The organism is Dethiosulfovibrio peptidovorans DSM 11002 (genome assembly GCF_000172975.1).
Lineage (GTDB): Bacteria > Synergistota > Synergistia > Synergistales > Dethiosulfovibrionaceae > Dethiosulfovibrio > Dethiosulfovibrio peptidovorans.
Map to the genome: position 1 here is coordinate 1,416,888 of NZ_ABTR02000001.1, position 230,686 is coordinate 1,647,573.

The following is a 230,686-nucleotide window of genomic DNA, read 5'->3' on the forward strand; positions in this document are numbered from 1 at the left end:
GGTATCTCTGAAAGCGCTAGTCTTCGGAGAGGTCATTTCAGCGGAGCCGAAACGACCTCTCCGAGTGTATGTCCATGATATCGCCCCGCCCAGGCTAAATATAGCCCGGGCGGGGCGATCGTTTGTTCCATTAGTTTCGCCACCTCATCTCGGGACGGACGAACCCGTATATGCAGTTTTCCTGACCTGTTCTGATTGCCCAGTTCCTGTTGCCGTAGTCGAAGTGCCACCATTCATTGGGATAATTGGAGAACCCCACGCTCTCCATGAGGTTCAGCAGTAACCTCCTGTTGTTCCGTATATCCTCTTCCTCCAGGGACAGGGAACCTTTCGTCTCCAGGATCCTGTCGTAATGGTCGGTGTAGGATCTCTCGGAGGTCTCGTCGAACCCCGAGCCCATGGAAACGGTCCGTCCTTTTTCGTCCGCCAGGGTCAGGTCTACCGATCCTCCCGTACAGTGTCCCGATACGAGCTCAGGCTTTACCGAGGGATAGGCCACGAATATCCTGGACCTTTGATCCACCTCGTCCGGCGATAGTTTCGGATGGTCCCTGAAAATCTCGTCTTTTATGGTGTCGAACAGTTCCCTCTGTAGCTCGGGAGCTCTCCAGCAATCCAGAAGAACGAACTTCCATCCCTTCGGGAGGCTATCCGCCGCCCTTATCAGCCTTTCGTAGACCCCCATACGGAGAAACGACTCGGGGATGCTCCCCTTAAGACCCTGTATGAAATACTGCGGCCTGGACAGTATCTTTTCGGGGTACAGGCTGGCCGATACGAGAGGATCTCCGCTTTCGATCAAAAGAGGCGTTTTTTCCGTCATATTTTCACCTCCGTCACTAGAGACCTAAGATTCGTGGCAGTGTGACCGTTATCGCCGGGAAGGATATGATGGCCATCAACACGGTCATGGCCACCGCTATGAAGGGCCATATCTCCCTGAACAGGTCTCCCAGAGGAACCTTGCCCACCGCTGCCACGATATAGTTGCAGGCCCCGACGGGAGGGGTTATCAATGCTATCGTAACGTTCAATGTCATCACTATGCCGAAGTGGAACGGGTCTATACCGGCCTTAACCGCCAGAGGGGCGAAGACAGGGGTCAGCAAAGTGAGCACCGCCACCTCCTCCATGAACATCCCTATGACGAAGATTATGGAGCTGAGCACTATCATCAGCAGCCAGGGATGTTCCAACAGTCCCATTCCCACTATTACAGAGGCGAATTTCTGTGTGACCCTCTCCCACTTTAGAAACCATCCTACCACTGTGGCAGCTCCCATTATCAGGAAGATGGCGCTGGTGAGCCGGACCGTCTCGTAGATCGAGTCCCAGAGGCCGGACCACGTCAGCTGCCTTGTGACGGCTATCCCCGCCAGCAGACAGTAGACCACCGCCAAAGCTCCTGACTCGGTCGGGGTCACCACCCCGGTCACGATACCGCCTACTATTATCAGTGGTGCCACCAGTGCTGCAATCGATCTCCTAAGTATGGTATTGGCCCTGGCCCTCACCGCGGCGGTGTCGGTCATGGGAACCTTGTAGCGTCTGGAGAAGAACCAGTTCATGGCCATGAAGGCCAGCCCGAGGACGAATCCCGGGACCACTCCGGCGGCGAACAGCCCCCCTATGGAGGTGTTGGTCATGGCGGCGTAGATTATCATGAATATGCTGGGCGGTATTATCGGCCCTATCAGCGAACTTCCGGCTGTGAGCCCTGCTGCGTATGCTTTGGGAAATCCCTCTTTCTCCATTGCCGGTATAAGAATGGATCCCAGGGCCGAGGCGTCCGCCGCGGCGGAGCCGTTGACCCCAGCCAGAATAATGCCTCCCACTACGTTTACGTATCCCAGTCCCCCCCGGACCGATCCTACTAACAGACGGCTGAAGTCGATCAGTCGATCGGTCAGTCCAGAACGGTTCATCAGGCTTCCGGCCAGTATGAAGAAGGGGATGGCCATCAGCGAGAAAACGTCCATTCCTCCGAAGAACTGCTGCGGAATGGCCCTGAGGAGCGTTAGGTTTCCAGTACCCAATATGCCGAGAAATCCCGTGAACAACAAGGAGGCGTAGAGGGGCACTCCCAGAGCCATCTGGAGGAAGAATCCTCCCAGGAGTATGAGTCCCGTCATGACCGGTTGCCTCCGTCTGAGGGGCGATGCAGCTCCTGGAGCAGGAGCTGCATCAACAACATGGACATGCCGATGGGAACGGCCATGAGCGGAATGGCCTTGGGGATGCCTAGAGCCATGGTCTTCATGGTCCAGGTCCCTGCGACGTTCTTGCTGCCGAGCCATATCAGGAGGATCAGTACCACCGCCTGTATTCCCATCCTAGCTATGTAGGAGACCTTTTGCAGCCATCTAGGGAAACGCGGTGCCAGAAAGTCTATCGACATATGGTCCCCCTTTGCCTGGGCTCCCGCCGCCCCCAGCATCACCAGCCAAACCAGGGAATATCGAGCTACCTCCTCGGTCCATATGATCGAGCTTTTCATGACGTAACGGAAGAAGATGCCTAGCACTATATCTCCCACGTTGACCAGCAGGAGAAAACCGGCCACCACGGCGCTTAGTCGCTCCATGGCGACGGCCATCCTCTGGACTTTCCCGAGGTCGCTCGAGCCGTCCATAGCGCTATTCCTTCGCCGCCTCGTTCGCCCTGGTGGCGCACTGCACCGCCAGGTCAAGCCATTCCTGACTCACCTTGGTCTTGAGCCACTTCACGTATTCGGGCTGTCCTTTTTTCCTGAACAGATCCATCTCGTTTTCGTTGGGAGAGTATACCTCCATCCCCTTTTCCTTCAGATACTGCACCTGTTTGGAGTCAGCCGCCTCCACTTCCATGCGGCTGATGCGATTGGCCTCCTTGGCCGCTTCGACGACTACCTTGCGATCCTCCTCGGAGAGGGAATCGAACAGGTCACCGTTCATGACCAGGAACTGATCTGAGTACTGTATGTTGGCCAGAGTCATGTATTTCTGTACCTCGTAGAGGCTTCCTATGACTATGTACATGGCCGGGTTCATCTGACCGTCCACGACTCCTGTCTTGAGGGCCATGTAGAGTTCCGTCCAGGGAATGGGGGTTCCGCTGGCTCCGAAGGCCTTGTATATGGCCAATTGTCCCTCGTCCATTCCTCTGAACTTGAGCCCCTTGAAGTCGTCCGGGCCGTGTATGGCTCTCTTCGAGTTGGTGAAGGCCAGGAATCCGCCTTCCTCAACCGCCTCCAACAGCACCGCTCCGGTCCTGTTGCGGAACTCCTCCTGGGCTTTCTTCCAGTACTGGCTTTTATCGAAGAATATGTGGGCCGCCTCGTAGGAGTCGAACATGAAGGGTATGGACGAGGCGTATATCTCGGGGAAAACCGGGGCTACTCCTGCGAAGGAGGCTATGTTGGCCATAGGCTGGTTAAGGCCGGTCTTCATCAGGAGCTCCATTCGCTCCTCTTCCGTTCCCAGCTGGCTATCGGGGAAGAGCTCGAAGGTAACCCGTCCCTCGGTTCCCTCCTCGACCAACTTCTTGAAGTTTTCCGCGAAGGCGTGGACTGCGTTATCCTCCGCTTTCGGCGGTCCGTTGTAGGACATCTTCACCGTAACCGCCGTAGAGGTGGCCGCGGTGAGCCCCATCAATATCAAGGACATAAGCAGTATAGTCAATGTACGTCTGAAGACTTTCACGATAAAACACTTCCCTTCGATGATATGTCAGAGCGAAGCCCTGTATCGTCAATTCTAAATAGTCGTAGGTGTTTTTGCAACAAGAGAGGGAACGTACCTGAAAGGTGCGCTCCCTCTCTATCCTTGCCTAGGCAACGTAGAGGAAGTAAGCTCCCGCTGCCACCACCAGCCATCCGCATATCTGGGAGATCACGAAAGGCCCTTTGCTGTTGTCGGTCCAGTTCATGTATCGATCCAGACCGTTCGCGAAGGTTCCGGCCAGGAGAATGACCAAGGCGTAGCCCAGGCCGTAGAGGGTCACGATCGACGCCCCCCTGGCGAGGCTGTCAGTCGATGCCTTCATGGCTATGACCAGCATAGGGGCCATGTAGGCGAAGGTGCAGGGGCCCAGTGCCATGCCGGATACCGTTCCAAGAGCCAGGGCTCCCAGCAGACCCTTTTTGTTCCCGGCCTTTATGTTTCCCGAAACGAACCATGGGATCGTTATCACGTCCAGAAGATGAAGGCCGAAGACGAAGAGAACCGCCGATACGATGTAGTTCATGGCGGAGCTGAGTCCCTGCATTAGAGCTCCTGCTGAGGCTATAACCATACCGACAAGAGCTATGTTGACCAGTATCCCCAGGGAGAAGGCCCCCGATACCATAAGAGCGTTCTTTGTCCCCTTTTCCTCCTGCCCCTGGATATAACCGACTACAAGTGGTATGCTCACCAAGCTGCAAGGGCTCAGAAGGACGCTGAATATGCCCCATGCGAAGGCCGCCACCAGAGCCGCCGATCCTGTGCCTGACAGGGCGGCCTGAACCGCGGCAAGCAGGTTACCCAAGGCGGAATCTCCCGGTCATTTCAGGTCCTCCAGCTCGTATCCGAGCTCTTTCCAGCTGTCCTTGAGCTGTTCGGAGTTCATTATGCCCTCGTGCTTTAAGAGTAATTCTTCCTCGGGGGACAGGAATATCAAGGTGGGGACCACCCTTACTCCGTATTTTTTCGCGTAGTCCATGTTCTCCATGAGGTTTATCTTCCTGACCGTTATGCCGCCGTACCTTTCCTCGAACCCTTCCAGGATTCGCGCCATCTCGACGCAGGCAGGTCAGCCCGGCGCGCTGAGGTCGAGGAGGATAGGATAATTCTCCGATGCCTTGTCCTCCGCCACGGCAGGTGTCTCCGTGCCTTTCAGTCCCTTGAAGTATAACGTTCCCCCGATGATAAGAAAGACGGTCACCAGGGTTATTATCTTTCTCGTGTTCATCCGCTCCGCCTCCTTTCGGTGGAATATCCTACGCTTATTATAAGGTATCCTCGTCGATTTAGATAGGTAAAAATACCTATCATGGTGTTTAGAGAGCTTTCTTTATTTCTCGGAATTTTTAGTGGGAGGTTTGAAATGGAGTTTATGTCGCCTAATCGCCTTGTAGGGCGTTTTGCGGAATTGGTCCGCAGGGAGTGGAACACCTTTTGGCTAGCTACCGTAGGGACTGTCCTGATGAGCTTTGCCATAGTGGCTCTTACGATTCCCTATCGTTTTGCCGGTGCCGGTCTGGCCGGCATCGCTATTTTGACAAAATATGTCTGGGATATCTCTCCGGCCTGGGCCATAGCTTTCGGAAACGTTTTCCTGCTCGGCTGGGGATGGAAGGTCCTGTCTCCTCGGTTCGTTCTCTGGACTCTTTACGTCTCTATGCTAACGTCAGGTGCGGTGGCGTTTTTTGAGCTGTTTTCCTATCCGATGCTACAGGACGAGTTTCTGGCAGCTATCCTGGCCGGTGTCTTCGGTGGCCTGGGTATAGGATTGGTGTTTCGTGTGGGGGCCTCCACTGGGGGGACCGACGTCATAGTGATGGCCGCCAGGAAGAGGTGGGGAGTCGACGTCGGTATGTACTCTTTTTACATAAATATAGCCATACTTCTCGGATCATGGTTCGTCGTAGATCTGGAGAAATTGTTGCTCGGGGGCGTTGCCCTGTACGTGGAGAGCCTGGTCATAGACAGCGTTCTCAAGTCATTCGACAGACGAAAGCAGATCACTGTAATAACGTCCAGAGACGACGAGGTTCGGCGTTTTATCCTCGAAGTCCTTGGCAAGAGCGCTACTGTGGTCAAAGCCGAGGGGGCCTATACCGGCGACGAGAGGATGATGTTTATCGTGGTCGTCAACAGGAGACAGGCCATGGAGCTAAAGCGTTTCGTCGTGTCGGTAGATCCCAGGGCCTTCATCGTTTTGTCCGACGTAGCAGAGGTGGTCGGAGAGGGATTCAAGCACTGGAAACATATCTAATAAAAATAGAAAACGGGAAAGAGGAGGGGAGTCTCCTGCTCTTTCCCGTATGGCTAGATGAAAGCCGATATAATTGCCGCCACGAGGAGTGCCGGCAGCATGTTCATCACCTTTATCCTCTTTATCTCCAGTATCCCCAAGGATAAGCCGATGAGCATTATCCCTCCGACCGCCGAGATCTCGTCTATCATGGTCTGGGTCATGTAGGGTTGAAGGGCGCTGGCCGCAAGGGTTATGGACCCCTGATACAGTAATACCGAAAGGGCAGACAGGCCTACTCCGACTCCCAGCGATACGGCGAAGGCCACCGACCCTATGCCGTCCATCAGCGATTTCGTGAGCAGCAGTCGGGGCCATTCCCCGATCCCTTCCTCTATGGCTCCCAGTATCGCCATGGATCCCATGCAGAACACCAACGAGGCGGTCATGAATCCCTCCGTTGCGTTTCCCGACGCCCCTATCCTTTTCTGTAGGGACTCGGCCCCTCTTCGCAGCCTTCCGTCCAGGTCGAGAAATTCCCCAGCTATTGTGCCTACAACGACGCTGAACACCAGCACCAGAACGTTCTCGGTGGATCCAGTCATGGACACCCCGAGCCACAGGGTCACGAGGCCGATAGAGTGAAAGGCCGCCGTGGTGACCGAGGACGGCAGGTTGGATCTGAAAGTCAGGCCGAACAACGTTCCTATGACGATAGCGATGGCGTTGGCTATCGATCCGAAGAGCGGTATATGTTCGACTATCTGTCGCAACCACATATAGTTGCCTCCTTAAACTCGAATATAGAAAGAGATGATAGCACACAAAACCTTCCTATGCCGCCATATCGAGAGGATAGTGTAAAAAAACGAACAAAAAGAAAAAGAATAGAACATAAAGTTGATTCCTAAGGCCGAAATAGGTAGATTAAAAACTATGGAGGTGTCTTTACGGGGTTGGCGTGGTTTCGACGATAGGAGTTGCTTGGAACGAAAGGAGAGATTCCTGTGAGAAAATCCGCAATACGCTTCATAGGCGCTCTGGCTATTTCAGTATTTATGGTCGGTCCATCCCTCGGTTGTACCGACATCGTGGCTGGTAAGAATGCCACTGTGGACGGATCGGTGATAACGTCCCATACCGCCGACGGTGCCTTCTACGACGCCAGGGTCAGGGTTATACCCGGAAGGACCCACGATAAGGGCGAGACCGCTCCGGTGTTCTGGAACATAACCAACGAGGAATACGGCCCGGCGGTCAAGATAGGCGAGATTCCCCAGGTGGAGAAGACCTACTCCTACTTCCACGTGGGATATCCCTTCATGAACGAGCACGGAGTGGCCATAGGAGAGACCACCATCGGTCAGAAGGAAGAGCTCAAGACCTTCCGCCCCGACGCCAGGGCTATCATGACTGTGGAGCAGCTGGAGGTCTTCGGCCTTCAGAGGGGCAAGACGGCCAGGGAGGCCATAAAGGTTATGGGAGACCTGGCCGAGAAGTACGGTTTCCTGCCCTCCTGCGGCAGCGAGGGGGAGTGTCTGACCGTGACGGACTCCCAGGAGGCCTGGATATTCGAGCTTCGCAGCACCGGCATGATGTGGACTCCCGAAAGCGGCAAGCCCGGGGCCATATGGGTTGCCCAGAGGGTTCCGGACGATATGGTCGTCGTGGTGCCGAACATGAGCCGTATTCAGGAGATCGATCCAAACGACAAGGATAATTTCATGGTCGCCGAGGGGTACAGGCAGTTCGCCATAGAGATGGGATGGTACGACCCCGAAGGGGACGAGCCCTTCATATGGCAGAGGGCCTATTCTCCCCTAACCGGAAACGACGACTGGGCCCTTTCGTCCATGTGGGTGCGCAACAGGCTTCACACGATCCACAAGATTCTCGCTCCCTCTCAGGAGTGGGATCCCAATGCAGAGACCATGTCCTATCCCTTCGCCATCAAGCCGGAGAAGAAGATATCCGTAGCTGACGTGATGGGGATGCTCAGAAGCCACATGACCGGAACCCCCTTCGATATGTACGAGGACGGGGCCTGGTACGTCAGGGATGGAGAGAAGTGCGTCAAGAGCCCTCTGGCCACCCCGTTCCCCAACAGGGACGTTCGTCGCCTTCTTGGAATCGATTACAACCGCCCCGTGTCCAAATGGGACTGTGCCTACAGCTTCGTCTCCCAGGCCAGGAGTGACGTTCCGGATGTCATGAGGACCATTCTCTGGTTCGGCTACGATAACCCTCATACCAGTTGCTACGTGCCCATATACAACGGCGTGACCGACACAAAGGAGAGCTGGAGAACCTTCGATCGCGAACAGTTCAGCCTCGAGTCGGCTCAGTGGGGATTCATCCTCTCCGACGAGCTGGTTAACCACCGTTACGGTGACGCCATGGCCGATCTCAGAGCTGTTAGGGATCCCATGGAGAAAGGGTTCTTCGACCGCATAGCCGAGGTGGACGCCAAGGCCGCCAATCTTTACAAAGAGAGCCCAGAGAAGGCCAGAAAATACCTCACCGATTTCACCTTGGAGTGTATGGACCAGGTGGAGAGAGCCTGGTGGGGACTTAACTGGAACCTCATAACCAAGTATAACAACAACAAGTTCCACTAGACCTCCCACGGCCCTCGCTTTTAAGGAGCGGGGGCCGTGCTATTTCTGGGAGGTATGTTTTTGAGCACTTTTTGTCTATGCCGTTTTTGTTTTTTCTGCTTATCCAAGCTGTTTGGGAGTCGGCTGTAGTCATCTAGTTTGTACTGTTACGCAGATGATGTTACGCTTACAGCGTGCGGTTCACTGTAAGGTCTAATATAGATTATTACCCGACTTCCATTTCAGGGAGGGGCTGTATTGTGAAAAACGTCCAGGAGAATTACCGACCTCAGGTCCACTATTATTCCAACAGGTTAAAGGACAAGCTGAGGAAGATCCGTGACTTTAGAACGACGTTTATAGAGGCTCCCTCCGGTGCAGGCAAGACCACGGCCATACGAGATTTTTTCAATTGTCCGAATATGAATCCCCCTTCGATTCGTTGGTTCGTAGCCAGTGAGGAGCCTGGCACGTCGGGATGGACCAGGTTTTGCCATGTCCTGGGGGAGATAGACCCCTACGTAGGATCCAGACTTTTGCACCTTGGTTTTCCAGTGGAGGACAATCAGGGAGAGGTCGCCCAGGCTCTCGTCGATCTGGTATGTGACGATGAAACTTACCTTATATGTGATAATTTTCAGTTTGTCCACAAAAACCTTCCTCTGTCGGTATGGAGGGCTCTAGTCGATCATGGTGGATATGGTCTTAGGGTGGTTATCATCACCCAGCAGCTCTCCTCCAGGGGGCTTGCGATTTTGGGCAATGCCAACGTTCTTAGGGTTGAGAACGAGGATCTGTGTCTCACGGAGGAAGAGATCGGAGACTACTACTGTCTGGCTGGGGTGGACTTGGACTTGGATCAGAGACGTCGTCTTTACCTTTATTCGGAGGGATGGATCGCCGCACTGTATCTCCAGCTGGTGGGCTATGCCCGAACCGGGTCTCTTGAGGGCAGATCAAGTATTCACGAGCTTGTAAACGAGTTGCTTTGGAAAGGACTTTCTCTAGAGGATCGTCAGGTCCTGTTCCGTTTGTCTCCTTTCGACAGCTTTACCGTCCCACAGCTCTCATTCCTTCTCGGTCTTGATCGGGTTCCTGATGTTTTAGTCGAGAGATTGGGAGGGTGGCTCTTCGTCCGCTACGATATCGAAAGTCGTCGGTATTTTCTACATGCCATACTCCTGGATTTTGTTCGTTCCGCCATCCGAGATGAACCAGAAGCCTTTCAAAGAGGGATCCTGGCCGCCGCCGGGGAATGGTGTGCATCTCAGGGAGACAAGACCCAGGCGTTGTTTTTTCTCTATCGCATATGTGATTATCGAGGGATTTTTTCGTTGGATCTTCATTGCTACGACATGACCAGGGCCACCTTGGACGCAGGGCGGGAATATATGTTGAAATTTCTTCGGGATACGGTAAATAACTCCACCGTCGAGATGCGATGCGACTACGCGTTTAATTTTATATCCATGGCCTTTGAGGCCTTTAACCTGGGGGACGTAGAGCTCTATGTCGGTCTCTGTCGAGAGATGGAGGCTGTCCTGGATGGCTACGATATAGACGAGGAAAGCCGTAGGTCCCTGAGGGGCGAGCTTTACCTTGCGAGGTCGTTCGGTTTCTACAACGATATAGAGGCAATGGGGAAGGACCATAGCCGTGCCTACGAGCTTCTAGGTCCCAACAGTAGGCTCTTCAAGCCCGACACCCCTTGGACCTTCGGGTGGCCGTCGGTCCTGGGCATGTTCCACAGCGGGGCTGGCGAATTGGACAGGGAATTGTCCGACATGGATCGGTGGCTCCCTCTGTATAATTCCCTGACTTCCGGAAACGGCAGTGGGGCGGAGTTGATATTCAGGGCGGAGGCCCTGCTTCATAAAGGCCGGGATGACGAGGCGGAGCCATTGGTCCTTCGGGCGCTGGAGATCACCAAACGATTGAACCAGGATAGCCTCTACCTCTGTGCGGCCTTTTTGTTGCAGAGGATGGCCCTACTGAGGGGAGACGGACCGGTCTTCACAGAGGGTCGTGCAATGAGGGACCGATGTGCCCGTATGTCTTCCTACGCCCTGTCCAACCGCATAACCGATGTGGCGACGGGCTTTGTATCCTGTCTCTTAGGTGATACAGAGGGAATGCCCTCCAGGGTGTGCTCCGAGGGGTTCCTAACGGGGGCTTCTCCCGCGGTCCCTTTCTCCTGCATGGTTTACGGCCGTCTAGCTCTTTTGACCGGTGGGGAGAGAGATCTCGTTTTAAGGTCCGAGGAGCTGCTGTTTCCGGCGCGAAGGTATCGAAACCTACTTGTGGAGATCTATATGGGGATCTATCTTTCCGTGGCCTACTCCCGTCTTGGCAGGGAATCCGACGGAGCCGAGGCCCTCGGCAGAGCCCTTGACATGGCCATGCCGGACGGACTTATACTGCCCTTTGCCGAAAACGCCGATGTCCTAGGGAGCTCTCTCGATGTGGTAATGGAGGAGCGCTGGAGCTCCGAAAGGAATAGGTTCTCCTCCTTCGTAAAACGCTATTCCCTGGGCAAGGAAAGGGTTCTACAAAGCCTCTCCGGCAGAGAAGCCGTGGAGGGACTGACCTTCAGGGAAAACGACGTAGCCCTTCTGGTGAGCGAGGGGTTGAGCAACCGTGAGATAGCGAAGAGACTTTTCCTCTCCGAGAATACGGTAAAATTTTATCTTAAATCTATCTTTCAAAAACTTGGCATAAGCTCTCGTAGGGATGTAAAGAAGATCTTATCGCTCCGCTAAAACCGCAAAGACTACCCGAAAAGGGTGTACCGAAAACCGAGGACATCCCTTATCCTGATATCAGGATAAGGGATGTCCTTTTTTATTGGGACGTAAGTGGCTGCGGAGAGGAGTTTGTCTAAAGATGAAAAGATACCTGAGGAAGGTCCTGGCCGGTCTGGCCTTCGTCGTAATGATGGGAGCTGGGGCGTCAGGGGCCGAGCCGGCCTTCACTTTCAAGGTAAGCGATGATGGTCCTACCCTCTCGGTTACTTTCGACGGCGAGACCTTCTACGTCAGGAGCAAGGACGAGGTGATCAGCGAGATCCAGTGCGAGATATACGAGGAGGAGGTGAAGAACGATCCATCTTTATGTGTCTCCTCGGTCGATGCGAACTTCGATGGTTTCAACGATCTTATGATAACCGAGACCCTGTACGTTCCCAACCCGTATTGCTCGTTCTATCTGTGGAATCCCGAGACCGTAAAACTGGAAAGGGACGAGAGTTTGGAAGAGATCATAGGTCCCAGGTTCGACTCGGAGGCAAGAAGGATAATAGGCTTTTCCCATGGAAGCGTCACCGATAATCAAGAGACCGAGTATCGATGGATAGATGGACGACTAACCTTGACCTGGAGAAAGACCCAGATTTACGACGAGAATCGTGGCCTGTTTGTCATCACCGAGGAAGTTCGAGACGAGGAGGGGGCTATGGAGGTCAGCTCCGAGATCTCCCTTACCGAGGGGCAGATGGACCGCTTTCTGGAGGGTGAGCCGTTTTTTGACAGGGAGACGATCGACAAGATTTCCGAGGTTGCAAGAGGACTTTTGGGATCTCCCTTATCGGGCGACGGCGAGTTTCACGGTCGGGCCATAACGGACGATAAGCCGGTCTCCGCATGGCTCTTCGAGCTGGATAGCGGGGAGATAGCTTGTTTCGAGGTAGCTGACGATCTCTCAGGACTATACTTAAACAAGGGAGGAGACGACGGTGTCTTCAGGATCGATTTTGGAGATGGCGTCTCCTTGGGGCAAAGGGTTTACTGACTTAAAAAAGAGGAGGAGGCATTGAAAGTGGGATTTATCAAGTCGGTGACTGCTCTCAACGACTGGCGTCTGTTCGTGGAGATGGAGACGGGGAGCGTGATGGTTGTCGATCTTTCCCATAAACTTGATACCGCAAGATTTGGTGACCTAAGGGATCTGAAGTTATTCCGATCGGTCTCCACCGATGGCGATATCGTATTGTGGGGAGACGGCCGAGTGCGTCTGATGGCCCGAGAGCTTATGGACGTCGTTTTCGTGGAGAAAAAGGAGGCTCTATAAAGTGCTTGGAATTAATAAAATTATTAAAAGAGGAAGCCTTTGCCTTGTCGCGTTAATAGTCTTTCTCTGTTTTGCTCATGAGGCGTCTGCCGCCAAGATCACCTTGGTCAACAAAACCTCTGTTAAGGTCTCGGTTGCCCTGCAGTGGTGGACAGATGGCTCTGAGAGTAGAGGGGGCACCAAGGGGTGGTACGGAGTGGAGCCAGGAAAATCAAGAACTATCGTCTGGAGTGGCATAGATGGTGCGGCTGTCCAGGTTGGTTACATGGGCTTTTACGCTAAGGGCAAGGGGCTTGTTTGGAATGGTGACTCTAGTGAGCTATATGGATCTGGATGGATACACCCCAAGAAAGCTTTCAAGACCGAGACTCCAGACCAAGCCATACCCGGAGGGCAGAAGGTCAACTTTCGCTGGTTTGATATCGATTTTACCGATGGAGGAGCCACCGCTGTTGGCAGGATAGTTTTAAGGCCTTAGAGCCCATCTCTAAAGCGATGAAAATTAAAAAGAGCATGAAAATTGCTGCCGTGGCCCTTTTTTTTGGTGCTTTTTTCCTGTATGGGTTGAGTCCACCTATACCGAAATCGGGTTTTTTCTACGAGATTAGAGATTGTAATATGGTTTATCGGGTTAAGGGGGTCTTTAGATCGTCCTATGTGAAAACCGAAGGGCTTAATTTTGTGGAGGGGGGATTTCCTAGGTTTGTGGCGTGGATAGCTATAACCCCTTCCAACGCCCTGGATAAGGAGCCTACTGGGATATGCTTTTTTGACGACGACGGCGACTACTCGGGATTTCTGCCCATTTCGGAGGATCTCTCCGGGGTTGTCGAATCTATAAGGATCGACGGTAAGGTAATAGATCTGACCCTACTTCGCAACGGAGTAAGGGAAAAGTTACGTTTCACAGATGTAGACGCCGATATCCCTTGGTCCTGAAAGATGAATAGGGGTGGTTTAATCGTGAACGCAAATAGAAGATATCTTTGCGTGTTTTTATTGGCATCGATCATGTTTGTTCTGCTGGCCTTTCCAGCTCTGGCAGCACAGGAAAGCTACGTTCTCAAAGAGGGTTGTGCCTTTAGGGTCAAAGCCGATGGCAAAGAGATCAAACTGGAGGAGGATCAGCCTGCATACTGGAGTACCGACAGCGGCATGTATTCCTGGATAATTGTGGATCCCGAGCTTTCCGACGCAATGAAGGGATCCAAAAGCGGCATATACTTTTTCAATGAGCTTGAGGAGCCCCTTGGCTTCCTGCCTTTTGAGGGGGCTGCATACTGTAACGTATCCCTCAGCCCAGACGGCGAGATGATAACCATCAGCTTCGGCACCGGTGTTTCTCAGGAGCTTATCCTCTACTCCATGGATGGTTTCGAGAAAAAAAAGTCCTTCCAGATTATCGGAGAGACCTGCTGGCTTGATCCATATCGGTTAGTCTTCACCATGGATGAAGCTGGTAAGGGGGCCAGGGGAAATGCTATGGATCAACAGGAGGGCTGGCTTTCGGTGATGATGTACGATGCCGCTATGGAGGAGCTTTTTAGTATCGTGGATGCCACCGAGACGGAGGATTACATGCTTGTAGGGGTCAACTTTGAAGGGGAGGAAATAGAGGTCCTGAAGCGTTCGGTTAAGGAAGCAAACGACTGGAAGGATGAACAGAATATCGAGGATTCCACAATTTCGATACCGATCCCCGCAGCTGGATAAGAGAGGACGATGATGATGAGATTTCACATGAAGCATGTTTTTTTGGCTACCTGTATGGCTCTCCTGATCTGCGTCGGGTCCGCACTGGGTGCTCCGACCCAGAAGGAGCTCAAGGATACGAGCTTGTTCCTGAGCAACTTCACGGAGCTTGGCTTTATGGAGATTGACGTGGAGGAGATGTCCCATCCCGATAGCTACCCCGATCTGGTTCGATTCGGGATCCAGCACAATTACATCAACAACTTCAAAAGCCGTGTTCGACAGAATAAGGACAACCCTGGAGATACGGGGGAACTGCGGATCAAGGCGGCTTACGTCGAGGAGTCGGTTCAGAAGTACTTCGGAATAAAGATAAAGGCAGACAGATCGGTGGATCAGTCCGACCCCCCCTATTTTTTCAAGGGCGGCTATTTCAGCTTTTTCGGAGCCGATGGTGAGGCTCCCTGGTACGCAAGGGTCGAAGAGGCCTTAAGCCCTAAAAAAGGGATATGGGAATTACGAGGTGAAATATACAACGCTGACGACCCGGAGGACATCTTCGGTACTTTTAACGCCACCATAAAAGAGGCCATGTGGGGCAAGAAACGCACCTATGTGATGGTGTCCATGACGTCAGAATACAGCCCGTCCAATTAAGGAAGATGATCATGTCGAACAAGAAAAATATCGCTTTATCGCTTATTTGTGCCTCTTTGGCTACTATTTTTCTCGTATCGGTTGGTTTCTGCTCCAATAGAGATAACTGTATCGCCATAGTCTACACCGAAGCAGATTTTCAGGGTACGTCCTGGGAGATCTACGTGACAGGGGAGTACGACCTTTGGTGGAAGATCGACAAGGATGTGGAAAATCCCAGGATGATATTTGACCTCCCCAACGATACCATCGCCTCGATCAGGGTCCGACCTGGCTATGAGGTGATACTTTTCGAGCATGCCGAGCTTGCCGGTGATTCACTCGTCCTCGACATCGATGCGCCTTCTCTGGAGGGAAGATGGACTGGTCAGGCATCTTCTCTGACGGTTTTCAGGATAGAGGACCAGGAGCTTGTGGGAAGGTGGCAGGCCTCGGTCAAGTCCGATTCGACGGAGTTCGCCAAGGGGGGGATTATGGACAGGGACGAAATCGTCGCCTTTATGGAGGAAAATCGCGAGGGCTTTTCTGAGCTCATAGAGGCTGGGGAAAACCAGTGGTATGACGATACCACCGACGAGCAGCGGATAAACGTGGCTGCGTACATGCTAGGACTGTTCGAGGCCCTTGGCTACGACGTTTCCTCCTGGACCCCGAATACCTTTGCCCAGAGCATCAATAACTTCTACGACTGGAGGAAGGATCTCAGCCTATGGCAGACAGCCTGCTTGGTCCTTAACGTGGATGGGGCAATGTACGAGGAGATCTTCTCCTCTTCCCGATGTCGTTCTTTGGGTTAGGGACATTCTACAATACCCTTGACCTTTTCGATCGAACTGTGGTACTCTTCGACGAAACATACTTAGAGGGAGAGATTGAACGATGTATACTCGTTTCATAGACGTTAGCTGTTGTTGTCGGTGGATGCTCGACTAATCCACCGCAGTCTTGGACTGCGGGGCATATGGCCCGTTGCGGTCCGGAGACGGAACGTCATCTCTCGACGAATATGCACCTGATCTATCAGGCTTAAAACGGGATCGCCCTAGGCGGTTCCGTTTTTTTCGTCTTCGACCGCCGGAGTTTTTTTTAGGAGGTTCGATGAATGATAGGCAAGGGTATGGGGTTCGTAGACGCTATAGCGGAGGACTGGAAGGCGGTCAGGAGAAACGATCCGGCGTTGCCAGCTGGATGGAGAGGAAAGGGGGAGTTCGTTCTGTGCTATCCCGGAGTCCACGCTCTTTGGCTTTACAGGCTGGCACATGGCCTTCACGTCAGCAAAATTCCGGTTTTGCCGAGGCTTATAAGCCACCTTGGCCGTTGGCTGACCGGAATAGAGATCCATCCCGGCGCGACGATAGGAAGAGGTCTCTTCATAGATCATGGCATGGGAGTGGTCATAGGGGAGACCGCAGAGATAGGCGACAACGTGTCCCTGTTCCACGGGGTTACCCTTGGAGGAAGGGGCGGTGAGGTCGGAAAACGTCACCCTACTCTGGAGGATAACGTGATCGTAGGTGCGGGAACCCAGGTTCTTGGACCTATAACCATAGGGAAAGGGGCCAAGGTCGGGGCCGGAAGCGTTGTGTTGGAGGACGTGGCTCCTGGCTCTACCGTGACGGGGGAGCAGGCTAGGGTGAGGGACGGCTCAGGGCCTCTTCTCAGGAGAATAGAGGAGTTGGAACGTCGTATTGAGGAGATGGCGCTCCTTTTAGGGTCATCTACTGGGCAGGAGGTCGCATGATGAGCTACAGAGTGGATGAATTGATGAACGCGAGGGTTATCGGTAAGACGCCTATGATCGTGGTGCGTCCCTTCGAGGACGGTGCGGAGATAGCCCTGAAGATTGAGGGGAACGGCGCAGGGGGGTCCATAAAGGACAGGGCCGCCTGGGGGATGCTCCGTCGGGCGGAGGAAAGAGGGGAGCTTTGTGACGAGACCGTCGTGGTGGAGCCCACCTCGGGCAATACCGGAATAGCCCTGGCCATGTTGGGTCGAGGTCTGGGGCTCAAGGTAATGCTGACCATGCCCGAGTCTATGTCGGTCGAGCGGAGGTCTTTGCTGAAGGCTTACGGAGCCGAGGTCGTCCTTACTCCCGCAGGAGAGGGAATGTCAGGGGCCGTCCGAAGGGCGGATGAGCTGGTAGCGGAAATCCCAGGAGCCTTGACGATGGACCAGTTTTCCAATCCCGGAAATCCCTGGGCCCATAGGGTGACCACCGGTCAGGAGATACTCCGTGATCTCTGGGGAAGGCGGATAGATGCCTTCGTGGCGGGGGTCGGTACCGGCGGTACCTTGACCGGAATCGCCGAAGCCTTCAGAGGGGCAGGTCGTTCTGTTTCGGTGGTCGCTGTGGAGCCTAAGGGAAGCTCCGTACTGTCCGGTGGCCGTTCCGGTTCTCACGATATTCAGGGCATCGGAGCCGGCTTCGTTCCCAAGGTCCTGGATGTCGATTTGATTGATGAGATCGTCGCAGTAGACGACGAAGAGGCGAGGGATGGAGCCAGGCTGCTGGTCTCTCGATGGGGTCTCCTCTGCGGAATATCCTCCGGGGCAAATCTCCACGCCGCTGTGGTGAAGGCCAGGGAGATCGGCCCCGAAGGTTTGGTGGTGACGGTTTTGCCCGACAGAGGGGAGAAGTACCTCAGCACGGGGCTTTTCTCCTAGCGCTTAAGCCCAAGCGAGATGATGATCTTGAAGGCGTGCTCCGGAGATATGTTCACGTAGGTTATGTCGTCCTCGTAGAAGAACATGACTATCCCGGATGTAGGGTTGGGAGCCGTGGGCATGAATATGCTGAGCATAACTCTGCCGTCCGGCTCCACGTCCCTTCTGGTGACGAATCCCAGAAGGTGTCCAGGCCCCATTGGTATTTGCACTACCCCCAGGTACGCGTCTGTCTTCCCGGTTCCGGTGAAGGACCCGACCAAGTCCTTTATGGTCTCGTACCAGGACCCGACCAAAGGGATGGCTACTATGGCCCTCTCCAGCGAGTTCAGGGTCCATCGTTCTCTGCGGGCGAACTTGCTCCCGGCGTAGGTTATCACGAATACTATGGACACGAACATGATCATGGTCATCTCCACCGATTCGGTGAAGCCGAAAAGTATCTTGGCTACGGCGGTCAAGGTCTGCACCAGGAGCCTTACTATGAATATAAGTATCGCCAGAGGGAGAAACACCAGAAGTCCTGTGACGAAGTTTCTCCCGAATCTCTTCAGGAGGGGCGGTTTTTTCTCTTCTTCTTCCTGTCTCGGTCTTTCCGTTTCCGTCATCTGCGGTCGCACCTTCTTTTTCTATCTGAAGTAATCGAACAGTATCCCCACCGGGTAGTCGTTGACGCATTTATGGGCGTATCGCATATATATGCTTCTCTTGCCCTCGAACAGTTCATTGGATTTTATGCCTAGCCTTATGGATTCGGACGCTTCTATGAAGGCCGTCAGTTTGTCGCAGGATTCGATGATCCTGCCGTCTATAGGATTCAGCTCGTCTCTGTCCTGATCCCCCCCTATGTCTTGGTCCAATATCGTAGGGGTCGTCTGACCTTTCGGCCATATTCGATTCTCGAACTCGTCCTTAACGAAGGCCAGCATCTCGGGATGCCACGATTCGGGAAGTAGAGGGAGCACGTCGGTGGCTATGGCCTCCATCTCAAGCTCCTTTATCAGCTGGTCCAGCCCCTCCACGGATCGCTTCACCGGGGATATTATGTCCCTGGTCAGGACCTCGGGAAGATCGTGGAATAGCCCTCCGTAGAAGGCGTTGTATCTTCTTCTGAAACATCCCCCCGTCTCCAGCACGACCAGCCACGACAGGACGGCTACGAACAGAAGGTGCCCTAACACCGAGGTCTGAGGGATCCTGGGAGTCTGAGCCCATCTTTTCTGGAACCTCAACTGTCCGACAAGGGAGATGAATCCGGCCAACCCCCTGTCGCTCTCCGGGAGGCTATCGCTCATTATAAGCTGTCTGACCCCCTCTATGTCCATATGTTCTTTTACCTGTCTTTCTATCTCTTCTTTGGTCCTCTCGATGTGAAATATGGGACGGCTCCAGCCGTATATGAACTCGAACTCCCATTTCGTTGCCAGATAGTGGGCGGCCTGGAGATATCTTTTCTCTACTCTGTGGTCATCCTCGTCGAAATAGGTCCGACATCTGTCTGCGACTCCGCCCGGAAGAGGTGATAGAAGCGGATAAAGCCTGTCCATGACCCATCGATTGAGGTCTTTTCTCTGGGGCTCGTTTGCCATCAATCGATGGAAGACCGGAGGTTTTATGTCTGTGACCACGACCCTGTGAAGGTATTCGAACACTCCTCCCTCTATGATCGCGTTCCAGTCGACCTTCGCGCCTCTGTCCTCTTCGTAGCGGCCTATGACGTAGGCTATGACGAACTTATGGGCCTGTTTAGCCATCTCGGTAAACTGAACCGGCCTGGGATGGTCGTTCCACCTCTCTATACTGGCCGCTGAGAATATCAGCTCTATAAGGGAACGGGTTATCATGGTAAACCTCCTTTTTCTCGATTCTACAGTAGAGATTATAGCCCTTTGAAGGCGAGGTGCGCCATGGTATGCTGTTGTATGATTCGGAAGGAGGCCCGTTTTTACATGAAAAAATTTATGTTTCCCATGGTTTTGTGTCTAGCTATGTCGCTTTCGCTTGAGGTCTCGCCGTCGTTCTCCTCGGAGGTCGAACGACTTTTCTGGGAACGTCGATGGGACGAGTTGGCCTCCGTGACGTCGGAGGACCTGTCTCCCAGGGAGATGTCTATGTTGGCCAACGGTCTCTGGACGAAGGGCCGTTGGGAAGATGCGCTTGTCTTGATGGATGAGGTGGGAGACCGTTACCCTGAGGAAATCAGACCCTACGCGTCGATGCTGAGGGTGCTGGCCCTGGAGAGGATCGGCGATCCAAAGGCCGCCTACGGAGAGGCTTTGGACCTCTATCTGTCCTCGCCCCCCGAGGATTTGACCTACTATGTCTGCTATGCCCTGTCGAGGCTCACCGGCAACGAGGAGGAAAGACGTAAATGGATGCGAAGGATGCTCTCGGCCACGGACGATTCCACCTTGAAGGCCAAGACCCTGGACGATCTGATGGATTTTTCCGATCCCTCTATATCCGACGCCTCGGCGGCTCTCAGGATAAGGCCCCTCAACTCCAGGGCCTTGAAGCTCTTCGAGAAGGCCTCTCCGTCCCGGGAAAGGTCTTACCGTCTGGGATACGCCGCCTATCTTCGTGAGGATCACGACGAGGCGGTGAAATACCTGGCCCAGGTCCCGCTGAGCGGTTCCTTCTCACAGAGTGCCCTCTACTATAGGTCCATGGCGCTCTATCGACTGAAACGTTATGGAGAGGCCCTTCCTCTGTTGTCCAGGTTGATCTTCATGGAGGACAACGATTATGTCGTTCGGGGTAGCAGGAGGATTGCCCTTATAGCCAAGAGAGGGTATATGGAGGAGGCGGAGAAGATCCTCTTCAGGGCCTCCAGAGAGCTCTCTGGAGACAGGGCTCTGTCGGCGGCGGTCTCCTACGTCGGGATCCTCTCCGGAGAGGCTAAGACTGACGAGGAGGACAGGATCCTGAAGCTTTACCCCCGATCCTCCGAGGCGAGCTCGATCCTGTGGGACAGGGCCTGGGTTCGTTGGGACAAAGGGGACTACGAAGGGGCTCTCTCCTTTTTCGAGAAGGCGTCGAGTTCCAAGGGAATGGCTCCGGCGGAGCACCTTTACTGGAAGGGCAGATGCCTGGAGAGACTGAATCGTCCGGACGAAGCGGTTAAATCATTCAAGGCCCTCTCGGAAAACTATCCGTTATCGATATATTCCTATCTTGCCTTTCCCGGCGACCCCGTATCTATGGTTCCTGGAGCGGGAAAGTTAAAGAGGGAGGAATCCGAGCTGGAACGTTGGGGCTTCGTCATTCACGCTAAGATGCGTCTTTCCGGCAGCTCCGATCCTCAGAAGAGATACAACGGAGCTTGGCTGGCGGCGTGGATGGGCAACGAGGACGAGGCTTTTAGAGCCGCCCGTTCGCTGTCGTCCTACGCCGTAGGACCCGACGGGGTTTACAGGGATCTGGCGAAATTCCTATATCCTAGGCCATATAGAGAAGTCGTGGAGGAGATGGCGAACCGTTTTCAGGTGGAGCCTGCCATGATATGGTCCATAATGAAGCAGGAAAGCGCTTTCAACCCCTCCGCAGTGAGCTGGGTAGGGGCTTCCGGTCTCATGCAGCTGATGCCCCGTACGGCCAAGTGGGAGGCGGATACCCTAAAGATGGAGAAATATGATCTGTTCTCGGTGAGGGACAACGTAACCCTCGGGACCGCTCATATCTCCAGGCTGCTCCGTTCCTACCGAAGGTTGGAGTGGTCACTGGCGGCCTACAACGCCGGGAGCGGCAACGTCAACAAATGGAACAGGTCTTTCGGAGACAGACCCCTGGACCTGTGGATGGAGGAGATACCCTTCACCGAGACCAGAGGATACGTGAAGAAGGTCATGGGAAACCTTTTCGTATACCGGCAGCTCTACGGCGAAGCCGATAAGTAAGATAGACGAAAGGAGCGCTCGCCCCTTACAAGGGGCGAGCGCTCCTTTCGTCTATCTTTTTTGTTTCCTCCTGGTCTTGGCGGCGTACATTCTGTCGTCCGCCACCTTTATGATTTTTTCGATGGTCTCTCCGTCGTCGGGGAACCCCGCTATACCATAATCGAGGGCGATCGGATGGGGAAAGTCACGTATCGCCACCATCTGGCTGGCTCTGGACAGCACTACCTCCGCCTGCTTGGGAGACGTATTAGGCAGGTACACGAGGAATTCGTCTCCTCCGTATCGGGCCACCATGTCGCAACTCCTTATGCTTTCCTTCAGGACAGAAGCGATTTTCTTCAAGGTCTCGTCTCCGGCCTCGTGGCCGTAAAGATCGTTCACCAGTTTGAACTCTCCCAGGTCTATTATTGCCAGGCTGGCCTTCTCGCCGTAGCGCTTTATCCGGTTGTTCTCGCTCTCCAGGTGTTTGAGGATGTACCTTCTGTTCCATATCTCGGTCAGGGGATCTATCAATGCCTCTCTGGTCCTCTTGTCCATCACCTCCAGCAGAACGAGCAGCCCTGCTAGATGGTCCGACAATATGGAGATCTTTTTGATCTCTCTTTCTTTCGGTTTCATCGTAGACAGGACCGAAAGCACGCCGAGTTTTCTTCCCTTGAAGGCCACCGGCACGGACAGTTGTGTGAGTCGATCTTCCCTTTGGAAGACGATGTGGTGCTCAGTAGTCATAGCTTGGTCCTCGGTCTTAACATGAGGTCTTTTCCTGTCGCCGCTGCTGAACAGCTCCGATCCTTCGTCGTTTCCGGATCTCAGGGACACGAAGGCGCTTCGGTAGTCCATTTCCTTCGTCAGAGATTCTATCAGGGACCGTATCAATTCCGACTTGCTCCCGGCGGAGGTCAGCTTCTGTACTATGCTGTGCAGGTTCTCCAGCTGTAAAGTCTCCTCTTGGAGGGCCAACGCGACCTCTTTTCTGTCGGTGATGTCCCGGGCGACGCCCTGTATCTCGATGAGTTTCCCCTCTTCGTCGAAGATCCCTCGGTTCGACCAGCTTAGATATCTCGTCGAACCGTCCGGCATGGATATCCTCTCCTCGTTGAAGTTGAACGGGTTGTCTAAGGAGATGGATTTGAACAGCTCCATGGAAATACGAGCGTATCTCGAGTCCCTGACCGATCCCAGTGGTTTGCCCAGAACGTCCTCTCTCTTAACTCCGAAAAAGCAGCAATATGCGTCGTTGACGAAGGAGTACCTTCCGTCCGTGTCGAAACGGCTCACCAGTTCGAATTGATCGTCGATTATGGTCTGGTATCTTGCCTCGCTTTCCCTTAGCTTAGCCCTGTGTCTTCTGTCGGCTACCCAAAGAAACGAAAGAGATAGAGAGCTGAGGAGCATGAGCCCAAGGAGAAAACGCAGTGTCCTGTCCTCCTGCACTATGGCGTCCACGTCCTCTTCAGGAGTAGACAGAACCAGTAACAGCTTGCGATTCAATATCCTGAGGGTATCCCAGGCCACCAGCTTTCTGTCCCGTCCCGAGCCGTAGTTCTCGTAAAGGGAGCCCTCTCCGCAGGGATGCCCCATCATGGTATCTATACTTTCTCCGTCTCCTGTCAGAAAGGACGATGCCGAAGAGCCGGTCAGAGAGGGATACTGGTGGTAAAGGATCTTTCCGCCCTCGTCGACGAGGTAAGCCCATCCGTGAGAACCCCCTCGAAGGGGAACGACGTAGCGATCTATCGCCGGGAGCAGGTCCAGGGCGACAACCATATGTCCTCGATGTTCTCCATGGCCTGAGAATATGTCGAAGGTAATCACCATTATCGGGTGTCTATCAACTATATTCACGGTATCCACCCTTACGGGAGAGGCTTTTCTGGAGAGGTCGCCCATTCCCACTGTCATGACTTCTCTGGCCTTTCTGAGGGCCGCCGGTCCGGGGGAGATCAGGCGGTTGTAGGAGTATTCCCATCCTGTACCGTCCTTCAGCTTCAACAGAACCGCCGCTATGTCTTCGTTGGCGTGGACCATCAGAGAGAGTCTCTCCTTAATGAAGTCCGTGGCGTCCATCCTTATGGCCTGAGGGAGAGACGTGTTGGTGAGGCTCGACAGCCTGCTTATGAGGGATCTTAGCCTGTCCTCCATAGCCTCCCTGCCGACCATTACCTGGCGGCTTTGCTGTATGTTGAAGGTCGACTCGTGTCTCTCTATGGCCCTTCGGTCCATCCAGATCTGGGTCGATATGAAGGTGACGAAAACCAGCATGCTCAGGAAGATCTGAAGGGCGTTTTTCCTCAGATCCGGGAGAGGTTCTTCTTTTATGTCGTCGCGGGTAAGGGTGAAGAAACTGTCTTTGTCTCGTCCTTCCCTGTTCAAACTGCACCACCTCCCGGTTTATTGCGGATAGTAGCGGACCACCTCTAGGGCATCTCTAAAAACGCTGATCTTCGTAGAGGTCGTTCCGACAGGCTCGGGCGAGACAGGGCGCAGGCGGGATGACCTCTACGAGGAGACTCGGACGTTAGCTTTTAGAGATGCCCTCTATCGTGATATGGCCGAGCTCATCTTTTCCCTGAGATCATGGTCCAGCCAGGTCTTAAGCGTCGCCCTGGCCAGTATCCTGGCGCCGGTCTCTATGGCCCTATGAGCTCTGTCGGTTTTGACTGCCCTCTCGAACTCCTCCGTATGGTGGGCGGCGTATACGTCCATTATGGAGAGCTGCGGCTGGAGGGCCGGACATTTGTGTGACACGTTTCCCACGTCGCTGGAACCTTGGGCTCCGTGGGGCGGGTCGTAGGGAACTCCCAGTTCGTCGAAAACCCCTTCCATCATTCTCTCCGCTGGCTCGTTCGGGATCATCTCGTCGAAGCTGAACTCGACGTTAGACCATGATACCTCGGTCCCGGTCGCCATGGCGGAGCCTCTTGCGCAATCGTAGATTTTTTCGGTGAGTTCGTTTAGATAGGATCTGGTGGGCGATCGGAAGTAGAATTTCGCCGCTCCCTCTTGGGGCACTATGTTGGGGGCCTCGCCTCCAGAGGAAATTATTCCGTGCATTCTGACCTCCGGTTTTACGTGCTGTCTTAACATATCCACCGCATGGAAGAAAAGTTGTACGCCGTTTAGAGCGTTTCTGCCCTCCCAGGGAGCCCCGGCGGCGTGGGCGGCCTTTCCTGTGAAACGAAACTCCAGGGCGTCCATGGCCAGGCTCCTGTAGCCTACGTGGGATCCATCCGAGTCGGCGTGGATCATAGCCGCCAGGGCGACCTCGTCGAATATTCCCGCCTCCGACATGGTGACCTTGGCCCCGTCGGTCTCCTCCGAGGGAGTTCCGACTACCCAAAGGGTCGCCTCGACCTTTTTAGCTACCTTGGCCAGAGCCGCTCCAGCCAGAAGGCTCATTGCCCCGCTGAGACAGTGGCCGCAGGCGTGACCGAGCCCAGGCAGAGCGTCGTATTCCGCCAGAAGGGCGACCACCGGTCCTCCGTCTCCTGCTGTAGCTCTGTAGGCTGTGGGAATATCCATAAAGGGTCTCTCCACCAGAAGCCCCGCTTCCCGCAGGAAATTGGACATCTTCTCGCTCGAACGGAATTCCTGTCCTCCCAGCTCGGGATTGTCGGCCAGATCATCGCTTAGAGCTGCCGCATAGGGGGCTTTTTCGGATATGATGTCGTCTATCTCAGACGTAAGTTCTTGGTATAGATCTTTCATTGGATTTTCCCTCCGTATTCTCTTGGTGGAATGAGCCAATGATACCACTGGATAGGTCTTAGGTACTTGCTTTTTGATGCATCCCTTTGGACAGGAATGGATTTAGATATTACAATATTTCCCTATGTGTATTTTACCGTATTGGGGGAACCCGGGGGAGGCGTTAGAGTGGAAAGATTGGAAGAGAGGATTTTACCAGTTCTAGCAGAGGACGGAGAGGCCGATGCCCTTTGGTGGGGTGGCGATTGGCTGAGCAGGTCAAATCTATCCTCTATGGCGGACAGAGACGAGGTTCTGTTGAGGGAGGCCGGATTCGGCGAAGGCCATCGTCTGGTGACGTTGGTCCCCAACTGCCCCGCCTTTTTGGCCCTGGCTCTTGCGGTTTGGCGACTTAAGGGAACCGTCGTACCTCTCAACTATCGCGCCGGGTCGGACGTATTGCTGTCTACTTTGGATCTGGTGGGTCCTTTTACCGTCGTGTGCGGAGAAGGCGACGACAAGACGGAGATCTTCGTGGAGAGATACCCTGTATCAAGGATGCCGTTGGACGGTCCGATATCCTCCCTTTCCGGAAAAGCCGACACGGAGAGAACCGACGGGGACATGGCGGTTATCTTCGCTACCTCCGGTACCACCGGGCTACCCAAGGCTGTCCCCCTCTCCCACAGCAACCTGTTGGACAACGTGGACGTTTGCTGGTCCGTGCTTAACCTGGGGCAGGAGGATCGGATCCTGTGGGCCCTTCCCAACTTTCACTCTTTCGGGCTTACCCTGGGAGGACTGATGGGATTGGTCCACGGTGCGATGCAGGTAGTCGTCCCCCTTTTCATGCCTCCCGGAGGAACGCTGGAGGCCATAAAGGAGGGGGAGGCCACCGTTCTCCTTCTCGTCCCGGCCATGGTGGACTTCCTCAAGAGGGCCATAATCCACGGAGCTCCCCGTCCCGAATCGGTCCGTATGGTCGTTACCGGAGGAGACCGTCTGAATCTTGAGCTGGACTCGGCCTCGAAGGAGTTTTTAGGTGTGCCCTTGCTTGAGGGGTACGGAACCACCGAGTGTTCTCCTGTCGTGGCGGTCAACCCGAGCTACGATTCCAGAAAGCTGGGAACCATCGGTCCGGTGATTCCAGGTTACAGCTGGGAGGTTCGGGACGACTCCGGCAAGGCATTGGGGCACGGAGAGGACGGTATCCTCTGGGTCAAGGGTCCGTCGGTGTTCAACGGTTACTACAAGGCTCCGGAGATTACGGCGGAACGGATGGCTGACGGATGGTACAATACCGGGGATATCGTGAGGTTCGACGAGAACGGATATATCACGGTCCTAGACAGGGCCACCGACATAATAATAGTGGGAGGTTTCAACGTATATCCCCAGGAGGTGGAAAGAGTCATCAGTCGCCATCCGGCGGTTGCTCAGGTGGCTGTGGTCGCCATGGCCCACCCGGTTCAGGGCGAGATAGGAAGGGCCTTCGTCGTTTTGGAAGAGGGCCGATCCGTATCGGCCAGGGAGCTCATATCCTATTGTAAGGGCAAGCTCGCTCATTACAAGATCCCTAGAAAGGTGGATTTCGTGGAGGGACTTCCCGTTTCTCCTTCTGGAAAGGTCCTGAGGAGAAAGCTCAGGGAGCTATGATTTTTCTAAAGGCGCCGAGGACAGGGGTATGCCCCATGACCTCGGCGCCTTTTGTAGATGTTCTCAGGTAGACTGGAATCAGAAGGCCTTGAAGCCTACGACGTCCTCCCTTATGCTCATATATCTTTTCTTGGCCAGATCCATGTGGCTTTCCTCCATCTTCTTGAGCTTGACGAAGATGTCCTTGGCCTCTCCGGTTGAGCCCTCCGCCATCCTTTCGTATAGTTCGGCGGCGCGCATCTCGGACAGATAGGCGGCGGAGGCTATCCTGAGAAGGCTGGTAACGTCGCCGAAGTCCTTCGTCTGGACCTTTAGCTCTGGTTCCACCACGATGGACGGATCTCTCTCGAAGGCTACACCGAATTCCTGTAGATACAGCTTCTTGAGCCCCTCCTCGTGTTCTCCTTCCCATATCGCCAGGTTGTCGAGCTCTTTTTTAAGGAAATCCTTGTCGGTGTTCTCCGCCCAGGCCCTGTAGAACTCTCCAGCCTCTATCTCCGCATGGATCGCTAGCTCCAGTGCTTCTTTCATCTTCATGAAAAAATCCTCCCCTCTCCTCTGTCGATGGACTTTTTTGAAAGAACCGTATATTCACATTATATCCTTTTCCTCGCTTTGGACAAGGCGATTCCGACCTTTATGGCCAAAGGCATGGCCTCTTCCAGATGCTCTATCAGCTTGAAGATGGAGATCCCCGACCTTATCGTCTTCGGATCGGAGGTCCTGGCCATGGAGTTCACCAACTCATCCTTTATGCACGAAAGCCTTTTTTTGGAGGCTCTGACGCCGGAGGATGGCAGATAGCATCTCGCCGGCGATGGTGCTAGGTCGTCCAGTATGGTCTTGATATAGAGGGGAAGTTCGCCCATCACGGATTTCATGACGTCGTCCTCTCTGCCTGCCTCTACCGCTAGAGAGGCTACGTGGCTGAGCCTTTTCGCCAGGTCGAGGAGATCCCTCTCCGGCGATTCCATTTGGGAGAGGTCGTTCTCCTGCATGAACAATTCCTCTACTATATGGCCGTTTCTGGCGGCCTGTGCCAGGGCGGCTCCATCCCCATCGGTAAGCCCTCGGAGGGCCGACCTGACCGCCGCGATGGTGGCGGTGGACATCTGGGATATAAGAGAAGAATCGAGACGAGGTGGTTCCTTGGCGGAACAGGAGCTTTCCTTTTTTCTGACCCTCACGGCAGGAGGGGTGTCTTCGTATCTCATAGGGTCACCGCCTTGTTTTTTCTGTTATTTTACATCCGATCGTGGATCTGAAAAGGCCCCTATTCAGGTCATTAGAGTGTTTTTAGGGGGTGACCTTTTTTGACCTTTGTCGATCGTGGGCTGCGATAGTAAAATGGCTTTGTAGTCTGCAGATATGCCCCCGGTGGGCATAATCGAGAATAAAAGGAGGGTTTTTATGTCTGGCAGGATAGGGATAACCTTCGGACCCGACGGGGTATCGGAGAATGTGGAGAGGATACTTAAAGGCATAGAGGTCGTTTGGTTGAAGGACCTCGCCGAGGAAGACAGGCCGGGAGAGCTTGAAAAATGCGATCTTCTTCTCTGTCAGTTTCTCACTTCGAAGGAATTGACAGATGGGGAATGGGCGGCTCTTAGGAATGTTCCTGCGGTCCAGACGGTTTCGGCCGGGGTGGACCAGGTTCCGATGGATCGTCTGGGCGACGATACCGATCTCTACGCCAACGTGGGCGGTTGGGCCCCTCCCATAGCGGAGCACGTCCTTGCTATGGCCCTGTGCTGTTCCAGGAGGCTGGTCCAGCAGACCCGGGACCTGTCGGATGGGATTTTCGGTTTTATGGGATACGGACTGAAAACCCTGAAGGAGAAAGTCGCTCTGATAGTAGGCTACGGGGGAATCGGCAGGGAAACCGCGTCGGTATTGTCTCGGTTCGGAATGGAGGTTCAAGGTCTGGGAAGGCGTAGGCCGGAGGACTCCCTTCTCAGCCGGGGCTGGACCATGTCGGAGCTCAAGGAAGCTCTCGGACAGGCCGATCTGGTAGTCCTGGCGCTTCCTCTGACCAAGGAGACCGAGGGTCTTTTCGACGACGATATCCTGACTTCCATGAAGGACGACGCAATTCTGGTAAACATAGCCAGGGCCGCCATAGTAGATGAAGGAGCTCTCTACCGCAGATTGAAGAGCAGCCCCGACTTTTTCGCCGCTTTGGACGTATGGTGGAACGAGCCCAGAGACGGAGGGGCCTTCTCGACCGATGAACCCCTGATGGAGTTGCCGAATCTTGTGGGCTCGTCTCACAACTCGAACCAGACCGAGACAGCTCCTCGTGAGGCTCTGGAGATAGCTCTTGAGAACTGTCTCAGGATCGTGGACGGAAACGGTCCTTCCGGACTGGTTCGAAAAGACGAGTATCTCCGTTAGGTAGCTAGTTTTCCGAGGGCTTCCCTTAGAGATGCTATACGGTGTCTTTCTCCGAAGACCATTATCTTGTCGCCGCCCCTTATGGTCTGCCCTCCCGTTGGGTTGTACACCGGGGCGTCGTCGGCGCCTAGTATGGCAAGGACCGTGACGTCGTATGCGTTTCTGAAGTCCAGTTCCATAAGGGTCTTCCCTGCCAGGGAGGACCCTTTTTCCACCGTAACGGTGGAAAAGTCGAGGTCCAGTTTTCTCGACATGACCACCAGGTCCAAAAGATCCGCTACCGAGGGTTTGAGCGAGGCTCGGACCAGAGACGCCGATCCCGCTATCACCGGGTTGACCACCCTGTTGACCCCTGCCTTGGTCAGAACCGATACGGATTTCGTGTCGCTGGCTCGGGCTACTATGTGGATATCCCTGTTGAGGGCTCTGGCGGTCAGTGCGACGTACACCGTCTGAGCGTCGCTGTCGAGTGTGACGATAAGTCCCTTGGCTCTCTCGACCCCGGCGTTGAGTAGTGCGTCCTCCTCACTGGCGTCGCCCTGTACCATGAGATACCCCTGATCCCTGGCCTCCACTACCACTTCCTCCTTGCTCTCTATTACGGAAAAGGGAACTTCCTCGTGTCGCAGCATCGCCGCCACCTGTCTACCGTATCTTCCCAGTCCGCATATTATCCAGTGGTTGTCCATTCTTTTTATCCTCCTGTCGTGTCCCTTGCCCAGGGAGGCCCTTATATGCATGGTGAAGAAATTCTGGCTGACTATGCCTATGGCGTATCCCACCGTTCCCAGGCTGGCGGCGATGAGAATAGCGAGAAAGAGCTTGTCCGAGTCGTCCACTCCCGGAGGAGCTCCGTATCCCACGGTGGAGACTGTGGTGGCGGTGTAGAAGATCGAGTCCACCCACGACAGGCCCAGAAAAAACCTCATGCCCAGTATCCCCGTCAGAGTTACCCCCGATATCCAGCCCAGGAGGTAGCGACTCTGTCTCTGTATCTTCATGTACCGACCTCCTCTTCGTCTCTCCGATTGATGTAAAATGTAGGCTAAATCGACTAGAAAGGCGGGGATCTCAGTGTCCTGGACCATAGCGACCTTCAACGTCAACTCGGTGAGAAGCCGACTTCCCATTTTGGAGAGATGGCTCAATGATAGCAAAGTGGACGTCCTGTGTCTTCAGGAGACCAAGGCGAGGGATGAGGATTTTCCTCTCCAGGCCTTCGTGGACATGGGGTACTTTGTGGCCTTCAGAGGCCAAAAAAGTTACAACGGCGTGGCGATAGCTTCCCTGGAGGAGCCGGACGAAATAGTCTACGGCTTTGACGATGGAAAGGAACCTGTCTTCGACACAAGGGCTCTGTCGGTTCGTTTCGGCGATATCTGGGTTATGAATACCTACGTTCCTCAGGGAAAATCCATCGATCACGACGACTATCTGATGAAACAGGAGTTTCTGAGAAGGACACAAAGGACGATATCCGATCGTATCTCCGACGGTAAGAGGGTCCTGTGGGTGGGGGATATGAACGTAGCTCCGGAGGAAAAGGACGTCGCCAACCCTAAGAACAAGGCGAAACACGTGTGCTTTCACAGGGATATCAGGGATCTCTTCGGGACCGTCTGTCAGGGGCTGGTGGATGTTTTCCGATCCCATCGGCCGGAGGAAGGTGAGTTTTCCTTCTGGGACTATCGGGTCAAGAACGCCCTGGACAGAAACATCGGCTGGAGGATAGATCATATCCTGGCTTCTCCCGATCTGGCCAAGTTATCGTCGGACAGCTGGGTATATCGGGACCCTCGAGGTTGGGAAAAGCCCTCGGATCACACGCCGGTATTGGCCTCTTTCGACCTATAAGGTGGACGTCGATGTGGTAAGAGCCAGGGAGATGGGAATAGAGATCGGTTTTATGCCGACCGGTGCTAAAAATTCCATTGGCGATGTCCAAGGGGTATCGGTGGGGCACGTCACATTGGACGACGGACCGGTGAAGACCGGGGTGACGGCGATCATACCGGGATCGGGAAATACTTTCAGACACAAGTTTCCCGCCGGTTGCCACGTCATAAACGGGTTCGGAAAGTCGGTGGGACTCGTCCAGATAGAGGAACTGGGAACCCTGGAAACCCCGATCGTGCTGACCAATACCCTTTCGGTGGGAGACTGCGTCAGAGGGCTGGTCGACGAGATGCTGGCCACGGACGAGGGGATTGGAGACACCACAGGAACGGTAAATTCGGTGGTGTGCGAGTGCAACGACGGTTTTCTGAACGATATAAGAGGGCTTAACGTTAAACCCCGACATGTAGGCGAGGCCGTTAGATCCGCCTCGCCGAATTTCTCCATGGGAGACGTCGGAGCGGGAAAGGGCATGTCCTGCTATCAGCTCAAGGGAGGCATAGGGAGCTCCTCCCGTCTGGTAGAACTGGACGGGGCTCGTTACACCGTGGGAGTGCTGGTGCTCTCGAATTTCGGTGAGATGAAAGACCTGTCGATCGACGGGGTCAAGGTCGGGAAGGCCATTTTTAGGGAGGCTCCTCCTGAGAGATTGAAGGAACAGGGTTCGATAATAGCGGTCGTCGCCACCGATGCTCCCATGACCTCCAGACAGCTGAAGCGACTCTGCAAGAGGGCGTCGGTGGGCATAGTCAGGACCGGAGCCTACATAGGAAACGGGAGCGGAGAGATCGCGTTGGCCTTTTCTACGGCCTACAGGGTACCCCACGAAGGGGTGGAACCAGTCGAGATCTCTCCTGTCAGCGATAGCTTGGCGAACCGCTTCTTCCGGGCCGTCGTGGAGGCTACGGAGGAATCGGTGATCGACTCCATGCTCCTCTCTTCCCCGGTGGAGGGACGGGAGGGCAGGAAAAGGAGAAGTCTGGCCGAGTTCGAAGAGCATATAATCGGGAGGTATGATCGTTGTTGAAGTCCAGCGAACTGTTGGCGCCTAGAGGAAAGACCCCGTCCAAGCTTAAAGACGGAGGCGTAATAGCTATGGTCAAGGCCGGATTCGCCATATGGAATCCCAACGCCCACACGGTGATGAGGCTTCCTTTGGGAGAGGATATGGACAGACGGCTTGAGGTCTACCTCATAGAGGCCCTCGCCTCCTGGTACCCCCAGAGGGTCCATTGTCCAGTACCGGAAGGTGCTTTGGCTATAGCGGTACGTCACATAAAGAGATCGATCCAGCTGCCGGCGTTGTTCCTCCAGAGGAGGGGAGACGATCTGGAACTACAGGGTTACTGTCTCGACGAAGAAGAGGGAGCCTCCATGGCTATCTCGGTTTTAAGAGCCCTGGGAATCGCCCTGGCCGAGGTCGGGCTTACGGTCAGACGATGGGACGAGACCGTCCGCCAGGGGACGAGATGTCGTCTGGTCCGTGACGGTGAGAAAGGGGCTCTCTCCCTGCTTGATGGACTGGGATGTTCCTGCGGTTGGAGAGGGGCTGCCTCCTCTTCTATGGAGTTCGGAGGGGCTCCAGTCGAAGACGAGGCCGAGCTCGCCAGAGTCCATACCCCCGGGGTCAGCACCATAGATTCCCTATGTGATTTTCTGTCCATTTCGCCGGAGAAGACCGTCAAGACCATGTGTTTCTCCGATCTGGATGGCAAGGGGGTAATCGCCCTGATAAGGGGGGACAGATCGGTCTCTTTGGATAAGCTGTCCGCCGCTGTCGGTGCGGATCTGCACCCGTCGTCGGACGACGAGCTCCGGGATCTCCTGGGAAACCTGGCCGGATATCTCGGTCCTATCGGGCTTCCCGAGGGAATCGTTCTTCTGGCGGACAGATCGGTGGAGGGAATCTCCTGGTCGGTCGTGGGGGCCAACGAGAGGGATTACCATCTCACCGGTGCCAGGTGGGGTAGAGATTTCTCGGCTTCCGTGGCGGACATAGCTGCGATGGAGCCCGGGGATATGTGTCCTCTCTGCGGTGCCCCTCTCTTCGAGGCATCGGTGACCCCTTTGGCGACTTTGGAGCTTTGGAACGAGGTCGCCGATTCGGAACCTTCTCTTACCTACGTGGACGAGGAGAGGAAAAAGGCCCGGCCGTTCTGCTGGACCACGAGGGTCCACATGACCACCTTGGAGGGGGCCATGTTCGATCTTTCCTCCTTGCCCGGTGTAGTCTCGCCTGCGGAGGTCTCGATCCGCTTTGAAAGAGAGGAGGATGAGGCTCGAGCAGCGTCGGTTGGAATGAAACTCGAATCGGAGGGACTATCGGTTTTGCTCGACGATGAAGGCGGGAAAGCCTCGATGAGAGCCTTCCCTTTCCCGTGGGACATCGCTATCGTGGAAGGGGGGGTGGAGCTTCGTCGTCCCGACGGAGAAACGGAGAGCAAGGACGAGAACGGTGCTGTAGAGGAAATACTTAAAAAACGGCCTCAGAAAAACGTAATAGGGGGATACAAAAAAGGACCTTTTCGGTTATAATGTAGCCTCAGACGGTGGCATGAGGGCTCGTGTCGCCCCTTTGTCGAGAGCCGTCATTAAGAAGAGGGAGGTGAAAAGCATGGGCAAATTGGCCGGAAAGAAACTTATCCTTCTAGGCGAGCGTGACGGTGTTCCCGCACCTGCCATGGAGGCGTGTTTCAAGAACAGTGGAGCCGAGGTGATCTTCTCCGTCACCGAGTGCTTCGTCTGAACGGCGGCTGGAGCGATGGACCTGCAGAACCAGCAGCGCGTCAAAGACGCTGCTGAGAAGTACAACCCCGAGGATATCGTGGTTATACTGGGTTCCTCCGACGCGGAAGGCGCAGAGATTTATGCCGAGACCGTGTGTAACGGAGACCCCACCTACGCAGGACCACTCGCTGGCGTCCAGTTAGGACTAGCCGTCTACGACATTTTCGAGCAGGATATCCGCGATGAGGCGGATCCGGAGGAATGGGAGAACCAGATCAGCATGATGGAAATGGTTCTTGAGCCCGAGGCTTTGGCTGAAGCCGTAAAGGGCATGAGAGATCAGTTCTCTAAGTACAGCCTGTAATAAAAAAGGATCGCCTTAAGGCGATCCTTTTTTATTACAGGCTGTACTTTCCTCGACCACGTCTATGACTACGCTCCCCACGATGGGGCTGCCCGAGTCGTCCACTCCGTAGAGCCAGAAGTCGCTGTAGCAGGGGACGCATTTTTCCGTTAGCTCCCTCACCCTGAAGGAGACCTCCCAGTCCGAGTCCCTCCTCCTGAGGGAACCTCTTATAGCCGTAGCCCAGCTTTCGGGGGATTGCATTCCCTGGCCGAAAAAGAGTCTATCCTCGACGGGTCGGGCGTCGCTTTTGATGTAAAGGGTTATCTCCTCTTCTCTCGATTTGTAGCTGATCCTCTTCGAGTCGGTCGATAGTTCCGTTCTGGGAAGTCTACCGGTCATATAGCGAACCAGGTCCATCGACTGCCTCGCCTTTTTCGCGGTCTCTCCGGTCAGCAACAGCAATCCTTCTTCCTCGTCCTTTTCCATTAGAGCTCGGGCTTTTTCCGCTATTTCGTCGTCCTCGTCGAGCCAGTTTTTCTCCACCTCTCCGACGTGATTTTTCACCGTCTCGAAGTTACGGTTATGATCGAACTGGCCGTCCAGGAGCGACTGAAATTGCTGTATCTCCCACCAAGGTATAGAAAGATCGTAGGCCATGTCCTTAGGGGTGAAGTGAAAATGTCTCTTCAGAGAGCTCTCGTTATCCTCCACCAGAAATTCCTGGGGCATGCCTAGAATCCCTCCGTACCAGGGAACGAATGGAGACGTGCAAGGTCTTCCGGTAGAGGTCCAGAGTGTATTGAGCTCCGGGCGGTCTCTGAACCGGATCACCAGGGCTCCTAATGTCGTGCCGGTGCATATCCGTCGGACCTCTGTGTAGTGGGGCGAGCTATCCCATTTCCCCCTGACGTCGTCGGGGCTTCCCTCGTAGTGGTCCCTGAGGACCCCCATGACGTCCTTGACGTCCATGGGGTGCCTCGGTTCGACAGAGAAGGGAAGGTCCTCCTCTTCGCTCCAGTCCGTTCCGGTTATCCGAGACAAGGCGTGTCTGTTTCTGTACAGGTTTCCCGGAAGGTTTACACTGCTACCGTCCTGTACCGTCCTGGCGAAGTCGAAACAGTCGTCTTTTACCGTCAGCCATCCTTTTTTTTCGCACATTTCGATAAATCCTCGGGACATAAGTACCCCTTCTTCTCCCGGGGCAATATCTCTTATGGTGTAATGGTTCGGTATAAAGGCTACCTCGTCGTCGCTAACTCTCTTGGCGCAGTAGTGTTTTCCCTTTATAACCTGTAGAAGCCAGGCTTCCTCGGCGTCGGCTATTATGTAGCATCTGCCGGTATTATCGTATCCGTATCGTTCGATAAGAGCTGCTGCTATCTCGATTCCCTCGCGGGCCGATCTGGCCTTTTCCGCTATGGATATCCTGAGTCCGTACACCAGGCCTCCGTTGGACAGATCCGGTTCGTTGTCCTGTCTGGAACGCCGGCAGCTGTCGCTCGCTACGAAGACCCCTTTTTCGTTCAGGAAGCAGTCTGCCCCGGATAAGGCTGGCACCGAACGGGCCTGAGACCATATGTATCCTAGAGATCTCCCGGAGCGGTCTATCGAGGCGGAGCAGGGCTCGAAGGAAGTTGCGGTTCCCACGGGCCTGTCGGCAGGAGGTACCAGGTGGTGCTCCATAACGCATCTTCCCGGGTCGTCCTCGTTGTGTCCCACTAAGACCCTGCCTGTGGCGGATGCATTTTTCCCCACCACTATGCAGGTACAGCCTCGGGCTTTTGTAGGCATAAGAAACAATGAAGCTGCGACGAATAAAAGAGCTATGCCGAAAGAGATCAAGTTCGTCCCCTCCCAGAGGTCGAAAAAAGGCCCCCTCCGATTAGAGGAGGCCTGTCTTAAACGCTACTTTTTGTCGGTTTCGTGAGATATGACAACGAAGTCCAGAGGAAGATATTCCACTTTCTCCAGTTTTTTGCTGAAGGCGTGGAGGGTCTTTCTGCTGTAGAGGGGAATCCAGGGAAGCTCCTGGTTGAGTATTTCCTGGGCCTTCCTGTATGCCTCTCTGCGCTCGTCTTGATCTACACTGTGGAAACCGATCATTATGTACTCGTCCACGGTCTCGTTGCTGTAGAACGGTCGGTTGGGGCCCTTGGGCTGCCAGTAGTCAGAGTGGACGAGAGGGCGATATACCCAGTCGGCGTCTCCCGTGGATGGGCTCCAGCCCAGCCACATCAGCTGAGATGTACTCTCCTCGACGGGTTTTCTCGTTGCGGCCAGAAATGCGCCCCAGTCCATGACCTTCATTTTACAGTCGAAACCGACGGCCGAGGCGAAGGACTGAACAGCCTGAGGAACCTTCAGCGACAGGGTATCCCTGCCGTGGGTCCAGAATTCCACGGTGAGTTTCTTGCCGTCTTTATCCCTGATCCCGTCTCCGTCGGAGTCGGCCCATCCCGCTTCCTCCAGGATCGCCTTTGCCTTCTCGGGATCGTAGGTGAAGCCGGAGACCTCGCTGTATCCGTTAACCAGAGGGGCCACCATGGAGTTGACCGGCTCGGCGTATCCCAGGAGGATTTTATCGCATATGGCCTGGCGGTCTATGGAGTAGGCCAGGGCCCTGCGGACCGCCGGGTCCTTCAATACTTCGTTTTGGCAGTTGACCCCCACGAACTGAACGACTATGGAGGGGAGGACCTTCATGTCGATACGCTTGTTTTTCCCGAGCCTCTCCACGTCGGTGGGAGGAATCTGCTCCGCTATGTCGACCTCTCCGGTCTCTATCATCATCGCCCTGGCGCTGTCCTCCGGGACGGTGCGGAACACGAGGCGGTCGATCTTGGGTTCCCCCTGCCAGTATTTTTTATTGGCCTTGAGGGCGATATAGTCTCCCTGTTCCCACTCGTCCAGCATGAAGGGTCCGGTGCCGGAGGGCCTGTGTTTGATCGACTCGTTCTTCTTCGGGTCCTGGACGTAGCTGGGGTCCAGGATCAGACCGGCGGTATGGGCCAGTACGTTCAGAAACGGGCCGAAGGACTCCTTCAATGTGAACTTGACCGTATGGTCGTCCACCACGGAGACCTCCTCAATGACAGGGGCGTATAGGGAGGTCCTCTTGTATTTGCCGTTCAGTATCCGGTCGAAGTTGACCTTTACCGCCTTGGCGTCGAAGGGAGTGCCGCTGTGAAACGCGATCCCTTCTTTAAGCTTGAAGGTCCACTCCAGGCCGTCCTCCGAGTGGCTCCACTCTTTCGCCAGCATGGGCACTATGTTCAGTTTTTCGTCGAAGGTAACCAGCCCCTCGTATATGGCGTGGTTTATCTCCTCCGAGGGAGTGTCGCTTATGTCCTGGGGATCCAGGGCGAGGGCCTCTCTGCTCTTTGCTATCACAAGTTCCTTGCCGCCTCCGAAGGCGGCCGCGGTAAAGCTTGTGGCCGCCAGGGCCGTCAAGAGGGCGAGCAACAGTCCTTTTCTTCCGATTCGCAACATCCTTTTAAACCTCCTTTTGTCCTTTAGGTTCGTTATGCCGGTTCCCCGGCCTTTCAGACGCGGTGGCACGCCACGAAGTGTCCCTCTCTCACCTCCCTCCAAACCGGTTCCTCGTCTCTGCATCTTTCACAGGCCTCGGGGCACCTGGTGTGGAATCTGCACCCCGCCGGGGGATCTATGGGGCTGGGTATGTCTCCCTTTATGACCTTGTCCTCTATGTCCTCTCCTGTGACGTAGGGTTTAGGAATGCTCTCCAGGAGAGCTCTGGTATAGGGGTGGAGAGGCGAGGAGAACAGATCCCTTTTCGAAGCGTATTCCATCATCTTTCCCAGATAGAGTACCGCCACTCTGTGGCTTATGTGTCTTATGACGCTGAGGTCGTGCGATATGAACAGATACGTTAGTCCTCTCTCGCTCTGAAGATCCTTGAAAAGGTTCAGGATCTGGGCCTGAACCGATACGTCCAAGGCTGAGGTGGGCTCGTCCAGGACTATGAAGTCCGGGTCGGATATGAGAGCTCTGGCCACAGCGATTCTCTGTCTCTGTCCTCCGGAAAACTCGTGTGGATAGCGGGTCATATGTTCTTCCTTGAGTCCCACTTCGAGGAGGATTTTTAGCACCCTGTCGGATATGTCGTTTTCGTCCCTTACCCCGTGGACCTTCAGCACCCGCCCCACTATATCCCTGACTATCATCCTGGGATTGAGAGAGGCGAATGGGTTCTGGAACACCATCTGGGCCTTAGACCTGAACCGGTGAAGCTCGACGTCGTCCATCTCGAGCACCGATCTCCCCCTGTAGAGGACGTCCCCCGACGTGGGGGAGAGCAGCCGTAGGATCATGTTCCCCGCCGTGGACTTTCCGCTCCCCGATTCTCCTACCAGCCCTAGGGTCTCTCCCTCCGGAATGGAGAAGGAGATCCCGTCGACGGCCTTTACGTGGCCGACGACCTTGGGGAAAACGATTCCTTTGTCGATGGGGAAGTGCTTCTTCAGGTTGGAAACCTCAACGATAGGCATAGCAGGCCACCTCGTGTCCGTTGTCATCGATAATCCTAGGAGGACGGGCCGTGGCGCAGATCGGCTCCGCCATGGGACAGCGTTCCCGGAACTTGCATCCCTCCGGCAGATGTATGAGATTCGGCAGGGATCCCTTTATGACGTCCAGCCGCTCCTGATCCCTGTCCAGCCTCGGGATCGCCCCTATGAGTCCCTTAGTGTAGGGATGGAGGGGCGAGTCGAATATGTCGTGAACCGTTCCGTACTCTATGATGCTGCCGGCGTACATGACCGCTACCATCTGCGCCATGGTGGCTATCACTCCCAGGTCGTGGGATATCAGCATTATCGAGCTGCCGAAGTCCCTTTGAAGATCCTTGATGAGCGACAGTATCTGGGCCTGTATCGATACGTCCAGGGCGGTCGTAGGCTCGTCGGCGATCAACAACTTTGGGTTGCAGCAGAGGGCCATGGCTATCATCACCCTCTGTTTCATCCCTCCGGAGAACTGATGGGGATATCTTTCCAGTGACTTCTCCGGGTCCGGTATGTTGACCTTATGGAACATCTCGAGGGCCCTGGATCTTGCCTTCGCGTCGGAGACCGAACCGTGGGCCTTTATTGCCTCCTCGACCTGGAATCCGACCTTCAGTACCGGATTCAGACTGCTCATGGGATCCTGGAATATCATCGCCATATCGCAGCCCCTGACGGAGCGCATCTCGTCGTCCGGTAGGGTAAGCAGATCCCTGCCCTGAAACAGGACTTGCCCTTCCACTATCTTTCCCGGAGGCTGGGGAATCAGGCCCATTATGGAACGGGAGGTGACGGATTTGCCGCATCCGGTCTCTCCCACTATGCCCAGGATCTCTCCCTGGCCTATGGAGAAGCTCACCTTCTCCAGGGCTTTCACGATCCCTTCCTCCGTATAGAACCACGTAGAGAGGTCCTTGACCTCCAATATCTTCTCAGCCACCACGGTCACTCCTTAAGTCTGGGGTTCAAGGCGTCCTGAAGCCCGTCTCCGAAAAAATTGAATCCCAGGACAACTATCATTATTGCCAGGCCGGGAAAGAACGCCACGAAGGGGGCGGTTCGAAGGTACATCCTGGCTCCGCTGAGCATGGTTCCCCATTCCGGGGTGGGGGGCTGCACTCCCAGTCCGAGAAAACCCAGTCCCGCCGCGGTGAGGAGTACCGTTGCCATCCTCAGGGTGGTCTGGACGATGATGGGGGAGAGGGCGTTTGGCAGCACGTATCTCATTATCACCGATCGGTTCGACTCTCCTATGGCCTGGGCCGCCGTGACGTAGTCGTTTTTCTTCACCGATATGACCGCACCCCTGGTTACCCTGGCGAACTGGGGCACCGAGTATATCCCTATGGCGACTATGAGATTAGTCAGGTTGGGGCCCAGCATGGCCACTATGGCCAGGGCCAGAAGCATGCCGGGAAAAGCCAGCATTATATCCATCAGTCTCATTATTATCTCGTCGATCAGCCCGCCGAAATAACCTCCTATTGCTCCGAGGGCTATACCTATGACCAAGGCTATTACCACCGAGTTGAACTGAATTATCAGCGAGACCCTAGCTCCGTGGATTATCCTGCTGAATATATCTCGTCCGAACTCGTCGCAGCCCATCAGATGATCTCCCGACGGCGCCAGAAATGCGTCGCTGAGGTTCTGGGCCAGGGGATCGTATGGAGCCATATGGGGTCCCACCAGGGCTATGAGGACGTAAAGGGTCACTATGAACAGTCCCAGCACGGCGGTTTTGCTGCGGCTGAGTCTGCGCCATATTATGCTCAGGTGCGATCTGTTTTTTGCCGTTTTTTTAACGTCAGTCATTGTATCTGATCCTCGGATCTAAAAGCGCATACAGGACGTCAACCACAAGGTTCGCCAGTACGAATATGAGAGCTATTACCAGCAGGGCCGTCTGGACGACCGGATAGTCCCTTCCCATTATGGAGTCGACCAGCAGCCTCCCTATTCCCGGCCAGGAGAAGACCGACTCGGTCAGAACAGCTCCCGCCAGCATATATCCGAACTGGAGGCCTATTACCGTCACCGTCGGAATTAGGGCGTTTCTCAGGGCGTGGCGGTATATGACCAGTTTCTCTTTCAGTCCCTTGGCGACGGCGGTCGTGATATAGTCCTGCTGGAGTACGTCCAGCATGCTGGAGCGGGTCATCCTGGCTATGATCCCGGTTGACGCCGTTCCCAAGGCAATGGCCGGCATTATCAGATGTCTTATGCCCCCCATTCCTCCCGATGGAAGCCACATCAGGGTTACGGAGAACAGGAGGATCATCAGAAGCCCCCACCAGAAGACCGGCATAGATACACCGAGAAGGGCTATGAAGGTCGACAGGTAGTCTATCCACGAGTACCGATGCACCGCCGAGAGGATCCCGGCCATTATCCCTATCACGACGGAGATGACTATGGCGGCGGAGGATAGGATCAACGTGTTTTTGAGCCTCTTGCCGACTATCTCCATCACCGGTATCTCGTATTTCATGGAGATCAGCTCTCCTGTGAAGACCCCTCGGATAAAGCGGAAGTACTGGGTCGACAGGGGTTTGTCGAGTCCGAACTCCTCCCTGATCAGCTGGATATCCGCCTGGGTCGCCTCGTCTCCGGCCAGGAGCTCCGCCGGGTCTCCCGGGGATAGATGAAGAATCAAGAAGGCTATTATGGAGACCCCTATCAATACCGGAATCGCCAGCATCAGCCTCCTAACTATGAATCTACCCAAAATCCTTCCTCCTTTTCGAGTTGATCTCTGTCGTCGCTTTCTCTACAGCATCCCAAGGCTGAGCCTGTGTTTCACCGTGTTCAGAATGTGTTCCTCCATGTGTTTTCGAGCCATCAACCCGTCTCTCTCCCTCAGAGCCCTGACTATCAGCTTATGTTCCATCGAGCTTTTATATCTTCCGTCCTTTCTGCGGGCTACATACTCCGGAGCGTTTACGTCCAGTATGTAGTAGGGCGAGAAGTAGAAGGTGTAAAGGGAAGACCGATGGTAGAGTTGGCTGAAATGACGTTGAAAATAGAGATTCCCGCTGAGTCTAACTATCTTGGTGTGAAAATCCTCGTTGAGCTCGGCGAAAAGTCCCTTCCTCTGGTTCCCGTAGAGCTCTACGAAATCGGATTCCCTGTGGTTGAGCTCTAAAAGGGTCTCTATGTCCTCCTCCGTCGCCAGTTCTGCCGCCAGCTCCGCCGCTCTGCCCTCCAGGGTGGATCGGGCCACGAAAACCTGAAGCAGGTCCTCCTTGGTCAAGGCGGGGATTCTGTATCCCTTCTGCCCCGGGATCTTCTCAAGGATGCCCTCGGTCATTAGTCTGCCGAGAGCCTGTCTTATGGGAGTCCTGCTCATCCCCAACATCTCGACCAGTTCCGGCTCGTACAGTCTCTCTCCCGGAGAAAGCCTGTGTTCCACTATCAAACCGATAATCGTCCTGAAAGCCTGTTCATCGGCCAGTATCTCCATGGCTAGCCTCCCTTTCTTCGTCTGTTCGAATGGATTCAAAAGTGGATACGTTTCTATTTTAGAGATTTGTCCGAAAAAAGTCAACAGGAGCGGATGAACCTAGGTTCATCCGCTCCTGTTGACTGGCCGTCCTTAAAATGCCACCGATCCGCCTAGGGAGATGAGGGATCCAGCCCATCTTCTCATCAGGTCCATCCCGATCCCCTTTATTCTGACGGTCCTTCCGTCGATTCTGGTCGTTCCCGGGATCGTTGCGGCGCTATCCGCCTGGGACGTGTAGTGGAAGGATATGTCCATCTGGAAAGCTCCCCTGGGAATTTCGTTTTTTCCTGTCCCTCCATACTTCAGACTCTTAGCCGCCTCGAAGGCCCCCTTTCGGATGATCTCGAAAGTATCGTCGGGAGGAAGGCAGTCGGCGGAGGAGTGGCCGATTCCTCGTTTTACCGAACAGGTTAGGACCTCTTGTCCCAGGGCGGAACGGGCCTCTTCGCAGGCGGCGGTGTCTCCTGTCACTAGAAGTACCGGGATCGAGTGCTCCGAACATACCGCTGCGTTGAGCCCTATTTCCCCGACCTCTTTGTCGTTAAGCCTGACACCGAATACCGCTTTACCCGATATGGTGTGATCGAGAATGGCCCTCTCCGTGCCTGCCATAGCGTGATAGCAGAGGAAAAAGGCACCGTCGCAACATTCCACTCCCTCCATCATGCCGAGTGTCTTGGGAGAGCCGGATATTATCCTGACCCGGCCACCGTATCTTGAGAGATCCGCAGGGGATATGTTTATCATTCCGTCGTGGGAGTCGTTGACCAGGATCTCCCTTGCCCCTCCTTCTAGTGCCCCCTCTATCGCGGCCTTAAGGTCGTGGGTCTGCATAGCTTGTCCGAAACGGTATTCGTCCCGAGAAGCTTTTGTCTGCTCCGATCTAACTACTCCTGTGGCGCCTTCCATGTCGACGCTCATGTATATTTTCATGTCGATAACCTCCTCGTTGGTATAAAAACTGAGGCGATAATACACCGGAGTGGAGCTGAACTCCAGTACGTTGTGGTACCATAAAACAACGATGGGGGGAGATAGGATGAGAAAAACGTTTTTGATCTTCGTTCTGTTGCTGTCCTTTACGGTCTTTCCCGAGGTGTCCGACGGGAACGCCCTTACCGCCGTTGTCAAGGAAGGCGCGATCGGAGAGACTCAGGGTGACCCCGCGTCGGGCGATTCCTCATCTGGCGACATATACGACGTCGCGAAGAACGAGAACAGGATAGCAGAGCTGGATCGATCCATAGGAACCTGGGCATCCGTGCCGGTAGCCGAGTCGGCCGCTCGTTACGGGGTGTCGGAGGCGGATGTGGAGGACAGGATCACCGTTCTGTCTTCACTCCAAAATTTCTACAAGCGACTTAACGGTGCGGTCGAGAAGACCGTCGGTTTTAGGGAGGATCTGAAAAAGAGGGAGTCCGAAAAGGGGCAGGCCAGACTATCCCTGAAGGAAGAGCCTCCCTATAAGTTGAGTTTTTATGATGAATATCTGGCCAACGCTGACGATCTATCCTCCAAACTGGAGACTTTGGAGGAGTCCATAGCCAGAGAGCAGAAGGCCATAGTAAGCGCTAGATCCCAGCTGGACGAGGCGGGAAAGGACCTTCGATTGGCCCAGAGTGAGCTGGATAAAGCCAAAGGTACAGAGGAGGAGAACAAAAAGCTCTGGGCCTTTCAAAAAGCGCAGGTGAACGAGGAACTCTGGAAGGTGACCCTGGCCTATCTGGAGAGAAACCTCGAGAATCTTCGTCTTCAGAGGGATGCCGCAAGACTTCGTCTGGGTCAGGCCGAGGACGTCAAGAAATATATCTACTCTAACGTCTCTTTCGACGAGGGGGACATGAAGGCCGGCCTGGCCAGATACGAGGAGGGTCTCAAGGCCCTTCAGAAAAAGGTGGAGGTCTTGGGAAAAGACATACCCAAGGCCGAGGACGCCTATGCGGAAGCTCACGCCAAACTCAGCGCCGCCACCGGCGATAAGGCGGTGAAAGAGGCTCAGAGAGTGTTCTCCATGGCGGAGATAGAGAGAGAGTATCTGCATCTAACCATGGAGCAGGCCCAGGAGATGGTTGGCTTTCTCAACGAGATGAAAGACATATGGATGGACCGATACGATCTTTTAAAGCCCGGTGGGGCAAGTGCCGATATCTTGCTAAAGCAAAGGGACGAGGTCGAGCAAAGGATCGGCCGTTTCGAGGATGTCCTCATCTCGCAGCAGAAGTATCAGGCCGCCCTTCACGCCAGGTCGATAGCCCTGAGCGGAGAGCTTGATCAGGCGAAGGACAAGGTTGTTGTAGCTTCACTAAAGAGAAGGTCCAAGATTCTGGACGACATAATGTCCCAAAACATGAATTACATGGTGTCCCTTATAACATTGGATACCATGAACAAGAGGCTGCTGGAGGAGATCAAGAGCCACATAAAGGAGGTCGCCATAACGGAGAAGGTATCCTCCATGTGGCGTGCCAGAACGGCCGAGATATTGAACACCGAGCTATGGCATATGGGGGGGTATGCCGTCAGGCTGAGGGAGTTCGTGATAGCTCTGGTGGTGTTGTCCTTCGGTCTAATGGCCAGCAGAAGGATAGCCAAGTTCATCCGTAAGTGGCTCTTGATCCACTCTAAGAGAGTCGACGTTACCGGGGTTCATGCCATAGAACGGCTTATCTACTACTTCCTGATATGTGGAAGCTTTCTCATAGCCCTCAAGGTCGTCAACGTGCCTCTCACCGCCTTCGCGTTTCTAGGTGGTGCCGTAGCCATCGGTATCGGTTTTGGAGCCCAGAACCTATTCAACAATCTGATCAGCGGCTTTATACTCATGGTACAACAGCCGTTCAAGATCAACGATATAGTCCAGGTGGACGATATCACCGCTACTGTGTTGGAGATCGACTCCCGTTCCACCAAGATCAGGACCTTCGATAACTACGACGTTCTGGTTCCGAACAGCTATTTTCTGGATAACCGCATAACCAATTGGACCCTGTCGGACAAGATCATAAGGGGGAAGCTGGAGATCGGAGTGGCCTACGGTACTCCCGCCAGAAAGGTTGAGGAGATCCTATTGGGACTGGCCAGGGATCATCAGACTGTGCTTCCCGATCCGAAGCCCTTCGTTCTTTTTTCGGAATACGCAGACAGTTCGATGAACTTCGTACTGTATTTCTGGGTCAACGTCAAGAACGGTTTCCCGACCGGCGTGGCCAGCGATATGCGTTACAGGATCCAGGAGATATTCGAGAAGGAGGGAATAGAGATACCGTTCCCTCAGGTGGATGTCCATATGGAAAAATCGGGTGTAGGAGCTCCAGATCCGGTTTGACTCTCGTAGTTTTTTAACTAGCGGATCGGCAGCCCTCAAGCTGAGGTCGTCGATCCGCTTTTTTATCTCTCGTCTTGCGACGCCATCTCGGAGAGAGCTACGATCTTATCCGAGGCATCCTCGAGCTGGGGGAGAACGGTGCACAATGCCCTTATGAGCTGGACGTTGCCGCCTGATCCGATCAATTCGGTTATCCGGTCCATCGATTCCTGTAGCTTCTCGAGAGATCCTTTCAATAGGGTTTCCGTTTTCTTGTCCATTTTCTCTATCTCTACGTCGCTGTCCTCCACGACCCTCCACAGTCTCCCCATCTTTATTCCGTCTATATATCCTTCCCTGAGCCATTTTCTAATGGTCGCCGGAGTCACCCCTCTGGTTGTCGCGGCCTCCTCCGATGTAATGTATCTTTTCTTAATCATCCTTGATGTTCTCCTCTTTCTGCTTGCGTGTTTTGTGTTGCGGATACGTCTCTTTATGGTCTTGTGTGTTGTCCTATTCGGCTATTGGTGTTATTTTATATGTCTCGAATCTTTTTGTCGATGGAAAGGAGTGAGTGTCCCATATCGTTATCGATGTTTTTAAAGTACTATCACGTAAAGCTTCTAGAGGCTCTTCTTCAACATCTCCTCATAGTCGGAATAAGCGTTCCCATAGCGATCTGCATCAGTCTTCCCCTGGGGATATGGATATCCTCTCGTCCCAGAATAGCCCGTTTGGTCATATACGGTTCCAGTATCTTGATGACCATACCCAGCTTGGCCCTTTTCGGAATAATGGTGGCCCTTTTGGCCTCCATCAAGATGGGGCTTGGAGTTGTCCCGGCAGTCTTGGCTATATCCATCTATTCCCTTCTTCCCATAACGAGGAACACCTATACCGCCTTGAACGGAGTGTCTCCGGCGATCATCGAGGCCGCCACGGGAATCGGTCTTTCAAGGATGCAGGTTCTCTGGAAGGTCCGCATACCTCTGGCTCTGCCGGTTATAATGGCCGGGGTCCGTCTCGCCGTAGTCATGGGGATCAGCGTGGCCGCCTTTGCCTCTCTGGTGGGAGCTGGCGGATTGGGTGGTTTCATCTTTTCTGGGATAGCCCGGTCGAACATAATGATGGTGGGAGCTGGTGCTCTGTCGGTGGCTCTCTTGGGGATATTGGCCAACTGGCTTTTGCTGCGTTTCGAGACGATCGTAACCCCTAAGGGATTATCGCCAGAAGATTAGGAGCTGAAATAGTTGATAGATCTCATAGACGTAACCAAAAAATTTGACGATCAGGTCGCGGTAGACTCCCTGAACGTCTCGATAGAGAAGGGCAAGATCACCATGCTCATAGGTCCTTCCGGATGCGGGAAGACGACGACCCTTAAGATGATCAACCGTCTGGTAGAGCCGTCGGGAGGAAGGATCATGATAGGTGGAGAGGACGTCACCGATATGAACCCAGTGGACCTGAGGAGGTCCATAGGGTACGTCATACAGCATGTCGGCCTTTTTCCTCATTACACGGTGTTCGACAACGTCGCCACCGTTCCCAGGCTTCTGGGGTGGAAGGAAGAAAAAATTTCCAAGCGGGTCTACGAACTGCTAGATCTTGTGACCTTGGACGGAAGCTACGCCGAAAAGTATCCTCTTCAGCTCTCCGGAGGAGAGCAACAGAGGGTAGGCCTGGCCAGAGCTTTAGGGGCGGACCCTGAGGTACTTTTGATGGACGAGCCCTTTGGAGCGATAGACCCGATAAACAGGACCACCATTCAGGACTCTTTCCTGGAGGTCCAGGAGGAGATAGGAAAGACCATAGTCTTCGTTACCCACGATATAAACGAGGCCATCAAGATGGGAGACAGTGTGGTAGTCATGAAGGACGGGGCGGTCGTCCAGCACGATTCGGTCTCGGAGATACTGGACAATCCCTCTGACGAGTTCGTCGAGAACCTACTTGGACACGACAGGACCCTCAAGGCCTTGTCTCTCAGAAGGGCCAAGGAATTTGTCACGGACAGGGGGTACTTCTCCATAGTGAGGGAGGACACTGTCTCTCAGACCAGGGAGGCTTTGATGAAACGTCTGGAGGGAGAGGTGATTAACACTGCCTATCTGATAGACGACGGAGGGATCCTGTTGGGCAGATACGTCCTGGACAAGGGAAACAAAAAGGGACGTGTCTCCATAGACTACGAGGAAAACTGTGCCAGAGTGGAGAGGAATACCAGTGTCACCGACTCTCTGTCGAGAATGCTGGAGGTCGGAGCTAGGCAGCTTCCTGTAGTGGATCGAATCGGAAAACTGTTGGGAGTCATCCATCTCTCCGACGTGTTTTCCCAGGTAGAAGGTGATCGTAGGTGATCTCCTACATTGCCGGTCACGGAGAACAGATATGGATTGCCTTCTCTTCCCATATCACCCTATTCCTCTCCTCCATGGCTATATCAATAATCCTGGGTTTGCTGTTGGGCATCTTCATAGCCACCGGCGGCGGTAAGGGGTTTGGGCGTGCCCTTCTTACTATCCTGGGAGCTTCTCAGGCTACTCCCTCCATAGCGGTAGTGGCCTTTTCCTTCCTCTTCGTCGGGATAGGAAAGGCTCCGGCTATCCTTGCATTGGTGATCTATTGTCTCGTTCCTGTGGTCTTCAACGTGGTGTCCGGCCTTCTAGGAGTGCCCGGCGAGGTCGTGGAGGCCGCCAGAGGAATAGGGATGACCAGAGCTCAGATTCTCCTGAAGGTCAAGTTACCTTTGGCCTCGGAGGTCATCATGTCCGGGGTGAGAAGCGCCGCCACCATAAATATAGGGACCGCCACGGTGGCCGCGGTCATAGGAGGCGGAGGCCTGGGAGATATCATCTTCACCGGTTTGAAGATGCAGAATAACGGGGCCATCCTGGTAGGGGCAGGACTCTCTGCCATCTTGGCCTTGGTCGTCGATTTCGTATTTGCGTCCGTTGAGAAAAAGGTCGTCCCCAAGGGATTGTCCCAGGGAAGATAATGTTTAGGAGGTAAACATGAATTTTTTTCGTAAGTCAGCGTCAAAGGTTTTAGCATTAGGGATTTTTAGTCTGCTCCTGACTATCGGGGCGTCTTCGGTTTCTGCCAAAGAGGTCACGGTAGGGGCAAAGAACTTCACCGAGCAGTACGTGGTCGGCGAGATGATGGCACTTCTCCTGGAGAACGGGGGCTACGATGTATCGAAGAAGATGGGAACAGGAAGTTCCATCACCAGGACTGCTCTCACCTCAGGTCAGATCGATATCTACGCCGAGTATACCGGAACCGCTTGGCCTCTTTATCTCAAACACGATGAAAAGGTGGGAGACCCCAAGGAGCTTTACGAGAAGGTCAAGGCCGAGGACCTGGAGCGAAACGGCATAGTTTGGCTTGACCGTTCCAAGATCAACAATACCTTCGCATTGGCCATAAGAAAGGGCGATGCGGAGAAATTGGGCACATCCATCTCGGAGCTAACCGAGTACAATAACTCTCACCCAGAGGAGATCATTTTCGGTATAGGCTCTGAGTTTAACGAACGTCCCGACGGTATTCCCGGGATAATCGAGACTTACGGCATCGAGCTGACCACGGGACAGAGAAAGCTTATGGACATAGGTCTGACTTTCGAAGCCATCGACAGAGGCCAGATAGACGTAGCCATGGCCTATCCTACCGACGGGAAGCTGGTTAAATTCGACCTACTGGTCCTCGAGGACGACAAGAAATTCTTCCCTGCCTATAATCTGTGCGTGACCGTCAGGAAGGAGTTCCTCGATGCCAATCCCGACGTTGTGGAAATACTGGCACCCATATCGGAGCTGGACAACGAGACAATGCAGGAGCTGAACTATAAGGTCGACGCCGTGGGACTTCCCGCCGACGTGGTGGCGAGGGAGTATCTGGAGGAAAAAGGTCTGATTTAGCCGCATCCTTCGGCGACTTCCCTGTCGTTTCGGTCCTTTTGAGATAGAATAACGGATAGATCGTAAATTCATGACGATAGGGAGGTCCTGACTTGAATAATATCGTGATGGACGGTAGAGCCGTATCCAAGAAAGCCAAGGAGTCTATAGCGGCGAAGGTCCTGGAGCTAGGGAAAAAGGGGATAGTTCCCTCTCTGGCGGTAGTGCTGGTGGGAGACGATCCCGCGTCCAAGGTATACGCCGGTCAGAAAAAGAAGAACTGCGAATCCGTAGGAATCTCCTTCGACTTTCATCAGCTTCCCGGAGAGACCTCGGAGAGTGAGCTTCTCGACCTCGTTGAGGAACTGAATCGAGACGACGGAGTTAACGGTATTCTGGTGGAGATGCCCCTTCCCGGCCATATCTCCAACGAGAGAATCCAGGCCGCCATAGACCCCGATAAGGACGTGGATGGCTCTAACCCCGCCAATCTGGGACGGTTGATGTCCGGCCTGCCGTCCCTCCGGCCCTGTACCCCTCAGGGGGCGATGTATCTCATGGATAGCTATGACGTGGAGTTCGAGGGCAAACACGCCGTGGTAGTTGGACGAAGCAACATAGTCGGCAAGCCTGTAGGGATGATGCTTCTGGAGAAAAACGCCACTGTCACCTACTGTCACAGCAGAACGGCGAACCTTACGGAGGTCCTTCGCTCCGCCGATATCGTTGTGGCTGCGGTAGGCCGTCCTAAAATGATCACAGGCGAAATGATAAAGCCCGGTGCGGTCGTTGTCGACGTCGGTATAAACAGCACCGAGGACGGTATCGTCGGAGACGTCGATTACGATTCGGTCGCCTCCGTTGCGGGAGCCATATCCCCCGTTCCCGGCGGCGTAGGGCCCTTGACCATCGCCATGCTTCTGGGCAACGTGGTTACTTCCGCCGAGAGGAGATGCTCCGAATCGTGATGACAGGGGAGGTCGCAGATCTCGCTCTGGAGGTCAACTCGGTACTCAGGGAGTATCTTTCGATACAGAACCGCATCTTCAAGTTCTCACTCAAGAAAGCCCTCGGTTTTTTCAGACCGGATCCTCTAGAGGCTTCCGAGGCGGTCGTTCCGCTTCTCGACAGGCTGGAGAAGGTTCGTATCGGGATAAAGGGGCTGTCTCCGTCGGACGAGTCCGAGGAGGGCCGTTTTCTGATGGTCCTGAGGGCTTACTCCAGAGCGATGTCGGAAGCGATGGAGTCCTTCAGGGACCTGTGCGTGAAGCTGGAGAGACACAAAAAGGACAGGAAATACAGAAAAGGTCCGTATCTGGAGGACATGAGGTCTTTTCAGGAAATGGAGACCCGCTATCTGGAGATCGGATTGAAGCTTAACGAACTGAAGAAGTCGATTTCGGAAGAATCGGAGAAGTAGGGGTTGACAAAAAACTCTTTCGCTCGTATTATTTCCGCCAACACCCGTCGGTCCTGGACCGGGAAAGGAGCTCGCTATGAAAGCAACGGCAACCCTTAACCTATTCGTTATTATTATAGTCGTCGTTATCAGCTGCGGGGTCCTTCCTGGAGTGACTGTCGGCGTATAGTCCGACCGCGACGCCGGGCCGGGATCCTCGTAGAGGATCCCGGCCTTTTTTTTTATGGTCGAAAAGGAGGGAATACTTTGTATCGAAGGATAGGGGTTCTCGCCCAGGACGAGCCTGGAACTATGGTGAGGATAGCTTCGATGGTGCTGAGAAGAGGTTATGATCTTGTCAGCTTCTCCGCCGAGAGAGGCAGAGAGGATGGGCTTTGTTGGTGTCGCCTGGAGGTGGCCGAGGGGCAGGAGAGGTGCGATCGTATGATCCTGCAGCTTCGGCGGTTGATGGAGACGGTGGAGGTTGTCCTCTTCGAGGGAGCCTCCGATTTCGAGAGAGAGCGAAGGAGTGCTTAGGGTTATGGCAAAGGTTTACTACGACGGAGATGCGGTATCGGGAAAGTTGGAGGGCAAGACGGTGGCGGTGTTGGGTTACGGCAGCCAGGGACACGCTCACGCCCAGAATCTCAGGGACAGCGGGGTCTCCGTGGTCGTGGGGCTTCACGAAGGCAGCCGCTCCGCTAGGGTGGCCAGGGAGGACGGTTTCGAGGTGCTCTCCGTGCCCCAGTCAGTTGCCAAGGCCGATCTCGTCATGGTACTGATGCCCGATACTATCCAGCCATCGGTCTACAGGGAGTCGATAGCCCCCAACCTGAAGCCCGGCATGGCCCTGGCCTTCGCACACGGGTTCGCCGTCCACTATCACCAGATAGAGCCACCGGAGGACGTGGATGTCTTCATGGTGGCTCCAAAGAGCCCTGGGCACATAGTGAGGCGTCTCTATACCCAGGGCAAGGGAACTCCGGGACTTCTTGCTGTCTACAACGATGCCACGGGATCCGCCAAGGATCTGGGACTGTCCTATGCGTCCGCCATAGGTTGCGGAAGGGCCGGGGTTATCGAGACCACCTTTGAGGAGGAGACGGAGACCGACCTCTTCGGGGAGCAGGCGGTGCTCTGCGGAGGTGTCACGGAACTGATGAAGGCCGGTTTCGAGACCCTGGTGGAGGCAGGATACCAGCCGGAGATAGCTTACTTCGAGTGTCTCAACGAGATGAAGCTGATAGTCGACCTCATATACGAGGGAGGTCTCTCCTGGATGAGATACTCCATAAGCGACACCGCCGAGTATGGAGACATGGTAGCCGGGCCCAGGGTGATCGGATCGGAGTCTAGAGCTGCCATGAAGGAGCTGCTCAGAGAGGTCCAGGACGGCAGCTTCGCAAAGGACTGGATCCTGGAAAATCAGACCGGTCGTCCGAGGATGAAGGCCTGGAGGAGAAGAGAGGCTTTACAGCAGCTGGAGCGAGTAGGAGCCGATCTCAGGGATATGATGCCCTGGCTGGAGGCTAAAAAGGCCCCTAGATAGGGCCCGAGACGGTATTTTTCCCAGGAGGGGATCGAGAGATGAAGTCGTCCTTCACCGGAGCGGATATATTGATAAAGACCCTCGAGAGCTGCGGCACCGACGTGGCCTTCGGAGTTCCCGGGGGAACGGTTATACCTCTGTACGATTCCCTCTATGGGTCGTCGATAAAGCACGTCTTGTTCCGACACGAGCAGGGGGCCTGCTTTGCCGCTGCCGGTTACGCCAGGGCCTCCGGCAAGGTCGGTCTATGTATAGCCACCTCGGGGCCGGGAGCCTTGAATACTTTGACGGCTCTGGCCGACTCCCAGGCGGACTCTGTCCCCATAGTCGTCTTGACCGGTCAGGTGGCGGGAAATCTCAAGGGCAGCGATGCTTTTCAGGAGGCAGACCTGTACGGAGCCTCGTTGTCCATGGTCAAACACAGCTTCTCCGTCGAGAGGGTGGAGGACCTCGCTTCCACCGTTCGATCCGCTTTTCGACTCGCCTCCTCCGGTCGTCCCGGACCGGTCCTGGTCGATCTCCCGGTTGACGTTCAACGCAAGAGTGTTATCTATGGAGAGCAACTCTTAGCCGAGAGGACCTTTCCCGGAGAGAGTTTCAATCAGGACGAGGCTTCGGCGATCCTTCCTATCCTGGGTTTTTTGGACGAATCGGAGCGGCCGGTGATACTGGCAGGAGGAGGGGCTATCCTCTCCGGAGCCTCCGACGAGTTGTTTCGCTTCGCCTCCTCCCGCTCTATCCCTGTGGCCACCAGCCTGATGGGCAAAGGAGCTTTCCCGGAAGACCATCATCTCTCCCTGGGCATGGCGGGAATGCATGGAACGGTAAGGGCTAACAGGGCTCTGTCTCGGTCCGATCTGGTGCTGGTGCTGGGCTGTCGACTCGGAGACAGAACCACCGCGAAGGTCTCCGGTTTCGCAAAGGGCGCCTCTATAGTCCATATGGATCTGGATAGAGCGGAGATAGGAAAAAATATCCCTGTTCATCTGGCAGTTCTCTCAGATCTCAAAAGGGGGCTGGAGATATTGAACGGCCAGCCTCCCGGACGTTCTTTCGAGGACTGGGCCTCTCTGTGGAATATTCCGATATCCAAGCAGGTCAGATCGGGCGGGCCTCTTTCGCCCGAAGACATAATGGTCACGGTTCGCAACAGGCTTTTTCCGGAGGATGTCGTGACCACCGATGTAGGGCAGCATCAAATGTGGGGGGCCCTCTTCTGGAAGTCCATGAAGCCTAGGACTTTTCTCTCCTCCGGTGGTCAGGGGACCATGGGATTCGGGTTGCCTGCCGCCATAGGGGCCTCCATAGCCAGGCCGGGGAGACCGGTGGTCTGTCTCTCCGGAGATGGTAGTTTTTTAATGAACTCCCAGGAGATGGAGACCTCCGTTCGAATGGAATTGCCGGTCAAGATAGTCCTGTTCAACAATGGTTCTTTAGGAATGGTCCGTCAATGGCAGGAGCTTTTCTGGGACGAGAGGTACAGCGCTACTGTGGAGACGCCTGTCTGCGACTTTGTCTCCTTGGCCAGGGCTTATGGAGCCCAGGGATTCAGGGTTTTTTCAAGGGAGGATCTGGACGTCTGCCTCGACAGAGCCCTCGGGTATCCCGGTCCGAGTCTTATAGAATGTCCCATCAGCGACGAGTTCAAGGTGTTTCCCATGGTGACTCTCGGAGGTGGACTGGAGGATATGTTGATTGAGGGTTGAATCAGAAAAAAAGAGGGTTTCGAGATCGACTTCATCTCGAAACCCTCTTTTTTTATTTTGACTATGCCTATTCTGGGAAGAGCGATCGTATCACGTCCTCGACCTTCTCGATGCTGTTTACCTTCGTGACATTGCTGCCGCAGAAGAAAAGTCCGTGTTCCCAGTCTCCTCTGTAGGCGTCGACCAATGCCTGAGCTATGCAGAAGGTCTCCTTTGTTTTGCGATATCTACAGTGGGTCAGACAGTTGGCCATACAGGGTTTGCTCTCGACGTCGCCCTTCAGATATCGGTCTACCATGGGAGATCTAAGTGCCCTTCCAGGAAGTCCAGCTGGGCTGTGTATCAGCACCACGTCGTCTTCCGTGGCGTCCACGTAGGCCTGTTTGAACCTGATGTCGGCATCCCCTTCTTCGCTGGCTGCGAATCTGGTTCCCATCTGCACTCCCTTGGCTCCCAGATCGAACGCCTTGAGGACGTCCTCCCTGTCCCATATACCACCTGCCGCTATAACTGGTATGTCCAGCCCCTCTTTCTCCAGGAACGACACCAGTTCCGGTACGACGACCTCAAGAGACAAAGACGGATCTTTTACCATCGCCTCGTCTCTGGCTCCGAGGTGTCCTCCCGCGTACAGGGGGGTCTCAACTACGAATCCGTCGGGGATCCTGCCGCAGGTTTTCTTCCATCTTCTCATTATCAGTTGGGCCGCCTTGGCGGAACTGACTATGGGTACCAGTGCTACTTCCGGGTAGTCTTTGGTATACTCTGGTAGTTTCAGAGGGAGTCCGGCTCCGGAGATTATTATCTGGGCTCCTCCCTCGCAGGCCGCCCTTACGTGAAGCTCATAGTCAGTCAAAGCCACCATGCAGTTTATCGCTAGGATTCCGTCGGGGCCGGCTATCTCCCTGGCCTCTGCCAAGTATTCCTTGATGGCTTTTTGGTTGATCTCGAAGTAGTTACGTCCGGTGAAGTCGGGGTGAGCCGCCGCAAGCCCTACCGATGCTATGGTTCCGATGGCCCCCGATCGGGCAACCGCCCCAGCCAATTTTGGGCCGGACACGAGCACCCCCATGCCCCCCTGTATCAGAGGATGGCGAGGGCTGTGTCCGCCGATCTTTAGAACAGGCATATCCATAAACTTTCTCTCCCTTCGATGTCCCGCCTCATGAAGGGCAGGTCGTGACGGACCTATTTTATCGCATATTCAAAACGAGGACCAATGAACCTTGTAAAACTGGATGGTATCATAAAGGCATGCAGTGGGAAAGGAGGAGTGACGGTGAGATATTGCAAGATCGCAATGGTGGTCTGGCTGTCTTTAGTCTGTAATTATGCTGCTTTCGGTTGTACCGTCGTGGTCGCTGGAAAGGGCGCTACCTTGGACGGTTCCGTGATAGCCTCCCAGACCGCCGACGGATGGTACGATTCCAACATCAGATACGTTCCGGGAAAGAAGCACGCCCCGGGGAATTTTACGCCGATATACCTGAACCTTTTAGGGGAGGACGACAGAAAACCGGTCAAAATAGCCGAGATCCCCGAGGTCGAGAGGACATACGGATACTTCAGGACCGGCTATTCCAGCTACAACGAACATCAACTCGCCATAGCGGAGTCTACCATAGGGCAGAAGGATGAGCTCAAGGCCTTCTACCCCGACACGAAATCTGTAATGACGGTGGAGCAGCTGTCCATACTGGCTCTTCAGAGAACTAGGACCGCACGAGATGCCATAAGGCTTATAGGCGAGATGGCAGAGAAGTACGGTTTTCTGGGGTCCTGTGCCAACGAGGGAGAGTCCCTTGCCATAGCGGACACCGACGAGATATGGATATTGGAGATAATGAGTGTCGGATATGATTGGAGCCCCGATTCCGGTCGGCCCGGAGCTATCTGGGCGGCCAGGAGGGTGCCGGACGATCACGTGGCTGTCATAGCCAACGCCAGCAGGATAGGCGTCGTCGACCCCGACGACGGCGAACATTTCATGGTCTCCAAAAACTATATGGATCCGGCGGTGCGCAACGGTTGGTACGATCCTGCCTCGAACGAGCCCTTCAACTGGACGGATACGTACTCTCCCGGTTACGGGCCGTGGTCCCCATCCTCTATGTGGGTGAGGAGTCGGCTTTTTTGCATCTATTCCGATCTGGCTCCCTCGATTCGTTGGGATCCATACGGTGAGCTCCGATCGTATCCTTTTTCCTTTAAGCCGGAAAGGCCGGTCTCGGTATCGGATGTATTCGATATCTTCCGTTCCAGGCTGAACGACACTCCTTTTTCCATGGAGGATAACCAAGCTTGGTTAGTCCCCGGGGTAAACGGAGAGCTCGTAAAGAGCGAGTTGGCCACCCCGGTGCCGGATAGGGCCACTAGGTCTCTGTTGAATATACCCTATTCCAGGCCTATAGCAGCTAGGACCTCCTATAGCTTCGTCGCTCAGAACAGAGGATGGTTGCCCGATCCTGTCGGAGGAATTATGTGGTTCGGCATGGGGTTGCCTCTTTTTTCCTGCTACGTTCCCATATACGCTGGGGTGACCGATACTGCCGACAGCTGGCGTACTTTCGAGGCCGATTTTTTCGATCCCGCCTCTGCCCGATGGTGTGTCAGTCTAGCCAGCGACCTGGTAAACAGAAGATATCAGAGGGCGATGAAAGACCTGGTCTTGTTCAGAAACCCTCTGGAGAAGAGTTTCATGGGGTCTATCCCCCATGTGGACAAGGAGGCTGTGGAGCTTTACGAGCGATCTCCGGAAAAGTGTTCAAGCTACTTGACGGAACTTACCGTCGACAGGATGAAGGGAGTCCGAGACGGTTACTGGAGGCTATGCCGAGAGCTCATAGCCAAGTACAACGGAAATAAGTTCTGGTGATGACGAGGCTCTTGCCGATCTTGGCATCGATTCTCTGGTTTTCCTGGGGTTCCGCGGCCTTCCCCTTCGAGGATCCGATTTTGATAGGAGGGGTCGGAAGGACCGTACACGTTCTTTGCCTTCCCGCCGATCCTCCCTTTTTGGTGGAGGAGGAAGACCTTCCTTCCGGATTCTTCGTCGACCTCATGAGGGAGATCGCCTTGGTTGAAAATATGAGAATCAGTCTTCGGATCGGAAACTGGGAGGATCTCCGTCAATCGATGTACAGAAGTCGTATAGACGTCGTCTTGGGAACACCTCATCCTGTCCCCAGAGACGTGGAGCCCTTTTCCTATATGCAGGTATACAACGTCGATCCCTCGGAATTAGGCGGGACCAATCCCTTGAAATTGCCGATACAGGGTATATCTGGCAAGGATGCCTGGGATATATGTTTTTCCTTCCCCATTGTGGAAGAACCCTACTCTTGCCTTGTTCGGAAGGAGGGTGGAGTGGAGTCCATTAGGGATCTCAGGGAAAAGCCTTTGGTTGTCGAGAAGGGCGGTGCCGGACTGGAGTTTCTGACCTCCGGTGGGCTCACCTCTAGGATAGTGTCGGTAAAGACCCTGGAAGAGGCTGTTAGAATGGTTTCGTCCGGCCTGTATCCCGGGGCTCTGGTGGGAACCTATCAGGGACTCTATCTTTGGAAAGAGATGAGGGTCCGTAATCTGGAGTACATATCTCCTCCGGTGTTCACATTGGAGAAGGGCATGGTCGTGACCAGAGGCGACTCGGAACTCGCCATAAGGCTGGGCAAGGCCTTCGAGACCCTCAGACAAAACGGATCCTATCGAAGGCTCGTGGGCAAATGGTTCGGAGGTTACGACGGACCTATCGTCGATAGGGACACCCTGATTAAAATAGGCGGCCTCTTTCTGGCTATACTGGCCACGATAGTTGGTTGGAACGTCATGCTCAAGCGAGAGGTCGTTCGGATTTCCGGTGAGAGGGAGAAGATTCTGGACTTTATAAGAGACGGGATAGTCGCTGTGGACAAAGACGGAAGGGTGTCCATGATCAACAAGGTAGCTCAGGAACTGTTGGCCGTCGGACTGGATGTGGTGGGAAAACCAGCCGAAGAGGCCGTTCCCGATGTCGATCTGGTCAAGGTCTTGGATACAGGGGAGCCAGTTTTCGATCTGGAGCAGAACCTTAGAGGAACTTTGGTGATCGGCAACAAGGCTCCCGTGGTCTATAGAGGCGTGATATATGGAGCTATCGCCACTTTCAGGGATATGACGGAGATGCACGCTCTGGCGGAGGAGATAACCGGTGTAAGAATGTACGTGGAGTCTTTGAGGGTTCAGAATCACGAGTTTCAAAACAAGCTGCAGGCCATAGCGGGCTTGATCCAGATGGGAAGGTACGAGAAAGCGATCGAGTTCATAACCTCCGAGGCGAACCCGGAAAGCTCCACCACGTCCTTCATCTCGGAAAACATAAAAAATCCCGCCGTCGGAGGGATAGTCATAGGAAAAGTCGGGAGATGCCGGGAGCTGGGCATAGAGATACGTATAGATCCGGACAGTTACTGCGGCGAATGCGTCGGCATAAGCGATCAGGCCATGGTGGTGATAATAGGTAACCTGCTGGAGAACGGTATGGAGGCGGTGCTTTCCTCGGGAGTCGAGAATCCCAGAATCGACTTTGCTATATTCGACGAGTCCAACCAGATTATGATAAGCGTCGAGGACAACGGGGGAACCCTTACTCACGATATAGAGTCCCGTATGTTCGACAAGGGCTTTTCCACAAAAACCAAGAGCCGTCCCTCCGGGTTCGGACTCTACAACGTTAAAAAACTGGTGGACGCTATGGGCGGTGATCTCTCGATAGATTATGTTTCAGGGGGATTCACCGAGTTTATAGTGACTTTACCTAACGGAGGTATCTGAACATGGATTATATAGATGTCCTGGTAGTAGAGGACGATCCTATGGTAGCCGATATACATCAAAACTACGTCAACTCGGTGGATGGATTCCGAGTGGTTGGAATGGTGGACAACGGACTCAAGGCCCTGGACTTTCTCCGAAAAAGGCCGGTCCGTCTGGTTATACTGGATATATTTCTTCCTGGGTTGGATGGCCTGGGAGCCCTCGAGAGGATAAGGGAGAGTGGTAGTAACGTAGATGTCATCATAATCTCTGCTTCCAGGGACAAGGCTACTGTGAACAAAACTCTTCAGGCCGGCGCTTTCGACTATATAGTCAAGCCCTTCGCCTTCGATAGAATGAAGGCGGCCCTTCAGGCCTTTCGCCAGGTGGTCCATCGATTGACCGAGGGGCCCAACCAGGTGGACCAGCAGGACATAGACAATCTTCTGTTGGCGCGAAACAAGAAAAACATTCAGACCGTTCTGCCCAAGGGATTGAATCCCAACGTCCTGGAGAAGGTGGAGGCTCTGCTGACCAAGGTTGACAAGCCCCTTTCGTCTGTGGAGACCGCCGAGGCCATCGGGGTCTCCAGGATAACGGCCAGAAGATACCTTGAGTATCTGGTCGCCTCCGATAAGGCGGTGATGGAGAGGGAGTATCAGGAGGTAGGGAGGCCTATAAACAAGTACGAGCTGATCCGATAGAGGTATTTCAAGGGCGTTTTTTCCATGAACAAAATAGTACAATTTCGGCCATAAATTTTTATTATTCTGTCCTTCCTCGCGCCTTTCCCTTACAATGAGTGGTAAGTCCAATGACATCCTATTTTGGACGGTGCGGAGGGGTGTCGAGATCGAGACGTACCGGAGACATCTCGGTATGTAGTGTGCGAGGAGGGTGTTTTTTTATGAAGAAAGCTTTGGTAAAAAGCCTGCTTCTTGGTTTGGCCGGTACCTTTATGGCCTCCGCGGCCCTGGCCTGTACTCCTATCGGAGCAGGTCGTAACGCCACCGTGGACGGTTCGGTAATTACCAGCCATACCTGCGACGGATGGTATGACAACAGGATTCAGATAATCCCTGGACAGACCTTCGAGGACGGTGCCACCACCCCGGTCTATCAGGACGTCTGCCACGGGACTCAGCCCACCAGGCCTCTCAAGAAGGTCCTGGACATTCCCCAGGTCGAGAAGACCTATACCTATTTTCACATAGGCTATCCTTTCATGAACGAGCATCAGCTCGTTTTCGGCGAGGATACCTGGAGCGGCCGTGACGAGCTCTACGCCAAGGACGGCGCCTTCTGGATCGAGACTCTCGAGATCTTCGGACTTCAGAGGGCCAAGACCGCCAGAGAGGCGATCAAGGTCATGGGCGAGCTGGCCGAGGAATACGGCTACGGCGACGGAGGAGAGACCCTTATCATCGCTGACACCAAGGAGCTCTGGGTATTCGACATCTGCGGTCCCGGAATGCTCTGGAACAAGGACAGCGGCAAGCCCGGTGCCATCTGGGCCGCCCGCAGGGTTCCGGACGATCACGTGGTCGTCTGCTCCAATCGTTCCCGTATCGGCGTCATCGACTTCGAGGACAAGGAAAACTTCATGTATTCCTCCAACGTCACCGACCTGGCCAAGGAAATGGGTTGGTGGAAACCCGGCACTCCCTTCAACTTCTCCGAGGTCTACAACCCCAACCCCTACGGATCGGATCATTATCAGTCCATCCGCGAGTGGAGGGCCTTCAGCCTTCTGGCTCCCTCGAAGAACTTCGAGCTGACCTCCCAGAAGAGCCACTATCCCTTCTCTGTGAAGCCCGACAAGAAGGTTGCGGTTAAGGATATCATGGCCATATTCAGGGATCACCTTGAGGGAACCGACTACGACCTCACCAAGGGCATGGCTGCCGGACCTTTCGGCAACCCCCATCGTTGGCCCACCCCCAAGGACGTCCGTCCCGAGGGCAAAAAGGATAAGGACTGGCCCAGAGCCATCTCCATGTTCCGCTGCTCGTACAGCTTCGTATCCCAGAGCCGCGAGTGGCTTCCCGATCCCGTCGGAGGAGTGCTGTGGTTCGGACAGGACGCTCCTGACACCACGATATATGTGCCTATCTACTGCGGCGTGACCAAGGTTCCCGCCGGATGGAGCGAGGGCAAACGCCACGAGTTCGATCCCAACTCCGCCTGGTGGGCGTTCAACTTCGTCAACAACTGGGCTCAGCTTCGCTGGGATTCTATGATCAAGGACGTCAACGCCGAACAGCAGAAGTGGGAGAAAGAGTTCTTCATGCAGCAGAACGCCGTAGAAAAGGAAGCCGTCGACCTCTACAAGAAGGATCCCAAGAAGGCCGTCGCCTACCTCACCGATTACACTTATGGCAACATGGAGAAGGTCCAGAACGCCATGTGGGGCCTTGCTTGGAAGCTGGTCGGAAAGTATCAGGACGGCTACATCATGACCCCAGAGGGAAAACAGCAGTCCGTGGGGTACCCCACTTGGTGGCTTGAGGCCGTCGGTTTCGGCGAGGATTTCAAGGACTGATACTCGGTAACGTCGCGGGGATCGTCGGATGATCTCGGTCCCCGCTTAGATCCGACGTCCCCCCTCACTGCCTGATTTTGTTCGGGGAAGATGGCCAAATTGAACCAAATGAGGCAATAAAGAGGACATAAGTGTACTTTTTCTTGCGCTCTCCGCTCCGTCCACTATACTTTACAGCGATGTACAACGTTGATGTCGAAGAGATACAATTTAGGGAGGTTGTGTTGACAATGAGAAAAACGTTTGTAGCCTTTTTGTTCGTCGCTCTGACCGTCGTTTTCGCCTCGGTCGCCTTTGCCGCGGATAAGCCAGTTATCGAAGATCCCCTGATAGTCACCACCTGCGGCCAGAGCCCCGGTGCCGTGATGGTGAAGATGTCCAGCATGCAGGCCGGTTTCAAGGCGGAGCATAACAATAACCTTACCGCCGCCGACATTAAGGGCAAGGGGTACAAGACCCTTATCGTCACCAGCGGTACCAGTATGAAGGGCATGGGTGCCGCCGGAACCAACGTAGATAAGGAGATCGCTCGGGTTCAGGAACTCATGGAGGCCGCTAAGGCCGAGGGTATGTTGGTCATAGGAGCCCACGTCGAGGGGATGGCCCGTAGGACCGACCAGTCCGACCAGGCGTCTATAGACGCGGTTCTCTCCAATGCCGACGTCGTTCTCGCAACGGTCGACAGCGATAGCGATGGTTACTTTACCAAATACGCCGAGGAGCATAATATCCCGATTATCAAGGTGAAGGACGCTCTCGGAATCGGACAGGGTCTGAAGAATTAGAGGAGTCTCCGTACGGGGCCTTTGCGGGCCCCTTTATTTTTGGAAGAGGAAAGGACGTAGCCGAGAATGACCATGTTCCATCACTCCATCGGAGTCCTGATAGTCATCGCGGTCGTCTTCGCTCTGGCGAAGAGGATGAAGGTGACCACCGAGCTCTCGATGTTCCTTGCCGCCCTTTTTGGAGCCCTGGCTCACATGATCCTGCCCAAAGGGGTGGACCCCCGTTCCGCCATTACCGTGACGGAGCTCCTGCGTCACGTCGTCGAAGGTGCTTTTACCTACTACGACGTATGTCTTATCTTCATGAGCGCCACATTCTTCATGGCCCTTTTCAAAGAGGCCGGAGGCGTGGCTTTCATAGTCCGCAAGATAGTCCGTTCTTTCGCCGGGCATCGTTTCGTCTGTTTGCTTCTGCTGACCGTCGTCATGCTAATCCCCGGTGCCATCACGGGGTCCGGTGCCACCACGGTCCTCACCGTCGGAGCCTTGGTGGGCTCTGTCCTGGCCGCCATGGGAGTTCCGGAGACCAGAAGGGTCGCCTTGGTCTTTATGCTGGCGGCCATGAGCGCGGCGGCGCCTCCGATCAACCTGTGGGCCATGATGGCCGCCGCCGGTGCCAACATGCCCTACGTGGGATTTGCCAAGCCTCTGTTGATACTGTCGGTGGCGGGAGCACTTTTCTCCACCTTCTATCTCGCTGGCAAGGGAGATCCGGTCGACACGGAAAAGGCCCTTTCCGGACTGCCGGAGGCTCCCGAGGGATGGAACTGGTTCAAGGCAGCCCTTCCCTTTCTGACGCTGGCCGCCTTGGTGTTGGCCGGCAGGATATGGCCCTACACCTTCCCCATCGTGGGATTGCCCCTTATCTTCATGATCTGTGCCGCCGTTACGATAATCCTCAGTCCTGTTAAACTCAGAATCCTCGACGTAGCGACCGATACGGTCAAGAACCTTCTCGGTTTGGTAGGCATCATGGTGGTCGTCGGTTCTCTCATACAGGTGATGGCTCTCAGCGGAGCAAGAGGATTGATATCCCTGGCGGTGGTAACCCTGCCCATGACCGTGCTTTTTGCGACTCTGTGGATAATTCTTCCTCTTTCCGAAGGGCTGGTCCAGTATGCTGTAGCACCCCTGATAGGGGTTCCTCTGATAATGCTCTTCAACATGAAGGGACTCGATCCGATAGTGTCCCTCTCCGCCTGGGCAGTCATGTGGCCTTTGGGAGACTGCCTACCTCCGACAGCGGTAGTGGGAAGAGCTACCGTAATGGAGATGGATTACAAGGGAAGGTACTTCGCCGATTTTGTAAAGGCCTGCATAGTCCCGTCCCTCTTCGTAGCTTTGCTGTGTACCCTCTTCTTGATATACAGCAAGAAACTGGCTTTCCTGGGAGGTTAGATCGATGAGTCTCGTTACCCTCAACAACGGCGTGATGGCCCTTTACTACGCCATCAGCGTGTTTTTCCTGGTGGCAGTGATAAGAAACTTCGTAAAGACCAGGAGTCCCCAGGAGGCGATTCTCTACAGCATCATAATGATGCCCTTCGTCCTCCGGATTCTTCGGCTTAAATAAGGGAAGTGGACGGAATGAGCAATTTGAAGACAGTCAAGCTTGCCGCCGTTATAGCGGCCGGTGCTCTGGTGGCCCTCTCTGGGTCCATGTTCAGAGAGCATCGTCTTTTCAAGGAGCCTACCGTTGCGGGGCCCGGGGTCACGGAGGTAAAGAAACTCGGCGATTTCAGCCCGGTAGTTGCCGACACGGTGAACGATTGCAACGTGTACATACTGGACAGCGGGGTTCCGGGGGGAACTGCCTTCCTCATAGGTGGTACCCATCCGGAGGAGCCAGCCAGCAACATGGCCGCTCAGGTGTTCGTAGAGAACGCGGTGGTGGAGCAGGGACGACTCATAGTGGTTACCAGGGCCAACACCAGCGCATCTCAGATCACCAGAAACGGCGAGGCCTATCCTCGTTTCTACAGCGTCAAGACACCCTGGGGTACAAAAACCTGGCGGATGGGGGATCGTTGCAGCAACGCACTGGACTCCTGGCCCGATCCCGAGGTCTACGTCCACTATCCCAGCGGTCAGAATCTGGCCTACATGGACATAAGAAACCTCAATAGGACCTGGCCCGGTCGCCCAGATGGTCTGATCACAGAACGGACCAACTTCGCTATGATGGAGCTGATCCGTAACGAGAACGTCGATTTGGTCATGGACTATCACGAGGCTGAACTGGAGTATCCCGTGGAGAACACCATAGTTACCCACGAAAAGGGACAGGCGGTGGCAGCCATGACTTCTATGATGCTTAGCGCCGGTGTGTTTCCTGTTCCGATCGGTATGGAGTTCTCCCCAGCCGCCCTTCACGGGCTTTCCCACAGGGAGATCGGGGATCACAGCCAGGCCATGTCTCTGCTGGCCGAGGTGGCGGAGCCCATGCTGGACCGAATCAGAGGCATAACCGACGAGGAGCTTCTTATGACCGGTAGGGATCGTTTCGTCATGAAGGCTGGAGAGCACAAGCTCCTCTACGCTCCCATCGACGAGAACGGCTGGCATATCGACGTAAGGGTCGGCCGTCACGTTACGACCTTTATGACCATGCTTCAGGTCTTCAACCAGACGAACCCCGATAGAGCCGTAGTAATCTCCGGCATTCCCTCCTATCAGGATGTCGTTGACAAGGGCGTCGGAGCTTTTTACCATGATCCTGAGGCAGCTCCGGGAGATAAGGTCTTTTACGATTAATTCAGGATAGGGTAGAATTTTTAAGAGGTGCGACGTTACTCCGTCGTGCCTCTTTCTGTTTTCGGTAGTCTTTTTTTGTCTGTCGCTGTCGATATTGCTATAATCGGTCGTATATTGAACGCGTCGTCTTTCAAGGAGGTGTCCTTATTTGAGCGAGATAATGACCATAGAGGAACTGGCTAAATATCTTAAGATCTCCAAATCGAGTATGTATAAACTCTGCCAGGAGGGTAAGGTCCCGGGCCACAAGGTGGGACGACACTGGCGCTTTCAGAGGGAGATCATAGATCGTTGGCTTGCTGAGCAATCGGCGTACCCTCGATTGGGATCGGTGTCCATGAAGGAACTTCGAGCGATAGTGGACAGAGCCATAAGCATGAGAGACAGAGGAGATCCTCTTGAGGACGATATCCTGGGCAGGATAGTGGACGACGTGGTCGGAGGGGATGAACGATGAGCCCCGTTTCTGTGGACTGGCCCCGTCTGGCGAAAGCGGCCTCCGAGGCCTCGACTAGATCTTGGTCCCCATACAGCGGTTTTCCCGTGGGTGCGGCCATATTGATGACCGATGGGGAGATTATGTCCGGCTGTAACGTGGAGAACTCCTCTTTCGGACTGACCAACTGTGCCGAACGTACCGCCGTATTCTCCGCCGTGGTCTCCGGCTATCGTAAAGGGGACTTCGTGGCCTTGGCGGTATTTACCCCGGGAGATAAGGCCAATTCCCCCTGTGGTGCCTGTCGTCAGGTCCTCGCCGAGTTCTTCGATCCGTCATCGGAGGTTCGTGCCTTCTGCGACGGATCGGACGAGTTGCGGTGGACGGTGGAAGGACTGTTGCCCGATGGCTTCTCCCTTTAAAAAGATCACGAAGGAATATTCTAACGTCTCCCATGTGGATAGTCTGTCGATAACGATCCTGGCGGAGGATACAGTCCTATATGAATCGCCCTTTCTCGGACAGCACGGAATTTCCCTTTACGTGGAGACCTTGAGAGAGGGAGTGGTACGTAAGGTCTTGGTGGACGTAGGACAGAGTCCTCTGGCTTTGGTAAACAACATGGAGGAACTGTCGATAGATCTGGACGATCTGGATGCGGTGGTGCTGACCCATTGTCATTACGACCACACGAGAGGAATAGCTCAGCTTCTGGCCGCCTCTTCCTCCAGCGGAATCCCAGTGATCGCTCATCCCAGCATATTCAGGCCCCATTTCGTCGTCGACCCCGAATGGAGAGACATAGGTATGTCCGAGGAGGATTCTGCGGAGCGCATAGAGGCCTCCGGAGGCAAACTGGTCCTCACATCCGATCCTATGGAGATATTCCCCGGACTCTATGTCTCCGGAGAGGTCCCCAGGTTGAACGAGGTGGAGCTTCCACCGACGGGGCTGCGCACCTCCAGAGGAGGCATGGCGGTACCCGATCGTATGGACGACGATATATCTCTCTATGCACTGGTTGAAGGCGGTGGGATGACCGTGCTTACCGGCTGTGCCCACGCCGGTATAATAAACATACTGGATATGGGAGCGGCCCTTTTCCCCGGCGAATCACTGTGCGGCATAGTGGGAGGACTCCACCTCATAGAGGCCGAGCCGGATCGGATAGAGTGGACCGCCAAGACTCTGGCCGAGAGATCTCCCAGCTGGGTCGGGGCGGGGCACTGTACTGGTTTCGGAGGTCAGATGGCTCTGGCGGCCACATTGGAGGGTAAGTTCTTCCCCCTCAGAACCGGCATCTCCATACACGTCGATTCGGACGGAATGGAGATGGATTCGATAGTTTCGATCCTCTTTTAGCCTTACAGAAGTTAGAGTTTGCTACTCGACGAGAGAGGTCTCTGTGCTACAATGATAAGGAATTTTGATATCAATAGGAGGTCTTCTTATGTACGCTGTTGCAGCTCAGGGAAAAGGTTCGGAAGCCTTAGTGGCCGATCGTTTCGGGCGAGCCGCTTATTTTGCTATATTTGACGAAAACGGAGTTTATCTCAAGTCCCTCAGAAACGATACATCGTCAGTGGCTCACGGTGCTGGCGCCCAGGCCGTCGCTATGGTCGCATCCGAGGGTGCCAAAATCGTCATAGGGCCCCAGTTTGGTCCCAACGCTGAATCAGCCATGAGGGCCGGTGGAATGACCGCCTTTTCCGCCTCCGGGGTCTCCGCCTCCGAGGCGGTAAGGCTGTGTATCGCCGGGGAGCTCAAGAGGTCGGTGTAGAGCTTTCTTTTTCAGGAAAACAAAAGAGGGTCGAACCTTTTTTCAGGTTCGACCCTCTTCGTTATTTCGTCAGCTCCGTTATGCCGGACCAGATTTTCTGTATCGCAGGGGTCATCGGCTCTAAGGGTATCTCGGCGGAAGCCACCGCTTCGGGGATTTCCTTGGAGAAGGGGATCTCTCCCAGTATTGGGATACCTGTTTCCATGCAGACCTCTCTGACCCTGGGAGCTAAGGAGGTCACGTCCCATTTATTCAGTACGACCGCTGTAGGTACGTCCAGTTTAGTGGCTATCTGATGTAGTCGGAGCAGGTCGTGTATGCCCGACTCGGTCGGTTCAGTGACCGCCACCGCCAGAGAGGCTCCAGTCAGAGCAGCTATGGCCGGGCAGGCTATGCCGGGAGGTCCGTCCACCAAGACGAAGGGGCGTCCCTCTTTTTTCGCCGTTTCCTCCGCCGCTTTTTTGACGGTGGTGACCAGCATTCCGCTGTTCTCCCCTCCGGGATATAGCCTAGCATAGACCAGTTTGCCCTTTCCCGTATCGGCCTTGTACCAATTCCCCTGTCGTCTTGGAACCATGGATATAGCCTGGACAGGACATACCATGGTGCAGCCTGCGCAGCCCTCGCATTTGCCCTGCCTTATGCGGGCCTTGCCGTCCACCATGGCCACTGCGTCGAAACGACAGAAATCACGACATTTTCCGCATCCTATGCAGGTCTCTTCGTCCACCTCGGCGCCGTCCATACCCATGAAGGGGATTTCCTCCTGTTCCTTGGGAGGGATCAACAGCCACAGGTCCGGTGCGTCGACGTCGGCGTCACAGAGCACGATCCCTTCCTGAGAGGCAAGAGAGGCCAGAGCGGCTGTTACCGAAGTTTTTCCGGTGCCACCTTTGCCGCTTACTATGACTATCTCTTTCATAGTCTCGCCTCCTTTTTGACCGAATCCCAGAGGTGGTCCATCTGCTCTCTCCAGAGGGACGATCCTCTGTAAGGCGACTCGCCTAGCCCGTAGACCTGAGCTACCTGTCTGGAAAAGGGGATCCTGGCGAGGACCGGTACGTCGTGGCGACGACAGATCTCCTCGGGATCGCTCCCGCCTAGATCGCTGCGGTTTACCACGACACCTGCCGGACGTCTTAGATCTGACACTACCTCGAGGGCGAGCTTAAGGTCAGCCATCCCGAAAGGAGTTCCCTCCGTGACCAGCAACACATAGTCCGCCTGCTCGGTTGCCTCGACCATGGAACAAGCTGTACCTGGGGGGGAGTCCACTATTATGAGATCTCCCTCTTCCTTGGCCGTATCTATTACGGATTTTATGACCGGTACCGGGTTGGGACATCCCACGTCGAGTCTACCTTCCAAAAAGGTAAGTTCTTCTGCTTGATCCCTGGAGACCTTGCCTATGATATGAGACCCTTCGGTTATCGCCCCATGAGGGCATACCATGGAACAAACGCCGCAACCATGGCATAGTCCTTCGTTCAGTCTGGGCATGAGATCACCGAACTGCACCAGGGCGTTGAACCGGCATTCCTTGGCGCATAGACCGCATCTCTTGCACAGCTTTTCGTCGAAAACGGGCATGGGAAGGGACACAGAGTATATCTCCTTCGGAGCCATTCCCAAAAGCTTGCCTAGATTGGGCTCCTCGACGTCGGCGTCCACCGCCACGACTTGCCCAGCGGCCAAGGCCAAGGAAGAGGCGATGCAACTCTTGCCGGTTCCTCCCTTCCCGCTGGCTACTGCCAATACGGTCATATCAGTGGTCGCAATCTCCGTGATCGTGAGAGCAGAGAGATCCGGTTCCCTTCAGTTCACCGTCGATGAGTTTGGCTATGGCCTGATCTATCGGGCCGGTTACGCCGGTGATAACCTGAATTCCCTGGGATACAAGAATCTCCGACGCTCTGCTGCCCAGTCCTCCCGAGACGAGTACATCCGTACCGTTTTCCTTGAGCCACCTCGGAAGCACCCCGGGCTCGTGTTTGGGCGGCGTTTCCGTCTCCCTTTTTCCCTGAACTCCGTCCTTGATTTCTACGAATACGAACTCCGGTGCGTGGCCGAAATGAGGGCATATGAGCCCATTTTCAACTGGAAAAGCTATCTTCATGGCGTCCATTCCTCCTCGAAAAAAAATCCTGCTTATGATATTGATTATCATAAGCAGGATACGTCCATTCGGATCATATGTCAATCTTCCTTATATCCCCGTCTCCTTCGGCATCTCCGTCCCATTCCCCGTCCTCGACCGGGAGGAAGGTCTTCTAATGAGACGCCCTTGCTGCGGCAATCGTCGCATATGCCGCATATCTTGAAGGCCTGAGGTAGAAGGGTGAATTCGTCGCATAGAGTCAGTTCTCTTATGGAGTCGACCAGGTCCTTCTCGTTCGGTATGGAGATCGATTTACCGCAGTTTCGGCAGAAGGCGTGTATGGTGATATCTCCCTGGTTGAGGGTGACCCTGTTGAATCCCTCCCCCTGGTCTATAAGGCTTATAAATCCCAGTTTGGACAGCACCTCCACCGTTCTGTATATGGTGGCCATCCCTATGGAAGGATCCAGCTCCTGGACCGACGTAAGTATCTCCTGCATTCCCGGAGCGATGTCCTCTTTCTCTATCCGCTCCAGCACCGTAGCCACTATGAGATCCCTCTGTCGGGTCATGCGAAAGCCGCTTTCCTTGATGGCGGCCATTATCTCTTCTTTTTTCGTCTTGAATCTTTCCTCGTTCATATGAGTCCCCCCGAAGCTCTGCTTTTCCCACTAGATTACCACCCTTTGAGCTTCAGGTCTACCGCCCTATGGCATTGACGTCAATGTTGGAACTTATGCCCCATATGAGCGTATAATATTTCTTCGTTCTTTATAAAAACTCGGAGGTGATCTTTTGCTGTATAGAAAATGGTCCGCCGATCTGAGACGCAGATTTGGGTACCGTGTCCAGAAGATAAGCCTGGACATAGGTTCCGGTTGCCCCAATAGGAACGGTCTAGGGGAGGGGGGCTGTGTCTTCTGTGATTCGTCCGGGGGAGGTAACGGGGCCTGGATGAGAGGAGAAAGTCTTGAGCTTCAGGTTCGAAAGGGCATGAAATCGGCCGTAGAGCACTACAAGGCTAAAGGCTGTATCCTTTATTTTCAAAGCTATTCATCCACCTACGGTCCTCTGGATAGACTTAAAGAGGCGATCGAAAAAGCCCGAGTCGAGGCCTCTCGTCATCTTCCGGTTTGGGGGTTGGCCGTGGGAACGAGGCCAGATCTCGTCTCGGGCGAGGTCGTTTCCTATCTTTCCTCTCTCTGTAGATCGGACTTTGAGGTTTGGTTGGAGCTGGGGGTGCAGACCACAGACGAGGACGGCCTGAAATGGCTGAGAAGAGGGCACGATCTGACCTGTGTCGAAGATACTCTGGACAGGTGTCTCGGAGAATCTTTTTCAGTGTCGGCACACCTGATAGCAGGCATTCCCGGTGAACGGGAGGATCAGCTTCTCCGTTCGGCCAGGTGGCTTTTGGACCGTGGTATCACCGGCCTCAAGTTCCATCCTCTCTACGTTCTGAGGGATACACCCTTGGAGGATCTTTATATGAACGGACTGTTCGAGCCCCTATCCATGGATCGATACGTCTCGAAGGTCGCCGAAGTTCTGGCCCTGGAGGGCAGTCGCTTCGTGGTTCAGAGGCTCACCGCCGACGTATGGGGCGGACGTCTGGTGGCCCCCTCCTGGTTGGCCGATAAGAACGGAGTTATGGCGGCCATAGACGAGAAGGTGAGGTCGAGGCTTGGGGTATAGCGCCTCTATGTGTCATAATCTTAGAACCTGGGGTTTCCTCCCCTTATCGCGGTGGAGATGTTCGGGGCCGAATAAACTCAAAACGAGGAGGTCAACCCGATGAGAATGCGCAAGTTTTTGTCGTTTTTAACCCTTTCCCTGGTGGTAACCGCGCTTTGCGGGATATCCTACGGAGTGGATATGTCGGATTTTATCGAGGATTATTACGGTGCTCTGGAGAGGTCCGTCTCGGACGGCAATCCGGACTATCTCTCTCCGTTTCTGAACATGGATACCGATTACGGCAGAGAGACCCTGTCCTGGATCGTTAGACTCAACCGAATGGATGCGACCGTTCGATTCGATAGGTTATCGGTGGGACAGGTCGTAGAGAAAGACGGAGAGACGAGGCTTCCAGTCGAGGACGTCATGACCATCACCTATCCGGACGAGAGAACCAAGACCTTCTCCTACCGAAGGGTTTACGGTCTGGTAAATGGAAAAATCGCGGACGAAAGATCCAGCTTCGACAGGATTTTTCCCGTTCTGGAGGGGAAAGGTGCGGAAAAACAGGTCCCTCTTACCCAATCCGGCAAGTCTGAGAGTCGGAAGGAGGCCGTCATTCCCGAGTCGGCCATGCCTGAGAACTTTCTCCCCGCTTCCGAGGAGGACCAGGCATCCTTTTTCATTCGTTGGAACGCCCCGATAGGGCTTTTCAAGGAACTGGCAGGCAGCGCCGTTTCCGAGAAGGAGATGAACGAGATAGCCGATAATATGCCTCCGGTCGCCGAGGGAGCGATGGTTCTCACTGTGAAGTCCGACGAGATCGCCTCTATCTACGGTGCCTTCAGGTCCCTGGAGGATGTGGATCCATCCGACGCCATGAGGTTGACCGTGTCCCGTATGGCCGACGACGAGGAGGTGCTTCTTAAGCCATTCGACGAAGAGCTGGGGAAGGAGCTCATCCCTCTTTCCATAGTGGAGTTCCCCGACGACGACGATATGCCCAGGCTCTACTCCGCCTTATGGAAGCAGGACAGGAAGACGGTGCTGATAGCCCTTTCCGGCAAAGGTCTTAAGGAAATGATAGACGTTGCCTCGGGATATGGAAAAAACGTCGACGCAAGCTGTCGTTTCGAGGGATCTCCTCAGATCCTGATGAAGGCCTTCGTTTCCAACGAGCTGCTTCGGTCCGAGATGGACGATGAAATGGTTCTTTACGGTAAGGCCCCTCTGGATTTCGAGGTGGCTTTGCTGGGAGGAACGGAGGAGATCTCTCTCAAATGGTTCACCAACGCCATGGACCTCTTCGTCGATCCCACCGTCGGAGGAGCCCTTCTTCCTACAGGTAAAGGCGTTCCTTTGCTGGGAGATCGGATCCTCGGTTTCCTATCGGCACGATTGGCCAGGATCGATAGGGACAGACTGTTTGCAGCACTCGGTAGCAGCCTTTCCTCCGGAGACATGGAGGAGTTCGACAGAGGAATGGAGCAGCTTTACGAGGTGACGGGACTCAAGGTGGGGGACCTGCTCGATCTTCTGGGTGGTCGGATCTCCCTGATACTTGGGGCCAGGAGCAGAAGTCCCATAGGGGACGTGCCGGGGTTGTTCCTCCTGATGGAGCCTGAGAAATCCGACGTGCTGGTCAAGGTAGCGGAGGCCCTGCCAAGGATATACGCAATGGTCCCCCCCGTCGGCCTGAAAGAGCTGGATTTAGATGGCTGGAACAGGGCCTACGGTATGAACGGCATGGCCAGCGCGACGGTTGCGGTGGGAGATAAACGGTTGGTTCTCGGAGCGGTGGACTACGAGAAGATAGGTCTTCCCGGAAAGATACCTACCGTTCTGGCTCCGATTCTGGACGAGGATAATCTGGCGGTAATGGCGATCTCCGTCGCCGATCTTCGTGAGGCGGTCAAGGATATAGTGGACGCCAACGGTATTTTCCTCCAGGACGACGAAGTCCGAGAAGGGGTCGATGCCTTCATGGAAGGTTCCTCCCATATATCGTCCTTGGTCATGAGGTTGTCCTCCAGGCAGGAGGGCAGTATTTCGGTGAAGTTGATCAAATAGAGGGATTGGATGACATCCCGTCTTTGCGCGTTTTTAGCCTCTTTGTTGTTGATCTGTTCCCCTGCCTACGGATGGGACCTGAACTTGCCCTCTCTGTCCCTTCCGTCCTGGATTACGGGGTCCGACTCGGACAGTTTTTCCTCTCTGTGGGACGATGCGATGGGAGAGTTGGACGATGCTCTGGGGCGTCTCGACGAGGCCGAATACCTTCCGGATGAACGGCTGATCGGGAACGACAGATCGAAAAACGACAGAAAGATCGACTCCGTACTGGAGGATGTAGTGGAGATATTGGGCGACTCGGAGGCTGCCAACCTTCGGGCGGAGATAACGACTCTGAGAGAGAGGATCTCCTCTCGTAGGGCCAAGTTGGCGTCGCTTCAGGAGCGCAGAGTCTCCGCCCCTTCCGAGGGAGGGCTTCTCAACCGAGGCAAGGACGATCTGGACGAGGCTATAGAGTCGGAGACGGAGGCCATGGTATCCGACGAAAGAACCTTGGCCTCCCTGGAGGATGCCTTCGTGTCTGCGATGAAAAAATCCGGGTTGAACGGATCGGACGAGAGCATCCGTGGAATGCTGGCAGGGGTCACCGCCGACGATATAGTGGCCATGCAGGGGGTCTACCTCAACGTCAGGTTATTTGCGGATAATTTGACCGAGCTGATGGAGAGCGCATCGGACGATATCTCCGTGGCCAAGAGGTACTACGGCATCTATGCCCTGCTGATTCGAACCTGTCTGGTCATGAACGAGAGATTCGTGGAGAAGATAGAGAACCGCTATATCCCGGAGCTGAACGACATGGAGAGTTCCGCCGAAGGCCTTGCCGCGGAGATGGAAGCTCAGATGGACGATCCGTCTCTTACCTCCTCTCAGAGGGCTCTCTTGAGGAGCAACCTCGACTCTACCGCCATGACCCTCAGGGCAATAGAGGCATACAGGGAATATCTGGAGGAGCAGAGGGATTTTGCCTTGAAAAACGTGGATGCCTTCGGAAGGGATTACGGAGTGGCCTACAACGCCTACAGAACCATGAGGCTTGCCAGAGGACTGCTGGATCTGGTCAAGGCCAACAGGAAGGATTTTGACGCTCTGGCCTCTTTGGAGATTCCCGACGTGGTGGTTTTCTCAAACGATAGACTGAAGAAGGAGTTTATCGCCATCACTGAAGGACTGAAGAACTGAAAAATGCCCCTGCTCGAGCAGGGGCATTTTTTCGTTTCCTCGATCGGATCAGCGGACCTTTCTTATAGAGTCCACTATAGTTCCGTCTCTGTATTCGACCACTCCTACGATTTCGTCGTCGAACTCCACAGGATCGGGAACACCGGTCATCTTCTCTATCTCGGCCTTGAGCCGACTTATGTCCTTCACAGGAAGGCCGGCGTCTTTGGCGAGCTTCGCCAGATCCTCCCTTCGGGGATTTATGCAGATTCCCCTCTCTGTTACTATGGCGTCCACCGTCTCTCCCGGGGTTACCACCGTCTGTACCTGATCCCTTATGGACGGTACTCCCTCCCTTATGGAAGGTATGGTTATTATCGAGAGCTTCGACCCCGCCGCTGTGTCGGAATGCCCTCCCGATGCGCCTCTGAGTATCCCGTCGTGGCCGGTCAGTACGTCGACGTTGAAATCCACGTCCACGTCCAGAGCCGCCAGAACCACCACGTCCAGGTCGTTCACGACGCAGTTTCTAAAGGGGTTGGCGTACCAGGAAGCGTCTATCTCCACGTGGTTGGGGTGTCCCGCCACCGACTCGGTGACGGCTGCGTCGAAGCTCTGTACGTCGAAAAGCGCTCTGAAAAGCCCCTCGCCGAGCATGTCCGCCATGTAGCCGGTGATACCCCCAATACCGAAGCCTCCCTGGACGGAGCTCTCCCTCATGTAGTCCCTGACGTACTTGGCCACGGCGAGACTGGCTCCTCCCGCTCCCACCTGGAAGGAGCATCCGTCCACCAGAAGCCCGGAGGCCCTGATCAGGTCGAAGGCGTTCTCAGCTATCCTCAGGTTGACCGGGTTCTTGGATATTCTGGCAGGACCGGAGGCTATCCTGGATGCGTCACCTAGAGAGTCGATCAGTACTATCTGGTCCACCAGATACTGGGGAATCGATATGTGGTGGGGTAGAGGAGCCTCCACGAGGTTGTCCGTGACAGCTATGACGTGTCCGGCGTTTCTAGCGTCTATCTGGGCGTAGCCCAGGGTTCCGCAGGCGGACTTACCGGTGGAGCCCGTCATGTTGCCCATGGTGTCGCAGGTGGGAGCACCGAGAAACGCCACGTTCACCGAGATGCGCCCTTCTTCGATAGCCCTGGCTCTCCCTCCGTGACTGTGTATCATCACGGGAATCTCCATCTCGCTTCGGGATATCATCCTGCCTATCTCGCCTCTTACACCGGAGGTGTGTATCCTGGCTATGGTTCCCCGTCGGACCGCATCGGCCACTATCTCGTGTGCGTCGGTCAGGGAACTGGGAGCCAGGGTCAGTCCCTTTATTCCCAGTTCCTCGATGGCCTTTATGATCGTCGGAAGTACCGCGTCGCCGTTTCTGAGGTGATGGTGGAATGATATAGTCATACCGTCCTGAAGTCCAGATCTCTTAATTGCCTCGGCGAGGTTTGAGGCCAGCTTGCGGTCTCCGAAAGCTCCTATCTTTTTGGTCCTAGCCTCAGGGGACCAGAGATAGGATCCGTTCAGTCTGGCGAAAGCCCCGTCGAAAGGGGCCAGATCTCCAAGCCCTGGGATGGAACGGGGGATCTTTCTCCCTATTGAATTCACGATCGTGTCCAGCTTCAAAGCGATACCTCCATCCCGGAGAGCTTGGCCAGCTCGATGGTTCTGTTGGCTTGAGCCACCACCGGAGCGTCCACCATCTTACCGTCCACCGCGATGACTCCCAGTCCCTTCGCCTCGGCGTCTTTAGCTGCCTTGACTACCCTTATCGCCTTAATAAGTTTCTTTTCGTTCGGTCTATAGGCCCTGTGTATCGTCCCTATTTGAGACGGATGTATGGCTGCCTTGCCGGAGAATCCCAGTTGTACAGCCAGACGGCATTCGGCCTCCAGCCCTTCCTGATCGTTTACGTCTGTGAATACCGTGTCCAAAGCCTCCTTGCCCGCCGCTTTCGCAGCCAGTATGACGTGGCTTCTGGCGTAGAGCAGTTCGGTCCCCTCTCTGGATCGGGCTATCCCCAGGTCAGCCGCCAGGTCCTGCCCTCCCAGGGTAAGGGCCGTGACCCTGGGAGATGACGTCGCGATGGAGTAGGCGTTGATGAGGGCCAAGGCGGTCTCAAGCATGGCGTGGATCTCTATCGATCCCACCGGTATATCGTTTCCCCTCTCCAGCTCGGAGATTATGCGGTCCGCCTCGACGATGTCCTCAGGGGATTCTGTCTTCGGTAGCCTTATGCTGTCCGGTTTGGCAGGAACTATGGCCTTAAGATCGTCCTCGAAAAATCGGGTGTCTCTGCCGTTTATCCTGACGACCTTTTCCACTCCGTCGAAGGGAAGATCCACAAGGGCCTGGGAGACCAGATGTCTGGCCGCGTCCTTTTCGGTAACGGCGACGGCGTCCTCCAGATCAAGCAGTACCCCGTCGGCCCCGTATACGCTGCAGTTCTGTACCATAGCCGGATTGTTGCCCGGTACGTAGAGAAGAGAGCGACGAGGTCTTCTTCTCGCTGTCTTCGTCATCTATTCAGTCGCCACCTTTCGCCTTTTGTAGAGAGCGTAGCAGAAGGATATGGCAGCCATAGAGAGCAATACGGCGGATATGGGCTTCTCTACGAAAATAGCCAGGTCGCTGTTGGCTATGGTCATGGCGTTCCTGAAATACTGTTCCGTCGAGCTTCCAAGTATCAGAGCCAGAACCAGAGGCGGTATAGGAATTCCCAGTTTACTGAACATATAGCCGCCCAGGGCGAACACGGTCACCAGGATGAAGTCGAAGGCGCTGTAGTTGAGGAAATAGGCTCCCATAAATCCCATACCCAGGATGAGAGGAAGCATGATTCTCTGAGGTATCCTGAGAAGCTGGACCAGCGGGATGGCCAGAGGCAGGTTTATAACCAGCAGAGCTATGTTCCCGACGATCAGAGAGGCTATGACTCCCCAGGCTATCTCTGGGTACTGGGCGAAGAGGATAGGCCCGGGGCGAACTCCCAATAGCATCAGGGCTCCCAGCATAACCGCAGTCGTTCCCGATCCAGGGATACCCAGTGTTAGCAGGGGAACCATGGCTCCGCAGGAGCAGGAGTTATTGGCCGCCTCGGGAGCGGCTAGTCCCTCGATGGCGCCTTTGCCGAACCTTTCGGGAGTCTTGCTGAGCGATTTCTCCATGGCATAGGACATGAAGGTGGCTATAGTTCCTCCCATTCCGGGGAGTACCCCGATGAAGAAGCCCAGAGGCGAGTTCCTGAGCATGGGTATGAGGCATTTCTTGAAGTCTGCCCAGGATACCCACACCTTGCCTATGGTCTTGGAATCTATCTTATGCTGTACGTTTACGTCCTTTATGTTCTTGAATACCTCACATACGGCGTAGAGGCCTATCATAACTACCAGGAAATCCACTCCGTCCTGAAGAGGTTCAACTCCGAGGGTGAAGCGATTGATCCCCGTCTGGGGGTCTATCCCTATGGTGGATATCATGAAACCTATGGCCACGGCGATAAATCCCTTGAGGATACTGCCCTCCGAGAGGGTGACCGTGGCGGTCAGGGCGAACATGAGCAGTGAGAACATCTCCACCGGACCGAACTTGAAGGCGTAGCTGGCGATGGGGCCCGTCAGGAACACCAGCAGGATCATTCCGATGGTTCCTCCGATGAAAGAGGCTATGGCGGATATGGCGAGGGCCGATCCGGCCTGGCCGTTTTTCGTCATCGGGTATCCGTCGAAACAGCTGACTATGGCGGAGGCGTCCCCGGGGGTATTGATCATTATGGAGGCCCTGGAACCTCCGAACATTGCACCGTAGTAGACGGCGCACATAGTTATCAGGGCGGTGGTGGGGTTCATTCCGTATGTTATAGGTATCAGTATGGCTACCCCGGTGGCGGGGCCCAATCCCGGCAGCATTCCCATTATGGTGCCGAGAAATCCTCCGATGAAGACCCACAGTACGTTGGTCGCAGTGAGAGCCGTTTGGAATCCTAGAGCCAAGTTTGCGAAAACAGCGTCCATTCATATCACCTCTTCTAGAAGGGCAGGAAGCTCAGCAGCCCTCTGGGGAGGCTCAGCTTCAGGGCTATGGAGAACACTCCGTAACACACGCAGGAAAAGGAAACGGCTATGATTGCGTTCTGAACGAACCGTCCTTTGTTCAGGATCGATCCCACCAGAACCATGAAGAGGATCGTCCCTATTACGTAGCCCAGATAATCCAGGGTCTCTCCGTAGAGTATCCCCAGGATTATGATGGCGAATATCTTGATCCATATGGGTCTTTCCGTCACGAAGCCGAAGGAAAACGGCTCCCTCTCCTTCTTCCGTAGTTCCGACAGGGTCAGCAAACCTCCGCATATCACGGCGGCAGTGCCTATTATGTAGGGAAAAAGCCTTGGTCCTATCTCGTCCCCCGCCTTCACCTCCGGAATCAGGGCGGCCCCGTAGATATAGGCTAAGCCCAGGACGACGGAGAGAAGTCCGGAGATCATATTTTTCGTCATTTCACTTACCTCCTGTTATTTGGATGGGCCAAAGTCAAGATTTATAGAGGGGGGGGTGGAAGAGAAGGACGGGGTGAACCTTAACCCCGTCCTTTTCGGTTGTGTCTGTGGTTCGGTCTACTTGATGAGTCCGACCCTCTTGAGAGTTGACTGGAAGTTTTCGGTCTGGTCCGCAAGGGATGCGGCGAACTCCGCGGGGTTCTGATAGAAGGGGGCCCACTCCAGTTTCTCGAGCTGCTCTTTCCAGGTGGGGGTCTCTATCATCTTTTCGATGGTTCCCTGCCAGTAGGCGATCTGCTCCTCGCTCAATCCGGGAGCGGCGATGATACCTCTCCAGTGGGGGAATATCATATCGACTCCCTGTTCCACCCAGGGTTTTACGTTCGGGAGGGACTCGAGACGTTCCTTGGAGCTTATGCCGATTATCCTCAGGTTGTCGGCCTTGTGCTGCTCCATTACCTCGGCCAGACCGATAGTGATGGCCTTGACGTGGCCGCCCATGAGAGCGGGAATCTGCTCAGCGGCGGTCTTGGGATAGACGACGAACTTGATCTTCTGGGGATCTACGCCGTATTTCTGTGCCAGCATCAGGAAGGATATGTGGTCGTCGTTTCCGAGAGCCGGTCCAACCCCTATGACCATACCGTCCGGATCGGCGTCGATGGCCTCGAAAAGCTCTTTGCCGTTGGTCCAGGGAGCGTCTTTGGCCACAGCTACGGCGATCCACTCGGCCTGAAGGTTTGCGAGGACGGTGAAGTCCTTGTAGGAGAGAGGGCTCTTTCCGAACAGGTTGTTCAGTATGAGAAGGGTGGAGGTTGCCGCTATGTACTCGCCCTTGCCTTCCTTGCCCTTGAGGTAGTTCCATCCGGTAGCTCCGCCTCCACCGGGTTTGTTGGTGACGAGCACGGGACGATCGACCAGTTTTTCCTCTTTAAGGGTCTTCTGTATGGTGCGGCATAGCAGGTCCCAACCACCTCCGGGACCGGCCGGTGCGATGAGCTCGATAGGTCTCTTGGGAGACCAGTCGGCCAGGGCCGCGCCGGAAGAGGCTACGACCAACAGAGTTGCGCAGAACAATACGAAAAGTTTTTTCATGAAGCGTTTCCTCCCTTCGATTTTGGACGGACTTTGTTACCCCTCTTGTGAAGCTCTTTACCGTTCTCTTCCTACCCGCTCCTCAAACAAATAACCCCATAGGGGTGTATCTCACATATAGTCGTGTGTCCCTATATCCTCGGAGCAACCTATAGCTTCGATCCATATCCTGTAGGACCTGTCTATATGGCTTGCCCAGAGGATCGCTGCGTCATCTGGTTTCCTGTCCACGAAATAGCCGTACATCTGTTCTCTCGTGCTGTAGCTTTCGTGAAGTCTCTTGGCGATGACGATCCTTACGACCCTGTACCGGTCCAGCATCTCTCGGTGGCTCCATATGAGGTCCACCACCCTGGGGGCGTGGGATGCCTCGAACATGGCCTTGTTATACCTTGCCACTATGGGAACGTATGCGTCCGCCAGGGCGTCTCCCTGTAAGGTGTTCATATAGGTTTTTGCCTGATCCAGGGTGGCCCTTATGAGGCCGAGCTCTTCCTCCGTGGCATTGACCGCCACATAACGTACCGCCAGACACTCCAGTGCCTTTCTCAAGGCGAATATCTGAGCCACGTCCTTGGGGAGCAGACCTTTTACCACGTTGCCCTTCATGGGAACCCTCTCTATCAGGCCCTCGGTCTCCAGTTTTTGTATAGCCTCTCTGACGGGAGTCCTGCTGATGTTGAACTCGGTCGCGATCTCTCCATCGGTGAACCTGGTGCCCGGTTCCAGTTCGCCGCCTACGATGGCCTGTCTGATGTGTTCGTAGACGATCTCCCTTACCGGTTTGATCTTTATTTCCTTGGCTTTAGAAAGTAATGGCATGGTCAGTCTCCTTTTTGGATCCAGGATGCTTGATGCAGCATCCATATCTGTTATACTATGCTCAAAAGGGAAGTTTGTAAAGTACGTTTTCTCACAAGACGCTATGTATGCACGGCAAGGCAGTCTCTGAATATTCAGCCTGCTGTTTTTCCCTTATTGGGAGGTGCTTTTTGTGGTTGAGATAAGGGAGCTCTGTTTCCAAAGCGAGATGGAGGAGAGGGCCTCGCTTCTGGCCTCCAGGGGGCTTTCCGTCCCCGGTGGAGATGGCAGAATTTTGGGGGCTTTCGATTCCGATAGGCTTGTAGGTACCGCCTCTTTGTTCCGATCGGTCGTCCAGGGTGTGGCGGTCGACGATTCCTTCGAGGGGGAGGGGTTGGCGGCTTCCCTTATCTCCAGGGTCATTTCTCTGGCGGTCTCGGAGGGGATCGGTCACCTTTTTCTGTTCACCAAGCCATCGGAGGCCCTCAGCTTTTCCCGTTTAGGGTTCAGAGAGATCGTCTCGGTTAAAGGAGCCTCTCTTTTAGAGTGGGGAAGTCCCGGTCTGGACAAATACCTCGCTGGCCTCTCCGAAATGGCCACTGGAAGGGACAGCTCGGCGGTGGTCGTAAACTGCAATCCCTTTACCCTGGGCCATCGATGGCTTCTCGAGAGGGCCTCCTCTTCGTCATCCCATCTTTTCGTCCTCGTGGTGGAGGAAGATCGGTCGATCTTTCCCTTCGAGGACCGGTTCCTTATGGTGAGTTCCGGGTTGTCCGATCTGGACAACGTTACGGTGATACCCAGTGGACCCTACGTCATCTCTTCCGCTACCTTCCCTACCTACTTCACCAAGGGAGGGGAGGAAGAGTCCGTACACGCTGCTCTGGACATCCGGTTATTCGGTACTAAAATAGCTCCGGCACTCGGCGTTTCCAGGCGATTCGTGGGTAGCGAACCGAACTGTCGTCTCACCGCACTCTACAACGAGACCATGAAGACCGATCTACCACCTCTGGGAGTTGCGGTGGAGGAGCTGTCTCGGATAGAGAGCGGCGGTGTCCCCATAAGCGCTTCCAGGGTTAGAGCCTTACTGGAGTCGGGGGAGATGGATTCGATCCGCCCACTGGTTCCCGACGTAACCTGGAATTACCTTTTAAATCGATATAAAGAAAACGAGGAGTGATGGGCATGGAGTTCAGTTCCGCCGCGGTAGCAGGTACCCTCGAATCCAGCGATGTAATGGTTAGTTTCTCTCCGTCGGACGAGGTCTTAGAGGTGGAGGTCGAGAGTATCGTTATGAAGCAAAGAGGCAGGAGAATAAGGGAGGTAGTCGATGAGCTGGTCTCCCAAGTAGGCCTTGAGAAGGGTGTCCTTAGAATTCAGGATAAAGGCGCCTTGGAGTGCACTCTGAGAGCTAGGATAAACACCGTTTTAGACAGGGCTGGAGCCCGCTGAGCTCCCCTCGTATGCTGTCCGACAGGTTGGCAACCTTGGCTCAGAGGGCTCTTATCCATGAGGCCGCTTCTTCGCCCAAGCCCGGGTTGGTAACGTCTATCGACAGAGGAGCCCATCACGACATGGACTTCGGCTCCTTCGTTGCCAGTGCTTTGGCCTTGGGGCCTTTTTTTAAACAGGCTGCCACTATAGGGGCGAAGCTTCACCGTGAATCTCCGGAGGAATGTCTGAAGGTGTTGAGATCCGCCGGAAGAGAGGCGGAGTCGTCGATGGAGGAGGCCACCGGAGGAGTGAACACCCACAGGGGAGCGATATTCTCTATGGGGTTGGCCGTGGCGGCAGTCGCGAGGACCGTGTCTTTAGGGGAGGTTCCTCATGGAGAGGCGGTGGCGAAGGTTTCAGGATCCTTCGTGGCTGGGATAGTCGAGAGGGAGTTGACTCCCCTGCTTCTGAGACACGAAGAGCCCCTCTCCGCCGGAGAGAGGCTCTTCGTGTCTATGGGAGTCGACGGGATCAGGGGAGAGGCGGAGAGGGGGTTCCCCAGCGCTCTCGTCGCCCTGTCCCGCCTTAAGTCCTATCCCGATCCTCTATCGTCTTCCGCTATGTGCGACGCTTTGCTCTCCGTCCTGGCCTCGGGAAACGATACCAACGTGTTGTCCCGAGGAGGAAAGGAGAGAATGATATACCTGGCGGAGGCCGCCGAGGAGGCTTTGCGCCTTGGTTGCATGAAGACCTCCGAGGGACGTCGCAAGGTCGCCGCCATGGAACGCTACTGTCTGGATAACTGGGTAAGTCCCGGAGGCAGTGCCGATATGCTGGCTTTGGCGGTGTTTCTTGTTCTGGTGGAACGAGAGTGGCCGATCTCCTCTACCGTTTCTCTCTGTACTCCCTGAGTATATCCAGAACAGCGTCGATATCCGATGCCGTGTGGTCGCCGGATATCTGGAACCGTATCTCCTCGTCTCCCTTGGGAACCACAGGGTAGTTCAGCCCCGTGGCAAGGACGCCATTCTCCAGCAGGTAGGAGACTATCCTGGAGGTTTCCTCGGTGTCTCGGACCATCAGGGGAACCACAGGATGGTCTCCGGGGATCACCTCGTAGCCCAGGTCGGTCAGCCCTTTCTCGAACCGTCCGGTCATGTCCCTCAGGTGTTTCAGTATGCCCCTTCCCTCGGGGCCGTCCAGTATCTCCAGGGCCTTGACCGTGGCGGCCGCCTCTCCGGCGGAGATGGGGTTCGAGTAGATGTACATGGGGGCGTGTTCCCTCAGGTAGGTTACTACCGCTTCGCTGGATACGACGTAGCCGCCGTTGACACCGTAGGCTTTGCCCAGGGTCCCCACCAGGACGTCGGCCCGACCTCCCGTGTATTCCTCCGTGCCTCTGCCTGTCTCTCCGAAGGCCCCCACCCCGTGGGAGTCGTCCACCACCAGTATGGCGTTCTCAGGAAAGAGATGGTCGTGTTTCCTGACCACTGCCTCTATCTCCTTAAGAGGGGCGTGGTCTCCTCTCATGCTGAAGATGCCGTCCGTGACGACTATGAGACGCCGGGCTCCCTGGGCCTCCAGGATCCTGCTCTCCAGCTCTGCCACGTCGTTGTGGCCGTAGACCGATTTGCTCCTGGGGCGGGAGAGCCTTATGGCGTTTATTATGCAGTTGTGGTTGAGCTCGTCGCTTATGACCGCCGTTTCCTTGGTTATCAGGGAGGTGAGCACTCCGTTTACCGTCATGTAGGCCGAGCTGAAGACCATGGCTTCCTCTCTGCCGTGAAAGGCGGCCAGTTTTTTCTCCAGGTCCCTGTGAGGTCTGAAGGTACCGCTTATGAACCGGACCGCTCCGGGGCCGACTCCGTATCTGGTGGCTCCCTCTTCCTCCGCCTCTCTGAGGTCGTCCCTCAGGGTAAGTCCCAGGTAGGAGTTGGAGTTCATCCTTATGAAGGGTTTCTCACCGTGTCCCTTGACGAGGTAGCGAGGCCCCCTGTCGCCTTCCGGCTTGATGACGTCCTCTATTATCAGTTCCTTGCCCTTGGCCCGTCCGGAGTTTCTCAGCTCCTCCAGGTTCCCATTAAGGGTTTTCTCCAGTCTGTCCAGCATGGTTTTCTCTCCTTCCCCTACTTCTAGGATAGTTTGGCCTTCAGTTTCTCAAGCATGTCGACCGTCATGGCCTCCAGGTCGTATTTAGGGTTCCAGTCCCATTCCTCTCTGGCGGCGCTGTCGTCTATGGAGTTGGGCCACGATTCGGCTATGGCCTGACGGGCCGGGTCTACGTCGTAGTTCAGGACGAATCCCGGTACGTGCTTTTCTATGGCCGCCGCAAGTTGGTCCGGCTCGAAGCTCATGGCGGTTATGTTGAAGCAACACCGGTGCTTCAGCCTGGACGGGTCGGCTTCCATGAGCCCCACCACACTATCCAGGGCGTCGGGCATGTACATCATGTCCATGTAGGTCCCCGGGGCTATGAAGCTGGTGTAGCTGCCTTTGCGAATTGCGTCGTAGTAGATGTGGACGGCGTAGTCGGTGGTCCCTCCTCCGGGAAGGGCGTCGTAGGAGATGAGTCCGGGGAAGCGGACTCCCCTGGTGTCCAGGCCGTATTTGCCGTGGTAGTAGTCGCACAGAAGCTCTCCCGATACCTTGGCCACTCCGTAGATGGTGTTGGGCCTCTGGACAGTGTCCTGTGGCGTTTTGTCCTGTGGCGTCCCTGGTCCGAAGGCCGCGATGGAGCTGGGAAAGAAGAAGGAGCAGCTCTCCTGACGGGCGACCTCCAGGGCGTTGTAGAGACCGTTCATGTTGACCGACCAAGCCAGCTGGGGGTTCTTCTCCGCGTTGGCCGAGAGTATGCCGGCCAGGTGAAGCACCGTGTCGGCCCTGTGTCTCTTCACCAGTTCACTCAGCTTGTTTCCGTCAGTCACGTCCAGAAGCTCGAAGGGCCCCTCGCCAAGACGTTCCGTTCCCTCTTCCTTCACGTCCGTTGCCAATACGCAGTCGTTGCCGTATTCCTTCCTGAGACGGCGGATCAGCTCCGTCCCTATCTGTCCCAGTCCTCCGGTTACCACTATTCGTTTCATCTATGTCGGCCTCCTTTTTTGATCATGAAAAGGAGGGGAGAGATAATCTCTCCCCTCAGGGGGTGGTGTGTTTCGGGCTTTTATGTTCCCGTCAGTCTCCGGCGCCTACCGGCTGTCCGGAGGTGTCCGGAATTCTTGCGTTCTTTCCTGTCAATTTGTTGACCAATATAGCGATGGCTCCGTCTCCCGTGACGTTACAGGCGGTTCCGAAACTGTCCTGGGCCAGGTAGAGGGCTATCATGAGGGAGAGCATGGTCGGGCTGAAGTGGAGCATAGACTCCAACACTCCCAAAGCCGCCATGACGGCGCCGCCAGGAACTCCCGGTGCCGCTACCATGCAGACTCCCAACATCATCACGAAGGGCAGCATGGCTGCGAAGGATACGTCCATTCCGTGAAGCATCATGACCGCTATGGCACAGCTGGTCAGGGTTATGGTGCTTCCAGACAGGTGTATGGTGGCGCAGAGGGGAACTACGAAGTCCGCCACGTCCTCGTCGACGCCGTTTTCCTTGGTCTGTTGAAGTGTGACAGGGATAGTCGCGGCGGAGGACTGGGTCCCTATGGCGGTGAAGTAGGCCGGGATCATGTTCTTTATAGCCTTGAAGGGGTTCTTCCCGGCGGCGGAACAGGCTATCAGATACTGGACGATCAACATGGTGAAATGCAACGCTATTATGACGGCATATACCTTTATGAACACCGACATAATGGTCTGGACCTCGCCTCCGTAGGTCATATTTGCGAAGATGCCGCAGATGTGAAGCGGAAGGAGGGGAATTATCACCACGGAGATGAGTTTCTCTATTATGCTCTGGAACTCGTGCATGACCTCGTTGAGCTTGCCTCCGTCTATGGCGGCCATCCCTATTCCGAGGGTGAAGGCTATCAGCAAGGCGGTCATGACCCCCATTATCGCAGGCATCTCCACTATGAAGAACGGCGCCAGCAGGGCCTCTTCGGGGTTTCCGTGAGCTGCCGATTCGGAGACCATGGCGCCTACGCTAAGAATATGGGGGAATACGGCGCTGTCTGCGAAGTAGGCCAGGGAACCGGCCAAAACGGTGGAACCGTAGGCTATCGCGACCGTTAGCCCCAGTATCTTACCGGCGTTCTTGCCCAGGTCGCCTATTCCGGGAGCCACGAACCCGATTATTATCAGAGGTATGCTGAAGCCAAGAAAGTTGCCGAAGAGGCCGTTGAAGGTTGCGAGAAGCCTTACCACCTGTTCGGGGGTGAACTTACCTATTAGTATACCGGCGATGATGGCGATTATCAGCTTTGGAAGAAGCCCTATCTTTCCTTTTCTCTCCATTGATCGTCCCTCCATGTGAATATGATGTGTTTAGCTACACTTTTGTAAGCATATGTCGTTTCATAGGGCGGTACAATCGGTCCTGGGATGATAGGGACTTCTCCTTTTGCTGATTTATACTAGGGTTTTGTCGCCTATAGTCATCGATTGATGGATATCATTCCATTTCGTATGGCGTATTTGACCAGATCGGCCAGGTTTTTCAGTTTCAACTTGTTCATTATGTGTTGTCTGTGGGTCCCGACGGTCTTTATGCTGAGATGCAATCTTTCCGCCACCTCTCTGTTCGTGTTCCCCTCCGCCAGGAGCATCAATATCTCTTTTTCCCTCGGTGTAAGAGGTTCTATGTCGTCCGGGTCGTGTAGAGACGACACGTACAGTTTTGCCACTATATGGGATATGCTGGGTCCTAGGTAGATCTCTCCGTCCATAACCTTCCTCACCGCCTCGACCAGTTCGGTGGAAGCGCAGTCCTTCAGAAGAAATCCCAGGGCTCCTACCTTGAGCATCTCGGAGACGAAGCTTCTGTCGGCGTACATGGAGAGGGCCACCACTCTCGACGAGCCGTCCTCTACTATCCGTCTGGTCGCCTCTATTCCGTCCATCTGGGGCATCATGACGTCCATGACAGTTACGTCAGGTCTGATCTCGCCGGCTATGGACAGGGCCTCCTCTCCGTTTCCTGCCTCTGCCACTACCTCCATGTCTTCCTGGCGGTTCAGCAGGGCCTTTACTCCCTCCCTGAGTATCTTATGGTCGTCTGCCAGGAGTATCTTTATCGTCATTCGTCGTCCCTCCTTCCGACCGGGACCATCAGTCTCACAGAGGTCCCCTCCCCCGGGGTCGACCTTATGACCAGCCGTCCTCCCAGGGAGATTATCCTCTCTCTGAGGCTGAAAAGGCCGAAGGATCTCCTATTCCCCTCCAGTTTCTCGAGGGTCTTGGGGTCGAAGCCCGATCCATCATCGGTGGTCGATACGTAAAGTCGATCTCCGTAGGTCTTGATCCTGATGGTCATCTTAGACGCCTCCGCGTGTTTTACCGTGTTCATCGCCAGTTCCCTGACCGCTCTAAACAGGAAGGCCTTCATGTCGTCGTCCATCGAGGGCATCGGTCCGTCCGAGATGTACTCTATGGAGATGCCGTAATTATCTTCAAATCTCTCCGACAGGTATTCCAACGCGGCGGTGAAGCCGAAACGGTATAGCATGGGGGTTCCTAACTCGAACGTGAGAGTCCTGGTGGAGTCTATCGTTTCGTCCAGCATGGACGTAACCGCCGATATGTCCTCGTCTGCCTGGCCGGAAAGTGACTGGCGGAGCATCTCGAGTTTTATCTTGGACAAGGCCAGAGTCTGGCCTATGGAATCGTGGACCTCCGTGGCTATCTGACGTCTTTCCCTTTCCTCCGCTTCGGTGAGGGCAGTGGCGAGGGATCTCAGTCTCTGTCTGTGTTTTGCCTCGTGTCTCCTGGCCTGTTCCAGTTGCCTGTTTTTCTCGGTCAGCTTTCGGTTGGCCCCTTCCATGACCATCCTTAGACGTCTCTCCGTCCTCTTTTCCTGTCGGTTTCTGACGTATTTAAGCGCCAGATAGAGTACGATCCCTAGCAATGAGATATAGAGAAGATAGGCCATGGGGGTTTCCCATATCGGGGGAATTACCACTATCTCGAGGTTTGCCTCTTCTTCGTTCCAGACCCCGTTGTTGTTGGCTCCTTTTACGGAGAAGACGTATCGTCCCGGAGGTAGATAGGTGTAGCTGGCCTCGTGTCCGTTTCCCGAGTGTATCCAGTTCTCGTCGAACCCCTTCAGACGATACATGTATTCGTTGGCCTTCGGTGCGGTGTAATCCAGTGCGGCGAACTTTATGGTGATGTAGTTCTGTCTGTCGGTGAGGACAACCTTGTCGTATCCCTGTCGATTTTTCCTCATAGGAGCTGGCTCTCCGAACACCGAAACCTCGTTTATCACGACCGGAGGTATGTGTTCGTTTTCGCTTATGTTGTCCGGATAAAAGCTGTTGCACCCCTTGGTCCCTCCGAAATAGATCTTGCCGAAGCGGTCCGTTATGGCTGCCCCTCGATTGAACTCCTTTCCCTGTAGACCGTCTCCCATGGAGTAGTTGGTGAGGTCCCCGGTCTCGGGATCCATGCGGCTCAGGCCGTTGTCGGTGCTGAGCCATAGATTGCCGTATCTGTCCTGAAGGATCGCCTTTATCACGTCGCTGGGCAGGCCGTTCTCGGACGTATATACGTCGACTTGGTCTCCTTCTATCCTCTGAAGTCCTAGGTCCGTCCCTATCCAGAGCCCCTTTTCGTCCAGCATCAGACATAGTATCCTGTCGCTCATGACCCAGTCATGCGACCAAGGAGTCATATGACGACAGGTTTGATCCTCCAGAGATAAGGAGAATAGACCGTCATCGTCGGTGCCTACCCACAGTATTCCGTCTCTAAAGGCCATGGAGGTTATCTCCGCTTCGGCAAGGCACTCCCATCTATCTTCCGGTAGGGCCATCGCTCCGTCCAATCGGAATGGCCCTCTTGCCGTCCCGATCCAGAGTGTTCCGTCGTCGCCCTGGATCATTGATCGAACCGGTGGAGATTCCTTTATGCCTATGAAGGGGACCGTCTCGAAAACGTTGCCGTCGAAGCTGTCCAGTCCCGAGTCTGTTCCTATTAGGAGTCTATCGTCGTCGCATCTGAATATGGATAGTACTCTGTCGCTGTCGGGACTCATGGGGTCTTGCGGGTCGTGTCTTATGGTCTCCGAAGTGCCCTTTCTCTCGTTGATAACCCTGAGTCCGTCGCCGTAGGTGCCGGCCCAGAGGGTGCCGTCTTTGTCCTTCCACAGTGCCCTGACGTCCTGTCCTACAAGACCCTTGACGTTGTAGGACTTGCTGTCGTACCTTTGGAAGGGTTTCTTCAGGTGGACCTTTTCCACTCCGTCGGAAAAGGTCCCCATCCAGATGATGCCTGTAAGATCTCCGAAGTATATCGACGATCCCGTGTCTCCAAAGATCGAGAGGACTATGTTTCCTCTGAGACCGTGGGGAGATGTGTTGTCCCTGCGGTAGATCGAGGTGCTCCCGGAGTTTGGGTCGAAGCGGATAACCCCGTTTCCGTCGGTCCCTATCCATAGTTCTCCCGCTATGTCCTCGTATATGGACGTTATCGATCTGGAGAGCCCGGTTTTATCCGTGGGTAGAGATACCGGGGCGAATTTTTCCGACTGTCTGTCCAGACCATAGAGCTTACCGGATCTCGTTCCCACCCAGATCCGGTAACGGTGGTCCTCCTCTATGGCCGTTACGGCCCTGTTCGAGTCGTGACCTAAACCGTTCATCCCGTAGCGGGAGTAGCCGTCGTCGTCCTTTCTGTACAGGGCCCTGTCGGTCCCTATCCAGATTCCTCCGGAACGATCGGCTTTTAAGACATTGACCCCTTCTTCGGGGGCTCCGGGCAAACCTCTCTGATGTTCGAATTTACCGCCCATGCCGATGGCCTTCTCCAGACCTTCCGTCGTCCCTATCCATAGGGTTCCCGAACGGTCCACGCAGAGGGCTGTTATCTCGTGAGCCCTCAGACTGTTCTCGTCGGCAGGGTCGTTTCTGTAGTGTTCTATCACTCCAGTAGCCATGTTCAGTCGATCAAGCCCTCCGGAGGTGCCTATCCATAGGTAGCCCTTTCTGTCTTCCGCCAGCGAGGTCACGACATTGTCCGAGAGTCCATCGTCTCGGCCCCATCTTTTACGGTAGGTTTTGAATTCGTATCCGTCGTATCGGTTCAGCCCTCCGTCCGTTCCGAACCACATGTAGCCGGTCTTGTCCATGAGGATAGTCCTGACAGTGGTCTGGGAGAGCCCTTCCTCCAGGGACAGGTTTTCGAATATGATCTCTTCCTGGGCGGAGGCTATCCCGGCCAGGAGGATCAAGGTCGATATCGCGGCGATACATCTCATAGCAGAGGACTGAAAAGCCTGGTCGCGCTTTCCAGTGTTCTCACCCCCAATGGCCTGTCCTTCCATCTGGACGACGTGAGCCTTATCGATTTCGCTAGAAAACGTTCCTGTGCCTCCACAATGGCAGTAGCCTCTTCCTTGCCGTAGAAGATTAGATTTATCTCGAAGTTCAAGGCGAAGGACCTTATGTCGAAGTTACTGGAGCCGAAGAAAGCCAGCTCACCATCTACCGTCATGGTCTTGGCGTGTAGCAGCCCGTCGGAAAACTGATGAATCTCTATCCCCATGTCCATCAGCTCTTGGTAGTAGGACCTGGCTGCGTGTCCCACCAGAAATTGGTCGCTTCGGGATGGGACTATCAGTTGAACTCTTACGCCTCTGAGGGCCGCTACCTCCATGGCCTGGAGAAGGCTCTCGTCGGGAATGAGGTAGGGGGTGGTTATTATCACCCGCCTGGTAGCGTCGTGCATGGCGCTGACTATCAGTCTCTGATAGTTCTCCGTTCTGTAGTTCGGACCGCTGGGAACGGTCTGTACCGATATGTCCCCCCACTGGTCCACCGGGGCGGTGAGTTGTTTGAGGTCCGGTTCCTCTCCGGTCTCGACGAACCAATCCTCCAGAAAAACCGCCTGGAGTTGCCTCACCACCGGTCCCTTGAGTCTGATGGACATGTCGCGCCATACTAGGTCCCTGTGTCCGTATCTGGGATCTATCATGTTGTGAGAGCCTGTGTAGGCCACAGATCCGTCTACTATGGCTATCTTTCTGTGATTTCTCAGGTCGAATCGGGCCGCATGTCTCCTGAAAAGACTTGCTGGAAGGGCCTCCGCTACCGAAACTCCCTGGGCCCTTAGCCAGTGGACCCTTCCTTCTTTTATAAGAGAGCCCGATCCGACGCTGTCTATCATAAGACGACACTGAACCCCTCTCTTGGAGGCTCTGGTCAGGGCTTCTATCACCGGGCCTCCTATGTTGTCGTCGGAGAGTATATAGTAGAGCAGATCCACGGTCTCCTTAGATTCGTCTATGTCTCTCACCAGTAGCGAGGAAAGATCGGACGCCTTGGATATAAGCTTCCCATCGTTTCCCCCTACTATCGCCATGTGTCCCAGAGTCTCGGCCAGAGAGGATATTCTGTGTAGCGATCTCGGAAGCTCCGGCGAGAGAGCGCACAGTGTCTGGTGACACCTTATCCTCACGGTAGACAGCTCTCTGAGGAGTCGCTGATGTCTCTTCAGTCTTCTCTGAGGCAGTAGGTTGGATCCCATGGCCAGGTACAGCAGCAGGCATGGCCAGGGCCAGAAAAAAATGACCACCAGCCAGGCCATGGCGGCTCCCGGGGTGTGCCTCATGGGAACTATAGCCAACATGGTAACTCTTATCAGCCAGGAGGATACGTTATGTATCCCCAATATCAACAGCCAGAGATGGTGATCGGTCAGTATGGCGCTGAGAGGCATGGCAATGGCTCAACTCCTTTTCAATGGGAAATTTCGAGGTCACATATGAGTGGAAGGTGGTCGGAAAAACGTACGTCAGGGATGAAAAAACCCTTGGTTGATATCTCTTCGGAGATCAGCACGAAGTCCAGTTCCTTTCTGGGTCTCCTGCACGGATAGGTGGGAAGCCCGAGTTCGTTTACGCTGGCCATCCCCGTCTCTCTGAGAGGAGCCAGTTCCTCCGGTCCGGATAGGGTATTATAGTCCCCGGCTAGTATGAGAGGTCTTTCTCTGGCTGAGCATAGGTCCCTCAGTGCCCGGATCTGGTGACGACGGCTTCTGCTGCCCAGAGAAAGATGCACTAGAATCAGGGAGAAGTCGCCGTAGGCGACCTCAAGGGCGTTCCTCTTCATCCCTCTGCCCAGATCATGGCAGTCGGTTTTGATCGGGGGCAGTCTCGATACTATCGCATTTCCCTGGGATCTTAAAACCGGTAACCGAGAGATCCTCTCGCTGTATTTAACCGCGAAACGATGATGGCCTCCCATTGATGAAGCTGCCGTCTCAGCCTGGCAGTTTCCCCCGTGGCGGTATGAACCTCCGTCAACCTCTACCAGTCCGATTATATCTGGAGAGAGGTTCATAAGATAATCGGTTATTCGTTTGAACCGTCCTGTCGATCTTCGGAAGTTCCCGGAAAAAGGCGCCGGCACATGGTAGGAGAGTCCCGTCCCGGTGCCGTATCTCACGTTGTAAAGTATAAGTCTCATGTCTCTCCTCCCAGATCTTGTTTAGGAAACGATATCACATATACCGTGAGTTCGGGGTGTCTCATCTTTTTTTCCTGGAAGGGCTCTTTGAAGACTTAAAATAACTTTTGATTAAATAAAAATATTTTTGTAAAATCTTATAAAGGTTGTTGACAAGTGGATGGGATTGAAGTAGACTTTGTTTGTCGCAGAAATGGTAGCGGCAAAAAACACTTTAGGAGGCAACACCTTGACTCAGGGAACAGTGAAATGGTTTAACGGCACAAAGGGCTATGGGTTTATTACTGGTGAGGACGGAAAGGATTACTTCGTCCATTTTAGCGCCATCAACATCGACGGCTTTAAGACCCTTGATGAGGGTCAGGCTGTGACCTTCACCATCGAGAACGGACAGAAGGGTCCCCAGGCTTCGAACGTTTCGCCTGTTTAAACCTTTTCTAATCTAGTCTCAAAAAGCGACGGTCCTTAGGGACCGCCGCTTTTTTTGTGCTTCCGAGTCTTCAGTTCTTCGATTTAATCAGGTGGCATGAGACGATATGTCCCGGTTCAATCTCTTGTGACTCAGGTCTCAGTCGAGAGCAAAGAGGCATGGCCTCTTTGCATCTTCCGTGAAACGGACATCCGGATGGAAGCTCTATCGCACTTGGAATCTCTCCCTTAGGAAGGTCCTCTGTGTCGGAGTTTTTTCCGGAGATCCTGGGGATGGCTGAGAACAGCGCTCTGGTGTATGGATGCGACGGGTTCGAGAATATCTGTTGTTTGTCTCCCTTTTCCACGATGTGCCCCAGGTACATGACGGCTATCTCGTCGCTTATGTGTTTGACCACCGAGAGGTCGTGGGCTATGAAGAGATAGGAGAGAGATAGCTCGTCCTTCAGGTCCATTAATAGGTTCAGTATCTGGGCTTGTATGGAGACGTCCAGCGCCGATACCGGTTCGTCCGCTATTATCAGCTCCGGTTCCACCGCCAGAGCCCTGGCTATGCCTATCCTCTGTCTCTGACCTCCGCTGAACTGATGGGGGTATCTGGATCCCTGTTCCGCCCTGATTCCGACCCGTTTTAGCAACCTCATGGCCTTTTCCCTCGCCTCTGTGAGGGAGGATGAGGTTCGATGAAACAGCATCGGCTCGGTCAATATGTCCAAGACCCTTTGTCTAGGGTTTAGGGATGCATAGGGATCCTGGAATATCATCTGCATCCTCTTTCTGAGAGGAAGCATCTCCTCTCTGGAAAGCCCGGTGATGTCCCTGCCGTCGTAAGTTATACTTCCCGATTTCGGCTCTATCAGCTTTATTACCGTCCTTGCCGCGGTGGATTTCCCGCAACCCGACTCTCCCACTATGCTGAAGACCTTCCCTTTTTCCACGGAAAAGTTTATCCCGTTCACTGCCTTGACGATCCTCTCCTTTATCGTAGGCCGTCCCTTGTCGAAGGTTATTTTGCTAAGAAAATCGGGATTCAGGTCGAAACTCTGAACCAGATCCCGTACGTCCAGAAGGGGTCCCATCTATCGGCTCTCCTTTCCGAGTGGAAAATGGCAGGCCGCCAGGTGTTCCTTTGCTACCTCGATCAGAGGCGGTTCCTTTTCGTTGCATATGGCTCGGGCAAAGGGACATCTGGGGGCGAAACGACAGCCTTCGGGTAGTTCAAACATATTGGGAACGATCCCCCTTATGGTGTCCAGTCTCTTTTTGTCTCTGTCCAGGTCCGGTATGGATCCTATCAGTCCCCTGGTGTAGGGATGGGTGCTTTTGTCTATGACAGTCCTTGTGGTCCCGGTCTCCACGATCTTCCCGCAGTACATCACGTTGACCCGGTCGGCCATCTCGGATACCACCGCTAGATCGTGAGTTATCAGTATGAGGGATCTTCCCCTATTTTTGACCATGTCGGACATCAGCCTGAGGATCTGGGCCTGTATCGTCACGTCCAGAGCGGTGGTCGGCTCGTCGGCTATCACGAGTTTGGGATCCGCCGCTAAGGCTATGGCTATGACCACCCTCTGTCTCATTCCTCCGCTGAACTGATGCGGGTAGGCGCTGAGTCTTTTCTCCGGGTTGGATATACCTACGGATCTCAGAAGTTCCATTGATGCCTTCTTTCTTGTCTTGCCGTCCATGTCGGTGTGAAGCATCAGAGTTTCGTCCAGCTGTCTGCCTATGGTGTATACCGGATTCAAAGAGGTCATGGGGTCCTGGAAGATCATGGAGATATCCCTTCCCCTCACGCGGTTCATCTCTCTCTCGGAGAGCTTCATGAGATCGGTGCCGTCGAATTCGATTGAGCCCGATTCTATCCGTCCCGGCTCGTCTATCAGCCTTATGACAGAGAACCCCGTGATGGATTTGCCCCCTCCGGATTCTCCCACTATGGCAAGGATCTCTCCATGATCCACGGAGAAGGACACTCCGTCCACTGCTCTGACGGTCCCCTTGAACGTGTGGAAGTAGGTTCTAAGGTCCTTCACTTTCAGGAGCCTTCCAGCCATATCGATTTCTCCTCCCGTCACTTTAACTTTGGGTTCAGCTCGTCTCTCAGAAAATCACCGAGGAGGTTGGTGCCGAACACTATGACCATGATGTAGAGCCCCGGGAGGATCGAGACCCACCAAAGGCCGCTGTAGAGCACCGAGAATCCGTTGTTGCACAGCATCCCCAGGGACGGCCGGGTAAGAGGTACTCCCAGGCCGAGAAAGCTCAGGCTGGCTTCGGTAAGTATGAATGATCCGACCTGTATTGTTGAGAGGACTATGATGGATGCGAAAACGTTGGGCATTATGTGTCGGAAAAGTATCCTGCGGTGAGGAAGCCCTATGACCTTGGCCGCCTCGACGTACTCGTTTTTCTTGACCGAAAGGGTCTCGCCTCGGACGGTTCTGGCGTATCTGACCCAGCCCACCAGAGTCAGGGATATCAGTATGTTTACCACACCCCTCCCCAGGACGGACATGAGGAACAGGGCTATCAGCATTGTCGGAAATGAAAGCTGTATGTCCGCTATCCTCATTATCACGTTGTCCACCTTGCCTCCGAAGTAGCCTGCTACCAACCCCAGGAATATCCCTATGACGCTGGCCAGAGCGGTTCCCGCAAGCCCGATGAAGAGGGAGACCCTGCTTCCGTAGACGATAGTGCTCAGCATATCTCGCCCCTGTTGGTCCGTTCCGAGAGGGAAGTCGGGGGATCCGCCTTCTAGCCACATAGGCGGTTTATAGGCGTTCTTGAGCTCCAATGTCGCTATGTCGTAGGGATTTTGAACCGTCCATATAGGCCCCAATACGGCTATGAGGAGGACCGAGATAACCAGGATGGACCCGACCATACCGGAAGTGGATCGGATGTAGTTGTGGAAGAATTCGGTCTTTCTCAGATCCGTCAGGAACCCCTTTTTCGTCGATTCAGCCATTTGGTCCTCCTCACTGTAGATCTATCCTGGGATCTATGAACACGTACATGATGTCCACCACGAAGTTGATGAAGACGAACATGACCGCCACGAAGAGTATATATGCCGCTATTATCGGACGATCGGCGCTGTTAATGGCGTCTATCAGCAGTTTGCCCATGCCGGGCCAGGCGAAGATGGTCTCGGTTATGGTCGTGAAGGCTATGAGACTCCCCATCTGTAGACCGAAGATGGTCACCACCGGGATAAGGGTATTCTTCAGAGCGTGCCCGAACAGCACCTTTCTTCGGGGTACTCCCTTTGCCCTGGCGAACTTTACGTAGTCCTGTCTCATGTTTTCCTGCATCCCCGAACGGGTCAGCCTTATTATCGTGGCTATGTTGCCCAGGGCCAGGGTCACCGATGGTAGCAGTATATGCATCCATCCGTCCCACGTGGCCAAGCTCGTCGATATGCCCAGAAACTCGGCGGTCTCCCCTCTGCCGGAGACGGGAAGCACTCCAAGAAAAATGCCGAAAAGGAATATCAGAACCATGCCTATCCAAAAGGAGGGCATGGATATCCCCGCTATGGAGAAGGCCATGACCCCCTTGCTGAAGGGGTTTTTGGGGTAAGCTCCGGATATTACCCCCAGGGGAATGCCTATGAAAGCGGAGAGCAACAGGGCTACAGAGACTATTTCCAGTGTTGCCGGGAATCTCTCGATTATGAGTCCTAAAGCCGGAAGGTGGTACATATAAGATTTGCCGAAGTCTCCCGACAAGGCGTTCTTCACGAAGATCCAGTACTGGACCGGCAATGGTTTGTCCAATCCCAGATATTGGGTGACCGCCTGGATCTCCGCCTCGGTGGCGTTTTCCCGGACCATCAGATATACCGGATTTCCCATGATAACGTACAATATCTTTCGCACATTTACTTGAGGTAAAACTTGGCAGTAGCCCCCACAAGGGTTATGTTTTAGGTGACAAAGCCAAAAACATATTGTCCCGAGGGAGGGCTACCGCAAATGTACGATACCACAGATAACACCGGGAAGACAAAGGGTGATTCCAAGATCATAAGGATCGACGAACAGGAGATCCGTTCCCATCTGGATCGGATAGTGAAGGGAACCGTAGAGGATACCCTGAACTCGTTGCTGGATGCCGAGGCGGACGCAATCTGCCAGGCCGGTCGTTACGAACGTACCCCGGACCGTCTGGACACCCGTGCCGGCTATTACAGCAGGAAGCTTCAGACCAAAGCCGGTGAGGTGCAGCTGAAGGTTCCGAAGCTCCGTAAACTCCCCTTCGAGACTGCGATCATCGAACGTTACCGTCGCCGTGAAAGCTCGGTGGAAGAGGCCCTGGTGGAGATGTACCTGGCCGGAGTCTCGGTCCGCAGGGTCGAGGACATCACCGAGGCCCTCTGGGGAACCCGGATAAGCCCATCTACCGTAAGCGATCTAAACAAGAAGATCTACGGCAGAATCGACGAGTGGAGAAACCGTCCTATCAGGGGTGAGCATCCCTACGTGTTTCTTGACGGTATCTGGCTCAAAAAGAGCTGGGGAGGCGAGGTCCATAACGTCTCGATACTTATAGCCATAGGGGTCAACCAGATGGGCTATAGAGAGGTTCTGGGCGTATGCGAAGGCAGCCGAGAGGACAAGGAAAGCTGGTCCTCCTTCCTGAGGCATCTTAAAGAAAGAGGCCTGAAAGGGGTCCGTCTCGTCACCTCCGATAAAAGCATGGGGCTCTTGGAAACCCTACCCCATTTCTTCCCTGAAGCTCTGTGGCAACGTTGCATAGTTCATTTCTACCGCAACGTCTACAGTGCCGTCCCGAAGGGGAAGGCACGAGAAGTAAGCCTGATGCTGAAGGCGATACACAACCAGGAAGACCTGAAAGCAGCCAGAGAAAAAGCTGAAGCCGTGGTCGAAAAGCTGAAGGCCATGAAACTTCAGAAAGCCGCCAAGATCGTCCAGGAAGGCTACGAGGAGACCCTGAGCTACTTCCATTTTCCCTCGGAACACTGGAAGCGGCTCAGAACCAACAATTCTCTGGAACGACTGAACCGAGAGATTCGTCGAAGGACAAAGGTCGTGGGCAACTTCCCCGACGGGGAATCGGCCCTGATGCTGGTATCCGCCAGAGTCAGGCATGTAGCTTCCACCCAGTGGGGTAAGAGAGCCTACATGAACATGGAGCATCTCAGAGAACAGATACTGGAGCAAGAAAATAATGCCATCGTAAGCTGACACAGAAAGCCTTAAAAACCGAACATAGCCCTATATGGGCCTGCTGAGTCAAATATTAATGTGCGAAACATACTGGACAGTACCTTTCCCATAACGCTGGTGAAGACGAATACTATGATAGAGACTGCGAACAGCACCAGAAAAAGCTGTCCTATTCTCTTGACTACGAATCTGAACACTGTCAACCTCCGTGGTTGCGATAGAGACCACGGCGGATCCTCCTGAAAGGGAGGATTCCGCCGTGGCGGTCGAGTTTATTTAGGATCGTTATCTCAGTCTCTGAACTCTACGTCCCAGGCGTAGACATATTTATCCTTTCTTGGATGATAAGTTATGCGATCGTTGCAAGCGTAAATATCCTTCTGGAAATGCAGAGGAACATAAGATACGTCGTTGGCTGCAATGGCCCACACATCTCTCATGATTTTTGCTCTTTCTTCTGGATCGAATGTCGACATCGCCAGATCTATAAGTCTGTCCGCCTCGGGGTTGAGATAATACCCCCTGTTGACGCCTCCGTATCCTTCCTTGACTGGGCCGTCCTGCTTTATGCTGTATAACAGATCCAGGGCCATCAGAGCGCTTTCTCCACCGGAGTCGGCCCATCCGGTCATGCAGAGATGGGTGTTGTCGCCGGTTTTGTTGGACGAGCTTATGTAGGAGAAGAACACCGTCCTGGACATAAGGTTAAGATTTACCTTTATTCCCACCTTCTCTAGATATCCGGCTATTGCTCCGGCAATGGCTCCGTCGTTGATGTAGCGGTCGTTGGAGGCATCTAGAGTTACCTCGAAACGATAGCCGTCTTTCTGTCTGGGATATCCAGCCTCGTCAAGAAGTTTTTCCGCCATCTTGGGGTCATAGGACAGTCTTCTTATGTCGCCGTTGTAGCCGTTGAAGCCCTCGGGTATATAGGTCGCCGCAGGTTCGGCAAAGCCGTTCATCACCTTGTCTACTATCTCGTCCTCGTCTATGGCTCTGTAAATAGCTTCCCGAACCTTTATATCCTTAAAGGGATTCGATCCATCAGGAGATTTTAGGGGCATCTTAGCGTCCACCGACGGTTTGTCGGTCCATCCCGCCAGGTTGAGATATATCACCCTTAGGCTGGGTTCGGACAGGACCGATATCCTCTTATTTCTCTCCAGTATCTTCACGTCCCTTACGGGGATGTCCACCACCAGATCGGCCGCTCCGGACAACATATTGGCGGTCCTGGTGCCTTCGTTGGTGATGGGCTTGAAGGTGACTTTCTCCGGTGCGGGCTTTTCTCCCCAGTAGTTCTCGTTTCTGACGAGAACTAGCCTGTCTCCCCTAAGGTGTTCCTCCAGTATGTACCTACCGGTTCCGTTGGGATGAAGGGCGATCCAGTCGTCTTCCTTGCCCCTGCAGGTTTCCTTGTCCATTATGGCCAGATCCTTGAGGTGGGCCAATAGAAGGGCGTTAGGTTCTTTACATACTACCTTCAAGGTATGGTCGTCCAGTTTTTCGTAGCTCTCGACGGTGGAGAGGCAGTAGGTGAAAGCCGACTTCCCGCTTCTCTTGGAGCGGTCGAAGGAAAAAATCACGTCGTCGGCGGTGAAATCGTTGCCGTTGTGGAATTTGACGTCCTTCCGTAAGTGGAAGATCCAGGTTCTGGAATCGTCGGAGATCTCCCAGCTCTCGGCAAGTCCCGGGAGGGGCTGTAGGTTCTTGTCCGGCTCCACCAGTCTGTCGAATATGTGGTAGTTCAGCGCGTTGGTGATCGTCTCGTTGAGAGGGTAGGGATCCAACGAGTAGGCGTCTCCCGCCAGCCCTATCACTATGTCTCTTGGTCCCGTTGCGTAACAGGCCGCCGCTTGGATCACGATAAATGCCGTCAGGATAGCTAAAGCTGCTCTTTTCAAGATGACGATTCCTCCTTTTGGAACGTGTCCATATAGTGAATTCGTTACTGGATACATAGTATCGTCTGAAAAATCAAAAGTCAACTGCTTCAGCGAGTGAAAGTTCGATGTTTCAAGAAGTAATCATCTCGATGGAGAGACGATGTCATCTCGGCGTTATAATGATCAAGATAAAGGGACGAAGAAGGCACGATATATGAAGGGAGAGTCGGTCTCTTGGGCGCAAAAGAGGATAGACGGAAAGCTATACTTGAGGTCCTTCACAGAAAGGGCAGCGCTAAACCGGCCGATCTTGCGGAGGATTTGTCGGTATCTCTGGTCACCATAAGAAGGGATATAAAGGACCTGATTTCGCTGGGGAAGATCTCGTCAGGATACGGTTTCGTGAGACTTCAGTCGAGCCCCAGCGGGGCGGAACAGTCTTTCGCCAGACGACTTCACGTAAACGTGGACGTGAAGAGATCTCTGGCTATCAAGGCCATGGAATACATAAACGACAACGACGTCGTCTTTCTAGGGGCTGGTACGACCTGTTATTTTCTGGCTGAACTGCTGGTGACTCGATTCACCAGGTTGCATATAGTCACCAACGGCCTCAAGGCGCTGGAGATATTGGCGGGAGCGACGGGGTTCAACGTGGAGTGCGTAGGAGGCAGTCTTCTCCCCGGTTTCAACTCCATGGTAGGTCCCAAGGCGGAGTCTTCGCTCCGGTCGTCGTTTTTCTCCAAGGCCTTTCTCTCCTGCGCGTCCTATCGATGCGATTCGGGGGTGTTCGATCTATCCCCTTTCACCGCGGGTGTTAAACAGGTAGTGGTGAGCAACACGAAGCAGCTCTACCTGATGGTCGATTCCAGCAAGATAGGTGCGGCCGCGCCTTCCTTGATAGCACCGGCCGAGAGCTTCGGGCACGTGATAACCGACGATCCTGAGATGAAGGTTCCCCAGGGGGTTTCGGTTAGTTCGGCGGGCTGATGGGTAATTTCTTTCGTCTGTCTCTCAAAGGCAAGGTGATAGGGCTCGTCTTTTGTTTCTTTCTGATGAGCTCTCTGGTGACAGGTCTGGTCATAAGGGGAACGGTCATTCCCATGTTCGAGAGGAGCATGGCGGAGGACGCTATGGACATCGCTTTGTCCGTGGCTTACATTCCTGGGATAATCGATAACGTCGGTCGACCCGACGGGGCGGAGGTAATTCAACCCATAGCGGACGGCGTAAGAAAGAAGACCGGGACCGAGTTCGTCGTGGTGATAGACACGGACGGGATTCGATATTCCCACAAGGTCCCTGAGAGGATAGGCAAGAGAGTGGTGGGAGGAGACGAAGGAAGAGCGCTTCTTGGAGAAGCCTACGTCTCGCGGGCGGTCGGAACGCTAGGCCCCTCCCTGAGGGCTTTCGCTCCAATTTACAGGAAGGGCGAGCTGGTGGGAGCGGTACTTGTCGGCATACTTATCGACAGGGTAAACGCAGAGACCTGGAGGTTGACGACCAACGTTCTCATGGCCTTGGCTCTGGGGTTGGTGGTCGGCATAGTGGGAGCCACTGTGCTCGCCGACGGGGTCAAACTATCTATGAGAGGCTTCGAGCCGGAGGAGATAGACAGGCTCCTCTGGGAAAGAGAGGCCATGCTGGAATCGATAAAAGAGGGGATCTTGGCCGTGGACGAGACCGGCAAGGTAACCCTCGTAAACGGCGAGGCCCGGCGGCTCTTGGGACTCCCCGACTCGGGCGTGATAGGTCGTCAGGTGGACGTAGTCGTCCCGAACAGCCGTCTTCCTCAGGTGTTGAGTTCCGGCGTTCCCGAATACGACAGGGAGCAGGTGTCGGAGAACGCCAGGATACTCACCAACAGGGTGCCCATAGTATGTCAGGAAAGAACGGTTGGAGCCGTGGCCAGTTTCAGGGATATGTCCGAGGTCACTTCGATGGCGGAGGAGCTGACCGGTGTCAGACGTTACGTCGATGCCTTGAGGGTGAGAAACCACGAGTTTCTGAATAAGCTTCAGACCATAAGCGGGCTGGTTCAGCTCGGGGAACACGACCGAGCCGTCGCCTTCATATCAGAGACCGTCCAGTCTACCCAATCGGTGATGTCCTTCATCGCGAGAAGGATAAAAAACCCGTCGGTAGGTGGCCTGATACTGGGGAAGATGGGCCGTTGTCGGGAGTTGGGGATCGAGTTTCGAATAGACGAAGACAGCTATCTGGGACCTCCCGGAAGGGTCGATTCCAACGCTCTCGTGGCGATATTGGGGAACCTGCTGGAGAACGGTATGAACGCCCTTATGGACGTACCGAGGGAGAGACGGAGAATCTACCTGTCTTTGTTCGACGAGTCGGGGCGGATAATAATATCGGTAAAGGACACCGGGCCCGGCATCCCGGAAAACCTGGAAGAGGATATATTCGAGAGGGGCTTCTCCACCAAGGGCGAGGGGCACGGCGGATACGGACTTTTCAACGTCAAGTCCCTGGTGGAAGCCTACGGAGGGGAGATCAACCTGGAGTCCAGGGAAGGGGTCTCCACCGAGTTCCTGGTGAACCTGCCGAACGGAGGGAGTAGATCGTGAGCGATATAAGGGTTCTCATAGTCGAGGACGACCCGATGGTAATGGATATTCACAAACGTTTCGTCCTATCCATACCAGGTTTCGAGCTCGTAGGACTCGGGGCGAACGGGATGGACGGCCTGAAGGTTCTGGAACAAAGAAGCGTAGACCTGGTCATCCTGGATATCTACATGCCCGAGCTGGACGGTCTGGAGACACTGCACGAAATCCGTCGAAGACGTCGAAACGTCGACGTCATAGTGGTCTCCGCCGCTCACGAGACCGATACCGTCAGGGATGTGATGCGTTTCGGAGCCTTCGACTATATAGTGAAACCCTTTACCTACGAGAGGTTCAAAGAGGCTATGGAGGGTTACCTTTTATATTGGGCACAAAAGGGAGACCTGGACCAGGGAGCTATAGACAGGATAATGCGAAGAGGAGCTCGAGAGAAGAGAGACAGATGTCTTCCCAAGGGATTGGGGTCGGTTCAGCTGGATCGGGTAAGGTCGATACTCATGGAAGAGGAAGGGGCCCTCTCAGCCGACGAGGTCGCAGTTAGGGCCGGCGTTTCCAGGGTAACAGCGAGGAGATACCTCGAGTATCTCGTGTCCATAAACAGGGCTGCGGTGGAGCCTCTTCATAGGGACGTAGGTCGTCCGGTCAACCTTTACAGGCTTTTGGACGCTAAAGGAGGGAATTGTTCTTGATAAATCCGGAAATAAAGGTAAAAGGGCTTTCGAAGTCCTTCGGATCGGTGGAAGCTGTGAAGGGGGTTTCCTTCGAGGTGGAGAAGGGGGATATCTTCGGCTTTCTGGGTCCGAACGGAGCGGGAAAGACCACGACCATAAACATGCTTACCGGCCTGGCCCGTCCGGATGGAGGCAGCATAGAGCTAGGCGGTTTGGACTGTACGTCGGACAGAAAACCGGTCCAGCACCTAATAGGGGTGGTCCCGGACGAAAGCTCCCTTTATCCGGAACTCACCGGCATTGAGAACCTCTGTTTTTGCGGAGCCCTCTACGGAATGAGAAAAAAAGAGAGGATCGCCAGGGCTAAAGAGCTTCTCGATACAGTCGGCCTTGCAGATGCGGCGAAAAGACGTTTCGGAGGGTACTCGAAGGGAATGGGACGCAGGTTGACCATAGCCGCTGGGGTGATCCACAAACCTTCGGTGCTCTTTCTGGACGAGCCGACCACCGGCATAGACGTCGTCAGCGCCAGGACCATTCGTTCGATGATAAGGAGTTTGAACGAGAACGGAACCACCGTGTTTCTGACGACCCACTATCTGGAGGAGGCAGAGAGACTCTGCGATAGAGTAGCTTTCATTCGTTCCGGTAGAATCGTCCTCACCGACACCATGGAGGGATTGCTCAAAAAAGATCGAAGGGGAGAGGCCATACTTTTACGATTCGACGGGGAAGGGGACGCCTTGGCCGAATCCATCCTCCGATCGGCGTTCCCTGCCGTTTCCTTCGAGCCGTCCGGACGGGGTGCTGTTACAGCCAGATCCGAGACTTACTTGTCGGTGGGAGCTATGGTCAGAACTCTGGAGGACGGAGGCTTCGAGGTTTTGGAGGCCCGGAGGATCGCGTCTACCCTGGAGGATGTCTTCTTGCAGGTAGCGGAGATGGAGGAAGAACGATGATGAGAGCCGGTATAAGACCCTCATGGTGGATAGCCTACTGGAATATTCTCGTCAAAGACGTCAGGGCCTATTACCTCAAGCCCCCGAACATCAGCTGGGGGATCCTCTTTCCCCTTGCCTGGACCGCCATGTTCCTGATCCGGTCGGGAGGTTCAATGGAGGACGTGAGGGCCCTCCTTCCGGGAATAATGTCCCTGTCCGTCCTGTTCGGTACGACATCCATGTTGGCGGTAACCGTGACCTTCGAGAGGAAGGGACGGTCCTTCGATCGACTTCTTCTGGCCCCTCTGCCTCTGGAGATGCTGATGGCGGCCAAGACCTCCGGAGCCATAGTATTCGGAGTGTTGAACTGCATGATACCCTTCTGGATGGCATCGTTTTTCTACGATCTCTCCGGGACGTCTGTACCCTCCATCCTGGCGGCCGGTGCGGTGCTTTCCGTCGTCTGTACCTTCATGGGGCTTTTCATTGCCGTGTCAGTTAAGGAGGTATTCGAGGCCCAGACCCTCTCCAACTTCTTCCGCTTTCCCATGCTGTTTCTCTGCGGGCTTTTCTTTCCCGTCTCCAGTCTGCCCATATTTCTCCGTCCCCTCTCCTACATGTTGCCCCTTACCTACGGGGTCGACCTGATGAGGTGGATACTGGAGGATCAAGGGCTCATACCTGTTCCGGTGGATTGGCTGGCACTGGTCGGCTTCGCCTCCTTGCTCTTTATGGTGAGCCTCAGGTTCATCAGAAAAAGGTGGATCCAGTGACGGCCGGATCTTTGTGTATGTGATAGCTATCTTTATGTTAAAGTAAGATTGGCAACTCGGCAGACCTGGGGTATGATGCTGGAATCCTTTTGGTGTATATTGTATAAATAAGGAGAGAAGGCCATGGAGATGCACATACTTGAGGAAGCGCGCCGCTGTATAAGGTGTGGGGCCTGCGTCAAGGGCTGCCCGGTGAACACCGCCATACCGGACATGATAAGGATGTTGGTGGACGGCCAGATAGTATCCGCCGGAAGGACCCTGTTCCAGAACAACCCCCTCTCGGTGGTGTGTTCCATAGTGTGTCCTCAGGAGCGTCAGTGCGAGGGGCACTGTGTTCTCGGTCGCAAAGGGGCCCCCATAAGGATAAGCGACATAGAACACTACATATCGTCGTTCTACATGAACGTCATGGACCTGGAGCCCCTGCCTAAGAAGGGCAAGTCCGTCGCCATAGTCGGTTCCGGTCCCGCCGGGATAACCATAGCCTTTCTTCTGGCTTTGAGGGGGTATTCCATAACCATCTACGAGGGAAAGGACCAGATCGGGGGAGTGATGCGTTACGGAATTCCCGAGTTCCGCCTTCCCAAGGACCTGATCGACGGTCTGGAGGCCAACCTAAGGAAGCTCGGAGTCATTATAAGGCCCAATACCACCATCGGTGCGACCCTGAGTCTGGACGATCTGTTTAGGGACGGTTTCTCCGCCGTGTTCGTAGGGACCGGCGTGTGGAGGCCCAAGGGACTGGGAATACCGGGGGAATCCTTGGGTAACTGTCATTTCGCCATAGATTATCTGAAGAACCCGGATGTCTATCGTTTGGGTCGAACCCTGTGCGTGATAGGGGCCGGCAACACCGCCATGGATGTCGCAAGGACCGCCGTCCGCAAGGGAGTCTCTCATGTCACTGTGATGTACCGAAAAGGCTGGAAGGAGATGCCAGCCCGCAAGATCGAGGTGGAATACGCTCAGATCGACGGGGTCGATTTTATGCTGGAGAGCACGCCCGTCGCGATAACATCCAAGGGAGTTCGTTTCGTTAGAGACGGCGAGGAGGACTTTTTCCCCTGCGAATCGGTGATAGTGGCGGTCAGCCAGGGACCTCGGTCTCTTATAGGATCCAGCAGAGACGGCATAGAGACCAGAGAGGATTTTCTCGTCGCCGACGATTCCGGTCATACCTCCCGGGAGGGGGTCTTTGCTTCCGGCGACGTAGTGACCGGAGCGAAGACCGTCGTGGAGGCGGTGCGTTTCTCCAAGAAGGTTGTCGAGGCCATGGACTCCTATCTGAGGGGTACCGACTGAACCATGGCGTCCCAGACGGCTGTGACGGCCTCTCCTCGGGATATCAGCTCTTCCGGCGGTCCATCCCATTCCATAGAGGACGGTTCCCATCGGGGGGCCGTCTTTTTCAGTCTTTTCACGAAATCCGATCTGGAAACGAAAAAATCGCCTCCCTCAAGGTCCCTTACGTAGAAGGCCCTGGATATCATGTAGGACATTTGTCTTTCCTCCACAGGCAGGGACGTCCCGAAGATCACCGGCGTCATTGGATCGAAGTATCCGTATAGGGTCGCTCCCTGGACACCCCTCCAATGGGGATGGTCCGGCTGGACGTCGAAAAAGGAATACAGCGACAGGGCGCTCTTGCCCCTCAAAAGGACGTCTTGGACCGATATGACCGGCAGGTCCCTTGGATCTCGGTCGGAGAGGGCGCTGAGGGCGGCTATGGCTCCCGCCGCCTGCCCCGTCAATATCGTTATGGGTTGCAACCTCGTCGCCCCGTTGACCAGTCTGGACACAGATATGTTCTTCTCCGCGGCTAAGAGGCCGTCCATCGTCTCCGGAATAAGGGCTCCGTAGGGCACCTGGAAGACTCCCTCGTCGGATCTCCACTCGCCTGGATAGTCGGCCATAGACTCTCCTAGATCCGATTCCAGACTTCCCGGGACCCTGGATCCATGGATGTCCAGAGGATATTCACCTAGGGCGATCGAGTTCGTCCTGTTCTCCACCGCCCGGCCCAGCCGTCTATCTCTGGCGACGGTCTTGGCCGTCATTGTCTCGATTCCGACGATCCTTCGACTCTCCCTGACGTAGGGAATGGGTGGAAAGTGGTTCAGAACGGCGTCATTGCTCTCGTCCAGATATAGGGCCCTGTCCCTTATACGGTCTCCTCTTTTTCCGTATCCTTGAGACCGGTCCACCGTCCAGTTGGACAGGCCCAGTTCGGTCTGGACGTAGTGTATGAACCTCAACGTCCTGCCGATGGCCTCTCCGTTTACCAGCCGTCTGTAGTCTTTGTCCTCCAGATAGCGGACGGTCAGTCCCACGTGATCGGGGCCGTTGGCGGGAACATCGTTGGCCCAGTTGACGCAGGTTCTGGTTATGTAGGGCCAGGTCTCCGATTCCCCTCCCTCTATTCTGTGGGGATTGTCCCTGTCCGGAAGGGCTCTGTAGGCTTTGTAGCTGGCGAAGTCGAAGGGGGCCTGTCCCGGCCAGGTGGCCCCGTCGGTAGTCACCACCTTCCTGAACCTTCCCACGTCTCTGTCGTATCCGTCCGGTCTCTTTACCCTCAGTTCTTCCGGAATCGAGTCCTCGCTCTTTATAACTGCGACCCAGGTTATGTCCTGTATTTCCGCGTCCATATCCAGGTTGGTGGACAGGGAGTTTCCCGCCCTGTATCTAGCCGGGGTCATGGGAAGCAGATCGCCGCATTCCGTTGCCTCTATCGTGACCTTGCCCTTGAGCATTATCGTTCCCGAATCGCCGTCTTTCAGGATAATCCCTGTGACTCGATTTTCCTCCGTCAGGACCGCCTCCGGCGTCCTGTGGAGGAAGAGATCGACCTTGCCTGGAGCCGATCCTCTCAGTATATCGAGGAGTATCTCCTCGGCTACCTTGGGTTCCGTCGCTATCGTGTCGTTTCCCCAGTAGCATATGTTGACGTCGGTTCCAGTCGCTCCGTAGCTTTCTCTGATCCTTCTTATAAACTCCAGGTATAATCCCGATCTGTTGTGCCCCACGTCGTCCATGGTGGAGACCGCCGCGGCGGTGATCTGTCCGCCGATCCAGCCGGTCTCGTCTACCAGGGCGACCGAAGCCCCGCACCTGGCGGCCTGGACCGCCGCGGCGGTGCCTCCCGATCCCGCACCGACAACTATGACGTCGTACTGGCCGGATCTAACCTCGGAGTCGGCAGTAGGGCATAATACCGTGGTAAAAAGGACGGAGCAAAGAATAGAATAAAGAAAGACTCTCACACCTATCACTCCTTAACCGAGGAATCCCGGCGTTTAGTAAGAGTATATATCATGAAATGGTATGGATAACAGTATTCAGGCCATGTCTGACTCACCGTACGATAGAGATAACGACATCGAGATCTCCAGACTTTAGGTTCGATCAGTATAGAGTGGCGGTATCCATGGAGCAGGCGGACCTGTTTAGGTTCGCCTGCTTTTTTGTCTCTTCGTGACCAAAATGACCAAAAGTCTTTTTCGTGTTCTAATACGTTGATGTTCGGGCTTTCTCCCGGTACAGTGTAGCTGTCATGACGGTAAGAACCTGTCGACAGACCGGTTTAGATCTGAAAGGAGAGATCTCTGTGAGCGATTCGGGTATCTATATGGAGGCGTTGAAGGCCCACGCCGAGGCCAAGGGTAAACTCAGCGTGGAGAGTCGAATTCCTGTGAAGGATATGCACGATCTGGCGGTGGTATACACGCCCGGTGTCGCCGAGCCTTGTCGCAAGATCAAGGAAAATCCCGAGGACGTGTATACCTACACGACCAAGGGGAACATGGTGGCAGTCGTCACGGACGGAAGCGCCGTCCTGGGGTTGGGCGACATAGGTCCAGCCGCCGGACTTCCCGTGATGGAGGGCAAGGCGGTTCTCTTCAAGCGTTTCGCCGGGGTCGATGCCTTCCCGATCTGCGTCGGCAGCAAGGACGTGGACGTGATAGTTGAGACAACAGCTATGATAGCCAGCGGATTCGGCGGCGTCAACCTGGAGGACATAGCCGCCCCCCGATGCTTCGAGATCGAGAGAAAACTCAAGGAAAGGCTGGATATACCGGTTTTTCACGATGACCAGCACGGAACGGCGGTAATAGTCCTGGCCGGTTTGCTCAACTCCCTCAAATTAGTCGGTAAGTCTATAGAGGACGTCAAGATAGTGATGAACGGTGCCGGTGCCGCCGGTATAGCCATATGCAAGCTCCTTCAGAGCGTAGGGGCCGGTAACGTCATATTGTGCGACAGAGCCGGAGCCATCTACGAGGGAAGAGAGACCAACATGAACTGGATCAAGAAGGAGATGGCCGAGGAGACCAACAGGGGCAAGGAATCGGGGACCCTGGCGGACGTCATAGCGGGAGCGGACGTTTTCCTTGGAATATCCGGTCCCGGACTGGTCACGGCCGACATGGTCCGTTCGATGGCTTCCAATGCCGTAATATTCGCCATGGCCAACCCGACCCCGGAGATATACCCCGACGAGGCTATGAAAGCCGGAGCGGCAGTCGTCGCCACAGGGCGCAGCGATTTCCCCAACCAGATCAACAACTGTCTCGGTTTTCCCGGCATATTCAGAGGGGCTTTGGACGTGAGGGCCAGCGATATTGACGAGTCGATGAAGTTGGCCGCGGCCTATGCACTGGCCGGACTGGTTTCGGACGATGAGCTTTCCTCCGAGAGGATAATTCCCGAGGCCTTGGACGAGAGGGTCGTCCCGACGGTCGCCAAAGCGGTGGCGGAGGCGGCTAGAAAGGCCGGGATAGCCAGAGCGTAATACAACGACAGCAGAGGAGACGATCTATATGACCGTGCAGACGGATAGAAAAAGTTTCACCATCTGGGGGCTTTCCCCCGTTCTTTTCGCGGTATGTATGGGGCTCGTGATCCTGGCGATATATATAGGAAAACTGCCCAAGGGAATGATAGGAGCCCTGGCTGCCATGATGACCATGGGCGCTATCATGGACAAGATCGGGGACAAAACCCCCGTGATCAACGAATATCTCGGAGGGGCTCCTCTGGTCTGTATATTCGGAACGGCAGCCCTGGTATATTTCGGAGTCATGCCCGATTCCACCGTCAAGATAATCACCGACTTCATGAAGGGCGGAGGTTTTCTCAACTTCTACATAGCGGCACTGATATGCGGAAGCATACTCGGTATAAGCTCGGATCTGCTCATAAAGGCAGGAGCTAGATACGCCGCTCCTTTGTTGGCGGCGGTGCTGGTTTCCTGCGGTCTGGCCGCTCTGGTGGCAGGCATGATAGGCTACGGATGGCAGCAGGGTATAATGCACATAGCCATGCCCATAATGGGAGGCGGCATGGGAGCGGGTGCGGTGCCGATGTCTCAGATATTCAGCACCATAACCAAGATGGATACCAAGGATATACTGTCCATACTTATTCCGGCCCTGGCCCTGGGTAACGTTATGTCCATCGTGGCGGCCGGATTGTTGGACAAACTGGGCAAGGCCCGTCCTGCCCTGACCGGCAACGGACATCTTATGAAGGACTTCAAGGTGGAGAAAGAAGAGGAGATACCCCCGAACATAGAGATGATGGGGGTAGGAGTAATGGTTTCCTGCGTTTTCTTCATCCTGGGGCTTCTTTTGAACAAAGTGGTGCCTATGATCCACTCCTATGCCCTTATGATAATAGCGGTAGCCATGTGCAAGATATTCAACCTCGTTCCCGAGTCGGTCCAGAAGAGCTGTAATATGTGGTATAAGTTCGTGGCAAAGAACTTTACAGCCGCGCTTCTCGTGGGTATAGGGGTTGCCTATACCGACCTCGGAGCGGTCATAAACGCCGTGTCTATTCAGTACATAGTTTTGGTGGCCGTCGTAGTATTCGGAGCTGTCGTCGGGGCGGGGTTCGCCGGGATGGCAGTGGGCTTCAACTTCGTCGAGTCGGCCATAACCGCCGGTCTCTGTATGGCCAACATGGGCGGAACCGGGGACGTCGCGGTCCTGTCCGCGGCCAAGAGGATGGAGCTGATGCCATTCGCTCAGATATCCTCCCGTCTCGGAGGTGCTCTGATTTTGATATTGGTAAGCCTGTTGCTTCCCGTGTTGGGATAGTTCCGGCTTTTACGGCGTCGGAGGCTTTATGGCTTCCGGCGCCATTTTCGTTTGGGAGGTGTTCTCAGTGAAGATCCTGAAGATGGCCGTCGCCGGTTCAATGGAATCCAACGATGCAATGGTGACGGTAGAGCCCTCGAACAAGCTCTCCGTCGAGGTAGAGAGCGTGGTGGAGGCTCAGTTCGGGGAAGCTATAGAAAGATCGATCATGGAGGTTTTGAAAGATCTCTCAGTGGATAGCTGTACCCTATCCGTCAAGGACAGAGGAGCTCTAGACTGTACATTAAGGGCCAGGGTGGAGACCGCGCTGTTGCGGGGATCCGAGGGTGTCAGATGAGAAGAAGACGGAGTCTACTGTTCGTGCCTGGCAACAATCCGGGAATGGTAGCCAACGCCGGGGTCTTCGGGGCCGACGGAATCATCTTTGATCTTGAGGACGCCGTCGCCCAGGACCAGAAGGATGGTGCTAGGATACTCGTCAGAAACGCTCTTGCGGCTCTTCCCATGAAGGGGTGCGAGAGGATCGTCAGGATAAACTCCATGGACCGTCCCATATGGTTGGAGGATCTGGAGGCGGTGGTAGCCGGAGGAGCGGACTCGATCATGCTTCCCAAGGCCCAGAGTCGAGCCGAGATGGAGGAGCTTGATCGAACCCTCTCCGACGCGGAGAAAAAGGTCGGCAGAGAGAATGGGACCCTGGACGTGATTGCGTTGGTCGAGACTCCTACAGGGATTGAGAACTCGGGAGACATAGCGACGGCTTGTAGGGTGTCAGGGATGTTGCTGGGTGCGGAGGATCTCACCGCGGCCCTAGGCGTTTCCAGAACCGTTGAAGGAGAGGAGATCTCCTACGCCAGGGGACGTATGGTTATGGCTGCCAAGGCTGCGGGGATCGACGCCATCGACACACCCTTCACCGATACCGACGATATGGAGGGGTTGGTGAAGGACGTTCTTTTCGCCCGGTCCATCGGATTCGACGGCAAGGCTTTGATATCTCCCAGGCACGTGGAGGCGGTAAACCGGGCCTTCACCCCCACAGACGAGGAAATGGAGTGGGCCAGGGCGGTCGTTCGTGCTCTCGAGGAAGGAGAGAGGGCAGGAAAGGGAGCCGTATCGGTAGGAGGTAAGATGGTGGACGCCCCGGTGGCGGCAAGGGCCAGAAAGACCTTGGCCATGAGAGGGGAGGCGTAGTCCTTGAGAGATAAGATGATCGGGAGCCTGAAAGAGGCCCTTAAGGCCATGGGATTGGCCGACGGAATGACACTGTCCTTCCATCATCACCTCAGAAACGGCGATGCGGTGCTGAACGGGGCGTTGGATGCGGCTTCCTCGCTTGGAATATCGGGGTTGACCGTCGCGGCCAGCTCTATCTTTCCGGTGCATGCGCCGTTGGTGGAACATATCCGCAGGGGGACAGTGTCCCGTCTCGAGGTCAACTACATGAGCGGTCCCGTGGCCGATTTCGTCTCTCAAGGGGGCATGGCGGAGCCAGTGATCTTCAGAACCCATGGAGGAAGACCCAGGGCGATAGAATCGGGCGAGCTGCCAATAGATATAGCCGTTGTGGCTGCTCCTTCCGCCGATGGAAGAGGAAACCTCACCGGGACGAAGGGGCCTTCCGCCTGCGGCTCTCTCGGTTACGCCATGGCCGATGCTCGCTGTGCCAAGAGGGTCTTGGCCGTAACGGACAATCCTATGGACCGTGTGGCTCCGGCGTCGATAGATCAGAGCCTCGTAGATGCGGTTGTGACGGTGGACTCCATCGGCGATCCCGCCGGGATAGTCTCTGGTACCACCAGGATGCCCAGAGATCCAGTCGCGTTGGTGATGGCCCGATGTGCCGCCATAGCGATAAAGGCGTCGGGGCTGTTGGTCGAAGGCGTTTCCTTTCAGACCGGAGCTGGCGGAGCTTCCTTGGCTGCCGCCTCATATCTGGGGGATATGATGAAGGACCTCGGAATCGTCGGGAGCTTCGGAATGGGAGGCATAACCTCTCACATGGTGAGGTTTCTTCGGGAAGGTCTGGTCCAACGGCTTTACGACGTCCAGTGCTTCGACCTGGAGGCAGTAAAGTCGATAGCCGAGGACGAGAGACACGTGGAGGTTTCCGCCTCTCTATACGCCAGCCCCGGAACCAAGGGACCTCTGGTGGACGATCTGGACGTGGTGATACTGGGGGCGACCGAGATAGACCTGGATTTCAACGTAAACGTCCATACCGACTCTTCCGGACGGATAATTGGAGGGTCCGGAGGTCACAGCGATACAGCCGCCGGAGCGAATTTGGCGGTGGTCGTGGCCCCTTTGGTGAGGTCCAGATTGCCGATAGTAGTCGACAGAGTGACCACTGTGAGCACTCCTGGTGATACGGTAGATCTTCTGGTAACGGAGAGAGGCATGGCGGTGAACCCAGCTCGGCCGGAACTGAGGGAAGCTCTCGACCGAGCTGGGCTTCCGGTCATGTCGATCCGAGAGCTCAGGGAGGTCGCCCTCTCCATAACCGGAGTTCCCCGGTCCTCTAGGTCTAAGGGGCGAACGGTGGGAATAGTGGAGTATCGTGACGGTAGTTTAATCGACCGGATATCGGAGGTATCCTGAGTTGGGGTACGAATCTATGGACCTTATACTGGCGGCCAGGGAGGCCCGGTGGAACCTGAGAAAACAACTGTCCCGTACCTACGGGAAGCCGGTGTTGTCTCTCTCCATGACGGTTCCCGGTCCGGATAAAAGCGCTCCCGGGATCTTTTGGGCCCTTAGAGTCATCTCCGATGAGGTAGAGAAGACCTTGGGTTACGTTTTATCCCGGCGAAGCGACCTGGACGGTTCCGACGGGCCTTCCGTCCACTGGGTGGTCGATCTTTCCGGGAGGGAGCTTAAAAAAAAGGCCCTGGCGATCGAAGAGAGCCACGGTTTGGGCCGGATCGCCGATCTGGACGTTCTGGACGAGAACGGAGCTCCTCTGGGGAGGAGCGATCTTGGCTTTCCTCCCAGAAGATGTCTCATATGCGATCGTCCGGCCAAGGAGTGCTCCTATTGTAGGAGACACGGTCTATCGGAGCTGTTGGAAGCTATCGAAGGGATTCTGGAAAAGTCGGGATGGAGAGAGTAAAATCCCGGAGCCCATCAATGGGCTCCGGGATTTCATCATCTCGTCATAGCACCCGACACCTGAGTTTTTCCGATATATCCTTCATCGCCGCTAGGCCGGCTACGGAGTTTCCCTTCTCGTCCAGAGGGGGACTCACCACGCCGATGCCCATCCTCCCGGGAACCGTGCCTAGGATCCCTCCTCCTACGCCACTTTTGGCGGGTATGCCCACCTTTACGGCGAACTCTCCAGAGCCGTCGTACATTCCGCAGGTCGTCATTATTGCCCTGACCGTTCTGGCCGTGGAGGGAGATATTATCTGTTTTCCCGATATGGGGTTTAGACCGTCGCAGGCGAAGGTCGCTCCCATGATAGATAGATCTTTGGCGCAGGTCTTTATGCTGCACTGCCTGAAATACACGTCCAGGATATCCTCGACATCTCCGTTCAAGCTGCCTACGCTCCTGAGAAAATAGGCGAGCGATCTGTTTCTGTCGCTGGTGTTCTTCTCCGATCGGTAGACCCTGTCGTCGATGTCTATCGAGTCGTTGGCCATCAGTTTTCGACAGAGATCCATGATGGCGTCGACTTTTCTCTCTCTGCCTTCCTCGGGAAGAAGGGACACCACCACTATGGCGCCGGAGTTTATCAGAGGGTTGTTCGGTCTGTGGGGAGCGTCCATCTCCAGTCTCATTATGGAATTGAATGGGTCCGCGGTGGGGCTGCTCCCGACGGATGAGAAGACCCTCTCCGGTCCTCGTTCCTCCAGCGCCAGGGCCAGAGTCACTATTTTGGATATAGACTGTAATGTAAAGGGGTGATCCCAGTTTCCCGACAGATACTGACTTCCGTCGCATTCCGTCACGGCTAATCCGAAAGCCTCCGGATCGGCCTTCGCCAACTCAGGTATGTAGGAAGCAACCGTCCCCTCCGTCGCCTTGAGCCGACTCCTTCTGGAGATCTCTTCGAGGATATCCTTCATGGGAATCATCGTCCTATCTGTTGTAGTATGAGGAGAACTTCTCCTTGTCTATCACGGGATCGTCTATTCCAAGGTATCATACGCAATAGTGGTTCAAAATACAACTGTGCATACAGCAAAGCATGGTTGATAAATGATTTTATGTTTTTTTTCGTGGCATATCGGGCTTAGAGCCTGCTTTTATATTGAGTTCAAGCTGTATCTATAGAGGTGTTTTTCAGTAAAAACGGAGGAGTGCTGTCGTTAGAGTTTAATTTTTTTGGCAGGTAGAAAAAGAGGCGGGATGCCTCTATCCGGCACCCCGCCTCTTTCCCTTCTCCTGATGCTACTTTTGGACCAATTCTTTGGAACTCTCCGTCTTGAACTTGCTTAACCGTCTCTCTATGTTGTCCACCAGGGAGGACATGGCCTCAGCTTCCTTGGCTACGTTACTCGAGACCAAAGAGGTCTCCTCCGCGGCTTTTTTGATGGTTCCTACCTTATGGGCCATGTCGACGGTGGATCTCGAAGCCTGGTCGACGGCGTTGGCCATCTCGTTAGCCGAAGCGGCCTGTTCCTCTGAGGTCGCCGCTATGTTCTGCATAGAGTCGTTGACCACGGCGATCTGTTGCAAGGTCTCGTCCAGTCCTTTTCTGGCCTCGTCGGCCTTGACCACCGTCTGTTTCATGAGATCCCCGGCTTGTTGGGTTATCGCTACCGAGTCTCTGGTCTGGGACTGGAGTTCCTCTATGAGGTTTTCTATCTTGCCTGCGGCGTTGCCCGACTCTTCCGCCAGCTTTCTTACCTCTTCCGCCACGACCGCGAAGCCTCGTCCGGCGTCTCCCGCTCGGGCCGCCTCTATAGCTGCGTTGAGGGCCAGAAGGTTCGTCTGGTCCGCTATGGAGTTGATCGTGGCTATAAAACCGGTTATCTCCTGGACCGACGTGCTGAGGGCGGTCATAGCCTCTAAGCTTTTCCCCGCCTTGGCTCCTACCTCTTTGACGTTGCCTATTATATCCGCCACTATGGATACGGCCTTACTGGAGGTCTGGGAGGCCCTTTCCGTCGCCTCCGTTCCCTTAGTGGCCGACTCCGCCGCCATAGAGGCGCTGGACGATACTTCTTCGACTCCGGCGTTGGTCTCCTCCAATGCGGCGGCGTTGTTCTCCGCCAGTGTGGATACCTCCTCGACAGAGTGACGGACTTCCTCCATGGAGGCACTGCTCTGCTCGCTGAGTGCGGCCAGTCCGGTAGAGCTGTCAGCTATCTTTTTGCTTTCCTCGACTATCCCCAGCATGGTCTCCCTAAGACCTTCCACCATGACGGAAAGTGCGTCTATCATGGTGCCGAGAGGGTCTTTGGCCCTGTAATTTATGGATCTGGGGTCTACAGTGAGATCGCCGTCCTTGACCTCGCCTGCCATGTTAGCGACTTTCCTGAGAGGAAGGACTATGCTTCTGAAGGTGACCAGCACGGCCAGTCCGACAGCCAGGAGAGCCACTATCGCTACGGCTATCTGTATGGAGGTGGTCCCCCTTACCAGGGCGTCTATGGCCTTCACAGGGTATAGAATTGCCAGGGAGAGTCCCTGGGCGGTGTTGCCGTAGAAGGCCTCGAACCTCTCTCCCTCCCAGTTTATTATGGAGGAGCCCGATTTTCCGGAGACCATCTCCCTGCCCATCGTCTTGGCCGATTCGTCTTTTTCGTCGCTTTCGGAGAGATTGACCTTCATGATGTCCTTTTCAACCGGTCCGGCTATAATCATGCCTGCCTTGCTGAGAAGAAGTCCATGCCCCTCTCCCAGCAGCTTCAGCTTTCCAACGAAATCGACCAGGGCGTTCATGCTGATATCCACCCCCACCACTCCGAGGGTCTTGCCTTTGCCGTCTTTTACCGTCATGGCTGCCGATATGACGGCTTTATTTGTTATCAGGTCGATGTAGGGTTCGGTAACTATCATGTCGGATCCTTTTTTTATCGCGTCTATGTACCACGATCTCTTCCTGGCATCGTAGTCCTCGGCCATCTTGGCTCGAGAACCGATGGGCAGTTTTCCGTTTTTCTCCAGGCCGAAGTAGATGTCCTGAACTCCGAACTCTCCGTTTTGGGCCAGCAACGAGGCCATGAGATCCTCCAGGGTCTCCGCCTCCTGTAGACCCTCTTCATCCCAGGCTCTCTGTATGGCCACAGAGGCGTTTTTGAGTATGGCTAACAGTTTCCCGAAGTTCTCCTCCACAGTGAGCACCGCTGTCTTGACGGTCTCCTCTCCGGTCTTGATTACCTGGTTTTCCAGGATACTCTGGCTCCTGAAGTAGGTGATCCCTGTCATTGCGACTATTATGACCAGTACGGCCGCTACCATAGATACGAATTTCCCTTTGATGGACATGTGATCCCCTCCAATCGTCTATGTGTTTCTACCCCAAATATATTATATCAATATTCTTTATATACAGTCTAGTTTTTCAATTATGCTATCCTCGCCGTCCCGGCGTTGCCGGTATAATGGAGTGATTCTAGGAAGGAGTTGGTTTCGTGTCGCTTTCAACTGGGTTCGGGCGGATGAGGACGGGACTGAAGTTTTCTCTGTCCGTTTTGCTCTCTCTATGGGCTATATCCAGCGCTTCGGCATTGGAAGTCTCTTTCGACGCTCCCGATAAGGTTTTTTTGGGAGAGCCTTTCGTGGTTTCTCTGACTGTCAGTGGGGACGTGGAGAAAAGTACTTTGTCCTGGAGGGGCAGGAATTATCCCATGTTCCTGTCCGTTGCGGAGGGGGGAGTCTCGAAGGGTGTCGGTCTTTTGGGGACAGATGCGGCCAGCTCTCCTGCCGAGGGAGAGGTGGTTAAGATATGGGTGAGGTCGAAAGGGGTCAACTACATGTCTCGGTGGAAGATAGACGTTATTTCCAAATCATATCCTGCCGAGAGGCTTTCGGTTCCCCCCGCCATGGTGAATCCTCCCGGCTCGGAGCGCGACAGGATAGCCAGAGAGAAAAAGGCCGTCAGGAAGGTATTGAGAGCCCATTCTCCCGAGTTGTACTGGTCCTTGCCGATGGTTCGTCCCGTTGAGGGAATCGTCACCAGCGTATATGGAAAAAAACGGATCTACAACGGTATCCCTAGGAGTCGTCACGGAGGGGTGGATTATCGCGCTTCGGTGGGAACTCCTGTAAAATCCGCGTCGTCTGGACGGGTCATCCTCACCGGAGATCACTATTACGCAGGCAAGTCGGTCTATGTCGATCATGGAGGTTCAGTGGTGTCGATGTATTTTCATCTGTCCGAGATCAATGTGAGGGAGGGGCAGTTCGTTCGATCCGGCGAGGTGATAGGTAAGACCGGTCGATCCGGAAGGGTGACCGGTCCTCATCTTCATTTCGGTGTATCGGTCGGCGGTCGCATGGTCGACCCCTCGATCTTGGTGGAGGAGGATCTGGAACGACTGACCGAGTCCAATCTGTCCGGCAGGATGGTCTTCCCCTAGTGGGGGGATACCTGCAGGCCTCTTCTCCTGATGGTGTTGTGGATGTGGTCCTCCATCAGCTCTCTCGCAAGGGAGGAGTCGCCGGAGTCTACCGCGTCTATTATTTTTCTGTGCTCTCTATATGTGCGGTGTCCTTTATCGGAAAAGGACTGTTCAAAGGCCATCATGTCGGTGTTGTAAAAGAGCCCGAAGTGGAAGGTGTACAGCGAAGAACGCCAGTATGCCTGGCGGAAGTAGCGGGATATATATCCGTTTCTGGACATGTCTACGATCTTCGAGTGGAAGAGTTCGTTTATCTCTGCGTACTCTTCCTTTCTCTGGCCCAGATGGTAGAGGGATCGCTCTCTTTCGTTGAGTTCTCTGAGGTACGAGAGGTCCTCAGAGGACCTCCTTTGGGCTGCAAGGTAGGCTGCCTTGCCCTCAAGGCAGGATCTGACGTCGAATACGTCCTCCATATCCTGTTGGGTCAGTATCGGCAGGGTGTAGCCTCTTTTTCCCCTGGTCTTCTCGAGGACGCCCTCGGCCACGAGACGGCTGAGGGCGTGCCTTACCGGGGTCCTGCTGAGTTGAAGCCCTTCCGCCAGGTCCGGTTCGTAGATCTTGTCTCCCGGGCGTATTCTGTGGGCGATGATCCTGTCGATGACCATGTGGAACGCTTTTTCGTCCGCTTTCAGTTTTTTTCTCTCCATCTTCTTCTCCCCGTCTCCCATCCTGATGTCAGTCGATGATCAGGCGCACCGCTATTATCATCAGCAGTCCCGCCATCGTCAGAGCGAACAGCATCTGATAAAACGACAACCCGATTATCCTCGGTGAGCTGTCCTCCCTTAATACCGATATTTTGTAGCTTTCCCCCGCCAGAGCCTTGCCGTATATTCCGTCCGACAGCTCGACTGTGAGCTCTACGTTGCCTGTCTCTGTCGTCTCAGTCGAGAGAAGTGTTACAGGAATCTTGTCGATGTTCCCCTTCGTCATAACCTGTCTCAGGGCATGAGCTATGGCAGAGCCGTCCTTTATGTTGACGTATATAGTGTCGCCCGGTCGAAGAGTCGAGACCGGCTCACCTCTGACCGGGTCCACCACTATGCCGCACAGCAGTGTCAGGTGGTCTATCTCGGCGGAGTCCGCTCTGGATTTTTCCTCTTTTTTCTCTCTCTTTTCCTCTCTGCTCTCTATGAATTTGCCGAGATCCTCCCCGGTGACCTTCTCGACTCCTAGCTTCATCTCGAGACTCAGCCCTAGCTCCCGTTCCAGTTCGTGCTGGAGGTCCTCCTTGACCTGTCTTTGCCTGTCCTCACCGTCGGTTGCCATACGGTTGACCGCAGGAGGGGACAGCTGTTTTTTTAATGTCTCCATGGTCTTTTCGTGGAGTAGCTTGTCCTGAGGGGCCTCGAGCCTCTCCATGAGGATGGCCAGGGCCTGCCATGAAGCGTCTATATCCACCTCTCCCAGTTCGCCTCCGTAGCCTGTCCAGAGACATAGAAGCTCCGGTTCTCCCAAGGTCTCGTCGGCGAGGAATACGATCAGCCCGGTGGCTCCTCCGGAGGACCTAGTCCTATAGGCGCACTTTACGACCACGTATTTTCTGCCGATTTCCTGATCTCCCTCGGGCCATATCTCCACTGTCGATATCTCCGGCATCTTGGGAGAGCGGTTCGCCAGCTTTTCAAGGGTAGCGGTGAGCTGAGACCGGCGCATCTCCTCGACGGATTTCTTTATTTTTTCCTTTGTCTCGTGAAAGCTTTCCGAGGGTTGGGGCATCTCAGTGCCTCCTTGGGCGATGGCTGTCTTTTCAGACCATATTACAGGATTATGCCATTTAGGTGCAAATAGTTCTAGCGACCCAGGACTTCCAGACCTCTTAGGAGAATATTCTGCTTCAGTCTTATGGCGTTGGCGGGACACATCTCATGGCAGCAGTAGCATCTTATGCACTTTTCATAGTCGAAGACCAGGCGGCGGTCTCTCATGGTTATGGCGTCGGCGGGGCATATCTCGACGCATCTACCGCATAGGATACAGCGTTTTCGGTTCTGCTCCGGCCTGGCCGCCAGGAGCTCTCTTCCGAAACGGTCCATCCAGGAGGGCAGAAGCCTCAGTGAGTCGGGTGGAGGAAGTTCGACCCTCTCGAAAGTCGTCTCTGGTATGGTATCTCCTTTTATCCGTATATTTTTCGGGACCATCCCGGCCGTCTCGGCCGCTTTTCTCAGGGGGAAAGCCGATCGATTCAAGGACATTAGGTCCGCCGTTGTCAGATCCATGGCCAGAGCATCGTCCGTGGCCACCACAGTGCCGAACCGTCTCGGAGATCCGTTGGACGGACCTCTGCCCTCCATGCCTACGACTCCGTCCATTACGGTCAAACAGGGACGCAATGTCATCCATATCTCCAACAGCAGTCGGGCGAAGTCCTCTCTGTCAAGTCCGACTCTATAGTGCCAGGCCGCCTTTCTCTGGGCCACCACCGTTCCGAACAGGTTTTTTACCCCCATGGTCAAGGTCATCTGACAGTGGGTCTTTAGCTTAGGAAGGTTTATTATTTTGTCCGATTCCAATGCCAGGGCGGAGATTTCAAGTCCCCTGAAACGATCGTCTCTTTTGCCCGGAACAGGCCGGGATTCGTCTAGAGGGACGACGGGAACCCCTAATATCCTGCCCACCTGGGCTATTCCGGTTTTCTCCGCTACCTTGGAGAACTTCTCTATGCCGGGGCTGTCGGCTATGGTCGGCTTGCCTCCGCAGTCAAGAGTCATTTCCGTCACAGCTCGTACCATGGCCGGATGTGTGGTTACGGCCCTGTCCGGCGAGTAGGCTCCCAGCATATTTGGCTTTATAAGCACCGAGTCGCCGGAGGAGACGAATCGCTCCATCCCCCCCAGATCGTCTATCGTTCGAGCTATTACGTCCTTTACGCCTTCGTAGGAACTGCATTTTCTGAAAGATACGATGGTCATCAGTCCCTCTCCCTTCTGTTACAATTATCTCCAACGTAAGTATCAGCGATTACGACTAGGAGGTCCAAAGATGAATCGCAAACACAGGGTTTTTCTGGCCCTGGGAGCCAATCTGGGCGACCGTCAGGGCAATATACTACAGGCACTTCAATATCTTCAGGGCAAGGTGGAGGTCGTGGCGGTTTCGTCGTTCTACGAGACCGAGCCGGTCGGATATGAGGATCAACCTCTCTTTCTTAACTGTGCCTGCGAGATTCTAACGGACCTGTCTCCGATGGAGGTCCTTCATCTGGCAAAATGGATCGAACAGAGGATGGGCAGGACCGTCAATTTCAGGAACGGCCCGAGACCTATAGACGTCGACCTGATAATGTACGACGACCTGGTCCTGGGAGATGACAAGCTGACCGTCCCCCATCCCAGGATGCAGGAGAGGGCCTTCGTGCTGGTTCCTCTCGCCGAGATAGCCCCTGGGCTGGTCCATCCTGTCTTAGGGCAGACCGTCTCCGATCTAAGGGATTTGGTGGACGCCAAAGGGGTCGCCAAGGTGGAGAGATCCCTTCGATTTTCCCTCGATAGAGATGTGCAGAAAGGCGTCCCCGAGGTTCCTCTGTTTTTGGGGCGGGTCGGTGTGACCGGCCTGGAGAGGATAATACGCCTCGAGACGGAGGGCAAGATTTCCCTTTTCTACGCGACCATGGATCTGTTTGTGGATCTCGACGGTGCCAGGGCAGGCGTCCATATGTCTCGTTTCAACGAGATATTGGAGCAGGCAGCGGAGGACGCCGCCGGTTCCGTCGCTCCCGACATAGAGACAATGGCCGAGCGTCTGGCCTCGTCTGTGATGGAGCGGCAGGAGGCTCTTAGATCGGAGGTCCGGATAAAGGCCCATTTCCCCCTGAAAAAGCACGCTCCCATATCGGGGAAGACGACCCAGGAGATCTACAATTTTATAGGGATATCCGCCTGCGACGGGAACGTATGTCGAACGATATCAGGGGTGGAGGTGGACGGTTTGACCGTCTGTCCCTGTGCCCAGGACATGGTCCGCGCCCATTCCAAGGGATTGTTGATATCCCAGGGATACGGCGAGGAAGAGGCGGAGCGTATCGTAGACGTATTGCCCCTGGCGTCCCACAACCAGAGGGGACGGGCCACGTTAATGATCGGCGGTGCGGGTACCATAAGGGCGGAGAACCTGGTTCACCTGGCCGAGGCTTCCATGAGTTCCGAGATATACGAGCTTCTCAAAAGACCGGACGAGTTTTTCGTGGTCAACAAGGCTCACAGCAATCCTCGATTCGTTGAGGACGTCGTGAGGGAGGTGCTACGAAACGTGGTGGAGGTCTCTCCCGACCTTCCCGACGGGGTTTTCGTCCTCGCCAGGCAGGAGAATTTCGAGAGCATCCACCGACACAACGCCTTCGCGGAGAGAGCCGCCCTCCTTGGCGACCTGAGAAGGGAGATGGAGGGGCTTCGTCCCGGCAGGCCGATCACCTTGGAGGGCTGGCTCTTCGGAGATATCTGATCAGTCGACCCTATCTGGGTCGTTCAGAGCGGCTATCGTGTCCAGCACACGACGGTTGGCCTTGACATCGTGTACCCTGATGATCTCCACTCCCTGCCAAGCGCAGAGGGCTGTCCCGGCCAGAGTGGCTTCCAGTCTCTCTTCCGTGGGAGCCCCCTTGAGGACAGCTCCGAATACGCTTTTTCGGGAATGGCCTATGAGAATCGGAGATCCCATCGATCGAAAGAACTCGTTGTGGGAGAGCAGAGCGAGGTTATGGGATGCCGTCTTTCCGAAGCCTATTCCGGGGTCCAGGATTATCTGCCCCTCTGGAACTCCGGCTTTAGTAGCCAGCTTCGTCCTCTCTCGAAAGTAATCGCATATCTCCTTCTGGAGACAGCCGTAATGGGGTTCCCGCTGCATTGTCCTGGGGACCCCTTTCATGTGCATTATTACCAGCGGAGCCCCGGAGTTCGCCGCCACGGAAGCCAGCTCCGGGTCGAATCCCAGTCCAGATATGTCGTTCAGTATGTCCGCTCCTGCATCGACGCAGGCCCGGGCTACCTCTGACTTGGTGGTATCTATCGATATGGGAATATGGGGAAATTCCTCCCTGATGGATTCCACAGCAGGGACCAGTCGAATTATCTCCGTTTCGGCCTCCGCAGGCAGCGATCCCGGCCTGGTGGACTCGGCTCCTAGATCCAGCATGTCCGCCCCGTCCTCTATCATGGTCTCCACCCTTTTCAGACATTCCGAGGTCGAACCGGCCCTGCTCTTGGAGAAAAATGAGTCCTCCGTGAGGTTCACTATGGCCATGAGCTTAGTCCTGTCGCCGAGCTGGAGTACTCTATCTCCCGGCAGGGTCAGAAGATGCCTTCTCTTCCTCTTTCCCGCCATGGCATCCAGTATCTCTTTTCGGACCTGATCCAGTCCCCAGTAAGGCATGACGGCCAGCTTTTCCGCAAGATGGGCTATCTGTTTATCCGTCCCGAACAGGAGGCAATCGCAGCGTTCTACTCCTCTGTCTATGGCGTGACGATGGACCGCCACGTCTCCACCACGGGAGAGCATCTCCTGTTTGAGTGCGTTGGCCGCTCTGGTGTCTACGTCGGATATCCTGAGGGCCGTCAGATCTCTCCTGTCGTTGAAATAGGGTAGTGCCCCCGGATCGCAGCCTATCTCCTCCAGGGTTTTCTTCAGTTCCGCCGTCGACCTGAAACGGTGAAACCAGGTCGTCATGGTTACTCCACGTCCTCTCTGAAAACTATCACGGAGCTTGTCGCGGTCTCCCAGATCTGCACGGAGTGTAGCTCGCAGTTCGGTCTTTTGACCGATTCGTCCAGTTTTCTCCATACCCATAGGGCTATGTTCTCCGCCGTCGGCTGATCCATAACATCGTTTAAATAGGCGTGGTCCAGCTCGGTCAGGATCTTTTCCGAAACGATCCTTTTCAGCTCGGTGAAGTCGAAAACCATGTCCTCGTCGTCGCTACGTCCGTTCAGTGTGACGGCTAATCTATAGGTGTGGCCGTGAAGGGCCTCGCATTTTCCCCTGTATCTTTCGAGCCTGTGGGCGGCGTCGAATGTGAATTCCTTTCTTAGCAGCATGAGATCTCCTCCGTTATCCTTCTTCTCGTCGGCATGTGCCGATGGAGATTCCATTCTACCAAAGAAGGCGCCGCCTCTCGAGAGGCGGCGCCTTCTTTGGGGGTCGCTTGACCCCTTAAAGGGCCTGGATGTACAGCTCCCTTATCTCCTGTAGGACCCCCTTGCGGGGGTTATTGATACCTATGGCCTCCTTCGAGGCGGCTAAGGACAGATCGTCTATGGAATTCTCGGTAACTCCTAGGGAGGATAGTCCGTCGGTTATACCTATCTCCTTCGCCAGATCGGCCATAGCCTCAACTACCTTTTCCGCCTTTTCCGCGGTACGAAAACCAGAGTGGTCTATGCCGTATCTATCGTAGGTGGCTTCGTCTATCACCGATCCCATTGTGGCCATCTTGGTGGCAGCTGCCGGTAGATTGTATCTCTCCACCACCGGAAGCAATATGGCGTTTACCAGTCCGTGAGGAGCTCCGTACATGGCGCTTATCGGGTGGGAAAGGGCATGGACGTAGCCCAGGCCAGCGTTGTTGAAGGCCACACCTGCCATGAAAGCGGCGTTGCACATGGCTTCTCTCGCCTCAATGCTGTCTCCGTAGCGTACCGCCATGGGAAGCCAGCGGAAGATTGTCCTTATGGCTTGAAGGGCTATCCCGTCGGAGAAAAGCGACGCCTCCGTGGAAACGTAGGCCTCTACGGCGTGGGAGAGGGCGTCCATCCCTGTGGCAGCTGTAAGGCCCGGGGGCATGGACAACATCAGATCCGGATCGTTGATCGATACGTCCGGCATGAGGGTCCAGTCCTGTACGGTTATTTTACGGTGATTTGCGCTGTCCGTTATTACCGCAAAACTGGTGGCCTCGCTGCCGGTTCCGGCGGTGGTGTTGATGGCGATGAAAGGCGGTCTGTCTTTCCGGCCTTCCCCTTTTTGGGATTTTTCGTCTATCCTTCCGATGGAGACCGATGCTGCTTTTGTACAGTCCATGGCGCTTCCGCCTCCGACGGCGATTAGACAGTCGCATTTTTGTCCGAAATATCTGCCTACCGCTTCTTCCACCATCACGTCAGTGGGGTTTGGCCCAGCACCAGGGAAGACATCGCCTTCCAGGCCATGAACTTTCAGTACCTCTAGGACCATGGAGCCCTGGAGGTCTCCGTATTCCCCTATCGATGCGACTATGAGAGCTTTTCTGCCGCCAAGCTTTTCCATCCAGGAACCGGTCTTCTGAAGGCTCCCTCTGCCCATGAGGTTTACCGGTGGCATTAGATAGTATCCAGCCATACGATCACTTCCCAACCTGAGGATCTGGAAAAATCCTATCATCCGGAAGGGGATAGGTCATGCAGGGGATCATCTGCTTTTTTGTCCTGTTGCGGTACTCTCTCCTTTCGTCGAATATATGGATCCCTTTTATGCTATCATGTCCTGGCTTGATAATCGAGATTGGGGGAGTCTTGATGTCTTTTGTAAAGATAAGGGCGTTTTCTGCCCTTGGATCGAGGAATTACAGGCTTTTTTTCACAGGGCAGGGCATATCCTTGACGGGCTTTTGGATTCAAAGGGTCGCTATGGGTTGGTTGGTATATCGTCTGACCGACTCGGCTTTTCTGTTAGGAGCCGTGGATTTCGCCAGTCAGATCCCGTTGCTATTCCTTTCAACCTTTGCGGGGGTCTTGATGGAACGCTGGGATCTGAGGCGCCTGATGGTGATCTGCCAGACTTTATGCATGGTTCACGCCGGGGTTCTTGCCGGACTGACCCTTACCGGAGCCGTCAATTACATACATGTTTTGGCGTTAGGGGTTTTGTTGGGAGTAGTGAACGCTTTCGAGCTCCCGGCCCGTCAGACCTTCATCATTCAGCTCGTGGATCGGCCTGAGGACCTGGGAAACGCCGTGGCGCTGAACTCCTCTCTGTTCAACGTAGCCCGACTGATAGGTCCATCGGTAGCGGGGTTTTGCATAGCCGCCTTCGGCGAGGGGATATGTTTCGGTATAAACAGCGCCTGTTATCTGGCCACCTTGGCGGCTTTGATGGCTCTTCGGTTGCGTCCTCGGGAAGACTCTCGTGAGCGGGAACCCTTTTGGGAGGGGTTCTTGTCAGGCATCAGTTACGTCCGTTCCTTTCTTCCCATAAGGGACGTTCTGATATCCCTGGCTCTACTGAGCTTCGCCGGTTTGCCCTATCTGGTGCTCTTGCCGATATTCGCCAAGGAGATCCTGCACGGTGGTCCAACTCTACTCGGTCTGTTGACCGGTGCGTCAGGTCTCGGTGCCCTTGCCGGATCGATAAGGCTGGCTGTTAGGAAGACCCCGGTGGGCCTCATGAGGGTTATGGCCATCTCTCTCTCCTTTTTCGGAGTCTCCTTGGCCGCTTTCTCCCTCTCTCTATGGACTCCTATGTCGATATTGCTCATAGTCGCAGTGGGGTACGGCATGGTGTCGGTCTTGGTTGCGGGCAACACGGTGATACAGACCTTGGTGGACGAGGACAAAAGGAGCCGGGTGATGTCCCTCTACGTGGTTTCCCTGACGGGAACCGCCCCTATAGGCAGTCTAGTGGCAGGGACGGTGGCCTCTTTTATCGGAGCCAGGGCAACCTTGGCCATCGGAGGGGGGGGCTGTCTCCTGATAGGGTTGGTCCTGCTCAAGAGGGGCGACCTCTTATGGAGCCTGGCCGAGCCGATATACAGGAAAAAGGGGCTGATTTGACTTTCTGCCGTTGACTGGAGGCCTGAAGAGGTGTATTATGCTTCAAAATTCATCGAGAGGCCGTGGAAGGCTATGTACTCTAAACCCATGACTGACAATTCGATGCTTTGCTGGTGGTGGTGGACCTAGGTCCACCGCGTCTCAGGCTGTGCTTTCAGCCGCGGTGGCAGATGCTGCCGCGGCTTTTCATTTAAGGGCCGCGCCCCTCTGATAGGGGGAGCGGCCCTTTCTTTATTCGGGTCCAAATTTTAGAGATGTGGAGGAGATTTAAATGACCGTCACGACCGTCGATAACGCTGCAAAAAAAGGATACTATGGAGCTTTTGGTGGAAGATTTGTCCCGGAATCGTTGGAGAGGCCCTTGGAGGAGCTTTCCGAGGCTTTCCTCGAAGCCGCGTCGGACCCGGAGTTCGAGAGGGAATATATGCGTCTCATGAGAGAGTACGTAGGGCGTCCCTCCGCGATTACCGAGTGCCTTAATCTCGGAGATAAACTTGGAGGAGGCCGTCTATTCCTGAAAAGGGAGGACCTGAATCATACCGGAGCCCACAAGATAAACAACGCCATAGGACAGGCTCTGTTGGCCAAAAGGATGGGGAAGACCCGCCTCATAGCCGAGACCGGTGCGGGTATGCACGGAACCGCCTCCGCCACTGTGGCGGCCCTGATGGGGATGGAATGCGTGGTCTATATGGGAGCGGTGGACGTGGCACGCCAGGCTCCCAACGTCAGCAGAATGAAGCTTCTAGGGGCTAAGGTGGTGTCGGTGGCCCAGGGACAGGGAGTCCTGAAAGACGCGGTGGACGCCGCCCTTAACGCCTACGTCGAGGATCCCGAGACTTTCTACCTTCTCGGATCGGCGGTGGGGCCCGCTCCCTATCCTTCCATGGTCCGTCACTTTCAGAGCATCATAGGCAAAGAGGCCCGACAGCAGATACTGGACAGAGAGGATCGTCTACCCGACGAGATAGTGGCCTGTGTCGGAGGGGGCAGCAACGCCATCGGTCTTTTTTCCGGTTTTATCGACGATGCCTCTGTGGCTATAACAGGAGTGGAGCCAGCCGGTAAAGGTCTGGAGACGGGAGAGCACGCAGCCACCCTCGTAGTAGGATCTCCGGGCATGATACACGGTTTCAAGAGCTACGTCCTCACCGACGAAAACGGAGATCCCGCTCCGGTGTATTCTATCTCCGCCGGATTGGACTACCCCGGAGTGGGGCCGGAGCACTCCTACCTCAAGGACAGCGGCAGGGCCACCTATGTGGCAGTCACAGATGAGGAGGCACTCGATGCCTTCCATCTTCTCTGTCGAACCGAGGGGATAATACCGGCTCTCGAAAGCTCCCACGCCCTGGCGTATGCGGTAAAGAGGCTACCCCGGATGGGTTCCGACGAGATCCTCCTGGTCAACCTGTCCGGCCGGGGAGATAAGGACATGGACCAGATCATGGCTCTCGAAAAATAGATCAGGAGTTTCTCTTGATAAAATCGTCTATCAATCTTCGTGATACGCTGACGCTTCCGGGGATCTCGGGAAGATCCTCGGAAGCGAACCAGTCAGCGCTGTCTATCTCCTTGCCGTCGACCTCTATCTCGCCGGAGGCCCATCGGGCCTGAAATGCCACCATGAGAGACCGGGGAAACGGCCAGGATTGGCTGTCGAAATAACGGATGTCCGATATCTCTATTCCGACCTCCTCCCGGATCTCTCTCCTCAAAGCCTCCTCAAGGCTTTCTCCCAGGTCCACGAAGCCCGCCAGAACGCTGTACCTGCCGGATGGAAAGGCCGAATTATGGGCCAAGAGGATGCGGTTTTCTCTCTCTACCGCCACTATCACGGCAGGAGAGATTATAGGGTATATCCTGTAACCGCATTTCGGACAGGCCCGGCCGTTGTCCTCTCCGTCCTCCATGGGGGTACCGCATCTGCCGCAGAACCGGCTGTTTTTACGCCAATCCATCTCTGCGTAGAGACGGTTGGCCTTTGCGAAGGAGATTTCCCCTGTTAGCTCCCACAGGGCCCTTCTAGGTACGGCCCTCCACCCTTTCAAGTCGGCATCTTCGGGGAGCTCTCTCCACGTGCCCACGCCATCGACCTCTCCCGTCGATATATAATCAAGTTCCCTAGGTAACTCAATCCCGTCCATCTCCGGGATAAGCACCTCTTCGCCTCGAAATACGAAACTGTTCTCCTTCAATTTAGTCCATCCCCTTAGCGTCGTAGTGTTTTCTCTTAAAAGTCTATCGTCGATTTCGTCTTTTTGGTACTACAAGATCCCTGTTTCGTGCTATCATTGTAGGCTGATATATATTTCGAAGGGAGATGTACCGCTTGAGAAGAACTGTAGCCTTTTTCATTGCCTTGTTTTCCATCCTTTGGGCTGTAACCTCTTACGCTGCCACTGTGACGGACGGGTTGGGTAGAGATGTGGAGGTCCCCGACGAGGTAGACAGGATAATCTGTTCCGGATCGGGATGTCTCAGACTGGCCACATATCTTCGACTGGAGGACAAAGTCGTTGCGGTTGACAGCATAGAGAGGAGAACTGAGACTTTCGATGCCAGGGCCTACGCCATTGCCAGACCGGAGTACAAGAGCCTGCCGTTGTTCGGCGAGTTCAGAGGCAACGATAGTCCGGAGCTGATTCTCTCTCTGGATCCCGCCCCTCAGGTGATATTCAAGACCGGCTGCACCGGCGACGAAGCCGAAAGTCTCCAGTCCAAGACCGGTATTCCCGTCGTCGCCCTGGACTACGGAAATCTGGCAGGAAAAAGGAGTAGACTGTACGAGTCAATCTCCATAATGGGGCAGGTGACCGATGTCTCCGACAGGGCGAAGGAAGTGGTGAATTTCTTCGAAGCCGCCATAGAAGACCTTAAAACAAGGACCGCCGATGCCTCCATAGAGGGTTCCGCCTACGTGGGAGGGATAGCCTTCAGAGGTCCTCACGGACTGTTGTCCACAGAGCCTAATTATCCTCCCTTCCTGTTTTCCGGAGTGGCGAACGTGGCGGCAGAGGGAAAGGGGGCCAAGGCTAGACATGCGGTGGTCTCCAAGGAGGCCCTGTTGAAATGGGATCCGAAATTCATCTTCGTCGACCTGTCCACCATAACGGCGGTCGGAGGGGGAGCTTTGAAGGAGCTGGCCGACGATCCTCTGTGGAGAGGTCTCTCCGCCGTGGAGGAAGGCAATATCTACGGGGTATTACCCTATAACTGGTACACCCAAAACTTTGGCAATATTTTGGCGAATGCGTATTTCGTGGGTTCGTTGCTCTTTCCCGATCGATTCGAGGACGTGGATCCCGGAGATAAGGCCGACGAGATATACGCTTTTCTCGTAGGGAAACCCGTCTTTTCCAAGTTAAACGATTGCTTTAAAGGCAAGGTATTCCGTAAGCTTGTGCCGGGAGAGATCTAGCCGCCATGCATCTGGACGGAGTCGAGGTCTCCCTCTCCTATAAAAAATATGCCGGGAAAAAACGGCTTTTTCTTCTGGCTCTGGTCGCTTTGACTCTATCGGCCTTTATGTTGTCTCTCTCCGTGGGAGTCTCCGGGATGACTGTGACCCAGGTTATCAGGGGACTTCTGAGGTTGTCGGAGGGCAGGGAATCCCTGATACTGTGGAACATTCGACTTCCTCAGGCCATAGCAGCTGTCGTCGCCGGAGCGGGATTGTCTCTGTCGGGCGTGGCCATGCAGGCTATCCTCAGAAATCCACTGGGCTCTCCCTTTACCCTGGGGTTTTCCCATGCCGGAGCTTTCGGTGCCGCCTTGACGGTCATGTTGATAGGAAATCTATCTCAGAGAGCGCCTTACTGGCTTCTGTCCTTCGGTCCCGGCATCGTGGCGATCGGGGCATTTTGTTTCTGTATGGTAGCCACTGCGGTTATCCTGGCGATATCCGCGACGAGAGGAGCTGCTCCTGAGACCATGGTTCTATGCGGCGTGGCCCTGGGGTCTTTGTTCACCGCTGGTACCATGTTCCTTCAGTACTTCGCCGACGATGTGCAGTTGGCCGCCATCGTTTTCTGGACATTCGGGGACCTGGCTAGGGCCGACTGGAAGGATCTGGCTGTGATGACCGCCGTTCTGCTTCCTGCTGGAGGCTATTTCTTCCTTCGACGTTGGGACTTCAACGCAATAGAGGCGGGAGACGAGACCGCTCGGGGATTGGGGGTCGACGTTCCCCGGTTGAGACTCAGGGGATTGGTGATCTCCGCCTTGATCGTTTCTGTCACTGTGTCCTATCTGGGGGTCATCGGTTTCGTAGGCTTGGTCTGCCCCCACGCTATAAGAAGGATGATAGGGGACGATTATCGCTATCTTGTTCCCGCCAGCGCCGTCGCCGGGGCGTTACTCCTGCTCCTGGCCGATATTGCCGCCAGGCAGATCCTATCTCCCCATGTATTGCCTGTGGCGGTGCTGACCTCTTTTCTGGGAGCCCCCGCATTTCTGTGGCTGTTGTTGAGAGGAGGAAAATGATGTTGCTAAAGGTCGAAAAACTCGGTTTCCGTTGGGGTAAGGACTGGGTTTTCAGGGACGTCTCCTTTTCCCTGTCTTCCGGCGAGATGCTCGCCGTCATGGGGCCTAACGGGGTAGGAAAGACCACCTTGCTCCGATGCCTGAACGGTATACTGAAACCTCACGAGGGGGTTGTCTCGATCGACGGAGTGGAGGTATCGTCCATGTCCAGGGAGGATATCGCCAGGGCCATGGGCTATGTCCCTCAGTTCACCCAGCCTCAGAGGATGACGGTGTTCGACTCGGTCCTCCTGGGCAGAAGGCCCCATCTCGGCTGGTCCGTCACCGATAAGGACCTGAACGTGGTGGAGAGCGTCCTGTCCCTTCTGGATCTGGGCTCCTTCAGACTTCGTTATCTGGATAGGCTTAGCGGAGGGGAGAGACAGAAGGTCGCTGTGGCCAGGGCTCTGGTCCAGGATCCGTCGGTTCTTCTACTGGACGAGCCTACCGCTAGCCTAGACATGAAGAACCGCCTCGAGCTCATGGATATAGTGGCCCATGTGGTCCATGGCCACGGCCTGGCGGCTGTGACGACAATACACGACGTGAACGGAGCCATGAGATATGCCGACAGATGTCTCTTCCTTAAAGGAGGAAGGGTGGAGCGATGCTGCGCTCCACTGGAAGTGTCGGTCTCGACCATAAGGGAAGTGTACGACGTGGAGGTTGACATTTTGGACCATCGCGGGGTTCCAGTAGTCGTCCCTGGAGGTGTCGGAAGATGAGGAAAAAACACGAGATAGAGCCTTTGGGGGTGATAAAGTCCCCCTATAAGACCAAGGAGGAAATACCCCGTCAGGGACATTTCAAGCCGGAAGTGGAGGCTGTGGCCGTCCTCGATGAAAAGTGGAGAGAAGGAATGAAGGGACTCGAGCTTTGCGATAGGCTGGTATTCCTCTTCCTCTTCGATCGTTCCGAGGGTGCGAAGCTGACCGCCAACGCTCACTGGCTGGACGGCGAGAAGGGAGTATTTGCCACCAGGAGCCCGAACCGGCCTAACGGCATAGGCATGACAGAAGTAGAGGTGATCTCGGTAGAAGGACTGGAGATCCGTTTTAGAGGCCCCGACATGCTGGACGGAACCCCACTGGTGGACATAAAGCCGGTGGTGGATACCGGTAGGTCCAACGGTTAGATAAAAAGAGGAGGTCCTTGGCGGACCTCCTTTCTCTTTCCCTTTATCCCATGGCTTTTATCGCCGATCGGGCCGCTACGACGCCGCTGGAGGCGGCCTGTATGATCCCTCTGCTTACCCCCGCTCCGTCTCCTGCCATGAACAAATTTTTAACGGACGGAACCTCCAGAGAGTCATTTAGCTGTATCCGCAATGAGTAGAGCTTTATCTCCACTCCGTACAGGAGAGTATCGTTTTGGTTGACTCCCGGCATTATGACGTTCAGTGCGTCCAGGAACTCCACTATGTCGGTCATGTGCCTGTGGGGGAGCACCAGGCTCAGATCTCCCGGCTCGGCAGAGCCGGTCTGTTCGATCATGCCTCTCTCGATTCTGGACGTGGTGGACCTCCTGCCGTCCTTCAGGTCTCCCAGTCTCTGAACCAATATGCCCCCTCCTGCCAACATGTTAGCCAGCCTGGCTATATGGGTGGCGTAGCCTATGGGATCCTGGAACGGATGGGTGAAGTTCTTCGTCACCAGGATGGAGAAGTTGGTGTTGTTCGACTTGGTGTTTTTCAGACTGTGTCCGTTCACCGTTACTAGGTCGTGTCCCTTGTTGTACTCCGATACCACGTATCCCGACGGATTCATGCAGAATGTGCGGCAACGATCGTCAAAGGTAGGAGTGTTGTAGAGGCACTTCACTTCGTAGAAATGCTCGGTCAGGTCCTGACACACGCTGTCGGGGACCTCCACCCTCACACCTATGTCCACAGGCATGGACGCTATAGGAAGCTCCAACCTGCGAACAACCTTCTCCAGCCAGGAGGCTCCGTCCCGCCCGGGAGTGGCTATGACTGTGTCGGACTCGTATCTCGTGCCGTCTTTCAAGATCACTCCCTTCGCCTCTCCGTTCTCCACGACGATGTCTTCCACGAAGGTGTTCATCATTATGTTGCATCGATCCTTGAGGGTCCTGTACATGTTGTCCAGAACCTCTCTGGACGCGTCCGTGCCTATATGTCGGATTTTCGCGGGAAGCACCTTTATGCCTACGCTGGCGGCTCTTTTGATGGTGTCCTTGACCATGTCGCCCTTAGGCTCGTAGTAGTTGGGATCGGCGCCGTGTTCCACGAAGGTGGAGTCCACCGACTCTATTAGCTCTATAAGGGTGGATTCGCCGATGTATTCCTCCAGGTTTCCTCCGAATCCGGTGGTTATGGTAAGCTTGCCGTCCGATGCGGAACCGGCTCCCCCCCAGCCGGAGACGACGCTACAGCTGGGGCAGTTTATGCAGGAGGTGGCCTTGCCAGATATGACCGGGCAGATTCTCTCCTTTATGAGCTTCCCCTTGTCCAGAATGAGGACCTTTTTGTCGGTCTTCACCAGCTCCAGGGCCGCGAATATCCCGGCGGGACCGGATCCGACGATGATGGCGTCGTATCTCATAATGTCTTTCTCTCCTCTTCTTGTTAATATAGCTTTTCGAGGCCCATTATATCCCTTTTATACATTCGTTTCGACCATAGCGCCGTAGATCTTTTCCGTCCTGGATATTACTTGAGATGTGGGGACCCCGAGTCTCTCGGCGTACCAGACGGCGCCTCCCGCCCCCGCTCCTTCCTTGACGTATCCTTTTTCGTAGTCGCTCAATCCCGTCCAGGGCGAACCGGAGAAATCCAGAGGTGCCGACCATGTATTCACTCCTATCTCCTCGGCCAGGCCGTTGAAGTCCGCGCTGACGTCTCTGGCCACGTAGCAGGTGGTGGCCACAGTGATAGGTCTTGATATCCCCATGTGTCTTATCGCCGCCGCGACGGCCAACATCTGGGTTCCTCCGGCAAGTACGATTTCCTTATCCTTAGGGGCTCCCGATACCAATCCTGCCACTATGGGTTGCATAGGGTCTCCCAATTCCTTCAAGGCTATAAGTCCTCTCTTCGCCAGTCCTCCCTGTTTTATTCCCAGTCGCAAAAAGGCTTCGTCTCTCAGTCGGCGTTTGAGATTGGTAGGGTTTTCAGGGCTAGCGGAGGAGACCATTCCCCTGTATCCCAGGGCCTCCAGAACCAGTGAAGCCGTCGTGGTTCCCCCAGGGACCGATTCGCCTATCACCAGGGGGTCGTCGTCGGAGGATAGGGAATGGGCCAACTCTTGCCCCATTTGAAACAGCTCCTCTCCGTCCGGCAGTGACGTGGTCTCGGCGGGGTTCAACCCCGGAATTGCGCCGGTCTCCACGTAAGGGGCCTTGGGAGCCACCGAGGTGCCAGCCTTCACCAACGTCACCGGAAAATCGCTCTCGATCCTGGCGGCGCGGGTGATTATGGCCGGAGTCGGATGTCCCTGAGGGTCCAGAGGTACCCAGTCCACCACCCTTGGTCTTCCCCACCAGAGCATGTCGGCGTCGGCCGGGGCGGTGTAGGGAAGTACATCCAGATTCGCTCCCGCTGCGGAGATTCCCGGTATTTTGCTTATATCCGTTGATCCTACGACTAGGATGAACATGGCAGAACTCCTCTCTCTGTGGTATCGTTCCATAGGTCTGGGAACTGACCTTGAGATGTTATCATACATGGAGACGGGACGTTAGGAGTTGAGCTTTTGTGAGAAAATCGATGCTTTGGATCGGGGTTGTCCTTTCCCTGTCGGTCGGATCGGCTTTCTTCTTTTTAGCCGAGCCTGCTCTCGATCCCGGTGTTTTTTTGTGCACCGAAGAAGAGGACTTCATCGAGCTTCACGTAGAGAGATTCGACGTGGCAGCCGCCTGGCTCTCCGAGTTCGATTTCGCCACGGGAGGCTCGGGGTTCGAGTCTCTTTTAAAAGATCACGAGGGGGTTTTGGGAAGAGGGGCTTTTCGAATCGGGGTCTCTGGAACGGGAATAGATCGTAGCTACTTTCACGGAGCGGTCGAAATAAGCGACCCCTCCAGGGTCGAATCGGCTCTTTCCTCCTTGACGTCCTGGGCCGAGGGCAGGGGAATAACTGTCAAGTCCCTCGACGTACCTCTTTCGAAAAGCCTTGATCCTCTCTTCTCTCTGGAGGGGCAGTTCGGAAGTATATCTCTCGCTCTATGGCGGGAGGGGACGGATGTGGCCGTACTGATTGCCGAAGATCCCGATATGTTGGCGACGATGGCCTCGGATAGGGGAGAGCCCCCGAACAGAAAGACCGATGGAGACGATTGGCTCAGGGGGCAGATCCCGACGAGTCTGATGGTCCTCTCTGGGAAGGTGCCGTCGGACGAACGAGTCTCTTTGGAGTGGGGGCTCTCCGTGGACGACGAAAAAGCGACCCTCTCCTGTTGGAGCGACTGGGCGGACGTTCTGTTGTCCCAAAAGAGGCGAGACGAGCTGTCGGCCATGGATCCGGTCCCTCTTTATGGAGAGGGGAAGATGGTAGGTCTCATGTCCTGGACCGGTTCGTTCGGAGACATGACGTCAAAACTGGGAGGAGAGGTCCGCGAGGAGCTGGGGCCGGTGTTGGGCGACGCCATGTCAATAGGACTCGACGAGAACGACCTGTTGGACATATTGGACGGCCGTGTCTCTTTGTCCATAGGAGTCGCCGCCGGTGGATTTCTGGGCGATTTTCCCGGATTCTGTCTTATCCTGGAGGGAGTCTCTAACGGACTTGGGAAAAGACTGGTGGATATGGTGCGATTTCTTCCTCTGCCTTTCGGGGTCAGGAAGCTTGATCTTCCGGGATGGAAGGATGGACTGGCACTGGATATACCCCTCACGGCGGTGATGGCATATGGCGACGACGGCCTTGCGATGGGGCTCATGCGCCCCGAAAGCCTGAACGATAACCCGGATATCCCGGAATCTCTGGCAGAGGCGGCAGGCAAAGCATCGCCTCACGTTCTCGCATTGGATCTTCGGGCTCTCTCGAATACGGTGGAGATATATCGGGATCTAGCCAGGCTCTCCGGCATGGTACCGGTTCGGGAGATAATGCAGGACGTCGGATCTCTTATAGCCCCATGGGAAAAGTTGGTTATGGAGCCCGACGGTCTCGATAGGGCTACTTTCTTTCTGTTTCGCCGTACGCATAGATAAGGAGTAGATAAAGATGAAGTACGATCCGGAGACCATGAAGGTCAAGCTGTGCAAGAAATGCAAAGGACTCGGTTTCGCCATAGGGAAAAGCGGAGAGAAGTTCGGCTGTCCCGAGTGCAGCGGATCCGGCCGAATTGTGATGAAGGTGCTTAAAGATGAATTTGCCCTGGATGAATTAAACGAAAACCTGACGTTCGACAAAGAAACTATGAAAGTCCGGGTGTGTAAAAGCTGTGCCGGTCTGGGAGCCTTTATATACGGTCCCGACGATAGCCGTCCCTGTCAGGATTGCGGTGGAACCGGGCGGATAGTGGTCCAGCAGATATCCACAGAGTATCAGCTTCATCATCTTGATGAATTCGAGGAGTGATGTAGTCGTGTCTTTTGAGCATGCCGAGATACACGGAGTTCAGATAAGGGACATGGTATCGGTGACGGGAGAGGGCGATCCTGTCTACAGAGGTGATCTCTACCTTGATGGAGCCAATGTTGGGAGTTTCGAGGAGGATCCCGACGGAGGTCCTACCGGAATCTTCGTGGACGATGATATGACGGAGAAACTGCGGGAACGGATGGACCGTTACTTTCAGGGCGAGGGGCTCTCCGTGCAGGACGACGACGATTATGACCTGTTCTTCATCCGCTTGATAGAGATGGAAGAGCTGTTGTCCCTCTTCAGGGATCTGAATGGGCGGGGAGGATTCTGCTTAGTCGCCGACTACACCGACGACGAGATGGTGGTGTACGAGGTAGCCGAGGAGGAAGGGTTGGACCAGCTCATATTGGAGGAGAAGCTGGAGGACTACGACGTATACCGTGATTTCGAGGACTTCGTCATAGCTTAGTTCCCATGGGGGTTGACATTACAGGATAGCTGATGTATTATCCTCGTCAACATCCGTATTAAGCGGAAATTCTTCTTTTGGGAGGTAACTCGTCGTGAACTTCAAGTTCTTTGTTTTTGGAACCACTATGATGTGCACTACTAAGTTCGGCGACCCTTCCAGAGGAGTCGGCGCGTAGCTGCACGTACGCACCAGAAAGCTCATTCTGACCGGGTCTGCCTAGAATAGGTGGACTCGGTTTTTTTGTATCCTCATCCAACGAGAAAGTCAGGAGTGTGATTTCATTGAGAGAACGTCTCTGTTTCGATAACGACGGAGCCCTGCACTATCTGTCCGATCCCTCCAACCCCGTGGCGTCCAGGCTCATGGATGTGATGTCTTCCTACGGAACTCCGGAGGAAATCAACGAAAAGGCAGAAGAGGCGGGAAAACTGGATAATCTGATGAAACGTCTCGAGGAAGAGGACTCCCCCTATCTGAAAGACGTCAGATGGTTAGAGGAAAGACGAAACTCTGGAGACTTCGTCTCGGTTAGAGACTACCGTAACTCGATCTTGGAGGGTAAAGATGTCTCCTTCGATTCCAGTCGCGCCGTTACGCTCGAGATAAGCGCGCTCCAGTTCTTTCCATGGCTCATAGCAGAGGCCGAAAGGGCCATATCCCGAAAGGAACTCATGCCGGGCAGGTTCATCAGGGTCAGGAACATGGCCGAGCAGGTAGAAGACGACGGCGATCTATTGGCCGTGGCCGCTTCAATGAAGATCATGGGTGCCAGCCTCGTCGAGTCTCTGGATACCAGAGGGACCGACGGATCCAACGTACATCTCGGCGGCCCCGAAACCATAACGGGGTATTTCGGCGGAATAGGTCAGCCGAACGACCACTGTTATCGATGGATAGACGAGTTTCTGCATTACTACACCGAATACGGGGTGAAACAGGTGCTCAACGTAAACCCCGGAACAGTCCTCCTGGGATGCCTTCTTCATCGCCTGGGAGTCGATATAGAGTTCAAGATATCCGTGTTCATGGGCAACGACAACCCCGCTTCCGTCCTATGGACCCTCATGATGGCCAGGCTCCTCTCCAGAGAGGACGGTTCGACCCCCCTGGTAGGATTGAACCTCTCCAATTCATGCGATGTCGAGACCGTCAAGGCGGTGGCCGAAATCCGAAAGGCCTTGGGGCTCGAGGAAGCTGTTAGGATAGAACACCACATAACCGAGCCTTGGAGACATATAGTGAGACAGCCCTACTGCCGAAGGGACGATCTTCTGGAACTGGCCGAGTCGATCCCCAACATATCGGCCAAGCACGAAGGCGGCGATCCCGAGGTAGAGGGTAAACTGTCCGATCCCTCCTCGATAACCGATTATTTCATATCCAAAGCAGAGATTCTCGAAAAGGGGCTGATGGACAAGCTGGAGAGGGATTATCTCTCGAAGCACGATGCCGTTAACCATACTGCCAGGGCCCTGACGGAACGGGGGCTAGCCTTCATAGCGGCTCCTTTGCTGCACGATTAGGACGGGAACTAGTCATGGAAAGGGATGGCCAACGGGTCGTACTGAAATTCGGAGGAAGTTCCGTCTGTTCGGCGGAGAAGATAAGGGCCGTTTCGGAGAGGATTTCGGGATTTCTGGAAAGAGGTTGCAAGGTCGCGGTAGTCGTGTCGGCTATGGGAGATACCACCGACAGGTTGCTCGAGCTCGCTCGTTCCGTCGCTCCCGACGGGCCCTGTCCAAGGGAGCTGGATCAGCTTCTGGCTACCGGGGAACAGCAGTCCATAGCCCTGTTGAGCATGGCCTTGAGGAACCTTGGTATAGAGAACAGATCCTTCTCCGGATCGCAGGCCGGTTTTATGGCCTTCGGCCGCCATGGCGAGGGTCGTATCAAAGCCGTGGATCCTCGCAGGGTCGTCTCCTGTCTGGACCGGAACATGGTTGCGGTGGTGGCTGGATTCCAGGGAATAGACGAAGACGGAGACGTCATAACCCTGGGACGGGGAGGGTCGGATCTCTCCGCCATAGCCCTCGCGGCGGCACTGAATGCCGAAAATTGTTACATATTCACCGACGTGGACGGAATATACACGGCCGATCCCAGGGTCGTGGAAAAAGCTTACAAACTGGACAACCTCTCCTGGGACGAATGTCTGGAGATGACCGTGGCTGGAGCCAAGGTACTTCAGGCGAGAAGCGTGGAGATGGCTATAAGGAGCGGCATAAACGTGTGTGTCGCCTCCAGTTTCGACGAGGGAAAGGAAGGGACCTGGATCATGAGGGATTGCATAGAGGAAAAAGCCGCAGTGAGAGCCGTATCTCAGGACGACGACGCAGCTAGGGTCGCTTTCGACGGTTGTTGTGATCCGTGTAACGTTGCCCGCAGACTCTCCGAAAGAGGTATAGTGGCTCAGCTGGTCGTTCAGGATGGCAGGGCTATCTTCCTTTTAAGGCGGAGCAGGCTTGAGGAAACCCTAAGGATCTGCGGTGAACTGAACGTCTCGGGGCTGCGTTGGGAGGATGGGCTTTCCAGAGTTTCCATAATCGGTGCCGGGCTTTCCAACCATCCGGAGGTGTCCTCTCAGATATTGTCGGTTCTGGAAGAAATTGGGGTCGAGGTGGAGATGCTTCTGCCCTCGGCCATGTCGGTTACCTGCGTCGTAAAGGCTTCCGATGGAAAAGAGACGGTCCGTGCGCTTCACGGACGATTTTTAGAGGGAGGGTTCGTACTATGCGCGTAGCTGTTTTGGGAGCGACTGGACTGGTCGGCAAGGAGATGATCGCCACCTTGGAGGCCCGATGCTTCCCGGTGGATGACTTCAGACCGCTCTCTTCCCCTAGGTCGGCCGGAACAAAGGTGAGATTTGACGGTCGGGATTGGGAAGTGCAGGCGGTATCACCCGAGGGATTCGACGGGGTAGACGTGGCCATTTTCTCCGCCGGAGGAGACGCTTCGAGAAAATGGGCTCCTGTAGCAGCTGAGAGGGGCGCGGTCGTCGTGGACAACAGCTCCGCCTGGCGCATGGATCCCCAGGTTCCCTTGGTCGTCCCGGAAATAAACAAAAAGGCCGTGGAGGACCGTCCCAAGGGCATAATCGCCAATCCGAACTGTTCTACCATACACGGGGTGATGGCCCTATACCCGCTCCATAAAGAGGCCGGATTAAGCAGGATGATAGTCACGACGTTGCAGTCGGTGTCTGGATCGGGATGGAAGGCCCTGGTGGAGCTGGAGGACGAGAGCAGGATGGTGCTCGACGGGAACGTCGAGGGGGCGAACGAAAGGGCCTCCGTCTACCCCCACAGGATAGCTTTCGGCGCAGTTCCTCAGGTAGGAAGCTTCGACGATCAGGGATACACCGACGAAGAATGGAAGATGGTCAACGAATCCAGGAAGATAATGGGGGCTCCGGAACTTAAGGTCGACTGCACCTGCACCAGGGTCCCGGTGATGAGAGGCCATTCTCTTTCCATAACGGCCCAGTTCGAGAGAAAAATCTCTCCCTCCGAGGCTCGAGCGATACTGGCCGATGCCCCGGGAGTAGTTTTGAAGGACGATCCGTCCTCCTCGATCTACCCTCTGGCCACCGATGCAGCCGGAACCGATCCGGTCTATGTGGGCAGGATAAGGGAGAGCCTCTCTCTGGAGAACGGACTGGATCTTTGGGTCGCTTCGGACAACATACGAAAGGGAGCGGCGTTGAACGCCGTTCAGATCGCCGAACTTTTGGCGTAGAAAGGAGGATTAGCATGGAGTTGGGAATAGCTTTGGTCGGTTTTGGAAACGTAGCCCAGGGGCTCGCCAGGATATTGATCAGAAAGAGGGATCTCCTGACCACCAGATACGGCATAATCCCGGTCGTAAAGGCCGTGGTAACCGGATCGAAGGGAACCCTGTGGGATCCCTCCGGACTGGATCTGGAGGCCGTTCTCGATTCCATGGCTGACCTGGAAAACCTGTCCGGGGTATCCGCCCTTCCCGCCACTATCGACGAGATCCTCAAAGGCGACGAGATATCGGTGGTGGTGGATACCACTCCTACCGATCTAGTTACGGGGGAGCCGGGGCTCTCCATAATAAAAAGGGCTATAGAATCGGGGAAACATGTGGTCAGCTCCAGCAAGGGGCCGGTATCGGTTGCTCTACCTGAGTTGACCGATCTTGCCACCAGACATGGAGTGGCTTACCGTTTCGAGGGAGCCCTTCTCAGCGGAACCCCGTCCATCAACCTGGCGATGGAGGCCATGGCCGGTTGCGACGTCGTGAAGGTTCAGGGTATAGTGAACGGTACGACCAACTACATCCTGACCAGGATGGAGGAGGGCATGGGATACGAGGATGCCCTCGCGGAAGCTCAGGATAGGGGATATGCCGAGACCGATCCGTCCGGCGACGTCGACGGATGGGATGCGGCGGTAAAAGCCCAGATAATAGCGTCGGTCATAATGGGAGAGCCCATATCCTTGGACCAGGTCGAAAGGCGTGGAATATCGGAGATATCCCGATCCGACGTGCTTGCCGCCCTGGATAGAGGAAATCGGATAAAGCTTATAGCGCAGGTCGAACGAAGAGGGCGGGATGTGGTAGCCTCGGTGTCTCCTATGGAGCTCCCGTTGGATCACCCCCTGGCCGGAGTTATGGGAGCCACCAACGCCATCACCTACGAGACCGACAACCTGAAGGACGTCACTATAGTTGGTCCGGGGGCTGGAAGAGAGGAGACCGGTCAGGCGCTTCTGGCCGATCTGCTTGCCATATTCAGGGAAAGGGGCGGTTTGGTTGTCCGCAGATCTGCATGATGCCGTATCGAAAGGTCTTAAGATAGGGCTGGCTTTGGGAGGCGGGGCCGCCAGAGGCTGCGCTCACATAGGGGTACTGCGCGCTCTGGAGGAGAATTCCATTCCCGTGGGATGTATCGCCGGTACCAGTATAGGGGCCATGGTAGGGGCCGTCTACGCTTCCGGAGGAATGGACCATCTGGAGGAGTTGCTTCTCAAGATGGACCTGTTGCAGTTGCTGTCTTATTTCGACGTGGTCTTTCCCCACTCAGGCTTGGTCGACGGCAGAAAGGTTACGGAACTCCTAAGAGGGATCTTGGGCGACAGATCCTTCGATGATCTGTCCGTTCCCTTCGCGGCGGTGGCCACCGACCTCGGGGACGGAAGCGAGGTCGTCCTTTCGTCCGGGGACGTCATCGACGCGGTAAGGGCAAGCATAGCCGTCCCGGGAGTGTTCACGCCGTTTGTCACCGACGAGGCCCTGTTGGTGGACGGAGGTCTGGTGGACCCGGTCCCGGTAAACGTGGTTAGATCCCTGGGGGCCGAGTTCGTAATAGCCGTCGATCTCAACCGTTATGTGGTGGGAAGCAAACAGGAAGACAGAACGGGCGGTGGCCTTCGAAGAAAAAGGGTCAGGAAAGGCGATGGTCCCTCTCTGGTGGACTCTCTGATAGACGAGATCAGCTCTATCATGAGCGACGAGGAGAAGAAGAAAAAATCCAAGGGACCGGGTTTGATAGACGTTATGGTTACCTCCATAAACATCATGGAGAGCTCCATAACGGAGAACAAGCTTAAGGTGGACTCTCCGGAGCTGCTGATCGCTCCGAGGCTCGGTCATATTCGTTTCATGGAGTTTTTCCGGGCGGAGGAGGCCATGGAGGTCGGTTACAGGGCCGCCATGGACCTCCTGTCCTGAGGTTAAAGGTCCCTTCTGTCCCTTCTGGCCCTCTGGGCCATATGAACCCCCATAAGTATGAGACATCCACCGGTTATAGTCTTGAGCCCCAGGGGCTCGCCGAACAAGAACAACGCCATCACCGACGAACAGACCGGTTCGCCCAGCAACACCACAGATACTACCGAAGGACTCACCCACCTGAGAGCCCAGTTATAGGCGGAGTGACCTAACAGCTGGGGGATGATGGCCATCCCCCAGAATGCCCACCACGTGCCGGAGGAAAACCCCCAGGCTCTATAGGGCCCTATCAAAACAACGACCCACAGAAGGACCGCTGCCGTTCCGTAGCATACTGATACGTAGGAGAGCAGGGATACCTTCTCCCGGACCCTTCTTCCTAGCAGGAGGTAGATGGCCATGGTTATCGCTCCAAGTACGGCTAGAAGATCTCCCTTCCATCCCTCCGAGCCGGAGGAGAAATCCCCCCAGCCTATGATCACGGCCCCGGATATAGCCACGGCTATAGCGGTGGCAGTCTTTCCGTTTATCCTTTCACCGGTCAGAAAAGGTGCCATTATCGCCACCCATAGAGGTGCCGTGTTGACCAGAACCACGCAGCTGGCCACCGAGATGAAACTCAGAGACGATATCCACGAGGCGAAATGAATCGCCAGTGCCGTTCCGGATAGAACTGTATCCTTCCAGTCCCTGGAGGACAGGGATCTTATCTCGTCTCTTCGGAACAGCAAGGCCGTCGGTACCAACACTAGGGAGGCCAATCCGACCCTGTATGCGGCCACTGTCAAGGACGGAGCGTTTGCCGCTTTGGCGAAGATGGATCCCGTAGACGTGGCGAGCACCGCCAGGAACATGACTAAGTCGGCGCTTCGCTCCCTTAACCTCACGACATCACCTGGGAAGGGACGAGACCATGTCTCTCCATCTCGTCCTGAAATCTTCGAATTGCTCTTCCGGGGGAACCCTCAATCTTACGGAATTGTCTCCTATCCCTAGAAAACCCGATCCGGGAGCGGTCTTTATCCCATGTTCCATCAGCATATCGTAGAGATTTGCGTCCCTGTCGTCGTAGGTCACCATCATGATGGATACCGACGGATGGGTCTTAGCCACGGAGAACCGGGGAGACTCGGTTATCGTGTCCACGGTCTTTCTCTTCAGCCTGGCGACCTCTCGTCTCATGGACGGTAGAAACTCACCGGCTTCGTCCAGTGCCATAGGTATGGCTGCGAAAGCCAGTGCGTCCACGGTGAAGGGAGGGCTGACCCTCAGATAGAGATCCCTTGCAAAGGGAGATCGAAATACCCCGTATCCTCCCCTTATGCCGGCCATTCCCCATCCCTTTGAAAAGCTGCGAAGACAGAGGATGTTGTCCTGTTTCAGGTTCAGACAGGACGTGGATTCGTCGACGAAATCTCCATAAGCCTCGTCCACTATCACCAGGGCATCCCTTTTATCCGCGGCCATCACTATCCTCTCCAGATCGTCCAAGGACATAAGTTGCCCCGTCGGGTTGTGTGGACGATCTATGTAGACCAGCGATATCGAATCGTCCAGAGCCTCCAGTAGCCGGTATGTATCTATCTCGTAGGAGGGACCCTTCAGATTCACCGCTTTGAAGTCGCATCCGGAAAGCTGAAAATGGACCGGGGCGTCGGTGAACTGTGGAGCCATGCCCAAGATTCGTCCTCCCGGGGAGCCCAGAGCCTTGGCCAGCACCACCAGGATGGTGTCCGTCCCGTTGGCGAAGACCAGCTCCTCCGGAGACACCAGACCTTTCCAGAAACGGCAGATCGGCTCGGTCAACCTCTCTGACGGAGGAACGTAAGACGAAAGATCCTCTCCAAAAGTCTTTCCGAAGGCGGACACGACTCCGCAGGGAGCCCCTATAGGGCTAGATCCCAGGGCGCAGTCTACGGAGAAACTTCTCTTTTCGACTGTGTTGACGTAAAGCTCGGTGGTGGTGTCTTTCAATCCCTGCGGGATCGTCTTTCTCCAGTCCAACGGCGCCATCTCCTTTTGACGTTTGATCTCTCATTTATACCAGCGAAAGACCGGGGGTTCAACGTGAAAAAGAGAGGATCCTCTTAGGGACCCTCTCCCGATTTCCGTTTTTTCGAGACGATCTTAATCGAGTTTCTTGTGGCAGAACCACCAGTCGAAGTTATCGTACTCGGTCAGCCTCTTCTTCGCGTTTTCAACGTCGCTCGCCGGAGGAACGATCACAGAATCCCCGATAATCTCGTTTTCCGGCCAGTTCGCGGGCATGGCAACACCGTTCTTCTCGCTTATCTGAAGGGCCTTTACCATGCGCAGCACCTCGTCCATGTTCCTGCCGAGCTCCTGAGGGTAGTAGAGGATCGCCCTTATTATGCCGTTTGGGTCGACTATGAATACGGCCCTGACGGTATTGGACCCCTTGCCGGGGTGTATCATGCCGAGCTGTTTACCGACCGTGCCGTCGTCGGCGATTATGGGAAACTGGATCTCGACATCCAGATTCTCCTCGATCCACTGTTCCCACTTGATGTGAGCGAAGACCTGGTCGATGCTCATTCCGATGAGTTCGCAGTTTAACTCCTTGAATTTATCGTATCTCTTCTGGAAAGCAACGAATTCGGTAGTGCAGACCGGGGTGAAGTCCGCCGGGTGGCTGAAGAGCACGAACCACTGCCCTGCGTAATCGTTGGGGATGGTCTTCTCCCCTCTGGTTGTTACCACTTTAAGCTCCGGCATAGCCTCTCCTATCAAGGGAATCCTGTTTTCCATCATAAAGCACCTTCCTTCCTTTGCGATGTTTTTTAGTTCTGGTTCTTGTTATCAGTATAGCATGTATCTCTCGGTGCCTATTCCTGTGGCTTTTCTCTGTCGTCTTCTTCCGGTTCAATTCGGATATCGCAGCCGTTGCAGCTGGAGGACGTTCCGCAGCCGGAACACCCGGAACATCCGCAGTCTCCTCCTTTTATCAACGATCTGAATCGCCTGAATAGGATCCATCCGGCGAAGGCCACTATGACGGCTACTACGAGTTTTTCCATAATCTACCCTCCTATGGACTGTATAAACGTCCCTCCCTGATAGACCGCCACCGCCAACAGATAGGCCAAAAGTGTGTTGAATATCATGGAGAAGGCCGCCCATTTCCACGAGCCTGCCTCCCTGGCGATGCAGACCACAGTGACGAAGCATGGGGCGTAGAACATGGTGAATATTATCAGCGCCAATGCCTTGAGAGGCGACCAGTCGGGAGACTTCTCTATTATGGATGCCAAGCCGCCGCTTTCTTCCGGATCGACCTCGCCTAGGGAATAAGCCGTCCCAAGTGTCGACACCACGACCTCCTTGGCGGCGAAACCTCCGACAAGGGCGATATTGTCCCTCCAGTCGAATCCGGCCAAAGAGGTTACTTTCTCCAAAGCGGTCCCGATTCGCCCGGCGTAAGAACGCCGCAGTGTCTCCTGGGCCTCCATTCCGTCTATCTCTGCCAGTATCTCGGTCCGTTTTTCCTGAGAAAGTTCGTCCGAGACCCTCTCCCTCATGTCATCGAACTTCACGGCAGCCCTTTCGTCCAGTCCGGGATAGGTCATCATCGCCCATAGAAGTATCGATATCCCCAAGATGACGGTGCCAGCTTTCTTTATATATTGCCACGTTCTCTCCCATGTGTGTATCAGAAGCCCTTGAAAGGTGGGGAAACGGTAGGTCGGCAACTCCATGACGAAGGGGGTCGTCTCTCCTCGAAGGATCGTCGAACGGAGAAGCCTGGCGGCCAACATGGCTCCTATCCACGATATCGCCGTTATCAGCAGCATCATTCGGGTTTCCCCTTCAGGGAAGAAGACTCCTATCAACAGGGCGAACACCGGTAGCTTCGCCCCGCAGTTCATGAAAGGGGCCGTCAGCAGAGTAGCCAACCTCTCCTTCGGAGATTTTATCGTTCTGGCCGCCATGACTCCCGGAACGGCGCATCCTCCGGCGATGCCTCCTGAGATTATGAAAGGCATCACAGAGCTGCCGTGAAGGCCGAAAATCCTGAAGACCCTGTCCAGCATGAAGGCCACCCTCGCCAGATATCCGGTGTCCTCCAGGAAGGATATCCCGAGAAACATCAGGAATATGAGGGGAACGAATCCCATAACACCTCCGACCCCGTCTATCACTCCCGACATTATCATCGATTTCAACGGTCCTTCAGACATATAGTCTTCCGCCAGAGATCCTATCCATCCGAAAAATCTCTCGAACCACCCTACCGGAATCTCGCTGTAGGAGAAGGTTACATGGTATAGGGTGGCCAGCACGGCGAGCATCACTATAGGGCCAACGAAACGGTGGGTCACTACGGCGTCTATCCTGTCGGACACGCTCTTGGCCTCTCTGTCTTTTCTGTATGTCAGAACGCCTTGCTGGAGGATCGATTTTATATATCCGTAACGATGGTCCGCTATTAGGGCCTCCGCGTAGGTGTCCAGAGTGGATCTCAGATGGGAATCCAAGGCCTTCGCCATGTCGTTAAGCTTTGCCTCCAGCTCCGGAGCTCTCTTTGCTATGGAGTTCTTTATCGTTTCGTCTCCTTCGAGATACTTCAGAGCTGACCATCTCGGCCTTATCGCCTCGTCCAATACAGGGTCCTGGTCTATAGCCCTGGCCATCTCGTCCAGAATCGGGTCGATATCGGGACCATAGGAGATCTTAAACGGTCCCGGGTCCTTCCCCGCTATCTCCAGGGCTCGATTCATCATCTCGTGGATTCCCTCGGATTTTCTGGCGACTATGGGGACCACCGGTGTCCTCATAAGGAAAGAGAGCTTTTCCGTGTCTATCTCCATTCCTCTCGACTCTGCCACGTCCATCATGTTCAATGCCAGGCATACCGGGAGGCCCATCTCCTTCAGCTGGACCGATAGGTACAGGTTCCTCTCTAGATTGGAGGAGTCGACTATGTCGATCACCACGTCCGGCGTCTGTCGGATAAGGAAATCCCTGGCTACCTCCTCCTCGGCGGAGTAGGCGGAGAGAGAGTATATCCCCGGAAGGTCCTCGACCTCCACCGATATACCGTCGTGATTGTAGGTCCCCCTTTTATGTTCCACCGTCACTCCCGGATAGTTGCCGACGTGTTGTCTGGCTCCGGTCAGACCGTTGAAGAGGGTCGTCTTTCCCGAGTTCGGATTTCCCGCCAGGGCTACGGTGGTCATCTTTCCTCCACCTCCACGTCTATGTAGTCCGCCTCGCTGTCTCTAAGGGTCAAGGTAAAGTCGCCAACCCTTATGGCCACTGGGTCGTAGAGAGGAGCCCTTCCCATTATTCTAATAGTCGTTCCCGGAGTAAGCCCCATATCCCTTATACGTCGGCCAAGCTCCCCCTCGGCCCTTACCTTGGCGATGGTCCCGGTCTGGTTATCCTCCATCTGTCTCATGGCTATCTTGACCACGTTATTTCCCCCTCTGCGAGCTATGCGTACTTTGTTTGGCGATAATACCATACCGTTTCGGTAGGATCAAGAGATCGGCCTCACCGAAACAGCTGATCCCAGTTTAAATCTATTTGCCGGAGTATGCGAAAAAAAACAGGGAGGAGCCTTGGCTCCTCTCTGTTTCGATTTTATCGTTACTTGTTATTTTGCCTTAGCTATCTCATTTCCGTTCGAAGTTGGTCTAGCCAGGAGACGATCCTTCCTTCTGTAAGCTCCGGCTGATTCGTCTCGTCTATTGCCAGTCCGAGGAACTCTCCGTCTCTTATTGCCAGCTCCCCTCCCGAATAGCCATCGGTAGAGCGCTTACCTATGACCTGGATGCCTTTGTCCGCGATGGCATCGTGGAGAAGCCCCAGGGCATCCACGAATGTATCGCCGAAACCCTCCTGATCTCCCGTTCCGAAGAAAGCTACCTTTTTGCCGGACAGATCGGCCTGTTCCAGCTTGGGAAGATAGTCGTTCCAATCGTCCTGTAGTTCTCCCATCCCCCAGGTGGAGGATCCTAGAATTATAACGTCATATCCGGTGAAGGCCTCATCACCGGCGGACGCGACGTCGAAAAGGTCCGCCCCCAGATCCTTGGCTATCTTCTCCGCGACCGCTTTCGTCGCTCCGGTGGTGCTACCGTACAGTACACTTATAGTGGCCATCTATAAAGCGCCTCCTTCTTGTAGTTTGTTTATGCTAACAAAGCTTATCATGTCTAAGACGGCTAGACAAGGTGTCAGTCTTCTTTTCTTGGCGAAAGAGGACTTGACCTTTATAAGATAGGGTGATAAAGTCTCGTTAGTTAAGGCTAACAGAGCCTTTTCGCCTGAAATTCATCCTCCGGGGGGAGGTCTTTCGACTTCCCCTTCCCCCAATTTTTTGTCGCCTTTGGGAGGTGTCGTAAGATGCAGAACTCTCGATCCATGTCGATCTGCCCTTCCGGAACGAAGGGGCTGGTGTTGGTGATCGACGGCGGTAACTGCATGAGAAATCGGTTGGCCGATATGGGAGTCTTTCCAGGGGCCCTGGTGGAAGTGCTAAGAAACGAGGGTGGCCCGGTTTTGCTCAAGGTCGGCAGCGGTCGACTGGCATTAGGGAGGCAGATGGCAGAGAGGATAATGATCGCTTAAACCCGAAACTACCGGCGGAGTCGCCGGTTTTTTCGGTCGTTCTTTTGAGTTAGATTATAATAACTTTGTTGGAACGGGGGTAGCGCTGTGACTTTGGACGAGGTGAAGCCAGGAAGCATCGTTCGTCTGGTCCGTAACGGGGCCAGGGGTGTGGTGGGCCAAAGGCTCATGGATATGGGGTTTTTTAAAGGAGTAACGATTAAGGTAGTCCGGAACGCACCGCTTGTAGATCCGGTGGAGTTTCTTCTGGGAAGTCAGCACGTTACCGTAAGACACGCCGAGGCGGCCAACATAGAGGTTGAGCCGATATGACGATCTCAAACACTGTAGTTGCTCTGGCCGGTCAGCCCAACTGCGGTAAGTCGACCATCTTCAATATGTTGACAGGGGCTCGGCAGCACGTGGCCAACTATCCCGGAGTGACCGTGGACATAAAGAGAGGGAAGTATCGATATCAGGATCGTTCCTTCGACGTGGTGGACCTTCCCGGAACCTACAGCCTAACGTCCTATTCCTCCGAGGAGATGGTCGCCCGGGACTTCATCCTGGGAGGTGAGGCCGACGTCGTGGTGGGGGTCGTGGACGGTTCCAACCTTCGCAGAGGGCTTTACCTTATGTTTCAGCTTCTGGAGATGGGAGCTCCTCTGGTGGTGGCTCTGAATATGGCTGATGTCGCCAGGTCGAAAGGAACTCCCGTCGATGTGGATGTCCTCTCGAGGGAGCTGGGCGTTCCCGTCTTGGAGACCGTCGGCAACAGAGGGATAGGCTGCAAGGAGCTTAAGAAGCAGCTTTTCTCGTCCCTATCAAAAGAGGGTAGGTCTCCCTTTATCGTGGATTATGGGCCTTTGGAGCCTTTGATATCGGATCTTTCCGACGAGATGAAGTCTATCCCAGAGATGTCTTTCCCGGCTAGGTGGTCGATCATAAAGCTTTTAGAGGGAGATTCCTCAGTCATGGAACGGGTGGGAGCCTCTGGAGATAGCGGAAGAGTCCTTTTAGAAAAGGTCTCTCGTTTGGCCGCCTCCTTCGAGGATGAGCATGGTGACGATCCCAGGTCCCACATAGGTCTCTGTCGTCACCTGAGAGCGGAGGAGATAGAGTCTCGATGTGTGAACGATAGCTCCGCCGGCAAGGTGTCCTGGACGGACAGAATAGACTCTGTGGTGGTTCACAGGTTCGGCGGTCCCCTGATACTTCTGGCCGTGGTCTACTGGCTTTACGAGTTGGCGATAGTCCAGGGCTATAAGGCCACCGAGTATCTGGTGCCTTGGCTCAGCCGTTTCGAGGCTTTGGTGTCCGGATGGTTACCTCCCGCCGGAGTGCTGGAGGAGCCTCTGATCCGCTCACTGGTGTTGAGTGTTGTGGCGGCGATCAACTCTGTCCTTATATATGTGCCTATATTCCTCATACTCTTCGCGTCGATAGCCATTCTGGAGGACGTAGGGTATATGCCGAGGATGGCCTTCATTCTCGACCGTCTCTTCAGGAAGTTCGGACTTCACGGTCAGTCGACCCTGCCTCTGATACTTGGAGGGGTCTTCGTCGGGGGGTGTGCCGTTCCGGGCGTCATGGCGACCAGGGTCATAGCGGACGAGAAGGCTCGTTTGGCTACCATACTGGTGGTCCCTCTGATGAACTGCATGGCCAAGATACCTCTCTACACTCTGTTGATAAGCGTCTTCTTCGCCGATCGCGGGGGGGCTATGATGGCCTTCATCTCCACCATAACCATAATCTTCGGTCTGGCCGTGGCGAAGGTGCTGTCTTTAACGGTCCTGAAGGGAAAAGAGAGCTCGCCCTTCGTCATGGAGCTCCCGTCCTATCACAGACCTACCGTGAGAGGGGTGGTCACCAGATCGGTCGAGAGGACCTGGCTTTTTCTGAAAAAAGTTGGAACGGTTGTCGTCGCGGTAGCTATTTTGGTCTACTTCCTGATCAATTATCCCTCTCTACCCCAGGAGCGTTATTCCTCTTTTACCGAAAGGGCAAGCGAGCTCGTGGCTGGTTTCCAGGCTAAGGTAGAGGGGACGTCTTACGGAAAAATACTGGACAGTGAGAGTGGAATTATTCGTCTCATCGACTATATGGGAAGGTTTAAAAGTGCCAGGATGTCCGGACAGGACATTGAAAGCTTGAACGCGAAGTTCAAGGCTATGGATCCCGAACTTTTTCCTTTGATAGATCGTTCTAACAGATCGGACAAGGACGCGAAGAAGGTCAACAGGGCCTATAAGCTTTTCAGGAGAGACAGGGCCTTCCTCATGAAGGAGATGTCCGACGAGAGGACCAACGATAGTTGGCTTGGGCGTGCAGGAAAAGCCCTGGAACCAGTGACCCATTATGCCGGGTTCGACTGGAAGGTGAACGTGGCTCTGCTTAGCTCTCTGGCCGCCAAGGAAAGCAGTGTGGCTACCTTGGGGATGATATATCGTCCTGTCGACTCCGATCAGGACTCCCTGGAGGAAGGCATAAAGAAAGAGGGAGGAATGACACCTCTTCACGCCTTGGCACTGATGGTCTTTATGGCTCTCTATCCTCCCTGTGTGGCGACTTTGATTATGGTCAAGGTCGAGTCGGGGAGCTGGAAATGGGCCTTCTTTTCCTTGGGGTATCCGATAGTTTTAGGGCTTATCTGTGCGTCACTGATATTTACAGTAGGCAGTAACTTGGGTCTGTCCGGGTTTACCGCAACCTGGGTTTTCTACGGCTGTGCCCTTTTAACGACATTTGCCCTCGGTCTTATCAATCCATCGAATCGAGAGGCATCCATAGAGAAAGGGAAGGAGGTGTAATACATGAAGAGGAGAGTTATATTCGCTTTAGGAATGGCCCTGTGTCTGGCCTGGACCGTGGTCGCTTACGCCCATACCCCCATCTGCGCCTGTTACCTCAACGGTGACGGTACCGTTACCTGCGAGGGTGGTTTCTCCGACGGATCTTCCGCCGCCGGTGTCAAGATGACGGTACGTACTCCCGATGGCACTGTCATCCAGGAGGGAAAAATGGACGATCTCGGCGAGTTCACCTTCGACATTCCCGAAGGGGATTACGAGGTTGAGTTCAACGCCGGACCGGGTCACGCGGTCTTGATAAAAGGTGAGGAAATACAGTAAGCCATAGACCCCGGAGTGCCTTGTCAGGTGCCCCGGTTATCTCGAGAGGAGTGACTTTATATGAAGCGTAGCGGTGTTTTGGGGCTAGCCTGTGCCCTTATCTGTTCCCTCAGCGTTCCGGCTTTCGCCCATTTTCAGATGGTATATACCCCTGAAAGCGCTCTGACCAAACCGGAGACCTTGAATCTCAAGCTCGTTTTTACCCATCCCTTCGAGGCAGGACACACCATGGACATGGACGGTGTGGACAGTTTCGTTATGGTCCATAAGGGCAAGAAGACCGATCTTACCAAGTCGGTCAAGCCCATAATGTGGACCAGTCTCACCAACTCAGGAAAGGGATACGAGGCCGAGGTTCCCCTGAGAGGCATGGGAGACTTTGTCTTCGGTCTGGTCCCCATGCCCTACTTCGAGGCATCCGAGGGGATCTGGATGCAGCAGTGCACCAAGATGATAGTCAACGTCGCGGGGCTTCCCACCGACTGGAACGAGGAGATCGGCCTGCCTGCCGAGATAGTTCCTCTGGACAAGCCCTACGGTCTCTGGACCGGTAACGTCTTCCGCGGTGTGGTCAAGGCCAACGGAGAGCCCGTTCCCTTCGCCGAGATCGAGGTGGAGTATCTGAACCACCTTCCTATGTTGGAGGGTAATTCCTTCGCCGCCGAAGCAGCCGTGGAGGCCCCCCAGGACTGTTTCGTCACCCAGACCATCGTTGCCGACGCCAACGGAACCTTCGTCTACGCTATTCCCAAGGCCGGTTGGTGGGGATTCGCCGCTCTCGGAGTTATAACAGAGGAGTACAAGGGAGCCGAGCTCGGGAAGGATGCCGTCATCTGGGTCCAGGCCCGGGATATGAATTAGACTCTGAGATCTCTGATAAAAAAGGCCGTCCCGTTATTCTTAGGGGCGGCTTTTTATTTTTGTACTTCTTTCTCCGCCGAGGCGATAAATCCTCCCAGGCTTATGCTTAAAGAGGGGAACAGGACCTTTCTTGGATTGGACGGCTCTCAAATCCGAAAAGCGTCGATCTGTCTATCCCCTTTGGTTGGAGGTGTCTTTTTATGGATATTTACCTTGAGACGGAAGGTAGCCAGTCAGACCGAGGCCCTTACGGCCCAGTTGGACAGGAGCGAAAGGGCGGAGAGGGAGGTAATACGTCTCAACTCCGAGCTCCGAAGAACCCAGAGGGAGATCGCCTTCACCCTGGGCGAGGTGATAGAGAACAGGTCTAAGGAAACGGCCAATCACGTTCGCAGGGTAGCTGCCATGACCGAATCCCTAGCTTTTATGAGAGGTCTTACCGTGGACGAATCCAGAAGGATCGCCTTGGCTTCCTCCATGCACGATATAGGAAAGATAGGCATTCCCGATAGGATTTTATCGAAACCTGGTCCCCTTTCGGAAGAGGAATTCGAGCTTATGAAGGAGCATACAGTGCTGGGGTACGAGATACTTTCTCGAACAGGAGGTCCCCTTTTCGGTATAGCGGCCCGGATAGCCCACGAGCATCACGAGAGATGGGACGGAAAGGGCTACCCAAGGGGAATCGCGGGAGAGGATATTTCGATCGAGGCCAGGATCGTGGCGATAGTGGACGTTTTCGACGCTCTATCCCATAAAAGAGTTTATAAGGAAGCTTGGCCGGCGCAGAGGATTCTGGATCTGATATCGGAGGAGAGGAGTTCTCATTTCGACCCGTCCTTGACGGATCTTTTTCTAGCGAATTTCTCCGTGTTCTCCGAGATATGCGAGTCCATGCCGGATAAGACACGAACATAACGGAATAAAAGGGCAGCCCGGTCATAGTGCCGAGCTGCCCTTTTAGCCTATAAGTTCCTCTCTGTCAGGCCTCTTTTTGAGGTATCTGGCACATTGTTTCATCCTGTCGTATCCCAGCATTATTCCGAGGATAAAATCCTGTTCGTCCGTAAGCTTGGATAGGTCTGTTGTGCCGAAACGACTGACCACAGCTATGCAGTCGGGGTGTCCGAAAAACACGTTTATCCTTCCGTTGCCTATGGGATGTATGACATAGGGTATTCTGTGATGTCTTAGTTTGTGCTCGATCTGTCCCTGTTCGGAAACCGGAGCGGTGTGAAGTATCAGGTTTCTGAGTCCCTTCCAGTATTCGTAAACGTGATGACAGAAGATCTCCATATAAAACGCCTCCATGGTATAAATAGGAGGAGCCCGGGGGGAACCGGGCTCCAGCATTGAGAGGGGGAATTTGACATCATGTCAGGAAAGAACGGAAGGGGAGTTCGTTCTTTCTAACTTCCTGACAGGTCATAGGATACATCCGTTTGTTCGTCTTGTCAAACACTTTTTCTCGTTTTCGGCACTAAAAAAGGGGACCCGAAAAAACGGGCTCCCTTTATCGGTATTTTTCCTATGGGGTGGTCGAGGTCATCCTTTTCCACTTGGATTCCCTTTCCATTCGCCTCTCCGCAAAGAACTTCTGTCTCTGCCGCTTTATCTCCAGGTCCTCTTCCGCCAGTTCTTTCCTCTTCTCCCTGGCTTTGTCCGATTTCTTCTTGAGGTCTTTCATCTCGTAGAAGGCCTTGCGCCTTTCCTGTCCCTCCTTGACCGTCTTGTGGTGTATGTCGATCATGTCGATACTGGCTTTATAAACGTTCTTTTTAGCTTTTTTCAATTCCTCGAGAAGCTCTTCATCGGTCTGTGGAACTTTTACGGGTGGATGTTGGTCTATTCGCATGGCCCTCCCTCCTCAAAAACTCGTCTATATATATGTTATCGGTTTTTTCCCCTTTGTCCATCAGCCTCTTTTCGGAAAAAAACGAAATAACCGCGGAATCCTTCTTGATCTCCTGGAAATGATCCACAGGGTTATCAAGAGGACGGAGGATCCCCAGCTTATCCACGGAGAGAGAATTTCCTCGGTCTGCCCTACGGTGGCCTGGGCTGAGGTACCTAAAAATTCATACAGGCTGTCGAGAGCCAGACCGGAGGCCACGGATACTACCGCTATCGACCCCAGATATATGAGGAGTCTTTTCGTTCCCAAGACCCTATGTAGTACCGGGATGGCCGATACGTTGGTTGCCGGTCCCGCCATGAGAAAGACGAGTGCGGCTCCGGGAGACACCCCCTTGAGTATCAAGGCCGCTGCCAGAGGGGTCGAAGATGTAGCGCAGATATACATCGGTATGCCCGCTACCAGCATGATGAGCATGGATCCTATGCCGCCTCCCAGGGCTCCCTCGAGGAAGGTCTGAGGCACGGCGACGGCTATGATTCCCGATAGGACTATCCCCAGGAAAAAGGCGCTGGCCAGATCTCCCCATATGTCGAAAACGGCGAATCTCAGACCGTCTCTGATCTTATCGCGGATCGAACGGCGCCCACCGTCTCGAATATGTCCGTGATTGTGTTCATGGTGGTCGTGACATGAGCTACAGGTGACGTCCGGCCTCTCTTCCGTGTTTTTGTCCTCCTCTTTCCCCCCGAAAAAGACGGATAGAACTCCTGCGGTAAAAGCCGATATGAACGCCACTATCGGGCGGGCTACCGTCATTATGGGATCCAGAAGGGCATAGCTCATCGCTATGGAGTCTACCCCGGATTCCGGTGTTGAGATCAGAAAGGCGGTGGTCGCACTCGCCGATGCTCCCTGTTTTCTTAGTCCCGCCGCCGCCGGGATCACCCCGCAGGAACACAGGGGTAGGGGAATTCCCGCCAGTGAGGCTCTCACCACGGGGGCTACCCCACGTCCTCCCAAAAAACGGTTGACCCAGCCGGGATCTATGAATGCTTTCAGAAATCCACTGAGCATGATCCCGATCAACATATAGGGGGCTGCATCGAGAAACATATGTCCCGCTTCTTTGACGATTTCCACCGCAAAATTCATCTTTCCTCTTCCCTTCCTCTATGTTCCTGGTGCTCCAGGCCTATGGTCAATATCAGATATACGTGATGATCGTCGAGAGAGTAGAATAGCTTCTGACCCTCCCGTCTTCTCTTGACTAGCTTGAGCTGTCTAAGGCTTCTGAGGTGATGGGACGTCGACGAATCGCTTATGCTCAAAGAGGAGGATATCTCGGAGACGCATTTCTCCGTCTCCATAAGTTCGAGCACTATCCCCAGTCTCGTAGGATCTCCCAGAGCCTTGAACATGGCTGACAATTCCTCCAAAAAAGGTCTATCCTTTCCCAAGTCGAATCCACTCCCTTCGATATATGAGCATATATTCAAATATTCCTTTAGTCAAGTGTCCCTTGCGGTTTCAGGCGGAAACTGATATACAAACACCCGTGGTTCGAAGAAGGGAGAGGAAAAATATGTCCCGAAAAAAAGCTTTTAGGATGACTTTAATAACCGTTTGCATAGCCATAGGATCCTGGTTTTTCGGCTTGGCGGCGGGAAAGGTCGTGGTGGATTCCTGGGATCTGGAGGATTGTTGGATAGTGGAGATAGAGACGTTCCGGCAGGTTCAGGAGGATCCGTCGGAAAAAATGAGTGAGGACGATGAATGGAAAAGCCTTCGTTTCGACGTCTTGGCTACATTTCTCACAGGAGATATGGAAGGAAGAAGCGGCAAGGTCACGGTGGAACAGCTGGAGGGTAGCTATCTGAAGATGGTTCCCGGAAGGAAGTATATCCTTATGGCAGACCGTTTTCCCGATGGGGTGGTCCAATATTCCGTCAGCGACAGGTTTAGGCTACCCTGGGTGGTGTCCTTTATCGTCTTCTCCGTTTCGTCCGTATGTTTTTTTGCAGGGTGGGCCGGGGTTAGGGCCCTGATAGGTTTGGGGATTTCTCTGGCGGTTTTGTTGAAGGGTTTCGTCCCTGCCGTACTTTCCGGTTTCGATCCGGTTTTTTCCGCCATAGTCGCGGTGGCGTCAGTTTCGGTTGTCACCGTATTTCTTGTGGTCCGTAGACCGACCTACAGACCGGTAGCTTTTTTAGGCGCCATAGGAGGAGCCTGTGCGGCCTGGGCTCTCGGGGCCTCGGCGAACTGGCTCTGGCAGATAACAGGCCTCGGAGGCGAGGGGGCGGCTCTTTTCGCCAGTTCCTTTCCCGGATACGATATGAGAGGCATCTTTCTGGCCTCGGTGATAATAGGGGCCATTGGGGCTGTTTTGGACGTGTCCATATCTGTTACGTCCTCCATGGCGGAGCTTGTGGATTACGATCCGGCAATCCCGATGCCGAGACTCTGGCTTTCCGGAATAAGCGTGGGGCGAGAGATATTGGGAAGCATGATCAACACCTTGATCCTGGCCTATTTCGGCAGTTCTATGATAATGACCCTCCTGATGGTGACGTCCGAGATAGACCTAAATTTTCTTCTTAACGATCCTATGGTTGCTCAGGAACTGATCCAGAGTTTGGCCGGAACCATGGGACTTCTGTTGACGGTTCCTCTTACCGCCACCGTAGCTGTTTGGTGGCTGTCGTTGAGAAGAGGTGTGTGGTAGAGGCGTCTCTACCGACGACCAGTGATCTCCTCTATCTCTTTTTTTATCGTATCGTATATTCTTCGGGCCAGCTTCTTATCGTTGGAGTTCTCCACGTAAAGCCTTGATCCGCAGTTTCCGAATGCTCTGCGGAGAACATCTCGCTGTTCTTTAGATAGAGAGACGTAACGTTGCCCCTTTTCCATGGAACCCACTATTTTATCCAGCTTTTTTCTGTTCTGCTCCCTCTGGATCTTCAGGGCTAACGGACGCAGTTCTTCTATGGAATCCAAAACGATCTCCCTGACCTCATGTGGAAGGTTTTTCCACATTTTCAGATTGACCATGGTCTGCATAACGTAGATTTTGTGCTTGGACCTTATGTAATGGCTTTGAAAGTCCATAAAACCCATCTCCTCCACGATGTAGGGAGCGTTTTCCTGTGCCTCTACGTGGCCGAGGTGGAGAGAGGTGTAGACCTCCATGAACGGAACTATCCTGGGGTTAGCTCCCAATGTCTCGTAGCATCTGCCTATTATACCCGATGGCATCGTCCTTATTTTCAGGCCTTTGAAGTCTTCCGGAGAGGTCAAGTTCCTGTTGGAGGTCCAGTCCATGGCTCCCTCGCTCCAGTAGGCCAGAACCGTGACCCCCTGTCTTTCATAGGCCGACGTCAGATATTCGTTCAAAGCCACGCTTTTGGAGAGGATCCTCTCGTTTTCGTCGTCGTCGTCGCTGAAAAAAAAGGGTATGGAGAAGATCTGGTTTTCAGGAACTCTCGCTCCCACCTGTCCAGCTCCGTCCAGAAGGAAGTCGACCGATCCCTGACGGCAGAGGTCGTAGATTTCCTGTGGGGTTCCGAGAGTTCCCAGCGGGAATATGGAAAGCTCTATCGTCCCTCCGGATTTTTCTTTCAAAAGTCTGGCGAACTCCCTGGCGTAGAGGTCGCAGACGCTGCCCTCCACCTCCTCCTCGGCGAGTCGCCAGCGGTATCTTTCGATTCCCTCTGACGAGTCGGCAACGAAAAGGTATAGAAGCACTATCAAAATCGATCTTCCGATCATGTAGAATCCCTCCTTTGCTTTCTTATCCACCTCGACTATACGATGAAAAGGGCGAAGGTCGCAAGACCTTCGCCCTTTTCATATGGTGATGAACCGTGACTTCGTTAGAACAATCCGGAGATTCTTCCGTTTTCGTCGACGTCTATTGCCAGAGCGGCTGGTTTCTTGGGCAGTCCCGGCATGGTCATTATAGAGCCGGTTATGGCCACTATGAATCCGGCTCCGGCGGAGGCCCTTACCTCCCTGACCGTTACGGTGAAGCCGGTGGGTCGGCCCTTCTTTGCCGGGTCGTCGGAGATGGAGGCCTGGGTCTTGGCCATGCAGATCAGAAGATCGTCCAGACCGAGATCGTGAATAGCCTTTAGGTCCTTCTCCGCCTTGTCGGTGAAGCTGACTCCGTCGGCTCCGTAGATCTCCGTGGCTATCTTGGTGATCTTCTCCTTGGGACTCAACTTCTCGTCGTAGAGGAAGTGGAAATCGTTCTTCTCGTCACAGGCGGCTATGACCTTCTCGGCCAGGTCGATTCCTCCCTCGCCTCCCTTTGCCCATATTTCTGACAGGGCCACCGGGGCGCCGAGGGCTGCGCATTTCTCCTCGACCAGCTTGAGCTCCTCGGGAGTGTCGGTGGGGAAGGCGTTGATCGCCACCACCACGGGAAGCCCGAAGTTCTTCATGTTCTCTATGTGTTTCTCCAGGTTGGGAATGCCGGCGGCGAGAGCGTCCATATTAACCTCGCCCAGCTTGTCCTTGGAAACTCCCCCGTGCATCTTGAGGGCCCTCACCGTGGCCACTATCACCACCGCGTTCGGCTTCAGACCGGCCAGACGGCACTTGATGTCCAGGAACTTCTCCGCGCCCAGGTCGGCGGCGAAGCCCGCCTCGGTCACGAAATAATCCGCCAGTTTTAGGCCGTACTTAGTGGCCATGACGCTGTTGCAGCCGTGGGCTATGTTGGCGAAGGGACCGCCGTGTATGAAGGCCGGAACGTGCTCCAATGTCTGCACCAGGTTGGGTTTGAGGGCGTCTTTCAGCAGCATCGCCATGGCTCCCTGGGCCCTCAGGTCACCTGCCGTCACAGCCTTGCCTTCGTAGTCGTAGGCGACGATGATCTTGGCGAGCCTCTCCTTGAGATCCGAGATCCCCGAGGCGAGACAGAGAATGGCCATCACCTCCGAAGCCACCGTTATGTCGAAGCCGTCCTCTCTGGGCATGCCGTGGGGCTTGCCTCCTAGGCCTATGACTGTATGTCTCAGGGCCCTGTCGTTCATGTCCAGAACCCTCTTCAAGACGATCCTGCGGGGATCGATGTTCAGCTCGTTGCCCTGCTGTATCGAGTTGTCCAGCATCGCGGCGAGGAGGTTGTGGGCCGAGGTTATGGCGTGGAGGTCTCCGGTGAAGTGGATGTTGATGTCCTCCATAGGCACGACCTGGCTGTAACCACCTCCGGCGGCTCCGCCCTTGACTCCGAAAACCGGGCCAAGAGATGGCTCTCTGAGGGCCAGGGTGGTCTTCTTTCCCAGCTTGGCCAGGGCCTGGGCTAGACCTACCGACGTGGTGGTCTTTCCCTCTCCCGCCGGGGTGGGGGTAATGGCCGTCACCAGGATAAGCTTACCGTCCTCGTCATCCTTGATGCGGTTCCACAGATCGTAGGACACCTTGGCCTTGTATTTGCCGTAGTGTTCCAGGTCGTCCTCCTCTATGCCGAGTTGGGCCGCCACCTCCGTTATGGGTTTCATCTTAGCCTGCTGGGCTATCTCGATGTCCGAGAGAAATGCCATGTAAGAACTCCTCCTTCTCTCTCTTATCGCGATATCCCTCCGAATCTGAGTTTTTCGGAGGGATATCGCGATTATAGTCTCAAAATACAGATAGTGATACTAGGCTTGACCGCCTTTTTTGACGTATTCACGGATTCTTGCTGCCAAAACGGCTCCTCTGTTTTCCAGTGAGGAGATCTTCTTCGTCGTATCCGATGCGAAGGTCTCGTCTTTTATGGAGGGGAGGTTTATCTCTACGTTCATCACCGCCCCCTTAAGTCCCGAGTAGGCCATATCGGCCCCGACCCCCAGGTCGCTTAAGGCGTTGGAGTTCCCTTTGCCGAGCATGCCATCGGCGAGCTCCATTATCTCCAGACAGGCTTCGGCTATGGTCAGAGGAGATCGTATAGCCGCCTTGTAGCCCTCCTGTATGGCGGCACTTCTGGCTTTTTTTTGCTCGTCCGTTTCCTTGGGCATCTTGAAGGCCGCCATTACTTCGTTGAACGCATTCGTATCGACATCTATATAGCCTATAAGATCTTGTCCCAATGAGCCGCTTCTCGCCATCGTTTTTTCGGCGTTTTCACTAACGTTCTCGTAGCCTTTCTTGCCCATGGTGAGATTGCATACCATAGAGACTAGCCCGGCTCCCATAGCCCCGGAAAGGGCGGCTACACTTCCTCCTCCAGGAGCGGGGGAGTCGGATGATAGCACTTGGTAAAATTCTTTAAGGCTCATGTCCACCAGCATCGATCTATTCCTCTCCCACCAGCGCGAGTATGTTGTTTTCCACTATCTGATTGTAGTCGAAATCGACTAAGCGGAGGAAGTACTCGGCACAGTTGATGAGAGCCTTCTGTCTCAATGTGCCACAGACCTGGGTGCCTATGATGCTCAGTCCGTATCTCTTGGCCTCGTTCTCTATTACCTGGAAAGCCCTGTAGATGGGGGTCTGATCGATATCGAACATATTCATGGATACCGCTACGTTATCGTATCCGTCCGGCTTGAAGGCGACGGATCGGATGGTGCTGAAGCCTCCGCTAGGGCCTCTCATCATCTTGGCTATTCTCTTGCCTATCTCTATATCGATGGTGCTTAGAAGAACGTTTATCGCCACCAGATTGCTAGTGGCGGCACTGACGATGGTCGCTCCCGCTGAGGGATGTAGCTTGGCAGGTCCTAGATCTGGAGCCCTTTCAGGCAGATGGACGACCTCTTTCAATCCTTCATACTGTCCTTTCCTGATGTATCCCAGCTCCCTGCGTTCCGGAGTTCTGGCGTTTTCGCCGCTGAAATATACGGGAACCTGGAATCTCTCGAAAAGGGCGGTCCCTACCTTTTCCGCGAACTCGGCGCATTCTTCGAGAGTTACGTTCATGAGAGGGAATACCGGTATGGTGTCCTGCGCTCCGATTCTGGGATGAGATCCTTTCTGTTTTTCCATGTCTATGAGCTCGTAAGCCTTTTCTGCCATGTTCAAGAGAGCTTCCATGAGAGGCTCCGGCTCGCCTATACACTCGATGACGGTACGGTTGAAGTCGGCGTCGGGAAAGAAGTCGATTAGTTTAACCCCTTTTACGTTCTTGATTTCGCCCACTATGGCTTCGATCACCTCTGTACGACGTCCTTCGCTGAAGTTGGGAACTGCGTGGATGTATTTCTTTTTCTGATCCATTAATATCGCCTCCGTGATATACTACTCGCGTAGATGAAGTTTTTTGTTTTTTCGAGGGATGAGCGGATTGTGGGATCCGCTCATCCCTTTTTTGTCTCTTATTGGATTAGTTTCCTGACGCCTCTTTTTCCGCCTCGGCGATTTCTTCCCTCAAAGTGGCGAGAATGTCCTCGGCTAGTTCGGGGTTGCCGGATATCTTTATGTAAGTACTATCGGTCTTCTTGGATAATTCCTGGAATTTTGCTCTGGCCTCGGGGGTTATGGCTACCACCTTCTGGCTTGATTTCATCTTGGCCTTGATCATGTCCATCCTCTTATCGTTAAGCTCCTTCTGGATTTTATATCCAAACGGACGGAGCTCGTCGACCGCTTCGAGAACGATTTTCTGGATGTCCTCGGGCAGTTTCTCGAAGAATCTCTTGTTCACCATGGTCTGCATGATGTAGATCTTGTGGGCCGACTCGATGTAATAGTCCTGGACCTCCATGAACTTCATCTCCTGGACTATATAGGGGGCGTTTTCCTGACCGTCGATCATGTTGAGCTGAAGACCGCTGTAGACCTCCATGAAGGGGACCGGAGTCGGATTGGCACCGTACACCTTATAGGATTCCACTATCATTGGAGACGGCATGGTCCGCATTTTGAATCCCTTGAAATCCTCGGGAGTAAGAAGGGGCTTGTTGGCGGTCCAGTCCATGGCTCCCTCGCTCCAGTAGGCCAGTACCTTGACTCCCTGTCTCTCGTAGGCGCTGGAGAGCATCTCGTTAAGTGCCTTGCTAGTAGCGAGGACTTTCTCGTTGACCTCCTGGTTGTCGGAGAAAAGAAATTGCATCGAGAAGATCTGGTTTTCCGGAACGATGCTTCCTACCTGACCGGCTCCGTCGAGTACGAATTCGATGGCCCCGTTCTGACAGAGTTCGAATATCTCCTTAGGAGACCCCAGAGTTCCTAGGGGATAGATGTCCAGCTGTATCTCTCCGTCGGATTTTTCCTTGAGAAGACGGGCGAACTCGTTGGCGTAGACGTCGCAGACACTACCGGTGATTTCCTCTTCCGCCAGTCTCCACTGGTACTTTGGAGCTCCGAAGGCGGTGGTAGCGACCGTCAAGGCGAAGGTTGCGGCTAAAATAGCCATTATCGTGTGTTTGCTCATCTTTGTTTCCTCCTTTATGTATGTGCTGCTTTTGTGCCGCAGGGATCTCGTCCCTGAGATGCCGATTTACCTCGATATCGCCAGGTCCCTAAGGAAGAGGGCAATCTGCGGGAACATGACGAGAAGTGCCGAGATTATGACCATCATTATTATGAAGGGAGGAACTCCCTTCACCACGTCCAGATATTTCTGACGGAATATCGGAATCGCTGTGAATATGTTGCACCCGAACGGTGGTGTAGAAGATCCGATCGCGGCCTGAAGGGTCACTATCGTTCCCACTAGGACGTTGTCTAGCCCGGAAGCCGCTACAGGTCCTCTGAATATGGGGGTCAGGATCATTATTACCACCACCGGATCCACGAACATGCATCCCAGGAAGTAGGCGATGGATAAAACCGTAAGGATGCGAAGCTGAGTTGGATCGACCCCGAGCAGGGCCGGAAGAATTATATTCGGTATCCTGGCGAAAGAGATCGTCCAGGAAAAGGCCTGTCCCACGGCTATCAAAATGAATACAATTGCTGTGACCACCCCGGTTCGGAGAGCTAGTTTGGGAATGTCCTTAAATGTTATGGATTTATACACGAATCGCTCCAGAAGGAAAGCGTATAGAACCGAGACGGCTGCCGCCTCCGTAGGGCTGAATACTCCCGAGTAGATTCCTCCGAATATTATGAGAGGGAAGGTGAAGCTCAAAAGCGCCTCTTTCAGCGCGGTCATCCGTTCTTTCCACGTCGCCTTGGTCGCGATATTGTGGGGATCCGATACGAACCAGCAGTAGAGGGAAAAGAACAGGAAGATCAAAAGTCCGGGACCGACTCCGGCGATGAACAGTTCTCCAACCGAGGCTCCGCCGACGACGCCGTAGACGATCATATATATGCTTGGCGGTATCAGCAGTGCGATCTCGGCGGAGTTGATTATCAGTGCCGTGGAGAAAGAGGATGAGTATCCCGCGTCCATCAGCATCGGCCTCATCGGGCCTCCTATGGCGACCACCGTGGCCTGGGTGGAGCCCGATACCGCTCCGAACAGGGTGCAGGCGCCAGCTGTGGCTATGGGAAGTCCTCCTCTTTTATGACCTATGAACCTGACGACGAAGTGAAGCAATCTGTCCGCTACCTCGCCGGCGGTCATTATATCTGCGGCGAAGATGAACATAGGTACAGCTATAAGCGACATGGACTGTATCCCCCCGACGACCTGTTGCATCAGCATGGTAGGATCGAGGTTGGGAAAGTAGAAGATCAAAGTCACTAAGGCCCCCGCCATGAGAGGAACCATCATCGGGAATCCGAGAAGCAGCAAAGCCGTCATGACGCCTACAAGGGTTATCAACATCTGCCAGTCCCCCTAAACCATAAACTCGTCGGTTTCGCTCTCTCCGTCGACGACGTTAGGAGCGACGTAAATCTCGGAATTCCGTAGATTTTTGATGAACGTGAGCGCATATTGAAGTCCGGTCATGAAAAAACCAAGAGGGACCCACATGATTACTAGGTAGAGAGGGAATCTAAGAGCCGGAGACATCCGGCCGGATATAAAAAGTTTCATGGTATAACAGGAGGAATAGTAGCAAAGGACGAACATCAAAAAAGCGGTTCCGGCGGTCATTATGAGCATCATTATCTTTCTCATGGTTTCGGGCATCACGTCGTATATGGCGGACATCCTGATATGGACGCCTTTTCTCGCCGCGTAACTGGCACCTATGAACGTTACCCAGATTATGGTGAACTGACTTACCTCCTCCGCATAGGTCCAACTATGTTGAAACAGATTGCGACTTATAACGTTGCCTATGCTGACCAGCGCCATTACGATGATGCTATAGGCGACGACGTTTCTCTCGAAAATCTCGAAGAAACGGTTGATCTTTGCTAGTAGATTCATGAAAAACCCTCCAAAGTTTTTAAGACTTTCCGTTGTTTCCCATGGCATATCTTAGAAGTACTTCCGCAGCAGTACAGACCTCCTCGACCGAGATCCACTCGTCGACCGTATAGCTTCTGTTGTGGTCTCCAGGACCGAATATGACGAAGGGTATGCCCAGAGTCGGTACCAGTCTGGAGGCGTCGGTAAAGGGATGTATTCCGATCTCTTCCGATGGTAGATTAAGCGAAGTGCATATGTTCTTGAAATTAACCACCATTGGAGCACTGTGATGCATTCCCACCGGAGGCTGTGAGTTGACTTCTCTCATCTCGATTTTGAGTGAATCGGTCTGAGATTCCATCTCGTCCGCTATTTCTCTCGCTTTTTTCGCTATATCTTCCGAATCGATCGAGGGCAGAAGCCTTATATCCAGAACCCCTCTGGCTTTGCCTGGGACCACGTTGAGATTAGAGCCTCCTTCGATCTTGGTGACGGTGCAGCTGTTTCTTCCCAGAAGTCTGTGAGATGGCTCTTTGATCAGACTCTGGTTTAGACTGGATGCGAGTTTCATGAAGTTCGTGACGGCGTTCACTCCTTTTTCCGGTGTGGCACTGTGACATTCTTTCCCCTCTACCGATATCTCTAGCCAAAGGGCTCCTTTTTCGGCCAACGCTATAGACATAGATGTAGGTTCGACCACCACGAGTTCGTCCATCTCATCCATAAGTCCGCTTTTAAGAAGAGCGCCAGCTCCTATGCCGTTCAGCTCCTCGTCGGCGGATAGGCAAAGGTGGACGGGATAGGGCGGATTGATGCCGGACCTTACCATTGCCAGACCTGCGGCTATGATCGATGCCAATCCACCTTTGGCGTTGATGGTTCCCTTTCCGTAAATCTTTCCGTCTTCGTGTTCGGCCCCGAAGGGTGATCTGGTCCAGGAGTCGGGATTGTCCACGTCGATGGTGTCCATGTGTCCCACGAAGGCCAGGTTCTTCTCCTCTGAATCTCCCGGTATGGAGATCTTCAAAGAAGCCCTATTGCCCCCGTGTTCCAGTAGTTTTATTTTGACTCTATCCTCGGGAAACAGGGAGGCAATATAATTTGCGCAGTCCCTCTCGTCTCCTCTGGGAAGGGTGGTCCTTATCCTGACGAGATTTTGCAGTATTTGAACGATTTCTTTATCCGGAACTAGTTCGTGTCTTTTCACGGTTATCCCTCTTTCTGACTAAAGTATATAGCATGATTTTAGAAAAAGCCTTGTCCAACATGGACAAGGCTTTTTGGAGAAGTTGTCTTGTGAAGACAAAATCAGCTTGATGTAGATGGTCCAGATTGGCCCTTGAAACTATCGTGTATGAGAAAGATCCTCAGGGATAGACTGACGGCGAAACGCTGTTCGTTGTCGTCCAAATCTAGCGATAGCACCTCGCAGATCCTCTTGAAACGGTATTTTACCGTGTTGTAGTGAACGTACAGACTGTCCGCCGCTGTCCTGAGGTTCCAGTTCCCCCTGTCTATCGCCAGCAGGGTCGCCATCAGTTCCGTGTTGTTCGTTTTGTCATATTCTACAAGCGGACTTAGCTTTTGTCTCATGAAGTCTACACCGTCGCTCTTCTGTGCCAAGGTGGACAGGAGTTTATAGGCCCCGAGCTCGTTCCATCTGGCGATGGCCCAGTCTTTGAGAAAACGATCCATTATCTCTATAGCCTGACATGCTTCCCTGTAACTTTCTCCAGCGTCTATGAAGGAAGATCGAGGATCTCCTATTCCTAGTCTCACCTTTAGAGGAGTTATCTCGTCTCTTACGTAGCGACAAGTCTCGAATATCTCCTTGGAGCCGTTGGTCGACGAGGGAATCAGAAGTGCCAGATGGTGTCCCACGTTGGCGAAGATAAGCTTAGGGTAGAATGACCTCAGTCGATGACATATGGTCTGTCTTATCCTGTCTTCCGGGTCGGTATCCACTGCCATTGCGACCACCGCCGTCACAGATCCAGAAAGGTCCCATCCGAATAGAGAAGCTCTGTTCTCCAGTTCGTCTGGGTGCCTTATCCTGGAGAAAAGAAGGTCCTGAACGCAGTGGTCTCTGTATCTCTGTTCCACCTTGAGCTCGCTGTGTTTTCTATTGAGCAGTAGCCTAAGAGCCAGAGTTGCATTTTCCAATAAATCGGTAGTCGAAGAAGGATCTTCTCGCGGACGGTTAAGTATCAGAGTCCCCACTACGCTATTGTCCTGACTGACGGTCGTGTGATGGAATATCCGGAGTAGTTCTCGATGAGGATAGGTCTTTATCTGCTCGAAGAACTCGGTATTTCTGGAGAAAACGTGTAGTTTCCCGCTATTGAGCTTAAAGGCGCAGTCGAATCCGGATAGTTCGTGAATGGTTCGGAGAATGTCCTCCAGTCCTCCACTTTTTAGGAGGGTCTCGGCGAAAGGCGCAAAAGAGCGGTCTTTGACGGCGGGTGGAGTTTTTTTCAAGACGAGGTCTCCTCTAAAGGATTAGGGTCGGTATCCATACTTTCCAACGATCAGGAGTCCCTGTCAAGGGAGATTGCAAAACGGGCGAAAGTAGAAAAACCTTCGCCCGTTTCGTTTTATCATAAGCTGATTGGTGGAGTTACTAGAACAATCCGGAGATTCTTCCGTTTTCGTCGACGTCTATTGCCAGAGCGGCTGGTTTCTTGGGCAGTCCCGGCATGGTCATTATAGAGCCGGTTATGGCCACTATGAATCCGGCTCCGGCGGAGGCCCTTACCTCCCTGACCGTTACGGTGAAGCCGGTGGGTCGGCCCTTCTTTGCCGGGTCGTCGGAGATGGAGGCCTGGGTCTTGGCCATGCAGATCAGAAGATCGTCCAGACCGAGATCGTGAATAGCCTTTAGGTCCTTCTCCGCCTTGTCGGTGAAGCTGACTCCGTCGGCTCCGTAGATCTCCGTGGCTATCTTGGTGATCTTCTCCTTGGGACTCAACTTCTCGTCGTAGAGGAAGTGGAAATCGTTCTTCTCGTCACAGGCGGCTATGACCTTCTCGGCCAGGTCGATTCCTCCCTCGCCTCCCTTTGCCCATATTTCTGACAGGGCCACCGGGGCGCCGAGGGCTGCGCATTTCTCCTCGACCAGCTTGAGCTCCTCGGGAGTGTCGGTGGGGAAGGCGTTGATCGCCACCACCACGGGAAGCCCGAAGTTCTTCATGTTCTCTATGTGTTTCTCCAGGTTGGGAATGCCGGCGGCGAGAGCGTCCATATTAACCTCGCCCAGCTTGTCCTTGGAAACTCCCCCGTGCATCTTGAGGGCCCTCACCGTGGCCACTATCACCACCGCGTTCGGCTTCAGACCGGCCAGACGGCACTTGATGTCCAGGAACTTCTCCGCGCCCAGGTCGGCGGCGAAGCCCGCCTCGGTCACGAAATAATCCGCCAGTTTTAGGCCGTACTTAGTGGCCATGACGCTGTTGCAGCCGTGGGCTATGTTGGCGAAGGGACCGCCGTGTATGAAGGCCGGAACGTGCTCCAATGTCTGCACCAGGTTGGGTTTGAGGGCGTCTTTCAGCAGCATCGCCATGGCTCCCTGGGCCCTCAGGTCACCTGCCGTCACAGCCTTGCCTTCGTAGTCGTAGGCGACGATGATCTTGGCGAGCCTCTCCTTGAGATCCGAGATCCCCGAGGCGAGACAGAGAATGGCCATCACCTCCGAAGCCACCGTTATGTCGAAGCCGTCCTCTCTGGGCATGCCGTGGGGCTTGCCTCCTAGGCCTATGACTGTATGTCTCAGGGCCCTGTCGTTCATGTCCAGAACCCTCTTCAAGACGATCCTGCGGGGATCGATGTTCAGCTCGTTGCCCTGCTGTATCGAGTTGTCCAGCATCGCGGCGAGGAGGTTGTGGGCCGAGGTTATGGCGTGGAGGTCTCCGGTGAAGTGGATGTTGATGTCCTCCATAGGCACGACCTGGCTGTAACCACCTCCGGCGGCTCCGCCCTTGACTCCGAAAACCGGGCCAAGAGATGGCTCTCTGAGGGCCAGGGTGGTCTTCTTTCCCAGCTTGGCCAGGGCCTGGGCTAGACCTACCGACGTGGTGGTCTTTCCCTCTCCCGCCGGGGTGGGGGTAATGGCCGTCACCAGGATAAGCTTACCGTCCTCGTCATCCTTGATGCGGTTCCACAGATCGTAGGACACCTTGGCCTTGTATTTGCCGTAGTGTTCCAGGTCGTCCTCCTCTATGCCGAGTTGGGCCGCCACCTCCGTTATGGGTTTCATCTTAGCCTGCTGGGCTATCTCGATGTCCGAGAGAAATGCCATGTAAGAACTCCTCCTCACTCTTTTGTCTCGTTTTTGGGACGCACTGTCCCTCTTTTGCTCTTCGAAGATCTTACCTCACATCTCGATCGATCACAAGTCCGTATCATCCGGCAAAACGGGGGCCTTCAAGAGTCTCCGTCCTTTTTTTAACATGTCCTCGTATATTTCGTCTGGCAGAAAGCTTCCTCCTGTAAGCCAGGATATAGCCGTCTCGCCGGGAAGCGGAGAGAGCAGTAACGGACCCTGCAATCCTGCCGCCGCCGAGGGTTCTGCCTTGACCGACTCGGAACGGTCCACCAGATATTGAAGCTCGTAAAGGCGGTTGTCCTCCACGGTCATAACCCCGTCTATAAGATTGCGGCAGATGGACCATATCAGTTTCGACGGGGCTCCTACGGCAAGGCCGTCCGCCTCGGTTATTCCGTCTATGCCGTAATCCGAGACGGTGAGATCCGGGGTGTCCTGGACCATGGCCAGGGCCATGCAGGGAGCGTGGGTTGGCTCTACGAACCAGCATTTGACCGAGTCTCCGTACAGCTGTTTGAGTCCGAAGGCGATTCCTCCGGGAGCTCCTCCTACTCCACACGGTAGATATACCCTGAGTGGGTGTTTTTCGTCGACGATGACCTTCATTTCCTTGAGTTGATTTCTGAGCCTGAGAGCGGCCACTGCGTATCCCACGAACAGGAGTCGGGAGTTCTCGTCGTCCACGAAGTGACAGGTTTTGTCCTCACGGCAAATCCTTCGGCCTTCCGATACGGCTGCGCTGTAATCGTCGTCGTGTTCTACCACCTTTACGCCCTTGGATCTCAAAAGTCCCTTTTTCCAGTCCTTGGCGTCTCGGGACATATGGACCGTCACGTTAAAGCCCAGCTCGGCGGACATCACCCCTATGCTGATTCCCAGGTTTCCCGTGGATCCTACCGCTACCGAGTGACGGGAAAAGAGTTCCTTGAACTCCGGTTCTTCAAGAATCCTATAGTCTCGGTCTATCTCGAGTTTTCCCGATCTCAGAGCGATGGCCTCCGCGAGGGCGAGTATCTCGTGGATTCCGCCTCTGGCCTTTATGGAGCCTGCCACAGGCAGGTCGTTGTCTTTCTTCAGCAGCAGTCTCGGGAGGGTGGTCCCGTAGGATTTTTCCAAGGTTTTTTTCAGTTTTCCCGCCTCGGATAGAGGCGATTCGATGATCCCGTCCGCCGTTTCTGGAAAACGGGAGGCCAGATAGGGTGCGAAGCGATGAAGTCTTCCGTCGGCGTCGGCTACGTCCGACATGGTCAAAGGGAGCTCTCTCAATACGTCCTCGGCGGGAGATTTTCTGTCGTTTTCCCAGAACATGGGCTTTTTGTCTTTCAACAATCTAAGAGCATCGTCTTTCTTAACCATAAAATCGACCTCCCTGAGTGCTATAGTTTCACAGAACGGAGGAGGGGAATCGGCGACATAATTCGGCGGTCTCCTCCGATACGTTTTCTCCCGAGAGGGCCCTGGATATGAGGGCGGCGACGGTCTCCATCTCCGATGGACCCATCCCCCTCATGGCAGCTACCGTGGTGCCTATCCTTACACCGCTGGCTATCCAGGGCTGGAGGGGGTCGAAGGGGATCCCATTTCTGTTGACCGTGATTCCCGAACTCTCCAGAAGCCCTTCGCCCTCCTTGCCGGTGATGTTAAGGTTCCTCAGGTCCAACAGGACTATGTGACTGTCGGTTCCTCCTGTCACTGTCCGGAGCCCCCGTCTCGTCAGCCCCGAGGCCAGGGCCCTCGCGTCGTCCACGATGCGTCCGGCCAATACCTTGAATTCCTTGGTCGCAGCTATGGCGAAGCAGGCCGCCTTTGCCGCTACCAGAGAGGTTATCATCGATCCCTGATGGCCCGGGAATATGGCCAGGTCGATCTCCTTGGCGTATTTTTCACGGCAGAGGATGCAGCCACCTCTGGGACCCGGCAGAGTTTTGTAGAGAGAGAAGGTCACGAAGTCGCAAAAAGGAACGGGGTTTACGTGAATTCCCGCGGCGATCAGGCCTGCCGTATGGGCAACGTCGGCCAGTAGCATCGCCCCCGATTCGTCCGCTATTTCCCTGAAGGCTTTCCAGTCGATCTCTCTGGGATAGCTGCTGCCTCCCCCCACTATCAGTTTGGGCCTATGTATCATAGCCATATCTCGGAGCTGTTCCATGTCTATGAGCTCGTCGTCCTTTCTCACCCCGTAATGCACGAATCGGTAAAGTCTGCTGGCGATGTTTCTTTTGTGACCGTGAGATAGATGTCCTCCCGACGACATGTCCATGGATAGCACAGTGTCCCCTGGTTCCAGCACCGCCTGATACACCGCCAGGTTGGTGTTTGTACCGCAATGAGGTTGGACGTTTACGTGTTCCGCTCCGAACAGGGCTTTCGCCCTCTCTATAGCCAAGGTCTCTATCTCGTCCAGATAGATTCCCCCGGCGTAGTACCTCCTGCCGGGATATCCCTCTATGGTCCGGTTGGAGAGACAGCTGCCCGAGACTTCCAGGATGGCCCGAGGGGCTATACTCTGAGATGCGACCATGTCGAGGTGGTCTCTCTGTCTGTTCTCTTCAGCCTCTATGAGCTCTGCCAGCCGTTTGTCGTCTTTTAAGTTGAATGCCATTGTGACTATCCCTCCCGAAGTCGTTTTGTTTAGACTAGAGGGAAAAACACAAAAAGGCAATCGGTATTTTCCCGATCTTTTTACGGGAAATTCCGATCGCCTTCCCAGATTTCTAAGTCATCTTTCTCCGTGTCTCTCTCTGTAGCAGGGAAGGCAATAGACCTCTCCATCCATGTTTCTGGTCATGGATTCCATGGTTCCCTCGCCGCATCCGGCACAGATAAGGGTGTTCTCTCTGAAGGCCTTTGGGGGAAGTTCCTCCCTCGGTGCCCCTAATTCAAAGAGTTCTTCCAACGGAGCCTTTAGCAGATAAAGCCTGTATTCTTCCCTATCCATCTCCATGTTTAGGTTCGGTCTCAGGACCATTCTGACTCCCTTGCCGTCCCTACGTCGGTAGAAGGTGAAGGCCACCTTCCCGTAGTGGTGTAGTACGAGGTTCCCCTTTCCCAAAGTACAGTTGGTCATGTATTGGATTGCGTCGACACCGCACATATCGGTCTCGGATATGCACACCAATTCCTCGTCTCCGTCGCCCTCTCCCAACTCCCTCAAAGCCAGCTCCGAAGCCCTTATCCCTATGGCCAGTCCTGGACATTGATGGCCGTGAAACCTCTCCACCTCGTCGTATTTGTTCGCTTTCTTGTCCCGATTCAAAGCTATTTCCCCTCTCCGTTTAGTCCAAAACACTTCTCGTATTTTGTTCCATAGTCGCTAAAAGGGCAAGACTTTTTGTATACCTGCGCTTGACCGTAGCGGTGGAATAGGTGTATCGAATCGTCGATTCGACGGGGTGTTCCGTCCCGAGGATATCTCTGTTGAGACCGGTTGGAACACCGATGGTCCTATAGAGTTCTGGGTGGATCAGATGGGTATGAGTGCCGACGATGTCGTGATCTCCGGTTCCGCTACATCGGGAGATCGCTTGTCTCTTTCCGACAGTTGGTGCAACCGGAGAGATATCTCTTCCGAGGAAATTCGGATCTCTACGTCTCGGATTTTCTCGATCTTGAAGAAGGCGACGGCGACTCAGACGAAAAGGATGAAGGAGCTTAGGGCCAAGACGGTGAGCAATGTCTGTAGCTCTCCCTTCGTCGGCAGGATCTCGGTGGATGAGCCGGAGTCGGCCGAGGCGGATTCTCTTCCGACTCTCCAGGTAGGGAATAAAAGGGTAACTCCTAAGAAGACCTCCGAGGAGGAGCTCGAGAAAATATCCAGTATGAAGGGAATGGGTAAGTGCAGAAGAGGTCTTCTCTATGAACCCAGCACCTCCGGGACTGTGTTGAAGGGTACGGTTTCGGTGAAGCCTTCCGGAACTCTCGATACTTTCTTCGTGACGGAGAAATCCGATGGTGAACTCGATATGCTTTCCACCACCGAAGTAGCCGGGAGCTCCTTCGTAAGATCGAAAGAAAACGATGGTTTCTCCTTCGAGATTAAGAACGGAGATGATTTCGATCTCGATTCCGGAGACGGCATCAGGGCCAAGGTTTACGTAATCCAGTCGGTCAAGGATAGCGGTGAATCCGATTCTGACGAAAACGGAGACGGAGGTTCCGGTGGTTGTTCCGTTTCATTCTTTTCCGTCGCTTCCTTGCTTCTTCTGATTCCTTTGATGGTACTTCGCAGATAGGCATAAACGATACGATATCGAAAAGGCCGCTCTATCAAAAGCGGCCTTTTCGATATCCCTATATTGTTTTAACCATTTTTTCTATATCGATCTTATGGGGCAACATTCCGTTGTCGAACAGAAAATCCTGGGTTCTATTCAGTTCCTCCACGTCGGAAGGTCGAATCGTCGAGTCGAAGTCGTAGAGTGGAAGCATGGTCTTTACGTCGTCGATCGAGAGGCCCGTTTCCTCCGCCGTTATCTCTATGGCTCTTGCCCTGTCGTCCTCCAGCAGCTTGACGCTCTCCTCGTCCACCTTCATAAAACGTCGAACCAGATCGGGGTCGTCCCTGAGAAGCTCTCCTCTGACAGCGATAACGGTGGTGGCGTCTACAAAACCTTCCCCCGTCGTTATTATCCTAGCACCCCGTTCGGTTGACCTCAGTACAGCGGGGCCAGCGGCCAGACACGCGTCGACGCTCCCGTTCATCATCGCCGTTACTCCGTCGGCTAGCCCCATTCCCAGGAACTGGACGTCGCTTATCGATAACCCCTCTCTATTCAGGGCCGCTACCAGCAGTTGATGGAGTATGGTGCCCTTGGGACCGGCGATTTTCTTTCCCTTGAGATCGGCGATGGCCTCTATGTTCTCGTCTTTAGCCAGTATGGTAAAGGCCCTGGGCGAGCGGGCGAATATGCCGATCACCTTCAGGTCGACCCCGTTGGCGTAGGCTAGAATCGCCGATGTTCCACCGAGACAGTTGGCCACGTCTACCGATCCAGAGGCCAGACCGGCGGTCTGCTTGGGTCCGGCGGTCAATTCGGGGTGCGACACGGTGAAGCCCGGAAAGGCTTTTTCTATGAGTTTCAGTCTCTTCTGTAGGATAGACGGTACGTTGAGTGGGGCCTTTACGTACGTCACGGTCAAATCCCTCTTTCCCGCAGCCTCGGAGCCCACGGTAACGGATGCCAAAAGGGTCGCAGTCATCAACACTAAAATCAGTCTTCTCATTTGAATAAATCTCCTTTCGACGGAGTAGGGTCGGTCATCCCCCGTTTTCTATCGAGGCCAGTATGGACTCTCGAAGTCGATCTCTTTCCTCGAAACTCATGGACTCCGAATCGATCTCTTCCGTCACGGACAGAATCCTGCCGTTTCCCATCACCGCAATCCTGGAGGCTAGAAAGATGGCCTCGTCCACGTCGTGGGTTACCAGGACGGCAGTCAGTCCTCTGGCCTTTACCAGCGAGGAGAGCTCCCCCTGGAGCTCTCTCCTGGTGAAATAATCCAGCGCACCGAAGGGTTCGTCCATGAGAAGCATCTCCGGTTCATACGCTAGGGCCCTGGCCAGAGCTACCCTTTGAGCCATTCCTCCGGATAGCTGGTTCGGCATGGCCTTTTCGAAACGGGATAACCCCACCTGAGTCAGAACTCTTCCTGCCTTTTTCGCCCGATCGAGATCTCCCTCCAGCACCATCTCGACGTTCTTTCTCACCGACAGCCAGGGCATAAGCCTCGGTTCCTGGAAGACCACCCCTATGGAGCCCCCGTCTCTTCCCAGAACCTCTCCTGTCGAGGGACGCTCAAGCCCCGCCATTATCCTGAGCAGAGTAGTCTTGCCGCAGCCGCTTTTGCCCAGGATCACGGTGAAGGATCTTTCCGGGATCCTAAAGGACAGGTCCTTCAGTGCTTTCATAGTCGTTCCGTCAGCCATCGAGTAGCATTTGCAGACCGACTTTAGTTCAGCCCTCATCGTCGAACGTTCCTTCCCAGGGAGTCAATTTGAGAGATAATCTCAGGAAAGCGTGGTCGGACAGGCTTCCGACGATCCCCATCAGTATGACCCATAGGACTATGACGTCCGATCGCGAAAGCTGTTCCGCATCGTGTATCGCGTATCCTATGCCCGAAGACGCGGCTATAAGCTCAGCACCTATTAGAGAACGCCAGCTGTAACTTAGCCCCACCCTCATCCCTACCAGGACGGAGGGGAGGGCCGAGGGAAGAAGGATCTCCATGAAGCGCCTTTTTCGGGACATCCCGAAGACTTTTCCGACCTCGAGCAATCCCTTATCGCAGGAGTCGACCCCTTTTCTGGTATTTAGAAGAAGGGGAAAAAACGTGGCCATGATTATCACTACTATCTTGGACGGTTCCCCTATGCCGAACCACAATATCAGCATGGGCATCACGGCCAGAGGAGGGATGTGTCTCAGAAAATCCAGCGTCGGATCGGTCAGCCGTCTAGCCTCGGGCGACAGCCCAAGGACGAAACCGAGAGGAACCGCCGTGGCAGTAGATATGGCGAATCCGGTCAGTACTCTGAAACAACTGGCTCCCGTATGCCTTGCCAGACTACCGTCGGCTACGGCGTCTTGCAGTGCCTGGAGCACTCTCCCGGGGTTAGGAATAACGTAACCGTTCCACATTTCCGTGGAGGATCCGAGCCACCATATGGATAGCACGACTGCCGGGAAGAGAGCCCCCCTCGCTAAGCTGACACGCGTTTTTCTCATGTCGTCTCTACCTCCGTCGGAAAAAGAAGGAGAGGCCCGCCTATAACAGGGGGCCTCTCCAAACTGAGTCTATTCGGCCTCTACCCCTCGGCGGGGACGACCTCGACCATGGTTATCTTGAAGGTCAGTTCCTCTCCGGCCAGACGATGGTTGCCGTCCAGCGTTACGACATCCTCGTCCAGTCCCGCTATGGTGACGGGGAAGACTCCTCCCTCTGCGGAGGTAACCGAAAGCTGATCTCCTATCGAGGGCTCGTATCCCTCGGGAAGCTGCTCTCGTCCGACGGCGAAGAGGAGCTCCTCGTTCCTCGGGCCGTAGGCCTTCTCGGGAGGAAGAACTATTGTCTTTTCCTCTCCCTCGGACATTCCCAGGACTCCCTCATCGAAACCCGCTATCATCTGTCCGGCTCCTACCGTGAAGGCCAGGGGATCCCTCTCGAGGGAGGAATCGAAAACGGTTCCGTCCTTCGTCGTTCCGGTGTAGTGGACTTTGACGTGGCATCCTGCGGTTGTCTTTGTCATTGGCAAAAATCCTTTCCTATCTTTTCGTCAGGCCTGAGCCTCGACGCTCTCTATTGCCTCCATGAGCTCTTCCCACCGGGCCATAGCCCGGTCGAGCTCGTCCTCGACGTTCTTCAGGTCCACCATGAGGTCCCGTACCCTGGAGGAGTCCTCGAGGGTCTTCGGGTCGCATAGATCCTCGTGTATGGTCTCTTTCTTCGTCTCCAGGTCGGATATGGTCTTTTCCAGAGGAGCAAGTTCCTCCACGAATCTTCTCTTCTCACGGTAGATCCTGTTACGCAGCTCCGCCTCCGCTCGTTTTCTGTCCTTCAGCGAAGGGACTTCGTCGTTTTTCCCGGGGATTGACTCCGCCTCTTCCATAATGGTCTGATCTCTTTTTTCGATAAAATAGCTGTAATTTCCGGGGTAATCGTACAGTTTTCCGCCCCGAATTTCAAGTACCCTTTCGACCAGATTGTCCAGAAAATAGCGATCGTGGGATACGATTATCATTGTTCCGTCGTATTCCAGCAAAGCCCTTTGAAACAGCTCCTTGGTGGACATGTCCAGATGGTTGGTCGGTTCGTCCAGCACCAGAAAATTCGTCTCCTGGAGCAGAAGCTTGACCAGGGCGACCCTGGACTTTTCTCCGCCGGACAGGACCGATATCCTCTTGTGTATGTCCTCTCCGGAAAAGAGGAACGCTCCCAGCAGGGTCCTCTTCCCCTCGGGGGAAAGCCTGTCGGAGGATCGGTCTATCTCCTCCCAGATGGTGTTGTCGTAGTCCAGGTTCTGGCTGCTCTCCTGGGAGAAGAAACCCATGGATACGTTATGCCCCAGCTCGACGAAACCCTCGTCGGGCAACTCCCTTCCTGCGATCAGCCTCGAGAGGGTCGATTTACCGGCACCGTTGACACCCACCAGGGCCACCTTTTCACCTCTGGTGATCTGGAACTCCAGTTCGTCGAACACGGAGAGGTCCCCGTAGGATTTGGACAGTTTCGCCGTCTTCAGCACCGAATGGCCGCTTCTTGGGCATTTGGGGAATCGGATGGACACGGTCTTACCCGGCCCGTCTATCCTTACCTCTTCCATTCGCTCCAGTTTCCTTATCCTGCTTTGAACCTGGGCGGCTTTCGTGGCCTTGTATCGGAAGCGGTCTATGAACTGACGGGTTTTCTCTATCTCCTCCTGTTGTTTAAGCCGCTCCTTCTCCAGCTGTTCCAGTCTTCTGGCGCTTTCCTCCATATACTGGGAGAAGTTGCCTTTGTACTCGCATATTCTGCGGTTGGACAGCTCCGCTATGGACCCCATGATCCTGTCCATGAAGCGCCTGTCGTGAGATATGGCCACCACCGTTCCGGGATAGCTCATCAGCCATCCCTCGAGCCACTCCATGCTTTCGGTGTCCAGGTGGTTCGTCGGCTCGTCCAGTAGAAGCACGTCCGGTTTGGACATCAGGGCCGCCGCCAGGGAAATCCTCATCTTCCAGCCGCCGGAGAACTCGGACGTAGGTCTGTCACCGTCGGCTGGGGAAAAGCCCAATCCCTTTATGGCTTTCTTCGCCATGGCGTCGAAAGAGTATCCGCCAGCTCTCTCGAAGGCCTCCATGGCCCTCTCGTATCTCTCCAGGGCTCTCCTCTGCTCCGGGCTGTCCGGGATGGTCCTTCCGAGCTCGTCCTCTGCTTTTCTGAGAGAGCTTTCCAGCTCGTCTATGCCGGCGCTTTCCTTTATATAAGACATGACGGATACATTCGGTAACTCGTGCAGGTCCTGAGGCAGGTAGCCCACCTTGGCCTTCGATGGCATGGCCACTGTCCCGCCGTCGGGCTCTATAAGCCCCATCAAGACCTTGAGCAGGGTGGTCTTGCCCGATCCGTTGGCTCCCACCAGGCCGACCTTGCTCCCGTCCAGTATCCGCCATGAAAGGTCGTCGTATAGAAGCTTCCCTCCCAGGGTGAGCCTGAGATTACCTATGTCGATCATGAGTCCTTTTCTTCTCCGTCGCTCCAGCGTCCGCTGCTTCTAGCCTTCTCCAGCTCGAGATAGTACTTTCGTTTCATCTCGTCCAGCTCCAGGGCCATGCGGCTCTCGAACTCTTTCTTGGCGAGCTCCAGTTTTCTGGCGTGCTCCGATTCCAGTTGGGCTAACCTGTGGTCCTTCAGAGACATCTCCCTTTGTTTCTGCCCTAGTTCCTTCTCGAGGGCGGTGATCCGGGAGCTTTTTTCCCTCTCCAGATCCATCAGTTCTTTTCGGGCTCTTTGCTCCAGATCCCTAAGGTCGTCCTGGGCCCTTCTCTCCATGACCTTCAGCTGGTCCTTCAGGGAGGCTATCTGTCTGACGAATTGCTCCCGGATCTCCTTTTTCTCCGAATTGACCCGGTCCATCTCCTCGACTATGGCCCTCTTTTCTCTGTTAAGCCGTTCTCTTGCCACCGATTCCTCCGCGTTGAGGTCGGTAAGGTTACGAATCCTGTCCTCTAGGGAGCATTGGATGTCCTGTAGTTTGTTCTTCTCCTGCTGGAACTGGTTGTTCATATCCTCGATCTTGCCTGCGTGGAGTCCTTCGATTTTCTTTATTTCGCTTCGAAGCGACTCTATCTCCTGGAGCAGGACGTATCTCTCGCCCTTGAGCGACTCGTTTTCCTTTCTCTGTACCTCCATGGCTCTCAGAGAGTTATTGGTGCGGTCCAGCTCTTCCCTGAGGTCCCTGCACTCCTGTTCGGAGCGCTGAAGCTTTTTCTCACAGTTTTCCTTGCCCGTCTCGAGGGAGTCTTTGTCCTGTTGGACCATCTCGAGCCTCTGGTTCGTGTCTCGGAACTCCCTCTCCAGGGATAAAAGATTGTCCTTTAAGGTCTCTATGCTTTTGTCCCTGGTTTCAAGTTCGTCGTGTATCTTCTGCCTGAAAAGATGGATCGAGCTATAAAGGGTCTCCATCGTCTCGCAGACCTTTTTCTCCTCCTCGCTTTCCGTGAAGGAGACTATTCTGTCTCTATCGTCCATGTCATATCACCTCGTTCGATGCGACCTTCAGGGACCCATTATAACAACGGCCCTCCCTTTTGTAAGATGTCGGGTATAATTCCCGGAGAGAATCTTCTTGAAAAGCCGGAGGTGAGTCGATTTTGGATTCCTCTAAAAAGTCGGTGGAAGAGGCGGTATACCGTTTTTTCGACCGATACAGCGTCAGAGATCTGGAGGGTACATTGGAATGCTTTATCCCCGATGAAGGGCTTTATGTAGGAACGGGAGTCGACGAGGGTGGAGCAGGTATAGAGGGAATCCGAGCCATGATGGAACGTGATTTTAACAGTACGTCTTCCATTAAAATAGTCATCGAGGACCTCTGGAGCAGGGTATCCAGAGACGGAAAGAGCGCCTGCGCTTTCGTTCGAGGTAGAATGCACGCCTGCCTTGTGGATGGACATCTACTGGTCCCTCGTTTCAGAAAAACGATGTTTCTCGAACTTCATGACGATAGATGGCTCCAGTCTCATTCGCACATGTCTTTTCCCTGCATGGAGCAGGACGAAAAGAGCTCCTTCCCTGCGGTTAATCTCAAGGGGCGATACGATCTTCTTTTCAGTAGAACCATAGACTCCATTCTCTTCCTGTCGCCACATACGTTGGATGTAATAGAGGCGAACCATGCGGCCCGTTCTCTGTGGGGCTTTTCCAAGGTAGAGTTGGAGGATCTTTCTCTGAAAGATCTTACGGGTGAAGAGACTTTCTTGAGGGTGAGGCAATTGTTCCTCGAAGAGGGCAGCTCTATGTTTTCGCTCGAAGGACTCGCGCTGAGAGAAGATGGAAGTGAGTTGGAGGTGGAGATCTCCTTGGAGAGGGTCTCAGTCGCCGGGTTGAGCTCCTGTCTTTGTATTGTAAGGGACATCTCCGATAGAAAAAAACAGGAGCGGGCTCTGCTTCGCTGTCTGGAGTTCGAGAAATTGATCTCCAGTCTGTCGTCCAAGGTGCTGTTGAAGGATGATTTGGACGAAGCTATCGAATTTGCCTTGGCCGCTTTGGGAAATTTTTCCGGTGCGCGATCCTGCTACATATTCCAGTTTTTCGATCGAGGATCCATACGTTGTATGACTCACTGCTGGGAGAAGTTGAAAGGAACTGTGGAGCGATCCAATTTTCAGGATTTCCCGAGCGATAAATTCGAATATTTTGTGGCCCGTCTCGAGGCAGGCGATCCTATCGTCATAGACGATGTACCGGCGATGGGAGACGAATGGGGCCTCCAGAGGGAGCTTCTGCAGAGACAGGGGCTGAAGTCATTCGTGGTGGTTCCCTTCTTCGTCTCGGGTCATCTGAAAGGTTATCTGGGGTTCGACGATGTCTGGGATTCCCGAAATTGGACTCCGGAGGATCTCGTGTTGCTGCAGGCCTTCTGCGATGTCTTGAGCCAGGCCATGGTCAAGAGAGAAGGGGAGGCCCGGCTCAGAAAAACCATGAACAGCAGCATAGAGGTGCTCTCCCGGGCGGTGGAGCAGAGGGATTTGTTTACCTCGGGACATCAGAAAAGGGTGTCCTCCCTGGCGGAAGCCATAGGGGTTAAACTAGGCTTCGACCCCTATCGGGCCGAGGGGATCAGGATTGCCGGGTTGCTCCACGATATAGGCAAGATAAACGTGCCTGCCGAGATACTGAACAAGCCCGGCCCTCTCTCGGCTCTGGAGTATCAGCTGGTCCAGAGGCACCCGGAGATAGGAAGGGACATCCTTGGCGACGTACACTTTCCGTGGCCCATAGCCGAGGCGGTGCTTCAGCATCATGAAAGGTTGGACGGGTCCGGCTATCCTCATGGACTGGTCGGCGACGCCATATCCCTGGATGCCAGGATACTTGGCGTCGCCGACGTGATGGAGGCTATGTGCTCCCATCGTCCCTACAGGCCCAGCCTAGGGTTGGACATCGCCTTAAACGAATTGAGGAAAAACAGAGACGTCCTTTACGATTCGGACGTCGTGGACGCCTGTTTTCAGCTGGCAGAGGAGGGATTCTTCTCCGAGCCGCCCTTCGCATAGAGGCCCGCCTCGTTCCCGGCCACGTAGCCGGTGGACCAGCATACCTGTAGATTGTAGCCCCCGGTGGGGCCGTCCAGATCCAGAATCTCCCCGGCGAAGAAAAGCCCGGCGGTCTTTTTCGATGCCATAGTCTTGGGATCCACGTCCTTCAACGAGACTCCTCCAGAGGTTATGACGGACCATCGATATCCTAAAAAACCTGTAGGGGTTATGGGAAGGGATTTTACCGCCTCTATGAGATCCTTTCTTTGCTCCTTGGTGACCTCGTCCACCCTGGTTTCCGCCGGGATCCCAGCGGCCTCCATTATCACCGGGATTATGGCCCGGGGCAGCAGATCCTTCAGGCCGTTCTTCAACAGCTCTCTCCTGTGGGCCTCCAGGTCCCTAAGGATCCTGGCGTTCAGCTTACCCTTGTCCAATGCTGGTTTTAGATCCAAAAACAAGGTGGAGGGGCCCTTGGTCAAGGACGCCCCTATCTCCTTGGCCATATCCATCACGATAGGTCCGCTTATGCCGAAATGGGTGAACAGCATCTCTCCGAAACGGTCGGATACCCTCTTCCCTCCCCTCCACAGGGAGAGAGACACGTTTCTCAATGTTAGTCCCTGTAGCTCGGAGCACCACGTCTCCTCGGTCTTCACCGGGCATATGGCTGGCTCTGGCCCTACTATGCGGTGTCCCGTATCCTTCGCCCAGCTATAGCCGTCGCCGGTGGACCCGGTGCCGGGATAGGACATTCCTCCGGTGGTCACTATCACCGAAGAAGCCGACATGGTTCCTCTATCGGTAACTATCCCGGTGATCTTGCCGTCGGAGACGGTCAACCCTCGGGCGGTGGTCGCGGTGAATATCTTGACCTTCCCCTCGAACATGAAGTCGCTCAGGGCGTTTACGACGTCCTCGCTGTTCAGTCCGGTCTCGGGGAACACCCTGGATCCTCTCTCGACCTTGGTTGCCACCCCTCTGGATCGGAAGAACTCCAGGGTATCCTCCACTCCGAAACGACTGAGAGATGAAAGCAGAAACCGGCCGTTTCTGCCGAAAGGGTCCACCAGCTTCAGAGGATCTTTCTCCATGTGGGTCAGGTTGCATCGTCCCTTGCCGGTTATTGCAAGCTTGACTCCGAGCCTGTCGTTCTTCTCCACCAACGCCACTGAGGCGCCGGTCTCGGCGGCCTTCCCAGCTGCCATCATTCCAGCCGGTCCGCCTCCTACGACTATGACGTCGAACTTCTCTAATTGCACTTTAAAAACCCCTCCCGATAACTTCGTGAGGTTATCATACCATCACCCCGAGGGAATCCAGTGGTTAAACAATATGTTCTTTTTCTTCTTCTCGTTAGGCCCCTTGACCTGTATAATGTATATTGCTAATCTTGTCACAAAGTAGAACCGAGGCCGAATTCGGTCCATAGAGAAGAGGAGGAATGACCTATGTGGGATGCCAAGATGCCTATTCACGAGATACGAGAGATAAGGGCCAAGACCACAGTCTACCTTGGAGTAGGAGCCATCGCCAAGATAGACGACATCGTGGGGGATCTTAAGGGAAAGGGAATCGAGAAGGTGCTCTGCGTTACTGGGAGAGGGTCCTATAAGAAGACCGGTGCCTGGGATCACGTCACCGCTGCCTTCGAGAAACACGGAGTCGAGCACGTTCTGTTCGACAAGATTCGTCCCAATCCCGAGGCCGACGACGTCGACGCAGCCGCGAAGATGGGCCGCGACTTTGGCGCACAGGCGGTGGTAGCCATAGGTGGAGGAAGTCCCATAGACGCTGGAAAGAGCGCCGCCATCCTCATGGAGTACAAGGACCAGGATGCCAGGAGCCTCTACGAGTTCAAGTTCACCCCGGAGAAGGCCGCTCCCATCGTGGCCATAAACCTGACCCACGGAACCGGAACAGAGGCGGACCGTTTTGCCGTCGTGACCATACCGGAGAAGGAATACAAGCCGGCCATCGCCTACGATTGCATCTATCCCGCCTACGCGATAGACGATCCGGCACTCATGACCGGTCTGTCCGCCGCTCAGACCCGCTTTACCGCCATAGACGCGATCAACCACGTCACGGAGGCGGCCACGACCAAGGTCGCCACTCCCTACACCGTCCTTCTGGCCAAGGAGGTGGTGCGTCTGGTGGCTAAATACCTGCCTCAGGCTCTTCAGAATCCCGATGATCTCACCGCCCGCTACTATCTGCTTTACGCCTCCCTTATAGCGGGGATATGCTTCGACAACGGCCTGCTTCACTTCACACACGCTCTGGAGCATCCCCTGAGCGGCGTGAAGCCCGATCTGGCCCACGGTCTGGGGCTCGCCATGATCCTTCCTGCCGTGCTGCGCCAGATATACGTGGCTCAGCCCGAGGTCCTGGCGGAGCTCTACGCCCCCATAGTATCGGACCTCAAGGGAATTCCCGCCGAGGCCGACATGATGGCCCGCAAGGTCGAACGCTGGCTTTACGACATGGGAGTCACCTCCAAGCTTTCCGACGAGGGCTACACCGATGCGGACATCCCCAAGTTGGTCAAACTGACTCAGACCACCCCGTCGCTGGACGGACTGCTCTCCATGGCTCCCGTTCCCGCCGGAGCGGACGTCATAGAGAGGATCTACAGGGACTCGATGAACCCCTACGTGTGCTGCTGCTGATCTTTAAATCAAAAGAGGAGAGGCGATCCAGCTGGGTCGCCTCTCCTCCTTTTTATTTTTCGTCCGTTTTGGGAAAGTCCTTCTTCTTCATCGATAGGGATAGCCGCTTTCTCTTCAGGTCTACGTCCAACACCGCTACCTCCACCGTCTGTCCCGGCTTGGCCGCCTGATGGGGGTCCTTTACGAAACGATCGGACAGGCGACTGACGTGGACCAGGCCGTCCTGGTGAACTCCGACGTCCACAAAGGCTCCGAAATCCGTGACGTTGGTCACTATTCCCGGCAGAACCATACCGGCCCTAAGGTCCGACAGCTCGGACACGGAGGGATCGAAGGAGAAGGGCTGAAGCCTTTCCCTAGGGTCCCTGCCGGGCTTAGCCAGCTCTGACAGTATGTCGTTCACCGTAGGCAGTCCCACGTCTCCTCCGACGTAGCGACCGGGATCTATGGATTTTCGCAGTTCCCCGTCCTCCAGAAGGTCCGAGATGGACCTGCCCAGATCTTCGGCCATGGAGTTGACCAGGTCGTATCTCTCGGGGTGGACGGCGCTGTTGTCAAGCGGATGGGAACCTCCCCTGATCCTGAGAAATCCCGCCGCCTGCTGGTAGGTCTTTGGTCCCAGGCCGGATACCTTCAGTAGATCCTTTCTGGTCTTGAAGGGGCCTTCCTTTCGTCTTCTCTCGACCACAGACTTGGCCAGTTTGAGGCTCAGTCCGGAGACGAAGGAAAGAAGCTGAGGACTGGCGGTGTTGACCTCCACCCCTACGGAGTTGACGCAGGACGCCACGACGTCGTCCAGGGCCTTCTTCAGTTCCTTCTGGTCCACGTCGTGCTGATACTGACCGACCCCGATGGATTTCGGGTCCACCTTCACCAGCTCCGCCAGAGGATCCATCAGCCGTCTGCCGATGGAGACCGCCCCCCGGTAGGACACGTCGAGGTCGGGAAACTCCTCTCTAGCCAGGGCGGAAGCCGAATATATGGAGGCTCCGCTCTCGTTGACCGAGTATATCTCGGCTCCCTCGGGCAGACAGTCCTTCAGGAACGCCTCCGTCTCCCTTCCGGCCGTTCCGTTGCCCACCGCGACCGCCTCTATGCCGTATTGGCCGAATAGCTTGGCCACGCTTTCCATAGCCTGCTCTCGTCTCGCCTGAGAAGTGTGGGGGAAGACCGTTTCGTGATGGAGCATCTCTCCGGTCTCGTCCAGACAGACTAGCTTGCATCCCGTCCTGAACCCTGGATCCAGGGCCATCACCCTCTTCTGTCCAAGAGGAGGGGCCATCAGTACCTCCCTGACGTTCTTGACGAAAACGGAAATAGCCTCTCTGTCGGCCTTGCTCTTCAGGGCCTTTCTGGCCTCTGTCTCCATAGAGGACTCCAGCAGTCTCTTGTAGCCGTCCTCCACCGCCTCTTTCACCTGATTAGAGTCGGCCTTTTCGCCCTTGACGAATCGGCTCTCCAGTCTGTGGATGGCCGCCTCCTGAGGAGGACGGACCGACACGGAGAGAACTCCCTCGGACTCGCCTCTGAACATCGCCAATATCCGGTGGGAGGGGGCCTTCGCCATGGGCTCCTCCCAGTCGCTCCAGTCGGCGAAACGAGACCCTTCCTCCTCCTTGCCCGGTTTCATCTTGGCCTTCAGAGTTCCTCGGCGGACGAAAAGGGCCCTCATCTCCATCCTGGCCTCTCCGTTCTCGCTTATCTCCTCGGAGATGATGTTTCTCGCTCCTTCGAGAGCCTCCTGGATCGAGTTCACCCCCTGTTCCTCGTCCAGAAAGCGGGACGCCTCCGCCTCGAGGTCGGCACCCTCCTGAGACATTATGATCCGAGCCAGAGGCTCCAGCCCCTTCTCCCTGGCTACCGTCGCCTTCGTCCGCCTCTTGGGTCGGAAGGGCAGGTATATGTCCTCCAGGGCGGTCATGGTAGCCGCCTTGTCCAGCTTGGCCTTAAGCTCCTCTGTCAGAAGGCCTCTCTCCTCCAGAGAGCTCACCATGGATGCCCGACGTTTGTCCGTCTCGGCGAGCCTCTCCAGACCGTCCCTTATTCCCGCTATGGCGACCTCGTCCAGGCTTCCAGTCGCCTCCTTGCGATAACGGGCTATGAAGGGAACGGTGCATCCTTCCTCCAACAAGGCCGCCGTGGCCTCGACGTTCTTTCGGGGTATGCGGAGCTCCTTGGCCAGGATCTCCTGGTGAGATAGTTCCATATTTTAAAATCGCCTCCGTATTAGTCGATCCGTATCGATCTTACATAATACAGCAAAGGTCTGGAAAAATGGGGTAGAAAGGGTTATCTTGTCTATGGTAGCGATACTTCAGGAGGTGTATTTATTGTCCATTTACAGAGGGCTCGCCATGACCGTGGCGGGCAGCGATTCGGGAGGTGGAGCTGGGATACAGGCGGACCTCAAGACCTTTGCGGCCCTGAGGGTCTTCGGAACCTCCGCCTTGACCGCCGTTACGGCTCAAAACAGCCTGGGAGTTCAGGCCATACACGATATACCGCCTGAAATTATATACGAGCAGATGAAATCGGTCTTGTCCGACTTCTCCATAGGGGCGGTCAAGACCGGCATGTTGGGAAAAACTGACGCCATAGGAGTGGTCTGTCGGGCGGTAAGGGATTTCTCCGTCCATAAGCTGGTGGTGGACCCGGTGATGATAGCCCAGAGCGGCGACTCTCTCATCCAGGACGACGCTGTATCGGCCATAAAGGAGGAACTGTTGCCTCTGGCTACCTTGGTGACGCCCAACGTCCCGGAGGCGGAGAGACTAAGCGGGCTGGAGGTATCCGACGTGGAGGGCATGATCGCAGCGGCCTCCGCCATAGCAGGAATGGGACCTCAGGCCGTGTTGGTAAAGGGAGGGCATCTGGAGGGCGAGAAGGTGGTCGACGTACTGTGGAGCTCGGGTAAACCGATCAAGTTCGAGTCTCCCAGGATAGACACGGAAAACAACCACGGCACCGGCTGTACCCTCAGCGCAGCCATAGCCTCCGAACTTGCCGCCGGATGCGAGCTGGACCTGGCGGTGGAAAGAGGTCGGGCCTATCTCATGATGGCCCTGGAGAGGGGCTTCAAGCCAGGCAAGGGATACGGCCCCACCGGTCACGCCGTGACCCCCGATTGGGTTAAGAAAGGAGAGTAGAGCATGAACGTACCGGAAAGACTGAACCATTGCTGGAGCAAGGTAGCCCAGAGAAAGCCCCTGGTTTACCACGTCACGAACTTCGTGGCCGCTCCCTACCAAGCCGATCTGTGCCTGGCTATAGGGGCATCTCCCATAATGGCCCCCTCCGAGGAGGAGGCCAGCGAGATGGTACAGGCCGCCGACGTGGTCCTGGTGAACATAGGAACCCCCACTGCCCAGTCGATGGAGACGATTCGAACAGCCATGAAAACCGCCGCCGACACCGGAACTCCGGTCGTTCTCGATCCGGTGGGCTACGGAGCCACCGCCAGAAGGATAGCCCTGGTGGACGAGATCCTCCAGCGTTATCCGGTGGCCATAGTCAAGGGAAACTCGGCGGAGATAGCCCTGATGGCCGGATGTCACGGTGGACTCAGAGGAGTGGACGCCACCGGAATGTGCCGTTCCGACAACGCCGTGTTCCGACTGGCTAGAAAATACGGCACGGTCGTGGCAGCCACGGGAAAGGTGGACTACGTCAGCGATGGGAACAAGGTTCTGGAGGTCCACGGAGGCAGTGATATGATGGAAAAGATCACCGCAGGCGGCTGCGCCGTCGGCTCTCTTTTGGCGGCAATACTCGGAGCCAGCGGAGACGCCTTGGCTGCCGCCATAGCCGGACTGATCGCCATGGGAGTCGCCTCCGAGAGGGCCATGGAACCCGGTCCGGGAAGCTTCAAAACCTCCATAATAGATCAGCTATACGGAATGTCCAGGACCGGCCTCGGCGAGATAGAGGGACGGCTCAGGCTTCAGGACAGGATTGCCGGTTAGCCATGGATCCTAAAATCCTCACTCTTTACGTGATTCCCGACAGGCGGCAGGGAGCCCCTCGTTCCATATTGGAGCAGACCGCCGCAGCTCTAGAAGGGGGAGCCACAGCCATACAGCTTAGAGACAAGGAGCTGAGCGCTCGGGAACTGACCGATCTGGCCTCCCGGATGACCGAGATGTGCCGGAAAAAAGGGGCCAAACTCTTCGTGAACGACCGCTTGGACGTGGCCTTGGCGGCCGGGGCGGACGGATGCCACCTGGGGCAGTCCGATCTGCCTTTGGCCGCCGCCAGAAAACTGGCCCCGAGACCCTTTCTTCTCGGCCGATCTGCCAGGACCGTCGAACAGGCTCGCGTAGCCCTGGAGGAAGGGGCGGACTATCTTGGAGTGGGGGCGGTCTATCCGACCGGAACCAAGGACGACGCCTCTGTCATAGGTGTAGAGGGGCTGAAAGCCGTGGTGGAGTTTACCTCTTTGCCGGTGGTGGCGATAGGCGGAATAGGCTCCTCCTCGGTGCGGGAGGTAATGGCGACCGGGGCGTCTGGCGTAGCGGTGGTATCCGCCGTTGTTGGAACCCCCGACCCTACTGCATCGGCGGTGGAGCTTCTGAAACTGATGATAAAACCGTGACAGAGAGAATTGCAAAAAACGCCGATCATGCCATGTACATGGTGAAAAAGGCGGGAGGCTACGGAGTAGGGGTGTTCGGACAGACGACTTTTGACGGCGAATTGAGACGGAAGGGAGAGCGAGATAGATGGTTTTAGATCGTATCGCCCTGGTGAGGGGCGACATAACCGAAATGGACGTTGACGCCGTAGTGAACGCCGCCAATACGTCGCTTCTGGGCGGAGGCGGGGTGGACGGGGCCATCCACAGGGCGGCCGGACCGGAGCTGCTCAAGGCCTGTCGACCTTTGGGAGGCTGCGCCACCGGGGATGCCAAGATAACCATGGGCTACGGGCTCCCTGCTAGATATGTCATACACACCCCCGGCCCGGTGTGGCAGGGGGGGAATTCCGGCGAGGCGGAGCTGCTGGCCTCCTGCTACAGAAGGAGCCTGGAGCTTGCGAGAGACCACGACTGCAAGACCGTGGCCTTCCCCGCCATAAGCTGTGGTGTCTACGGCTACCCCATAAAAGAGGCCTGCACCGTGGCGATTGAGACGATTAGGGCATTCCTGGAGACCGATGAGAACCTGGAGAAGGTGTATCTGGTGGCCTTTGGGGATGAGGTGGCGGAGGAGTATCGGAGGCTGTTGGGGTAACCGGGTTGTCGAGATATCGTTTGTCTCGGATCTTCTCAAAATGGTTGGATTTTTTCGATGGTATATCCGAATTGAGATCACATAGAGATTAGACGTAAAAGTCAGTTGTCCGGAATTTCCGGATAGCTGACTCTTTTGAGGTCGATATCCTTAAGGGAGCTCTCGGTATTGATTTTATTTGGCTGAAGGGTGTGATATATTGAGAGACAAAAAAGATATCGGGAGGTTGTCATGAGAGCCAATGAAGCCAGCATTCTGCAACTCATAAAGAATGCCTCGCAGTTTTCCATTCCCATATATCAGAGGACCTACTCCTGGACGACGAAGGAATGTTTGCAGCTCTGGGACGACGTCGTCAACGCCGGGGCAAAAGACGACGTTCCGTCCCATTTCATGGGTTCGATAGTGTATATAGCCCCGGGTCGTGGAGGAACGGTGACGGCTCCCTCGCCGCGGATGGTGATAGACGGCCAGCAGCGGCTGACGACCTTGACCCTCTTGATCGCCGCTTTAGTGGGATTCCTTAAGTCCCTTCCGGACGATCAGGCCGAGCCAGTGGAGGGTTTTCCCCCAATAAACTGCTCTATTATTACCTTCTGAACAGGGAGGAGGAGGGCGAAAAACGGTACAAGCTGATCCTTACCCAGACGGACAAGGAATCTCTGATGTCCATCGTTTCCGAGGACGCTCTGCCTGAAAATCATTCGGTGCGTGTTGCGGATAATTTCAAGTTTTTCAGTGACCGGATTTTTGGGAATCCCGATGTTGTAGTGCCTCTCTGCAAAGGACTGTCCAAGCTTATGGTTGTGGATGTAGAGCTGGATAGAAACTACGATAACCCTCAGCTTATATTCGAGAGCATGAACTCTACCGGAAAAGAGCTGAGTCAGGCCGATCTGATAAGGAATTTCGTCCTTATGGGCTTGGATAATGGAATTCAGACGGAGCTTTACAGGAAATATTGGCGTCCTATGGAGCTTTCCTTCGGACAGGAGGCTTATTCTCAATCTTTCGATGATTTTATGCGTCACTATTTGACATTGATCGCTGGAGAGATTCCCAATAAAAACGCGGTATACGAGGCATTTAAAAAATACTCCAGAAACACGAAAACGGTAGAAGCTGGGATAGACTCTTTGCTGTCGGACATAAGGCGTTATTCTCGTTATTTCTGCGCAATGGCGTTGGGGTTGGAGCCTGATCCGAGCTTGAAAGAGGCCTTTTACGATCTTAGAAGCTTGAAGGTGGACGTTGCATATCCCTTTTTGTTGGGGCTTTATGATCGCTACGATAATGATTTACTTGAAAAAGAGGAGTTCCTCTCTATAGTTCGCATGGTAGAGTCCTACGTCTTCCGAAGGGTGATTTGTTCTATCCCGACGAACTCCCTCAACAAGACCTTTGCCGATTTTGCCCTACATGTGAGAGATTTCAACGGAGAGAATCTGATGGATTCCTTGGCTGTCCGATTTTGCACGTTTTCTTCCTATAAAAGATTTCCCGATGACGAAGAGTTCGGTAAAAATCTGCTTTCCGTCGATCTGTACAGCAAGGTTCGTACCCGTAGCTACTGTCTTAGAAAGTTGGAAAATCACAGGCGGAAGGAGAAAATCGGACCGAACGAGTACTCTATAGAACACATAATGCCTCAGAACAAGGACCTGTCCGGTTCATGGAAGGACGATCTGGGGCCCGATTGGGAAAGGATTCATGGAACCTGGCTGCATACCATCGGGAACCTCACCTTGACGGGCTATAACTCGGAGTACAGCGACAGGCCTTTTTGCGAGAAGAGGGATATGGAGGGTGGTTTCCGGTCCAGCCCGCTTAAGCTTAACGATGGCCTAGGCCAGGTTGAGCGGTGGAACGAGGACGCCATAAAAACTCGCGGCGAGGCTTTAAGCTCATTGGCCTTGAAGGTCTGGCCATCTCTGGAGGTTCCTCCTGAATTTGCCGAGATCAACGAAAAAACATCGTCTATAAATGGAAACGGTTACGGGATAGAGGGTCATCCCTATCTTTATGTCGAAAGCGGGGATTATGTCCCGGGGATAAAGGAGCTTTTCGATTCTTTAAGGACCGAGATACTGGCCATAGACCCCTGTGTCACGGAGCATTTTTTAAAGCTTTACGTCGCCTACAAGGCCGATACGAATTTCGTGGATATAGTTCCCCAGAAGAGAGGACTTCGTTTGTCCTTAAACATGAAGTTCAGAGATTTGGTTGACGTTAAGGGAGTTTGTAGAGACATCACCGATGTCGGACGATGGGGAAACGGTGACGTGGAATTGACCCTTTCGTCGAAGGAAGAGATCCCCTACGTCATGGGGTTGATAAGGCAGTCTTTTGAGATTCAGATGAGTAACGGTGCTTAGAGGTTTTTGGATTCGAAGGGGGCGAGAAGATGAGACAGTACGTAGTAGATGCCTTTACAGACAGGGTTTTCGGGGGAAACCCCGCCGCCGTGTGCGTTATGGAGCGGTGGTTGTCGGAGGAGCTCATGATGAACATCACCCGGGAAAACAACCTATCCGAGACGGCCTTCGCCGTGCCGGATAGGGATGGTTTTCAACTTCGTTGGTTCACCCCGGGAGGGGAGATAGACCTTTGTGGACACGCTACCCTGGCAACCGCCTACGTCGTATCCCACTACGTCCGACCGGAATCTTCAACCATCGATTTCGAGACTTTAAGCGGCACCCTGACCGTTGAGAGAAAGGGCGACCTTTTCGAGATGGATTTTCCCGCCTACGATCTTAAGCCCGTGGCTGTCACGGACCGGATGGCCGACGCCATAGGAGTTATGCCTAAAGAGGCCTATATGGGAAGAGACCTGCTATGCGTTTTGGACTCCGAAGCTGCGGTCAGGGAGCTTGTTCCGGACATGGCTAAGCTGCTGAACCTGGAGGGTCTGCTTCTGCACGTAACGGCAGTGGGAGCGGATTACGACTGCGTGTCCCGTTCCTTCGCCCCGAAGCTGAACGTACCGGAAGATCCTGTCTGCGGTTCGGGACACTGTCACATACTTCCCTATTGGGCGAAGGTTACGGGAAAGACGGATTTCGTGGCCTATCAGGCATCAAGGCGGGGCGGCGTTCTCTACGGAAAGCTTGTCGATCGACGGGTTAGACTGGCCGGAAAGGCCGTCCTCTATTCCGAAGCTGTCATACACGTGGAAGAGTGATCTTACTTGGCAGGTGCCGGCCGTCATGGCTTTCCTACGAGGAATGGCCGACGGCCAGCGTCTGTATGGGGTCTAATTCTGGCTTACGTCCAATACTTCCAGTGCAGGCTTTAACAGGTCGACCACGGTGAATTTAGGGGCGAAGACGACCTCCCGCTTTACCAGATCCGTTATCCTGGTCATGACGGTCTAGTCGAAGTGGGTAGTATCGGCAGTGTCCTATCCAGAAAGGTTCCCATCGTTTTTCTCTCGTCTTTTCTTTGAGGTTTCGTTGACCACGTTCAGTATCTCTCTGCCGTCCCTCTGTCGAGAGAGGTTTTCCTTTATTCCCGCAATAGCCCCTTTGTAGAATTCGTCGGTGACCCCTCCTGTGTGGGGGGATAGGGACAGCCTGGGGTCCTTGAACAGTGGGTCGTCCGGGTCGGCCGGTTCTCCCCATATGACGTCCAGACCTGCCCCGGCTAGCTGGTTCTCGTCCAGCGCCTTGAGGAATGCCTCTCGATCCACCAGGTTGGGCCGGGCAACGTTTATCAGCCAGCTGTCGGGGTCCATCGCCTGAAGGATCTTTTCGTTTATTATGCCGTCGGTTTCGGGATTGCTCGGCAGTGCCAGCACGACGAATCGGCATCCTCTGACCGCTTCGTCCAGCCGGGAGAGGGGAAATACTTCCTTCAATCCCCATTGAGAGAATTGAGGACGTATGGTCCTGTTGGCTCCTACGACCTCCATTCCCAGGCCTGTCAGTCTTTCGACGATGGCGTGTCCTACGCCGCCGAGTCCCACGACGAGTACTCTCTTTTTCCAGAGGGCGGTGCTGAAGGGGGCGAATATCCTTCTGGCCCTGAATGTCTCCTCGAATAGATGGGTCCTCTTCGCCAGTATCAGCATATGCATTATGGCCGTTTCCGCCACGCTTTCGGCGTTTCCCGACCTCCAGGACGGTACGTTGGCCACCTTTACGTCAAATTCGGAGCAGGCCTCCAGATCCGCACTGTCGTATCCCGCCCCTACGAACTGGACGAGCCTCAACTTGCCGGCAATTTCCAGATCTTCTCTTGATATCCCCCTGCTGGAGGTCAAAAGAACCTCCGCATCCGGCAGGTTTTTTCTTATTTCCTCCTCGGAGTGGCAGAAAACGAAGTCGCATCCTTCCAGTTCGGGCTTTATCTCTTCGTCGATGAGCTCCTGTAGCTTGTGGTTGTTTTCGGTGAGAACTATCTTCATGGCTGCTCCTTTTCATCCTGTAGTTCATGATATCGTATTCGATGGAGGCTCTATGTTACTATGCAATTGGAGTGTAGTTACATCCATAGTCTAACATACAGGAACTTCTGGAAGGGGATCTTGATGGATCTTGACTACCGAACTTTAGAGTATCTTCGGCAAAACCATCCGGCCTGGCGCTTGCTTCGGGCACAGAACGCTCCTTTGATCGCCAGCTTTCTCTACAGGGTGTTCGTAGCCCCCAATATTAGGGTTATCTCTCAGAGCGATCTAGCGGAGATGCTGGAGGACGATCTTTTTGTACTACGACAAAACGCTGGAACCGATCGTTTCCCAGGTACGGCTTTGGGGTATCTTAACGACTGGTCCGACAACGATAAGGGGTGGTTGCGGAAGTTCTATCCCTCCGGAACCGACGAGCCTCATTTCGACCTGACTCCTGCGACTGAAAAGGCCTTGGTCTGGCTTGAAAGTTTGATCGAGAGGGTTTTCGTAGGTACCGAATCCCGACTTTTAACCCTTTTCGAGCTGTTGCGTCAGATGAGCGAGGGAACAGAGGCTGATCCGGATATAAGGGTGGCGGAGCTTAGAAAGCGCAGAGATGAGATAGACGATGAGATAGGTCGTGTTCTTTCCGGAGAGGTTTCCCTTCTGGACGACACTGCCTTGAAGGATCGGTTCCAGCAGTTCGTCCAGATAGCCCGGGCTCTTTTGTCAGATTTTCGAGAGGTTGAACATAATTTTCGATCCCTCGATAGACGGGTTAGAGAGCGTATTGCCCTCTGGGATGGCTCGAAGGGGGCTTTACTGGAGGAGATAATGGGAGAAAGGGACGCCATCTCGAGCTCCGACCAGGGGAGGAGCTTTCAGGCTTTCTGGGATTTTCTCATGTCTCAGTCCAGGCAAGAAGAGCTTACCTCCTATCTGGATCACGTGTTGTCTCTGGATCCCATAGCTGAGATGGAGCCGGAACCGAGGTTGCGAAGGGTTCACTACGATTGGCTCGAGGCGGGAGAGCATGCCCAGAGGACGGTGGCTAGGCTTTCGGAACAGCTCCGGCGTTTTCTTGACGATCAGGCCTGGTTGGAGAATCGCCGTATCATGGATATATTGCACAGTGTGGAGAGCCACGCTGTGGCGTTAAGGGACGAACACCCCTCGGGGGGTTTTACCTATATGGACGAAACCTCTCCTACTGTAGATCTTCCAATGGAGAAACCGCTCTATAAGGCGCCGTTTAAACCTCTTTTAGATCAGGTGATACTGGAGGAAGGGCATTCCGATTTGGATATGGATGAACTGTACTCCCAGGTGATTATCGACAGGGATGCTTTGTCTCGAAATATTCGAAGAGAGCTTCAGACTAGGGGGCAGATCAGTCTGGGGGAGGTTATCGCCCTCAATCCCCTTCGTCAGGGGCTGACCGAACTGGTGGCCTATCTCGATCTGTCTTCCCTGTGGCCCTACGTGGTGGTGGACGAGGAAGAGAAGGAGAAGGTGTGTTGGCGGAACGAGGATGGAGCTTTCCGAAGCGCTATCATGCCTCGGATTATACTTGCGAGGAGCAGATGATGAACTGTGCCGAAACGGAGTCTCTTTCCAGCGTTGTGATTCCCCTGTTGAAGGGGGTGGTTTATCGAGACGAGAAGCCCAAGATCTGGGAGGATCTTCTCAGGCTTCAGGGTTTTGTCCGAGATTATGTAAAGGTCCTCGGGCTGGAGCTGAACCTGGACGAGTCGGAAGGCTACGCTTTTTTGGGCTCTGTCGAGGAGGAAGAGGGGGCAGATCGTCCCAGGCTGGTGGCGAGACGACAGCTTTCCTATCCAGTAAGCCTGGTTTTGGCGTTGCTAAGGAAAAAGTTGGCCGAGTTCGACGCTGGAGGCGGCGATGTCCGTCTTATACTGTCTCGGGACGACGTGGTGGAGATGGTCCGTATTTTCTTTCCCGAAGGAAGCGACGATGTCCGTCTGATCGACAAGATGGACTCGACGCTGAACAGGATAGCCGATATGGGTTTTATCCGTCGACTAAAGGGCGAGGAGGAGATGATAGAGGTGCGTCGGATTATCAAGGCTTTCGTCGACGCCCAGTGGCTTTCCGAGTTTGATCGACGATTGGACGAGTATCGTCAGAGGCTGGTGGAAGACGATGAGTGAGCCTTTGAATCTGGAGTTCATGGCCGACGATAGTCTTGCCGGGTTCAGACTTCAGCGTTTCGAGGCCTTTAATTGGGGAACCTTCGACGGCAAGGTCTGGACGCTCCGGCTGGACGGAAAAAACTGCCTCCTTACGGGAGGCAATGGGTCGGGAAAGTCGACCCTGGTTGACGGGGTGACCACATTGTTGGTTCCCAGCCATAGGGTGGCCTACAACAAGGCTGCGGGAGGGGACGCTCGAGAACGCACTCTTCGATCCTACGTCCGTGGTTATTTCAAGTCGGAGAGGCAGGAAAGCCTGGGCAGCGTCAAGCCTGTGGCTCTCAGAGACGATAAGAGCTATTCGGTCATACTAGGGGTTTTTCGTAACTCCGGCTACGAGAAGACCGTGACCTTGGCTCAGGTGTTCTGGACGAAGGATCCCTCGGCGCAACCCGCCAGGCTTTACGTCGCCTGTGAGGAAGATCTGTCTATTCTCGGTGATTTTTCCGGTTTCGGAAAGGATATATCGGATCTTAAAAAGCGTCTACGCCGGGCAGGAGTGACCACCTTCGACAGTTTTCCCAATTATGGAGGCTGGTTCAAGCGTCGTTTCGGCATAAAGGACGACCAGGCCCTCGATCTGTTTCATCAGACAGTGTCTCTCAAGTCGGTGGGGAATCTGACCGATTTTGTCCGGAGCCATATGATAGAGCCTTTCGACGTGGTTTCCCGGATAGACGCACTGATAGGCCATTTCGAGAGTTTGAACAGCGCTCACGAGGCGGTTTTGAAGGCGAAGCGCCAGTTGGACCAGCTGGAGCCTCTAGTGGACGATTGGAAACGTCACGGCAAGCTTGCCGATTCCGTCAGGGAGCTGAGGGAATGTCGAGAGGCTTTGCAACCCTGGTTTGCCAGCCTGAAAGTGGATTTATTGGAGAGGCGACTTGCCACACTTCGAAGCGAGCTGAATAGGCATGGCGCCGCCGTGGTGGATCTGGAGGAGAGGCGACGTTTCCAGAAGAAGCAGGAGATCGAGCTTCGTCGCAGTATCGCCGAAAACGGTGGCGATCGTCTGGAGAGGATAGGTCAGGAAATAGCCAGGGATCGAGAGGAGATGGAGCGCCGTAAGATCCGGGAGTCTCGATACAGGGAGTTGATTGAGGTCCTGGAGGAATCTCCTGCCACAGATATGGAGGCTTTTGTAAGGCAGAGGCAAGGTCTGTCCGAATTGAGAGAGGAATACGATCGGACCGATGTGGAGACACAGAACGAGTTGAACGAGTTTGGAGTGGCTCTTTCTCGGGAGAGGGACGAGTTCCGTCGATTGACTTCCGAGATAGATGGTCTGAAGGCTCGCCGAAGCAATATAGACGAGAGGCAGATAGCCATAAGGAAGACTATCTGCGATGCTCTTTCTCTGTCCGAGGAGGATATGCCCTTCGTAGGGGAGCTTGTTCAGGTTCGGGAGGATCAGAGAGACTGGGAAGGAGCGGCGGAGCGCCTCCTCCGTAATTTCGGACTCTCCCTTCTCGTCCCCGACCGGCATTATGCTTCGGTGGAGGAGTTCGTCGACAGGACGTCTTTGAAAGGCCGTCTGGTATATTTTCACGTCAGGGATGGTGGCAGTTCCGGTGTAACCTCTCTCAAGCCCGATTCTCTGGTGCATAAACTTCAGGTTAAGCCCGATTCTCCCTTTTACGATTGGCTTGAGAGAGAGTTCTCGCGAAGGTTTAACCTGATATGTTGTACCTCGTCGGAACGGTTTCGCCGGGAGATCTCGGCTATTACCCGTTCAGGTCAGATAAAGACCCCGGGAGGTAGACACGAAAAAGACGACCGTTTCGATTTGAACGACAGGAGTCGCTACGTCCTAGGCTGGAGCAATCGGGAAAAGATCGCCGCCCTGGAGGATAAAGCGCGAGCCCGTTCTCGTCGTATGTCCGAGTTTTCCGCTGAAATGAAGGTCTTGAGCGATAGACGGGAGGTTCTGAAGGTTCGGCTCCAGGCCCTGTCGGGGCTTTTCGAGTATCGGGATTTCAGGGAGATCGACTGGCGTTCTGTTAGCCTGTCCATCTCCAAGCTGGAGGACGAGAGAAAGGTTCTTGAGGCTTCGTCGGACAGGCTTCGGGTTCTGTCCTCCCAGCTGGTGACCCTTGAGGCGGAGATATCTAAAATCGAAGATCTGTTGAAGGACAAGTACGATAAAAAATCCAGAACGGAGGAGAGAATCACCTCGGTGGGGGAGTCTTTGGAGGCGGTTCATCAGATTATGGAACAGGCCGACGAGGATTTGGTTCGGCGTTTTCCCTCTCTGGAGAGGATGAGAGACGATGCGATAGGAAATAAACCTATCACGTTGGATTCCTGTATTGCGAGAGAACAGGAGATGAGAGCCTGGCTTCAGGCCAAGATAGACGGAGAGGACGGTAAGATCGCGCGGCTTAGGGAGAAAATAGTTAAAGCCATGACGGAATACAGGAGAGAGTGGCCCCTGGATACCAAGGATGTCGACGCCGACGTTGGTTCCGGAGGGGATTTTTCGTCCATGCTGGACAGCCTTAGATCCGACGATTTACCTCGTTTCGAGGAGCGCTTTAAGGAGTTGTTGAACGAAAACACCATTCGAGAGGTAGCCAACTTTCAGTCTCAGCTGAGCATGCAGAGGGAGACTATCAAGGAGAGGATCGATCTTATCAATGGCTCTCTTTTTCAGATCGATTACGATCAAGGTCGTTATATACGTCTAGAGGCTCAGATGACTCAGGATGCCGATATCCGAGATTTTCAAGGCGAGCTCAGGGCCTGTACCGAAGGGGCTCTCACCGGATCGGAGGAATCTCAGTATTCGGAGTCCAAGTTTCTTCAGGTGAAGCGGATTATCGAGCGGTTTCAAGGCAGGGAAAACTACTCCGATATGGATCGCAGGTGGACTTCCAAGGTCACGGATGTCCGTAATTGGTTCGTTTTCGCCGCCAGCGAAAGATGGCGACAGGACGATAGCGAATACGAACATTACGCCGATTCGGGGGGAAAGTCGGGGGGACAAAAGGAGAAGCTGGCCTACACGGTCTTGGCTGCCAGTCTGGCCTATCAGTTTGGTCTGGAGTGGGGGGCCGTGCGGTCCAAGTCTTTCCGTTTCGTCGTTATCGACGAGGCTTTCGGAAGGGGGTCTGACGAGTCTGCCCGGTTCGGGCTCGAGCTTTTTAAAAAACTGAATCTCCAGCTTCTCGTGGTGACTCCGCTACAGAAGATTCACGTGATAGAGCCTTTCGTATCCGCCGTCGGGTTTGTCCACTGCGAGGATGGAAAGCGGTCTGTTTTGAGGAACCTATCCATTCAGGAGTATCACGATGGCCTGGACGACTCCGGAAGAGCTTAGGTCCTATGTCCAGCGGCTCTGGGATAGAGGTGTCATCTTAGGGGCTACCGTCGTGGGAGAGTCTCTCTTCCCTAGGCGATTACCTCTAAAAAAGCCTACCTCCGGTGAACTCAGTGGCAGCTTCGATTCCGTCCGTCGCTGGATATCCCTTTTATCCGAGGGGGAGGGGGATTACAGGGTGGAATGGCGTACCGTCAACCACAGGATTCTCGGGGAAAACAGAGTTCCCTTTTGTGTATGGGTGGATTCTTTGGAAGATGCATTGTCCATGATAGGGAAGAAACGTGCTTTCCGCGATTTTTCCCGTCTTGTAGATTCCACGGAAGAACGATGTCCTCAGCTTATATCTTGGATTGCCAGAAGACCGTTACAGGCTTTGGCTCTTTACAAAGATTGGTCTCTTCTATTGGATTTAGTGGAGTGGATGATAGACCACCCCAGGCCCTCGATTTACGTTCGACAGGTGGATTTGCCGGGAGTTCACAGTAAGTTTATAGAGGGGCATCGTTCCGTCTTATCTGAGCTTTTCGATCTGGTCCTTTCCAGGGGCGTTATTGACCAAACGGCTACAGGTGCCAGCGGTTTCTGTCACCGATACGGTTTTCGGGAGAAGCCTCGGATGGTGCGTTTCAGGGTTCTTGATTCGGCGTTGTCTCTTCCCTACGCCGGGCCGGATCAGGATGTTACCCTCACGAAAGAAGCATTTGCCCGTTTGGATCTAGACGTTTCTAAGGTGTTCATTACGGAAAACGAGGTCAACTTTTTGGCTTTTCCGAGGGTCCCCGGCGGTATGGTGATTTTCGGTGCCGGATACGGTTTCGACAATTTATCCTCGGCAGTTTGGCTCCGGAACAGGCAGGTTTTTTACTGGGGAGATCTGGATACCCACGGATTTGCGATCTTAAACCAGTTTCGATCTGTTTTCCCAAGAGCGAGCTCTTTCCTCATGGATCAGGAAACCCTTTTGAGGCATCGTGCCTTCTGGGGTTTGGAGACCCGACCGGAGATCTGCGACCTCCCTCGTCTCACGGAAGAAGAGAATGCTCTATATCGACGATTAGTGGAGAACGAATGGGGAGATAGGATCCGTCTAGAGCAAGAACACATAGGGTTCGGCTTTCTTATCGACGGGCTACGGCGGTTAGGTTCATAGATTCAGACAGTAAGAGCCCCACTTAAGGAGGTCGTCAAGATGGTTGGAGACCACCGACTTGAGGATATCGATGTCCATCCTCTGATAATCGTGAATAGCGATGTTTCTGAACCCAACCATACTCTGAAGCCTTTTTGACAGATCCCGGTCCAGCCCCTCAGACTGCTGAATCATGACAAAGTTTTCCCTGCTCTCCCTGGGAAGCCCCAGTCCCTTTATAGCCACCACGTGGGCCGCCATATCTATGGCGGCCTGTATGGCCCTTTGGAGGTTTAATATCACTATATCCTGGACGTCCCATTCATCGATCCGATCCATATCCCCCTCGGTAACTTGGTGAATCCTGTCGATACATCGTTTTATGGTAGCGGCCTTAGCCAGTAAAACGTCGTCTTTCACGAGAAAAACCCCACCAACTTTTCCTCCGCCTCTTTGCGGATTATTTTTATATCCTCGTACATAGATACGGTTTTTGCGAAAAAAGCTCGATATGTCTTGTCGTCCATCTTTACCGGAATTCCATTTTGAAGCACTTCCATGGAAATTATAGGGTCGATATCGTTCAAGACGACGAGATCGACCATTTTTCCGCTTAAGTTCTCCAATTTATCTTTGATCGATTTGTCCGCACCGCAGATCGGATATTTCATATATACAGCCACGTCTAGATCGCTATCCTCCCTGGCTCTCCCTGATGCGTAAGATCCGAAAACAAAGGCGAGCAAAACATCGTCTCTATGGTCTAGATAGGTTCTTACCTTGTCTATCATTTTATCTTCCTCCTCAGCTCCAGGATCTTGTCTGTGGCCTTCAGACCTGATCCGCTGAGAAACACCACCGTCGTCTCTCCCTTTGATATAGCGCCGGACTCCATCAGTTTTGAGATCCCTGGAACCACCACCGCGCTGGTTGGTTCCACGTAGATTCCCCTTGAGGCCAGGGCGAAGATTCCTTCAACTATGGGTTTCTCGTCCACAGCCACTATGGATCCCCTCGACCGTTTTACCGCCTCCAGGACCTCGGCGCCTCTGAGAGGGGTGGCCGAGCTGATGCCCTCCGCCACTGTCTCCGCCTTGGTTATGTTTTCCGGCACGTCCAGCCCAGACTCGTAGGCCCGGGCCAGAGGGGCGCAGTTGGCCGATTGGACGCCGTGAATTTTAGGTATATGGTCTATCAGTCCCATATCACGGAGTTCAGAAAGTGCCCTGTAGGCTCCCAGAACGAGACTTCCCTGTCCCAGAGGCAGGACCAGGTGGTCCGGGGCGGTCCAGCCCAGCTGTTCCCATATCTCGTAGGCGAAGGTCTTGACGCCCTCTACGAACCATGGGCTCCAGTTGTGGCTGCCGTAGTAGGTTTCTCGTGCCGCCGCCATGGCGGCATCGGTGGTGTCCTCTCTGGTTCCGGGAACCCTGATCAGCTCGGCGCCGTAGGCCTCTATCTGAACGCATTTTCCCGCCGAGGTGTAGTCCGGCACGTAGACCGAGCAGTTCAGTCCTCCTGCGGTGCAGTATGCGGCCATGGCTGCTCCTGCGTTGCCCGACGAGTCCTCTATAAGGGAGGTTATTCCCAGTTCTCTGAGTCGACTTACCAATACCGATATTCCTCTGTCCTTGTAGGAGCCTGTGGGGCAGAGGAAGTCCATCTTGACCAGGGGCTTGACCCCGTCCAGTTCCACCGGGATCAAGGGGGTGAGACCCTCTCCCATAGTCACGGCCTTTTCCGGCGATCTCACCGGCATGGTTTTGCTGTATCTCCACATGGAGAGTGGGCCTCGTTTTATCTCCTCCGGCGATATGGATAGGAGTTTTTCCGTTATGTGGTCAAGATGGCCTCCGCAATCGGGGCATCTCCAGATCGGTTCATCGTCCCCGCAGGAGGCCCCGCACCTTAAGCATTTAAGCATCAGCTGTCTCCGACCTCGGCTATCACGTCTATCTCCACATCCAGACCGTTGTGGATGTCTATTCCGCTTGCTACGGTTCTGGCCGGGGGAACCGGGCCGGTGAAGAACTCGGAGTATGCCTTGTTCACCTCGTCCCACAGTGTGACGTCCCTGATGAGGACCGTGGCTTTGGCGACCTTTTCCAGCGAGGATCCGTTTTCCTCCAACAACGCCGCTATGTTCTTCAGTATCCTCCTGGTCTGTTCCGCAGGAGATGCCCCCTTGAGGGCTTTTCCCGTCGTAGGGTCCACCGGTAGCTGCCCCGCCGTGAAGATGAAATTTCCCACCCTTGTTGCCTGGGAGTAGCATCCCGCCGGTTTCGGTGCGTTTTCGCTTTCTATGCGACGGATCATGGTTTCCCCTCCTTTTGTGTTTTTTCCTGGTTTTTTATTTTAAACGTTCCCCACAATATCGACAGAGCGCCTCCGATCAGGGCCAGATCGGCAACGTTCAGATAGAGCCCTCCGGGCCAAAACGGCACCGGTATATAGTCCATGACCGCTCCGTAGAGCAAGCGGTCTATCATGTTCCCCATGGCACCTCCCCATAGGAAGATCAGTCCGTTTCTCGTGGGGGCTGGTTTTTTGTCTGCCATCGCCGTGACCGCCAGAAGAACGGCGAAGCCGACCATGGAGGCCCATTTCGAGCCGTTCTCCAGCGACGAGAAGGCGACCCCTTTGTTCCAGACGGCCGGAAGGCCAATACGGCGTACGGCGACGGAGCAGCCGTAGGTTCCTATCGCAACGAAAGAAGCTAAAGATGCCGGTTTCAAGAAAGTCCTCCTGTCTATTATGGTCTTGGAATAAAAGAGGCGGCCGAAAGGCCGCCTCACTTGTTATTCTATCCTTATGCCCGATTTCCTCAGGCCCAATATGACGGCATATCCTATGATACACCCCGGAATGGCGCTTGTCAGGAACGCTCCCTGGAGAGCCCACATTCCGACCGATTTCCCCATGGCGGGAGCTATCAGCAGTGCCGATAGGGTCGCTCCTATCGGGCCGGTGCCTAGGGGTTCCGCCAGGGCGCACCAGTCTTTGCGGATGAATCGGTAGGCCAGTCCCACCGCCAGAGCTCCTGGTATGCTGCCAGGGAAGGCGAAGATGGTTCCGGTTCCCATGGCAACTCGCAGTATGCTGGTCACCAGAGCCGCCCCCGCAGCCCACCAGGGTCCCAGCAGAACTCCGGCTATGGCGTTTACCGCGTGCTGAAAGGGAAAACATTTGGTTGGGCCGAAGGGTACCGATACTCCCGAAAGCAGCAGTGCGGTGGCGGTGAGCAGTCCAGCGACGGTGAGCCGTCTTAGGGCGATTGAACTGGTCGAGGTGTTTTCGTGGGTCATTTTTAGGTCCTCCCCTTTTTATCTGGTCAGCAGTGGCGAAATGTCTACCGCTTTTTCTATGAGCCCCGCCTCCAATGCGAAATCGGCGAAGGTTTCCCACCGTGATCGGTCGTTTTCCTGGTTTTTCGCGAAGTAGGGCAGGGTTGCCTCGAAAGCGTCGGTCTCCATCCTCCTGTCGGCCTCGGGCAGGGCCTTGAAGTATAGCTCCAGCGCCTCTTCCGGGTTTGCCCTGGCGAAGTCTATGCCTTTTTGAACTGCATCGGAGAAGGCCGTGATCGCTCTTTCGCGTTTTTCAACGGTCTGTGGGGATGCCAGGAAGATCAGCTCGTCGTAGTCCGGTATTCCGTATTTTTCCAGCTCGAAGTACTCGGCCTCGATCCCCTGATGTTCCATTTCCACCACCTCGTAGGTCTTGAAGGGGCCCATGACGGCGCTCACCTTCCCTGATACCAGTGCTGGTATTATGGTGAAGCCGACGTTGATCGCCTCGTAGCTTTCTATGCCGTTTCTCTTCGCGAAGGCGGCCATCAGGAGATCCATCATTCCCGGGACGGTGTAGCCGATTTTCTTGCCCTCTAGGTCTTTCGGAGAGGATATGTCCTTGTCCTTCATGTAGAGCAGGGTGGTGAGAGGGTGTTCTACCAGCCGTCCTACCACCCTGGGATTCAGACCTTCCGCTGCTGCCATGATGGTCTGAGGTTGGTATCCTACCGCCAGGTCGACCGTCTGGGCCATGGCCAGCTTCAGGGAGTCGGAGGTGTCGGAGGGGCTCATTATCTTCACATCCAACCCGGCTTTTTCGAAGTATTCTTTCTCTCGTGCCACGTAGATCGGCAGGTGGTCCACGTTGGGGAACCAGTCGAGCATCAAGGTCAGTTTCTCCGCCGCCCCGGCCTGAAGCACCGCCGTCATGACCGTTATGCAGGCAATCGTCGATATCAGAGTTTTTTTCATATCTTATTTCTCCTTTTTAAGTTCAGATTTTTTCGTCCCCGTCGCTCCACGGAGCGTATCTTTCGGCCAGTTTCCCCACGAGCCACCAGAGGGCCAGTCCCATCACTGAGAGCCAGAGTATCGCCGCGAATACCATGTCGGTTTTGAGCCTGGCGTTGGACTGTATCATCAGATAGCCCAGCCCGCTCTGGGCTCCCACCCATTCGCCTATCACGGCTCCTATCGTGGCGACCGATACGGCAACCTTGAGCCCTGCGAAGAAGTAGGGCAGGGCCCAGGGCCAGTAGAGCTTTACCATGGTGTCTCGGAAGGGGTATCCCATGAGCCTGAACATCTGACGATATCTTCTGTCGCAGCTCTTGAATCCCTCCAGCAGGTTCACCGTGACGGGAAAGAATATGATTACCGTGGCCATCACCACCTTGCTGGTTATGCCGTAGCCGAACCAGACCACCAGTACCGGGGCCAGAGCGAAGACAGGTATGGCTTGGGAGGCGATCAGAAAGGGGGACAGGGCTCTCTCAAGGTAGGGTTTGGCGAACATGGCGGTGGAAAGAGGTACTGCCAATGCCAATGCCAGGGTCAACCCCAGGATTATCTCCAATGCCGTGACCGCTCCGTGTCGAGCCAGTATCGGAGCCTGAACTACCGCCGTCAGTACGACCGAGCTGGGACGGGGAAGTATGTAGCTAGGCACTTCGGAGATCACGCAACCCACCTCCCATAGCAGAACCAGGGCTGCCCCGGCCAGGAGGGAGCTCCATCGGTTCATGACGCCCTCCCCTGTAGGACGTCCATGATGGCTCCTCGAAGTTTCACCACGTAGGGATCGTCTCTGTGTCTGGGCTTACACCCTTGGAGACTATAGTTGCCGGTAATCTTCATAGGCGCTTGAGACAGTGTGACCAGTCTGTCCGAGGTGATCAATGCCTCCTCTACGTCGTGGGTAATCATGACTATGGTCTTGCCGAACTCTTTCTGTAGGGTAACCAGCATTCCCTGAAGTCCCTGTCTGGTAAGGGCGTCCAGAGCGGACAGAGGTTCGTCTAAAAGTATCAGTTCTCTGTCGAAGAGTATGGTCCTGGCCAAGGCGCATCTTTGTCTCATTCCCCCCGATACTTTCCCCGGAAGGTAGTTTTCGAAACCTCGGAGTCCGAGTCTTATCAGCAGGGAGTCTCCCCTTTTTTTGTCTTTTCCCGTGGGGTGCCGGATCGGGAGCATGGCGTTTTCTCTCAGGGTCAGCCAGGGGAGCAGGAGGTCCGATTGAGACATCCAGGCCGCCAGAGAAGACAGGTCTTCGACCGGAGCTCCCTTCCATGCGATCGCTCCCTCGTCGGGTGACACCGATCCGGTCAGGAGGTCGAAAAGGGTGCTTTTGCCGCAGCCGGATGGCCCTATCAGGGAAACGAACTCTCCAGGTTCTACCTCGAGGTCCAGATCGGAAAGCACCAACAGTCCCTCGAAGCTTTTTCTCAGTTTCGAGACGGAGAGCAAAGTCATCGTCCGACGGGAGATGGGAGCCTCTTCCAGAGGACCTCTATGAGCAGTATGGATATCAGGAGGTTAGGAACCATATAGCTGCCGTTGTAGACCAGTGAGTATAGGAGAGGGTTTTGTCCTTCCGGTGCGTAGCTGGCGAAGAAGACCACTCCGGAGGCGACGTGGCAGGCCAGTCTGGCCAAGGTTCCGGCGGTTATGCCGATCCAGTGTCGTCTGGGAGTCGCTCCGGCCAGAGCCAGGGCACCGAAGGCGATTGGGTAGTCCAGCAGAGCCTGTATTGGGTGGGCTACGTAGCCTCCCAATATGAGCTGAAGAAGGCCGGCCACAGCTCCGGCTCCGAAACCGGCTTTGACGCCGTATCGCAGGGCGAAGATCAGCAGAGGAACGTTCTCGAGGGTAATGGAGCCTCCTTGAGGCATTCGGAAGAGCTTCACGTAGGATAAAGCCAGGGCCAAAGACGCCGCCAGGGCTCCTTCTACGAGTATTCGGGTGTTGCCTTTCATGGGTGAGTCCTCCTCTAGATTATGTTGCCGGAGGAGGGAAGGTCCGCCTTTTGAGAGGGGGTGTGATAGGAAAAGGAGCAACTTCCCTGCGCCGGCATGATCCGGATCAGGTTCCAGGGGTCGAGGCTTAACGCCTCCTCTCAGCCGGGACACCGACTCCCCCAGTTCCAACACAACTTGTACACCTGTAAGGTCCGTATGTCAACTCGAGATCATCGTCAGGAGGTGTTTTTATGCTTGCAAGTTTATGCAACCGATTGTATAATGCACTCGGATGCAATAACTTCCTGGAGGTGGCCTGCATGTGGGAAAAAGACAGCTGTGGAAATTGGTATATGGACGGTTCAAAGGTCTTTTCGACTTATCGGTCCGAAGTTTCTTTTGTGTGGGATAAGGATGAATCTGGGCGATGGGTCCGAGTGCCCTCGTCTCGGGGGGTTCCGGTCACTTTATAGCTAGGGCTCCCAAGCTAGTGAAGAGAACGCCTATGTGGTAAACTTTTCCATGGGGAGTAGGATTTTTCACATGGAGGGGTGTCAATGGCGATTATCGGTATAGACGCCCTTGAAGGGCGTATCCTGAAAAGAGATCTCTTTGCCCCTAACGGTCGATTCATCCTCGCCAAGGGGACGATCGTGAGCGATAGATGTCTGGATATACTCCGATCCTGGGGGGTTGTCGAGGCCGATGTTTGCGACGACCATATTCCTCCGGGCGAGGTGCCTTCCGTTCGTTCAGTGGAGGGCGGAGGTCTTGAGAATTCTTTTCGCTATATGTCACCCGGGGTTTTGAGAAACTGGTTCGTCGATCTGGCCGGTGAACGAAATGTAATTTCCAGTCCGAAAAACTCGCCTCCTATAGATATGGAAGGGGAGTCGGATATCTTGTCTCTGGAGTCCCTTATCTCTCAGGAGCCCGGTTTGGTTTCTTATTCTCCTGTCCTGGGACAGATAATAGACGTCATAGAATCTCCCCGGAGTTCCGCATCCCACGTGGCCTACGTGGTGGAGCAGGATTCCGCCCTTTCCGCAAAATTGCTTCGTCTCGTCAACAGCCCTCTCTACGGATTCCCGAGAACAATAACGTCGATAGAACAGGCGGTCGCTATAGTAGGCAGCGGCGACCTCATGTCTTTGGCCATACAGGTGGCCTCCATAACTCATTTTAGGGGGATAGACTATCCCATTTTGGACATGGCCCATTTTTGGGAGCATTCGATTTGCTGTGCCATCTTCGCCAGGCTGCTCGCCAGCCGTCGGTTCAGAGGAGACGATTCCCGCTATTTCATCGGCGGTATGTTGATGAACCTGGGGCGAATGGTGATGATGGAACGGATGCCTAGGGCTTTTTGCGGAGCTTTGTCCTCCGCTTATGGTGGCAGGACGACCGTAGATGCGGAGAAGCAGGTTTTCGGTTACAGCTCTCCTCAGGTGACTGCCGTTCTCCTGTCCAGATGGTGCTTGCCTCCCGAGCTGGCCTGGTCGGTGACCGAGTCGCGGCTTTTTCACGACTGCTGCGAGTCGGAGAGCACGGTCTTTCGTCTTGCCGAGGCCATGGCCTGTGCTTTCGGTTCCGGTTTCGCCGGTGATTATTTCGTACCCGTCCTCGACGATGGTGTGGTGGAGTCTCTCGGACTGTCCTACAACGAGCTCGTTTTTGTGCTGAAGCAGTTCGACAGGCAGAGATCCGAGATAGTGGACGTTTTTCTAGGGGGAATCGGAGGATGAGGTATAGAGGCGTTTCCGACGATCTTGAGTATCAACTGGCCTCGTTAAAGGAACGTCATCGTTTCGTCGATAAGGTGCTCGACATAGTTTTGAGGCTCAACGATTTTTCTTTTGTGTCGGGATCTACCGTTTCCAGAGAGGTAGTCCTGGGAGAGACTTTGCGTAGAGTGAAGAGGCTTTTCGAGTGTTCTTCCGCCGGGTTCTATCTGGTGGACGACGAGGCGGCTTTTTCTTTGGCTCGGTTCGAGGGAGACGGAGGAAGGCTGGAGGCGGAGAGGGAGATACTGTTAAAGGATGGCAGTTTCGCCTGGGCCCTTAACCGCAATAAACCGGTTTTACTGAAGGCATCCGACGGAGATAGTACCGTTTTGCTTCACGCTATGTCGACTTCCACCAGGACCATGGGGATGTTTTTGGGAATCATGAACTCCGACAGGGGGGCTCTTCTGGATTCCCATCTTTATTTCGTTACGGTCGTGTTGAATTCCGCCGCCAGCGTTCTTCAATATCTGGAGCTTTTCTCCATGGTCAGAGGTCTAAATGAAGATCTGGAATTAAAGGTAGAGGAGCTGACCAAGTCGGAGAGAGAGCTTACCCTCTACAAGGAAGATCTGGAACGTTTGGTTCAGCTTCGAACCTCCGAACTGGCTGATGCCAACGCTCGTTTAGGGGATACGGTGATCGGTGTCGTCGACGCCATGGGAAAGATAGTAGAGTCTAGAGATCCCTATACGGCGGGACATCAGAGACGGGTTGCCTCCGTCGCCTCCACTTTGGCCGGGATGGTCGGAATGTCGGAGGACGAGGCCGAGGGTGTCCGGATAGCCGGGTTGGTCCACGATATAGGCAAGATCGCCATTCCTGCGGAGATCCTTACAAAACCGGCCAAGTTGAACAAACTTGAGTTCAAGATGGTTCAAACCCATCCCGAGGCAGGTTTCGAGATGCTTCGATCAATAGTCTTCCCTTGGCCGGTTGCCGACATGGTGAGGCAGCATCACGAGAGATTGGACGGTTCGGGATATCCCAAGGGGTTGTCTGGAGACGAGATATTCATGGGGGCCCGGTGTCTTGCCGTCGCAGACGTTGTGGAGGCGATATCCTCTCATCGTCCCTACAGGCCGGGCCTAGGCATAGAGGAGGCCGTTCTGGAATTGAAGCTCAACAGAGGGTCCTGCTACGATTCAAAGGTCGTGGATGCCTGTTTAGAGCTCATTGAGGATCCCTCATTTATGGAGCGATATCTTTCTTAGAGAGTCTTTAGTTCAATAAACGCCGAGGCGTCCCATTAATGGGACGCCTCGGCGTTTATTGAAGAAGAGTGGCTATGTCTCTATAATATGTTTTATTGGGGTTTTGCGGCTTGTCAAAATATTGGGGTTTGTGAGCTTGAGGAGGGGGATAATGTATCTTTTCGCGGAGCAATTATTGAACGGCCTGGCTACGGGGGCGACTTACGCCTTGATTTCACTGGGCCTGGCTTTGGTCTACGGCGTTTTGGGGGTCCTTCACGTGGCTCACGCCGGGGTCTATATGGCTGGAGCCTATATCGGAATAGGGGTCTATTCCGTCACGGGCAACATATGGCTGGCGATAATCGTCAGCATGATAGTATGCGGTTTCATAGGTGTCGCTATAGAGCGGTTGGTTTATTTTCCTCTTTTGAAATACCCGCCTTATGTTCCTCTCATCAGCAGTATTGCCATATTTACCGGTATGGAGGAGCTCGTCCGTCTGGTAGCCGGTCCATCGGTGCAGACCTTCTCTCTGGAGCTTCCCTTCCCGAGTTTCGATTTGGGAGGAATTCACGTTTCGTCCAACCTTATGGGGATATATGTCATAACCGCGGTAGTCTTCTTTATTTTGTGGTTTATCACCACCAAGACCGAGACCGGTCTGGCCATGAGGGCCGCCTCTCAGGATATGCCTATAGCCGGTGCGATGGGTATAGACAGTCGTTTCATGGTCGATTTCAGTTTCTTCGTCAGTTCGGCCGTGGCCGCACTGGCAGGGATTTTGGTTGGGATATACTACAATACCGTCTCTCCTGATATGGGAGCCATACCGGCATACAAGGCTTTGGCCCTCATCGTAGTCGGTGGTCTCGGGTCCGTTCCAGGGGCGGTGGTGGCCTCCCTCTCCCTGGGAGTGGCGGAGACCCTTCTAATAGGCTACGCCGGTATTCCCCTTCCAAGAGATGCCCTTGCCTTCATAGCCATGATAGTCGTACTTATGTGGCGTCCTCAGGGTTTGTTGGGAAAACGGGGTTAGGGGGGTGTCGTCATGAGTTATATAATTACCGTCGCCACTTTCATCTCCATTCAGGCCATAGTGGCCTATGGATTGAACATAATAGTAGGATACGCCGGACAGATATCTCTGGGACACGCTGCCTTTTTCGGAATAGGTGCCTACAGCGCCGGATTGTTGGCCACGAAGGCCGGTCTGTCTTTTTGGGCCGCTTTGCCTCTGGTGGTAGCCATATGTGCGGTCATAGGGATAATCTGCGGTCTTCCCAGTCTTCGTCTAAAGGCGGACTTTTTAGCCATAACCACCATAGGTATAAACTTTATCGTCGAGTCGTTGTTTCTCTACGTGCCCTTTTTCGGGGGAGCTCTCGGTTTGGGAGGGATTCCCAGAGTGGTCTTTCTGGGCAATAAGCTCAAGGGAGGCGAGTTCCTTACCCTTTGTCTGCTTTTCCTGGCTTTGGTTATGTTCCTGTCCTGGTGGTTTTCCAGAAGCTGGATGGGGCTGGCCTGCATTTCCCTGAGGGAGGAGGAGACCGCCGCTTCCAGCATGGGGGTCTCTCCCGTGAAGTTCAAACTGGTGGCCTTCGTCTTGGGGTCGGTGATAGCCGGCATAGGAGGGGCTCTCTACGCTCATCAGATGAGGTTTATCGCTCCCTCCGATTTCGGTTTCCCCGTTTCCGTCATGCTTTTGTCTCTCATCGTCTTAGGAGGTATGGGTACTTTTTGGGGACCTTTGGTAGGGGCGATCATACTGGGATCCTTGCCGGAGTTGGCCCGTCCTCTGATGGAGTACAGGATGTTGATTTACAGTCTGTTGCTTTTGGGGATGATCCGCTTTCAGCCCCAGGGATTGCTCGGCGAGGAGAGCGTGGTCTCCAGGATAATCGGCAGACATGTCGGAGGTGACAGATCATGAACGATGTCCTTCTATCCGTGTCCGATCTTTCCAAGCATTTCGGAGGGTTGAAGGCGGTGGATCGGGTTTCCTTCGAGCTTGAAAAAGGGGAGATCCTAGGGCTGCTGGGGCCCAACGGGGCGGGAAAGACCACTTGTTTCAACATGATTTCCGGGGTGTACACTCCCACCGGAGGAAGTATTACCTTCGACGGAGAGCGTACCGACGGAAAGGCCCCTCACGATATGGCAGGTCTGGGAATAGGCCGGACCTTTCAGATAGTTAAGCCCTTTTCCGGCCTTACAGTGCTGGAAAACGTAGTAGTGGCCTTGGGTATGAGACGTTATCGTAGCCTGTCCAAGACCTTGGGTCTCTGGGGCAGCCGGTCGGTGAGAGATAGAGCGATGGAGATTCTGGAGAGGGTCAACCTGGGAGGTCATGCCGATAGAAAGGCCTCCGTTCTGCCTCTTGGAGACCATCGTAGACTGGAGATAGCCAGAGCTCTGGCCCTGGAGCCCCGGTTGCTTCTCTTGGACGAGTCTTTTTCCGGACTTCGACACGAACAGATCGGGCGGATGGAGGATCTAGTTATGGATCTCGCCTCCGACGGTATTTCTATACTCTTGATAGAGCACAACATGAAGGTGGCCATGAAACTAAGTCGACGGATCGTTATCCTCGATCACGGCAGAAAGTTGGCCGAGGGAGAGCCTCAGGAAGTGGTCAAAGATCCCAAGGTCATAGAGGCCTATCTGGGAAAGGGGGGATCCGGCGATGTTGCTTCGAATTGAGGATCTTCACATATCCTACGGTCAGGTCCGGGCGGTTCACGGAGTTTCCTTTCACGTGGAGGAGGGAGAACTTGTCTCCATAATAGGGGCCAACGGTGCTGGCAAGACGTCCATCCTGAACGCAGTGATGGGTATGGTACCCAGTTCGTCCGGTGCGGTGTTCTTGGAGGATCGGGATCTTTCGTCCATGCCCTCCCACATGAGGGCCAGAGAGGGCATAAGGATCGTTCCTGAGAGGGCGAGGGTTTTCCCTTGGCTTTCGGTCTACGAGAATCTTCAGACCGGCATATACGGCATGAGGGATAAGATAGACCTGGAGGAAAAGCTGAGTTGGATATACAGTTTCTTCCCCGTTCTGGAGGAACGGAGGGATCAGGCAGCTGTGACCCTGTCCGGAGGAGAGCAGCAGCAGCTTTCCATCGCTAGGGCGCTGGTCTCGGAGCCTCGTATATTGCTTGTGGACGAGGTGTCCATGGGATTGATGCCTATATTGGTGGACAAGGTTTTCGAGGTTTTACAACATCTGAACCGCGAATACGGCCTCACCATCCTGATAGTTGAACAGAACGCCCTGGCCTCTTTGGAGATATCCCACAGAGGCTACGTGCTGGAGGCGGGGAACCTGGTTATGGAGGGATCCGCCGAGGATCTGATGGAGGATTCCGGGGTTCGAGAGGCCTATCTGGGTCTCTGATACCTATAAAGCGTCAGGCTGCTCCTGGGAGCGGTCATATCTACCTTGGAGGTGGTGCGTACCATGAATAAGCTGTTGAAATTGGGGTTGTCGATCGTATTTGTCCTTTCCCTGTTGGTGGGATCCGTCTTTGCGGAGGACACCATAAAGATAGGTCTTCTCGCTCCTTTGACCGGAAAAGGTGCCGATGACGGGATAAACGTCAAAAACTCCGTCGTTATGGCGGTGGAGGAACTGAACGCCTCCGGTGGACTTCTCGGCAAGAAGGTCGAGCTGGTCTACTACGACGATCGCAACGAACCCAAAGAGGCTGTGGGATTGGCCTACAAACTGATTGAGAGAGACGAGGTCGTCGGCGTTGTCGGAGGTTCATATAGCTTCCCGACCAGAGCGGTGGCTCCCATTTTCCAGGAGGAGGAGATCCCCTTTGTCGCCGCCTATGCCCTTCATCCCGACGTTACCGCCGCCGGCGACTACTGCTTTCGGGTAGGATTCCTCGGAGAGCTCGAGGGCCGTGGATGCGCCTATCTTGCGGTGGAGAAGCTGGGAGCCAAGACGGTTTCTTTGATCCATGCCGACAACGATTTCGGCAGGACCCTTTCCACCGGGACCATGGAGTATCTCGAGAAGTACGCTCCTGACGTGAAGGTGCTGTCCGACCAAGCATATCCCTTTGGAGAGAAGGACTACAAGGCCTATCTCTCCAAGATCAAGGAGGAGAACCCCGACGTAGTCATAGCCAGCGGATACTTCTTCCAGGCCGGACCCATGCTCAAACAGGCCAGGGAGATGGGCATCACCGCCCAGTTCGTTGGAGAGGAAGGCGCTGACTCGCCGGAAACTCCCAAGATCGCCGGAGACGCTGCTGAGGGCTTCATAATAGCCACCAATCTGAACAGAGACGATCCCCGTCCCTTCGTTCAGAAGTACCTCAAGGAGTACAAGGAGCGTTTCGAGGTGGATACCTGCATGGTCGGAGCCTCTGCCTACGATGCCTTCATGGTCCTGGTCAACGGTATAAAGACCGCCGGGACCACCGACGGAGACAAGGTCAAGGATGCCATAGCCAAGTCCGAGGTGGAAGGGCTTACGGGAACTGCAAAATTCACCGAGACCGGCGAGGTCATCAAGGCACCAGTCGCCCAGATAATCAAGGACGGTCAGTTCCGTTTCTACTGCGATATGGACGACCCCAGGGTGATCGGCCAGTAACTAGAATAGCTTTGTAAGAAAGGAGAGGGTCTCCCGTCTATTTTCGACGGGGCCTTCTCCTTTTTTTGTATCTTAAGTTAGTTCTATTTTCATGCGAGACGTGCTAAATGTTTTTCTTGATCTGTTAATACCTTAGGTGTAGTATCGGAAAGAACATGAGGGCACCTCTAGCAACCCCATATTTAGCGGTCTAAGCAGACAAAAAAGCCACAGACCAGAAACAGCGACAAATTAGGCTAAATCAGCGTTAAGATGATTCTCTATTGTCGCTCCGGTGACCTGAACAACTCGGCTTTTACCGTCATTTGGGCACGGCAGATATCGCCCCTGACTTCATCATCAGGAACGAGAATCGAACGATGTTATAGGCCAGGTTTCTCAGTCCTATAGCGGTTGAAGCTCTGGCTTTCCCGATAGTTCGAACTATCAGGTTGCCGGCCTTCATGGTTTGGGCTCCAAAGACGTGCTCCACTCGGCTTCGGACTTTGGATCTTGTTCTGTTACCCTGTTTTTCCCACCACGTGATGGGTTTGCCTCTGTATCCTTTTCGTTGGATCTTCGGTCTGTAGCCTTGTTCCTCAAGCCAAGAGATTTTCTCATGGCTTCTATAAGCTGAGTCGGCATAGACGTCTTTGCTGCTGTTACTGGGATCGATGAGTTCCTCGAATACATTGCTGTCGTGGACCGATGCCTCGGTTACGCTGTATTTACGGATGATCTTGTTCTGAGAGTCGATCTCTATGTGGTTCTTGTAGCCGAAGGAGCTTTTGCCGTTTTTCTTCGTCCACCTGGCATCGGTGTCTTTTTGAGATCTCTTGTTGTCGGGCCAGTCTTCCGGTGGTTCTCCATCCTTGATCTTGCGGTTTTCATCCCGTTTGTTCCTCTGGATCGGGACCTTCACTATGGAGGCATCCACTATCTGCCCTTTTTTTGCCTCGAAGCCGCTTTTACGGATGTGACCGTCAAAAAGATCGAACAGAGGCTTCATCAGTTCCGCCTTGGTCAGCTGCTCCCGAAAAAGCCATATAGTCTTGGCATCAGGGACTTTGGCTTCCAGGGAGAGGCCGAGAAAACGTCTGAAGGAAAGCCTGTCCCTTACCTGAAACTCCATTGCGTCGTCCGACAGGTTGTACAGTGCCTGAAGCACCAGGATCTTGAACATGAGAAGAGGAGGGAAGGGCTTTCTTCCTCCCAGAGAATCCTTCTGTCTGAGCCCTTCGCGGAAGTCCTTCAACGGCTGCTCGAAGATGGACCAGTCCACCGCTTTCTCTATTCGTACCAGTGGATCGTTCACCTTTTCAAGGCTATCGTAGGCTATTTCTTCCGCAAAGAGGCTCCGCTGTTTCAAGGGGATCCCATCCCTTCTCGAGAATTTTTGGTTACAACCGGTATTTTAACATCCCAGCCTAAACAGGGGTTTTTCTCCCTGCCAGTTAGGGGAGTTTTTAGAGATGCCCATGAGACTTTTGAGAGAAAAGATGGGTTACGACTTTTTATAATAAGTGATGTTATTGGAGTGATCGTTTTGAATGTCGTGGATCTTACTCAGGTCATAAGAGAAGGTATGCCGGTCTATCCCGGCACCGAACCGCCAAAGATAGTTCAGGCTACAACTGTGGAAAAGGAGGGTTTCGCTGAGAAACTCATAACCATGTTCAGCCATACCGGAACCCACATGGACGCTCCCGCCCACATACTGAAGGATGGGCCGACCCTGGACCAGATCTCGGCGGATCGCTTCGTCGGAAGGGCCGTGGTGGCGGATCTTTCGGACCTGTCGGGGGTCATAGGGCTTTCCGATCTGGAGCGCTACGGCGATGACCTGAAGGGTTGCGACTTCTTTCTTTATCGTACCGGATGGTCCGATATGTGGGGGGACGCGGGGTACTTCGAGGGATTTCCTGTTTTGTCCACTGAGGCCTGTGAATGGATTGTGGATAAAGGGATAAAGGGTATAGGTGTAGACGCCATATCGGTCGATCCCGTGGATTCGCTCGATCTTCCGAATCACAGGGTCTTTTTAGGGGCCGGAATGGTGATAGTGGAGAACCTCACGAGGCTGGAAGATCTTCCTTCTTCGGTGACCCTGTGCTGTCTTCCTCTGAAAATAGCCGATTCCGACGGTGCTCCCGTCCGGGCGGTAGCTCTGTTGGACTCTTAAAGTCGTTCTATTTTTTTTGCCGTATGGAGGTGAGTCATGAGAGGTCAGTTTCATTTCAAGGATGATTTTGTGTATAAGATGCCGGTTCATTTCTCCGGCCATCCTTTCTATCCAGTGAGGGTGGTCTATGGGGATATGACCTGTATCTCCGTGCCCTTCGAGACCGATCCGGAAAGCATCGCCCGGTTTGTTCCGGAGGATTTCGAGCTGTTGAAACCCAGGGTCGACGTCCAGTATTCAAATTGCCGCGACGTGGACTGGATGGCCGGAGGGGAGTACCGTTTGATCCAGGTCTCCGTTCCCGTTAGATATATGGGAAACGGGGAGGGGCTCGTGGGCGATTACGTTTTGGTCATATGGGAGAACAAGGCCTGTCCCATCATAGGAGGCAGGGAGGAGGACGGTATGCCCAAGCTTTACGCCGATATCCCTTCGGAGCGACACAAGGAGGAGCATTGGTACACGGGAGCTTCCTACGAGGGCTGTACATTTCTCTCAATGGACTTCCACAGGCAAGAAGAGGTGGAATTGAAGTCCGGTGCGGTCGAGAATCACCGGGAGATCAACTTCTTCGGCTGGCGATATATTCCCGATCTGGGAAAGGGAGGGGCTGCCCTCAGCCAGGCGACCCTCTATCCTCAGGAGATGGATGTGGTGCGTATGTGGACCGGAGAGGGAAGCCTTAGTTGGATCGACTTAGGAGCAGAACGACATCCAGGGCAGTTTTCCATAATTCACGAACTTGCCCGATTGCCGGTGGTCCGATGGATGGAAGCCTCTATGTTTAAGGGATCCGCCAGGTTAAACGTGGCCGACTCGAGGGTACTGTCATGAACGGATATTACGAGGACAAGGTCGCGGTAGTTACGGGGGCTGCTTCCGGCATAGGACTCGGCCTGACGGAGGGGCTTCTTTCCAGAGGGGCGAGGGCGGTCTTCATGGCCGATTTTAACGAGGAGAACCTCAGCAGAGAGTCGGGAAAACTGGACGACAGATATCCGGGGCGGGTCTTCTCCGCCCTTACGAACGTCACGTCTCTAGATCAGGTGAGGCTCGTTCTGGAAAGGGCCAGGGATCTGGACGGACATCTGGACTTTCTGTTCAACAACGCCGGTGTCGGCCTGACCTTGCCGGTGGAGAATGTTACCTTCGAGATGTGGCGGTCCGTCGTGGATCTGAACCTCATGGGGGTGGTGCACGGAACCTACACTGCAATTCCTATCATGAGGTCTCAGGGCTTCGGACATATAGTCAACACGGGGTCCGTGGCCGGGAAGGTTCCGATACCGTATCAGGCGGTGTACGCCGCTACCAAGAGCGCGGTCATATCGATGACCGAGTGTCTACAGTACGAGCTGGAGTGCGAGGGGCTGAGTTTCAGCGTGTTCTGTCCAGGGAACGTTCGTACCGCTATTTTCGACGGTCTCGAGCCTCCGCCGGATTCCATCTCGGTGGACGAAGCGGTGGACTACGTTCTCAATGAGACGAAGGCTAAGTCGTTGAATATAGTCTTTCCCCAATCGATAAGAGATGTGGATCATCTTTATCGGGAGGACCGTGATCAGTTTGATAAACTGGCCAGAGAGTTGGCCTCGGTTCGTAGGGAGAACTACAGGACGAAGGGAACCTATTTTTAGCATGGGTGGATTTTTTCGATGGATATGAGAGATTTTTTACGGGCTGAGATGGCAGTCTCCACCGAGTCCGCGGTGCTCCTGACCGCTGGGGTCATTTCCCTGACCGCATCGGCCCTGCTGTTTCCTATATCGAGAGGGATTTTGCCCTACTACGAGAACGGTCTTCTGGGGTTGCTCATGTTCGTCATGGCGGTGCAGATCATTACTTTGGGGAAGGCCCCTTTTGGAGACGTGGGGCGCGGACCTCTATGGACCGTCCTGGGGGTAGTCCTGGCCGGGATAGGTGTTGTGACCTGCTTTATCCCCGGTCTGTTTCGCATCGTGCCCAGGTTGGTGCTTCTGGTCTCGATGGGGGTGGGAGGAGCGGCCATGTTCGTCCGTCTGTGTCTGGACGGTAGGAGGTTGGCGACTTGGTTGAGGCTGGGAGGTGTGTTCGTCCATCTGGCGGCGGCCTGCGGGGCCGCCTATCTGCTCTCCATGTCGATAGGTCTGTCCCTGTGGTCTCGGGAGTTGCTCTCCGCTCGGCAGTATTCGGTTTTTCTGACGGCCTACGGAGCTTCTCTTGTGTATCTGGCATTCGTGCTGGTGCCGGTCTATCGGGATCATCCCCCTGCTCGTACTGGAAATCTATCACCGGATAAATCCATGATCCTCCTGGTGGGGGTCTTCATGGTTTTGCTTGGGGTGCTGCTGATTCCGGTGAGCTTGGGGTTACTGCCCTTTTCCGCAGGAGCTCAGCTCGGTCTGCTGATGGTTATATTCGCCGTACAGATGCTGGCTTTCGGCAACACTCCGGTGGGCTCTTTTTCCAGAACCCCGGCGGTTCTTCTCGTTGGGTTGCTCTTCACCGTGTTGGGAACGGCTTCCTGTATGGTTCCCGAGCTTCTGGTGCCCTTCTTGACCGTGGCTGTGGGGGTCCTGAACGTGTTCGGCGGGGCGATAGGCATGTTCAAGCTGTGGTCTATAAGGGGAAGAGGCCCCGATTTTCCCATCTTAAAGAGGTTGGGTAGGGTCCAGGCGGCGGTGAACATGTTCGCGATACTGTTCGGAGCCTCTATGCTGATATCCCGGCTTCTGTCCGGAACGGTCATAGGGGCTATCTTGAGCCTTAACGGAGCTACCTTGCTCTATCTTCTACATCTGCTGGTGGAAATAGAAAAGATGAGCGGAGACCGTCGATCTTCATAGCGGTCTCCGCTTTTTTATTGGGTCATTTGTTTTTGAGCCTTATCGATGCGGCTTTCCCATGAGCCTCAAGCCCTTCGGCCTTGGCCATGGCTTCGGCGACTGGAGCGAGCCGCGCTACTCCCTCCGGGGTCATCCTCTGAGATGTGCAGATCTTAGTGAATGTCCCGACCCAGACCCCGCCTGTGTAGCGAGACGCCCTGAGAGTGGGCAGGGTATGGTTGCTGCCGGATACGTAATCTCCGAACACCTCGGCGGACATCTCCCCGATGAACAGGGCTCCGTAGTTCGTCAGTGCCGGTATGAGGGTTTCCGGGTCTTGGACGACCAGTTCCAGATGTTCCGGGGCATAGCGGTTCGATATCTCACAGGCCTGTTCCAGCGAGTCTACTATGATGATCTCGCCGTTTTCTCGCCAGGCTCTTCCGGCCATCTCGGCGGTGGCGAGGTCCTTCAGCTGTCTTTCCACCGCCGAGGCCGTGGCCTTGGCGATGTCCTCGTCTGTACACAGAAGAATTCCCCTGGCGTTGAGGTCGTGCTCCGACTGTGCCAGTATGTCCGCCGCCAGTATCTCCGGATTGGCGCTTTCGTCGGCTATTATGAGCACCTCGCTGGGGCCCGCCACGAAGTCTATACCCACCTGGCCGTAGCACTGTCTTTTCGCTTCCGTGACGTAGCGGTTTCCGGGGCCGGCTATGACGTCCACCGGGGCTATCTGCTCGGTGCCGAACGCCATGGCGGCTATGGCCTGAGCTCCGCCTACCGCGTATATTTCGTCCACTCCCGCTATGGAAAGGGCAGACAGGGTCGCTGGGTGGATTTTATCGGTGCCCTTCATGACAGGAGAGCAGGCCACGATTCTCTTAACCCCTGCGACCGAGGCCGGTATGGCCAGCATGAGGGCGGTGGAGAAGAGGGGATAACCCCCTCCCGGGACGTAGCAGCCGCAGGATTCAACCGGGATGGCCCTGTGTCCCAGAAAAACGCCGGGCGATAGTTCCTGCTCCGGTAGGTCCGTCAAGGTCTCCTTCTGCCTTTCGGCGAAAGCCCTTATGTTGTGTGCGGCGGTCTTTATGTGATCGAGCAGAGAGGTATCCACCTCTTCGATCGCCGCTTGGATTTCCTCGTCCGTAATCCTGAAGGACGATCTCGACGATAGATCAAAACGATGTCCGTATTCCAGAAGGGCCGAGTCGCCTCTCTCTCTGATAGTTTCTACGATGGCTGCAACGGAGGATGTCAGCTCCCCTTTTCCCTCCGGCCTTTTGGGCAGGGCCTCTTTAACATGATACATATCCAGTCCTCCTCGTCGAGAATCTTTATCGTGGTAGTATAGCGCCACGTTCAAGTATGCTCAAGGAGAAGTTTAGCCTCTTTCTCTGAATCCCTTGCAGAACCAGAACAGAGTTGAGGCGCAGAGGGCGGCGGTTCTTCCTCCCTCGTCCAGGGGGGGGGACATCTCCATTATGTCCAGATATTTTATCCTGTCGGTCCTTCCTGCCAGGTAGGCCACTCTTTCCAGCTCCGGGGCCTTGAAACCTCTGGGGTTGCTGGCCGACGCTCCGGGGGCCTCGTGGCTGCGGACCGAGTCGATATCTATCGACAGGGCCACCGCTCTGGTACCGTCGCAGGCTACCCGACTGGCCTCCAGAAAGTATTCCATCGGTCTAGTCCCGACGGAGCTGAGGGTCAGCACGGTGGCTCCTTTGTCCTTAACCCACCTGTAGTAATGGGGCGAGTTGTATTGTTCCTGTATGCCGAACTCGACGAAGGATCGCCCAAGTAAGGCTCTGTCGGGCAGTTCCTCAAGAGCCCTGCGAAAGGGGGTTCCGCTGGTTATGCCGTGGCTCATATCCCTGACGTCCAGGTGGCTGTCCACGTTTATCACTCCCAGCTGTCCTTCCCTAAGGCTCGATCCCTCCACCAGGCCGAGCAGCCCGGGGTAGGTGAGGTCGTGGCCTCCTCCTAAGACCACCGGGAAAACCCCGGTGGAGACGATCTTTCTTACCGTCTCAGTGAGGTTTATGTGGGTTTCGGCCAGGTCGTCTCCTATGGGGATATCTCCCAGATCCACCATGGAGACGTCGCTTACGTCAACCCCGAACCCCGGAGTCAGGCGATAGAAGGACCGGCGGATGGCCTCCGGGCCTAGAGCGGCTCCCTGTTTGCCTCCGTTGGCCTTTATTCCCCTGTCCTCCGGTACTCCTAACAGGGCTATCTGGGCCGATTTAAGGGCTTCGTCGATATCCCTTGAAACCGGTTTTACGAGGTCTCCCAGTCTAGGGTCCATGGGGTCGTCTCTGCTGTAGAAGAGTTCCGGTTCCGGCGGTATCATCGATAGCATGTTCTTTCCCTCCGATATTTTTTTGCCTTTAAAAAGGGAGAGGCACCCTCGGTCGGGTACCTCTCCTGCTATTTTCGTATGTCTTGGACTTTATTTCTTCTTCCAGGCGTCGTCCACCACCGAGCTTACTAGGTCGGTATCGGGGATGTAGGGCAGGGTTATGTGGTAGTCTCCACTGTATTTTTCGTTGACCTCTCCGCTGACCTCTATGGCGTGGTCGCAGCGGGCCCATGCTCTTCGGGCCACTCCGCCGAGGACGTCCCACATCATGGCGGACTTGAGGATCTCGTCGGTTCTCTCCGATCCGTCTAGGACCATTCCGAATCCTCCGTTGATGACCTTTCCTATTCCCACTCCTCCGCCGTTGTGAAGGGCGCAGAGGGTCATCCCTCTGGCGGCGTTTCCGGCGAAGCACTGGGTGGCCATGTCGGCGCAGATGTTGCTGCCGTCCTTTATGTTGGAGGTCTCCCTGTAGGGGGAGTCGGTTCCCGATACGTCGTGATGGTCTCTTCCGAGCATGACTGGACCTATCTCTCCCTTGCGTACCATCTCGTTGAACTTGAGGGCGATGTTAGTCCTTCCCTCGGCGTCCTGGTAGAGGATCCGGCACTGGGTTCCCACCACCAATTTGTTCTTCTCCGCATCTCTGATCCAGATCCAGTTGTCGTAGTCCTGGGCCCTGCGGTTAGGGTCGATGCAGTCCATGGCGGCTTTGTCGGTCTTGCGAAGGTCTTCGGGGTTTCCGCTGAGGCAGCACCAACGGAAGGGGCCGTAGCCGTAGTCGAACAGGACCGGTCCCATGATGTCCTCGACGTAGGAGGGCCATATGAAGCCGTCGTGGGTGTCCTTGCCGTTTTTGCATATCTCCGTTACCCCGGCGTCGTAGACGGCTCTCATGAAGGAGTTGCCGTAGTCGAAGAAGTAGGTTCCCTTGGCCGTGAGCTTCTTTATGACCTGGTAATGTCTGCGCAGGGTCTCGTCCACCTTCTCGCGGAATTTTTCCGGAGCGTCGTGGAGCATGGCGGTGCGTTCCTCGAAGGTCATGCCCGCGGGGCAGTAGCCTCCGTCGTAGGGAGCGTGGCAGGATGTCTGATCCGAGAGAAGGGGAATCTCTATGCCTTCTTTGTCCGCATACTCCAGCAGGTCCACTATGTTACCGTGATATGCGATGGAGAGAGGTTCCTTTTTCTCCATCGCCTCTTTGGCCATGGAGAAGGCCTCCTCGCAGGTCTTAGCGACTCGGCTGACCCAGCCCTGGCTGTGGCGGGTCTCTATGCGGGAGTAGTCCACCTCGGCGACGATTCCCACCCCTCCGGCGATCTCGATCGCCTTGGGCTGGGCTCCGCTCATGCCTCCCAGTCCGGAGGAGACGAACAGGATGCCGGCCAGGTTTTCCTTGGGGCCGACTCCCAGCCTCTGTCTGGCGGCGTTGAGGACGGTGTTGAAGGTTCCGTGGACGATTCCTTGGGGACCGATGTACATCCATCCGCCGGCGGTCATCTGGCCGTAGTTGGTAACTCCCAGCTGCATTCCCCTGTGCCATTCGGCCTGGTTGTCGAATATGCCGATCAGGAGTCCGTTGGTGAGGATTACCCTGGGCGCATCGGGCTTGGATTTGAACAGTCCAAGAGGATGGCCGCTTTCCAGGACGAGGGTGGTGTCCTCGGTAAGCTCCTCAAGATATTTCTTTATGAGCCTGTACTGTAGCCAGTTTTGACATACCTGTCCGGTCTCTCCGTAGGTGACCAGCTCGTAGGGGTAGAGAGCTACGTCGAAGTCCAGGTTGTTGTCTATCATAACCTGGAAGGCCTTGCCGGCAGTGCACTTGCCCTTGTACTCGTCTATGGGTTTGCCGTGGAGCTCTCCGGCCGGGCGATATCTGTAGGCGTATATCCGTCCCATGGTGCGAAGCTCCTCCATGAACTCGGGAGCCAGCTTTTCGTGAAGCTCCTTGGGGACGTAACGGAGGGCGTTTTTGAGAGCCAGCTCGGTCTCGGCCTTGCTGAGGTTCCAGCCCCTGTCGGGGGCACGGCGGATACCTTTGGCAAAATCGGGATACTCGGGAAGCTCGTTTCCAAGCTTTATGGTCATGGTTTTCTCTGTCATCTGGTTATAGTCCATGTTAGAATACCTCCAAGTTCTTCAATGTCGTCGTCGGAGTTTCCTTGGTCGGGGCTCCGGCGATTTTTTTATTTAGCTTATGGCGGCCTCGACTGCTTTCTCTATCGACGCAGACCCCTCCTCGATGAGCTTCAGGGTTTTCTCCATGTCGACTTTGGTCTTGTCGGCGAAGGCCTTGTCTTTGAGGCCCATCAGGTTGATCTTGACGTTGTAGGAGGCCGCTACCGCCGCGGCTCTGGCGAGGACGGCGGCGGATCCGGCGTCGGTGATCGCGTTGGAGTTGCCCTTTTCGCAGGCGATCTTGGCCAGCTCCATCATGTCCAGACACTTGGTCATGGTCTCGAAGGGAACCTCTATGGCCTTCTTCGTTGCCTGCTGTATGGCCTCGGAACGGGCTGCCTTCTCCTCGTCGGTTCCTTTGGGCATCTTGAGTGCCGCCATGAACAGGTTGAAGGCTTCCGTGTCTTTCTCCATCAGGTCCAGGAAGGTCCGGTGGAGCTCGTTGCCGTCGGAGCGGACCTTTTCCATCGCATCCCAGTTGTCCCTGTATTTTTCCTTGCCTACGGTCAGACTGGCGACCATGGAGCTGAGGGCGGCTCCCAGAGATGCGGCCAGAGCCGCTACGCTGCCCCCTCCGGGAGCGGGAGAGTCGGAGGCTAGCTCCTCCACGAATCCTTTTACAGTAAGTTCGGAGAGTTTCATTTAAAAGACCCCTTTCTTTTCGTTTTTAGGCTACCTGTACGCCCTTTTTGTAGACCTCTACCACGGGAGATACCCCTGCGTGATAGGCTAGTATGGCGGGGCTTTCGCCGTCCAATAGAAGGAAGTCCGCCTGCTTGCCGACCTCCAGGCTTCCCACCTTGTCCTGTAGTCCCAGAGACCAGGCAGGGTTGAGGGTGGTGGCGACCAGAGCTTCCTCGACGGTCATGTCCATGTTCATAACCCCGAGGCCGAACACGAAGGGTATGGACTCGGTGAAACAGGATCCGGGATTGCAATCGGTGGCGAGAGCCACCGGTACCCCCAGGTCGATCATCTTTCTTACAGGAGCGTAGGGCTTTTTGAGGCTGTAGGCGGTAGCGGGAAGGACGTCGGCTATGACTCCGTTTACCGCCATGGATCTCAAGTTTTTCTCGTTGGCTGCCAGCAGGTGTTCCGCCGATACCGTTCCGAGTTCCGCCGCAAGTCCGGCTCCTCCGGTGTCGTGGACCTCGTCGGCGTGGATCCTCAGCAGGAAGCCAAGGTCTCTGGCCTTCTCTAGGATCCTCCTGCTCTGGTCTACGGTGAAGACTCCTTCTTCGCAGAAGACGTCGCAGTATTTAGCTATTCCCTGTTCCTTTACTGCAGGAAGCATCTCCTCTACCATGATGTCCACGAACTTGTCCGGGTTTCCCTTGTACTCGGTGGGCACCGCATGGGCTCCCATGAAGGTGGGGGCTATGTCCAGAGGGGTTTCTCTGGCGATTCGACCTATCACCGAGAGCATCTTGAGCTCCGATTCGGTGGTGAGTCCGTAGCCGCTCTTTATCTCGAGGGTGGTGGTACCGAAGTTGAGGGCGGAGAGGACGTTGTCCAGGGTCGTCTCGAAGAGCTCGTCCTCGGTGGCCTCGTGGACCGATCTCACCGAGGAGAGAATGCCTCCTCCTGCTTTGAGTATCTCCAGATAGGGAGTCCCGGCCAGCCTCATGGAAAACTCGTTCTCCCTGCGTTTTGCGAAACATATGTGGGTGTGGGGGTCGACGAAACCCGGTATCATACAGGTTCCTTCACAGTCCACCTCCATGTCCACGTCCATCTCCTCCGCCTTGATCAGGATGTCTTTCTCGTCTCCTATGGCTGCGATGAGGCCGTTTTCGCAGAGCAGGGCGCCCTTTTCATAGGTCGCGACCCGGCCCTGATCGGATCCGGCCAGGGGCGCGTCGCCGCCGATGGGGGTGGTTATACGGGCGTTGCGGAAAAGGGTGGCCATCATCTTTAATTCTCCTCTCTCATAAGCTCCAGCAGCTTGAGCTCCAGTACCTGGTTGGGATCGAAGTCGTCTATCTGCATGTAGTAGGCCGCGCTGTCCAGCATGGCCGCTACCGGGATCATTCCGTATACCTCGGTGCCGTTTACGGTAACTCCCCAACGGGCCGCCTCCATACGGATGAACTCCAGGGCCCTGTATATGGCGGTTTTGTCGTAGTCGACTATGTTCATGCTGACCTGGACCATTCCCTTGTCCTCAAGGGCGAGGCCGATTCCCTTGACGGCGGTGAAGCCTCCGCCGGAGGCACGGACCCTCTTGCCAATGGTCTTGGCGATCTCGACGTCGGTGGTGTTCAGGTTGACGTTGAAGGCGACCAGGAACTTACGGGCCCCTATGACCGTGGCTCCTGCGGTGGGATGCAGCTTGGGCTCTCCCAGATCGGGATGGCGTTCGGGTTTTGTTATCTCTTCCTTGAGGCCCTCGTACTGTCCCTTGCGGATTACCTCCAGCCTGGTGCGGTCGGGGCGGATCGCCGCGTCCTCGTAGTAGTAGACCGGGACGTTCAGCTCCTCGTAGAACCTTTTCCCGAAGGAGCGGGCCAGCTCGACGCATTCGTCCATGGAGATATCGCTGATGGGAGTGAAGGGGATGACGTCGATGGCTCCCATGCGGGGATGGGCTCCTTTGTGTGTGTTCAGGTCTATGTTGTCCACCGCGACCTTGGATGCCGCCATCACGGCGTCGGAGATCGCCTGAGGCTCTCCGGCCAGGCTCACCACCAGACGGTTGTGGTCCTCGTCGGCTCTGTAATCGAAGAGGTAGCAGCCTTTCTGCTCTTTGAAGGGTTTCACTATAGACTCGATAACGTCCTGTCTTCTGCCTTCGCTGAAATTGGGTACGCACTCGATCAACTGTTTAGCCATGGTTTTCCCTCCTGATATTTTAGGGCTAGATCGCTATAAGGATTGCCCTATTTTTCTAGCCGCTTCCTGAAGATCCTCAAGCAGCTCTTCCTCTCGTCCGTCGAAACTGGTCGCCAGACCCGCTATGCCCAGTTGCGCTACGAAAGAACCTTTAGAGTCGAACAGAGGCACGCTGATGTCCCCTGCGTGTTCGATCCACTCCTCTTTGCTTATGGCGTAACCTCTAAGTCTGATCTCGTCGATATCTTTTCTGAGCTGGGCCGCTTTTTCATATCCTGATTTGTGCAGTATTTTCTCGCGAGCTTCCTTTCGACAATAGGCCAGAAGGATTTTTCCGGTCGCTCCCGATTGAAGGGGGATCTTCATCCCCTTGTGGGCGACGAATTTAACCGACATAGTCGGTTCCACCGTGTGAATGCAGAGCCCCTCCTTTCCTTCCATGACGCTCATTATGGAGGTTTTGGAGGTTTTTTCCACCAAACTGCGCATTACAGGGTCGGAGATTCGGATAAGTTCGTCGTAGAAGGATACGTTTCGGTGAAGAAGAAAAAACTTTATTCCCGGGCGATATTGATCGGTTTCTATGTCGCGGTAGATCCATTCCTGTTCCTCCAGGGAGGCCAGAAAGCGGTGAACGGTGCTTCTGGGGATATCGGTCTCCCTCTCTATGTCTCTTATGCTTAGGTTGTGTTGAGAGGAGCAGAGCAGGTTCATTATTCTCGCTACTTTCCCGACGGCGTCCAGCTTGTTTTTGCGTTCTGTCATGCGGACCTCCAAAAATGGGACAGATTGTCTCAAATGTGACTACCCATAAATTAGCCCATTCCCGATGTCTTGTCAATAAGGACGGTCGTGCCAAAAAGCCCGGACCTTTAAGGGCCCGGGCTTTTTCTTGGAGAGGTTCGTCTCGTTTGTACGTTTTTATCTCAAATTAGAATATAACCAGCGATCCGATCATTGCGAAAACGATCAGTATGATGTTGTAGTGCAGAAAGGTCGGCACGCAGGTGTCCCATATGTGGTTGTGCTGTCCATCGGCGTTGAGCCCCGAGGTGGGCCCGAGGGTCGAGTCGGAGGCAGGAGACCCGGCGTCTCCAAGTGCCGCGGCCGCAGCTATGAGGCAGACCGTCGCGGCCGGAGAGAATCCCAGTTTTATGGCAAGAGGGCAGTAGATTGCGGCTATTACCGGAATGGTGCCGAAAGACGTTCCGATGCCCATCGTGACCAGAAGGCCGACTGTAAGCATGAGGAGGGCTCCGTAGGCTTTACTGCCTCCTACCATTCCCACGACGCTCTCGACCAGGAGATCGACCGCCTTGGTCTCCCTTATTACTGAGCCATAACCGGCCGCTACGAGCATGATTATGGCTATCATGCCCATTATTCCGAGCCCTCCGGACATGACCTCGTCCAGGTTCTTCCACTTAATTGCGCCGGTCGCGACCATTATACCCAGTGCTGCTACGGCGCCCAGGGGCAGAGAGCTTGTCTTTAGCTGGATGACGAAGGCTACTACGACGGCGACAAGGGTCATCCAGTGGGAGGTGGTCATGTGTTCAGGTATTTCCTTGACGTCCTCCAGACCGGCTACAGGTCTGTCCTCGTAGTCCCTGTCCTTGTTGTAGGATATAAATATGGCGACCAGAAGGCCTATGACCATTCCTGCTCCCAGGATCCAGGAGGAGTGCCATATGTCTCCGCTAGCCATGGTTATGCCGTTGGCGGTCATCTCCCTGGCGATGATTCCGTGGAAGATAAGTCCGAATCCTGCGGGAAGTGCGATGTAGGGAGCCTTGAGGCCGAAGGTCAAGGCACAGGCTACCGCCCTTCTGTCCTGCTTGAGTTTATTGAACAGTCCGAGCAGGGGCGGGATCAGTATGGGGATGAAGGCTATGTGGACCGGAATCAGGTTCTGAGAAAGACAGGCTACGCCGGCGATGATGAGGAGCAGCATGTGCTTTTTATCCTTGACCACCTTGGTCAGCTTGACGCTGAGAAGCGAGGCCACTCCGGTCTTGCTGATTGCTACCGCCAGGGCTCCGAGGAGGACATAGCTCAACGCCGTCTCGGAGTTACCGCCCATTCCACCTATGAGGACGCTCATGGTCTCGCCTATAGGTATTCCTGCGGTTAGCCCTGCCACCAGGGCGGCGATTATAAGCGCTAATATTACGTTTAGATTGAGAAGACACAGGACTATCATGGTGCTGACTGAAAGTACCACGGGATTGAGCAATAGCATGGTGACGTCCCCCTTAGTCTTTTTTTCTTTTTGAGACGAACCGTATAAGAGTCACCTTTTAGGTGTCTCGTTCCAACGTCATCGTGCCGTTCTTGGGTCTGTACTAGGCCAGTTCTCCCACTGCCTTCTCGACCGCTTCCACCAGGGCGCCGGATTTCACGACGGAGATGGCCTGGTCCATGAGGGGATAGAGGAATACGTCCTTTTCTATGTAGGGAACTTCCTCTCGGAATCTATCGTAGGCCGCCTTGGTTCCCTTTCCAGGAGTCAAAGGCTTGGAGAAGTCTATTCCCTGGCAGGCGGAGAGTATCTCTATTCCCAGGACCTTCTGGACGTTTTCCAGTATTCTGGTTCCCTTGAG

At 54.6% G+C, this 230,686-nt stretch carries 221 protein-coding genes, 1 pseudogene and 1 riboswitch (1 of these 223 running past the window's edge); of the genes and pseudogenes, 110 read left to right on the forward strand and 112 right to left on the reverse strand.

Annotation, left to right across the window (positions count from 1 at the left end; genetic code table 11):
- Positions 1–130: 130 nt before the first annotated feature.
- The 7 genes and pseudogenes from DPEP_RS06745 to DPEP_RS13275 all read right to left on the reverse strand — a co-directional run bounded on the left by DPEP_RS06745 (position 131) and on the right by DPEP_RS13275 (position 4,929).
- Positions 131–823: a M15 family metallopeptidase gene (locus tag DPEP_RS06745; RefSeq protein WP_005660734.1), complete on the reverse strand. Its 693-nt coding sequence runs from the start codon at positions 821–823 to the stop codon at positions 131–133.
- 16 nt (positions 824–839) lie between these two features.
- Entirely contained in the window at positions 840–2,132 is a 1,293-nt protein-coding gene (locus tag DPEP_RS06750; RefSeq protein ID WP_005660735.1) for a TRAP transporter large permease, read from the reverse strand.
- The gene (locus DPEP_RS06755; protein ID WP_005660737.1) at positions 2,129–2,632 is read right to left on the reverse strand and encodes a TRAP transporter small permease; all 504 of its coding nucleotides are present in this window, start codon (positions 2,630–2,632) and stop codon (positions 2,129–2,131) included. Before DPEP_RS06755 ends, DPEP_RS06750 begins: the two co-directional genes overlap by 4 nt.
- Before the next feature lie 4 nt (positions 2,633–2,636).
- On the reverse strand, positions 2,637–3,680 hold the full coding sequence (locus tag DPEP_RS06760; protein ID WP_005660738.1) for a TRAP transporter substrate-binding protein: 1,044 nt from the start codon (positions 3,678–3,680) through the stop codon (positions 2,637–2,639).
- A gap of 127 nt (positions 3,681–3,807) precedes the next feature.
- Complete coding sequence (locus tag DPEP_RS06765; RefSeq protein ID WP_005660739.1) at positions 3,808–4,506, reverse strand: cytochrome c biogenesis CcdA family protein; 699 nt, start codon at positions 4,504–4,506, stop codon at positions 3,808–3,810.
- 15 nt (positions 4,507–4,521) lie between these two features.
- Positions 4,522–4,758: pseudogene (locus tag DPEP_RS13075) on the reverse strand (thioredoxin family protein); the annotation flags it as partial.
- A 12-nt stretch (positions 4,759–4,770) separates the two neighbouring features.
- Positions 4,771–4,929, reverse strand: coding sequence for a hypothetical protein (locus DPEP_RS13275; protein WP_005660743.1), 159 nt, complete (start codon positions 4,927–4,929; stop codon positions 4,771–4,773).
- A 135-nt stretch (positions 4,930–5,064) separates the two neighbouring features.
- On the opposite strand from DPEP_RS13275, the gene DPEP_RS06775 reads away from it, so the two are divergent.
- A complete protein-coding gene (locus DPEP_RS06775; RefSeq protein WP_005660744.1) occupies positions 5,065–5,955 on the forward strand; it encodes a YitT family protein in 891 nt (296 codons plus the stop codon).
- A gap of 53 nt (positions 5,956–6,008) precedes the next feature.
- Here the strand turns inward: DPEP_RS06775 and DPEP_RS06780 are convergent, their stop codons facing one another.
- Positions 6,009–6,713, reverse strand: a complete 705-nt coding sequence (locus DPEP_RS06780) for a DUF554 domain-containing protein (protein WP_005660745.1) — start codon at positions 6,711–6,713, stop codon at positions 6,009–6,011.
- 228 nt (positions 6,714–6,941) lie between these two features.
- Between DPEP_RS06780 and DPEP_RS06785 the strand changes: the two genes are divergently transcribed.
- From DPEP_RS06785 to cysK, 11 genes are all read left to right on the forward strand, one after another.
- Positions 6,942–8,552: a dipeptidase gene (locus DPEP_RS06785; RefSeq protein WP_005660746.1), complete on the forward strand. Its 1,611-nt coding sequence runs from the start codon at positions 6,942–6,944 to the stop codon at positions 8,550–8,552.
- 239 nt (positions 8,553–8,791) lie between these two features.
- Complete coding sequence (locus DPEP_RS06790) at positions 8,792–11,290, forward strand: LuxR C-terminal-related transcriptional regulator (protein ID WP_005660747.1); 2,499 nt, start codon at positions 8,792–8,794, stop codon at positions 11,288–11,290.
- A gap of 124 nt (positions 11,291–11,414) precedes the next feature.
- Positions 11,415–12,317: an XAC2610-related protein gene (locus DPEP_RS06795; RefSeq protein ID WP_005660748.1), complete on the forward strand. Its 903-nt coding sequence runs from the start codon at positions 11,415–11,417 to the stop codon at positions 12,315–12,317.
- Between the two features lie 27 nt (positions 12,318–12,344).
- On the forward strand, positions 12,345–12,596 hold the full coding sequence (locus DPEP_RS06800; protein ID WP_156775089.1) for a DUF2442 domain-containing protein: 252 nt from the start codon (positions 12,345–12,347) through the stop codon (positions 12,594–12,596).
- 1 nt (position 12,597) lies between these two features.
- On the forward strand, positions 12,598–13,074 hold the full coding sequence (locus DPEP_RS06805; protein ID WP_005660750.1) for a DUF1036 domain-containing protein: 477 nt from the start codon (positions 12,598–12,600) through the stop codon (positions 13,072–13,074).
- Between the two features lie 227 nt (positions 13,075–13,301).
- Positions 13,302–13,535, forward strand: a complete 234-nt coding sequence (locus DPEP_RS06810; protein ID WP_156775090.1) for a hypothetical protein — start codon at positions 13,302–13,304, stop codon at positions 13,533–13,535.
- 24 nt (positions 13,536–13,559) lie between these two features.
- The gene (locus tag DPEP_RS06815; protein ID WP_005660753.1) at positions 13,560–14,309 is read left to right on the forward strand and encodes a hypothetical protein; all 750 of its coding nucleotides are present in this window, start codon (positions 13,560–13,562) and stop codon (positions 14,307–14,309) included.
- Positions 14,310–14,336: 27 nt separating this feature from the next.
- The gene (locus DPEP_RS06820) at positions 14,337–14,945 is read left to right on the forward strand and encodes a hypothetical protein (protein ID WP_198003053.1); all 609 of its coding nucleotides are present in this window, start codon (positions 14,337–14,339) and stop codon (positions 14,943–14,945) included.
- A 56-nt stretch (positions 14,946–15,001) separates the two neighbouring features.
- The gene (locus DPEP_RS06825; RefSeq protein WP_198003054.1) at positions 15,002–15,742 is read left to right on the forward strand and encodes a hypothetical protein; all 741 of its coding nucleotides are present in this window, start codon (positions 15,002–15,004) and stop codon (positions 15,740–15,742) included.
- Positions 15,743–16,047: 305 nt separating this feature from the next.
- Positions 16,048–16,686, forward strand: coding sequence for a serine O-acetyltransferase (cysE, locus tag DPEP_RS06830; protein ID WP_005660757.1), 639 nt, complete (start codon positions 16,048–16,050; stop codon positions 16,684–16,686).
- The gene (gene cysK, locus DPEP_RS06835; protein ID WP_005660759.1) at positions 16,686–17,609 is read left to right on the forward strand and encodes a cysteine synthase A; all 924 of its coding nucleotides are present in this window, start codon (positions 16,686–16,688) and stop codon (positions 17,607–17,609) included. The genes cysE and cysK overlap by 1 nt, the downstream gene beginning before the upstream one ends.
- On the opposite strand, the gene DPEP_RS06840 is transcribed toward cysK, so the two are convergent.
- Positions 17,606–18,217 carry a DUF502 domain-containing protein gene (locus tag DPEP_RS06840; protein ID WP_005660761.1) on the reverse strand — a complete coding sequence of 204 codons (612 nt, stop codon included), beginning with the start codon at positions 18,215–18,217 and terminating at the stop codon, positions 17,606–17,608. The two genes, cysK and DPEP_RS06840, sit on opposite strands and share 4 nt — an antisense overlap.
- A 21-nt stretch (positions 18,218–18,238) precedes the next feature.
- Positions 18,239–19,453 (reverse strand): HD domain-containing protein, encoded by a 1,215-nt coding sequence (locus DPEP_RS06845; protein WP_005660763.1) that lies wholly within the window; start codon positions 19,451–19,453, stop codon positions 18,239–18,241.
- 105 nt (positions 19,454–19,558) lie between these two features.
- On the opposite strand from DPEP_RS06845, the gene DPEP_RS06850 reads away from it, so the two are divergent.
- Complete coding sequence (locus DPEP_RS06850; protein WP_005660764.1) at positions 19,559–21,505, forward strand: transglycosylase SLT domain-containing protein; 1,947 nt, start codon at positions 19,559–19,561, stop codon at positions 21,503–21,505.
- Positions 21,506–21,556: 51 nt separating this feature from the next.
- Here DPEP_RS06850 and DPEP_RS06855 read toward each other — a convergent pair whose 3' ends face one another.
- The gene (locus DPEP_RS06855; RefSeq protein WP_005660766.1) at positions 21,557–23,878 is read right to left on the reverse strand and encodes a sensor domain-containing diguanylate cyclase; all 2,322 of its coding nucleotides are present in this window, start codon (positions 23,876–23,878) and stop codon (positions 21,557–21,559) included.
- A 165-nt stretch (positions 23,879–24,043) separates the two neighbouring features.
- A complete protein-coding gene (locus DPEP_RS06860) occupies positions 24,044–25,213 on the reverse strand; it encodes a M20 family metallopeptidase (protein WP_005660769.1) in 1,170 nt (389 codons plus the stop codon).
- 168 nt (positions 25,214–25,381) lie between these two features.
- Between DPEP_RS06860 and DPEP_RS06865 the strand changes: the two genes are divergently transcribed.
- Positions 25,382–26,848, forward strand: a complete 1,467-nt coding sequence (locus tag DPEP_RS06865) for an AMP-binding protein (RefSeq protein WP_005660771.1) — start codon at positions 25,382–25,384, stop codon at positions 26,846–26,848.
- A gap of 78 nt (positions 26,849–26,926) precedes the next feature.
- Here the strand turns inward: DPEP_RS06865 and DPEP_RS06870 are convergent, their stop codons facing one another.
- Positions 26,927–27,385 (reverse strand): ferritin-like domain-containing protein, encoded by a 459-nt coding sequence (locus tag DPEP_RS06870; protein WP_005660773.1) that lies wholly within the window; start codon positions 27,383–27,385, stop codon positions 26,927–26,929.
- 59 nt (positions 27,386–27,444) lie between these two features.
- Positions 27,445–28,062: a hypothetical protein gene (locus tag DPEP_RS06875; protein WP_005660775.1), complete on the reverse strand. Its 618-nt coding sequence runs from the start codon at positions 28,060–28,062 to the stop codon at positions 27,445–27,447.
- A 196-nt stretch (positions 28,063–28,258) separates the two neighbouring features.
- Here DPEP_RS06875 and DPEP_RS06880 point away from each other — a divergent pair, with 196 nt between their 5' ends.
- Complete coding sequence (locus tag DPEP_RS06880) at positions 28,259–29,242, forward strand: 2-hydroxyacid dehydrogenase (protein WP_005660777.1); 984 nt, start codon at positions 28,259–28,261, stop codon at positions 29,240–29,242.
- Here the strand turns inward: DPEP_RS06880 and DPEP_RS06885 are convergent.
- Positions 29,239–30,243, reverse strand: a complete 1,005-nt coding sequence (locus tag DPEP_RS06885) for a potassium channel family protein (protein ID WP_005660778.1) — start codon at positions 30,241–30,243, stop codon at positions 29,239–29,241. The genes DPEP_RS06880 and DPEP_RS06885 overlap by 4 nt on opposite strands.
- Before the next feature lie 73 nt (positions 30,244–30,316).
- Here DPEP_RS06885 and xth point away from each other — a divergent pair, with 73 nt between their 5' ends.
- The 4 genes from xth to grdA all read left to right on the forward strand — a co-directional run bounded on the left by xth (position 30,317) and on the right by grdA (position 34,229).
- Complete coding sequence (gene xth / locus DPEP_RS06890; RefSeq protein ID WP_005660781.1) at positions 30,317–31,096, forward strand: exodeoxyribonuclease III; 780 nt, start codon at positions 30,317–30,319, stop codon at positions 31,094–31,096.
- 13 nt (positions 31,097–31,109) lie between these two features.
- Positions 31,110–32,165, forward strand: a complete 1,056-nt coding sequence (locus DPEP_RS06895; protein WP_005660783.1) for a DmpA family aminopeptidase — start codon at positions 31,110–31,112, stop codon at positions 32,163–32,165.
- The gene (locus DPEP_RS06900; protein ID WP_005660784.1) at positions 32,159–33,673 is read left to right on the forward strand and encodes a YbaK/EbsC family protein; all 1,515 of its coding nucleotides are present in this window, start codon (positions 32,159–32,161) and stop codon (positions 33,671–33,673) included. The genes DPEP_RS06895 and DPEP_RS06900 overlap by 7 nt, the downstream gene beginning before the upstream one ends.
- Before the next feature lie 79 nt (positions 33,674–33,752).
- Positions 33,753–34,229, forward strand: a complete 477-nt coding sequence (gene grdA, locus DPEP_RS06910; protein WP_083797550.1) for a glycine/sarcosine/betaine reductase complex selenoprotein A — start codon at positions 33,753–33,755, stop codon at positions 34,227–34,229.
- 15 nt (positions 34,230–34,244) lie between these two features.
- Here the strand turns inward: grdA and DPEP_RS06915 are convergent, their stop codons facing one another.
- The 8 genes from DPEP_RS06915 to DPEP_RS06950 all read right to left on the reverse strand — a co-directional run bounded on the left by DPEP_RS06915 (position 34,245) and on the right by DPEP_RS06950 (position 43,172).
- The gene (locus tag DPEP_RS06915; protein ID WP_005660789.1) at positions 34,245–36,053 is read right to left on the reverse strand and encodes a C69 family dipeptidase; all 1,809 of its coding nucleotides are present in this window, start codon (positions 36,051–36,053) and stop codon (positions 34,245–34,247) included.
- Positions 36,054–36,116: 63 nt separating this feature from the next.
- Positions 36,117–37,700 (reverse strand): glutathione ABC transporter substrate-binding protein, encoded by a 1,584-nt coding sequence (locus tag DPEP_RS06920; protein ID WP_005660791.1) that lies wholly within the window; start codon positions 37,698–37,700, stop codon positions 36,117–36,119.
- A gap of 53 nt (positions 37,701–37,753) precedes the next feature.
- Positions 37,754–38,719 (reverse strand): ABC transporter ATP-binding protein, encoded by a 966-nt coding sequence (locus DPEP_RS06925; RefSeq protein WP_005660792.1) that lies wholly within the window; start codon positions 38,717–38,719, stop codon positions 37,754–37,756.
- The gene (locus DPEP_RS06930; RefSeq protein ID WP_005660794.1) at positions 38,706–39,677 is read right to left on the reverse strand and encodes an ABC transporter ATP-binding protein; all 972 of its coding nucleotides are present in this window, start codon (positions 39,675–39,677) and stop codon (positions 38,706–38,708) included. Before DPEP_RS06930 ends, DPEP_RS06925 begins: the two co-directional genes overlap by 14 nt.
- A 2-nt stretch (positions 39,678–39,679) precedes the next feature.
- Positions 39,680–40,549: an ABC transporter permease gene (locus DPEP_RS06935; RefSeq protein WP_005660795.1), complete on the reverse strand. Its 870-nt coding sequence runs from the start codon at positions 40,547–40,549 to the stop codon at positions 39,680–39,682.
- A complete protein-coding gene (locus DPEP_RS06940; protein ID WP_005660797.1) occupies positions 40,542–41,462 on the reverse strand; it encodes an ABC transporter permease in 921 nt (306 codons plus the stop codon). The genes DPEP_RS06935 and DPEP_RS06940 overlap by 8 nt, the downstream gene beginning before the upstream one ends.
- A gap of 42 nt (positions 41,463–41,504) precedes the next feature.
- Positions 41,505–42,197, reverse strand: a complete 693-nt coding sequence (locus DPEP_RS06945) for a GntR family transcriptional regulator (protein WP_005660798.1) — start codon at positions 42,195–42,197, stop codon at positions 41,505–41,507.
- A gap of 132 nt (positions 42,198–42,329) precedes the next feature.
- Positions 42,330–43,172, reverse strand: coding sequence for a M55 family metallopeptidase (locus DPEP_RS06950; protein ID WP_005660800.1), 843 nt, complete (start codon positions 43,170–43,172; stop codon positions 42,330–42,332).
- A 106-nt stretch (positions 43,173–43,278) separates the two neighbouring features.
- Here DPEP_RS06950 and DPEP_RS12830 point away from each other — a divergent pair, with 106 nt between their 5' ends.
- Positions 43,279–45,564, forward strand: a complete 2,286-nt coding sequence (locus tag DPEP_RS12830) for a mechanosensitive ion channel domain-containing protein (RefSeq protein WP_005660801.1) — start codon at positions 43,279–43,281, stop codon at positions 45,562–45,564.
- Positions 45,565–45,626: 62 nt separating this feature from the next.
- Here DPEP_RS12830 and DPEP_RS06960 read toward each other — a convergent pair whose 3' ends face one another.
- Positions 45,627–45,983: a helix-turn-helix domain-containing protein gene (locus DPEP_RS06960; protein WP_005660803.1), complete on the reverse strand. Its 357-nt coding sequence runs from the start codon at positions 45,981–45,983 to the stop codon at positions 45,627–45,629.
- A gap of 153 nt (positions 45,984–46,136) precedes the next feature.
- Here DPEP_RS06960 and DPEP_RS06965 point away from each other — a divergent pair, with 153 nt between their 5' ends.
- The 9 genes from DPEP_RS06965 (at position 46,137) to ilvB (ending at position 54,099) form a co-directional block, all read left to right on the forward strand.
- Positions 46,137–46,781: an ABC transporter permease gene (locus DPEP_RS06965; RefSeq protein WP_040382481.1), complete on the forward strand. Its 645-nt coding sequence runs from the start codon at positions 46,137–46,139 to the stop codon at positions 46,779–46,781.
- Between the two features lie 12 nt (positions 46,782–46,793).
- A complete protein-coding gene (locus DPEP_RS06970) occupies positions 46,794–47,903 on the forward strand; it encodes an ABC transporter ATP-binding protein (RefSeq protein ID WP_005660805.1) in 1,110 nt (369 codons plus the stop codon).
- Positions 47,900–48,541: an ABC transporter permease gene (locus DPEP_RS06975; RefSeq protein WP_005660806.1), complete on the forward strand. Its 642-nt coding sequence runs from the start codon at positions 47,900–47,902 to the stop codon at positions 48,539–48,541. Before DPEP_RS06970 ends, DPEP_RS06975 begins: the two co-directional genes overlap by 4 nt.
- 16 nt (positions 48,542–48,557) lie before the next feature.
- Entirely contained in the window at positions 48,558–49,466 is a 909-nt protein-coding gene (locus DPEP_RS06980; protein ID WP_005660807.1) for a glycine betaine ABC transporter substrate-binding protein, read from the forward strand.
- Between the two features lie 92 nt (positions 49,467–49,558).
- The gene (gene folD / locus DPEP_RS06985) at positions 49,559–50,413 is read left to right on the forward strand and encodes a bifunctional methylenetetrahydrofolate dehydrogenase/methenyltetrahydrofolate cyclohydrolase FolD (RefSeq protein WP_005660808.1); all 855 of its coding nucleotides are present in this window, start codon (positions 49,559–49,561) and stop codon (positions 50,411–50,413) included.
- Positions 50,398–50,865 (forward strand): hypothetical protein, encoded by a 468-nt coding sequence (locus DPEP_RS06990; RefSeq protein WP_198003055.1) that lies wholly within the window; start codon positions 50,398–50,400, stop codon positions 50,863–50,865. Before folD ends, DPEP_RS06990 begins: the two co-directional genes overlap by 16 nt.
- Before the next feature lie 246 nt (positions 50,866–51,111).
- Positions 51,112–51,381: an ACT domain-containing protein gene (locus DPEP_RS06995; RefSeq protein WP_005660811.1), complete on the forward strand. Its 270-nt coding sequence runs from the start codon at positions 51,112–51,114 to the stop codon at positions 51,379–51,381.
- A 4-nt stretch (positions 51,382–51,385) separates the two neighbouring features.
- On the forward strand, positions 51,386–52,393 hold the full coding sequence (gene ilvC / locus DPEP_RS07000; RefSeq protein ID WP_005660812.1) for a ketol-acid reductoisomerase: 1,008 nt from the start codon (positions 51,386–51,388) through the stop codon (positions 52,391–52,393).
- Between the two features lie 38 nt (positions 52,394–52,431).
- Positions 52,432–54,099 carry a biosynthetic-type acetolactate synthase large subunit gene (ilvB, locus tag DPEP_RS07005; protein ID WP_005660813.1) on the forward strand — a complete coding sequence of 556 codons (1,668 nt, stop codon included), beginning with the start codon at positions 52,432–52,434 and terminating at the stop codon, positions 54,097–54,099.
- Positions 54,100–54,166: 67 nt separating this feature from the next.
- Here the strand turns inward: ilvB and DPEP_RS07010 are convergent, their stop codons facing one another.
- Positions 54,167–55,234, reverse strand: coding sequence for an NAD(P)H-dependent flavin oxidoreductase (locus DPEP_RS07010; RefSeq protein WP_005660814.1), 1,068 nt, complete (start codon positions 55,232–55,234; stop codon positions 54,167–54,169).
- Positions 55,235–55,378: 144 nt separating this feature from the next.
- Here DPEP_RS07010 and DPEP_RS07015 point away from each other — a divergent pair, with 144 nt between their 5' ends.
- From DPEP_RS07015 to DPEP_RS07070, 12 genes are all read left to right on the forward strand, one after another.
- Positions 55,379–56,974 carry a dipeptidase gene (locus DPEP_RS07015; protein WP_040382486.1) on the forward strand — a complete coding sequence of 532 codons (1,596 nt, stop codon included), beginning with the start codon at positions 55,379–55,381 and terminating at the stop codon, positions 56,972–56,974.
- A gap of 20 nt (positions 56,975–56,994) precedes the next feature.
- On the forward strand, positions 56,995–58,908 hold the full coding sequence (locus tag DPEP_RS07020; protein WP_040382488.1) for an ATP-binding protein: 1,914 nt from the start codon (positions 56,995–56,997) through the stop codon (positions 58,906–58,908).
- 2 nt (positions 58,909–58,910) lie between these two features.
- The gene (locus tag DPEP_RS07025) at positions 58,911–59,594 is read left to right on the forward strand and encodes a response regulator (protein ID WP_005660817.1); all 684 of its coding nucleotides are present in this window, start codon (positions 58,911–58,913) and stop codon (positions 59,592–59,594) included.
- Between the two features lie 203 nt (positions 59,595–59,797).
- On the forward strand, positions 59,798–61,432 hold the full coding sequence (locus DPEP_RS07030) for a dipeptidase (RefSeq protein ID WP_005660818.1): 1,635 nt from the start codon (positions 59,798–59,800) through the stop codon (positions 61,430–61,432).
- A 230-nt stretch (positions 61,433–61,662) separates the two neighbouring features.
- On the forward strand, positions 61,663–62,217 hold the full coding sequence (locus tag DPEP_RS07035) for a DUF6305 family protein (protein WP_005660819.1): 555 nt from the start codon (positions 61,663–61,665) through the stop codon (positions 62,215–62,217).
- Positions 62,218–62,283: 66 nt separating this feature from the next.
- Positions 62,284–63,615 (forward strand): hypothetical protein, encoded by a 1,332-nt coding sequence (locus tag DPEP_RS07040; RefSeq protein WP_005660820.1) that lies wholly within the window; start codon positions 62,284–62,286, stop codon positions 63,613–63,615.
- Between the two features lie 4 nt (positions 63,616–63,619).
- Positions 63,620–63,790, forward strand: a complete 171-nt coding sequence (locus tag DPEP_RS13440; RefSeq protein ID WP_005660822.1) for a hypothetical protein — start codon at positions 63,620–63,622, stop codon at positions 63,788–63,790.
- A 14-nt stretch (positions 63,791–63,804) separates the two neighbouring features.
- Positions 63,805–64,971, forward strand: a complete 1,167-nt coding sequence (locus DPEP_RS07050) for a hypothetical protein (protein WP_005660823.1) — start codon at positions 63,805–63,807, stop codon at positions 64,969–64,971.
- Between the two features lie 148 nt (positions 64,972–65,119).
- Positions 65,120–65,428, forward strand: coding sequence for a helix-turn-helix domain-containing protein (locus tag DPEP_RS13080; RefSeq protein ID WP_005660825.1), 309 nt, complete (start codon positions 65,120–65,122; stop codon positions 65,426–65,428).
- Positions 65,425–65,829, forward strand: a complete 405-nt coding sequence (locus tag DPEP_RS07060) for a cytidine deaminase (protein WP_005660826.1) — start codon at positions 65,425–65,427, stop codon at positions 65,827–65,829. The genes DPEP_RS13080 and DPEP_RS07060 overlap by 4 nt, the downstream gene beginning before the upstream one ends.
- Positions 65,813–66,769 (forward strand): MBL fold metallo-hydrolase, encoded by a 957-nt coding sequence (locus DPEP_RS07065; protein WP_005660828.1) that lies wholly within the window; start codon positions 65,813–65,815, stop codon positions 66,767–66,769. The genes DPEP_RS07060 and DPEP_RS07065 overlap by 17 nt, the downstream gene beginning before the upstream one ends.
- Before the next feature lie 88 nt (positions 66,770–66,857).
- Entirely contained in the window at positions 66,858–67,187 is a 330-nt protein-coding gene (locus tag DPEP_RS07070; RefSeq protein ID WP_005660829.1) for a NifB/NifX family molybdenum-iron cluster-binding protein, read from the forward strand.
- 61 nt (positions 67,188–67,248) lie between these two features.
- Here DPEP_RS07070 and DPEP_RS07075 read toward each other — a convergent pair whose 3' ends face one another.
- The 4 genes from DPEP_RS07075 to DPEP_RS07090 form a co-directional block, all read right to left on the reverse strand.
- Entirely contained in the window at positions 67,249–68,109 is an 861-nt protein-coding gene (locus DPEP_RS07075) for an ATP-binding protein (RefSeq protein ID WP_005660830.1), read from the reverse strand.
- Positions 68,106–68,951 carry an ATP-binding protein gene (locus DPEP_RS07080; protein ID WP_005660832.1) on the reverse strand — a complete coding sequence of 282 codons (846 nt, stop codon included), beginning with the start codon at positions 68,949–68,951 and terminating at the stop codon, positions 68,106–68,108. Before DPEP_RS07080 ends, DPEP_RS07075 begins: the two co-directional genes overlap by 4 nt.
- Position 68,952: 1 nt before the next feature.
- Positions 68,953–69,303: a NifB/NifX family molybdenum-iron cluster-binding protein gene (locus tag DPEP_RS07085; RefSeq protein WP_005660834.1), complete on the reverse strand. Its 351-nt coding sequence runs from the start codon at positions 69,301–69,303 to the stop codon at positions 68,953–68,955.
- A gap of 80 nt (positions 69,304–69,383) precedes the next feature.
- A complete protein-coding gene (locus tag DPEP_RS07090; protein WP_005660835.1) occupies positions 69,384–69,926 on the reverse strand; it encodes a Fur family transcriptional regulator in 543 nt (180 codons plus the stop codon).
- Positions 69,927–70,080: 154 nt separating this feature from the next.
- Between DPEP_RS07090 and mnmL the strand changes: the two genes are divergently transcribed.
- The 3 genes from mnmL to DPEP_RS07105 all read left to right on the forward strand — a co-directional run bounded on the left by mnmL (position 70,081) and on the right by DPEP_RS07105 (position 74,217).
- A complete protein-coding gene (gene mnmL, locus DPEP_RS07095; RefSeq protein ID WP_005660837.1) occupies positions 70,081–70,980 on the forward strand; it encodes a tRNA modification radical SAM protein MnmL/YtqA in 900 nt (299 codons plus the stop codon).
- A gap of 99 nt (positions 70,981–71,079) precedes the next feature.
- Entirely contained in the window at positions 71,080–73,032 is a 1,953-nt protein-coding gene (locus DPEP_RS07100; protein WP_005660838.1) for a TcaA NTF2-like domain-containing protein, read from the forward strand.
- Positions 73,033–73,041: 9 nt separating this feature from the next.
- Positions 73,042–74,217, forward strand: coding sequence for a coiled-coil domain-containing protein (locus DPEP_RS07105; RefSeq protein ID WP_005660839.1), 1,176 nt, complete (start codon positions 73,042–73,044; stop codon positions 74,215–74,217).
- A 48-nt stretch (positions 74,218–74,265) separates the two neighbouring features.
- Here DPEP_RS07105 and citF (DPEP_RS07110) read toward each other — a convergent pair whose 3' ends face one another.
- From citF (DPEP_RS07110) to DPEP_RS07135, 6 genes are all read right to left on the reverse strand, one after another.
- Positions 74,266–75,828 (reverse strand): citrate lyase subunit alpha, encoded by a 1,563-nt coding sequence (citF, locus tag DPEP_RS07110; RefSeq protein WP_005660841.1) that lies wholly within the window; start codon positions 75,826–75,828, stop codon positions 74,266–74,268.
- Complete coding sequence (locus DPEP_RS07115) at positions 75,825–76,724, reverse strand: HpcH/HpaI aldolase/citrate lyase family protein (RefSeq protein WP_005660842.1); 900 nt, start codon at positions 76,722–76,724, stop codon at positions 75,825–75,827. Before DPEP_RS07115 ends, citF (DPEP_RS07110) begins: the two co-directional genes overlap by 4 nt.
- A complete protein-coding gene (locus tag DPEP_RS07120) occupies positions 76,725–78,215 on the reverse strand; it encodes a tripartite tricarboxylate transporter permease (RefSeq protein ID WP_005660844.1) in 1,491 nt (496 codons plus the stop codon). It lies immediately after the preceding gene.
- 14 nt (positions 78,216–78,229) lie between these two features.
- On the reverse strand, positions 78,230–78,700 hold the full coding sequence (locus DPEP_RS07125; RefSeq protein WP_005660846.1) for a tripartite tricarboxylate transporter TctB family protein: 471 nt from the start codon (positions 78,698–78,700) through the stop codon (positions 78,230–78,232).
- 117 nt (positions 78,701–78,817) lie between these two features.
- Positions 78,818–79,795: a Bug family tripartite tricarboxylate transporter substrate binding protein gene (locus tag DPEP_RS07130; RefSeq protein ID WP_005660848.1), complete on the reverse strand. Its 978-nt coding sequence runs from the start codon at positions 79,793–79,795 to the stop codon at positions 78,818–78,820.
- A gap of 111 nt (positions 79,796–79,906) precedes the next feature.
- Entirely contained in the window at positions 79,907–80,617 is a 711-nt protein-coding gene (locus DPEP_RS07135; protein ID WP_005660850.1) for a GntR family transcriptional regulator, read from the reverse strand.
- A gap of 172 nt (positions 80,618–80,789) precedes the next feature.
- Between DPEP_RS07135 and citC the strand changes: the two genes are divergently transcribed.
- From citC to DPEP_RS07150, 3 genes are read left to right on the forward strand one after another with little or no spacing between them, the layout of a single operon-like run.
- The gene (gene citC, locus DPEP_RS07140) at positions 80,790–81,779 is read left to right on the forward strand and encodes a [citrate (pro-3S)-lyase] ligase (protein ID WP_005660852.1); all 990 of its coding nucleotides are present in this window, start codon (positions 80,790–80,792) and stop codon (positions 81,777–81,779) included.
- Between the two features lie 5 nt (positions 81,780–81,784).
- On the forward strand, positions 81,785–82,051 hold the full coding sequence (gene citD / locus DPEP_RS07145) for a citrate lyase acyl carrier protein (protein WP_005660854.1): 267 nt from the start codon (positions 81,785–81,787) through the stop codon (positions 82,049–82,051).
- 11 nt (positions 82,052–82,062) lie between these two features.
- Positions 82,063–82,944, forward strand: coding sequence for a triphosphoribosyl-dephospho-CoA synthase (locus DPEP_RS07150; protein WP_005660855.1), 882 nt, complete (start codon positions 82,063–82,065; stop codon positions 82,942–82,944).
- Here the strand turns inward: DPEP_RS07150 and DPEP_RS07155 are convergent.
- The 7 genes from DPEP_RS07155 to DPEP_RS07185 all read right to left on the reverse strand — a co-directional run bounded on the left by DPEP_RS07155 (position 82,919) and on the right by DPEP_RS07185 (position 92,595).
- Positions 82,919–84,142 carry an aminotransferase class I/II-fold pyridoxal phosphate-dependent enzyme gene (locus tag DPEP_RS07155; protein ID WP_005660856.1) on the reverse strand — a complete coding sequence of 408 codons (1,224 nt, stop codon included), beginning with the start codon at positions 84,140–84,142 and terminating at the stop codon, positions 82,919–82,921. The genes DPEP_RS07150 and DPEP_RS07155 overlap by 26 nt on opposite strands.
- Positions 84,143–84,165: 23 nt before the next feature.
- Positions 84,166–85,113 carry an L-threonine 3-dehydrogenase gene (locus DPEP_RS07160; RefSeq protein ID WP_005660857.1) on the reverse strand — a complete coding sequence of 316 codons (948 nt, stop codon included), beginning with the start codon at positions 85,111–85,113 and terminating at the stop codon, positions 84,166–84,168.
- 91 nt (positions 85,114–85,204) lie between these two features.
- A complete protein-coding gene (locus DPEP_RS07165) occupies positions 85,205–86,428 on the reverse strand; it encodes a dicarboxylate/amino acid:cation symporter (RefSeq protein WP_005660858.1) in 1,224 nt (407 codons plus the stop codon).
- A 140-nt stretch (positions 86,429–86,568) separates the two neighbouring features.
- Complete coding sequence (locus DPEP_RS07170) at positions 86,569–87,213, reverse strand: response regulator (protein ID WP_005660860.1); 645 nt, start codon at positions 87,211–87,213, stop codon at positions 86,569–86,571.
- Positions 87,210–90,386, reverse strand: coding sequence for a sensor histidine kinase (locus DPEP_RS07175; protein WP_005660862.1), 3,177 nt, complete (start codon positions 90,384–90,386; stop codon positions 87,210–87,212). The genes DPEP_RS07170 and DPEP_RS07175 overlap by 4 nt, the downstream gene beginning before the upstream one ends.
- Positions 90,383–91,846: a cardiolipin synthase gene (gene cls, locus DPEP_RS07180; protein WP_005660863.1), complete on the reverse strand. Its 1,464-nt coding sequence runs from the start codon at positions 91,844–91,846 to the stop codon at positions 90,383–90,385. The genes DPEP_RS07175 and cls overlap by 4 nt, the downstream gene beginning before the upstream one ends.
- Positions 91,847–91,866: 20 nt before the next feature.
- The gene (locus DPEP_RS07185; protein ID WP_005660865.1) at positions 91,867–92,595 is read right to left on the reverse strand and encodes an endonuclease/exonuclease/phosphatase family protein; all 729 of its coding nucleotides are present in this window, start codon (positions 92,593–92,595) and stop codon (positions 91,867–91,869) included.
- A gap of 229 nt (positions 92,596–92,824) precedes the next feature.
- Here DPEP_RS07185 and DPEP_RS07190 point away from each other — a divergent pair, with 229 nt between their 5' ends.
- Complete coding sequence (locus DPEP_RS07190) at positions 92,825–93,025, forward strand: cold-shock protein (protein ID WP_005660867.1); 201 nt, start codon at positions 92,825–92,827, stop codon at positions 93,023–93,025.
- Positions 93,026–93,095: 70 nt separating this feature from the next.
- Here DPEP_RS07190 and DPEP_RS07195 read toward each other — a convergent pair whose 3' ends face one another.
- From DPEP_RS07195 to DPEP_RS07210, 4 genes are read right to left on the reverse strand one after another with little or no spacing between them, the layout of a single operon-like run.
- The gene (locus tag DPEP_RS07195) at positions 93,096–94,103 is read right to left on the reverse strand and encodes an ABC transporter ATP-binding protein (RefSeq protein WP_005660868.1); all 1,008 of its coding nucleotides are present in this window, start codon (positions 94,101–94,103) and stop codon (positions 93,096–93,098) included.
- On the reverse strand, positions 94,104–95,084 hold the full coding sequence (locus DPEP_RS07200; protein ID WP_005660870.1) for an ABC transporter ATP-binding protein: 981 nt from the start codon (positions 95,082–95,084) through the stop codon (positions 94,104–94,106). It abuts the gene before it with no gap.
- A gap of 17 nt (positions 95,085–95,101) precedes the next feature.
- On the reverse strand, positions 95,102–96,001 hold the full coding sequence (locus DPEP_RS07205; RefSeq protein WP_005660871.1) for an ABC transporter permease: 900 nt from the start codon (positions 95,999–96,001) through the stop codon (positions 95,102–95,104).
- 10 nt (positions 96,002–96,011) lie between these two features.
- The gene (locus DPEP_RS07210) at positions 96,012–96,914 is read right to left on the reverse strand and encodes an ABC transporter permease (protein WP_274531990.1); all 903 of its coding nucleotides are present in this window, start codon (positions 96,912–96,914) and stop codon (positions 96,012–96,014) included.
- Positions 96,915–97,010: 96 nt separating this feature from the next.
- Here DPEP_RS07210 and DPEP_RS07215 point away from each other — a divergent pair, with 96 nt between their 5' ends.
- On the forward strand, positions 97,011–98,243 hold the full coding sequence (locus DPEP_RS07215) for an IS256 family transposase (protein ID WP_005660293.1): 1,233 nt from the start codon (positions 97,011–97,013) through the stop codon (positions 98,241–98,243).
- A 272-nt stretch (positions 98,244–98,515) separates the two neighbouring features.
- On the opposite strand, the gene DPEP_RS07220 is transcribed toward DPEP_RS07215, so the two are convergent.
- Positions 98,516–100,129, reverse strand: a complete 1,614-nt coding sequence (locus DPEP_RS07220; RefSeq protein ID WP_005660877.1) for an ABC transporter substrate-binding protein — start codon at positions 100,127–100,129, stop codon at positions 98,516–98,518.
- A 216-nt stretch (positions 100,130–100,345) separates the two neighbouring features.
- Between DPEP_RS07220 and DPEP_RS07225 the strand changes: the two genes are divergently transcribed.
- The 6 genes from DPEP_RS07225 to DPEP_RS07250 all read left to right on the forward strand — a co-directional run bounded on the left by DPEP_RS07225 (position 100,346) and on the right by DPEP_RS07250 (position 106,386).
- Positions 100,346–101,101 (forward strand): DeoR/GlpR family DNA-binding transcription regulator, encoded by a 756-nt coding sequence (locus DPEP_RS07225; protein ID WP_005660879.1) that lies wholly within the window; start codon positions 100,346–100,348, stop codon positions 101,099–101,101.
- Complete coding sequence (locus DPEP_RS07230; protein WP_005660881.1) at positions 101,101–102,696, forward strand: ATP-binding protein; 1,596 nt, start codon at positions 101,101–101,103, stop codon at positions 102,694–102,696. Before DPEP_RS07225 ends, DPEP_RS07230 begins: the two co-directional genes overlap by 1 nt.
- Entirely contained in the window at positions 102,693–103,385 is a 693-nt protein-coding gene (locus DPEP_RS07235; protein WP_005660883.1) for a response regulator, read from the forward strand. The genes DPEP_RS07230 and DPEP_RS07235 overlap by 4 nt, the downstream gene beginning before the upstream one ends.
- Positions 103,382–104,326: an ABC transporter ATP-binding protein gene (locus DPEP_RS07240; RefSeq protein ID WP_005660886.1), complete on the forward strand. Its 945-nt coding sequence runs from the start codon at positions 103,382–103,384 to the stop codon at positions 104,324–104,326. The genes DPEP_RS07235 and DPEP_RS07240 overlap by 4 nt, the downstream gene beginning before the upstream one ends.
- Positions 104,323–105,081, forward strand: a complete 759-nt coding sequence (locus DPEP_RS07245) for an ABC transporter permease (RefSeq protein ID WP_005660888.1) — start codon at positions 104,323–104,325, stop codon at positions 105,079–105,081. Before DPEP_RS07240 ends, DPEP_RS07245 begins: the two co-directional genes overlap by 4 nt.
- A gap of 123 nt (positions 105,082–105,204) precedes the next feature.
- A complete protein-coding gene (locus DPEP_RS07250; protein WP_005660889.1) occupies positions 105,205–106,386 on the forward strand; it encodes an NAD(P)-dependent oxidoreductase in 1,182 nt (393 codons plus the stop codon).
- Here the strand turns inward: DPEP_RS07250 and DPEP_RS07255 are convergent.
- Positions 106,365–108,344, reverse strand: a complete 1,980-nt coding sequence (locus DPEP_RS07255; RefSeq protein ID WP_005660890.1) for an FAD-dependent oxidoreductase — start codon at positions 108,342–108,344, stop codon at positions 106,365–106,367. The genes DPEP_RS07250 and DPEP_RS07255 overlap by 22 nt on opposite strands.
- Positions 108,345–108,688: 344 nt before the next feature.
- On the opposite strand from DPEP_RS07255, the gene DPEP_RS07260 reads away from it, so the two are divergent.
- The 6 genes from DPEP_RS07260 (at position 108,689) to citX (ending at position 114,294) form a co-directional block, all read left to right on the forward strand.
- Positions 108,689–109,873 carry an NAD(P)-dependent malic enzyme gene (locus tag DPEP_RS07260; RefSeq protein WP_005660892.1) on the forward strand — a complete coding sequence of 395 codons (1,185 nt, stop codon included), beginning with the start codon at positions 108,689–108,691 and terminating at the stop codon, positions 109,871–109,873.
- Between the two features lie 28 nt (positions 109,874–109,901).
- Positions 109,902–111,182: a 2-hydroxycarboxylate transporter family protein gene (locus DPEP_RS07265; RefSeq protein WP_005660895.1), complete on the forward strand. Its 1,281-nt coding sequence runs from the start codon at positions 109,902–109,904 to the stop codon at positions 111,180–111,182.
- A gap of 67 nt (positions 111,183–111,249) precedes the next feature.
- Positions 111,250–111,519 (forward strand): citrate lyase acyl carrier protein, encoded by a 270-nt coding sequence (gene citD, locus DPEP_RS07270; protein ID WP_040383247.1) that lies wholly within the window; start codon positions 111,250–111,252, stop codon positions 111,517–111,519.
- Positions 111,516–112,376 (forward strand): HpcH/HpaI aldolase/citrate lyase family protein, encoded by an 861-nt coding sequence (locus tag DPEP_RS07275; protein ID WP_005660898.1) that lies wholly within the window; start codon positions 111,516–111,518, stop codon positions 112,374–112,376. The genes citD (DPEP_RS07270) and DPEP_RS07275 overlap by 4 nt, the downstream gene beginning before the upstream one ends.
- 3 nt (positions 112,377–112,379) lie before the next feature.
- Positions 112,380–113,783 (forward strand): citrate lyase subunit alpha, encoded by a 1,404-nt coding sequence (gene citF / locus DPEP_RS07280; RefSeq protein ID WP_005660900.1) that lies wholly within the window; start codon positions 112,380–112,382, stop codon positions 113,781–113,783.
- A 1-nt stretch (position 113,784) separates the two neighbouring features.
- Positions 113,785–114,294 (forward strand): citrate lyase holo-[acyl-carrier protein] synthase, encoded by a 510-nt coding sequence (gene citX, locus DPEP_RS07285; protein WP_005660901.1) that lies wholly within the window; start codon positions 113,785–113,787, stop codon positions 114,292–114,294.
- 43 nt (positions 114,295–114,337) lie between these two features.
- Here citX and glsA read toward each other — a convergent pair whose 3' ends face one another.
- Both glsA and DPEP_RS07295 read right to left on the reverse strand, forming a co-directional pair.
- On the reverse strand, positions 114,338–115,255 hold the full coding sequence (gene glsA / locus DPEP_RS07290) for a glutaminase A (RefSeq protein WP_005660903.1): 918 nt from the start codon (positions 115,253–115,255) through the stop codon (positions 114,338–114,340).
- A gap of 325 nt (positions 115,256–115,580) precedes the next feature.
- On the reverse strand, positions 115,581–117,623 hold the full coding sequence (locus DPEP_RS07295) for a methyl-accepting chemotaxis protein (protein ID WP_005660905.1): 2,043 nt from the start codon (positions 117,621–117,623) through the stop codon (positions 115,581–115,583).
- Positions 117,624–117,769: 146 nt separating this feature from the next.
- On the opposite strand from DPEP_RS07295, the gene DPEP_RS07300 reads away from it, so the two are divergent.
- Positions 117,770–118,717, forward strand: a complete 948-nt coding sequence (locus tag DPEP_RS07300) for a M23 family metallopeptidase (protein ID WP_005660906.1) — start codon at positions 117,770–117,772, stop codon at positions 118,715–118,717.
- Here DPEP_RS07300 and DPEP_RS07305 read toward each other — a convergent pair.
- The 3 genes from DPEP_RS07305 to DPEP_RS07315 form a co-directional block, all read right to left on the reverse strand.
- The gene (locus tag DPEP_RS07305) at positions 118,714–119,406 is read right to left on the reverse strand and encodes a GntR family transcriptional regulator (RefSeq protein WP_005660908.1); all 693 of its coding nucleotides are present in this window, start codon (positions 119,404–119,406) and stop codon (positions 118,714–118,716) included. The two genes, DPEP_RS07300 and DPEP_RS07305, sit on opposite strands and share 4 nt — an antisense overlap.
- 28 nt (positions 119,407–119,434) lie before the next feature.
- Positions 119,435–120,478, reverse strand: coding sequence for a DUF4899 domain-containing protein (locus DPEP_RS07310; protein ID WP_005660910.1), 1,044 nt, complete (start codon positions 120,476–120,478; stop codon positions 119,435–119,437).
- Positions 120,479–120,552: 74 nt separating this feature from the next.
- Positions 120,553–121,671, reverse strand: coding sequence for a DUF362 domain-containing protein (locus DPEP_RS07315; RefSeq protein ID WP_005660911.1), 1,119 nt, complete (start codon positions 121,669–121,671; stop codon positions 120,553–120,555).
- 70 nt (positions 121,672–121,741) lie between these two features.
- On the opposite strand from DPEP_RS07315, the gene mptA reads away from it, so the two are divergent.
- On the forward strand, positions 121,742–123,199 hold the full coding sequence (mptA, locus tag DPEP_RS07320; protein ID WP_005660913.1) for a GTP cyclohydrolase MptA: 1,458 nt from the start codon (positions 121,742–121,744) through the stop codon (positions 123,197–123,199).
- Here mptA and folP read toward each other — a convergent pair whose 3' ends face one another.
- The 3 genes from folP to DPEP_RS07335 all read right to left on the reverse strand — a co-directional run bounded on the left by folP (position 123,200) and on the right by DPEP_RS07335 (position 126,067).
- Positions 123,200–124,420 (reverse strand): dihydropteroate synthase, encoded by a 1,221-nt coding sequence (folP, locus tag DPEP_RS07325; RefSeq protein ID WP_005660915.1) that lies wholly within the window; start codon positions 124,418–124,420, stop codon positions 123,200–123,202.
- 2 nt (positions 124,421–124,422) lie between these two features.
- Positions 124,423–124,842 (reverse strand): 6-carboxytetrahydropterin synthase QueD, encoded by a 420-nt coding sequence (gene queD / locus DPEP_RS07330; protein ID WP_241760467.1) that lies wholly within the window; start codon positions 124,840–124,842, stop codon positions 124,423–124,425.
- A 61-nt stretch (positions 124,843–124,903) separates the two neighbouring features.
- Positions 124,904–126,067: an iron-containing alcohol dehydrogenase gene (locus tag DPEP_RS07335; protein ID WP_005660918.1), complete on the reverse strand. Its 1,164-nt coding sequence runs from the start codon at positions 126,065–126,067 to the stop codon at positions 124,904–124,906.
- A gap of 176 nt (positions 126,068–126,243) precedes the next feature.
- Between DPEP_RS07335 and DPEP_RS07340 the strand changes: the two genes are divergently transcribed.
- Entirely contained in the window at positions 126,244–127,497 is a 1,254-nt protein-coding gene (locus DPEP_RS07340) for an MFS transporter (protein WP_005660919.1), read from the forward strand.
- Positions 127,498–127,768: 271 nt separating this feature from the next.
- Positions 127,769–128,962, forward strand: coding sequence for a tryptophan synthase subunit beta (trpB, locus tag DPEP_RS07345; RefSeq protein WP_005660920.1), 1,194 nt, complete (start codon positions 127,769–127,771; stop codon positions 128,960–128,962).
- Between the two features lies 1 nt (position 128,963).
- Here the strand turns inward: trpB and nudC are convergent, their stop codons facing one another.
- Entirely contained in the window at positions 128,964–129,749 is a 786-nt protein-coding gene (nudC, locus tag DPEP_RS07350; protein ID WP_083797556.1) for an NAD(+) diphosphatase, read from the reverse strand.
- A 71-nt stretch (positions 129,750–129,820) separates the two neighbouring features.
- Between nudC and DPEP_RS07355 the strand changes: the two genes are divergently transcribed.
- Genes DPEP_RS07355 through tsaA form a run of 4 tightly spaced genes read left to right on the forward strand, consistent with a single transcriptional unit; the run spans position 129,821 to position 133,156 of the window.
- Complete coding sequence (locus tag DPEP_RS07355) at positions 129,821–130,918, forward strand: iron ABC transporter substrate-binding protein (RefSeq protein WP_040382493.1); 1,098 nt, start codon at positions 129,821–129,823, stop codon at positions 130,916–130,918.
- 5 nt (positions 130,919–130,923) lie between these two features.
- Positions 130,924–131,982 (forward strand): FecCD family ABC transporter permease, encoded by a 1,059-nt coding sequence (locus tag DPEP_RS07360; RefSeq protein WP_005660923.1) that lies wholly within the window; start codon positions 130,924–130,926, stop codon positions 131,980–131,982.
- Positions 131,982–132,746, forward strand: a complete 765-nt coding sequence (locus DPEP_RS07365; RefSeq protein ID WP_005660924.1) for an ABC transporter ATP-binding protein — start codon at positions 131,982–131,984, stop codon at positions 132,744–132,746. Before DPEP_RS07360 ends, DPEP_RS07365 begins: the two co-directional genes overlap by 1 nt.
- Positions 132,743–133,156 carry a tRNA (N6-threonylcarbamoyladenosine(37)-N6)-methyltransferase TrmO gene (tsaA, locus tag DPEP_RS07370; protein ID WP_005660925.1) on the forward strand — a complete coding sequence of 138 codons (414 nt, stop codon included), beginning with the start codon at positions 132,743–132,745 and terminating at the stop codon, positions 133,154–133,156. The genes DPEP_RS07365 and tsaA overlap by 4 nt, the downstream gene beginning before the upstream one ends.
- A 43-nt stretch (positions 133,157–133,199) precedes the next feature.
- Here tsaA and DPEP_RS07375 read toward each other — a convergent pair whose 3' ends face one another.
- Positions 133,200–134,585: an NAD(P)/FAD-dependent oxidoreductase gene (locus DPEP_RS07375; protein WP_005660926.1), complete on the reverse strand. Its 1,386-nt coding sequence runs from the start codon at positions 134,583–134,585 to the stop codon at positions 133,200–133,202.
- 57 nt (positions 134,586–134,642) lie between these two features.
- A complete protein-coding gene (cobT, locus tag DPEP_RS07380) occupies positions 134,643–135,707 on the reverse strand; it encodes a nicotinate mononucleotide-dependent phosphoribosyltransferase CobT (RefSeq protein ID WP_338033389.1) in 1,065 nt (354 codons plus the stop codon).
- Positions 135,708–135,736: 29 nt separating this feature from the next.
- On the opposite strand from cobT, the gene DPEP_RS07385 reads away from it, so the two are divergent.
- The 8 genes from DPEP_RS07385 (at position 135,737) to DPEP_RS07420 (ending at position 143,736) form a co-directional block, all read left to right on the forward strand.
- The gene (locus tag DPEP_RS07385) at positions 135,737–137,191 is read left to right on the forward strand and encodes a hypothetical protein (protein ID WP_005660928.1); all 1,455 of its coding nucleotides are present in this window, start codon (positions 135,737–135,739) and stop codon (positions 137,189–137,191) included.
- Positions 137,192–137,204: 13 nt separating this feature from the next.
- Entirely contained in the window at positions 137,205–137,561 is a 357-nt protein-coding gene (locus tag DPEP_RS07390) for a hypothetical protein (RefSeq protein WP_005660929.1), read from the forward strand.
- Between the two features lie 7 nt (positions 137,562–137,568).
- Positions 137,569–138,036, forward strand: a complete 468-nt coding sequence (locus DPEP_RS07395; RefSeq protein WP_005660930.1) for a hypothetical protein — start codon at positions 137,569–137,571, stop codon at positions 138,034–138,036.
- Positions 138,037–138,311: 275 nt separating this feature from the next.
- A complete protein-coding gene (locus tag DPEP_RS07400; protein ID WP_420805903.1) occupies positions 138,312–139,562 on the forward strand; it encodes a hypothetical protein in 1,251 nt (416 codons plus the stop codon).
- A 14-nt stretch (positions 139,563–139,576) separates the two neighbouring features.
- On the forward strand, positions 139,577–140,779 hold the full coding sequence (locus tag DPEP_RS07405; RefSeq protein ID WP_005660932.1) for an aspartate kinase: 1,203 nt from the start codon (positions 139,577–139,579) through the stop codon (positions 140,777–140,779).
- On the forward strand, positions 140,770–141,774 hold the full coding sequence (locus DPEP_RS07410) for an aspartate-semialdehyde dehydrogenase (RefSeq protein ID WP_005660933.1): 1,005 nt from the start codon (positions 140,770–140,772) through the stop codon (positions 141,772–141,774). Before DPEP_RS07405 ends, DPEP_RS07410 begins: the two co-directional genes overlap by 10 nt.
- Positions 141,775–141,788: 14 nt before the next feature.
- Positions 141,789–142,838, forward strand: coding sequence for a homoserine dehydrogenase (locus DPEP_RS07415; RefSeq protein WP_005660934.1), 1,050 nt, complete (start codon positions 141,789–141,791; stop codon positions 142,836–142,838).
- Positions 142,819–143,736, forward strand: coding sequence for a patatin-like phospholipase family protein (locus DPEP_RS07420; protein WP_005660936.1), 918 nt, complete (start codon positions 142,819–142,821; stop codon positions 143,734–143,736). Before DPEP_RS07415 ends, DPEP_RS07420 begins: the two co-directional genes overlap by 20 nt.
- Before the next feature lie 2 nt (positions 143,737–143,738).
- On the opposite strand, the gene DPEP_RS07425 is transcribed toward DPEP_RS07420, so the two are convergent.
- From DPEP_RS07425 to DPEP_RS07455, 7 genes are all read right to left on the reverse strand, one after another.
- Positions 143,739–144,623, reverse strand: coding sequence for a DMT family transporter (locus DPEP_RS07425; protein ID WP_005660938.1), 885 nt, complete (start codon positions 144,621–144,623; stop codon positions 143,739–143,741).
- 4 nt (positions 144,624–144,627) lie between these two features.
- The gene (locus DPEP_RS07430) at positions 144,628–145,740 is read right to left on the reverse strand and encodes an aminotransferase class I/II-fold pyridoxal phosphate-dependent enzyme (protein WP_005660940.1); all 1,113 of its coding nucleotides are present in this window, start codon (positions 145,738–145,740) and stop codon (positions 144,628–144,630) included.
- A 123-nt stretch (positions 145,741–145,863) separates the two neighbouring features.
- A complete protein-coding gene (locus DPEP_RS07435) occupies positions 145,864–146,508 on the reverse strand; it encodes a peroxiredoxin (protein ID WP_005660942.1) in 645 nt (214 codons plus the stop codon).
- Between the two features lie 74 nt (positions 146,509–146,582).
- Positions 146,583–146,774 (reverse strand): hypothetical protein, encoded by a 192-nt coding sequence (locus DPEP_RS13445; RefSeq protein WP_005660944.1) that lies wholly within the window; start codon positions 146,772–146,774, stop codon positions 146,583–146,585.
- Between the two features lie 3 nt (positions 146,775–146,777).
- On the reverse strand, positions 146,778–148,934 hold the full coding sequence (feoB, locus tag DPEP_RS07445) for a ferrous iron transport protein B (protein WP_005660945.1): 2,157 nt from the start codon (positions 148,932–148,934) through the stop codon (positions 146,778–146,780).
- The gene (locus DPEP_RS07450; protein ID WP_005660947.1) at positions 148,931–149,170 is read right to left on the reverse strand and encodes a FeoA family protein; all 240 of its coding nucleotides are present in this window, start codon (positions 149,168–149,170) and stop codon (positions 148,931–148,933) included. Before DPEP_RS07450 ends, feoB (DPEP_RS07445) begins: the two co-directional genes overlap by 4 nt.
- Before the next feature lie 197 nt (positions 149,171–149,367).
- Entirely contained in the window at positions 149,368–149,862 is a 495-nt protein-coding gene (locus DPEP_RS07455) for a flavodoxin (protein WP_005660950.1), read from the reverse strand.
- Between the two features lie 243 nt (positions 149,863–150,105).
- On the opposite strand from DPEP_RS07455, the gene DPEP_RS07460 reads away from it, so the two are divergent.
- The 6 genes from DPEP_RS07460 (at position 150,106) to DPEP_RS07485 (ending at position 155,222) form a co-directional block, all read left to right on the forward strand.
- Positions 150,106–150,330 (forward strand): FeoA family protein, encoded by a 225-nt coding sequence (locus DPEP_RS07460; protein WP_005660952.1) that lies wholly within the window; start codon positions 150,106–150,108, stop codon positions 150,328–150,330.
- 87 nt (positions 150,331–150,417) lie between these two features.
- On the forward strand, positions 150,418–150,642 hold the full coding sequence (locus DPEP_RS07465; protein WP_005660956.1) for a FeoA family protein: 225 nt from the start codon (positions 150,418–150,420) through the stop codon (positions 150,640–150,642).
- Entirely contained in the window at positions 150,639–153,122 is a 2,484-nt protein-coding gene (feoB, locus tag DPEP_RS07470; RefSeq protein ID WP_005660958.1) for a ferrous iron transport protein B, read from the forward strand. Before DPEP_RS07465 ends, feoB (DPEP_RS07470) begins: the two co-directional genes overlap by 4 nt.
- Before the next feature lie 3 nt (positions 153,123–153,125).
- Complete coding sequence (locus DPEP_RS07475; RefSeq protein ID WP_005660960.1) at positions 153,126–153,443, forward strand: Ig-like domain-containing protein; 318 nt, start codon at positions 153,126–153,128, stop codon at positions 153,441–153,443.
- Between the two features lie 60 nt (positions 153,444–153,503).
- Entirely contained in the window at positions 153,504–154,304 is an 801-nt protein-coding gene (locus DPEP_RS07480; RefSeq protein ID WP_005660962.1) for a DUF4198 domain-containing protein, read from the forward strand.
- Between the two features lie 213 nt (positions 154,305–154,517).
- A complete protein-coding gene (locus tag DPEP_RS07485; protein ID WP_198003058.1) occupies positions 154,518–155,222 on the forward strand; it encodes an HD-GYP domain-containing protein in 705 nt (234 codons plus the stop codon).
- 42 nt (positions 155,223–155,264) lie between these two features.
- On the opposite strand, the gene DPEP_RS07490 is transcribed toward DPEP_RS07485, so the two are convergent.
- The 4 genes from DPEP_RS07490 to DPEP_RS07505 all read right to left on the reverse strand — a co-directional run bounded on the left by DPEP_RS07490 (position 155,265) and on the right by DPEP_RS07505 (position 157,619).
- Positions 155,265–155,600 carry a DUF2023 family protein gene (locus DPEP_RS07490; RefSeq protein WP_005660965.1) on the reverse strand — a complete coding sequence of 112 codons (336 nt, stop codon included), beginning with the start codon at positions 155,598–155,600 and terminating at the stop codon, positions 155,265–155,267.
- 232 nt (positions 155,601–155,832) lie between these two features.
- Entirely contained in the window at positions 155,833–156,159 is a 327-nt protein-coding gene (locus tag DPEP_RS07495; RefSeq protein WP_005660967.1) for a hypothetical protein, read from the reverse strand.
- A gap of 60 nt (positions 156,160–156,219) precedes the next feature.
- On the reverse strand, positions 156,220–157,314 hold the full coding sequence (locus tag DPEP_RS07500; RefSeq protein WP_005660968.1) for an SO_0444 family Cu/Zn efflux transporter: 1,095 nt from the start codon (positions 157,312–157,314) through the stop codon (positions 156,220–156,222).
- A complete protein-coding gene (locus DPEP_RS07505) occupies positions 157,311–157,619 on the reverse strand; it encodes an ArsR/SmtB family transcription factor (protein WP_050771312.1) in 309 nt (102 codons plus the stop codon). Before DPEP_RS07505 ends, DPEP_RS07500 begins: the two co-directional genes overlap by 4 nt.
- A 125-nt stretch (positions 157,620–157,744) precedes the next feature.
- On the opposite strand from DPEP_RS07505, the gene DPEP_RS07510 reads away from it, so the two are divergent.
- Entirely contained in the window at positions 157,745–158,884 is a 1,140-nt protein-coding gene (locus DPEP_RS07510; RefSeq protein ID WP_005660971.1) for a YibE/F family protein, read from the forward strand.
- A gap of 8 nt (positions 158,885–158,892) precedes the next feature.
- Here DPEP_RS07510 and dctP read toward each other — a convergent pair whose 3' ends face one another.
- The 13 genes from dctP to DPEP_RS07575 all read right to left on the reverse strand — a co-directional run bounded on the left by dctP (position 158,893) and on the right by DPEP_RS07575 (position 173,973).
- The gene (gene dctP / locus DPEP_RS07515) at positions 158,893–159,927 is read right to left on the reverse strand and encodes a TRAP transporter substrate-binding protein DctP (RefSeq protein ID WP_005660973.1); all 1,035 of its coding nucleotides are present in this window, start codon (positions 159,925–159,927) and stop codon (positions 158,893–158,895) included.
- Positions 159,928–160,031: 104 nt separating this feature from the next.
- Positions 160,032–161,705: a formate--tetrahydrofolate ligase gene (locus DPEP_RS07520; protein WP_005660974.1), complete on the reverse strand. Its 1,674-nt coding sequence runs from the start codon at positions 161,703–161,705 to the stop codon at positions 160,032–160,034.
- Between the two features lie 99 nt (positions 161,706–161,804).
- Complete coding sequence (locus DPEP_RS07525; RefSeq protein ID WP_005660977.1) at positions 161,805–162,434, reverse strand: cyclodeaminase/cyclohydrolase family protein; 630 nt, start codon at positions 162,432–162,434, stop codon at positions 161,805–161,807.
- Between the two features lie 4 nt (positions 162,435–162,438).
- Positions 162,439–163,362 carry a glutamate formimidoyltransferase gene (ftcD, locus tag DPEP_RS07530; protein ID WP_005660978.1) on the reverse strand — a complete coding sequence of 308 codons (924 nt, stop codon included), beginning with the start codon at positions 163,360–163,362 and terminating at the stop codon, positions 162,439–162,441.
- Positions 163,363–163,468: 106 nt separating this feature from the next.
- A complete protein-coding gene (locus DPEP_RS07535; protein WP_005660980.1) occupies positions 163,469–164,518 on the reverse strand; it encodes a TRAP transporter substrate-binding protein in 1,050 nt (349 codons plus the stop codon).
- Positions 164,519–164,584: 66 nt separating this feature from the next.
- Positions 164,585–165,862 (reverse strand): TRAP transporter large permease, encoded by a 1,278-nt coding sequence (locus tag DPEP_RS07540; protein WP_005660981.1) that lies wholly within the window; start codon positions 165,860–165,862, stop codon positions 164,585–164,587.
- A gap of 12 nt (positions 165,863–165,874) precedes the next feature.
- Entirely contained in the window at positions 165,875–166,414 is a 540-nt protein-coding gene (locus tag DPEP_RS07545; RefSeq protein ID WP_005660983.1) for a TRAP transporter small permease, read from the reverse strand.
- 19 nt (positions 166,415–166,433) lie between these two features.
- Positions 166,434–167,603, reverse strand: a complete 1,170-nt coding sequence (locus tag DPEP_RS07550) for a M20 family metallopeptidase (RefSeq protein ID WP_005660984.1) — start codon at positions 167,601–167,603, stop codon at positions 166,434–166,436.
- 101 nt (positions 167,604–167,704) lie between these two features.
- Positions 167,705–168,874 carry a PucR family transcriptional regulator gene (locus DPEP_RS07555; RefSeq protein ID WP_005660986.1) on the reverse strand — a complete coding sequence of 390 codons (1,170 nt, stop codon included), beginning with the start codon at positions 168,872–168,874 and terminating at the stop codon, positions 167,705–167,707.
- A gap of 142 nt (positions 168,875–169,016) precedes the next feature.
- Positions 169,017–170,690, reverse strand: a complete 1,674-nt coding sequence (locus DPEP_RS07560; RefSeq protein ID WP_005660974.1) for a formate--tetrahydrofolate ligase — start codon at positions 170,688–170,690, stop codon at positions 169,017–169,019.
- A gap of 90 nt (positions 170,691–170,780) precedes the next feature.
- Positions 170,781–172,073, reverse strand: a complete 1,293-nt coding sequence (locus DPEP_RS07565; protein WP_005660988.1) for a D-serine ammonia-lyase — start codon at positions 172,071–172,073, stop codon at positions 170,781–170,783.
- A gap of 28 nt (positions 172,074–172,101) precedes the next feature.
- A complete protein-coding gene (locus DPEP_RS07570; protein WP_005660990.1) occupies positions 172,102–173,319 on the reverse strand; it encodes a serine hydroxymethyltransferase in 1,218 nt (405 codons plus the stop codon).
- Between the two features lie 117 nt (positions 173,320–173,436).
- Positions 173,437–173,973, reverse strand: coding sequence for an FmdE family protein (locus DPEP_RS07575; RefSeq protein WP_005660992.1), 537 nt, complete (start codon positions 173,971–173,973; stop codon positions 173,437–173,439).
- 136 nt (positions 173,974–174,109) lie between these two features.
- Here DPEP_RS07575 and DPEP_RS07580 point away from each other — a divergent pair, with 136 nt between their 5' ends.
- Positions 174,110–174,949 carry a Synerg-CTERM sorting domain-containing protein gene (locus DPEP_RS07580; RefSeq protein ID WP_040382498.1) on the forward strand — a complete coding sequence of 280 codons (840 nt, stop codon included), beginning with the start codon at positions 174,110–174,112 and terminating at the stop codon, positions 174,947–174,949.
- Positions 174,950–175,007: 58 nt separating this feature from the next.
- On the opposite strand, the gene DPEP_RS07585 is transcribed toward DPEP_RS07580, so the two are convergent.
- The 6 genes from DPEP_RS07585 to DPEP_RS07610 form a co-directional block, all read right to left on the reverse strand.
- The gene (locus tag DPEP_RS07585; protein ID WP_005660995.1) at positions 175,008–175,940 is read right to left on the reverse strand and encodes an ABC transporter substrate-binding protein; all 933 of its coding nucleotides are present in this window, start codon (positions 175,938–175,940) and stop codon (positions 175,008–175,010) included.
- Positions 175,941–175,974: 34 nt separating this feature from the next.
- Positions 175,975–176,643, reverse strand: a complete 669-nt coding sequence (locus DPEP_RS07590) for an ABC transporter ATP-binding protein (RefSeq protein WP_198003059.1) — start codon at positions 176,641–176,643, stop codon at positions 175,975–175,977.
- A gap of 28 nt (positions 176,644–176,671) precedes the next feature.
- Complete coding sequence (locus DPEP_RS07595) at positions 176,672–177,445, reverse strand: ABC transporter permease (protein ID WP_005660998.1); 774 nt, start codon at positions 177,443–177,445, stop codon at positions 176,672–176,674.
- Positions 177,446–177,525: 80 nt separating this feature from the next.
- A complete protein-coding gene (locus tag DPEP_RS07600; RefSeq protein ID WP_005661000.1) occupies positions 177,526–177,966 on the reverse strand; it encodes an FKBP-type peptidyl-prolyl cis-trans isomerase in 441 nt (146 codons plus the stop codon).
- Positions 177,967–177,993: 27 nt separating this feature from the next.
- Positions 177,994–179,931 (reverse strand): ABC-F family ATP-binding cassette domain-containing protein, encoded by a 1,938-nt coding sequence (locus DPEP_RS07605; RefSeq protein ID WP_005661002.1) that lies wholly within the window; start codon positions 179,929–179,931, stop codon positions 177,994–177,996.
- Positions 179,928–180,947 (reverse strand): coiled-coil domain-containing protein, encoded by a 1,020-nt coding sequence (locus DPEP_RS07610; protein WP_005661005.1) that lies wholly within the window; start codon positions 180,945–180,947, stop codon positions 179,928–179,930. The genes DPEP_RS07605 and DPEP_RS07610 overlap by 4 nt, the downstream gene beginning before the upstream one ends.
- Before the next feature lie 122 nt (positions 180,948–181,069).
- Here DPEP_RS07610 and DPEP_RS12835 point away from each other — a divergent pair, with 122 nt between their 5' ends.
- Positions 181,070–182,974, forward strand: a complete 1,905-nt coding sequence (locus tag DPEP_RS12835; RefSeq protein WP_005661007.1) for an HD domain-containing phosphohydrolase — start codon at positions 181,070–181,072, stop codon at positions 182,972–182,974.
- Here DPEP_RS12835 and DPEP_RS07620 read toward each other — a convergent pair.
- A complete protein-coding gene (locus tag DPEP_RS07620) occupies positions 182,929–184,218 on the reverse strand; it encodes a BaiN/RdsA family NAD(P)/FAD-dependent oxidoreductase (protein ID WP_005661009.1) in 1,290 nt (429 codons plus the stop codon). The two genes, DPEP_RS12835 and DPEP_RS07620, sit on opposite strands and share 46 nt — an antisense overlap.
- A gap of 189 nt (positions 184,219–184,407) precedes the next feature.
- On the opposite strand from DPEP_RS07620, the gene DPEP_RS07625 reads away from it, so the two are divergent.
- A complete protein-coding gene (locus tag DPEP_RS07625) occupies positions 184,408–185,628 on the forward strand; it encodes an iron-containing alcohol dehydrogenase (protein WP_005661011.1) in 1,221 nt (406 codons plus the stop codon).
- A gap of 52 nt (positions 185,629–185,680) precedes the next feature.
- On the opposite strand, the gene DPEP_RS07630 is transcribed toward DPEP_RS07625, so the two are convergent.
- On the reverse strand, positions 185,681–187,834 hold the full coding sequence (locus DPEP_RS07630; RefSeq protein WP_005661013.1) for a Tex family protein: 2,154 nt from the start codon (positions 187,832–187,834) through the stop codon (positions 185,681–185,683).
- Between the two features lie 124 nt (positions 187,835–187,958).
- Between DPEP_RS07630 and thiD the strand changes: the two genes are divergently transcribed.
- The 8 genes from thiD (at position 187,959) to DPEP_RS07665 (ending at position 194,040) form a co-directional block, all read left to right on the forward strand.
- Positions 187,959–188,774 carry a bifunctional hydroxymethylpyrimidine kinase/phosphomethylpyrimidine kinase gene (thiD, locus tag DPEP_RS07635; RefSeq protein ID WP_005661015.1) on the forward strand — a complete coding sequence of 272 codons (816 nt, stop codon included), beginning with the start codon at positions 187,959–187,961 and terminating at the stop codon, positions 188,772–188,774.
- Between the two features lie 3 nt (positions 188,775–188,777).
- Positions 188,778–189,590 (forward strand): hydroxyethylthiazole kinase, encoded by an 813-nt coding sequence (gene thiM, locus DPEP_RS07640; protein ID WP_005661016.1) that lies wholly within the window; start codon positions 188,778–188,780, stop codon positions 189,588–189,590.
- A 2-nt stretch (positions 189,591–189,592) separates the two neighbouring features.
- A complete protein-coding gene (thiE, locus tag DPEP_RS07645; protein ID WP_005661018.1) occupies positions 189,593–190,219 on the forward strand; it encodes a thiamine phosphate synthase in 627 nt (208 codons plus the stop codon).
- On the forward strand, positions 190,216–190,356 hold the full coding sequence (locus tag DPEP_RS13290; RefSeq protein WP_156775097.1) for a hypothetical protein: 141 nt from the start codon (positions 190,216–190,218) through the stop codon (positions 190,354–190,356). Before thiE ends, DPEP_RS13290 begins: the two co-directional genes overlap by 4 nt.
- On the forward strand, positions 190,347–190,856 hold the full coding sequence (locus DPEP_RS07650; RefSeq protein ID WP_005661019.1) for an O-acetyl-ADP-ribose deacetylase: 510 nt from the start codon (positions 190,347–190,349) through the stop codon (positions 190,854–190,856). Before DPEP_RS13290 ends, DPEP_RS07650 begins: the two co-directional genes overlap by 10 nt.
- Before the next feature lie 231 nt (positions 190,857–191,087).
- Complete coding sequence (locus tag DPEP_RS13450; RefSeq protein WP_005661021.1) at positions 191,088–191,456, forward strand: DUF262 domain-containing protein; 369 nt, start codon at positions 191,088–191,090, stop codon at positions 191,454–191,456.
- Positions 191,453–193,231 carry a GmrSD restriction endonuclease domain-containing protein gene (locus tag DPEP_RS07660; RefSeq protein ID WP_338033404.1) on the forward strand — a complete coding sequence of 593 codons (1,779 nt, stop codon included), beginning with the start codon at positions 191,453–191,455 and terminating at the stop codon, positions 193,229–193,231. Before DPEP_RS13450 ends, DPEP_RS07660 begins: the two co-directional genes overlap by 4 nt.
- A 29-nt stretch (positions 193,232–193,260) precedes the next feature.
- The gene (locus tag DPEP_RS07665) at positions 193,261–194,040 is read left to right on the forward strand and encodes a PhzF family phenazine biosynthesis protein (RefSeq protein ID WP_005661023.1); all 780 of its coding nucleotides are present in this window, start codon (positions 193,261–193,263) and stop codon (positions 194,038–194,040) included.
- Between the two features lie 219 nt (positions 194,041–194,259).
- On the opposite strand, the gene DPEP_RS07670 is transcribed toward DPEP_RS07665, so the two are convergent.
- Complete coding sequence (locus tag DPEP_RS07670) at positions 194,260–195,264, reverse strand: 2-hydroxyacid dehydrogenase (RefSeq protein WP_005661024.1); 1,005 nt, start codon at positions 195,262–195,264, stop codon at positions 194,260–194,262.
- A 123-nt stretch (positions 195,265–195,387) separates the two neighbouring features.
- On the opposite strand from DPEP_RS07670, the gene DPEP_RS07675 reads away from it, so the two are divergent.
- From DPEP_RS07675 to DPEP_RS07690, 4 genes are read left to right on the forward strand one after another with little or no spacing between them, the layout of a single operon-like run.
- Positions 195,388–196,836 carry a DUF3375 domain-containing protein gene (locus DPEP_RS07675; protein ID WP_040382501.1) on the forward strand — a complete coding sequence of 483 codons (1,449 nt, stop codon included), beginning with the start codon at positions 195,388–195,390 and terminating at the stop codon, positions 196,834–196,836.
- A complete protein-coding gene (locus DPEP_RS07680) occupies positions 196,836–197,420 on the forward strand; it encodes a DUF4194 domain-containing protein (protein WP_005661026.1) in 585 nt (194 codons plus the stop codon). The genes DPEP_RS07675 and DPEP_RS07680 overlap by 1 nt, the downstream gene beginning before the upstream one ends.
- Positions 197,413–200,781 (forward strand): ATP-binding protein, encoded by a 3,369-nt coding sequence (locus DPEP_RS07685; protein ID WP_005661027.1) that lies wholly within the window; start codon positions 197,413–197,415, stop codon positions 200,779–200,781. The genes DPEP_RS07680 and DPEP_RS07685 overlap by 8 nt, the downstream gene beginning before the upstream one ends.
- On the forward strand, positions 200,753–201,934 hold the full coding sequence (locus tag DPEP_RS07690; protein WP_005661028.1) for a DUF3322 domain-containing protein: 1,182 nt from the start codon (positions 200,753–200,755) through the stop codon (positions 201,932–201,934). Before DPEP_RS07685 ends, DPEP_RS07690 begins: the two co-directional genes overlap by 29 nt.
- Here DPEP_RS07690 and hepT read toward each other — a convergent pair.
- From hepT to thiT, 10 genes are all read right to left on the reverse strand, one after another.
- Complete coding sequence (gene hepT / locus DPEP_RS07695; protein WP_005661029.1) at positions 201,929–202,333, reverse strand: type VII toxin-antitoxin system HepT family RNase toxin; 405 nt, start codon at positions 202,331–202,333, stop codon at positions 201,929–201,931. The genes DPEP_RS07690 and hepT overlap by 6 nt on opposite strands.
- The gene (gene mntA, locus DPEP_RS07700) at positions 202,330–202,704 is read right to left on the reverse strand and encodes a type VII toxin-antitoxin system MntA family adenylyltransferase antitoxin (RefSeq protein WP_005661030.1); all 375 of its coding nucleotides are present in this window, start codon (positions 202,702–202,704) and stop codon (positions 202,330–202,332) included. Before mntA ends, hepT begins: the two co-directional genes overlap by 4 nt.
- Entirely contained in the window at positions 202,701–203,837 is a 1,137-nt protein-coding gene (locus DPEP_RS07705) for a threonine synthase (protein ID WP_005661031.1), read from the reverse strand. The genes mntA and DPEP_RS07705 overlap by 4 nt, the downstream gene beginning before the upstream one ends.
- Positions 203,837–204,229, reverse strand: a complete 393-nt coding sequence (locus tag DPEP_RS07710; RefSeq protein ID WP_005661032.1) for a RidA family protein — start codon at positions 204,227–204,229, stop codon at positions 203,837–203,839. The genes DPEP_RS07705 and DPEP_RS07710 overlap by 1 nt, the downstream gene beginning before the upstream one ends.
- Positions 204,226–204,648, reverse strand: coding sequence for a signal peptidase II (locus DPEP_RS12840; protein WP_005661033.1), 423 nt, complete (start codon positions 204,646–204,648; stop codon positions 204,226–204,228). The genes DPEP_RS07710 and DPEP_RS12840 overlap by 4 nt, the downstream gene beginning before the upstream one ends.
- Before the next feature lie 63 nt (positions 204,649–204,711).
- A complete protein-coding gene (thiW, locus tag DPEP_RS07720) occupies positions 204,712–205,218 on the reverse strand; it encodes an energy coupling factor transporter S component ThiW (protein ID WP_005661034.1) in 507 nt (168 codons plus the stop codon).
- Between the two features lie 18 nt (positions 205,219–205,236).
- A complete protein-coding gene (locus DPEP_RS07725) occupies positions 205,237–206,172 on the reverse strand; it encodes an ABC transporter substrate-binding protein (protein ID WP_005661035.1) in 936 nt (311 codons plus the stop codon).
- 22 nt (positions 206,173–206,194) lie between these two features.
- Positions 206,195–206,944, reverse strand: coding sequence for an ABC transporter permease (locus tag DPEP_RS07730; RefSeq protein WP_005661036.1), 750 nt, complete (start codon positions 206,942–206,944; stop codon positions 206,195–206,197).
- On the reverse strand, positions 206,941–207,672 hold the full coding sequence (locus tag DPEP_RS07735; RefSeq protein ID WP_005661037.1) for an ABC transporter ATP-binding protein: 732 nt from the start codon (positions 207,670–207,672) through the stop codon (positions 206,941–206,943). Before DPEP_RS07735 ends, DPEP_RS07730 begins: the two co-directional genes overlap by 4 nt.
- Positions 207,669–208,175 (reverse strand): energy-coupled thiamine transporter ThiT, encoded by a 507-nt coding sequence (thiT, locus tag DPEP_RS07740; RefSeq protein WP_005661038.1) that lies wholly within the window; start codon positions 208,173–208,175, stop codon positions 207,669–207,671. The genes DPEP_RS07735 and thiT overlap by 4 nt, the downstream gene beginning before the upstream one ends.
- Positions 208,176–208,241: 66 nt before the next feature.
- Positions 208,242–208,348, reverse strand: a riboswitch (TPP riboswitch).
- 366 nt (positions 208,349–208,714) lie between these two features.
- Here thiT and DPEP_RS07745 point away from each other — a divergent pair.
- The 7 genes from DPEP_RS07745 to DPEP_RS07775 all read left to right on the forward strand — a co-directional run bounded on the left by DPEP_RS07745 (position 208,715) and on the right by DPEP_RS07775 (position 215,743).
- Positions 208,715–209,902: an HDOD domain-containing protein gene (locus tag DPEP_RS07745; RefSeq protein WP_005661040.1), complete on the forward strand. Its 1,188-nt coding sequence runs from the start codon at positions 208,715–208,717 to the stop codon at positions 209,900–209,902.
- Positions 209,899–211,155, forward strand: a complete 1,257-nt coding sequence (locus tag DPEP_RS12845; RefSeq protein ID WP_005661041.1) for an HD-GYP domain-containing protein — start codon at positions 209,899–209,901, stop codon at positions 211,153–211,155. The genes DPEP_RS07745 and DPEP_RS12845 overlap by 4 nt, the downstream gene beginning before the upstream one ends.
- Before the next feature lie 151 nt (positions 211,156–211,306).
- A complete protein-coding gene (locus DPEP_RS07755) occupies positions 211,307–212,173 on the forward strand; it encodes a branched-chain amino acid ABC transporter permease (RefSeq protein ID WP_005661042.1) in 867 nt (288 codons plus the stop codon).
- Between the two features lie 12 nt (positions 212,174–212,185).
- Positions 212,186–213,067 carry a branched-chain amino acid ABC transporter permease gene (locus tag DPEP_RS07760; RefSeq protein WP_005661043.1) on the forward strand — a complete coding sequence of 294 codons (882 nt, stop codon included), beginning with the start codon at positions 212,186–212,188 and terminating at the stop codon, positions 213,065–213,067.
- Positions 213,064–213,837, forward strand: coding sequence for an ABC transporter ATP-binding protein (locus tag DPEP_RS07765; protein WP_005661044.1), 774 nt, complete (start codon positions 213,064–213,066; stop codon positions 213,835–213,837). The genes DPEP_RS07760 and DPEP_RS07765 overlap by 4 nt, the downstream gene beginning before the upstream one ends.
- Positions 213,821–214,531 (forward strand): ABC transporter ATP-binding protein, encoded by a 711-nt coding sequence (locus DPEP_RS07770; RefSeq protein ID WP_005661045.1) that lies wholly within the window; start codon positions 213,821–213,823, stop codon positions 214,529–214,531. Before DPEP_RS07765 ends, DPEP_RS07770 begins: the two co-directional genes overlap by 17 nt.
- A 63-nt stretch (positions 214,532–214,594) precedes the next feature.
- A complete protein-coding gene (locus DPEP_RS07775) occupies positions 214,595–215,743 on the forward strand; it encodes an ABC transporter substrate-binding protein (RefSeq protein WP_005661047.1) in 1,149 nt (382 codons plus the stop codon).
- 301 nt (positions 215,744–216,044) lie between these two features.
- Here the strand turns inward: DPEP_RS07775 and DPEP_RS07780 are convergent, their stop codons facing one another.
- The gene (locus DPEP_RS07780; protein WP_005658687.1) at positions 216,045–217,091 is read right to left on the reverse strand and encodes an IS5 family transposase; all 1,047 of its coding nucleotides are present in this window, start codon (positions 217,089–217,091) and stop codon (positions 216,045–216,047) included.
- A gap of 186 nt (positions 217,092–217,277) precedes the next feature.
- Between DPEP_RS07780 and DPEP_RS07785 the strand changes: the two genes are divergently transcribed.
- The 4 genes from DPEP_RS07785 to DPEP_RS07800 are packed head-to-tail and all read left to right on the forward strand — an operon-like array spanning position 217,278 to position 220,729.
- Positions 217,278–217,904, forward strand: coding sequence for a cyclase family protein (locus DPEP_RS07785; protein WP_241760506.1), 627 nt, complete (start codon positions 217,278–217,280; stop codon positions 217,902–217,904).
- A gap of 36 nt (positions 217,905–217,940) precedes the next feature.
- Positions 217,941–218,738, forward strand: coding sequence for an acetoacetate decarboxylase family protein (locus DPEP_RS07790; protein ID WP_005661050.1), 798 nt, complete (start codon positions 217,941–217,943; stop codon positions 218,736–218,738).
- Positions 218,735–219,541 (forward strand): SDR family NAD(P)-dependent oxidoreductase, encoded by an 807-nt coding sequence (locus DPEP_RS07795; protein WP_005661052.1) that lies wholly within the window; start codon positions 218,735–218,737, stop codon positions 219,539–219,541. Before DPEP_RS07790 ends, DPEP_RS07795 begins: the two co-directional genes overlap by 4 nt.
- An 18-nt stretch (positions 219,542–219,559) precedes the next feature.
- Positions 219,560–220,729, forward strand: a complete 1,170-nt coding sequence (locus DPEP_RS07800) for a hypothetical protein (protein WP_005661053.1) — start codon at positions 219,560–219,562, stop codon at positions 220,727–220,729.
- Positions 220,730–220,751: 22 nt separating this feature from the next.
- Here the strand turns inward: DPEP_RS07800 and hisD are convergent, their stop codons facing one another.
- The 9 genes from hisD to hutH all read right to left on the reverse strand — a co-directional run.
- Positions 220,752–222,020 carry a histidinol dehydrogenase gene (gene hisD, locus DPEP_RS07805; protein WP_005661055.1) on the reverse strand — a complete coding sequence of 423 codons (1,269 nt, stop codon included), beginning with the start codon at positions 222,018–222,020 and terminating at the stop codon, positions 220,752–220,754.
- Between the two features lie 72 nt (positions 222,021–222,092).
- On the reverse strand, positions 222,093–223,070 hold the full coding sequence (locus tag DPEP_RS07810) for a formimidoylglutamase (RefSeq protein WP_005661056.1): 978 nt from the start codon (positions 223,068–223,070) through the stop codon (positions 222,093–222,095).
- 90 nt (positions 223,071–223,160) lie between these two features.
- Positions 223,161–225,191: a urocanate hydratase gene (locus DPEP_RS07815; protein ID WP_005661058.1), complete on the reverse strand. Its 2,031-nt coding sequence runs from the start codon at positions 225,189–225,191 to the stop codon at positions 223,161–223,163.
- 72 nt (positions 225,192–225,263) lie between these two features.
- Complete coding sequence (locus tag DPEP_RS07820; protein ID WP_005661060.1) at positions 225,264–225,893, reverse strand: cyclodeaminase/cyclohydrolase family protein; 630 nt, start codon at positions 225,891–225,893, stop codon at positions 225,264–225,266.
- Between the two features lie 25 nt (positions 225,894–225,918).
- Positions 225,919–227,163 carry an imidazolonepropionase gene (gene hutI, locus DPEP_RS07825; RefSeq protein WP_005661061.1) on the reverse strand — a complete coding sequence of 415 codons (1,245 nt, stop codon included), beginning with the start codon at positions 227,161–227,163 and terminating at the stop codon, positions 225,919–225,921.
- Positions 227,164–227,165: 2 nt separating this feature from the next.
- Positions 227,166–228,083: a glutamate formimidoyltransferase gene (gene ftcD / locus DPEP_RS07830; protein ID WP_005661063.1), complete on the reverse strand. Its 918-nt coding sequence runs from the start codon at positions 228,081–228,083 to the stop codon at positions 227,166–227,168.
- Positions 228,084–228,116: 33 nt separating this feature from the next.
- The gene (locus DPEP_RS07835; RefSeq protein ID WP_005661065.1) at positions 228,117–228,848 is read right to left on the reverse strand and encodes an IclR family transcriptional regulator; all 732 of its coding nucleotides are present in this window, start codon (positions 228,846–228,848) and stop codon (positions 228,117–228,119) included.
- Between the two features lie 166 nt (positions 228,849–229,014).
- Positions 229,015–230,325, reverse strand: a complete 1,311-nt coding sequence (locus DPEP_RS07840) for a Na+/H+ antiporter family protein (protein WP_005661066.1) — start codon at positions 230,323–230,325, stop codon at positions 229,015–229,017.
- 103 nt (positions 230,326–230,428) lie between these two features.
- Positions 230,429–230,686 carry the end of a histidine ammonia-lyase gene (gene hutH, locus DPEP_RS07845; RefSeq protein ID WP_005661068.1) on the reverse strand. Its footprint extends 1,275 nt past the window's final position, so only the last 258 of its 1,533 coding nucleotides appear in the window; its start codon lies beyond the right edge, outside the window; it ends in the stop codon at positions 230,429–230,431.

Coding starts and splice junctions, on each gene's coding strand:
- DPEP_RS06745 (WP_005660734.1), bottom strand. CDS start 823: ATGACGGAAAAAACGCCTCTTTTGATCGAAAGCGGAGATCCTCTCGTA.
- DPEP_RS06750 (WP_005660735.1), bottom strand. CDS start 2,132: ATGACGGGACTCATACTCCTGGGAGGATTCTTCCTCCAGATGGCTCTG.
- DPEP_RS06755 (WP_005660737.1), bottom strand. CDS start 2,632: ATGGACGGCTCGAGCGACCTCGGGAAAGTCCAGAGGATGGCCGTCGCC.
- DPEP_RS13275 (WP_005660743.1), bottom strand. CDS start 4,929: ATGAACACGAGAAAGATAATAACCCTGGTGACCGTCTTTCTTATCATC.
- DPEP_RS06775 (WP_005660744.1), top strand. CDS start 5,065: ATGGAGTTTATGTCGCCTAATCGCCTTGTAGGGCGTTTTGCGGAATTG.
- DPEP_RS06780 (WP_005660745.1), bottom strand. CDS start 6,713: ATGTGGTTGCGACAGATAGTCGAACATATACCGCTCTTCGGATCGATA.
- DPEP_RS06795 (WP_005660748.1), top strand. CDS start 11,415: ATGAAAAGATACCTGAGGAAGGTCCTGGCCGGTCTGGCCTTCGTCGTA.
- DPEP_RS06820 (WP_198003053.1), top strand. CDS start 14,337: ATGAAGCATGTTTTTTTGGCTACCTGTATGGCTCTCCTGATCTGCGTC.
- cysE (WP_005660757.1), top strand. CDS start 16,048: ATGATAGGCAAGGGTATGGGGTTCGTAGACGCTATAGCGGAGGACTGG.
- cysK (WP_005660759.1), top strand. CDS start 16,686: ATGAGCTACAGAGTGGATGAATTGATGAACGCGAGGGTTATCGGTAAG.
- DPEP_RS06840 (WP_005660761.1), bottom strand. CDS start 18,217: ATGACGGAAACGGAAAGACCGAGACAGGAAGAAGAAGAGAAAAAACCG.
- DPEP_RS06845 (WP_005660763.1), bottom strand. CDS start 19,453: ATGATAACCCGTTCCCTTATAGAGCTGATATTCTCAGCGGCCAGTATA.
- DPEP_RS06850 (WP_005660764.1), top strand. CDS start 19,559: ATGAAAAAATTTATGTTTCCCATGGTTTTGTGTCTAGCTATGTCGCTT.
- DPEP_RS06860 (WP_005660769.1), bottom strand. CDS start 25,213: ATGAAAGATCTATACCAAGAACTTACGTCTGAGATAGACGACATCATA.
- DPEP_RS06870 (WP_005660773.1), bottom strand. CDS start 27,385: ATGAAGATGAAAGAAGCACTGGAGCTAGCGATCCATGCGGAGATAGAG.
- DPEP_RS06875 (WP_005660775.1), bottom strand. CDS start 28,062: ATGAGATACGAAGACACCCCTCCTGCCGTGAGGGTCAGAAAAAAGGAA.
- DPEP_RS06880 (WP_005660777.1), top strand. CDS start 28,259: ATGTCTGGCAGGATAGGGATAACCTTCGGACCCGACGGGGTATCGGAG.
- DPEP_RS06885 (WP_005660778.1), bottom strand. CDS start 30,243: ATGAAGATACAGAGACAGAGTCGCTACCTCCTGGGCTGGATATCGGGG.
- DPEP_RS06920 (WP_005660791.1), bottom strand. CDS start 37,700: ATGTTGCGAATCGGAAGAAAAGGACTGTTGCTCGCCCTCTTGACGGCC.
- DPEP_RS06925 (WP_005660792.1), bottom strand. CDS start 38,719: ATGCCTATCGTTGAGGTTTCCAACCTGAAGAAGCACTTCCCCATCGAC.
- DPEP_RS06935 (WP_005660795.1), bottom strand. CDS start 40,549: ATGACTGACGTTAAAAAAACGGCAAAAAACAGATCGCACCTGAGCATA.
- DPEP_RS06945 (WP_005660798.1), bottom strand. CDS start 42,197: ATGGAGATACTGGCCGATGAACAGGCTTTCAGGACGATTATCGGTTTG.
- DPEP_RS06950 (WP_005660800.1), bottom strand. CDS start 43,172: ATGAAAATATACATGAGCGTCGACATGGAAGGCGCCACAGGAGTAGTT.
- DPEP_RS12830 (WP_005660801.1), top strand. CDS start 43,279: ATGAGAAAAACGTTTTTGATCTTCGTTCTGTTGCTGTCCTTTACGGTC.
- DPEP_RS06960 (WP_005660803.1), bottom strand. CDS start 45,983: ATGATTAAGAAAAGATACATTACATCGGAGGAGGCCGCGACAACCAGA.
- DPEP_RS06965 (WP_040382481.1), top strand. CDS start 46,137: ATGTTTTTAAAGTACTATCACGTAAAGCTTCTAGAGGCTCTTCTTCAA.
- DPEP_RS06980 (WP_005660807.1), top strand. CDS start 48,558: ATGAATTTTTTTCGTAAGTCAGCGTCAAAGGTTTTAGCATTAGGGATT.
- DPEP_RS06990 (WP_198003055.1), top strand. CDS start 50,398: ATGCTCCGAATCGTGATGACAGGGGAGGTCGCAGATCTCGCTCTGGAG.
- ilvC (WP_005660812.1), top strand. CDS start 51,386: ATGGCAAAGGTTTACTACGACGGAGATGCGGTATCGGGAAAGTTGGAG.
- ilvB (WP_005660813.1), top strand. CDS start 52,432: ATGAAGTCGTCCTTCACCGGAGCGGATATATTGATAAAGACCCTCGAG.
- DPEP_RS07010 (WP_005660814.1), bottom strand. CDS start 55,234: ATGGATATGCCTGTTCTAAAGATCGGCGGACACAGCCCTCGCCATCCT.
- DPEP_RS07025 (WP_005660817.1), top strand. CDS start 58,911: ATGGATTATATAGATGTCCTGGTAGTAGAGGACGATCCTATGGTAGCC.
- DPEP_RS07030 (WP_005660818.1), top strand. CDS start 59,798: ATGAAGAAAGCTTTGGTAAAAAGCCTGCTTCTTGGTTTGGCCGGTACC.
- DPEP_RS07035 (WP_005660819.1), top strand. CDS start 61,663: ATGAGAAAAACGTTTGTAGCCTTTTTGTTCGTCGCTCTGACCGTCGTT.
- DPEP_RS07040 (WP_005660820.1), top strand. CDS start 62,284: ATGACCATGTTCCATCACTCCATCGGAGTCCTGATAGTCATCGCGGTC.
- DPEP_RS13440 (WP_005660822.1), top strand. CDS start 63,620: ATGAGTCTCGTTACCCTCAACAACGGCGTGATGGCCCTTTACTACGCC.
- DPEP_RS07050 (WP_005660823.1), top strand. CDS start 63,805: ATGAGCAATTTGAAGACAGTCAAGCTTGCCGCCGTTATAGCGGCCGGT.
- DPEP_RS07060 (WP_005660826.1), top strand. CDS start 65,425: ATGAGCCCCGTTTCTGTGGACTGGCCCCGTCTGGCGAAAGCGGCCTCC.
- DPEP_RS07065 (WP_005660828.1), top strand. CDS start 65,813: ATGGCTTCTCCCTTTAAAAAGATCACGAAGGAATATTCTAACGTCTCC.
- DPEP_RS07070 (WP_005660829.1), top strand. CDS start 66,858: ATGTACGCTGTTGCAGCTCAGGGAAAAGGTTCGGAAGCCTTAGTGGCC.
- DPEP_RS07075 (WP_005660830.1), bottom strand. CDS start 68,109: ATGAAAGAGATAGTCATAGTAAGCGGCAAAGGTGGCACCGGAAAAACT.
- DPEP_RS07080 (WP_005660832.1), bottom strand. CDS start 68,951: ATGACCGTATTGGCAGTAGCCAGCGGGAAGGGAGGAACCGGCAAGAGT.
- DPEP_RS07085 (WP_005660834.1), bottom strand. CDS start 69,303: ATGAAGATAGCTTTTCCAGTTGAAAATGGGCTCATATGCCCTCATTTC.
- DPEP_RS07090 (WP_005660835.1), bottom strand. CDS start 69,926: ATGAACGAGGAAAGATTCAAGACGAAAAAAGAAGAGATAATGGCCGCC.
- DPEP_RS07100 (WP_005660838.1), top strand. CDS start 71,080: ATGAGAATGCGCAAGTTTTTGTCGTTTTTAACCCTTTCCCTGGTGGTA.
- DPEP_RS07105 (WP_005660839.1), top strand. CDS start 73,042: ATGACATCCCGTCTTTGCGCGTTTTTAGCCTCTTTGTTGTTGATCTGT.
- DPEP_RS07115 (WP_005660842.1), bottom strand. CDS start 76,724: ATGACGAAGACAGCGAGAAGAAGACCTCGTCGCTCTCTTCTCTACGTA.
- DPEP_RS07120 (WP_005660844.1), bottom strand. CDS start 78,215: ATGGACGCTGTTTTCGCAAACTTGGCTCTAGGATTCCAAACGGCTCTC.
- DPEP_RS07125 (WP_005660846.1), bottom strand. CDS start 78,700: ATGACGAAAAATATGATCTCCGGACTTCTCTCCGTCGTCCTGGGCTTA.
- DPEP_RS07130 (WP_005660848.1), bottom strand. CDS start 79,795: ATGAAAAAACTTTTCGTATTGTTCTGCGCAACTCTGTTGGTCGTAGCC.
- DPEP_RS07135 (WP_005660850.1), bottom strand. CDS start 80,617: ATGCCATTACTTTCTAAAGCCAAGGAAATAAAGATCAAACCGGTAAGG.
- citD (WP_005660854.1), top strand. CDS start 81,785: ATGGAGTTCAGTTCCGCCGCGGTAGCAGGTACCCTCGAATCCAGCGAT.
- DPEP_RS07150 (WP_005660855.1), top strand. CDS start 82,063: ATGCTGTCCGACAGGTTGGCAACCTTGGCTCAGAGGGCTCTTATCCAT.
- DPEP_RS07155 (WP_005660856.1), bottom strand. CDS start 84,142: ATGCTGGACAGACTGGAGAAAACCCTTAATGGGAACCTGGAGGAGCTG.
- DPEP_RS07160 (WP_005660857.1), bottom strand. CDS start 85,113: ATGAAACGAATAGTGGTAACCGGAGGACTGGGACAGATAGGGACGGAG.
- DPEP_RS07165 (WP_005660858.1), bottom strand. CDS start 86,428: ATGGAGAGAAAAGGAAAGATAGGGCTTCTTCCAAAGCTGATAATCGCC.
- DPEP_RS07170 (WP_005660860.1), bottom strand. CDS start 87,213: ATGACGATAAAGATACTCCTGGCAGACGACCATAAGATACTCAGGGAG.
- DPEP_RS07175 (WP_005660862.1), bottom strand. CDS start 90,386: ATGAGATGTATCGCCGCGATATCGACCTTGATCCTCCTGGCCGGGATA.
- cls (WP_005660863.1), bottom strand. CDS start 91,846: ATGCCTCTCAGCGCCATACTGACCGATCACCATCTCTGGCTGTTGATA.
- DPEP_RS07185 (WP_005660865.1), bottom strand. CDS start 92,595: ATGAGACTTATACTTTACAACGTGAGATACGGCACCGGGACGGGACTC.
- DPEP_RS07195 (WP_005660868.1), bottom strand. CDS start 94,103: ATGGGACCCCTTCTGGACGTACGGGATCTGGTTCAGAGTTTCGACCTG.
- DPEP_RS07200 (WP_005660870.1), bottom strand. CDS start 95,084: ATGGCTGGAAGGCTCCTGAAAGTGAAGGACCTTAGAACCTACTTCCAC.
- DPEP_RS07205 (WP_005660871.1), bottom strand. CDS start 96,001: ATGGCTGAATCGACGAAAAAGGGGTTCCTGACGGATCTGAGAAAGACC.
- DPEP_RS07215 (WP_005660293.1), top strand. CDS start 97,011: ATGTACGATACCACAGATAACACCGGGAAGACAAAGGGTGATTCCAAG.
- DPEP_RS07230 (WP_005660881.1), top strand. CDS start 101,101: ATGGGTAATTTCTTTCGTCTGTCTCTCAAAGGCAAGGTGATAGGGCTC.
- DPEP_RS07245 (WP_005660888.1), top strand. CDS start 104,323: ATGATGAGAGCCGGTATAAGACCCTCATGGTGGATAGCCTACTGGAAT.
- DPEP_RS07250 (WP_005660889.1), top strand. CDS start 105,205: ATGGAGATGCACATACTTGAGGAAGCGCGCCGCTGTATAAGGTGTGGG.
- DPEP_RS07265 (WP_005660895.1), top strand. CDS start 109,902: ATGACCGTGCAGACGGATAGAAAAAGTTTCACCATCTGGGGGCTTTCC.
- DPEP_RS07275 (WP_005660898.1), top strand. CDS start 111,516: ATGAGAAGAAGACGGAGTCTACTGTTCGTGCCTGGCAACAATCCGGGA.
- glsA (WP_005660903.1), bottom strand. CDS start 115,255: ATGAAGGATATCCTCGAAGAGATCTCCAGAAGGAGTCGGCTCAAGGCG.
- DPEP_RS07295 (WP_005660905.1), bottom strand. CDS start 117,623: ATGTCCATCAAAGGGAAATTCGTATCTATGGTAGCGGCCGTACTGGTC.
- DPEP_RS07305 (WP_005660908.1), bottom strand. CDS start 119,406: ATGGAGAGAAAAAAACTGAAAGCGGACGAAAAAGCGTTCCACATGGTC.
- DPEP_RS07310 (WP_005660910.1), bottom strand. CDS start 120,478: ATGCCCCAACCCTCGGAAAGCTTTCACGAGACAAAGGAAAAAATAAAG.
- DPEP_RS07315 (WP_005660911.1), bottom strand. CDS start 121,671: ATGACCATCGTATCTTTCAGAAAATGCAGTTCCTACGAAGGCGTAAAG.
- mptA (WP_005660913.1), top strand. CDS start 121,742: ATGAATCGCAAACACAGGGTTTTTCTGGCCCTGGGAGCCAATCTGGGC.
- folP (WP_005660915.1), bottom strand. CDS start 124,420: ATGACGACCTGGTTTCACCGTTTCAGGTCGACGGCGGAACTGAAGAAA.
- queD (WP_241760467.1), bottom strand. CDS start 124,842: ATGGAATCTCCATCGGCACATGCCGACGAGAAGAAGGATAACGGAGGA.
- DPEP_RS07335 (WP_005660918.1), bottom strand. CDS start 126,067: ATGGCTGGATACTATCTAATGCCACCGGTAAACCTCATGGGCAGAGGG.
- DPEP_RS07340 (WP_005660919.1), top strand. CDS start 126,244: ATGTCTTTTGTAAAGATAAGGGCGTTTTCTGCCCTTGGATCGAGGAAT.
- trpB (WP_005660920.1), top strand. CDS start 127,769: ATGACCGTCACGACCGTCGATAACGCTGCAAAAAAAGGATACTATGGA.
- DPEP_RS07355 (WP_040382493.1), top strand. CDS start 129,821: ATGTACCGCTTGAGAAGAACTGTAGCCTTTTTCATTGCCTTGTTTTCC.
- DPEP_RS07360 (WP_005660923.1), top strand. CDS start 130,924: ATGCATCTGGACGGAGTCGAGGTCTCCCTCTCCTATAAAAAATATGCC.
- DPEP_RS07365 (WP_005660924.1), top strand. CDS start 131,982: ATGTTGCTAAAGGTCGAAAAACTCGGTTTCCGTTGGGGTAAGGACTGG.
- tsaA (WP_005660925.1), top strand. CDS start 132,743: ATGAGGAAAAAACACGAGATAGAGCCTTTGGGGGTGATAAAGTCCCCC.
- DPEP_RS07375 (WP_005660926.1), bottom strand. CDS start 134,585: ATGAGATACGACGCCATCATCGTCGGATCCGGTCCCGCCGGGATATTC.
- cobT (WP_338033389.1), bottom strand. CDS start 135,707: ATGTATGATAACATCTCAAGGTCAGTTCCCAGACCTATGGAACGATAC.
- DPEP_RS07390 (WP_005660929.1), top strand. CDS start 137,205: ATGAAGTACGATCCGGAGACCATGAAGGTCAAGCTGTGCAAGAAATGC.
- DPEP_RS07405 (WP_005660932.1), top strand. CDS start 139,577: ATGGAAAGGGATGGCCAACGGGTCGTACTGAAATTCGGAGGAAGTTCC.
- DPEP_RS07410 (WP_005660933.1), top strand. CDS start 140,770: ATGCGCGTAGCTGTTTTGGGAGCGACTGGACTGGTCGGCAAGGAGATG.
- DPEP_RS07415 (WP_005660934.1), top strand. CDS start 141,789: ATGGAGTTGGGAATAGCTTTGGTCGGTTTTGGAAACGTAGCCCAGGGG.
- DPEP_RS07435 (WP_005660942.1), bottom strand. CDS start 146,508: ATGATGGAAAACAGGATTCCCTTGATAGGAGAGGCTATGCCGGAGCTT.
- DPEP_RS13445 (WP_005660944.1), bottom strand. CDS start 146,774: ATGGAAAAACTCGTAGTAGCCGTCATAGTGGCCTTCGCCGGATGGATC.
- feoB (WP_005660945.1), bottom strand. CDS start 148,934: ATGACCACCGTAGCCCTGGCGGGAAATCCGAACTCGGGAAAGACGACC.
- DPEP_RS07455 (WP_005660950.1), bottom strand. CDS start 149,862: ATGGCCACTATAAGTGTACTGTACGGTAGCACCACCGGAGCGACGAAA.
- DPEP_RS07460 (WP_005660952.1), top strand. CDS start 150,106: ATGCAGAACTCTCGATCCATGTCGATCTGCCCTTCCGGAACGAAGGGG.
- feoB (WP_005660958.1), top strand. CDS start 150,639: ATGACGATCTCAAACACTGTAGTTGCTCTGGCCGGTCAGCCCAACTGC.
- DPEP_RS07475 (WP_005660960.1), top strand. CDS start 153,126: ATGAAGAGGAGAGTTATATTCGCTTTAGGAATGGCCCTGTGTCTGGCC.
- DPEP_RS07480 (WP_005660962.1), top strand. CDS start 153,504: ATGAAGCGTAGCGGTGTTTTGGGGCTAGCCTGTGCCCTTATCTGTTCC.
- DPEP_RS07490 (WP_005660965.1), bottom strand. CDS start 155,600: ATGGAGATCTTCTGTCATCACGTTTACGAATACTGGAAGGGACTCAGA.
- DPEP_RS07495 (WP_005660967.1), bottom strand. CDS start 156,159: ATGCGAATAGACCAACATCCACCCGTAAAAGTTCCACAGACCGATGAA.
- DPEP_RS07500 (WP_005660968.1), bottom strand. CDS start 157,314: ATGAATTTTGCGGTGGAAATCGTCAAAGAAGCGGGACATATGTTTCTC.
- DPEP_RS07510 (WP_005660971.1), top strand. CDS start 157,745: ATGTCCCGAAAAAAAGCTTTTAGGATGACTTTAATAACCGTTTGCATA.
- dctP (WP_005660973.1), bottom strand. CDS start 159,927: ATGATCGGAAGATCGATTTTGATAGTGCTTCTATACCTTTTCGTTGCC.
- DPEP_RS07520 (WP_005660974.1), bottom strand. CDS start 161,705: ATGGCATTTCTCTCGGACATCGAGATAGCCCAGCAGGCTAAGATGAAA.
- DPEP_RS07525 (WP_005660977.1), bottom strand. CDS start 162,434: ATGCTGGTGGACATGAGCCTTAAAGAATTTTACCAAGTGCTATCATCC.
- ftcD (WP_005660978.1), bottom strand. CDS start 163,362: ATGGATCAGAAAAAGAAATACATCCACGCAGTTCCCAACTTCAGCGAA.
- DPEP_RS07535 (WP_005660980.1), bottom strand. CDS start 164,518: ATGAGCAAACACACGATAATGGCTATTTTAGCCGCAACCTTCGCCTTG.
- DPEP_RS07540 (WP_005660981.1), bottom strand. CDS start 165,862: ATGTTGATAACCCTTGTAGGCGTCATGACGGCTTTGCTGCTTCTCGGA.
- DPEP_RS07545 (WP_005660983.1), bottom strand. CDS start 166,414: ATGAATCTACTAGCAAAGATCAACCGTTTCTTCGAGATTTTCGAGAGA.
- DPEP_RS07560 (WP_005660974.1), bottom strand. CDS start 170,690: ATGGCATTTCTCTCGGACATCGAGATAGCCCAGCAGGCTAAGATGAAA.
- DPEP_RS07565 (WP_005660988.1), bottom strand. CDS start 172,073: ATGGTTAAGAAAGACGATGCTCTTAGATTGTTGAAAGACAAAAAGCCC.
- DPEP_RS07570 (WP_005660990.1), bottom strand. CDS start 173,319: ATGGCATTCAACTTAAAAGACGACAAACGGCTGGCAGAGCTCATAGAG.
- DPEP_RS07585 (WP_005660995.1), bottom strand. CDS start 175,940: ATGAGAAGACTGATTTTAGTGTTGATGACTGCGACCCTTTTGGCATCC.
- DPEP_RS07590 (WP_198003059.1), bottom strand. CDS start 176,643: ATGGCTGACGGAACGACTATGAAAGCACTGAAGGACCTGTCCTTTAGG.
- DPEP_RS07595 (WP_005660998.1), bottom strand. CDS start 177,445: ATGAGAAAAACGCGTGTCAGCTTAGCGAGGGGGGCTCTCTTCCCGGCA.
- DPEP_RS07600 (WP_005661000.1), bottom strand. CDS start 177,966: ATGACAAAGACAACCGCAGGATGCCACGTCAAAGTCCACTACACCGGA.
- DPEP_RS07605 (WP_005661002.1), bottom strand. CDS start 179,931: ATGATCGACATAGGTAATCTCAGGCTCACCCTGGGAGGGAAGCTTCTA.
- DPEP_RS07610 (WP_005661005.1), bottom strand. CDS start 180,947: ATGGACGATAGAGACAGAATAGTCTCCTTCACGGAAAGCGAGGAGGAG.
- DPEP_RS07625 (WP_005661011.1), top strand. CDS start 184,408: ATGTGGGATGCCAAGATGCCTATTCACGAGATACGAGAGATAAGGGCC.
- DPEP_RS07630 (WP_005661013.1), bottom strand. CDS start 187,834: ATGGAACTATCTCACCAGGAGATCCTGGCCAAGGAGCTCCGCATACCC.
- thiM (WP_005661016.1), top strand. CDS start 188,778: ATGAACGTACCGGAAAGACTGAACCATTGCTGGAGCAAGGTAGCCCAG.
- thiE (WP_005661018.1), top strand. CDS start 189,593: ATGGATCCTAAAATCCTCACTCTTTACGTGATTCCCGACAGGCGGCAG.
- DPEP_RS07650 (WP_005661019.1), top strand. CDS start 190,347: ATGGTTTTAGATCGTATCGCCCTGGTGAGGGGCGACATAACCGAAATG.
- DPEP_RS13450 (WP_005661021.1), top strand. CDS start 191,088: ATGAGAGCCAATGAAGCCAGCATTCTGCAACTCATAAAGAATGCCTCG.
- DPEP_RS07665 (WP_005661023.1), top strand. CDS start 193,261: ATGAGACAGTACGTAGTAGATGCCTTTACAGACAGGGTTTTCGGGGGA.
- DPEP_RS07670 (WP_005661024.1), bottom strand. CDS start 195,264: ATGAAGATAGTTCTCACCGAAAACAACCACAAGCTACAGGAGCTCATC.
- DPEP_RS07675 (WP_040382501.1), top strand. CDS start 195,388: ATGGATCTTGACTACCGAACTTTAGAGTATCTTCGGCAAAACCATCCG.
- DPEP_RS07680 (WP_005661026.1), top strand. CDS start 196,836: ATGAACTGTGCCGAAACGGAGTCTCTTTCCAGCGTTGTGATTCCCCTG.
- DPEP_RS07685 (WP_005661027.1), top strand. CDS start 197,413: ATGAGTGAGCCTTTGAATCTGGAGTTCATGGCCGACGATAGTCTTGCC.
- DPEP_RS07690 (WP_005661028.1), top strand. CDS start 200,753: ATGGCCTGGACGACTCCGGAAGAGCTTAGGTCCTATGTCCAGCGGCTC.
- mntA (WP_005661030.1), bottom strand. CDS start 202,704: ATGATAGACAAGGTAAGAACCTATCTAGACCATAGAGACGATGTTTTG.
- DPEP_RS07705 (WP_005661031.1), bottom strand. CDS start 203,837: ATGCTTAAATGCTTAAGGTGCGGGGCCTCCTGCGGGGACGATGAACCG.
- DPEP_RS07710 (WP_005661032.1), bottom strand. CDS start 204,229: ATGATCCGTCGCATAGAAAGCGAAAACGCACCGAAACCGGCGGGATGC.
- thiW (WP_005661034.1), bottom strand. CDS start 205,218: ATGACCCACGAAAACACCTCGACCAGTTCAATCGCCCTAAGACGGCTC.
- DPEP_RS07725 (WP_005661035.1), bottom strand. CDS start 206,172: ATGAAAAAAACTCTGATATCGACGATTGCCTGCATAACGGTCATGACG.
- DPEP_RS07730 (WP_005661036.1), bottom strand. CDS start 206,944: ATGAACCGATGGAGCTCCCTCCTGGCCGGGGCAGCCCTGGTTCTGCTA.
- DPEP_RS07735 (WP_005661037.1), bottom strand. CDS start 207,672: ATGACTTTGCTCTCCGTCTCGAAACTGAGAAAAAGCTTCGAGGGACTG.
- thiT (WP_005661038.1), bottom strand. CDS start 208,175: ATGAAAGGCAACACCCGAATACTCGTAGAAGGAGCCCTGGCGGCGTCT.
- DPEP_RS07745 (WP_005661040.1), top strand. CDS start 208,715: ATGGCGATTATCGGTATAGACGCCCTTGAAGGGCGTATCCTGAAAAGA.
- DPEP_RS12845 (WP_005661041.1), top strand. CDS start 209,899: ATGAGGTATAGAGGCGTTTCCGACGATCTTGAGTATCAACTGGCCTCG.
- DPEP_RS07755 (WP_005661042.1), top strand. CDS start 211,307: ATGTATCTTTTCGCGGAGCAATTATTGAACGGCCTGGCTACGGGGGCG.
- DPEP_RS07760 (WP_005661043.1), top strand. CDS start 212,186: ATGAGTTATATAATTACCGTCGCCACTTTCATCTCCATTCAGGCCATA.
- DPEP_RS07765 (WP_005661044.1), top strand. CDS start 213,064: ATGAACGATGTCCTTCTATCCGTGTCCGATCTTTCCAAGCATTTCGGA.
- DPEP_RS07770 (WP_005661045.1), top strand. CDS start 213,821: ATGTTGCTTCGAATTGAGGATCTTCACATATCCTACGGTCAGGTCCGG.
- DPEP_RS07775 (WP_005661047.1), top strand. CDS start 214,595: ATGAATAAGCTGTTGAAATTGGGGTTGTCGATCGTATTTGTCCTTTCC.
- DPEP_RS07790 (WP_005661050.1), top strand. CDS start 217,941: ATGAGAGGTCAGTTTCATTTCAAGGATGATTTTGTGTATAAGATGCCG.
- DPEP_RS07795 (WP_005661052.1), top strand. CDS start 218,735: ATGAACGGATATTACGAGGACAAGGTCGCGGTAGTTACGGGGGCTGCT.
- DPEP_RS07800 (WP_005661053.1), top strand. CDS start 219,560: ATGGATATGAGAGATTTTTTACGGGCTGAGATGGCAGTCTCCACCGAG.
- hisD (WP_005661055.1), bottom strand. CDS start 222,020: ATGTATCATGTTAAAGAGGCCCTGCCCAAAAGGCCGGAGGGAAAAGGG.
- DPEP_RS07810 (WP_005661056.1), bottom strand. CDS start 223,070: ATGCTATCGATGATACCGCCGGAACCGGAACTCTTCTACAGCAGAGAC.
- DPEP_RS07815 (WP_005661058.1), bottom strand. CDS start 225,191: ATGGACTATAACCAGATGACAGAGAAAACCATGACCATAAAGCTTGGA.
- DPEP_RS07820 (WP_005661060.1), bottom strand. CDS start 225,893: ATGAAACTCTCCGAACTTACTGTAAAAGGATTCGTGGAGGAGCTAGCC.
- hutI (WP_005661061.1), bottom strand. CDS start 227,163: ATGATGGCCACCCTTTTCCGCAACGCCCGTATAACCACCCCCATCGGC.
- ftcD (WP_005661063.1), bottom strand. CDS start 228,083: ATGGCTAAACAGTTGATCGAGTGCGTACCCAATTTCAGCGAAGGCAGA.
- DPEP_RS07835 (WP_005661065.1), bottom strand. CDS start 228,848: ATGACAGAACGCAAAAACAAGCTGGACGCCGTCGGGAAAGTAGCGAGA.
- DPEP_RS07840 (WP_005661066.1), bottom strand. CDS start 230,325: ATGCTATTGCTCAATCCCGTGGTACTTTCAGTCAGCACCATGATAGTC.